142 protein-coding genes and 7 tRNA genes (1 of these 149 only partly in view) are annotated in these 161,646 nt (G+C 72.2%); 100 read left to right on the top strand and 49 right to left on the bottom strand.

Annotated elements, in window-relative coordinates:
• The 6 genes from ACFZAM_RS16080 to ACFZAM_RS16105 form a co-directional block, all read right to left on the bottom strand.
• Positions 1 to 1,114, bottom strand: the 5' portion of a protein-coding gene (locus tag ACFZAM_RS16080) for an AMP-binding protein (RefSeq protein ID WP_391046471.1). The gene continues 494 nt to the left of window position 1, outside the view; 1,114 of the gene's 1,608 nt are visible here — the first part of the coding sequence; the start codon lies at positions 1,112 to 1,114; its stop codon lies beyond the left edge, outside the window.
• Between the two features lie 11 nt (positions 1,115 to 1,125).
• Positions 1,126 to 1,485 carry a DoxX family protein gene (locus tag ACFZAM_RS16085; protein ID WP_188280096.1) on the bottom strand — a complete coding sequence of 120 codons (360 nt, stop codon included), beginning with the start codon at positions 1,483 to 1,485 and terminating at the stop codon, positions 1,126 to 1,128.
• Between the two features lie 201 nt (positions 1,486 to 1,686).
• Positions 1,687 to 2,001, bottom strand: a complete 315-nt coding sequence (locus ACFZAM_RS16090; protein WP_188280097.1) for an acyl carrier protein — start codon at positions 1,999 to 2,001, stop codon at positions 1,687 to 1,689.
• A gap of 51 nt (positions 2,002 to 2,052) precedes the next feature.
• Positions 2,053 to 3,780, bottom strand: a complete 1,728-nt coding sequence (locus ACFZAM_RS16095; RefSeq protein ID WP_391046474.1) for an acyl-CoA dehydrogenase family protein — start codon at positions 3,778 to 3,780, stop codon at positions 2,053 to 2,055.
• Entirely contained in the window at positions 3,777 to 5,702 is a 1,926-nt protein-coding gene (locus ACFZAM_RS16100) for an acyl-CoA dehydrogenase family protein (protein WP_391046476.1), read from the bottom strand. Before ACFZAM_RS16100 ends, ACFZAM_RS16095 begins: the two co-directional genes overlap by 4 nt.
• A gap of 3 nt (positions 5,703 to 5,705) precedes the next feature.
• Positions 5,706 to 7,445: an AMP-binding protein gene (locus ACFZAM_RS16105; RefSeq protein WP_391046478.1), complete on the bottom strand. Its 1,740-nt coding sequence runs from the start codon at positions 7,443 to 7,445 to the stop codon at positions 5,706 to 5,708.
• 500 nt (positions 7,446 to 7,945) lie between these two features.
• Here ACFZAM_RS16105 and ACFZAM_RS16110 point away from each other — a divergent pair, with 500 nt between their 5' ends.
• The 3 genes from ACFZAM_RS16110 (at position 7,946) to ACFZAM_RS16120 (ending at position 10,764) form a co-directional block, all read left to right on the top strand.
• Positions 7,946 to 8,680, top strand: coding sequence for a hypothetical protein (locus ACFZAM_RS16110; RefSeq protein WP_391046479.1), 735 nt, complete (start codon positions 7,946 to 7,948; stop codon positions 8,678 to 8,680).
• A 589-nt stretch (positions 8,681 to 9,269) separates the two neighbouring features.
• Complete coding sequence (locus tag ACFZAM_RS16115; protein ID WP_355332678.1) at positions 9,270 to 10,577, top strand: methyltransferase; 1,308 nt, start codon at positions 9,270 to 9,272, stop codon at positions 10,575 to 10,577.
• Positions 10,578 to 10,620: 43 nt separating this feature from the next.
• Entirely contained in the window at positions 10,621 to 10,764 is a 144-nt protein-coding gene (locus ACFZAM_RS16120) for a hypothetical protein (protein ID WP_391046482.1), read from the top strand.
• Between the two features lie 194 nt (positions 10,765 to 10,958).
• On the opposite strand, the gene ACFZAM_RS16125 is transcribed toward ACFZAM_RS16120, so the two are convergent.
• The 6 genes from ACFZAM_RS16125 to ACFZAM_RS16150 all read right to left on the bottom strand — a co-directional run bounded on the left by ACFZAM_RS16125 (position 10,959) and on the right by ACFZAM_RS16150 (position 17,494).
• The gene (locus ACFZAM_RS16125) at positions 10,959 to 11,165 is read right to left on the bottom strand and encodes a hypothetical protein (RefSeq protein WP_391046484.1); all 207 of its coding nucleotides are present in this window, start codon (positions 11,163 to 11,165) and stop codon (positions 10,959 to 10,961) included.
• 197 nt (positions 11,166 to 11,362) lie between these two features.
• Positions 11,363 to 13,120, bottom strand: a complete 1,758-nt coding sequence (locus tag ACFZAM_RS16130) for a thiamine pyrophosphate-dependent enzyme (RefSeq protein WP_355332673.1) — start codon at positions 13,118 to 13,120, stop codon at positions 11,363 to 11,365.
• A gap of 119 nt (positions 13,121 to 13,239) precedes the next feature.
• Positions 13,240 to 14,820 carry a glutamate synthase-related protein gene (locus ACFZAM_RS16135; protein WP_391046486.1) on the bottom strand — a complete coding sequence of 527 codons (1,581 nt, stop codon included), beginning with the start codon at positions 14,818 to 14,820 and terminating at the stop codon, positions 13,240 to 13,242.
• Positions 14,821 to 14,925: 105 nt separating this feature from the next.
• Complete coding sequence (locus ACFZAM_RS16140; protein ID WP_391046488.1) at positions 14,926 to 16,062, bottom strand: alcohol dehydrogenase catalytic domain-containing protein; 1,137 nt, start codon at positions 16,060 to 16,062, stop codon at positions 14,926 to 14,928.
• 172 nt (positions 16,063 to 16,234) lie between these two features.
• The gene (locus tag ACFZAM_RS16145) at positions 16,235 to 16,942 is read right to left on the bottom strand and encodes an HAD-IA family hydrolase (protein ID WP_391046491.1); all 708 of its coding nucleotides are present in this window, start codon (positions 16,940 to 16,942) and stop codon (positions 16,235 to 16,237) included.
• Positions 16,943 to 16,987: 45 nt separating this feature from the next.
• Positions 16,988 to 17,494 carry a DUF6328 family protein gene (locus ACFZAM_RS16150; RefSeq protein WP_355332664.1) on the bottom strand — a complete coding sequence of 169 codons (507 nt, stop codon included), beginning with the start codon at positions 17,492 to 17,494 and terminating at the stop codon, positions 16,988 to 16,990.
• A gap of 147 nt (positions 17,495 to 17,641) precedes the next feature.
• Between ACFZAM_RS16150 and ACFZAM_RS16155 the strand changes: the two genes are divergently transcribed.
• Positions 17,642 to 18,607, top strand: a complete 966-nt coding sequence (locus ACFZAM_RS16155) for a TIGR03557 family F420-dependent LLM class oxidoreductase (RefSeq protein ID WP_391046494.1) — start codon at positions 17,642 to 17,644, stop codon at positions 18,605 to 18,607.
• Between the two features lie 57 nt (positions 18,608 to 18,664).
• Here ACFZAM_RS16155 and ACFZAM_RS16160 read toward each other — a convergent pair whose 3' ends face one another.
• Positions 18,665 to 19,204 (bottom strand): GNAT family N-acetyltransferase, encoded by a 540-nt coding sequence (locus ACFZAM_RS16160; RefSeq protein WP_391046496.1) that lies wholly within the window; start codon positions 19,202 to 19,204, stop codon positions 18,665 to 18,667.
• Between the two features lie 104 nt (positions 19,205 to 19,308).
• On the opposite strand from ACFZAM_RS16160, the gene argC reads away from it, so the two are divergent.
• From argC to argH, 7 genes are all read left to right on the top strand, one after another.
• Positions 19,309 to 20,337 (top strand): N-acetyl-gamma-glutamyl-phosphate reductase, encoded by a 1,029-nt coding sequence (gene argC / locus ACFZAM_RS16165; protein ID WP_391046499.1) that lies wholly within the window; start codon positions 19,309 to 19,311, stop codon positions 20,335 to 20,337.
• A gap of 52 nt (positions 20,338 to 20,389) precedes the next feature.
• A complete protein-coding gene (gene argJ, locus ACFZAM_RS16170; RefSeq protein WP_391046501.1) occupies positions 20,390 to 21,550 on the top strand; it encodes a bifunctional glutamate N-acetyltransferase/amino-acid acetyltransferase ArgJ in 1,161 nt (386 codons plus the stop codon).
• A complete protein-coding gene (argB, locus tag ACFZAM_RS16175; RefSeq protein WP_391046502.1) occupies positions 21,547 to 22,545 on the top strand; it encodes an acetylglutamate kinase in 999 nt (332 codons plus the stop codon). The genes argJ and argB overlap by 4 nt, the downstream gene beginning before the upstream one ends.
• On the top strand, positions 22,542 to 23,747 hold the full coding sequence (locus ACFZAM_RS16180) for an acetylornithine transaminase (RefSeq protein WP_391046505.1): 1,206 nt from the start codon (positions 22,542 to 22,544) through the stop codon (positions 23,745 to 23,747). Before argB ends, ACFZAM_RS16180 begins: the two co-directional genes overlap by 4 nt.
• 16 nt (positions 23,748 to 23,763) lie before the next feature.
• Complete coding sequence (locus tag ACFZAM_RS16185) at positions 23,764 to 24,297, top strand: arginine repressor (protein WP_188280110.1); 534 nt, start codon at positions 23,764 to 23,766, stop codon at positions 24,295 to 24,297.
• A 114-nt stretch (positions 24,298 to 24,411) separates the two neighbouring features.
• Complete coding sequence (locus ACFZAM_RS16190; RefSeq protein ID WP_355332643.1) at positions 24,412 to 25,608, top strand: argininosuccinate synthase; 1,197 nt, start codon at positions 24,412 to 24,414, stop codon at positions 25,606 to 25,608.
• Complete coding sequence (gene argH, locus ACFZAM_RS16195; protein WP_391046509.1) at positions 25,605 to 27,077, top strand: argininosuccinate lyase; 1,473 nt, start codon at positions 25,605 to 25,607, stop codon at positions 27,075 to 27,077. The genes ACFZAM_RS16190 and argH overlap by 4 nt, the downstream gene beginning before the upstream one ends.
• Before the next feature lie 39 nt (positions 27,078 to 27,116).
• On the opposite strand, the gene ACFZAM_RS16200 is transcribed toward argH, so the two are convergent.
• The gene (locus ACFZAM_RS16200) at positions 27,117 to 27,308 is read right to left on the bottom strand and encodes a hypothetical protein (protein ID WP_391046510.1); all 192 of its coding nucleotides are present in this window, start codon (positions 27,306 to 27,308) and stop codon (positions 27,117 to 27,119) included.
• A 34-nt stretch (positions 27,309 to 27,342) separates the two neighbouring features.
• Positions 27,343 to 28,011, bottom strand: a complete 669-nt coding sequence (locus ACFZAM_RS16205; RefSeq protein ID WP_355332639.1) for a lysophospholipid acyltransferase family protein — start codon at positions 28,009 to 28,011, stop codon at positions 27,343 to 27,345.
• 259 nt (positions 28,012 to 28,270) lie between these two features.
• Between ACFZAM_RS16205 and ACFZAM_RS16210 the strand changes: the two genes are divergently transcribed.
• The 3 genes from ACFZAM_RS16210 to ACFZAM_RS16220 all read left to right on the top strand — a co-directional run bounded on the left by ACFZAM_RS16210 (position 28,271) and on the right by ACFZAM_RS16220 (position 30,865).
• On the top strand, positions 28,271 to 29,452 hold the full coding sequence (locus tag ACFZAM_RS16210) for a glycerophosphodiester phosphodiesterase (RefSeq protein WP_355332636.1): 1,182 nt from the start codon (positions 28,271 to 28,273) through the stop codon (positions 29,450 to 29,452).
• A gap of 119 nt (positions 29,453 to 29,571) precedes the next feature.
• Positions 29,572 to 30,153, top strand: coding sequence for a sigma-70 family RNA polymerase sigma factor (locus ACFZAM_RS16215; protein ID WP_391046513.1), 582 nt, complete (start codon positions 29,572 to 29,574; stop codon positions 30,151 to 30,153).
• 205 nt (positions 30,154 to 30,358) lie between these two features.
• Positions 30,359 to 30,865, top strand: a complete 507-nt coding sequence (locus ACFZAM_RS16220; RefSeq protein WP_391046515.1) for a GNAT family N-acetyltransferase — start codon at positions 30,359 to 30,361, stop codon at positions 30,863 to 30,865.
• A gap of 29 nt (positions 30,866 to 30,894) precedes the next feature.
• Here ACFZAM_RS16220 and ACFZAM_RS16225 read toward each other — a convergent pair whose 3' ends face one another.
• Together ACFZAM_RS16225 and ACFZAM_RS16230 are read right to left on the bottom strand one after the other, a co-directional pair.
• Positions 30,895 to 31,443, bottom strand: a complete 549-nt coding sequence (locus ACFZAM_RS16225; protein ID WP_391046519.1) for a hypothetical protein — start codon at positions 31,441 to 31,443, stop codon at positions 30,895 to 30,897.
• Positions 31,436 to 31,804, bottom strand: a complete 369-nt coding sequence (locus ACFZAM_RS16230) for a hypothetical protein (protein ID WP_391046521.1) — start codon at positions 31,802 to 31,804, stop codon at positions 31,436 to 31,438. Before ACFZAM_RS16230 ends, ACFZAM_RS16225 begins: the two co-directional genes overlap by 8 nt.
• A 448-nt stretch (positions 31,805 to 32,252) precedes the next feature.
• On the opposite strand from ACFZAM_RS16230, the gene ACFZAM_RS16235 reads away from it, so the two are divergent.
• From ACFZAM_RS16235 to ACFZAM_RS16245, 3 genes are all read left to right on the top strand, one after another.
• Entirely contained in the window at positions 32,253 to 33,341 is a 1,089-nt protein-coding gene (locus ACFZAM_RS16235) for an ATP-binding cassette domain-containing protein (protein ID WP_391046524.1), read from the top strand.
• Entirely contained in the window at positions 33,338 to 34,048 is a 711-nt protein-coding gene (locus ACFZAM_RS16240) for a methionine ABC transporter permease (RefSeq protein WP_355332624.1), read from the top strand. The genes ACFZAM_RS16235 and ACFZAM_RS16240 overlap by 4 nt, the downstream gene beginning before the upstream one ends.
• Positions 34,049 to 34,154: 106 nt before the next feature.
• Positions 34,155 to 35,006, top strand: a complete 852-nt coding sequence (locus tag ACFZAM_RS16245; RefSeq protein WP_391046528.1) for a MetQ/NlpA family ABC transporter substrate-binding protein — start codon at positions 34,155 to 34,157, stop codon at positions 35,004 to 35,006.
• Between the two features lie 41 nt (positions 35,007 to 35,047).
• Here the strand turns inward: ACFZAM_RS16245 and ACFZAM_RS16250 are convergent, their stop codons facing one another.
• Complete coding sequence (locus ACFZAM_RS16250) at positions 35,048 to 35,833, bottom strand: class I SAM-dependent methyltransferase (protein WP_355332619.1); 786 nt, start codon at positions 35,831 to 35,833, stop codon at positions 35,048 to 35,050.
• Positions 35,834 to 36,018: 185 nt separating this feature from the next.
• On the opposite strand from ACFZAM_RS16250, the gene ACFZAM_RS16255 reads away from it, so the two are divergent.
• The 5 genes from ACFZAM_RS16255 (at position 36,019) to ACFZAM_RS16275 (ending at position 44,290) form a co-directional block, all read left to right on the top strand.
• The gene (locus ACFZAM_RS16255; RefSeq protein WP_355332616.1) at positions 36,019 to 36,675 is read left to right on the top strand and encodes a GNAT family N-acetyltransferase; all 657 of its coding nucleotides are present in this window, start codon (positions 36,019 to 36,021) and stop codon (positions 36,673 to 36,675) included.
• Between the two features lie 169 nt (positions 36,676 to 36,844).
• Positions 36,845 to 38,068, top strand: coding sequence for a precorrin-6y C5,15-methyltransferase (decarboxylating) subunit CbiE (cbiE, locus tag ACFZAM_RS16260; RefSeq protein ID WP_391046532.1), 1,224 nt, complete (start codon positions 36,845 to 36,847; stop codon positions 38,066 to 38,068).
• A gap of 293 nt (positions 38,069 to 38,361) precedes the next feature.
• Positions 38,362 to 41,763 (top strand): nicotinate-nucleotide--dimethylbenzimidazole phosphoribosyltransferase, encoded by a 3,402-nt coding sequence (gene cobT / locus ACFZAM_RS16265; protein WP_391046535.1) that lies wholly within the window; start codon positions 38,362 to 38,364, stop codon positions 41,761 to 41,763.
• Positions 41,764 to 42,172: 409 nt separating this feature from the next.
• The gene (gene cobA / locus ACFZAM_RS16270; RefSeq protein ID WP_391046537.1) at positions 42,173 to 43,414 is read left to right on the top strand and encodes a uroporphyrinogen-III C-methyltransferase; all 1,242 of its coding nucleotides are present in this window, start codon (positions 42,173 to 42,175) and stop codon (positions 43,412 to 43,414) included.
• 54 nt (positions 43,415 to 43,468) lie between these two features.
• On the top strand, positions 43,469 to 44,290 hold the full coding sequence (locus ACFZAM_RS16275; protein WP_355332605.1) for an RNA methyltransferase: 822 nt from the start codon (positions 43,469 to 43,471) through the stop codon (positions 44,288 to 44,290).
• 76 nt (positions 44,291 to 44,366) lie between these two features.
• Here ACFZAM_RS16275 and ACFZAM_RS16280 read toward each other — a convergent pair whose 3' ends face one another.
• From ACFZAM_RS16280 to ACFZAM_RS16290, 3 genes are all read right to left on the bottom strand, one after another.
• A complete protein-coding gene (locus ACFZAM_RS16280) occupies positions 44,367 to 45,512 on the bottom strand; it encodes an acyl-CoA dehydrogenase family protein (protein ID WP_391046541.1) in 1,146 nt (381 codons plus the stop codon).
• Positions 45,509 to 46,714, bottom strand: a complete 1,206-nt coding sequence (locus tag ACFZAM_RS16285; protein WP_391046543.1) for an acyl-CoA dehydrogenase family protein — start codon at positions 46,712 to 46,714, stop codon at positions 45,509 to 45,511. Before ACFZAM_RS16285 ends, ACFZAM_RS16280 begins: the two co-directional genes overlap by 4 nt.
• A 524-nt stretch (positions 46,715 to 47,238) precedes the next feature.
• On the bottom strand, positions 47,239 to 48,579 hold the full coding sequence (locus tag ACFZAM_RS16290; protein WP_355332597.1) for a serine/threonine-protein kinase: 1,341 nt from the start codon (positions 48,577 to 48,579) through the stop codon (positions 47,239 to 47,241).
• A gap of 241 nt (positions 48,580 to 48,820) precedes the next feature.
• On the opposite strand from ACFZAM_RS16290, the gene ACFZAM_RS16295 reads away from it, so the two are divergent.
• Both ACFZAM_RS16295 and ACFZAM_RS16300 read left to right on the top strand, forming a co-directional pair.
• Complete coding sequence (locus tag ACFZAM_RS16295) at positions 48,821 to 49,054, top strand: hypothetical protein (protein WP_188285447.1); 234 nt, start codon at positions 48,821 to 48,823, stop codon at positions 49,052 to 49,054.
• Between the two features lie 354 nt (positions 49,055 to 49,408).
• Positions 49,409 to 49,612 carry a hypothetical protein gene (locus ACFZAM_RS16300; RefSeq protein WP_355332595.1) on the top strand — a complete coding sequence of 68 codons (204 nt, stop codon included), beginning with the start codon at positions 49,409 to 49,411 and terminating at the stop codon, positions 49,610 to 49,612.
• 257 nt (positions 49,613 to 49,869) lie between these two features.
• On the opposite strand, the gene ACFZAM_RS16305 is transcribed toward ACFZAM_RS16300, so the two are convergent.
• The 5 genes from ACFZAM_RS16305 to ACFZAM_RS16325 form a co-directional block, all read right to left on the bottom strand.
• Positions 49,870 to 49,941: transfer RNA gene (locus ACFZAM_RS16305), tRNA-Val, on the bottom strand.
• A gap of 38 nt (positions 49,942 to 49,979) precedes the next feature.
• Positions 49,980 to 50,051: transfer RNA gene (locus tag ACFZAM_RS16310), tRNA-Val, on the bottom strand.
• Positions 50,052 to 50,083: 32 nt separating this feature from the next.
• Positions 50,084 to 50,155: transfer RNA gene (locus ACFZAM_RS16315), tRNA-Val, on the bottom strand.
• 1 nt (position 50,156) lies between these two features.
• Positions 50,157 to 50,230 (bottom strand) — tRNA-Cys (locus tag ACFZAM_RS16320).
• A 35-nt stretch (positions 50,231 to 50,265) separates the two neighbouring features.
• A tRNA-Gly gene (locus ACFZAM_RS16325) sits at positions 50,266 to 50,338 on the bottom strand.
• Between the two features lie 222 nt (positions 50,339 to 50,560).
• Here ACFZAM_RS16325 and ACFZAM_RS16330 point away from each other — a divergent pair.
• The 3 genes from ACFZAM_RS16330 to ACFZAM_RS16340 all read left to right on the top strand — a co-directional run bounded on the left by ACFZAM_RS16330 (position 50,561) and on the right by ACFZAM_RS16340 (position 53,398).
• On the top strand, positions 50,561 to 51,640 hold the full coding sequence (locus ACFZAM_RS16330) for a chorismate-binding protein (RefSeq protein ID WP_391046547.1): 1,080 nt from the start codon (positions 50,561 to 50,563) through the stop codon (positions 51,638 to 51,640).
• A complete protein-coding gene (locus ACFZAM_RS16335; RefSeq protein WP_355332590.1) occupies positions 51,637 to 52,458 on the top strand; it encodes an aminodeoxychorismate lyase in 822 nt (273 codons plus the stop codon). The genes ACFZAM_RS16330 and ACFZAM_RS16335 overlap by 4 nt, the downstream gene beginning before the upstream one ends.
• A gap of 94 nt (positions 52,459 to 52,552) precedes the next feature.
• Positions 52,553 to 53,398 (top strand): GNAT family N-acetyltransferase, encoded by an 846-nt coding sequence (locus tag ACFZAM_RS16340; protein WP_391046550.1) that lies wholly within the window; start codon positions 52,553 to 52,555, stop codon positions 53,396 to 53,398.
• A gap of 93 nt (positions 53,399 to 53,491) precedes the next feature.
• Here ACFZAM_RS16340 and ACFZAM_RS16345 read toward each other — a convergent pair whose 3' ends face one another.
• On the bottom strand, positions 53,492 to 54,082 hold the full coding sequence (locus tag ACFZAM_RS16345) for a DsbA family protein (RefSeq protein ID WP_391046552.1): 591 nt from the start codon (positions 54,080 to 54,082) through the stop codon (positions 53,492 to 53,494).
• A 168-nt stretch (positions 54,083 to 54,250) separates the two neighbouring features.
• Here ACFZAM_RS16345 and ACFZAM_RS16350 point away from each other — a divergent pair, with 168 nt between their 5' ends.
• On the top strand, positions 54,251 to 54,700 hold the full coding sequence (locus tag ACFZAM_RS16350; protein ID WP_391046554.1) for a hypothetical protein: 450 nt from the start codon (positions 54,251 to 54,253) through the stop codon (positions 54,698 to 54,700).
• A 112-nt stretch (positions 54,701 to 54,812) separates the two neighbouring features.
• Complete coding sequence (locus ACFZAM_RS16355) at positions 54,813 to 55,049, top strand: hypothetical protein (protein ID WP_355332579.1); 237 nt, start codon at positions 54,813 to 54,815, stop codon at positions 55,047 to 55,049.
• A 65-nt stretch (positions 55,050 to 55,114) separates the two neighbouring features.
• Here ACFZAM_RS16355 and ACFZAM_RS16360 read toward each other — a convergent pair whose 3' ends face one another.
• A complete protein-coding gene (locus ACFZAM_RS16360; protein ID WP_391046557.1) occupies positions 55,115 to 55,672 on the bottom strand; it encodes a CGNR zinc finger domain-containing protein in 558 nt (185 codons plus the stop codon).
• Between the two features lie 303 nt (positions 55,673 to 55,975).
• Positions 55,976 to 56,389, bottom strand: a complete 414-nt coding sequence (locus ACFZAM_RS16365; RefSeq protein ID WP_003959770.1) for an SsgA family sporulation/cell division regulator — start codon at positions 56,387 to 56,389, stop codon at positions 55,976 to 55,978.
• Between the two features lie 189 nt (positions 56,390 to 56,578).
• Between ACFZAM_RS16365 and ACFZAM_RS16370 the strand changes: the two genes are divergently transcribed.
• From ACFZAM_RS16370 to ACFZAM_RS16385, 4 genes are all read left to right on the top strand, one after another.
• Complete coding sequence (locus ACFZAM_RS16370; protein WP_391046560.1) at positions 56,579 to 56,992, top strand: TIGR02611 family protein; 414 nt, start codon at positions 56,579 to 56,581, stop codon at positions 56,990 to 56,992.
• A gap of 78 nt (positions 56,993 to 57,070) precedes the next feature.
• Positions 57,071 to 57,142: transfer RNA gene (locus ACFZAM_RS16375), tRNA-Val, on the top strand.
• Between the two features lie 97 nt (positions 57,143 to 57,239).
• Positions 57,240 to 57,710 (top strand): SRPBCC family protein, encoded by a 471-nt coding sequence (locus ACFZAM_RS16380; RefSeq protein ID WP_355332571.1) that lies wholly within the window; start codon positions 57,240 to 57,242, stop codon positions 57,708 to 57,710.
• Positions 57,711 to 57,748: 38 nt separating this feature from the next.
• Positions 57,749 to 57,820 (top strand) — tRNA-Val (locus tag ACFZAM_RS16385).
• A 105-nt stretch (positions 57,821 to 57,925) separates the two neighbouring features.
• Here ACFZAM_RS16385 and solA read toward each other — a convergent pair.
• The 4 genes from solA to ACFZAM_RS16405 are packed head-to-tail and all read right to left on the bottom strand — an operon-like array spanning position 57,926 to position 61,727.
• The gene (gene solA, locus ACFZAM_RS16390) at positions 57,926 to 59,062 is read right to left on the bottom strand and encodes an N-methyl-L-tryptophan oxidase (RefSeq protein WP_391046564.1); all 1,137 of its coding nucleotides are present in this window, start codon (positions 59,060 to 59,062) and stop codon (positions 57,926 to 57,928) included.
• Positions 59,063 to 59,090: 28 nt separating this feature from the next.
• Complete coding sequence (locus ACFZAM_RS16395) at positions 59,091 to 59,846, bottom strand: ATP-binding cassette domain-containing protein (RefSeq protein ID WP_391046713.1); 756 nt, start codon at positions 59,844 to 59,846, stop codon at positions 59,091 to 59,093.
• 20 nt (positions 59,847 to 59,866) lie between these two features.
• Positions 59,867 to 60,850, bottom strand: a complete 984-nt coding sequence (locus ACFZAM_RS16400; RefSeq protein WP_391046566.1) for an ABC transporter permease subunit — start codon at positions 60,848 to 60,850, stop codon at positions 59,867 to 59,869.
• Positions 60,837 to 61,727, bottom strand: coding sequence for a transporter substrate-binding domain-containing protein (locus ACFZAM_RS16405; protein WP_391046568.1), 891 nt, complete (start codon positions 61,725 to 61,727; stop codon positions 60,837 to 60,839). The genes ACFZAM_RS16400 and ACFZAM_RS16405 overlap by 14 nt, the downstream gene beginning before the upstream one ends.
• A gap of 364 nt (positions 61,728 to 62,091) precedes the next feature.
• Here ACFZAM_RS16405 and ACFZAM_RS16410 point away from each other — a divergent pair, with 364 nt between their 5' ends.
• Complete coding sequence (locus ACFZAM_RS16410) at positions 62,092 to 63,525, top strand: hypothetical protein (RefSeq protein WP_391046570.1); 1,434 nt, start codon at positions 62,092 to 62,094, stop codon at positions 63,523 to 63,525.
• A gap of 63 nt (positions 63,526 to 63,588) precedes the next feature.
• On the opposite strand, the gene ACFZAM_RS16415 is transcribed toward ACFZAM_RS16410, so the two are convergent.
• Positions 63,589 to 65,067, bottom strand: coding sequence for an amidohydrolase family protein (locus ACFZAM_RS16415; RefSeq protein WP_391046572.1), 1,479 nt, complete (start codon positions 65,065 to 65,067; stop codon positions 63,589 to 63,591).
• Positions 65,068 to 65,171: 104 nt separating this feature from the next.
• Positions 65,172 to 66,854, bottom strand: a complete 1,683-nt coding sequence (locus tag ACFZAM_RS16420) for a helix-turn-helix domain-containing protein (RefSeq protein WP_391046574.1) — start codon at positions 66,852 to 66,854, stop codon at positions 65,172 to 65,174.
• 221 nt (positions 66,855 to 67,075) lie between these two features.
• Here ACFZAM_RS16420 and ACFZAM_RS16425 point away from each other — a divergent pair, with 221 nt between their 5' ends.
• The 3 genes from ACFZAM_RS16425 to ACFZAM_RS16435 all read left to right on the top strand — a co-directional run bounded on the left by ACFZAM_RS16425 (position 67,076) and on the right by ACFZAM_RS16435 (position 71,020).
• A complete protein-coding gene (locus ACFZAM_RS16425; protein WP_391046576.1) occupies positions 67,076 to 68,245 on the top strand; it encodes a CoA transferase in 1,170 nt (389 codons plus the stop codon).
• Positions 68,246 to 68,409: 164 nt separating this feature from the next.
• Positions 68,410 to 70,392: a threonine--tRNA ligase gene (gene thrS, locus ACFZAM_RS16430; RefSeq protein ID WP_391046579.1), complete on the top strand. Its 1,983-nt coding sequence runs from the start codon at positions 68,410 to 68,412 to the stop codon at positions 70,390 to 70,392.
• Positions 70,393 to 70,462: 70 nt separating this feature from the next.
• Positions 70,463 to 71,020 (top strand): HIT domain-containing protein, encoded by a 558-nt coding sequence (locus ACFZAM_RS16435; RefSeq protein ID WP_188285222.1) that lies wholly within the window; start codon positions 70,463 to 70,465, stop codon positions 71,018 to 71,020.
• 74 nt (positions 71,021 to 71,094) lie between these two features.
• Here the strand turns inward: ACFZAM_RS16435 and ACFZAM_RS16440 are convergent, their stop codons facing one another.
• Positions 71,095 to 72,780, bottom strand: coding sequence for a hypothetical protein (locus tag ACFZAM_RS16440; protein ID WP_355332546.1), 1,686 nt, complete (start codon positions 72,778 to 72,780; stop codon positions 71,095 to 71,097).
• 204 nt (positions 72,781 to 72,984) lie between these two features.
• Positions 72,985 to 75,219 carry an elongation factor G-like protein EF-G2 gene (locus ACFZAM_RS16445; protein ID WP_391046583.1) on the bottom strand — a complete coding sequence of 745 codons (2,235 nt, stop codon included), beginning with the start codon at positions 75,217 to 75,219 and terminating at the stop codon, positions 72,985 to 72,987.
• A 286-nt stretch (positions 75,220 to 75,505) separates the two neighbouring features.
• On the opposite strand from ACFZAM_RS16445, the gene pgsA reads away from it, so the two are divergent.
• From pgsA to ACFZAM_RS16520, 15 genes are all read left to right on the top strand, one after another.
• Complete coding sequence (pgsA, locus tag ACFZAM_RS16450; RefSeq protein WP_391046586.1) at positions 75,506 to 76,180, top strand: phosphatidylinositol phosphate synthase; 675 nt, start codon at positions 75,506 to 75,508, stop codon at positions 76,178 to 76,180.
• A complete protein-coding gene (locus ACFZAM_RS16455) occupies positions 76,177 to 77,325 on the top strand; it encodes a phosphatidylinositol mannoside acyltransferase (protein WP_391046589.1) in 1,149 nt (382 codons plus the stop codon). Before pgsA ends, ACFZAM_RS16455 begins: the two co-directional genes overlap by 4 nt.
• Complete coding sequence (locus ACFZAM_RS16460) at positions 77,322 to 78,482, top strand: glycosyltransferase family 4 protein (RefSeq protein WP_355332534.1); 1,161 nt, start codon at positions 77,322 to 77,324, stop codon at positions 78,480 to 78,482. The genes ACFZAM_RS16455 and ACFZAM_RS16460 overlap by 4 nt, the downstream gene beginning before the upstream one ends.
• 2 nt (positions 78,483 to 78,484) lie before the next feature.
• Entirely contained in the window at positions 78,485 to 79,033 is a 549-nt protein-coding gene (locus ACFZAM_RS16465; protein ID WP_355332532.1) for a hypothetical protein, read from the top strand.
• Between the two features lie 176 nt (positions 79,034 to 79,209).
• On the top strand, positions 79,210 to 80,118 hold the full coding sequence (gene pdxS, locus ACFZAM_RS16470) for a pyridoxal 5'-phosphate synthase lyase subunit PdxS (protein WP_355332529.1): 909 nt from the start codon (positions 79,210 to 79,212) through the stop codon (positions 80,116 to 80,118).
• A 7-nt stretch (positions 80,119 to 80,125) separates the two neighbouring features.
• Complete coding sequence (gene pdxT / locus ACFZAM_RS16475; protein WP_355332527.1) at positions 80,126 to 80,719, top strand: pyridoxal 5'-phosphate synthase glutaminase subunit PdxT; 594 nt, start codon at positions 80,126 to 80,128, stop codon at positions 80,717 to 80,719.
• Between the two features lie 66 nt (positions 80,720 to 80,785).
• Positions 80,786 to 81,538: a YebC/PmpR family DNA-binding transcriptional regulator gene (locus tag ACFZAM_RS16480; RefSeq protein ID WP_188285213.1), complete on the top strand. Its 753-nt coding sequence runs from the start codon at positions 80,786 to 80,788 to the stop codon at positions 81,536 to 81,538.
• A 175-nt stretch (positions 81,539 to 81,713) separates the two neighbouring features.
• Positions 81,714 to 82,253 (top strand): crossover junction endodeoxyribonuclease RuvC, encoded by a 540-nt coding sequence (gene ruvC, locus ACFZAM_RS16485; protein WP_188285212.1) that lies wholly within the window; start codon positions 81,714 to 81,716, stop codon positions 82,251 to 82,253.
• Positions 82,250 to 82,861 (top strand): Holliday junction branch migration protein RuvA, encoded by a 612-nt coding sequence (gene ruvA, locus ACFZAM_RS16490; protein WP_391046594.1) that lies wholly within the window; start codon positions 82,250 to 82,252, stop codon positions 82,859 to 82,861. The genes ruvC and ruvA overlap by 4 nt, the downstream gene beginning before the upstream one ends.
• Before the next feature lie 84 nt (positions 82,862 to 82,945).
• Positions 82,946 to 84,010 carry a Holliday junction branch migration DNA helicase RuvB gene (gene ruvB, locus ACFZAM_RS16495; RefSeq protein WP_355332520.1) on the top strand — a complete coding sequence of 355 codons (1,065 nt, stop codon included), beginning with the start codon at positions 82,946 to 82,948 and terminating at the stop codon, positions 84,008 to 84,010.
• 163 nt (positions 84,011 to 84,173) lie between these two features.
• Positions 84,174 to 84,647, top strand: coding sequence for a preprotein translocase subunit YajC (gene yajC, locus ACFZAM_RS16500; RefSeq protein WP_355332517.1), 474 nt, complete (start codon positions 84,174 to 84,176; stop codon positions 84,645 to 84,647).
• A 78-nt stretch (positions 84,648 to 84,725) separates the two neighbouring features.
• Positions 84,726 to 86,492 carry a protein translocase subunit SecD gene (gene secD, locus ACFZAM_RS16505; RefSeq protein WP_355332515.1) on the top strand — a complete coding sequence of 589 codons (1,767 nt, stop codon included), beginning with the start codon at positions 84,726 to 84,728 and terminating at the stop codon, positions 86,490 to 86,492.
• Positions 86,492 to 87,688 (top strand): protein translocase subunit SecF, encoded by a 1,197-nt coding sequence (gene secF / locus ACFZAM_RS16510; RefSeq protein WP_391046599.1) that lies wholly within the window; start codon positions 86,492 to 86,494, stop codon positions 87,686 to 87,688. Before secD ends, secF begins: the two co-directional genes overlap by 1 nt.
• 169 nt (positions 87,689 to 87,857) lie before the next feature.
• The gene (locus ACFZAM_RS16515; RefSeq protein ID WP_355332509.1) at positions 87,858 to 88,418 is read left to right on the top strand and encodes an adenine phosphoribosyltransferase; all 561 of its coding nucleotides are present in this window, start codon (positions 87,858 to 87,860) and stop codon (positions 88,416 to 88,418) included.
• A gap of 220 nt (positions 88,419 to 88,638) precedes the next feature.
• The gene (locus ACFZAM_RS16520) at positions 88,639 to 91,128 is read left to right on the top strand and encodes a RelA/SpoT family protein (protein ID WP_391046604.1); all 2,490 of its coding nucleotides are present in this window, start codon (positions 88,639 to 88,641) and stop codon (positions 91,126 to 91,128) included.
• A gap of 104 nt (positions 91,129 to 91,232) precedes the next feature.
• Here the strand turns inward: ACFZAM_RS16520 and ACFZAM_RS16525 are convergent, their stop codons facing one another.
• Both ACFZAM_RS16525 and ACFZAM_RS16530 read right to left on the bottom strand, forming a co-directional pair.
• The gene (locus ACFZAM_RS16525) at positions 91,233 to 92,462 is read right to left on the bottom strand and encodes a DUF349 domain-containing protein (RefSeq protein ID WP_188285205.1); all 1,230 of its coding nucleotides are present in this window, start codon (positions 92,460 to 92,462) and stop codon (positions 91,233 to 91,235) included.
• A 143-nt stretch (positions 92,463 to 92,605) separates the two neighbouring features.
• Positions 92,606 to 93,460 carry a peptidylprolyl isomerase gene (locus ACFZAM_RS16530; protein WP_391046607.1) on the bottom strand — a complete coding sequence of 285 codons (855 nt, stop codon included), beginning with the start codon at positions 93,458 to 93,460 and terminating at the stop codon, positions 92,606 to 92,608.
• A 266-nt stretch (positions 93,461 to 93,726) separates the two neighbouring features.
• On the opposite strand from ACFZAM_RS16530, the gene ACFZAM_RS16535 reads away from it, so the two are divergent.
• The 3 genes from ACFZAM_RS16535 (at position 93,727) to ACFZAM_RS16545 (ending at position 96,472) form a co-directional block, all read left to right on the top strand.
• Positions 93,727 to 94,437 (top strand): MBL fold metallo-hydrolase, encoded by a 711-nt coding sequence (locus ACFZAM_RS16535; RefSeq protein WP_391046608.1) that lies wholly within the window; start codon positions 93,727 to 93,729, stop codon positions 94,435 to 94,437.
• Positions 94,434 to 95,720: a histidine--tRNA ligase gene (gene hisS / locus ACFZAM_RS16540; protein ID WP_391046610.1), complete on the top strand. Its 1,287-nt coding sequence runs from the start codon at positions 94,434 to 94,436 to the stop codon at positions 95,718 to 95,720. The genes ACFZAM_RS16535 and hisS overlap by 4 nt, the downstream gene beginning before the upstream one ends.
• Before the next feature lie 101 nt (positions 95,721 to 95,821).
• Positions 95,822 to 96,472, top strand: a complete 651-nt coding sequence (locus tag ACFZAM_RS16545) for a vitamin K epoxide reductase family protein (RefSeq protein ID WP_355332503.1) — start codon at positions 95,822 to 95,824, stop codon at positions 96,470 to 96,472.
• 25 nt (positions 96,473 to 96,497) lie between these two features.
• On the opposite strand, the gene ACFZAM_RS16550 is transcribed toward ACFZAM_RS16545, so the two are convergent.
• Genes ACFZAM_RS16550 through ACFZAM_RS16560 form a run of 3 tightly spaced genes read right to left on the bottom strand, consistent with a single transcriptional unit; the run spans position 96,498 to position 100,084 of the window.
• Entirely contained in the window at positions 96,498 to 97,331 is an 834-nt protein-coding gene (locus ACFZAM_RS16550; RefSeq protein WP_355332501.1) for a 3-oxoacyl-ACP reductase, read from the bottom strand.
• A gap of 6 nt (positions 97,332 to 97,337) precedes the next feature.
• Entirely contained in the window at positions 97,338 to 98,699 is a 1,362-nt protein-coding gene (locus ACFZAM_RS16555) for an aldehyde dehydrogenase family protein (protein ID WP_391046612.1), read from the bottom strand.
• An 11-nt stretch (positions 98,700 to 98,710) separates the two neighbouring features.
• Entirely contained in the window at positions 98,711 to 100,084 is a 1,374-nt protein-coding gene (locus tag ACFZAM_RS16560) for a glutamine synthetase family protein (RefSeq protein WP_391046614.1), read from the bottom strand.
• Between the two features lie 96 nt (positions 100,085 to 100,180).
• On the opposite strand from ACFZAM_RS16560, the gene ACFZAM_RS16565 reads away from it, so the two are divergent.
• The 3 genes from ACFZAM_RS16565 (at position 100,181) to ACFZAM_RS16575 (ending at position 103,362) form a co-directional block, all read left to right on the top strand.
• Positions 100,181 to 100,990, top strand: coding sequence for an FCD domain-containing protein (locus ACFZAM_RS16565; protein WP_391046616.1), 810 nt, complete (start codon positions 100,181 to 100,183; stop codon positions 100,988 to 100,990).
• Positions 100,991 to 101,268: 278 nt separating this feature from the next.
• On the top strand, positions 101,269 to 101,991 hold the full coding sequence (locus ACFZAM_RS16570) for a gamma-glutamyl-gamma-aminobutyrate hydrolase family protein (RefSeq protein ID WP_391046618.1): 723 nt from the start codon (positions 101,269 to 101,271) through the stop codon (positions 101,989 to 101,991).
• 9 nt (positions 101,992 to 102,000) lie between these two features.
• Positions 102,001 to 103,362 carry an AAA family ATPase gene (locus ACFZAM_RS16575; protein ID WP_391046620.1) on the top strand — a complete coding sequence of 454 codons (1,362 nt, stop codon included), beginning with the start codon at positions 102,001 to 102,003 and terminating at the stop codon, positions 103,360 to 103,362.
• Positions 103,363 to 103,374: 12 nt separating this feature from the next.
• On the opposite strand, the gene ACFZAM_RS16580 is transcribed toward ACFZAM_RS16575, so the two are convergent.
• Complete coding sequence (locus ACFZAM_RS16580; protein ID WP_391046717.1) at positions 103,375 to 104,094, bottom strand: DUF2470 domain-containing protein; 720 nt, start codon at positions 104,092 to 104,094, stop codon at positions 103,375 to 103,377.
• Positions 104,095 to 104,227: 133 nt separating this feature from the next.
• Between ACFZAM_RS16580 and rpsD the strand changes: the two genes are divergently transcribed.
• Positions 104,228 to 104,842, top strand: a complete 615-nt coding sequence (gene rpsD, locus ACFZAM_RS16585; RefSeq protein ID WP_188285197.1) for a 30S ribosomal protein S4 — start codon at positions 104,228 to 104,230, stop codon at positions 104,840 to 104,842.
• Positions 104,843 to 105,022: 180 nt separating this feature from the next.
• On the opposite strand, the gene ACFZAM_RS16590 is transcribed toward rpsD, so the two are convergent.
• Positions 105,023 to 107,185 carry an ATP-binding protein gene (locus tag ACFZAM_RS16590; RefSeq protein ID WP_391046623.1) on the bottom strand — a complete coding sequence of 721 codons (2,163 nt, stop codon included), beginning with the start codon at positions 107,183 to 107,185 and terminating at the stop codon, positions 105,023 to 105,025.
• 291 nt (positions 107,186 to 107,476) lie between these two features.
• Here ACFZAM_RS16590 and ACFZAM_RS16595 point away from each other — a divergent pair, with 291 nt between their 5' ends.
• The 16 genes from ACFZAM_RS16595 to fusA all read left to right on the top strand — a co-directional run bounded on the left by ACFZAM_RS16595 (position 107,477) and on the right by fusA (position 124,968).
• Positions 107,477 to 107,956, top strand: a complete 480-nt coding sequence (locus tag ACFZAM_RS16595) for a DUF948 domain-containing protein (protein WP_391046625.1) — start codon at positions 107,477 to 107,479, stop codon at positions 107,954 to 107,956.
• Positions 107,957 to 107,962: 6 nt separating this feature from the next.
• Positions 107,963 to 108,268 carry a DUF6167 family protein gene (locus ACFZAM_RS16600; protein ID WP_188285194.1) on the top strand — a complete coding sequence of 102 codons (306 nt, stop codon included), beginning with the start codon at positions 107,963 to 107,965 and terminating at the stop codon, positions 108,266 to 108,268.
• Complete coding sequence (gene alaS, locus ACFZAM_RS16605) at positions 108,268 to 110,937, top strand: alanine--tRNA ligase (RefSeq protein ID WP_391046627.1); 2,670 nt, start codon at positions 108,268 to 108,270, stop codon at positions 110,935 to 110,937. Before ACFZAM_RS16600 ends, alaS begins: the two co-directional genes overlap by 1 nt.
• 44 nt (positions 110,938 to 110,981) lie before the next feature.
• A complete protein-coding gene (gene ruvX, locus ACFZAM_RS16610; RefSeq protein ID WP_355348851.1) occupies positions 110,982 to 111,446 on the top strand; it encodes a Holliday junction resolvase RuvX in 465 nt (154 codons plus the stop codon).
• A gap of 102 nt (positions 111,447 to 111,548) precedes the next feature.
• Complete coding sequence (gene mltG / locus ACFZAM_RS16615; protein WP_391046630.1) at positions 111,549 to 113,468, top strand: endolytic transglycosylase MltG; 1,920 nt, start codon at positions 111,549 to 111,551, stop codon at positions 113,466 to 113,468.
• Between the two features lie 18 nt (positions 113,469 to 113,486).
• A complete protein-coding gene (locus ACFZAM_RS16620; protein ID WP_391046632.1) occupies positions 113,487 to 114,335 on the top strand; it encodes a shikimate dehydrogenase in 849 nt (282 codons plus the stop codon).
• Between the two features lie 136 nt (positions 114,336 to 114,471).
• The gene (gene aroC / locus ACFZAM_RS16625; protein ID WP_355348737.1) at positions 114,472 to 115,656 is read left to right on the top strand and encodes a chorismate synthase; all 1,185 of its coding nucleotides are present in this window, start codon (positions 114,472 to 114,474) and stop codon (positions 115,654 to 115,656) included.
• Positions 115,653 to 116,168: a shikimate kinase gene (locus ACFZAM_RS16630; RefSeq protein WP_355348740.1), complete on the top strand. Its 516-nt coding sequence runs from the start codon at positions 115,653 to 115,655 to the stop codon at positions 116,166 to 116,168. The genes aroC and ACFZAM_RS16630 overlap by 4 nt, the downstream gene beginning before the upstream one ends.
• The gene (gene aroB, locus ACFZAM_RS16635; protein WP_355348743.1) at positions 116,165 to 117,271 is read left to right on the top strand and encodes a 3-dehydroquinate synthase; all 1,107 of its coding nucleotides are present in this window, start codon (positions 116,165 to 116,167) and stop codon (positions 117,269 to 117,271) included. Before ACFZAM_RS16630 ends, aroB begins: the two co-directional genes overlap by 4 nt.
• A complete protein-coding gene (aroQ, locus tag ACFZAM_RS16640; protein ID WP_355348746.1) occupies positions 117,268 to 117,708 on the top strand; it encodes a type II 3-dehydroquinate dehydratase in 441 nt (146 codons plus the stop codon). Before aroB ends, aroQ begins: the two co-directional genes overlap by 4 nt.
• A gap of 129 nt (positions 117,709 to 117,837) precedes the next feature.
• Complete coding sequence (locus tag ACFZAM_RS16645) at positions 117,838 to 118,542, top strand: AAA family ATPase (RefSeq protein WP_188285186.1); 705 nt, start codon at positions 117,838 to 117,840, stop codon at positions 118,540 to 118,542.
• 162 nt (positions 118,543 to 118,704) lie between these two features.
• Complete coding sequence (locus ACFZAM_RS16650; protein ID WP_391046639.1) at positions 118,705 to 119,808, top strand: M24 family metallopeptidase; 1,104 nt, start codon at positions 118,705 to 118,707, stop codon at positions 119,806 to 119,808.
• Positions 119,809 to 119,863: 55 nt separating this feature from the next.
• Positions 119,864 to 120,430, top strand: coding sequence for an elongation factor P (efp, locus tag ACFZAM_RS16655; RefSeq protein WP_188285184.1), 567 nt, complete (start codon positions 119,864 to 119,866; stop codon positions 120,428 to 120,430).
• Between the two features lie 2 nt (positions 120,431 to 120,432).
• Positions 120,433 to 120,858: a transcription antitermination factor NusB gene (gene nusB, locus ACFZAM_RS16660; RefSeq protein WP_355348754.1), complete on the top strand. Its 426-nt coding sequence runs from the start codon at positions 120,433 to 120,435 to the stop codon at positions 120,856 to 120,858.
• Positions 120,859 to 120,966: 108 nt separating this feature from the next.
• A complete protein-coding gene (locus ACFZAM_RS16665) occupies positions 120,967 to 122,430 on the top strand; it encodes an aminotransferase class V-fold PLP-dependent enzyme (protein WP_391046642.1) in 1,464 nt (487 codons plus the stop codon).
• Between the two features lie 477 nt (positions 122,431 to 122,907).
• Positions 122,908 to 124,968, top strand: coding sequence for an elongation factor G (gene fusA / locus ACFZAM_RS16670; protein ID WP_391046644.1), 2,061 nt, complete (start codon positions 122,908 to 122,910; stop codon positions 124,966 to 124,968).
• Positions 124,969 to 125,241: 273 nt separating this feature from the next.
• Here fusA and bldD read toward each other — a convergent pair whose 3' ends face one another.
• Positions 125,242 to 125,742: a transcriptional regulator BldD gene (gene bldD, locus ACFZAM_RS16675; RefSeq protein WP_033174517.1), complete on the bottom strand. Its 501-nt coding sequence runs from the start codon at positions 125,740 to 125,742 to the stop codon at positions 125,242 to 125,244.
• Between the two features lie 185 nt (positions 125,743 to 125,927).
• Between bldD and pyrR the strand changes: the two genes are divergently transcribed.
• The 14 genes from pyrR (at position 125,928) to ACFZAM_RS16745 (ending at position 142,835) form a co-directional block, all read left to right on the top strand.
• The gene (pyrR, locus tag ACFZAM_RS16680) at positions 125,928 to 126,593 is read left to right on the top strand and encodes a bifunctional pyr operon transcriptional regulator/uracil phosphoribosyltransferase PyrR (RefSeq protein WP_355348764.1); all 666 of its coding nucleotides are present in this window, start codon (positions 125,928 to 125,930) and stop codon (positions 126,591 to 126,593) included.
• A gap of 80 nt (positions 126,594 to 126,673) precedes the next feature.
• Positions 126,674 to 127,684, top strand: coding sequence for an aspartate carbamoyltransferase catalytic subunit (locus tag ACFZAM_RS16685; protein ID WP_391046648.1), 1,011 nt, complete (start codon positions 126,674 to 126,676; stop codon positions 127,682 to 127,684).
• A 2-nt stretch (positions 127,685 to 127,686) separates the two neighbouring features.
• Positions 127,687 to 128,985 (top strand): dihydroorotase, encoded by a 1,299-nt coding sequence (locus tag ACFZAM_RS16690; protein ID WP_391046650.1) that lies wholly within the window; start codon positions 127,687 to 127,689, stop codon positions 128,983 to 128,985.
• Positions 128,982 to 129,644, top strand: coding sequence for a hypothetical protein (locus tag ACFZAM_RS16695; RefSeq protein ID WP_391046652.1), 663 nt, complete (start codon positions 128,982 to 128,984; stop codon positions 129,642 to 129,644). The genes ACFZAM_RS16690 and ACFZAM_RS16695 overlap by 4 nt, the downstream gene beginning before the upstream one ends.
• Positions 129,641 to 130,774: a glutamine-hydrolyzing carbamoyl-phosphate synthase small subunit gene (gene carA, locus ACFZAM_RS16700; RefSeq protein ID WP_355348776.1), complete on the top strand. Its 1,134-nt coding sequence runs from the start codon at positions 129,641 to 129,643 to the stop codon at positions 130,772 to 130,774. The genes ACFZAM_RS16695 and carA overlap by 4 nt, the downstream gene beginning before the upstream one ends.
• Complete coding sequence (gene carB, locus ACFZAM_RS16705; protein ID WP_355348779.1) at positions 130,767 to 134,084, top strand: carbamoyl-phosphate synthase large subunit; 3,318 nt, start codon at positions 130,767 to 130,769, stop codon at positions 134,082 to 134,084. Before carA ends, carB begins: the two co-directional genes overlap by 8 nt.
• Positions 134,085 to 134,168: 84 nt before the next feature.
• Complete coding sequence (locus ACFZAM_RS16710) at positions 134,169 to 135,278, top strand: quinone-dependent dihydroorotate dehydrogenase (protein ID WP_391046655.1); 1,110 nt, start codon at positions 134,169 to 134,171, stop codon at positions 135,276 to 135,278.
• Between the two features lie 17 nt (positions 135,279 to 135,295).
• The gene (gene pyrF, locus ACFZAM_RS16715) at positions 135,296 to 136,135 is read left to right on the top strand and encodes an orotidine-5'-phosphate decarboxylase (RefSeq protein WP_391046719.1); all 840 of its coding nucleotides are present in this window, start codon (positions 135,296 to 135,298) and stop codon (positions 136,133 to 136,135) included.
• Positions 136,136 to 136,523: 388 nt separating this feature from the next.
• Complete coding sequence (locus tag ACFZAM_RS16720; RefSeq protein ID WP_093712873.1) at positions 136,524 to 136,847, top strand: integration host factor; 324 nt, start codon at positions 136,524 to 136,526, stop codon at positions 136,845 to 136,847.
• 73 nt (positions 136,848 to 136,920) lie between these two features.
• A complete protein-coding gene (gene gmk / locus ACFZAM_RS16725; protein WP_355348790.1) occupies positions 136,921 to 137,544 on the top strand; it encodes a guanylate kinase in 624 nt (207 codons plus the stop codon).
• 49 nt (positions 137,545 to 137,593) lie between these two features.
• Positions 137,594 to 137,866: a DNA-directed RNA polymerase subunit omega gene (gene rpoZ / locus ACFZAM_RS16730; RefSeq protein ID WP_033174507.1), complete on the top strand. Its 273-nt coding sequence runs from the start codon at positions 137,594 to 137,596 to the stop codon at positions 137,864 to 137,866.
• Positions 137,867 to 138,022: 156 nt separating this feature from the next.
• Positions 138,023 to 139,249, top strand: a complete 1,227-nt coding sequence (gene coaBC / locus ACFZAM_RS16735) for a bifunctional phosphopantothenoylcysteine decarboxylase/phosphopantothenate--cysteine ligase CoaBC (RefSeq protein ID WP_391046660.1) — start codon at positions 138,023 to 138,025, stop codon at positions 139,247 to 139,249.
• Positions 139,250 to 139,394: 145 nt separating this feature from the next.
• On the top strand, positions 139,395 to 140,612 hold the full coding sequence (metK, locus tag ACFZAM_RS16740; protein ID WP_355348797.1) for a methionine adenosyltransferase: 1,218 nt from the start codon (positions 139,395 to 139,397) through the stop codon (positions 140,610 to 140,612).
• Between the two features lie 84 nt (positions 140,613 to 140,696).
• A complete protein-coding gene (locus tag ACFZAM_RS16745) occupies positions 140,697 to 142,835 on the top strand; it encodes a primosomal protein N' (RefSeq protein WP_391046663.1) in 2,139 nt (712 codons plus the stop codon).
• 465 nt (positions 142,836 to 143,300) lie between these two features.
• Here ACFZAM_RS16745 and ACFZAM_RS16750 read toward each other — a convergent pair whose 3' ends face one another.
• A complete protein-coding gene (locus ACFZAM_RS16750) occupies positions 143,301 to 143,855 on the bottom strand; it encodes a hypothetical protein (RefSeq protein ID WP_355348803.1) in 555 nt (184 codons plus the stop codon).
• A gap of 280 nt (positions 143,856 to 144,135) precedes the next feature.
• On the opposite strand from ACFZAM_RS16750, the gene def reads away from it, so the two are divergent.
• The 5 genes from def to ACFZAM_RS16775 all read left to right on the top strand — a co-directional run bounded on the left by def (position 144,136) and on the right by ACFZAM_RS16775 (position 148,992).
• Entirely contained in the window at positions 144,136 to 144,708 is a 573-nt protein-coding gene (def, locus tag ACFZAM_RS16755; RefSeq protein ID WP_391046667.1) for a peptide deformylase, read from the top strand.
• A 95-nt stretch (positions 144,709 to 144,803) separates the two neighbouring features.
• Entirely contained in the window at positions 144,804 to 145,736 is a 933-nt protein-coding gene (gene fmt, locus ACFZAM_RS16760; RefSeq protein ID WP_355348809.1) for a methionyl-tRNA formyltransferase, read from the top strand.
• Between the two features lie 107 nt (positions 145,737 to 145,843).
• On the top strand, positions 145,844 to 147,289 hold the full coding sequence (locus tag ACFZAM_RS16765; RefSeq protein ID WP_391046670.1) for a transcription antitermination factor NusB: 1,446 nt from the start codon (positions 145,844 to 145,846) through the stop codon (positions 147,287 to 147,289).
• Positions 147,290 to 147,430: 141 nt separating this feature from the next.
• Positions 147,431 to 147,847, top strand: coding sequence for a YciI family protein (locus tag ACFZAM_RS16770; protein ID WP_391046673.1), 417 nt, complete (start codon positions 147,431 to 147,433; stop codon positions 147,845 to 147,847).
• On the top strand, positions 147,847 to 148,992 hold the full coding sequence (locus ACFZAM_RS16775) for a DUF6596 domain-containing protein (protein WP_391046676.1): 1,146 nt from the start codon (positions 147,847 to 147,849) through the stop codon (positions 148,990 to 148,992). Before ACFZAM_RS16770 ends, ACFZAM_RS16775 begins: the two co-directional genes overlap by 1 nt.
• A gap of 26 nt (positions 148,993 to 149,018) precedes the next feature.
• Here ACFZAM_RS16775 and ACFZAM_RS16780 read toward each other — a convergent pair whose 3' ends face one another.
• On the bottom strand, positions 149,019 to 151,169 hold the full coding sequence (locus ACFZAM_RS16780) for an MMPL family transporter (protein ID WP_391046679.1): 2,151 nt from the start codon (positions 151,167 to 151,169) through the stop codon (positions 149,019 to 149,021).
• A 182-nt stretch (positions 151,170 to 151,351) separates the two neighbouring features.
• Here ACFZAM_RS16780 and rpe point away from each other — a divergent pair, with 182 nt between their 5' ends.
• From rpe to ACFZAM_RS16800, 4 genes are all read left to right on the top strand, one after another.
• A complete protein-coding gene (rpe, locus tag ACFZAM_RS16785; RefSeq protein ID WP_355348824.1) occupies positions 151,352 to 152,026 on the top strand; it encodes a ribulose-phosphate 3-epimerase in 675 nt (224 codons plus the stop codon).
• A 138-nt stretch (positions 152,027 to 152,164) separates the two neighbouring features.
• Positions 152,165 to 153,178 carry a sugar-binding domain-containing protein gene (locus ACFZAM_RS16790; protein WP_355348827.1) on the top strand — a complete coding sequence of 338 codons (1,014 nt, stop codon included), beginning with the start codon at positions 152,165 to 152,167 and terminating at the stop codon, positions 153,176 to 153,178.
• Positions 153,179 to 153,494: 316 nt separating this feature from the next.
• Positions 153,495 to 153,938, top strand: a complete 444-nt coding sequence (locus tag ACFZAM_RS16795) for a ribonuclease domain-containing protein (RefSeq protein WP_355348830.1) — start codon at positions 153,495 to 153,497, stop codon at positions 153,936 to 153,938.
• Positions 153,935 to 154,297 (top strand): barstar family protein, encoded by a 363-nt coding sequence (locus ACFZAM_RS16800; protein ID WP_355348833.1) that lies wholly within the window; start codon positions 153,935 to 153,937, stop codon positions 154,295 to 154,297. Before ACFZAM_RS16795 ends, ACFZAM_RS16800 begins: the two co-directional genes overlap by 4 nt.
• 126 nt (positions 154,298 to 154,423) lie before the next feature.
• On the opposite strand, the gene ACFZAM_RS16805 is transcribed toward ACFZAM_RS16800, so the two are convergent.
• Positions 154,424 to 155,608, bottom strand: coding sequence for a lytic polysaccharide monooxygenase (locus tag ACFZAM_RS16805; protein ID WP_391046684.1), 1,185 nt, complete (start codon positions 155,606 to 155,608; stop codon positions 154,424 to 154,426).
• Positions 155,609 to 155,886: 278 nt separating this feature from the next.
• Here ACFZAM_RS16805 and ACFZAM_RS16810 point away from each other — a divergent pair, with 278 nt between their 5' ends.
• Positions 155,887 to 157,128, top strand: coding sequence for a cellulose binding domain-containing protein (locus ACFZAM_RS16810; protein ID WP_391046686.1), 1,242 nt, complete (start codon positions 155,887 to 155,889; stop codon positions 157,126 to 157,128).
• Positions 157,129 to 157,222: 94 nt separating this feature from the next.
• Here ACFZAM_RS16810 and ACFZAM_RS16815 read toward each other — a convergent pair whose 3' ends face one another.
• On the bottom strand, positions 157,223 to 160,723 hold the full coding sequence (locus ACFZAM_RS16815) for a ricin-type beta-trefoil lectin domain protein (RefSeq protein ID WP_391046689.1): 3,501 nt from the start codon (positions 160,721 to 160,723) through the stop codon (positions 157,223 to 157,225).
• Between the two features lie 623 nt (positions 160,724 to 161,346).
• Here ACFZAM_RS16815 and ACFZAM_RS16820 point away from each other — a divergent pair.
• Complete coding sequence (locus ACFZAM_RS16820; RefSeq protein ID WP_355348845.1) at positions 161,347 to 161,517, top strand: hydrophobic protein; 171 nt, start codon at positions 161,347 to 161,349, stop codon at positions 161,515 to 161,517.
• The last annotated feature ends 129 nt before the right edge of the window (positions 161,518 to 161,646 follow it).

Below are 161,646 nucleotides of genomic sequence, written 5' to 3' on the forward strand. Positions count from 1 at the left end.
CGGTCTCGGGGTCCGCGGCCTTGACGCTCACCAGCCCCGGCCAGGGGTTGCCCATCATGTTCATGTTCCCGCCGGAGGCCGCACGGCGGTTGATCTGACCGCGGGTGTAGCCGAAGCCGGCCATCGGGCCGACCTCGCTCTGGCCCCAACTGTGCCCCCACAACACGAACCGGCGCTCGGAGGCGTTCACGAACGGCCGGGCGATGGACGGGTGCATCAGGTCGAAGGTGTTCATGTAGTAGCGGACCCGCGCGAACAGCTCCGGCCTGCGCCGTACCAGCGGCACCCAGCGCTGGAAGACGTTCGGGGTGGCCTCGATCGTCGTCGGCCGGGCCCGGTCGAGCACCCGCTCGACGTCGTCGGCCTCGTGGCTGCTGGCGATGACCAGCGCTTTCGGTGCCCACCGGAGCTGCGCCATGGCCCAGGCGTAGGCGCGCGAGTGCGCGAACGATATGGAGCTGAGCGCGATGTCTTTCTGGCCGTTGACGGCGAGCGGCATCGGCAGCAGCTCCAGACGGGTGCCGGCCCGGCAGGAGTCCGCGGTGTGCGCGACGAGCTTCGGCGTGTTCGTGGTGCCCGAGGTGTGCGTGATCATCATCGGCTCGCTGTCGGCCCGTAGATCGAGGGCCGGGACGGCGCTGCCCCGCAGCCCGTCGATCGTGAGCAGACCGGCTCCCGCGTCGGCGCCGTCGATCAGGACGGTGGTGCCGAACGACCGCAGGTCCACCCCGACGCGGTCGGCCGCCTCCAGCACGTACGAGGCGATCACGGTGACCGAGGGGTCGAGCCGCTTGAGCATCACCGCCAGGTGCTCGGGGTAGTTGGCCCCCGAGATCGTCGCCGCGGTGGCGCCGATCCGCGCGGCCGCGGCGGCCAGCAAAATCATGTCGAAGTGATTGCGCTTGACGACGGCGATCCGGTCGCCCTTGCGCGCGCCGGCCTCGTACAGCCAGGCCGACGCCTCCCGCACCAGTTCGGCCAGCGCGGCGGCGTCGTAGTCCGCGCCGCCGTCGGGGGCGATGTCGAACGGCCGGTCCAGGATCAGCTCGGTGGTGCGGGACTGCTCGACGTGCCAGTCGAACAGCAGCCCCAGGTTCTTCGGCGGCTTCTTCATCCGACGCCTCCTCAGACCGCGAACGAGACGATGAAGGCGGCGACGGCGATGGCCAGGAACCCGAGGCAGTTGACCCAGAACTCCTGCTTCAGGAAGCGCGCCCGGATGTGCGCGAACGACGCGCACAGGAAGTAGACGATCACGCCGACGTTCGCGGCGAAGCCGATGCCGTCGTGCTTGATGCCCACCAACAGGCCCACGATGGCGAGGGTCTTGACGACGATCAGCACCCACCACCAGTCCCGCGGCAGGTTGACTCCGTCGAGGCAGACCTGGATGAACTTCGGCGGGCGCAGCGACATCAGGACATCGGAGGCCAGCAGTACCGCGAGCACGATCTGCGGCCACGACGGGCTGGGGCTGAGGTGCATTCTCGTTTTCCTTTGGTTCGGTCGGCATCTGCGGGGGAGGGGGGACCCTCCGGGCCGGAGCGTCCGGCGGTCGGAAGGCGGGGGTTCGAGCGGATGACGGCTGGTGCGCGGGCGGACGACGGCTGGTGCGGGCCGACGGCCGCCGGGGCGGGGCGGAAGGTCGACCGCCGGGTTCGCGTGGGCGGCGGCCGGTGCGTTCCGTCAGGCCGGTTCCGACCGCGGCCCGAGTGCGTCGAGCAGGTACGCCACGAGCGCGTCCACGGTCCTGTGGTCCCACGCCACCGTGGGCTCGACGACCAGGTCGAACTCGTCCTCGATGTCACCGCAGAGGCTGAGCGCCGCCACGGAGTCGAGGCCGTAGTCGGTCAGCGGCGCCGTCGGATCGATCTCGTCGGCGGACAGCCGGGTGTAGGCGGCGACGTGGCCGACCAGCCACCCGGCCAGCGACTCGGCCGTGTGCGGCCGCGGTGTGCTGTCGGGGCGGGGCGCCGAACTGCCGGTAGTCGTGTCGGTCACGGGTTCCTCCAGATCCGAGTAGGGGTTCTTGGTACGGGGCGGCGGGCGCCGTCAACCGGCCAGGGCGGTGTCGTAGAGATCGAAACCGCGGCGCTCGGTGTGGCGGCGCAGCAACTCCTCCCACACCCGCCCGGCGCAGTCGGGGGGCAGCTCGGCGGGACGGCGGCCGAGTCGCCGGACGAGGCGGTCCAGGGCCGCGGCGGCCCACGCCGGGTCGGCGAGGAAGGAATCCCCGCCCCGCGCCCGTGCCCGGCGCCACACGCCGAGCACCGCGGCGCCCGCCAGCACCACCGCGTAGCGGTCCGACAGCGCGAAACTCGCGGGCGAGGCCAGCGCCGTACGGTCCAGCGGCGCGAGCGCGAGGCTCTCCGCCTGGAGCAGGCGCAGTTCGTCGGTGAGGTGCAGCGCCAGCGCGCGCACGGCCGCCTCCTGCGGGGTGCCGTCCGGCGCCGTGTCCGCGGCGGCGACCAGCGACGCGCTCAGGCCGTCCCGGTCGCCGGTCAGGGCGAGCCGGTCGAACGGAATCCCCGGCAGATCGGCGCGCGGGTCGAACAGGGCGTCGGGGGCAGGTTCCGTCCTGAACCAGGAACGCCGGGCCAGCCGCGGCAACTGCGGGATGATCGTCGCCTGGCACGCCGCCGCGCCCGCGTGGCCCAGGCTGAGCACCGGCAGGTCCCTCAGGTGCTTCTGGAAGACGCCGAACTCCCCGTCGCGCAGGTAGAACCGGGCGCCCAGCACGACCGAGAGATCGTGGACGGCCTCGCCCAGCAGTGTCGGCACCAGATACTTCACCGCCGAGGCGTAGACGCTCGCCTCGTCCGGCAGCAGGTGCACGGCGCGGGTCCCGACCAGGCAGAGGCAGTCGCTGATGAGCAGGTCCAGGAACGCGCCGCCGAGCGTGGCCCGCGCCTGCGGTATCTCGGCCACCGTCCGCTTGTAGAGGTGCCGTCCCCGCGCGAAGGACACCACCGTGCGCAGCGCCGTGTCCGCCGCGCCCAGCGCCATTCCCGGCAGCGCGCCGCGGGTGAGCTGGAAGGAGCGCAGGGCCACGTCGGCGCCGTGCCCCAACTGCCCGACGAGCGCGTGCTCCGGGACCGGTGCCCGGTCGAAGTCCAGGCCGGACAGCAGGCAGCCGCGTACGCCGACGGTGCCGTAGCGGGGCAGTACGGTCAGCCGCTCGGGCGCCACCTCGGCGCGCTCGACCATCAGCACCGAGTGGCTGCGCGGCCCCGGCGCCGGGTCGGTGCGGCTGAACAGCAGCCATGCCTGGGCCCGTTCGGCGTTGTTGATGACCTGCTTGGCGCCGTGCAGGACGAACGAGCCGTCGGGCCGCACCCGCGCCTCGAACTCGTTGCGCAGGAAGTCGTTGCCGTGCGCGAGTTCGTGGTACGCCACGGAGACCCGGCCGCCGCCCAGCAGGATCTCTGCCAGCCGGGCCCGCTGCCGTGCGTCGCCCTCGGTCCACACGTTGACCGCGGCCATGAACGACGTGACGCCGTAGCCGAGTCCGAGTGCCACGTCCCGCCGGAACACCTCGCGCAGGACGCGTGCCAGCGAGTCGATCCGCTCCAGCCGGCCGCCGAGCGCCGTGGGCACGAACTCGGCGTTGAGGCCGAACGCGTCCAGCAGCTTCTCGCCCTCCGCCGACAGCTCACCGGCCTCGTCGGCCGCCAACAGCCGTGCGTTGCCGACCGGGTTGGCGGGGTCGGCGGGATCGCCGAAGGCGGCGTTGAGTTCGGCGACCCGGGCCGCCACGCGCGCTTCCTGACTGTCCGTCATGTCGCGCTCCCCGCTGCCGCCGCCGAAGGGGGTGCCGGTGTCGGCGCGTGGCCGGTCGCGGCGGTCCGGTCGGCCTCCCGCGCGGGGCCGTCCGGGCGCAGCGACAGCGGCAGCAGCGAGACCAGCCGTCCCCGCGCGTGCAGGGCGCCCGCCGCGTCGAGCACGTCGTCCAGCGCCTCGGGGTCCGCCGCGTCGGGCACGCCGAGCGCGGTGAGCAGCCGGGCGAGGGCGGCCCGCAGCCACAGGGCGTCCCGCCACAGGGGCGCCGTCGCGCCCGTCTCCGCCTCGACGTGGCTGTGGGTCCACAGGCCGACGCAGGCCGCCGCGGCGAAGCACAGCGCGAAGCGGCGGGCGGCCTCGAAGGCCGCCGGCGGCGTCTCGGTCTGCGCGTCCTGGAACCCGGCCATCTCCGCGTGCACCTCGTCCACGACGGTCAGCAGCCGCCGCGCGGCGCGCAGGGCGGGCTCGACCGCGCGATCGCGCGCGGCGAGGCCGCGCAACTCCTCGACGCAGTCGGGCAGCGCGGCCAGGACACCGCTGCCGTGGCGGGCGATCAGCGAGAGCCGGTCGACGGCGACGGCGGGCAGCGGCGCGGACAGGCGGAAAGCGGTGACCGCTCCCGGCACGTCCCCGGTACCGCGCTCGTGGGCCCGCACCAGCAAACGGAACTGACTGATCAGCGAGTTCAGGTTGACCAGGGTGTTGCCGTCGAAGAGGCCGACGATCCGGTGGTCCCTGTCCACCTTCTGGAACCGGCCGCCCGCGTAGACGTCCTTGAGGAAGGCGCGGGCGCCGAGCAGCCGGGTCAGCGCGGTGACGACCGCCTCGGTACGGGTCGGCACCAGGTACTTGGTGACCGCCGAGACGACCGAGAGCTCCGCCGGGAGGGTCTGCACCGCGCGGGCCACGACCAGCGTCAGCGCCTCGTCGGCCAGCACGTCGGCGGCGCTCTCCGCCAGGGTCCTGCGCGCCTGCGGCAGTTCGATCAACGACCGGCCGTACAGGCCGCGTTCGGCGGCGAAGTCGAGACCGAGCGCGAGCGCGTGGTCGGCGGCGCCCAGGGAGAGCGCCGCGCACATGGTGCGCGTCAACTGAAGCGCCTTGAGAACCGTCTCCAGGCCGCCCCCCACCTCGCCGACAACCGCGTCGGCGGGGACCCGGGCCCGGTCGAAGGCGATCCCGGAGATGTCCGCGCCGCGGATGCCGTGCGTACGCACCTTGTCCAGGTGCCGGTAGGCGTCGGCGGGCATGTCGCGCTTGTCCACCAGCAGGACGGAGTAGCCACGGGGGCCGCCCGCCGGATCGGTACGGCAGAGCACGGACAGCAGGGCGCCGCGCGTGGCGTTGTTGATCAGCCACTTCTCGCCGCTGAGCAGATAGTCCGCGGCAGGCGTCCCGGTGGGCGAACCGGTGGACGCGGTACCGGCGGCCGGTGTCCCGGTGGGCGCGGTACCGGTGGGCGCGGTACCGGCGGCCGGCGTCCCGGTGGACGGCTCCGCGACGACCTCGCCCGCCAGCAGGTCACTGCCGTGGGCGCGCTCGGTCAGCGCGAGAGCGACCGGCAGCCGGGAGGCGATGGCCGCACCGAGGCGACGGGACTGCTCCGCCGAGCCGTTCACCCAGACGCACACCGCGCCCAGATACGTCTTGCCGTGCGCGATCGCCACCGTCAGGTCGCGGCGCGCCACCGTCCGCATGAGCTGCACCAACTGCTCGTAGTCCGTCAGCCGGCCGCCGTGGGCGGCGGGGACGTAGAACTCGTGCAGGCCGAGCCCGTCCAGCAGGTCGCAGAGCGCGGCGGGGAACTCCTCGCGCTCGTCCAGCTCCAGGCTGCGGGCATGGCTGAAGAGCGTGCCCGGCTCCCTCGGATCGCCGAGATCCCATTCCAGCCGCTCGGCGAGGCGGTGAGGTGTGTGGTCCACGGCTCAGCCCGCCGAGGTGACCAGTGGCCCGGCCGCGAGGTTGGCCACCTGTTTGTCGAGATCCTGGTGGACCGCGTCCAGCCGGTCCTCCAGCAGCAGTGACCGCATCAAAGTGCGCTGGATCTTGCCGCTGGTGGTCTTGCGCACCGTGGCCGGGCGGACCAGGAGCACACTGCAACTGGCCTGGAATTCGCGGCGGACGTGGGCGCGTACCTCGGCGCACAGCTCCGCCGGGTCCTGCGCGGCGCCGCGGCGGAACTCCTGCACCAGCACGAGGTGTTCCTCGCCGTCGTCCACCGAGAACGCCGCTCCGGCGCCGCCGCGGAAGGCCGGGTGCAGGGACTGCACCTCGCGCTCGACGTCGTGCGGGTAGATGTTCCGCCCGTTGATCAGGATCATTTCCTTCAGACGGCCGGTCACATAGAGCTGCCCCGCGTCCAGGACGCCGAGGTCGCCGGTCCGCAGCCAGCCCGGGTCCGAGCCCGCCGCCGACACGATCGCGGCGTCGAAGATCTCGGCGTTGGTGTCGGGACGCTTCCAGTACCCGGAGGACACGCTGGCGCCCTTGACCCAGATCTCGCCGACGCCGCCCTCGGGCTGCTCGCAGCGCTCGTCCGGATCGACGATCTTCACACTGAAGTCGGCCGGGTCGACCACGCCGCTGCCGACCAGGTCGCGGGTGCCGCCGCCACGCGGTGCGTCGCGCAGCCGCCCCTGCTCCAGGGCCGCCGCGTCCACGGTACGGAAGACGGGGTTCTGGTCCGCCCGCACGCCGGAGATCAGCAGTGTGGTCTCGGCCATGCCGTAGCAGGGGCTGACGGACTCGGGCCGGAAGCCCGCGGGCGCGAAGCGCTCGGTGAACGCGCGCACCGTCTCCGCCCTGATCGGCTCGGCCCCGTTGGAGGCGTGCTGCCACTTGCTCAGGTCCAAGGTGGCCAACTGCTCGTCGGTGACCCGGCGCAGGCACAGGTCGTAGCCGAAGTTGGGGCTGCCGCTCACGGCGACGCCGTACTCGCTGATCATCTGCAACCAGCGCACCGGCCGCATGAGGAAGGAGACCGGGGACATCAGCGCGGTCGAGCCGCCGACGTACAGCGAGTGGAGTATGTGCCCGATCAGGCCCATGTCGTGGTACGCGGGCAGCCAGCACCCCATGCGGCTGTCCTGGTGGGTGCCGAGGACGTGCTGGATGGCGAGTTGATTGGCCATCAGGTTCCCGTGGGAGACCATCACACCCTTGGGCTCGCTGGTGGAGCCGGAGGTGTACTGGAGGAACGCCAGCGAATCGGCGGTGAGTTGAGGACTGGTCCACGCGCGTGCGTCGCCCTGGGCGGGGTCGTCACTGGCCAGGACGGCGACGCCGGTCACGCCCGACTCGCGCAGCCAGGCGCTGACGGCGGGTTCGTTGGCGGAGTCGGTGAGCACCGCGCGGACCTCGGCGTCGCGCACGATGCCGGTGAGCCGGGCGGCCTGGTTGCCCTGGTCGCCGGGAAGCGGCGCCGGCACCGCGACCGAACCCGCGTAGAGGCAGCCGACGAAGGCCGCGACGAAGTCCAGGCCCGAGGGGTAGAGCAGGAGCACTTGTCCTGCGACGGCGCCGTGTTCCTGTAACCAGGAGGCGATCCGCTTGGCCTCGGCGTCCAGCGCCGCGTAGGTCAGCCGCTGCGCCTCGGTGCCCGGCGTGCTGCCGGGCAGGAAGAAGTACGCGTCCTTGTCCGGCAGTTCAGCGGCATGACGCAGCACAAGCTCGGTGAAATGATTCGGCCTTCGCAAGATCGCCCCCGATCTCAATCTCGCCCACGGCTGAACCTCCAGCCGGCAGCGACCAATAGACGTTGTCGCGATCGGACGGCGCACCCCCGTATTCGGGCGCGGTCGATCGCGGCAACGACACTCAAAAATCTATTGCGAATTCACATCGCTCGGCCCGTGGATCCCCGGGAAGCACTGCGCCGAGCTCTGATTCCTACCCCGTGTCATCAGTCAGATCCGTCGTTGAAGACCGACCTATGGCTGACTGGCGGTCGTGACAGTACCAGACGCCCGAGGCGTGCGCGCCGGTAACGACCAAGCTCTCAACGGGACTTCGTCCATAATGTGCGGTTACCTGCGGGGGAGTCGGCGTCGGGTCGCGGCGGAAGTGAGGCGTGGGGTTCCGGAGCCGGCGGCCGGGCGGGACATTCGAAGCCCGGCGCCGCGAAAACCGGTCGAACGCGTGGTCGGCGCGCTGTTACGGTCCGTGTGTGGCGAAACTCAATCAGATCATCGCGGTCGAGAAGGGCGTCAAGTCCAAGGCGCAGCAGGAACTGACGACCGCTCATCACAACTTGCAGAAGCCCGCGTTGCTTTCCGGGATCTCGCGGAGCTATCAGCCGAAGGACGAGGAGGGCGAGCAATTGCCGCCCGAGTCCACCCGGGTGCAGGTCAAGGCCGAGAATGTGCTGCGGGACACCGCCGCGGCGCTCACCCGGCTCTTCGACGTGACCGCCACCAAGGACTGGGCCAACTGCGAGGCGCGCGCCGATGTCACGGTCGACGGCCGCACCGTCGTCAGCGACGTGCCCGTGTCGTATCTGCTCTTCCTGGAGAAGCAGCTCACCGACCTCAACACCTTCGTGCGCAAGCTGCCGGTGCTGGACGCGGCCGAGGGCTGGAATCTGGACGCCTCCACGGACGCCTGGAAGACCGAGCCGGTACGGACGATCCGCACCAAGAAGGTCCCGCGCAACCACGTGAAGGCCGAGGCCACCGAGAAGCACCCGGCCCAGGTCGAGGTGTACTACGAGGACGTGGCGGTCGGTTACTGGACCACGGTGAAGTTCTCCGGCGCGCTCCCCGCCCGCCGGGTGAACGAACTGCTGGACCGGGTCGAGAAGTTGCAGCAGGCGGTGAAGTTCGCCCGCGAGGAGGCCAACGGCACGGAGGTCACCGACCGGCGCGTCGGCGAGGCCGTGTTCGGGTTCCTGTTCGCGCAGTGACCCCCCTAGATCCCCTCCGCCGGAGCGCGGAGGGTGCGCCAGGAGCGCAAAGCTGAAGCTGAAGTTTGTCGTGAACGACGCGGTTCCAGTGGGGGTTCGAGTCCCTCGCCCCGCACCACTCGCGGGGGTAGCCCAAATGGCAGAGGCAGACCGCGATCAATCTCAGACTCTCGCTCCAGACTCAGCAGTCGCCGCCGATCACCGGATCGATCGGCCGCGGGCAAGTTCGTCAGGTGCAGGTTCGAATCCTGTCTGGTCCTCTTTCACGGGCCGGTAGTTCAACGGTAGAACGAGTCGACATCAGATTGACCCGCGGCCTCAAGTGCGCCGGTGTGTGCACGGGGCGGCACTTCGAGGGGCCCGGGGGCTGGACATGCCTCCGGGTCCCGCTCCTTGCCCGCGTGGAGCCCAGCGCCCGGCCCGCGGCGGTGAAGGAGCCGTGCCCCGCCAGCTCGGTGAAACCCCCGCGGAAGCGGCTCCGAGGGGGGTCTGAAGGGGGTCCCGAGGGGGGTGGCGCGACCCCCGTCCGACGCCTGACGGCCACCGGCCGACCGCTCAGTGGTGGCGTAGCGGTTAGCCTGTGAGCACCATGATCCGATTCACGACGCCCTGGGGTGACCTCGACCTCACTCGCTTCCCGCAGGACCCGCGCGACCAACTGCGGGCCTGGGACGCCGCCGACGCGTACGCGCTCCGGCATCTCGCGGACACCCGAGCCGACACGAGAGCCGACGCTCGGGCGGACCCGCGGGCCGACGCGCGAGGCGACACCCGCACCGGTCAGCGGGCCGATCCGCCGGGCGACGCCCGCGCCGGCTCCCGTCCCGCCGCGCAGGCGGACGGCGCGGCCGGCGGGCGTACGGCGGCCGGGTCCGTGGACCTGTCGGGGACCGTCGTCGTGGTCGGTGACCGCTGGGGCGCGCTGACCACCGCGCTGGCCGCGCACCGCCCCACCCAGATCTCGGACTCCTTCCTGGCCCAGGAGGCGACCCGCGCGAATCTGCTGCGCAACGCCCCGGAGGAGGCCGACGGCGTCCGGCTGCTGTCCACCCGCGACACCCCGCCGGACCGCGTGGACGTCCTGCTGATCAGGGTCCCCAAGAGCCTCGCGCTGCTGGAGGACCAGCTCCACCGCCTCGCGCCCGCCGTGCACGAGGGCACCGTCGTGGTCGGCACCGGCATGACCACCGAGATCCACACCTCGACGCTCAACCTCTTCGAGCGGATCCTCGGACCGACGCGTACGTCACTGGCCGAGAAGAAGGCGCGGCTGATCTTCTGCGCCCCGGCCGCGGGCCGGACCCGTACCGCCAGCCCCTGGCCGATCACCTACGCGCTGCCGGACGGCATCGGCGCGGTCTCCGGCCGTACGGTCACCAACCACGCGGGCATCTTCTGCGCGGAACGGCTCGACATCGGCACCCGCTTCCTGCTCCAGCACCTCCCCGTCCGGCACGGCCCGGACCGCGTGGTCGACCTCGGCTGCGGCAACGGCGTCGTCGGGACGGCCGCCGCGCTCGCCAACCCCGAGTCCGCCGTGCTGTTCGCCGACGAGTCGCACCAGGCGGTCGCCTCGGCCGAGGCCACCTTCCGCGCCAACGCCGACCCCGCGACCAAGGCGGAGTTCCTGGTCGCCGACGGCCTGACCGGGGTCCCGGCCGAGAGCGCCGACCTCGTCCTCCTCAACCCGCCCTTCCACTCCCACCAGGCCACCACCGACATCACGGCCCGCCGGATGTTCACCGCCGCCCGTACCGTCCTGCGCCCCGGCGGCGAACTCTGGGTGATCGGCAACCGCCACCTCGGCTACCACCTCCGCCTGCGCCGCCTCTTCGGCACCTGCGACATCGTCGCCTCCGACCCCAAATTCGTGATCCTCCGCGCCACCAAGTCCTGACCGCGCCGCGCTCAGAACCGCTCGAAGGTGGAAGGGGTACGGGATGTGCTCGGTGTCGCCGTCGCTCACGGCGCTCTCCCGCCGCGCGGTGAACATCGCGTTCGTCCTGCGCGTGCGGTCCAGCAACGGGCTCGATCCACGGGGGTGGAAGACGACGAGTTCGCCGGAGACGACTCCGCTGCCGTAGGCGTCGAGGAACCCGGTGAAGTCGCCGGGCAGCGCGGAGCCCACGTACTGCTCGATGTCGCGCCAGCCCTCCGGATCCGGCCGCCGGTACGGGGGTTCGCCCAGCAGGGACCACAACTCGTCCAACGACGACATGCGCTGCTCCAAGGCCGGTGCGGCGGTGAGATGACGCCGCCAACCCAGCGGCGACCGCCGTCAGTCGCTGCCGCTGCCGGACCGGTTCAGGCGTCGGCGCTCCCGCTGTCGCCGGTTCCGCTCGGAGCCGCGCACCAGTTCACCGGCGGCGAGGGTCACCGACGCCACCGCGCGCACCCAGCGGGGCCCGCCGCGACTCGCCCACACCACGCACGCGCACCCGCCGACGACGACCACCAGCACGCCGATCAGCACCAGAGCGATCATGTTCCCCCATCTCCACGTCGGCCGGCCGGAGTCGGCCGGGCGACACCTCAAAGATCTCACGCGGAAGGCTACTTGGGACGACGGCACGACGGCTCGACGGCGCTTACGGCACACGGTTCGACGGTCTGACGGCTCGATGCCCCGATGCCCCGATGCCCCGATGCCCCGATGCCCCCGACCGCGCAACGCCGGTGCGCTCAGTGCGAGTTGTCGCCGGAGCTCCGGACGATCTCCTTCATCTTGGCGACGGCGAAGCCCCAGCCCTGCTCGACGGTGGGCTTGGCGGGAACGGCGATCTCGTCCGGGTTGGTGAGGACGTCCAGGAGCACCGGGCCCGGCGCGGCCAGCGCGGTGCGGACGGCGTCGTCCAACTCGTCGGGGTCGGTGACCCGGATACCCGTCAGGCCCAAGGCGGTCGCGACCGCCGCGAAGTCGGGGTTGTCCAGGACGGTGCCGAACTCCGGCAGCCCCGACTGCTCCTGCTCCAGTTTGACCATGCCCAGCCGGCGGTTGTCGAAGACGACGAGGGTGACCGGCAGGTCGTACGTCTTGAGCGTCATGAGGTCGCCGAGCAGCATGCTCAGGCCGCCGTCGCCGCAGAACGCCACGACCTGCCTGCCCCGGTCCAGCATCTGCGCGCCCAGCGCGTGCGGCATGGCGTTGGCCATCGAGCCGAGGTTGTACGAGCCCAGGAGGCGGCGGTCGCCGCGCATCTCCACGAAACGCGACAGCCACACGGTGGCCATGCCCGTATCGGAGGTGAACACCGCGTCGTCGGCGGCGTGGCGGTCGACCGCCGCCGCGAGCGCCTCGGGACGGATGCCGTGTTCGCGGTTGTCCAGGGCGGAGCGGACGCGGCCGATCAGTCCCTTGTCGTGGTCGGGGGCCGCCAGCCGGGCCTGCCCCTCCCGCCAGGACGCGAAGCGCTCCACGGCCTGGTCCAGATGCTTGCGGTCACGGGCCTTCGCCGACGCGGACGGTGCGGCGTCCAACTGGACCAGCAGGTCCCGTACGGTCGCGCCGACCTCGCCGACGAGGCCGATCTCGACCGGGACGCGGCGGCCGATGTGGGTGGGCTCGGTGTCGACCTGGACCACGGTGCGGCCCTCGGGATACCAGTCGCGGTAAGGGAAGTCGGTGCCCAGCAGCAGGAGGGTGTCGGCGTCCTGGAGTGCGGAGGCCGCCGCGGGGTTGCCGATCAGACCGGTCTGTCCGACCTGGAACGGGTTGTCGCCCTCGAAGCCCTCCTTGGCCTTCAACGTGAGCACCATCGGCGCCGCCAGCCGGTCGGCGAGGGCCATGACCTGGTCGCGGGCGCCCCGGGCGCCGCGGCCGACCAGCAGGGTGACGCGCTCGGCCCGGTCCAGCAGATCGGCGGCGGCGCGGACGGCGTCCTCGTCCGGCCGGGTGCTCGGCGTGGTGAGCGAGAAACGGGCCGGCCGGTCCGTGGACAGTTCCTTCTCCCCGATGTCGCCGGGGACCGACAGCACGGCGACGCCCTTGCGTCCCAGGGCGGTGCGGACCGCGGTCTCCAGCAGCAGCGGCATCTGCTCCGGCGAGGTGACGGTGGCCCGGAAGACCGCCACATCGCTGAAGAGCGCGTCGTTGTCGACTTCCTGGAAGTAGTCGCTGCCCAGCTCGGACAGCGGCACTTGACCGGCGATGGCCAGCACCGGGGTGTGGCTCTTGGCCGCGTCGTACAGGCCGTTGAGCAGGTGCACCGAGCCGGGGCCGACCGTGCCCATGCAGACGCCGAGGCCGCCGGTGAGCTGGGACTGCGCGCTCGCGGCGAAGGCCGCCGCCTCCTCGTGCCGACAGCCCACCCACTCCACGCCCTCGGTGGTGCGGATCGCGTCGGTCAGGGGGTTGAGGGCGTCGCCGACGACGCCGAAGACCTGGCGTACGTTCAGTTCGGCCAGGGCGTCCACGATGACGCGGGCAACGGTACGGGCCATGATTCCTCCAGCTCAGACGGTGTGGCGGTGTGGCGGTGTGGCGGTGTGGCGGTGTGGCGGTGCGGCGCTTCGGGGTGCGGCGCGGTGCGCGCGGCGGCCGGTGCGCACCGCGGTACGGCTCAGACGGTGAAGCGGTCGGGGTCGGCGGCGGCCCAGTCGGCGGCCCACGAGGCGGGCGGTTCGGCGAGCAGCTGACCGGGAGCCAGCCACTCGTACAGTTCGTCATAGGAGCGGACGGTGTAGGGGTCGACACGCTGGCGCAGCATGTGCGGGCGCAGCTGCGACGGATCGGTGACGCCCATCGACGCCATGATCTGAAGAGCGCTGGCGACGGTGGACTCCTGGAGCCTGCGCACCCGGACGGACTTGTCGCCGACGTCCAGGGCGCGGGCCCGCCGCGGGTCCTGGGTCGTGACGCCGACGGGGCAGGTGTTGGTGTGGCAGCGCTGCGCCTGGATGCACCCGACGGCGAACATCATGGCGCGGGCGGCGTTGCCGTAGTCCGCGCCCTGGACCATGCGCTTGACGAGGTCGCTGCCGGTGGCGATCTTGCCGCTCGCGCCGATCCTGACCCGGTCCCGCAGACCGGCGCCGACCAGCGCGTTGTGCACGGTGGTCAGGCCCTCGGTGAGCGGGGTGCCGACGTGGTCGGCGAATTCCAGCGGCGCCGCGCCGGTACCGCCCTCGGCGCCGTCCACGATGATGAAGTCCGGCGCGGTGCCCTCCTCGACCATCGCCTTGCAGACGGCCAGGAACTGGCGGCGCGAACCGACGCACAGCTTGAAGCCCGCGGGCTTGCCGCCCGACAGCTCCCGCATCCGGGCGATGAACCGGATCAGCTCACGGGGCGTGCCGAAGACCCGGTGGTACGGCGGGGATACGACGGTCTCGCCCTGCGGGACGTCCCGCACCCGGGCGATCTCGGCGTTGACCTTAGCCCCTGGCAGGACGCCGCCGATACCGGGCTTGGCGCCCTGGGACAGCTTCAGCGACACGCACTTGACGCTGTCGTGGGCGGCCTTGTCGGCGAACTCCCCGGCGTCGAAGTCGCCGTCGTCGGTGCGGCAGCCGAAGTAGCCGGTGCCGATCTCCCAGACCAGGTCGCCGCCGTGCCTCAGGTGGTACTCCGACAGGCCCCCTTCACCGGTGTCGTGCGCGAAACCACCGTCCGCCGCGCCCTTGTTGAGCGCCAGGACCGCCTGGGCCGACAGCGAGCCGAAACTCATCGCCGACACGTTAAGCAGCGCCATGTCGTACGGCTTGGCGCAGTCGGGACCGCCGATCCGCACCCGCGGCGGATCGTCCGGTACGGGCCGCGGCGCCATCGACGGCACCAGGAACTCGTGGCCCGAGCGGTAGACGTCGAGTTCGGTGCCGTACGGCTCCTCGGCCGCTGTGCCCTTGGCGCGTTCGTAGACGATGCTGCGGGTGTCGCGGTCGAAGGGGCGGCCGTCGAAATTCCGCTCGACGAAGTACTGCTGGAGCTCCGGGCGGATCTTCTCCAGCAGGTAGCGGGCATGGCCGATCACCGGGTAGTTGCGCAGCACCGAGTGGCGGCGCTGCGTCAGGTCGTACAGGCCGAGCAGCCCCAGCAGGGCCAGGACGGCGGCGGCCGTCCACCACCAGGGGCCGACCGCCACGGCGGCGACCGCCGCCGCGACGGCCACGAGCAGGGTCAGGGCCACGGCACCGGTTCTCATCACGTCGGGCTCCTTGCCCGCCCCGATCCCTCCATGCTGCCCGCCGGGTCAAGCTCCGGTCATCCCAGGCCCATGGCCGCGTCGGGCCGCCTTCGCGGCCTTGCGTCAGGGGTGGAGCAGGACCTTCGTCCAGCCGTCGTCGCGCTTGTCGAAGTGCCGGTAGGCGTCGGGGGCTTCGTCCAGCGGGAGTTCGTGGGAGACCAGGAAGGACGGGTCGGCCCGGCCGGTGACGATCAGATCGCGCAGGGCGCGGTTGTAGCGCAGGACGGGGCACTGGCCGGTGCCCATGTGCTGACCCTTGGTGAAGAAGGTGCCGTAGTCGAAGGCGATCCGGCCGTGCTTGGCGCCCTCCTCGGCGGCTTCCGGGTCCTCGGGCATGTAGACGCCGACCACACCGATGCCGCCGGTGGTACGGACGGCCTTGACCAGGTTGTCCAGGACGAGTTCGGGGTGCTCCTGGCCGGACGGGTCGTGCGCCTGGTAGCCGACGGCTTCGACGCCGCAGTCCGTGCCGCGCCCGTCGGTGGCGTCCAGGATCTGCTCCGCGGGGTCGGCCTCGGAGAAGTCGACGGGGGTGGCGCCGATGGACTCGGCCAGGGCGAGGCGGTCGGCCTGCCGGTCGACGACGAAGACCTGGGACGCGCCGCGGATCAGGGCGCTGTGCGCGGCGAGCAGTCCGACGGGTCCCGCGCCGAAGACGGCGACGCTGTCCCCGGCGCGCTGGCCGGCGAGTTCGGTGCCGTGCCAGCCGGTGGGGAAGATGTCGGAGAGCATCGTGAACTTGGCCTCGTGCTCGTCACCCGCGGGCAGTTCGAGCAGGTTGAAGTCGGCGTACGGCACGCGGAGCAGTTCGGCCTGGCCGCCGTCGTACGGGCCCATGTTGGCGTAGCCGTACGCGGCGCCGTCCATGCCCTCGGTGGGGTTGACGCGCTGACAGAAGGCGGTCCAGCCGTTCAGGCAGTTGCGACAGCTTCCGCAGGCGATGTTGAACGGCACCGACACCCGGTCGCCGGGCTTGATCCGGGTCACCGCGGGCCCGGTGTCCTCGACGATGCCCATGTTCTCGTGGCCGAGGATCTTGCCCCGCTCGACGGTCGTGCGGCCCTCGTACATGTGCAGGTCGGAGCCGCAGATGTTGGTGGTGGTGATCCGGACCAGCGCGTCGTTGGGCTGCTCGATCCGCGCGTCCGGCGCATCCTCGACGGAGACGTCGTAAGGGCCGTTGTAGACCAGCGCTTTCATGTCGTCGTTCCTTTCGGGAGCGGTCGAAACGGAACAATCACCCACAGAAGTGACAATTCCCTACTATCCGCGTACCCGCGTCACATGATTGACACGTGTGACGGGGGCCCGAGAGCGGGAAACTTTCCGCGACGGCGTCGTGACGCCACGCGTACGCCGGCCCGGCGGCCGGTCATCGGGGTGGCGTGGCGAGGACGCTGTCGTCCAGGTGGGTGAGCAGGTCCGCGACGGATTCGTAGACGGTTTCGGCTCCCGCTTCGCTCAGCTCCTGGCGCGTCCAGCCGCCGGTGAGCACGCCGAGGCAGCGCACGCCCGCCTTGGAGGCCGCCTGCGCGTCCCAGGCGGCGTCGCCGACGAAGACCGCGCGCCCGGCCGGGACACCCGCCTTCTCCAGCGCCTGCCGTACGAGGTCGGGGGCGGGTTTGCTGGAGGACACGTCGTCGGAGGTGGTCACGGCGGTGATCGCCTCATCGGCGTCGAGGGCGCGGAGCATCACCTCGGCCTCCTCGCCCTTCGCGGACGAGGCGAGCACGACCTGCCAGCCGCGCGCCGCGCAGGCCCTGAGCAGGTCGGAAGCCCCGGGCAGCGGCACCAGCCGGGACCAGTACTGGGCATAGAGGGTGTCGTGAGCGGCGCTGATCGTGTCGTCCTCGCCGTGGTCGCGGTCCTCGCCGAGCAGCGCGTCCAGCAAATGGTCACTGCCCATCCCGATCAGCCGGTGGATCCGGGCCGTGCCGACCCGGTGGCCGTGCTGGCTCAGGGCCTCCCACCAGGCGACGGTGTGCAGATAGACCGTGTCCATCAGGGTGCCGTCGACATCGAACAGCACCGCTCCGTCGGCGCGCCGCGTCTCACTGCCGGTGGGCTCTGACTCTGTCATGTCTCGCTTCTTTCCGTGTCCTGCTCCCCTGCGGGAACGTCGAGGTCAGTCGGACCCGTCCGCCGACAGGGCGCGGTGTCGCGCCACCGCGGGGAGGACGAGCCAGGCGAGGCCGAACCATACGACCATTCCCGCCACTATCGGGATCGCGACCGTCGCGCCACCGGCGACACGCAGGACGAGGAGCAAGGCCGTGGCCATGGTGCACACGAGCAGGACGAGACCCACCACGGTCAGACGCGACGCCCACGCGACCGTCTCGGGCTTCAGCCGCTGTCCCGTCAGCATCCGGTGCAGCGAGACGGGCCCCACCAGGGCGCCCGTCGTCGCCGCGCCCAGCATCACGGTCACGATGTACAGCGTGCGCTCGCCGTCGGACAGATGCGCGAAGCGCTGCTGGAACGGGACCGTCAGCAGGAAGCCGAAGAGGATCTGCACACCGGTCTGGACGACCCGCAGTTCCTGGAGCAGCTCGCCCCACTGCCGGTCGGCGCGCTGCTCCGGTGTCTCGTCCCTGCCGGGTGCGGCACTGCCGCCGGTCCCGCTTGTCATCCTGAAGCCACCTGCCCGTGTGCGATCGCGACGTGTCCTGACCGGGGGACCGGTCCCCCCTCTGCCCGTCCGTTACGCCTACCCCCGCACCGCCCCCTCAGCCGAGCGGGAGGTTTCCCGGCCGGGAAGATCGGCTAAACGCCTCGCATGGTGCAATTCGGATACACGATGATGACGGAGCAGGCGGGCCCCCGCGCGCTCGTGGACCATGTGGTCGGCGCCGAGCGGGCCGGATTCGACTTCTCCGTGACCTCGGACCACTACTTCCCCTGGCTCGATTCCCAGGGGCACTCCCCGTACGCCTGGAGCGTGCTGGGAGCCGCGGCCCAGGCCACGTACCGCATCCCGCTCATGACCTACGTGACCTGCCCGACCAAGCGGTACCACCCGGCGGTGATCGCGCAGAAGGCCGCGACGATGCAGTTGCTGTCCGAGGGGCGCTTCCGGCTCGGGCTGGGCTCGGGTGAGCAGCTCAACGAGCACGTGGTCGGCGGTGGCTGGCCCTCCGCGCGGACCAGGGTCGAGATGCTGGAAGAGGCGGTCGGGATCATCCGCGCCCTGCTCGCGGGCGATGTCGTGAACCACCGGGGCGCCCACTTCGAGGTGGACAACGCCAAGCTGTGGGACCTCCCGGACACCCCGCCGCCCCTCGGCATCGCGGTCTCGGGCGAGCGCTCCTGCTCGCTCGCGGGCCGGCTGGCCGATCTGGTGATCGCCACGGAGCCGAAGAGCGAACTGCTCGACGCCTTCGACGCGCACGGCGGTACGGGAAAGCCGAGGGTCGGCCAGCTCCCGGTCTGCTACGACCCGGACACCGACGCCGCCGTCGCCCGGGCCCACGAGCAGTTCCGCTGGTCCGTGGGGCCCTGGCCGGTGAATGCGGAACTGCCGAATCCGGCGGCCTTCGCCGGAGCCAACGAGCACGTGCGCCCCGAGGACATCGCCGAGGCCATTCCCTGCGGCAGCGACCCCGACGTGTTCGCCGAAGCGGTCGCGTCCTACATCGACGCGGGCTTCACCGAGATCGCCCTGATCCAGATCGGCGGCGACCACCAGGAGCCCTTCCTCGACTGGTCGCAGAAGACGCTCCTGCCCGCCCTGCGCGCCCTCTGACTCCGCCGAGGGCCGCGCCGACGTACGGCTCGGCCGCTGCGACCGGGGCCCTCGGTCCTACGCGGATGCCGGGAGCGGCGGGCGCAGGCCCAGCCACTGCTCGGCGTCCCAGGCGTGGAACCGCTCCACCTCGGTGAACCCGAGCTTGGCCGCGAGGCGCATCGAGGCGAGGTTGGCGCTCTGGGTGGCCAGGATCACCGGCTCGCCGGGCAGGACGCCGTCGAACCAGTCGAGCGCCGCCGCGCACGCCTCTGCGGCGTACCCGAGGCCCCACGCCCGCGGCAGGAACAGATAGCCGAGATCGGCCTTCCCCCGGGCGGCCGGGCGGTGGCTCTCCGCCGCTCGCCTGAGCAGGAGCTGGCCGATCATCGCGCCGTCCAGCTCCACGACGAAGCTTCCCGGCCACTGCTCGGGCACCTCGGGCAGCTCGCGCTCCAGCTCGGCACGCGGCCGGGGGCCGCCGAGGTAGGTATGCACCTCCGGCGACGCCAGCAGCTCGATGAACGCCGCCCGGTCACGCGCCTCGGACCCGCGCAGTACGAGCCTCGCGGTCCTGATCGGCTCGGGCGGCCAGACGACGGGCCCCAGGTTCGGCATGCGCGCAGCCTAGCAACGGGGGCAGTGCCGGTAGGCGGGGCGACGGGACCTTTGCATAATACTGCGTTGAAACGTATAGTCATGCCATCGACGAGGAGGGTTCGATGGTGGTGCGGGCAGCGGTGGCCGGGGGCAGCGGGTACGCGGGCGGGGAGGTGCTGCGCCTGCTCGCGGGGCACCCCGAGGTCGAGATCGGGGCGGTGACCGGGAACTCCAACGCCGGGCAGCGGCTCGGCGCGCTTCAGCCGCACCTGCTGCCGCTGGCCGGACGGGTGCTGGAGCCGACCACGGCGGAGGTGCTGGCGGGACACGACGTGGTCTTCCTCGCGCTGCCGCACGGCCAGTCCGCCGCGGTCGCGGCGCAGCTCGGCGACGAGGTGCTGATCGTCGACATGGGCGCCGACTTCCGGCTGGCCGACGCCGCCGACTGGGAGAGGTTCTACGGCAGCCCGCACGCCGGGACCTGGCCGTACGGGCTGCCTGAACTGCCGGGCGCCCGCGCCGCGTTGGAGGGGTCCAAGCGCGTCGCGGTGCCCGGCTGCTACCCGACGGCGGTCTCGCTCGCGCTGTTCCCCGCGTACGCCGCCGCGCTGGTCGAGCCGGAGGCCGTCATCACCGCGGCCTCCGGCACCTCGGGCGCGGGCAAGGCGGCCAAGCCGCATCTGCTCGGCTCCGAGGTGATGGGCTCGATGAGCCCGTACGGAGTCGGCGGCGGCCACCGGCACACGCCGGAGATGATCCAGAACCTCAGCGCGGCGGCCGGCGAGCGGGTCAGTGTGTCCTTCACGCCCACCCTCGCCCCCATGCCGCGCGGCATCCTCGCCACGTGCAGCGCCAAGGCCCGCCCCGGCGTCACCGGCCACGACCTGCGGGCGGCGTACGAGAAGGCCCTCGCCGACGAGCCGTTCGTGCACCTGCTCCCCGAGGGGCAGTGGCCCGCGACCGCCGCCGTCTACGGCTCGAACGCCGTCCAGATCCAGATCGCGTACGACGAGAGCACCCACCGCCTGATCGCGATCAGCGCCATCGACAACCTGACCAAGGGCACCGCCGGCGGCGCGGTGCAGAGCATGAACATCGCCCTGGGACTCCCCGAGGCGACAGGACTCTCCACCATCGGAGTCGCACCGTGACGCGCGGCGCGGGTTCGTGCCGAGCGGGCGGAGAAGGGAACGAGGAGAAGCAGTGAGTGTCACGGCAGCCAAGGGATTCACGGCGGCGGGGATCGCCGCCGGGATCAAGGAGAACGGCAACCCGGACCTGGCCCTCGTGGTCAACACCGGACCGCGCCGCGCCGCCGCGGGCGTCTTCACCTCCAACCGCGTGAAGGCCGCGCCGGTGCTCTGGTCGGAGCAGGTCGTCAAGGGCGGCGCGGTCGCCGCCGTGGTCCTCAACTCCGGTGGCGCCAACGCCTGTACGGGCCCGCAGGGCTTCCAGGACACGCACGCGACCGCGGAGAAGGTCGCCGAGGTCCTCGGCGCCGACGACCACGGCGCGGGCGAGATCGCGGTCGCCTCGACCGGCCTGATCGGTCTGCCGCTCCCGATGGACAAGCTGCTGCCGGGAGTCGAGAAGGCCGCGGCCGAACTGTCCGAGTACGGCGGCGAGAAGGCCGCCATCGCCATCAAGACCACCGACACCGTGCACAAGACGGCCGTCGCGGGCGGCGCGGGCTGGACCGTCGGCGGCATGGCCAAGGGCGCGGGCATGCTCGCGCCGGGCCTGGCCACCATGCTGGTCGTCCTCACCACGGACGCCGACGTGGAAGCCCCCGCCCTGGACACGGCGCTGCGCGCCGCCACCCGGCTGACCTTCGACCGGATCGACTCCGACGGCTGCATGTCGACCAACGACACCGTGCTGCTGCTGGCCTCGGGGGCGTCCGGAATCGCCCCGGAGCACGAGGAGTTCGCCGAGGCGGTCCGCGCGGTCTGCGGCGACCTCGCCCGCCAGCTCATCGGCGACGCCGAGGGCGCCTCGAAGGACATCAGGATCGAGGTCGTCAACGCGGCCTCCGAGGACGACGCCGTCGAGGTGGGCCGCTCCATCGCCCGTAACAACCTCCTCAAGTGCGCGATCCACGGCGAGGACCCCAACTGGGGCCGTGTGCTGTCCGCGATCGGCACGACCTCGGCCGCCTTCGAGCCCGACCGGCTCAATGTCGCCATCAACGGCGTGTGGGTGTGCAGGAACGGCTCGGTCGGCGAGGACCGCGACCTGGTCGACATGCGGTTCCGCGAGGTGGTCGTCACGGCGGACCTCGCGGCCGGTACGGAGTCCGCGGTGATCTGGGCGAACGACCTCACCGCCGACTACGTCCACGAGAACAGCGCGTACAGCTCATGACCGACGATGGGAACCCCGGAGCCGCGAAGCCGGAGGGCCGGCCCACCGCGCGCAAGCACACGGCGCTGCCCAAGGCCCAGATCCTCATCGAGGCGCTGCCGTGGCTGACCCGCCACAACGGCAGGGTCGTCGTCATCAAATTCGGCGGAAACGCCATGGTGGACGAGGAGTTGAAGGCCGCCTTCGCGCAGGACGTGGTCTTTCTGCGGCAGGCGGGCCTCAAGCCGGTCGTCGTGCACGGCGGCGGCCCGCAGATCAACGCGCAGCTCGACCGGCACGGCCTGGTCAGCGAGTTCAAGGCCGGGCTGCGGGTGACCACGCCCGAGGCGATGGACGTGGTCCGGATGGTGCTGGCGGGCCAGGTCCAGCGCGAGCTGGTCGGACTGCTCAACCAGCACGGCCCGTTGGCCGTCGGCATGACCGGCGAGGACGCCCACACCATCACCGCCACCCGCCACCGCCCGCGTATCGACGGCGAGTTGGTCGACATCGGCCGGGTCGGCGAGATCACCGCCATCGACACCGGCGCGATCGAGGCGCTGCTGGCTGATGGCCGTATCCCGGTCGTCTCCTCCATCGCGCGCTCCGCCGACGACCACCACGTCTACAACGTCAACGCCGACACGGCCGCCGCCGCCCTGGCCGCCGCGCTGGGCGCCGAGACGCTGATGGTCCTCACCGACGTCGAGGGCCTGTACGAGGACTGGCCGAACAGCGACGACGTCATCAGCCGCCTGACCGCGACGGAGCTGGAGAAGCTGCTGCCCGACCTGTCCAGCGGCATGGTCCCCAAGATGCGGGGCTGCCTGTTCGCCGTGCGCAACGGCGTGAACACCGCCCGCGTCATCGACGGCCGGGTCCAGCACTCGATCCTGCTGGAGATCTTCACCGACGAGGGCATCGGCACGATGGTCGTGCCGGACGACGTCACCGACGCGGCCGGCGCACCGGCCGCGGGCACCGTATCCGACCAGGGAGAAGGAGAAGCGCGGTGAGCGGCAACGAGGGACTGACCCAGCGCTGGCAGGGCTCGCTCATGGACAACTACGGCACCCCGCGCATCCCGCTGGTCCGCGGCGCGGGCGCCAGATTCTGGGACGCCGACGGCAAGGAGTACGTCGACTTCCTCGGCGGCATCGCGGTCAACTCCCTCGGCACCGCGCACCCCGCGGTCGTCGAGGCGGTGACCCGGCAGATCTCCTCGCTCGGCCATGTGTCCAACCTCTTCGTCGCCGAACCGCCCGTCGCGCTCGCCGAGCGGCTGCTCCAGCTCTCCGGCCGCCCCGGCCGGGTCTTCTTCGCCAACTCCGGCGCCGAGGCCAACGAAGCGGCCTTCAAGATCGGCCGGTTGACGGGGCGTCAGCACATGGTCGCCACCGACGGCGCCTTCCACGGCCGCACGATGGGCTCGCTCGCGCTGACCGGCCAGCCCAAGAAGCGCGAGGCGTTCGAGCCGCTGCCCGGCGACGTCACGCACGTGCCGTACGGCGACGCGGACGCGCTGCGGGCGGCCGTCACCACCGACACCGCGCTGGTGATCATCGAGCCGATCCAGGGCGAGAACGGTGTGGTCGTGCCGCCGCCCGGCTACCTCGCCGCCGCCCGCGAGATCACCGCGGCCACCGGCACGCTGCTGGTGCTCGACGAGGTGCAGACCGGCATCGGCAGGACCGGCCACTGGTTCGAGTGCCAGGCACAGGGTGTCGAGCCGGACGTGGTGACCCTGGCCAAGGGGCTCGGCGCGGGCCTGCCGATCGGCGCCGCCCTCGCCTTCGGCCCGGCCGCGGAGCTGATGACGCCCGGCGCCCACGGCACCACCTTCGGCGGCAATCCGGTCGCCTGCGCCGCCGCGCTCGCCGTCCTCGACACGATCGCGGCCGACGGCCTGCTCGACCACGTCAAGCGGCAGGGCGAGAAGCTGCGGCAGGGCGTCGAGGCGCTGCGACACCCGTTGGTCGATCATGTGCGCGGTTCGGGCCTGCTGCTGGGTATCGTGCTCACCGAGCCGCTCTCAGCGCAGATCCAGAAGGCGGCTCAGGATGCCGGGTTCCTGGTCAACGCCGCCGTGCCCGACACGGTACGGCTCGCGCCCCCGCTGATCGTCGGCGACGACGACACGGACGCGTTCCTCCAGGCGCTGCCCGGCGTCCTCGACCAGGTGCACCGGGCCTCCGGGGCGAGCGGAGCCGGAGAATGACGGAGTTGACACGACGATGACCGAGGCGCAGCAGCACAACGGCAGCCAGGCCGTACCGCAGACCCGTACCGCGCGGCACCGCAGGATCGTGGACATCCTCGGCCGCCAGCCGGTCAGGTCGCAGAGCCAGCTCGCCAAGCTGCTCGCCGACGACGGGCTGAGCGTCACCCAGGCGACGCTCAGCCGCGACCTCGACGAACTCGGCGCGGTCAAGATCCGCACCAATGACGGCGAACTCATCTACGCCGTCCCCTCCGAGGGCGGCTTCCGCACCCCGCAGGCCCCGCTCGGCGAGTCCGTCAAGGAAGAGCGCATGCGGCGCCTGGCCGCCGAACTCCTCATCTCCGCCGAGGCGTCCGCCAACCTCGTCGTCGTCCGCACCCCGCCCGGCGCCGCCCAGTTCCTCGCCTCCGCCATGGACCAGGCCGAGGTCTACGACATCCTCGGCACCATCGCGGGCGACGACACCGTCGTCCTGATCAGCCGCGACCCGGCCGGCGGTCAGAAACTCGCCGACCACCTGCTCCGCCTCGCCCAGGGCGAGGCATAGCTCCGGTCCGGCCGGTTATACGGTCTCACACCCCCTCTGACCTGCCGCGTTGACGAAGCATACGGTCGAGTGCATACTTATACCAGTCAGCGTATGCATCGTAAGGAGAGCCCCGTGACCGAGCGCGTCGTACTCGCCTACTCCGGCGGTCTGGACACGTCCGTCGCCATCGGCTGGATCGCCGAGGAGACCGGCGCCGAAGTCATCGCGGTCGCGGTGGACGTCGGCCAGGGCGGCGAGGACCTGGACGTCATCCGCAAGCGGGCGCTCGCCTGCGGGGCGGTCGAGGCCGAGGTCGCGGACGCCAAGGACGAGTTCGCCGACGAGTACTGCCTCCCGGCGATCAAGGCCAACGCCCTCTACATGGACCGGTATCCGCTGGTGTCCGCGCTGTCGCGGCCGGCCATCGTGAAGCACCTGGTGGCCGCAGCCAACAAGCACGGCGCCACCACCGTCGCGCACGGCTGCACCGGCAAGGGCAACGACCAGGTGCGGTTCGAGGCGGGCATCTCCTCGCTGGCGCCCGACCTGAGGTGCATCGCGCCGGTCCGCGACTACGCGATGACCCGCGACAAGGCCATCGCCTTCTGCGAGGAGAAGAACCTCCCGATCGCGACCACCAAGAAGTCGCCGTACTCCATCGACCAGAACGTCTTCGGGCGGGCCGTCGAGACCGGCTTCCTGGAGGACATCTGGAACGCGCCGATCGAGGACGTGTACGAGTACACGCAGAATCCGGCCGAGCCGCGCGAGGCCGACGAGGTGGTCATCACCTTCAAGCAGGGCGTCCCGGTGGCCATTGACGGCAAGCCGGTCAGCGTGCTCGAAGCCATCCAGCAGCTCAATGTGCGGGCCGGGGCCCAGGGCATCGGCCGGATCGACATCGTCGAGGACCGGCTGGTCGGCATCAAGTCCCGTGAGATCTACGAGGCGCCGGGCGCCATCGCGCTGATCACCGCGCACCAGGAGCTGGAGAACGTCACCGTCGAGCGCGAACTGGCCCGGTACAAGCGGCAGGTCGAGCAGCGCTGGGGCGAACTGGTCTACGACGGCCTGTGGTTCTCCCCGCTCAAGCGGGCGCTCGACGGCTTCATCGCCGAGGCCAACGAGCACGTCTCCGGCGACATCCGGATGACCATGCACGGCGGCCGGGCCGTCGTCACCGGCCGGAAGTCCGGCGAGTCGCTGTACGACTTCAACCTGGCGACGTACGACACCGGCGACACCTTCGACCAGTCGCTGTCCAAGGGCTTCATCGAGATCTTCGGCATGTCCAGCAAGATCGCCGCGAAGCGGGACCTGACGAAGTGACGGACACGAACACCGGCGGCTCCGGCGGCGGCGACGACAACCTGCGGCTGTGGGGCGGCCGGTTCGCCGACGGCCCCGCCGAGGCGCTGGCCAAGCTCTCCGCCTCCGTGCACTTCGACTTCCGGCTCGCGCCGTACGACATCGCGGGCTCCCGCGCGCACGCCCGGGTGCTGCACAAGGCGGGGCTGCTGACCGCCGACGAGCTGGACCGGATGATCGCCGGACTCGACGCGCTCGAAGCGGACGTGGCCTCCGGCGACTTCGCCGGCACCATCGCCGACGAGGACGTGCACACCGCGCTGGAACGCGGCCTGCTGGAGCGGGTCGGCGCCGACCTCGGCGGCAAGCTGCGGGCCGGACGCTCGCGCAACGACCAGGTCGCCACGCTCTTCCGGATGTACCTGCGCGACCACGCGCGGACCATCGGCGGGCTCATCGCCGACCTCCAGAGCGCGCTGGTCGGCCTCGCCGAGGCGCACCCGGACACCGCGATGCCCGGCCGCACCCACCTCCAGCACGCCCAGCCCGTGCTCTTCGCGCACCACGTGCTCGCCCACGTACAGGCGCTGTCACGGGACGCGGAGCGGCTGCGGCAGTGGGACGACCGCACGGCCGTCTCCCCGTACGGGTCCGGCGCGCTCGCCGGGTCCTCGCTCGGCCTGGACCCGGAGGCCGTCGCCAAGGAACTCGGCTTCCAGCGCGGCTCGGTGGGCAACTCCATCGACGGCACGGCGTCCCGCGACTTCGCCGCCGAATTCGCCTTCGTCACCGCGATGATCGGTGTCAACCTCTCCCGGATCGCCGAAGAGGTCATCCTGTGGAACACGAAGGAATTCTCCTTCGTGACCCTGCACGACGCCTTCTCCACCGGCTCGTCGATCATGCCGCAGAAGAAGAACCCCGACATCGCGGAGCTGGCGCGCGGCAAGTCCGGACGGCTCATCGGCAACCTCACCGGACTGATGGCCACGCTCAAGGCGCTGCCGCTCGCGTACAACCGCGACCTCCAGGAGGACAAGGAGCCGCTGTTCGACTCCTGCGACCAACTGGAGGTGCTGCTCCCGGCGTTCACCGGCATGATGGCCACGCTCACCGTCCACCGGGAGCGGATGGAGACCCTGGCACCGGCCGGTTTCTCGCTCGCCACCGACATCGCCGAGTGGCTGGTCAAGCAGGGCGTGCCCTTCCGGGTCGCGCACGAGGTCGCGGGGGAGTGCGTCAAGGTCTGCGAGGCCGAGGGCATCGAACTCGACCAGCTCACCGACGAGCAGTTCGCGAAGATCTCCGCGCATCTGACGCCCGAGGTACGCCATGTCCTCGACGTCCCCGGCGCGTTGGCCTCCCGCAACGGACGCGGCGGCACGGCGCCTTCCGCCGTCGCCGTACAACTCGCCGAGATCAAGGCGGATCTGACGGTGCAGCACACCTGGGCGCACGCCTGGGACGGGGCGGACGGCGACGCCGTCTAATCGCGGTACTGGGCGGCTCATCGGTGAAACGCGGGCCGGTCAGTTTGGTGTTGGGGTCTGCGCGGCCAGTCCGATCCGGATGGTGTCGTCGGTCGAGGCCGCGTCGACCTGGCCGGGCTGCATCAGCATCAGGCAGCCCGTCCAGTCGTCGACGCCCGCTATCAGCCGTCCGCGGCGAGCCGCCGAACCGGCCACCGCCAGCCGCGAAACCGGCCCCCGTGAACCCGCCATGTCACAGCGGGCGCCGGGCGCGGCCCCCGCCGTATCAGGCGGCCTTGGCCTTCGTCGCGTAGATGTCCACGTACTCCTGGCCGCCGAGCCGCATGACCTCGCTCATGACCTCGTCGGTCAGGGCGCGCAGCACATAGCGGTCGCGGTCCATGCCCTCGTAGCGGGAGAAGGTCAGCGGGGAGCCGAAGCGGATGGTGACCGGGGCGATCCGGGGCATCCCCTTGCCGCCGGGCTGCACCTTGTCGGTGCCGACCATCGCGAAGGGCACCACCGGGGCGCCGGTCATCAGGGCCAACCGGGCGATTCCGGTCCGGCCGCGGTACAGACGGCCATCGGGGGAACGGGTGCCCTCGGGGTAGATGCCGAAGATCTTGCCCTCGTCCAGCACGCGGCGGCCGGTCATCAGCGCCGCGACACCGCCGTGGCCGCCGTCCCGGTCCACCGGGATCATGCCGCAGGTGGTGAAGAACCAGGCCATCAGCCGGCCCTTGACGCCCTTGCCCGTCACGTACTCGTCCTTGCCGATGAAGTACACCTGCCGGTCCACCACCAGCGACAGGAACATCGAGTCGACGAAGGTGACGTGATTCCCGGCCAGGATCACCGGACCGTCACCGGGGATGCCGTCCACGCCCTCGACCACGGGGCGGTACAGGACGCGCATGAGCACTCCGAGAATCGCCTTGAGCAAGCTGCGGGACATGCGGGACAACGGATCCTCCGGTTCGGACACGCCTGGGCGGGACGGACGGCGGCGGTGCTGCGATGTCGCGGTACGACGGCAGCCTGACCGCAGGACCGGCGGGACCGCGGGACGCCGCACCGTACACAAGGACGATACTTCCGCGCGGGGCCCCGCCGCACGCCGGGTTCACACGTCCGCTACGCAGTGTTGACACGCGTTAGGTGTGTGTTACGGCTGATGTCGACGGGGCGACAGACTTTCACGGCACGATGCGCGCATGACGGATGACCAGCACAAGACCGGCCTCGGCAGGCGCGCTGTCCTGTCCGCGGCGGCACTCGGCGCGGGCGGCGCGGTACTCGGCACGGCCGGTACGGCGCAGGCCCGGGAACAGTCCACCGCCCGGCCCCGGCACGGCGCCCCCGGCCACGGCGGCGCGCCCAAGCTGCCGGTCCCGACCATCGTCGGGCACCGCGGCAGCGCCGGATACCGGCCCGAGCACACCTTCGGCTCCTACGAGTACGCGCTGGAGATCGGCGCGGACGTCGTCGAGCAGGACGTCGTACCCACCAGGGACGGCCACCTCGTCTGCCGCCACGAGCCGGAGATCGGCGGCACCACCGACGTCGCCGACCACCCGGAGTTCGCCGGCCGCAAAACCACCAAGACCATCGACGGCACCCCCACCACCGGCTGGTTCACCGAGGACTTCACCCTCGCCGAACTCAAGCGGCTGCGCGCCGTCGAACGGCTCCCCGCCGTCCGCCAGCGCAACACCGTCTACAACGGCCGCTGGGCGATCCCCACCTTCGAGGAGGTGCTGGCCTGGGCCGACCGCGAGGGCCGCAAGCGCGGCAAGCCGGTCTGGCTGCACACCGAGACCAAGCACCCCACGTACTTCCGCGGCATCGGCCTGCCGCTGGAGGAGCGGCTGATCAAGCTGCTCAAGCAGTACGGCAGGCACCGCGCCGACGCCCCGCAGTTCCTCCAGTCCTTCGAGGCGCAGAGCCTCCAGCGGCTCGGCGCGCTCGGCGGCGCCGCGCCCAAGATCTTCCTGCTCAACGGCCTCACCTCGCGGCCCTGGGACTTCGTCGTCTCCGGCGACAAGCGGACCGTGGCCGACCTCGTCACCCCGGCCGGGCTGCGCTGGATCGCCGGATTCGCCCAGGGCATCGGCCCGACCACCGACGTGATCATCCCGCGCGACGCCTCGGGCAGGCTGCTCCGGCCCACCGCCGTCGTCAAGGACGCGCACAAGGCCGGTCTGGTGCTGCACCCCTTCACCGCGCGCAACGAGAACCAGTTCCTGCCCGCCGACTTCCAGGTCGGCACGGACCCCAACGCGTACGGCGACCCGCTGGCCGCCTTCAAGACGTGGTTCGCGACCGGCATCGACGGCCTGTTCACCGACAACGCCGACACCGCCGTACTGGCCCGCGAGGACTTCTGGACGTCCTGAACCCGGACGTCCTGAACCCGGACGTCCTGAACCGCCACCGCCACTCCATGTGGTGAAAACGGCCGCGCCGGGCAACCGCCCGGCGCGGCCGTCTCGTGCCAGCGGATATGCAGATCCCCATGGACCACCCCGACCTGCCCGCGGCCCCGCACGCCGACGACCCCGCCCGCCGTCCCGCGGACGCTCCCGCGGACCCCTACGCGCCGCTCGGGCCGCTGCTGGCCGCCGAGGCCGCGGCCGAGGCGCTGGCCGGCGGCGGTGTCGAGGCCGCCGACCTCGAACAGGCCGTCTGGCTGCGGCTGCTGGAACTGGGCGGCCCGCCGCCCGAGCCGGACCGCTGGGTGCGCCGCGCGGTCCGCGCCGAGGCCCGCGCCCACGCCCGCCGCATCCGCAGCGAACGCCCGTACGGGGACCCGGACGCCGCGGGCCCGCCCGCGCAGGTGCGCGGGGTCGAGGAGTTGGTGCTGGCGGCGGAGCAACACCGTACGGTCCAGGCCGCGGTACGGCGGCTGCCCGGCCGCTGCCCGCAGGTCGTCACGGCCCTGATGTCCCGTTCCGACCCCACTTACCGGGAAATCTCCCGCGAGTTGGGAATCTCACAGGGCAGCATCGGACCGCTGAGGTCACGCTGCCTCGGCTGTCTTCGGACGATCCTGAATTCGAGGGTTGGATCCCCGGTGAGACGGGGTAATGCACGGTAAACAGTCGGCGGCAGTGGGCACCCTTGGCGCGCCCGTACGAGACTGAACTGGGTGGGGCGCAGGCGGTACCCCACCGAAGGGTTTGTGCGATCATCGGCGCCACGGAGGCGGCGCATATCCGCACCAACTCCGTTCAGGCACTCGTTCCGGGCGCATACCTCACCCTCAAACTGCCCGGACGGATTCGAAGGGGAGGCCTGCGCGCATGGGCATGAGCGTGACCATCTCTACGGCGGAGCACTCGGACGCCGAGAAGATCCTCAAACTCCAGTACCTCTGCTACCAGAGCGAGGCGGAGCTGTACGGCGACTACAGCATCGAACCTCTCACCCAGACCCTGGACGAGCTGCGTGCCGAACTCGCCGGGGGGTGCGTCCTGGTGGCGCGCCTGGGCGACGAGGTCGTCGGCTCGGTACGCGGAATCGTCGACGACGACGGCACCGCGCGGATCGGGAAACTGATCGTCCACCCGCGACTTCAACGACACGGCCTCGGCGGGCGGCTGCTCAACGCCGTCGAGGAGCGACTGGCGGCCGAGGAGGAGGCCAAGCGCTACCGGCTCTTCACCGGCCACCGCAGCCAGGTCAATCTGCGGATGTACCGCAAGCTCGGTTACGAGCAGGTGGGCGCCGCGGAGCCGGTCAGCCGTCGGCTGAGCCTGGTGACCATGGAGAAGGCCGCCGCCACGGCGGGCTACGCGGCCACCGCCTGAGCCGCGTTCCACGGCGCCTCGCGTACGGATCAGGCCCCGGACCCGGTCTGCTGTTCCTGTGGCCGCCCCGCCTCGCGGGCGGCACGGCGCAGCCACAGCAGACCGGCCACGGGGAGGGCCAGCGGCAGGAAGAGGTAGCCGATCCCGAAGTCCGACCAGACGGTCGCGTCGGGGAAGGCCGAGGAGTCCACGACCGTCAGGGTGCCCACCGCGATCACACCGGCCAGCTCGGCCGAGCAGCACACCAGCGCCACCTTGCGGGCCGCCTCGCCGCCCTTCCACAGCGCGACGGTGATCACCGCGTAGACCACGCCCGCGACGCCCGACAGGACGTACGCCAGCGGTGCCTCGTGGTACTTGGTCGCGATCTGCACGATCGACCGGGACAGCGCCGCGACGGTGAAGACCGCGTAGAGCGAGAGCAGCAGCCGGCCGGGGCCCTGGCCGATCCGCGTCCCCGGCGCGTCCTGGGCCGCCTCGGCCGCGGTGCCGTCCCCCGTGTCCTTCATGCCGTCCGTGCCCTTCGTCAGCGTCTTCGTCCGTGCCCGTGCGCGTGTCGCGCGTGTGCCGTCAGCCATGGCCGGCTCCCCAGATCTCGTTGAGCCGCAGTTCGAGCACGGCCAGCACCACGCCGCCGGCCGCCACGATCGACGAGCCCCAACGCGTCCGCTCGGCAAGGGACATGAAGGCCGCCGCCGGGATCGTCACGGCCGCGCCCAGCAGATACGGGAGGAAGACCGCCATCCCGTGCTGCGGCCGGTCGCCGCGGGCGAGCTGCACGATCGCGATCACGAGCTGCACCAGCGCGGCCGCGGTGACCACGGCCATCGCGATGAAGTGCCAGTCGTTGGTCGGCTGGTCACGGTACGCGGCGAAACCGCACCACGCCGCGAGCAGCAGCGCCGTGACCGAGACCGTGATGAGGACCGCGTCGAGCATGCGGCGACTCTATTACGGGGCGTGACGCCCGGATCTCCCACCCCTGCCCGCCCGGATCTCCCGTCCCCGCCCGCCCTGCCGCCCGCCGGGGCGGCCCCGTGAGTGTGTCCGCATAATGAACAATCGGACCGGATTTCGGAACGCGGCCACCCGTCTGGTTTACTGGAACGCATGACCACGACGAACAGCCGCAGCCGCGCGACCGAGGCGATCACGCCCGGTGTTCGTTGTGCGTGTCGAATGTGTGACTGACCGAGGGCCCACCTCCACGCCTCGCGCCCCGAAGCGAGTGCCCCGCGTCACGCACCGGCGCAGCGCCCAGAGCGCCGCCGAAATCCTTTGAGGCCCGCCGCCCTTTCCGGCGTGCCGCCGCGTGCCGCGTCCCGAGAAGAACGCCCCCGTGCGCGGTGGTACGTCCGCCGCGCGCTCGACCCCGATGGACGCTCCTGTGATCACCACCACCGACCTGAGAAAGGTCTACCGCTCGCGCGACCGTGAGGTCACCGCCCTGGACGGGGTGGACCTGCGGGTACGCGAAGGCGAGGTCTACGGCGTCGTCGGCCGCAGCGGCGCGGGCAAGAGCACCCTGATCCGCTGCGTGAACCTGCTGGAGCGCCCCACCTCCGGCACCGTCGAGGTGGCGGGCCGCGACCTGACCGCGCTGGCCGGACGCTCCGACCGCGCCCCCGCCGCCCTGCGCGCCGCCCGCGCCGGGATCGGCATGGTCTTCCAGCACTTCAATCTGCTCTCCTCGCGCACCGTGCAGGACAACGTCGAACTCCCGCTGGAGATCCTGGGGATCTCCGGCCGCCAGCGGGCCCGCAAGGCCGGTGAACTCCTCGACCTGGTCGGCCTGTCCGACAAGGCCCGCGCCTACCCCGCGCAGCTGTCCGGCGGCCAGAAGCAGCGCGTCGGCATCGCCCGCGCCCTGGCGGGCGACCCCAAGGTGCTGCTCTCCGACGAGGCCACCTCGGCACTCGACCCGGAGACCACCCGGTCCGTGCTGCGGCTGCTGCGCGACCTCAACCGGCAGCTCGGCCTGACCGTCCTGTTGATCACCCACGAGATGGACGTCGTCAAGCAGGTCTGCGACTCGGCGGCACTCATGAAAGGCGGACGCGTAGTGGAGTCAGGCACCGTGGCCGAACTGCTGGCCACCCCCGGTTCCGAGCTGGCCGACGAGCTGTTCCCCGTGGACGGCGACGCGTCGGGCCCCGACCGTACGGTGGTCGACCTCACCTTCCACGGCGACAGCGCGACCCGGCCGGTGATCTCCCGGCTGGCGCGCACGTACAACGTGGACATCTCCATCCTCGGCGCGGCCATGGAGACCTACGACGGACGGCAGATCGGCCGGATGCGGATCGAGCTGCCGGGCCGCTTCGAGGACAACGTGGTGCCGATCGGCTACCTGCGCGAGCAGGGCCTGGACGTCGCCGTCGTCGCCGCCAAGGCCGAGCCGGTCGCGGCAGGAGACACGGCGGGGAACACGGCGGGGGAGAAGGCCCGGAACACGGTCGGGGAGACGGCGAAGTGACCTGGTCCGAGATGCACCCGCTGCTCACGCAGGCGGGTGGCGAGACGCTGCGCATGGTCGCCTGGGCCACGGTCATATCGGTGGCCGCGGGGCTGCCGATCGGTGTCCTGCTGGTCCTCACCGACCGGGGCGGCCTGCTGCGCTGTCTGCCCGTCAACCGCGTCCTCGGCGTCGTCGTGAACATCGGCAGGTCGCTGCCGTTCGTGATCCTGATGATCGCCCTGATGTCCTTCACCCGGGCGATCGTCGGCACCACCATCGGCTGGGAGGCGGCCGTCGTCCCGCTGGCCGTCGGCGCGATCCCGTTCTTCGCCCGGCTGGTCGAGACGGCGGTCCGCGAGGTGGACCACGGCCTGGTAGAGGCCGTCCAGGCGATGGGCGGCAGTACGTGGACGGTGGTCCGCAAGGTGCTGCTGCCGGAGTCCCTCGCCTCACTGATCGCCAGCGCCACCACCACCGTCATCGCGCTGATCGGCTACTCCGCGATGGCCGGGGTGGTCGGCGGCGGCGGGCTCGGCGACCTCGCGCTGCGCTACGGCTACCAGCGCTTCGAGACCGGCTTCATGTGGGTGATCGTCGCCGTGCTCGTCGTCGTGGTCACCCTCGTCCAGCTCGTCGGGGACTTCGCCGCCCGCACCGTCGCTCGCCGCGGCCGGTCCGGCGCGGCCCCCCGGCTGCGCCTGCTGCGCCCGGCGACAGCCTCCTGACCGCCCGACTCTCCCGTCCCGACCCGCTTCTGTCCCCCTGGCACCGCAGCGTCGCGGCGCCGCACCACCCAGCACGACCCGGATAAACCAGAAAGAGGCACTTTTCGTGCGAAACAACACCACCATCACCGCCGCCGTCCTCGCCGCCGCCGCGCTCTCGCTCGGCCTCACCGCCTGCGGCTCCGACTCCGACTCCAAGGCGAGCGCCAAGGACACCAGCGGCCCGCTCGTGGTCGCGGCGAGCCCCACCCCGCACGCGCAGATCCTCGACTACGTCAAGGACCACCTGGCGAAGAAGGCCGGACTCGACCTCCAGGTCAAGGAGTTCTCCGACTACGTGCTGCCCAACACCGCCACCGAGCAGGGCGAGGTCGGCGCGAACTTCTTCCAGCACAAGCCCTACCTGGACGACTTCAACAAGAAGAACGGCACCCACATCGTGCCCGTCGTCAACGTCGAGCTGGAGCCGCTGGGCCTGTACTCCCACAAGATCACGTCGATCGGCGCGCTCAAGGACGGCGCGAGCGTCGCCGTACCGAACGACACGACCAACGAGGCACGCGCGCTCAAGCTGCTCGCCGACAACGGCCTGATCACCCTCAAGGCGGGCACCGACCAGACCGCGACCCCCGCCGACGTCACGGCCAACCCGAAGCACCTGAAGTTCAAGGAGCTGGAGGCCGCCCAGCTCCCGCGCTCCCTGGACGACGTGGACGCGGGCGTGATCAACGGCAACTACGCGATCCAAGCCGATCTCAGCCCGGCCAAGGACGCGCTGGCGCTGGAGAAGGCGGACGGGAACCCGTACGCCAACTTCCTGGCCGTCAAGAAGGGCAACGAGAACGACCCGCGCGTGAAGAAGCTCGCGGAACTGCTCAACTCGCCCGAGGTGAAGCAGTACATCGAGACGACCTTCAAGGGCTCGGTGATACCGGCCTTCGGCGCCCCGGCGGCCTGACCGCCGCGCACGGGCCCCGCTCCCCCCGAGGGCGCGGGGCCTCAGCCGTGCCGCACCCAGTACACGTCCGTCACGTACGGCATCTCGATTGCGCCGCTGCTGCGCGTCGCGTGGTGCGCCCCCAGCACCGCCTCCAACTCCGCGCGCACCCGCCCCTGCGCGGTCGCGTCGAGGACGGCGATATGGCTGGACGACATCATCCGGTCGACGATGTCCGCGACCGTCGTGGAGTGCGGATTGGGCCAGTGCCGCTCCTCGATCGCCCCCCAGCCGGGCCGCGACTCGAACGGCTTGCGCCAGCCCGCGTCGCCGAGGCCGGAGGACAGCGGCGGGCGGGGCAGATCGCGCGGCGCCAGCCGGAAGTAGATGTCCTGGAAGTCGCGCATCCACGGCTCCGAGGTGTCGAAGGTGTTCCACACCAGCGCCAGCGCGCCGCCCGGCCGCAGCAGCCGCTCCACCTCGGTCAGCGCGGCCGGCTCCTCGAACCAGTGCCAGGACTGCGCCGCCACCACGGCGTCCGCGCAGCCGTCGGGCAGCCCCGTCGTCTCCGCCGTCCCCGCGTTCACCGCGACCGCGGGCAGCAGCTCGGCGAGCCGCTCCCGCATCTCCTTCACCGGCTCCACCGCGAGCACCTCGGCCCCGGTCAGTGCCAGCAGACGGGTGAACTTGCCGGTGCCCGCGCCGAGATCGACCACGGTACGGCCCGCTTCCAGGGGCAACGCGTCCGCCAGCGCGGCGAGCGCGGCGAGCGGATAGGAGGGCCGGGAGCTCTCGTAGACCTCCGCTGCCCGTTGGTAGCCGACTCCTGCTGCGTGGTGCACTGTCACGCGGGCTGACGGTAGCAGGATCGGATGACGTTCACGGATACCCGCCCTGACCGGCATTCGCCCTACTCTGGAAGGGCGTTCGCCGCCGCGCACCCCACTCCCGCCCCGGCGACCCTGCCCGGCCCATGCCGTGCGGGATGCTGCATGCTGTGCAATCCACACATGCCCTGGTTACGGAGCAGCGAATGACGCCCACCTTTCCGGACATCTCCATCAGTACGGAGCGGCTGGTGCTGCGCGCGTACGAGGAGGCCGACATCCCCGCCCTGGCGGAGATGATGAACGACGAGCTGATCATCGCGTGGACCGGCGTACCGCAGCCGTATTCGCAGGACGACGCCCGCGCGTTCGTCACCAGGACCGCGCCGGCCGAGCGCGAGTCCGGCCGCGGCATCGTCCTGGCCGTCACCGAATTCCTCACCCAGCGGCTGGTCGGCACCGTCCACCTGCACAACACCGACTGGCGGATCCGCGGCAGCGAGGTGGGCTACCTCACCGCCGCCTGGGCGCGCGGCGAGGGATACGCCAGCGAATCGGTGCAGGCCGTCTGCCACTGGCTCTTCACCGACCAGCGCTTCGAACGGCTGGAGCTGCGCACCGCGGCCGACAACACCGCCTCCCAACAGGTCGCGCAGAAGATCGGCTGCGTCAGCGAGGGCGTACTGCGCAACGCGGGCATCGTCCGCAGCCAGACCGAGGACGGCCGCTGGGCCGAGATCCGCACCGACCTGCTGGTGTGGAGCGTGCTGCCCGAGGACCTGGACGACGGTCCGGGCCAGGCTTCCGGCGACGGCGGATACGACGCCCACGCCGACTTCAGCGCGTACGCCGACTGGCGCTGAGCCCTCCCGTCCACCGGCTCCGAGGACGCCGTGGCGGATACCTGCCCCCTCGCCTCGTCCCCGGGCACCCGGGCCCGGATAGTGTTCTCCCCCCGGGACCGGGGCGCGCCACGCCGCCGTGCCGTGACCTGGTCCGCAGCGATCCGCACAGCCATGGAGGCAGACGACGATGGCCGACCGGGTCACCGTGATCGGATGGGACGGCTCACCTCCGTCCGACGCGGCCCGCGCCGCACTGAACGCCGCCACCCTGGTCGCGGGCACCAAACACCATCTCGCGCTGTCGCACGTCCCCGAGCACGCCGAGCGGATCGTGCTGGGCAGCATCGAGATCGCCGCCCGCAGGATCGCCAAGCACCGCGGCAGCGCCGTCGTACTCGCCGACGGCGACCCCGGCTTCTTCGGCGTCGTCCGCGCGCTGCGGGCGCCGGAACACGGCCTGGAGATCGAGGTCATCCCCGGCGTCTCCGCCGTCGCCACCGCCTTCGCCCGCGCCGGAATGCCCTGGGACGACGCCCGCGTGGTCGTCGCGCACGGCCGCTCCCTGCGCCGCGCGGTCAACGTCTGCCGCGCCTACCCGAAGGTCGCCGTGCTCACCGCGCCCGGCGCGGGCCCGGTCGAACTCTCCCTGCTGCTCACCGGAGTCCACCGCACCTTCGTCATCTGCGAAGCGCTCGGCACCGAGCAGGAACAGGTGACAGTTCTCACCTCCGACAACGTCGCCGACCACATCTGGCGCGATCCGAACGTCGTCCTGGTCGTCGGCGGCACCACCTCCGCCGGTTCGGGAGCGGCCGGTCTCGGCGTACCGTCGGCGGAGCGCGGCGGCTGGATCGCCGGGCGCGACCCCGGATTTCCCGGCCCGGTCCGCGGCTGGGCGCTGCCCTCGTCCGAATACGGCGGCGACACCTCGGCGCATCTGCGCGCCTTCCAACTCGCCCGGCTCGGCCCGCGCACCGGCGACCTCGTGTGGGACATCGGCTCCGCGGACGGCGCCGTCGCCGTCGAGGCCGCGCGCTTCGGCGCCGCCGTCATCGCCGTCGACCGGGACGCCGACGCGTGCGACTGGGTCACCGCCACCGGCCGCAGGGCCGGGGTCCAACTCCAGGTCGTACACGGCCCGGCGCCCCAGGTGCTGGACGACCTCCCGGAGCCCGACGCGGTACGGATCGGGTGCGTCGACGCCGAGGTGACCGCCGCCTGCGCGGCCCGCCGCCCGGAGCGGATCGTGACCGGCGCGACCACCCGCGACGAGGCCGAAGCGGTCAGCAGGGCACTGGAGGAAGGCGGTTACGAGGTGGAACGCGCTCTCCTGCAATCCGTCGAACTGGATTCCGAGTGGGCCGAGCGGGAACGCTCGGTGACCTTTGCCCTCTGCGGCACGCGCCGCTGATCTGTGCATGATCAAAAACGCCTGCACAGAAGCCGTTTGCGCCGGTCGCGGACGTGTGCCGGGGCATCGTACGCGGGGCGTCCCGAGGTGCGGACCACCGGACGGGCCGCCGCGCCGAGCGGGGTAGGCTGGCGGATCGTTGTGCCGTCGTCGTGCGTTGACGGGTCGTCGAGAACCGCGGCGTCCGGCGCTCACGTGCCCGCTGCTCCGCACGCTCGTTCTCTTGCGTGAGGGGGTCGGGCCGCGCGCGGTGCAGCGCTGGAAGGAGCGAAACCGATGGGCGAGGGGCACGCATGACGGACACCGGTCGGATCCCCGGCGAGGGGCTGCCGGAGAACGCAGTCGGGGAAGCGGTTCGCCAGCCGCACTCCGAGCTTCCCGGCACTGCCGTACCGCAGCCGTCCGTCCCCGGCTGGGGCGCGGAACCGCTTCCCGACGAACAGGGCGCACCCGCGTACACCTACCTCGACCAGCCCGCCGCTCCCGGCGCGGGCATCGACGACGAGGACGACGTGCTGCTCATGCCGGGCCCGCAGGGGTCCTGGAGCGACCCGCAGCCGGTGCCGCCGCAGCCCGTACCGGCCCACGCCGACGCGCACGAGGCGGGCGGCCGGGACTCCGGCTCCATCGACTACGCGGCGGTGCTCGCGCCGCAGCCGCTCCCGCAGGGCCTGCCCCAGGACGTCCAGCAGGCCGCTCAGCAGGGCGGCGAGGCGCTGCCCCCGGCCGTGCCGCCCGTGTCCGAGGCCGCGACGCCCGCCGCGGGGAATCCGGCGCCCGGCTACGGCTTCGACACCGGTACCGAGCACGCGGCCCCGGCCGCCGAGTTCGCCGGCCCCGGCGACACGGGCGCGGTCCCGATGCCGTCTGCCGGTGTGCCGCAGCCGGCCGGCGCCCAGACCGCCCAGACCGCCGCGCCGCGCCGCCCGCTGCACATGGGCCCGCCGATGCCCGACAGCATCGGCGGGGGCGTCTCCGTACGCTCCCTGGCCGACCGCGGTCCCGCGCACGCCCAGGCACCGGCGCAGACCCCGGTACGGGCCTCGGGCCCGCCGACCTCCGGCCCCGAATACCTCGACGTGCCGCAGGACGACACCTCCGGCATCCCGGCCCAGCAGACCGGCGAGGCCGCGGACCGGACTCCCGCCTCCGGCACGGCGGGCGCCGAGCAGGTCGGCGGCTGGCCCGCCGCCCCCGCCGCCTCCCAGCCGTCGCTGATCCCGCACGCCGACAGCGTCGTCCCGCCGCGGCCCGCCGACCCGTTGCGCGCGTTCCTCGCGCCCGACGACGCGCCGGAGGAGACCGCGGCTCCGGCCGCCGCCGCCCCGGTCGCCGCCGTCCCGGCCCAGGCCCCGGCACCGGTGGCCGTCCCCGAACCCGCCGCGCAGCCCGAACCCGCCGCGCAGCCTGAGGCCGTGGCGCAGCCCGTGGCCGTCGAGCCGGTCCGGCCCGTGCCGCCCGCTCAGCCCCCCGCAGCCGAGTACGCGCCCGCTCCCGAGCAGGCCGCGCCCGCGGCCCCGGCCGAGCAGGAGGCGCCGCACGTCGCGCCCGAGGAGCAGCCGTCGGCGGCCGTACAGGCTCCGGCGCCGCTGCCCGAGGCCGTACCGGTGGAAGCGGCACCGGCCGAGGCCGCGCCCGTGGAAGCCGTACCCGTGGAGGACGTCCAGCAGACGCCCGCCGAGGGGACGCCCGCCGAGGGGACGCCCGCGCCCGCCGCGGCCGAGCCGGTCGCCGTGCCGGAACCGGCGGACGTACCGGAACAGGCCGCTGCCCCGGCGCAGTCGGCCGAGACCGCGCCCGAGGCGACTCCCGAAGCCGAGGCCGCGCCCGTGGAGGCCGTACCCGAGGCCGCCCCCGAGGCCGTCGTCGCGGAGCCCGTCGCACCCGAGCCGGTCGCCGACGCTGTCGCCGAGGCCGAAGAGGCCCAGCCGCTGCCGGTCGCGGTCGTCCCGCAGCAGGGGCCCGCGGCGGAGGCGTACGAGCCCGCCGTCCGGGACGCCGTGCACCGGGTGATCCGCGAACGGCGAGACATCCGCAACGGCTTCCGCTCCGACCCGATCCCGCACGACGTGTTGCTGCGCGTCCTGGAGGCGGCGCACACCGCGCCCAGCGTCGGGCACTCGCAGCCGTGGGACTTCGTCGTCATCAGGTCGGCGAAGACCCGCGAGAAGATGCACGAACTGGCCATGCAGCAGCGGGAGGCGTACGCCAAGTCGCTCCCCAAGGGCCGGGCGCGGCAGTTCCGCGAGCTGAAGATCGAGGCGATCCTCGACACCCCGGTCAACATCGTGGTGACCGCCGACCCCACCCGCGGCGGCCGGCACACCCTCGGCCGCCACACGCAGCCGCAGATGGCGCCGTACTCCTCCGCGCTCGCCGTGGAGAACCTGTGGCTCGCCGCCCGCGCGGAAGGACTCGGTGTCGGCTGGGTCTCCTTCTTCGACGAGCGCCAGATGGTCACCGAGCTCGGCCTGCCCGAGCACCTGGAGGTCGTCGCCTACCTGTGCGTCGGGTACGTCGACGAATTCCCCGACGAGCCCGAGCTGATGCAGGCCGGGTGGTCGCAGCGCCGCCCGCTGTCGTGGGTCGTGCACGACGAGGAGTACGGCAACCGCGCGCTGCCCGGCGAGGAGCCGCACGACCTCCTGGAAGAGACGCTGCGCGGCATCCGCCCGCTGGACGCCAAGGCGCTCGGCGAGGCGTGGGAGCGGCAGAAGCGGATGACGAAACCGGCGGGCGCGCTGGGCATGCTGGAGATCATCTCCGCGCAGCTCAGCGGGCTTTCGCGGCAGTGCCCGCCGCCGATCCCCGAGCCCGCGGCCGTGGCGATCTTCGCCGGTGACCACGGGGTGCACGCCCAGGGCGTCACCGCGTGGCCGCAGGAGGTCACCGCGCAGATGGTGGCCAACTTCCTCGGTGGCGGCGCCGTCTGCAACGCCTTCGCCAACCAGGTCGGCGCCGAGGTCTGCGTCGTGGACGTCGGCGTCGCCTCCGAACTGCCCAGCACCCCGGGGCTGTTGCCGCGCAAGGTCCGCGCGGGCACCGCCGACTTCACCGCGGGGCCCGCCATGACCCGCGAAGAGGCGCTGCGCGCCATCGAGGTCGGCATCGAGACCGCCCGCGACCTCGTCGCCGCGGGCAACAAGGCGCTGCTCACCGGCGAGATGGGCATCGCGAACACCACGACGTCCGCCGCCCTCATCGCCGTCTACACCGGCGTCGACCCCGCCGAGGTCACCGGGCGCGGCACCGGCATCAACGACGAGATGCACGCCCGCAAGGTCGAGGTCGTCCGGCGCGCCCTCGACCTGCACCGGCCCGACCCCGGCGACCCCATCGGCGTCCTCACCGCCATCGGCGGTCTCGAACACGCCGCCATGGTCGGGCTCCTGCTCGGCGCCGCGGCCCTCCGTACCCCTGTCATCCTCGACGGCGTCAGCGCCGGTGCCGCCGCCCTGGTCGCTCGCGCCATCGCCCCCGAGGTGCTCGCCGCCTGCATCGCCGGGCACCGCAGCGCCGAGCCCGGGCATGTCGCCGCGCTCACCACGCTGGGGCTGCGGCCCCTCGTCGACCTCGACCTCCGCCTCGGCGAAGGCACCGGGGCCTTGCTCGCGCTGCCCCTCGTCCAGAGCGCGGCGCGCGTCATGCACGAAGTCGCCACCTTCGACGCGGCGGGCGTCACCGAGAAGGGGTAGCCCCCGCACGGGGTGCCCCCGCTTGAAGCTCAGGCCCTCCCCGGGCCCTGTTCCTCCTCCCCGCAGGGGGCGCCGCTGACGGCGGCATGCACCCCGGCGGCGCGGTCGTGGCCCCAGGGGGTGCCGCCTGCTGTGGCGTGCACAGTGGCGGTGCGTCCTGGCCGAGCGCGCGGTTCCCCGCGCCCCCAGGAGGTGCCGCCCGTTGTGGCGTGCACAGTGGCGGTGCGTCGTGGTCGGCCGCGCGGTTCCCCGCGCCCCCCAAAAGGACGGCTCACCCTCTGCGGAAGAGGACGCGTCCCGGAGGGGCGCGGGGAAGCGCGCGGCCGGGCACGGTGGGGCCGACCGGGGCCGGGGCCGAAACGTAGGATCGCCGCACGCAGTGGAAACCGTTGAGAAGGAGCCGGACCGCATGGATCGCAAGGACGCCCCGGCGTACCCCGTAGGGCTGCGCCTCGCCGGACGGCGCGTCGTGGTGGTCGGCGGTGGCCAGGTGGCGCAGCGGCGGCTTCCGGCGCTGGTGTCGGCGGGGGCGGACATCGTGGTGGTGTCGCCGACGGCGACGCCGTCGGTGGAGGCGATGGCCGACGCGGGCGAGCTGCGCTGGGAGCGGCGGCCGTACGAGGCCGGGGACCTGGAGGGCGCCTGGTACGCCCTGGTGGCGAGCACCGACGCGGCGGCGAACGCGGCGGCGTCCGCAGAGGCGGAGGCCCGCCGGGTGTGGTGCGTGCGCAGCGACGACGCGGAGGCGGCCACGGCGTGGACGCCCGCGACGGGCCGTTCGGAGGGCGTGACGGTGGCGGTGCTGACCGGCAGGGACCCCCGGCGGTCGGCGGCGGTACGGGACGCGGTCGTCGAGGGGCTGCGGGACGGCACGCTGGTGGCGCCGCACCACCGGACGCGGACGGCGGGCGTGGCGCTGGTCGGCGGCGGCCCCGGCGACCCCGACCTGATCACGGTGCGCGGACGCCGCCTCCTGGCGGAGGCGGACGTGGTGATCGCCGACCGGCTCGGCCCGCGCGACCTGCTGGACGAACTGCCGCCGCACGTCGAGGTGATCGACGCGGCGAAGATCCCGTACGGCCGGGCGATGGCCCAGGAGGCCATCAACAGCGCGCTGATCGAGCACGCCAGGGCGGGCAAGGCCGTGGTCCGGCTCAAGGGCGGCGACCCGTACGTCTTCGGGCGCGGTATGGAGGAGGCCGAGGCGCTGGCCGCCGCCGGTGTCCCGGTCACCGTCGTACCCGGCATCTCCAGCTCCATCAGCGTGCCGGGCGCGGCCGGTATCCCGGTCACGCACCGGGGTGTGGCCCACGAGTTCACGGTGGTCAGCGGCCATGTCGCGCCCGACGACGCGCGCTCGCTGGTCGACTGGACGGCGCTGGCCCGGCTGCGCGGCACCCTCGTGCTGCTGATGGCGGTCGAGCGGATCGGCCCGATTGCGGCGACGCTCGTGGCGGGCGGCCGGTCCGCCGACACACCCGTGGCCGTGGTGCAGGAGGGCACGACGGCCGCGCAGCGCCGGGTGGACGCCACGCTGGCGACCGTCGCGGACGTCGTGGAAGCGGAAGGCGTACGTCCCCCCGCCGTGATCGTGATCGGCGACGTGGTCACCGTGGGCGGCGGCGTCGCGCAGGGCCGTACCGGCCGGTGAACGGCTTGTGGATGCGCCGTTGGCAGGTGCCGGAGGACAGGGCAGTATCAGGCTGTGGCTGAGCTCATCACGATCGACGACCCCGACGACCCGCGCCTGCACGACTACACGTCGCTGACCGACGTGGACCTGCGCCGCCGCCGCGAACCCGCCGAAGGTCTCTTCATCGCCGAGGGCGAGAAGGTCATCAGGCGGGCCCGGCACGCCGGTTACCGCATGCGCTCGATGCTGCTGTCCGCCAAGTGGGTGGACGTCATGCGCGATGTCATCGACGAGGTGCCCGCTCCCGTCTACGCCGTCAGCCCCGACCTCGCGGAGCAGGTCACCGGCTACCACGTGCACCGGGGCGCCCTCGCCTCCATGCAGCGCAAGCCGCTGCCGACGGCCGAGGACCTGCTCGCCGCCGCCCCCGCCCAGGGCGCCGGACGCCGCGTCGCGATCTTCGAGGACATCGTCGACCACGCCAACCTCGGCGCCGCCTTCCGCAGCGCCGCCGCCCTTGGCGTGGACGCCGTCTTCCTCTCCCCGCGCTGCGCCGACCCCCTCTACCGGCGCGCCGTCAAGGTCTCCATGGGCGCCGTCCTCCAAGTCCCCTGGACCCGCCTGAGTTCCTGGCCCAAGGACATCGAACGCTTCCGCCAGCAGGGCTTCGTCACCGCGGCGCTCTGCCTCGCCGACAAGTCGATCACCATCAACGAGCTGGCCGCCCGCCGCTACCCCAAACTCGCCCTCATGCTCGGCACCGAGGGCGACGGCCTCTCCGTGGACGCCCTGCGCGCCGCCGACGAGTGGGTCAGCATCCCGATGGCCCCCGGCGTCGACTCCCTCAACGTCGCCGCCGCGTCGGCCGTCGCCTTCTACGCCACGAGGCTGTAGCCGCGCGGGGCGGCGGCCGGGGCCAGGTCTTCAGGCGCGCTGGGGGCACCCCCAACGCGCCCACGGGCCCGCGTCCTCACGGGCGGGACGGGAGCCCCACCAAAGAGGCCAGCGCCGCGCGGTGGTACCCCGGCGTGCCGAGGGCGATCTCGTCCGCCTTGGCGCGCTTGAGGTAGAGGTGGAGCGGATGTTCCCACGTCATGCCGATGCCGCCGTGCAGTTGAAGGGCCTCTTCCGCGGCGTGGACGGCCGTGGCGGCGACGTACGACTGCGCGACGGCCACGGCGACGGCGGTGTCGGGCGCGCCGGTGGCCAGGGCGTCGGCGGCGGAGCGGGCGGCGGCGCGGGCCGAGACGACCTCGAGCCAGAGGTCGGCGAGCCGGTGCTTGAGCGACTGGAAGGACCCCACCGCGCGCCCGAACTGGTGGCGCTCACCGAGGTACCGGACGGTCTCGTCCAGGCACCACTGGGCGATGCCGAGCTGTTCCGAGGCGAGCAGCCCGGCGCCGGTGAGCAGGGCGCGGTCCAGCGCGGCGGCCGGGTCTGCGGCGGGCAGGAGACGCCCGGCGGCGCCGGAGAGTTCCAGATCGGCGAGCGGCCGGGTGAGGTCGAGGGAGACCGGCCGTACGGTACGGACGTCGGCCGCCGCGACCTCGTAGAGCCCCGGGCCTTCCGGGCCGACGGCGGGGACGACGAGCACGTCCGCGACGAGGGCTTCCACGACGCTGGTGACACGGCCGGTCAGCGGACCGCCCGCGTCGGCGCGTACCGCTGTGGGGAAGGCACCGCCGGGAGCGGCGGACAGCGGGACGGCCAGCGCCGCCGTGGCCGTGCCTGCGGCGAGGCGGCCGAGCAGCGCCGCCGTCCCCGCGTCCTCGGTGTCGCAGCCGAGCAGCGCGGTGGTGGCGAGGACGGCGCTGCCGAGGAAGGGCGTGGGCGCGGCGCCGCCGCCCAGGACTTCGAGGACGACGGCGGCCTCCCGCGCGGAGGCGCCCTGGCCGCCGAGCTTCTCCGGCACCAGCAGCCCGGCGAGGCCGAGTTCGGCGGCGAGCACCCGCCACAGCGCCGGGTCGTACGGTGTGTCGGTCTCGATCGCGGCCAGCACGGCCGTCGGCGGGCAGCGGTCGGCGAGGACGTCGCGCACGGCGGCCCGCAGGTCGTCCTCGACCTCGGAGTAGAGGAGGTCGGCGGGGCCGGGAGAGGGGGCGGAGGCGGCGGTCATCGGGGGAGGTCCTTCCAGGCGGCGTCCTTGTCGGTGCGGGGCTCGGAGGGCAGGCCGAGGACCCGCTCGGCGACGATGTTGCGCAGGATCTCGGAGGTGCCGCCCTCGATCGAGTTCCCCTTGGCCCGCAGATAGCGGTAGCCCGCGTCGCGGCCGTAGAAGTCGACACTGCGCGGCCTGACCATCGTCCAGTCGCCGTAGCGCAGACCGTCCTCGCCGAGGAGTTCCACCTCAAGGCCGCTGATCTGCTGGTTGAGCCGGGCGAAGGCCAGCTTGAGCCCGGAGCCCTCGGGGCCCGGCGCGCCGGACACGAGCTGCTGGCGGACCCGCTCGGCGGTGAGCCGCGCGACCTCCGCGTCCACCCACAGCCGCATCAGCCGGTCGTGCAGCTCCGGCCTCCGCAGCTCGGGCCGGTCGCGCCAGGTCGCGGCGACGGGGCCCATCATGCCGCCCTCACGCGGCAGGCTCTGTCCGCCGATCGCCACCCGCTCGTTCATGAGCGTGGTTTGCGCGACCCGCCAGCCGTCGCCGACCTCGCCGAGCCGGTGCGCGTCGGGAATCCGCACCCCGCTGAGGAACACCTCGTTGAACTCGGCCTCACCGGTGATCTGCCGCAGCGGACGCACCTCGACGCCGGGGTCGGTCATGTCGCACACGAAGTACGTGATCCCTCGGTGCTTGGGCACATCCGGGTCGGTACGGGCGATGAGGATCGCCCAGCGCGCGGTGTGGGCGCTCGACGTCCAGACCTTCTGGCCGTCCACGACCCACTCGTCGCCGTCGCGGACCGCCCGCGTGCGCAGCCCGGCCAGGTCCGAGCCCGCGCCCGGTTCGCTGAAGAGCTGGCACCACACCTCCTCGCCGGTCCACAGCGGTCGCAGAAAGCGGGACTTCTGCTCCTCGGTGCCGTACCGCAGGATGGTCGGCGCCGCCATGCCGAGCCCGATGCCGATCCGCCGGGGATCGTTGTCCGGCGCCCCGGCCGCCGTCAGCTCCGCGTCCACCGCCGCCTGCGCCGCCCTCGGCGCACCCAGGCCCCCGAGGCCCTCGGGGAAGTGCACCCACGCCAGCCCCGCGTCGAACCGCGCCCGCAGGAACTCCAGCGGCTCCGTCCGCCCCGGCTCCCACGCCGCCAGCAGCGCCCTGGCCCGCCGGCGCAGCTCCTCCTCGCCGAGGCCGTCCTTCGCGGTGGTGGTCGTCATACGCCGCGTCCTTCCGATCGCCCGAGCCTACTAAGCAAGCGCTTGGAAACCTAGCCGAAGTCCGCCCACCCACGCCAGCCCCCCTGCGGGGGAGGCTTCACGAGTACGGACGCCCGCGCGAGTGCCACATCCCGTCGCGGAGCCAGCCCCGCCCCGCCCTGGCCCCCCGCGCCCCGGTGGGGGCCGGTCGCGCAGTTCCCCGCGCCCCTTCGGGGCTCGTACCTGCCGTCCTTCACCCGCGCCCCGGCGTGGGCTGGTCGCGCAGTTCCCCGCGCCCCTCAAAAGCCCGCCCTCCGGACGCCGGGTGGGGTCCCGTAGGGGCGCGGGGAACTGCGCGCGCAAGCGCAACGGGCCGGTGCTGTTCCCATGGCGGGAATGCGGCACTGACCTGGGGGCGCGGGGAACTGCGCGACGAGCCACGGCCGGCCGGGACTGTCCGCACGGTCGAAAGTGGCACCCCACCCGGGGGAACGGCGCGATCGGCCGTGACGGAAGTCGACATCGGGGCGCCCAGGGCGGCAGCCCTAGGGGCCTGAATCCCCGGCGGAAGCCGAGACGGTGACCGTGGGCGGGACGCCGAGTCCGCGGGAGAGCCGGTGGCACCCCTGGGCGGCGGCGATGATGACGGCCGCGAGAAGGGTGACGATGACGAAGACGAAGACGCGCTGGCGCAACAGGCGCCGCTTCGGGCTGGCACCGGGACGCCGCCCGGTCGGCGTCCGGGCGGCGGGGGTGCGGGTCCCGGAGGACCGGGGGCCGGGCGGCCGAGGCGGCGGCGTACGCGACCCGGAGCGCCCCCCGGACGTGCCCGCGCCGCCCTGCCCCCCGGCACCGGCCCCGGTGCCGTGCGGCCCCTGGCCACCGCCCGTACGGCTGCCGCGGCCGGGCGCGGTACCGGGACCCGTACGCCCGTTGGTCGGCCCGCCGGCCGGCCGCCGTTCGGTGTGCTGCTGCGCGTACTCCTCGGCCCTGCGGCCGGTCGGCCGCTCCGGGCGCGGCCCGGCCGCCTTCGGCAGCCCCTCACGGCGCGGCGCGCCGATCCCGCGGGCCTCGCGGGCGGCGATCTCGGCGAGCCGTTCCGAGAGCTGCACGGTGCTCGGCCGCTCCTCGGGGTCCTTGGCCAGGCACGCGTAGACCAGCGGCGCGAGCGCGTCGGGCACGCCGGTCAGATCCGGCTCCTCGTGCACCACGCGGTACAGCATGACCTCGGAACTGCCCTGCCCGAAGGGCGAGTCGGCGGTCGCCGCGTACGCCAGGGTGGCGCCGAAGGCGAAGACGTCGGTGGCCGGGGTGACCGCGGCGCCGCGCACCTGCTCGGGCGCGAGGAAGCCGGGCGAGCCGACCGCCGTACCGACGTGCGTCAACGTGCTGGCCCCGGTCGCCCAGGCGATGCCGAAGTCGATGATCCGCGGGCCCTTGGGGGACAGCAGGATGTTCGACGGCTTGAGGTCGCGGTGCACGACCCCGGCCTCGTGCACGGCGACCAGCCCCTCGGCGAGGGCCGCGCCGATCGTGGCGACCTCGGCGGCGGGCAGCGTGCCGCCCTCGGCGACCTTGTCGTGCAGGGACGGACCCGGCACGTACTGCGTGGCGAACCACGGGCGTTCGGCCTCGAGGTCGGCCGCCACCAGCCGGGCCGTGCAGCCGCCGCGGATCCGCCGGGCGGCGGACACCTCACGGGCGAACCGCGAGCGGAACTCCTGATCCTCCGCCAGCTCGGGCCTGATGACCTTCAGCGCGACGCGCTGCCCGCGCTTGTCCGCGCCGAGGTAGACCACGCCCATGCCGCCCGCCCCGAGCCGCCGGTGCAACCGGAACGCGCCGACGACCCGCGGATCCTCGCGCCGGAGCCGCATCATCGCCATGTCCGTCCGTCCCCTGCCTCCGGTGGGGGAGGCCCCACTCCACTGAACTGACCGGCCGCTGGGCCGGCCGCCCACAGCTTACGGACTCAAGTCCCCCCGCGCGCTGATGCCCCGCAGGCGCGCGGGCGCTAATTGTCAGTGCCCGGTGGGATCCTTGAGAGGTGGGAGCGCGCCCGTCCGACGGGTGGTCAGCACCGCGCCCGCTTCGCCAACGGACCGTCTGCCAAGGGGGAATGACGCCGTGAAAGGTGATCGTGTGGAGATAGTCGTCGACGCGGGGGACACCACCCGCACCTATGAGGTCATCGCCACCCGGGCGGGCCGCAGAGTGGAGACGGCGGTGCGCCGAGGTGTCGTGGAAGTGAGTGAAGTCACCCGCAATGGGACGGTGGTCCGCACCGCCCGCTTCATGTCCACCAGGGTTCTCGCCCTGGTGGAGCAGCCGGTACCGCGCGAGGTCGAGCAGGCGGGCTGAGCGCCGCCCCGTCACCGCGCCGTCGCCCGACCCTGTCACCGCCCTGTCACCCGCCCCGCTACCGACGCCGTCCCGGACCCCTTCTCAGGAAAGCCGCCCCTCCGGCCGGGTGTCCCCTCCGGGATACCCCTGGTGACCTAGGTCGCCTCCTCCACCCAGGGGAGTATCCGGGCCGCTCGCCGTCATCCTCCGGGAGGCCGGTAAAGGGGTACGAGGGCATGACGACCGGCCGCCGTCGCGCCCCTAATGTTGAGGTCAAGCGGCGGGCGAAGCACTCGTCCCCCGAGGTCAAACGTCCGCCGCCCCAAATCTGACAACAGAAGATCTGACCACACCACACCTCTGGAGAGGGCCATGGCGAACACGGTGGAACGCACCGCGCGTGCCGTGCGCGGCGGCAGGGCGCTGATCGTCGGCGCCCGTCCGACCGGCACCCGGCATCCGCTGGTGGCGGCGGCCATGGTGCTGCCGCTGGCAGCCCTGCTCGCCTACTTCTTCGGTGGAGTGGACGCGGTGGTCACACAAGCGTCGTCCGTAGCCGGCCTGATGGGGCGCTGACACAACGCCCCAGGCCCGGAAGAGCGGTCCGGGCCGGGGACATACCGGTGAACCCCGTGGGGACGGGGGTACGGCGGACGACTGCGTTTGCCCGGGTATCGCGAGATACCCGGGCATTGCGCTTTTCCGGGGCCAGTTGCCCCCGATCCCGACGACGGAGGGGGCCCTCCCGCGACCGAGGGGACCCGCACCGCCGAGGGACCCGCACGACCGAGGGCCGGAAGCTCGATCGCTTCCGGCCCTCGGTGTCCTGCGCGTGGACGATACTGGGATTGAACCAGTGACCCCTTCCGTGTCAGGGAAGTGCTCTCCCGCTGAGCTAATCGTCCTCGGTCGTGCGGGTGACGCGGATGGTGCTGATGACGCGTGCGCGATACTGGGATTGAACCAGTGACCTCTTCCGTGTCAGGGAAGCGCTCTCCCGCTGAGCTAATCGCGCGGGAACTTTCTCCAGGACCCTGTGGGGTCCAGTGGACGATACTGGGATTGAACCAGTGACCTCTTCCGTGTCAGGGAAGCGCTCTCCCGCTGAGCTAATCGTCCTTGGAGGTGGAGACGGGATTTGAACCCGTGTAGACGGCTTTGCAGGCCGTTGCCTCGCCTCTCGGCCACTCCACCAACACAGCGGGGGTTCGGGAAGATCCCCCACGTCGAGCGGACGACGAGATTCGAACTCGCGACCCTCACCTTGGCAAGGTGATGCTCTACCAACTGAGCCACGTCCGCAGGCGCCGTAGCTCCGGGGCACTGTCGTGTCCCGGCGACGTGGTGAACTCTAGCGGATTCCCGGTCAAGCTCAAAAACTGGTTTCCGCAGCGTGCCGGGCCAATGACGGGCGCATGACCGGCGGAGCACCGCGACGGCGCCCCGCCTAGACTCGGCTCCACCTGCCGCCGAGCACCGGTTCGGCCCTCTTGTCGTCCACTCGCCGTCCACCAGGGAAGCCCCGTGCGTGACCTCGCCCCCATGGCCCGCTTCGGCGGCCTCGTCGCCTCCGACCTGCGGGATGTCACCGCGGACCTGAGCGCGCTCGACTCCACGGGCTTCTGGGCGGTCGCCGCCGACTTCGAGGGCCGTACGGTCTGCGCCCGCTTCGGCGACGTACGCCGCGACCCCGCCCGTTCCACACCCCGGACCCGCCCCTGGCGCGGCCCCGACCCCGCCGCGTGGACCTCCTCGCTGGACCGCGCGGCCTATGTGGCCGGGGTGCGCGCGATCCGCGAGCGCATCGCGGCCGGCGAGGTCTACCAGGTCAACCTCTGCCGGGTCCTGACCGCGCCGCTGCCCGAGGCGGAGAGCCGGGGCGGGTACGGCGGCCCGGACATCGACGCGCTGTCCGCGGTCCTGGCCCGCGGCAACCCGGCCCCGTATGCCGGAACGATTCGGCTGCCCGCGCACGGCGTCGAGATCGCCACCGCCTCGCCCGAGTTGTTCCTGCGGCGCGACGGCGCGACGGTCGAGTCGGGGCCGATCAAGGGCACCGCGCGGACCGCGGACGAGCTGCTGCCCAAGGACCACGCGGAGAACGTCATGATCGTCGACCTGGTGCGCAACGACCTCGGCCAGGTCTGCGCCACCGGCTCGGTGACCGTGCCCGCGCTGTGCGCGATCGAGCCGCACCCCGGCCTGGTGCACCTGGTCTCCACCGTCCGCGGCGAGCTGCGCCCCGACGCCGGATGGCCGGAGCTGTTCGCCGCCGCCTTCCCGCCCGGCTCGGTCACCGGCGCGCCCAAGTCCAGCGCGCTGCGGGTGCTCGGCGAGCTGGAGACCGCCCCGCGCGGCCCGTACTGCGGCGGGATCGGCTGGGTCGACGCCGACCGGCGGACCGGTGAACTGGCCGTCGGCATCCGGACGTTCTGGATCGACAGGACGGGCCCCGGCGCCCCCCTGCTGCGCTTCGGCACCGGCGCCGGGATCACCTGGGGTTCGGATCCGGAAGGCGAGTGGGCCGAGACCGAATTGAAGGCGGCCAGGCTGCTGGCGGTAGCGTCGGGAGTCCAGGAGACAAGCGGAGGGATGCTTCGGTGAAGATCTGGGTGGACGGCGGACTGCGGGACACCGCGGACGCCACCGTGTCGGTGTTCGACCACGGACTGACGGTCGGCGACGGCGTGTTCGAGACGCTCAAGGCCGTCGAAGGCCGGCCCTTCGCGGTCACCCGCCACCTGGAGCGGCTCGCCAGGTCCGCCCGCGGCCTCGGCCTGCCGGAGCCCGACCAGGACGAGGTGCGCCGCGCCTGCGACGCCGTGCTCGCCGCGAACCCGATGCCGCTCGGACGGCTGCGGATCACGTACACCGGCGGCCCGTCGCCGCTCGGCTCCGACCGCGGCGACGCGGGCACCACCCTGGTCGTGGCGCTCGGCGAGGCGTCCGTACGCCCCGACACCACCGCCGTCGTCACCGTCCCGTGGGCGCGCAACGAGAAGGGCGCGCTGTCCGGGCTCAAGACCACCTCCTACGGGGAGAACGTCGTCGCTCTCGCGCGGGCGCACGAACACGGCGCCAGCGAGGCGCTGTTCGCCAACACCCGGGGCAGGCTCTGCGAGGGCACCGGGTCCAATGTCTTCGTCGTCCTCGACGGCCGGCTGCTGACCCCGCCGCTGGCGTCCGGCTGCCTTGCCGGGATCACCCGCGAGCTGGTGATCGACTGGACCGGCGCGCAGGAGACCGACCTGCCGCTCGACGTCCTCGACCGGGCGGAGGAGATCTTCCTGACCTCGTCGCTGCGCGATGTGCAGGGCGTGCACCGGACGGACGACCGTCGGCTCTCCGCCGCTCCGGGGCCCGTCACGGCCAAGGCCATGCGGATCTTCGCCGAGCGCGCGGCGGCCGATCCGAACCCGTAGGTCCCCCAAGTCCCGGCACGGCGGCCGCCGGGCGCGGTAGAACGTCACCCGGCACCCCATGCGATCGGTACGGCGACATCCCGGGAGCGCGACCATGACGACGACCCTCAGACCCGCGGGCCCGGAGCGGCGCGCGCCCGACGGCGGTCGCGCCCGCGCCTTCACCGTCTGCGTCAACGGCCGCCCGGTCGGCGGTGTCGAGCTGAGCGCGGAACCGGGGCTCGGCCCCGGCACCGGGCGGATCGCGGCGCTGGCCGTCGACGAGCCGGACCGGCGGCGCGGGCGCGGCACCGTGGCCGCGCTGGCCGCCGAGGAGGTGCTGCGGCTGTGGGGCTGCGCGCGGGCGGAGGTCTCGGTACCGGCCGCCGCCGAGTACGGGCTGCGGCTGGCCACTGCGCTCGGCTACGTCGAACGCGCCCGCGGCATGCTCAAGCCGCTGGGCGAGCCCGCCCCGCCGCACCCGCTGCCGCCCGGCAGCCGCACGCGCCCGCTGACCGCCGCCGAGTACGGGCCGTGGCGGGAGCACGGCGCGGAGGAGTTCATCGCCTCGCTGGTCGACCGCGGCATGCCGCGCGAGCAGGCGGCGGCCCGCGAGGCCGCCGCCTTCGACCACGTGCTGCCGCGCGGCCGGGACACTCCGGGCGCCGCGCTGTACGCCCTCGCGCACGACGGTGTGACCGTCGGCCGCGTGGCGCTGCGGCTGTACGACGAGGCCGACCGCGCCGCGCCCGCGTGGGTGCTGGCCGTCGAGGTCGACGCCGCGCACCGGGGCCGCGGGCACGGCCGTACGCTCATGCTCGCCGCCGAGAACGCCTGCCGGGAGGCCGGGGCCCCCGCCGTCGCCCTCGACGTCTTCGCGGGCAACGCACCGGCGCTGCGGCTGTACGAGTCGCTGGGCTACGGCACGACGGTGCGGCACCTGTCGAAGCCGCTGCTGTAGCCCGGACCCGAGCCCGGACGGTGCCCGCGTCTGAGCCCGGACCCGTGCCCGCTGCCCGCGTCTGATCCCGACCCCGATGAGCCCGGTGCCGGTCTAGTCGCGGCCGGGGATCCGGCAGACCTGCCCGTCGTCGCCGGTGGCCGGGCCGGGGCCGGGGACGGCCGAGCCCGCCTCGGCCAGCAGGCGGTCGGCGATGGCGGTGATCCGCTCGCGCAGCCCGTCCTGGCTCTTGCCGCCGTCCAGACGCTCGCCGCCGATCACATACGTGGGCGTGCCGGTGACGCCGATGGCCTTGCCCTCCGCCTCGTCGGAGTCGACGACCAGCAGGTGGCGGCCGTCGATCAGCGCGGTGTCCACCTCGTCGGCGTCCAGGCCGAGATCGCGCGCCACCTCGACCAGCACCGCCTCACCGCGGCTGTCCAGTTCCTCGACCCTGGCCAGCACGGCCTCCGCGTACGGCCAGCCGCTGCCCTGCTCGTACGCCTCCTCGTACGCCTGCGCGGCGGCCAGGGCGTGCGCGTGCTTGGGCAGCGGGAAGTGCCTGAGCTGGATGTCGAGCGTGTCGCCGTACCGCTCGCGCAGCGCACGGACGTCGTCCAGGGCGGTGCGGCAGTCCGGGCACTGGAGCTCGCACCAGACCTCGAGTACGGGGGGACGCGACACGGCGGGGGAGGGTTGATCCATGGTCCAAGTCTCCCACTCGGGGAGGAGGCACCCCCGAGATCCCCCTGAACCCGGCCCCCCACCGTGGCCTCGCGCGCCCGTGTCGAGGCAGGATGGGAGGACGCGACCTCGTGCGGGCCCTTGGCCGGACCTCACGGGGCCATCCGCAACTGCCGCAGGAGCCTCGGGATGCTGACCACCGCCCTATGCGCCGTCCTGTCCGCCGCGGGCCTGGCCATCGCCGTGCAGACCGCCTACCGCCGACGCTATCTGCGGGCCACCCGCATCGCCGCCGTGTCCCTGCTGCCGGTCGGCCTGGCCATGGCGGGGCTCGTGACCCTCGGCCGCAAGATCGGCACCGCCACCGGCGACTGGGCGGCCGACCTGATCTTCAAGCCCACCGTCTGGCTCGGCTTCGGCGTCATCGGCGTCTCCGTGCTGCTGTACGGCGTCACCCGGCTGATCGCCGCGCGCGTCGGACCCGAGGAGGGGCAGCAGCCCCCGGCGGCCGTGCCCGGCGCCTCCAGCCCCGCGCTGCCCGCCTCCTCCCGCCCGAGCACGAAACGGCGTGCTTCGGCGGACAGCGGTCTGTCCGACTTCGCCGACGTCGAGGAGATCCTCAAGCGGCGCGGTATCTGACCGGAAGGCGTGCGCCGCACGGACCTCTTCGAACGGGTGTGGGAGTCCGAAACACCCCTGGGAGTTGGCGTGTTGGGAGACGAGTGATCGTTCTCTGCGCGATCATCGGCCTGTGCTGCCCACCTCCGGGGATCGTCTCTCCCCTCCGCGGCCGGACCGTGCCGAATCCACTGTCGAGAACGTCGTTCCAGGCCCGCGCGCCGAGGGTCGTGAACCCGCCGCGAGGGCGGGGGAGGGAGAGCCGCAGGGGTGCCTGTACGCCCTCTCGCAGCCCCCGCTGATGCTGTTCCTGTGCGTGATCGGAGGGCTGCTCGGGGCAGGCGCGATCTACGACCTGCTGCTGCTCTGACGCCGCGGGCCGGGGGGCGGACGCCCGCGGCGGCGTCCGCGGTCGGCTGTTCGTGCCGCCCGCGCTCAGGCGCTCGCCTCGCGCTGGCGGGCCCGGTAGGCCGCCACATGGAGCCGGTTGCCGCAGGTGCGGCTGTCGCAGTAGCGGCGTGAGCGGTTGCGGGACAGGTCGACGAAGGCCCGGCGGCAGTCGGGCGCGTCGCACCGCCGCAGCCGGTCGCGTTCCCCGGCGACGATGAGGAAGGCCAGCGCCATGCCGCAGTCCGCGGCGAGGTGGTCGGCCAGCGAGGCGCCCGGCGCGAAGTAGTGCACGTGCCAGTCGTAGCCGTCGTGGTCGGTCAGCCGCGGCGTGGTGCCCGCCTCGGCGACCATCGCGTTGAGCATGGTGGCGGCCGTCGCGTCGTCGGCGGCGCCGAAGACGGCGGTGAAGCGGGCGCGTACGGCGTGGACGGCGGTGAGGTCGCGCTCGTCGAGCCGTCCGACCTCGCTGACCTGGTTGCGCTCCACGAAGCCGCGGAGGTCCGCGACGTCCGCGAGCGATTCCCGGCCCTCGATCTGCGGCGCGGTGTTGACGAGGTCGACGACGCTGTCGAGCGCGCACCTGGTGTCATGGTTGATCAGCACGGAACTGCTCCCTGCCGGCGTGATCGGTCGGCTGCGTTCCGGTGACTCTAGCGCGCGAAAGCCGCCGCCGTGGGGGTGCAGGCCCCACGGAGACGGCTGTCGTGCGTGTCTCGTACGCGACGGGTGACGGTGTCGTGCGTGTCGCGGCGAGCGACGTCACGAGCGATGTCATGAGCGAAATCGCGTGCGAAGTCGTGTCGAGATGACAGGCGGCCGGGCCGGGCGCGAGCGTCCGGCTCCGCTGGTCGGGTCCGGGCGTCCCCCCGAGTAGGACGGCCGCGGACTGCGGTGACGGGCTGGGTCTCAGCTCTCCGCGAGGATGTGGGAGAGCTCGGTGTCGAGGTCGAAGTGACGATGCTCGGTGCCCGGCGGAACCGCGGCGTCCGTCCGCTTCAGGAAGGACTCCAGGGCCCGCGCCGGTGCTTCCAGCAGCGCTTCGCCCTCGGGGGAGCTGAGGGCGATGCAGACGACGCCCTGACCGTGGCTGCGGGACGGCCAGACTCTGACGTCTCCGGTGCCGGTGGGGCGGTGCAGCCCCTCGGCGAGCAGGTCGCGGGCGAACACCCATTCGACCGTCTCTTCGGCTCCGGTGTGGAAGGTGGCGTGCACGGCATACGGATCGGCCGTGTCGTACCGCAAGCCCGCGGGTACAGGCAGTGAGGATTCGCTCGACACAACGAGGCGCAGGTGCAGCTCGCAGCTGACCGTGGTGTTCATAAGCGCCAGGGCCTTTCGCTCAGTGTGCGCTCGGGGATTCGCACGTCGGCGAAATCGACATGCCACCTGCGAGGACGTTGTAAACCCCTCTGAGGGGTTTGTGAGGCTTCTGGTACCTCGTCCGGCCTAGTCCCGAGACGGGCCGATCAGCCATTTCGGTGACGAACGCCGGTCGGGTAAATTGTCGGTATGACTGCGGAGAGTGACGAGTTCGATGGAGCCGTGGCCAAGGATTCGCGGCTGGGGTCACGGGCCCCCGGCTTCGTCAGGAAGTCACGGCTGCTGCACCAGTCCTGGCGGGTCGGCGTCTTCCTCGTCGGCCTCGCCGTCGTCGCGGGCGGAGTCGTCCTGCTCCCGCTGCCCGGCCCCGGCTGGGTGGTGATCTTCGGCGGCATGGCGATCTGGGCCACCGAGTTCGCCTGGGCCCAGCGCGTCCTGCGCTGGACCCGCCGCAAGGTCGCCGACGCCGCCAGGGCCGCCCTGGACCCCCGCGTACGGCGGCGCAATCTGCTGCTCACCACCGCCGCCGTGCTCGCCCTGGCCGGACTCGCCGGGTGCTACCTGTGGCAGTTCGGCCTCGACACGCCCTGGGCCGACAGCTAGGCCCCGCGCGCCCGTCGCGGGCCCTCGGGAGCCTGGTCCGAGGCCCCTTCCACGTGCGGTAAAGTTGTCCACGCGTCCGGGCGATTAGCTCAGCGGGAGAGCACTTCGTTCACACCGAAGGGGTCACTGGTTCGATCCCAGTATCGCCCACCGGATTCGAGGATCCCGGGGACCGGTTTCCACACCGCTCCCCGGGATCCTTTGCGTTCCCGCGCCGTACGCGGATTCGATCGCGCACACTTGCGGTATGGACTGGAGTCACTACCGATTCCGTAGGACGTGGCAGCTCGACGCGGACCCCGACGCCGTCTACCGGGTGCTGGAACGGCCCGACGACTACCCCGTCTGGTGGCCCCAGATCCGCGAGGTGCGGCAGACCGGCGACACCACCGGCATGCTGCGCTTCCGCTCCCTCCTCCCGTACGACCTCGTCGTCAGCGCCAGATCCGTCCGGCACGACCCGAGTACGCGGGTCCTGGAAGCCGCGATGACCGGCGATCTGGAGGGCTGGTTCCGCTGGACGATCACGCCGGGCGGCCTCCCGGGGACCCGCACCCGGCTGCTCTACGAACAGGAAGTCGTCGTCCGCAAGCCGTTGATGCGGCTGCTCGCCGTCCCCTGCCGCCCGCTCTTCCTCGCCAACCACGCGCTGATGATGCGCGGCGGACGCCATGGGCTGCTCGCGCGGCTCGCCGCCGACGCCGCGCATGTGGTTTGAACGGCGGGCCCGTCGCGCTGTATGGTTCGAGGCGTCCCGGGCGATTAGCTCAGCGGGAGAGCACTTCGTTCACACCGAAGGGGTCACTGGTTCGATCCCAGTATCGCCCACCGAGGCTCACCGGCCTCGAAGTACCGTGACGGCCTGCCGACATCAGTCGGCGGGCCGTTGTGCGTTCCGCGGCGGCCGTCGCGGAACGCTGGCCTGTGAGACCGTCAGGCGGCACTGCCGGGCGCGGCGAACGCCGAGATGTCGTCGGTGGATTCACCGTCCAGCGCCAATTCGGCGAGGATGCGGCCGATGGCCGGGGTGAACTTGAAGGCGTGGCCCGCGCCGAGGGCGACGATGATGTCGGGGTACCGCGCGAGCGGGCTCAGCACGAATTCCCGGTCGGGCGTGATCGCGTACTGGCAGGTGACGGTGCGCAGCACATGGCCGCTGGCGGGGATCGTGGCGCCCATGAACGCCGAGAGCTGGTCGAGCAGTTCGGCGGACGGCTCGAAGGTCCGGTCCTCGGGCGTCATCAGGTTGTTCGACACGTCGCGGGCGGCTTTGACGGTGGGTTCGCCGTAGGCGGGGAATCCGTAGAAGCAGTCGGTGTCCTCCCAGATCCACACCGGGAAGCGGGCGGGGTCGAACGCCTCGGCGTCGGCGGGCTTGAAGTACGTGACCTGCTCCTGCATCGTCTCCAGCGGTATCGCGGCGTCCAGCGGGGCGAGCAGCCGGTTCGTCCACGCGTCGGCCGCCAGGACCACCTTCCTCGCCCGCACGGGACCGGCCGCCGTCTCCAGTACGGTGCCCGCGTCGTCCGGCCTCAGCGCCGTCACGGGCGTGCGCGCCCGCAACTCGGCGCCGTGGGCCCGCGCCTGCATCTGGAGCGCGGCCACGGTACGGGAGGCGTTCACGATCCCGGTGTCGGGCGTGTAGACGGTCTCGACGTTCTCGGGGATGTCGAACTGCGGCCACCGCGCCCGGACCTGGTCCGGGTCCAGCAGCTCGTACGGGACGCCGACCTCGGTCAGGCTGCCGGTGAAGTCACCGGCGCTGTAGGGGCCGTCGGCGGGCAGGAAGATCACCCCGCCGGTCACCGTGACCAGCCGCTCGCCCGCGACCTTCTCGAAGTCCGCCCAGTCCTGGTACGCGGACGTGGCGAGCCGGACGTATCTGGTCGCGCCGTAGGACGTCCTGATGATGCGTGAGGTGTCGTGCGACGCGCCCCGTACGTGTCCGAGGTCGAACTGCTCGAACGCGACGGTGCGGACTCCGCGCTTGGCCAGGTGGTACGCGGCGGCGCTGCCGAGGGCGCCCAGGCCGACGACGGCCACGTCGAAGGTCTCCAGCGGGTTGCTCACGGTGCTTCCTTCCGGATTCGATGAGTTGTCATGACAGGACCTTCGCCAGGAAGGAACGGGTGCGTTCGTGCCGCGGACTGCCCAGCACCCGCTCGGGAGGGCCGCTCTCGACGACCACGCCGTCGTCGAGGAAGGCCACGGTGTGGGCGACCTCGCGGGCGAAGCCGATCTCGTGGGTGACCACGATCATGCTCATGCCGTCCGCGGCGAGACCCCGCATCACGTCGAGCACCTCGCCGACCAGCTCCGGGTCGAGCGCGGAGGTGGGCTCGTCGAACAGCATCAGCTTGGGGCGCATGGCGAGCGCCCGTGCGATCGCGACCCGCTGCTGCTGCCCGCCGGACAGCGCCCGCGGGTACGCGTCCGCCCTGTCGGCGAGCCCGACGCGGGTGAGCAGCGCCCGCGCGTGTTCGACGGCCGCCCCGCGCTTCTCCCGGCGGACCCGGAGCGGGGCCTCGATCAGGTTCTCCAGCACCGTCATGTGCGGGAAGAGGTTGAAGTGCTGGAAGACCATGCCGATCTCGCTGCGGCGCGTGGCGGTCTCCGCGTCGCCCAGTTCGTGCAGCCACCCGTTGTGCTCGCGGTAGCCGACCAGGTCGCCGGCGACGCTGATGCTGCCCGCGTCGATCTTCTCCAGATGGTTGACGCAGCGCAGGAACGTGCTCTTGCCCGACCCCGACGGGCCGATGAGACACAGCACCTCGCCCTCCGCGACCGTCAGGTCGATCCCCTTGACGACGCGATTGCCGCCGTAGGACTTGTGCACGCCCACGGCCTCGACCATCGGCCGGGTGGAGACGGCGGTCATGCGCGGCCTCCCTCGGTGCCGGCCGGGCCCGTCGGCGCGGCGGCCCTCGCCCTGCGCGGGACGATCCCGGCCCGCAGCGCCGCCAGCAGCGACGGCTCGGGGGAGTGGGTGTCACCGCGCTTGAAATGCCGTTCGAGGTAGAACTGGCCCGTGCTCAGCACGGTGGTCACCACGAGGTACCAGAGGCTGACGGTGATCAGCAGCGGGATCACCTCGTACGTCCGCGAGTAGATCTCCTGCACCCGGAAGAGGATCTCCGGGATCGCGATGACGCTGACCAGCGACGTCGTCTTGAGCATCGAGATCGTCTGGTTCCCCGTCGGCGGGATGATGACCCGCATGGCCTGGGGGAGCACGACGCGCCGGAAGATCTGGCCCCTGCGCATGCCCAGCGCCTGCGCGGCCTGCGTCTGGCCGGGGTCGACCGACTGGAGCCCGGCCCTGACGATCTCGGACATGTAGGCGCCCTCGTTCAGCCCGAGGCCGAGGATCGCCGCGACATACGGCGTGATCAGCGTGTTCGCGTCACCCGACACCAGCGTCGGGCCGAACGGGACGCCGATCGACAGCACCGGGTACAGGGCGGCCAGGTTGAACCAGAAGATCAACTGCACCAGCAGCGGCGTGCCGCGGAAGAATCCGGCGTAGGCCAGCGCCGCGGCGGCGACGGACCGGTTCCTGGAATCACGGCAGACCGCGACCAGGACGCCGATGACGATTCCGACGACCATGGCGACGACGGTCAGGACGATCGTCGTGACAAGTCCGTGCACCACCTGCACATCGCGGAAATAGCTGAATACGACGTCCCACTGATAGCGGGGATTCGTGATCAGCGAATTGACGACGAGGGCCGCCAGGGAAATGATGACGAAGGTCGCGATCCACTGCCCGTAATGCCGGGTGCGCGCGACCTTGAGCACGCCGCCGTCCGGGCTGCCGGTTCTTTGCGCGAGCGAGGGCATTTCAGCGTTGGCCATCGGTGTGCACCTCTGACTTCGCGATCTCGCCCTGGTTCACTTTCCACTTGGCAAGGATCTTGCCGTACGTGCCGTCGGATATCAGATTGTTCACCGCGGCGGCGACCGCGGGCGCCAGGGCGGAGCCCTTCGGGAGCGCGTAGCCCCATGTGGTCGGCAGGTAGTTCGCGTTCAGCACGTCGAGCCGGCCGTTGGACTGCCCCGCGATGTAGGACAGCGGGCCGTAGTCGGACATGCTGGCGTCCGCGCGGCGGCTGCTGACCGCGAGCGTGGCATCGGCCTGGGCGGGGAACACCGAGACGGTGATGGCGGGCTTGCCCGCACGCACGCAGTCCCGGTCGAACGTCGGCATGTAGTTCTCGGCGTAGATGCTGCCCTTCATGACGGCGATGGTGTGTCCGCACATCGTGTCGAGGGTCAGCTTCTCGGGGTTGCCCGCGTCCACGATCAGCGAGGTGCCGCCGGAGTACTCGCTGACGAAGTCGACCTGCTTCAGCCGGGCGGGCGTGATGCTGAGCGCCGCGGCGACCATGTCGTAGCGCTCGGTCTGGAGGCCGGGGATCATCGCGTCGAACTTGACGTCGGCGAACCTCACCTTCAGCCCCAGCACGTCGGCGACGGCCCGCAGAAGCTCGGGTTCCGCGCCTGCCAGGGTCTTGCCGTCCTCGGCGAGCAGCAAGAACGGCGGATAGCCGGGCCCGCTCGCCACGTCGATCCCGCCCTTTCCCGCGATGTCCGAAGGAACCAGTCGTGCGACGCTCTTGTCGTACGTCCCCCGGATGAAATCCTCGCCCACGGAATCGGCGGTCGCGGTGGCATGCGAGGTGCAACCGGCGAGGACGCCGACGGTCATGGCGAATCCGGCCACTGCTGTCACGGCTGTCGCCGGTCTACCAGTAAGGTGTTTGCTGAACACGTGAGTCGGGCTCCTTGCGGCAGTCGGGAACAACATGCGAGGACCGATACGCCGTTTTCCGTTCTGTGGAAAAGGGAAATCCGGCGGTGCTCAAAACGAGTTGGCTCACTATAAGCACCGCGGAAGTGCTGTCACGCCGCACGATGCGTTTCCGGCAAATCGCGGCACGGCGAATTGACGGTTCTGCGCGAACGCCCTGGCCGGGCGGTCGCCGCGGCGGCGCACCACCGGGCGCGCGGGCGGGCCACTGCTACGGTGCGGGGAACGCACGTCGCCCCGGCCACGACGGAAGGCCCACGCGACACGGATCGTCGAGGACCCGGTGATGACGACACATGTGTTGTCGGGACTGAACGCGGTGCAGCAGGTCGGCAATCGTCCCGACCCCACCCTGCCGATGCCGGTCGGGGAGATCGCCGGACGGTTGGGCACGGTGCTGAGCAGCGCTTCCCGGCTCTGTGGTGAACTGGCGGAACTCGAACTGCTGGAGCGCGGGAGCGCGTACGGGACCTACCGCATCGGACGGCGGGCCATCGAGCTCTCCGGCCGCGCGGCGGCCCCGTTCGCCAGGTCCGTCCGGTCGGCGCTGACGCTCGTCGCAACGCTCACCGGCGAGACCGCGTGCCTGGCCGCACCGACGGCGCAGGGCATGCGGGTGGTCGCCTCGGTCGAGTCGGTGTGGCCCCTGCGCGCGCACGCCAAGGTGGGCGAGTCGGTCGACGACGCCCGGCGCGCGATCGTGCGCGCGGCGCGCCTCGAAGACACCGACGGCCCGCCGCGGGCGCTCCGCGCCGAGTCGACCATCGGCATGGGCGTGGAGATCGCCGTGCCGGTCATGAGCCCCGTCGGCGAATGTGTCGCCGTACTGGCGGCCCGGCTGCCGGTCAGCCGCGCCGCCAAGGTCGTACCGCGGGCGCGCCGTGTGCTCGACGAGGCGCGGCGGCTGCTCGAACGCACGGTGGACGACGAACTGGACCGGCCGAACATCGCGGCCGGAGGTCCGCTCGGCCGCGACGGCAGCCCGCTGGGCCTTGAGGCGGCACTGCGGATCGTGTGGCATCTGTCCGCGGGGCGCGACTCGTTGGCCGGTATCGCGACCGGGACGGGGCTGCGGCCCGACCGGGTCCGCCGCCTGCTGGAGTCGTGCGGCCGGGCGGGAGTCGTCCGCAGGAGCAAGGACGGCGCGCGGTTCGAGGCGAGCTGGGCGGTGCACGGCTGGCATCGCGCCGCGACCCTGCCGATGATCCTCGAAAAGGGCCGGCCGCTCGTGGCCGAAGCGGCGGCGACGACCGGGGTGTGCGCGTTCATCACCGTGCTGAACGGGATGCACAGCCTCACGCTCGTCGAAGAACTCCAGAGCGTCGGCGAGGGGTTGAGCATGACGCCGTGGCTCGGGCGCCTCGCCCCCATCATCGGCTCCGACGGCGGACCGACCCTGGCCTCGGACTTCGAGGCCGACGAGCTGCGCCGGGTCCTCCCGAACAGGCACCCGCCGGAGCAGGTCGAGAAGTTCCTGCGGCGCTTCGCTCGCGCCGGGCGCGACGGCGTGCTGTCGATGAAGTCCATCGACGAACTGGGGATCATCTCCATCTCCGCGCCGGTACGCGACTCCAGCAACTCGGTCGCCGCCGCGGCCTGCCTGGTCGGCTCGACCGACAGCATCAGGCCGCGGACACGGGAACTGGAGGGCGTCGCACGGCGGTTGGGCGCCCGCGTGTCGCGGCTGATCGGCGCCCCCGAGGACGCGCCCGGCCCGTAGGCAAGCCGTCGCCGGGGACGGCACCCGACCGCGGCCGGGCGGGCCCGACGCGGGGGCGGCCCCTCAGACCGACCGGTGCGTGAGCGTGCCGCCGACCATCGTGGTCAGCACCGGCATGGTCCGCAGCGCGGCGCGGTCGAACGCGCGCGGGTCCCCGCCGATGACCACGAGGTCGGCGACGTCGCCGACGGACACCGGGCCCCGGCCCGCGCCGGCCGCCGCGAACGCCACCTCCAGCGGGACGCTCTGCTCGGGGTGCCACGCGGGCCGGTCGTCGTCGGTGCGGAAGACCGCGTCGGCGATGGCCAGCCTCGGGTCCAGCGGGCTGACCGGCGCGTCGGAGCCCAGCTCAAGCCGGGCACCGGCGGCGTGCAGGGAGCGGAAGGCGTAGGCCCGGTCGGTGCGGCCCGGCCAGTGCAGATCGGCCACGTCCCGGTCGGTCACGGCGTGCTGCGGCTGGACCGACGCGACCACGCCGAGCCGGGCGAAGCGCGGCATGTCCCGCTCGCTCACCAGTTGGGCGTGCTCGATCCTGCCGGGGCACCCGACCCGCTCGAACGCGTCGAGCACCGCGGAGTTCGCCCGGTCGCCGATCGCGTGCACCGCCGGTTCGAGCCCGGCCGCCCAGGCCCTGCCCATCAGCTCGACCAGCTCGTCGAGCGGCACCAGCGACAGCCCGCACGCGTCACCGGCCCCGGCCGGGTGCGGATACGGATCGACGCACCACGCCGTCCTCGTGTTGAGCGACCCGTCGCTGACGATCTTGTACGGCCCGACCCGCACCCGCCCGTGGGTCCCCGCGACGACCTGCCCCGTACGGAACCCCGCGGCGATGGCGCCGTCCAGCCACGGCGTCCAGACGCCGGCCAGCACCCTGACCGGCACCGCGCCGGGCCGGGACCGGCGGCGCCACGCCTCGACGTTGTCCGCGTAGGCGAGGTCGGTCAGGCCGGTGACGCCCAGCGCGGGCAGCGCGGCGACGGACTCCCCGACCCAGGCGTCGAGTTCCTCGGGCGGCACCATCGCCGCCAGCCGCGCCTTGGTCTCGATCGACGCGGTCTCCCGCAGCACCCCCGTAGGGTGCCCGCGCAGGCCGACCAGGTCGAGCGCGGCGCTGCTCAGCCACGTGGTGTGCAGGTCGATGGTGCTGACGGCCACCGCCGCGTCGCCCACCAGCTCGTCCAGGACACGCTTGTGCGGAGCCTCCTCCCACAGCGCGGGCACGATGCCCTGACCCCAGACGATCCCGGTACGGTGCGCCGCGCGCATGCCGTCCCGCATCATGACCGCGGCCTCGCGCGGGCTCCGTGCGGCGCCGAGATCGACGGCGCGCAGATTCCGTACCCACTGCTCGATGTGCACATGGCCGTCGACGAAACCGGGGACGAGGGTGGCGTCGGCGAACGCGATCACCTCGGTGTCCGGCTCGGGCGGGACGCCGCCGACGGCGCCGATCGCCGTGACGCGCCCGTCGCGGACCAGGACGTCGCGAGGTGGGCCGCCGAGGCCGACGCGGACGTGGGCGAGCAGGGTTGATGTCATCTGACTCCTCCGTTCCGCCCCGAACGGTAGAAGGCGCGGGCGCCCCCGCCGTTGTCGTCACGCCACGGGCCCGACCCCGCGACTTGTCGGTCCCGACAAGGGCCTCAGCCGCGTGCGCCCCGGGGGCCGCGCACGGCGTTGCGCAGTTGGAGCCACGTCACGAGCGTGTCGTCGCCCGCGTCCAGGGCGACCCCGAACATCTCGGTCAGCCTGCGGACCCGGTAGCGAGCGGTGTTCTCGTGGACGCCGAGGGCGCGGGCGGTCGCGGCGACGCTCCCGGCGGACCCCAGATACGCCAGCAGCGTCCCGGCGTAGTCGGTGCCCTGGTCCGCGTCGTGGCGCAGGACGGCGCGCACGGCGGGCAGCCGCAGCACGTCCTCGTCGATCGGCGCCCCGGACCGCAGACAGGCGAGGACGACCTGAGGGCGCACGTCGTGCAGGGTGGCGACACCTCCGTGGGGCGGGTCGGCGCGCGGGTCGAGCAGCGTGTCCACGACCCGCCGGGCGAGCGGCCGGGACCCGGCGACGGCCGCGAGGCCGTCGACGACGGCGCCGAAGCCGACGACCAGTTCCACCCCGGCGGACCTGCGGGCCGCCGTCACCAGGTCCGTGCCCAGCCTGCGCAGCCGCGCGGCCAGCCGCGCCTGGCCCCGGTCGTCCTGGGGCGGGTCGAGCACGGGCAGCAGCAGGACGACGTCGCCCGCCTCCAGCACGGCCGCCGACTCCGGGTGCCAGTGCTCACCGTGCAGCGTGATCAGGTCGCGGACGCGGGCGGCGTCGGCGGCCCGCAGCTCACTGGCGACCGGTCGTACCGTCGCGAGGACGAACGAGGCACGCGCGGGCAGCGCCAGCGCCGCGGCGGCGCTCGCCGCGTCCAGCGAGGAGGCCAGCAGACCGCGGAGCGCGTCGCCGCGCCGCTCCCGCTCGGGGCTGACCGCCTCCCGCGACCGCAGCAGGTGCAAGGCGACGCTGCGGGCGGCGTCCAGCAGCGCGCGTTCCGCGTCGTCCACCAGCTTCGGCCGGTCCGCCAGGACGAAGATCACGCCGAGCACCTGGTGCCCCGCCCGTACGGCGACGGACATCCGGTCGGCGTACTCCGGACCCGAACTGGCGAACCGCACCGGGCCCTGCGCGGCGATCACGGCCTGGTACTTCGCCGCGTCGCCCGGGCGTTCCGGTGTCCGGCGGCCGAGGATCGCCAACCGCCGGATCTCGTCGATCTCCTGGTCCGGCAGGTTGGAGTACGCCAGGATCCGGCCGTCGACCTCCTCGATCGTGACCGGCCCGCCCAGCGACGCCGCGATCGCGTTGGCCAGGCCGAACAGGTCGCCGATGCCGCCCGCCTCCTCGGGGACGGCGGCCCGAGCGGCACCGGCCGCGGTGACGAACGCGTCCAGGCGCCGCCAGGCCATCTCGTCGGGCGTGCACAGCAGGGCGATGTCCGCCTCGCGGGCGGCCTCGACGGCCCGGCCCAGGTCCCGGCCCCACGCCTTCACCACGACCGCGCTCGCGCCCGCGGCGGCGGCCTGCCGTATCCGGTCGGTCACCTCGGCGGGATCGGACCTGCCCCCGGTGAGCAGTACGACAGCCCCCGCCACGTCGTGGATCGGTTCGTCGGGACCGTGGACCACGGGCTCGCCCGCGGGCCGGGCCAACCGCGCCCGGTCACCGCCGACGAGCCGCAGCGTGTGCGGTCCCAGGCTCTCCAGCAGGTCGCGCAGCGTGCCCACGGCCGCCGAGGACGCGGCGGGGGTCACCGACCGCGCGACGCCCTCGCCAGTGTCCATCACCCCAGGCTATCGGCCCCCTTTGTGGCTGAGCACAAGTCGGCGCCGCCGAGTGCGTGGGCAACTCCAGAGCGGCGCCAGGGCCGTCCTGGAGACGATGCCACCGCGCCCCCGGCGCACGAGTGGCCCGGTCCCGGGGCCGAGACCGACGTCTTCGAGGAGACCGCGTGCCGACAGGAGACCGCGTGCCGACAGAAGACCGCGTGCCGACAGGAGATTCCGTGCCGACGCGATACGCGGCCCCGCGCGGCGGTCCGCTGGCGGGCACCGTCGTGATCGACTGCACGTCGGTGGTGATGGGGCCGTACGCGACCTCGCTGCTGGCCGACCTCGGCGCCGAGGTCGTCAAGGTCGAGCCGCCGGGCGGCGACATCGGGCGCAGGATCGGGCCGACGGCGGCCGACGGTCTCTCGGCCCTGTCGCTCCGGCTGCTCCGCAACAAGACCTCCGTGGTGCTCGACCTGGCGACGGGGGAGGACCGACGCCGCTTCACCGACCTGGTGACCGGGGCCGACGCGGTGGTGACCAACATCCTGCCGAGCGCCCGCGAACGGCTCGGCCTCGACTACGCCGCGCTCGCGCGGGTCCGCCCCGACATCGTGCTCTGCACCGGACAGGCGTACAGCTCCCGCTCCGGCCTGCGCGACGTCACCGGCTACGACGACACGGTCCAGGCGCTGTCCGGCATGGCCGACAGCTACCGCCTGCGCGGCGGTGAACCGGCGTACTCGCCGTCGGTCACGGCCGACAAGACCTGCGGCCTCCTGATGGCGCTCGCGACGGTCTCGGCCCTGTACAGCCGCCTGCGCGACGGCCACGGCCAGTGGGTGGACGTGCCGATGGTCGACAACATGGCCGCGTTCAACCTCGTCGAGCACCTCGCGGGCCACACCTTCGACCCGCCGCGCGGCGACATCGGGTGGGCGCGGTCGCTGGCACCCGCCCGGCGCCCGCATCCGGCCCGCGACGGCTGGGTCTGCGTCATGCCGTACACCGATGCCGACTGGCGGCGCTTCCTCGTGCTCGCCGGGCGCGACGACCTGCTGGACGACCCCCGGTTCGCCACCGCGGGACAGCGCGGCGGCCGGTCGGACGAGGTCCAGGCGGTCATCGCGGACTACGTGTCCGGCCGCACCGTCGCGCGGATCGTGTCGGCGTGCCGGACCGCGAGGATCGCCTGCGCGCCCGTACGCACCCTGGAGTCCCTGGCCGACGACGACTATCTGCGCGAGCGGCGCACCGTGGAGACCCTGGAGCATCCGGCCGTCGGCCGCTACCGGAACGTGCGGCTGCCATTGGACTTCAGCCGGACACCGCTCGGCGACGACACCCCGGCACCGCCGCTCGGCGGCCGTCCCCAGGGCCTTCCTCAGGACCGGCCCCAGGGATGAGGACCGCGATACGGCCGGTCGTCGGGGCTCACCGCACCTCGCGCCGCCACCCCCGCGGGTTATCGCTTCGCGGGCAGCCCTCGCGGCTCGGTACGATTCAGCGGTGCGGCGCCCGCCGCCGCCGAGTCACCACAGCCAGCAGGACCTGAGTCAGGAGCAGACCGGTGTCAGATGTCCGTGTGATCATCAAACGCGATTCCGTTGAGCTGGAAGAGCGGACGGTCACGACGGGCACGACCGCGGCCGAACTGTTCCCCGGCGACCGGTCCGTGATCGCCGCCCGCGTCGGCGGCGAGCTGAAGGACCTCGCGTACGCCCTCGCCGACGGCGACGAGGTCGAGCCGGTGGACATCACCAGCCAGGACGGCCTCAACATCCTGCGGCACTCCACCGCGCACGTGATGGCGCAGGCCGTGCAGGAGCTGCACCCCGAGGCCAAGCTCGGCATCGGCCCGCCGGTCAAGGACGGCTTCTACTACGACTTCGACGTCGAGAAGCCGTTCACCCCCGACGACCTCAAGGCCGTCGAGAAGAAGATGCAGGAGATCCAGAAGCGCGGCCAGCGCTTCTCGCGCCGGGTCGTGACCGACGAGGCCGCCCGCGAGGAGCTGGCCGACGAGCCGTACAAGCTGGAGCTGATCGGCCTCAAGGGCGGCGCCGCGTCCTCGGACGACGGCGCGGACGTCGAGGTCGGCGCCGGTGAGCTGACCATCTACGACAACCTGGACGCGAAGACCGGCGAGCTGTGCTGGAAGGACCTCTGCCGGGGCCCGCACCTGCCCAGCACCCGCAACATCCCGGCCTTCAAGCTGATGCGCAACGCGGCGGCGTACTGGCGCGGCAGCGAGAAGAACCCGATGCTCCAGCGGATCTACGGCACCGCCTGGCCCACCAAGGAAGAGCTGAAGGCGCATCTGGACTTCCTGGAGGAGGCCGCCAAGCGCGACCACCGCAAGCTGGGCAACGAGCTGGACCTCTTCTCCATCCCCGAGCAGATCGGCTCGGGCCTCGCGGTCTTCCATCCCAAGGGCGGCATCATCCGCCGCACCATGGAGGACTACTCGCGCAGGCGGCACGAGGAGGAGGGGTACGAGTTCGTCTACACCCCGCACGCCACCAAGGGCACCCTGTTCGAGACCTCGGGCCACCTGGACTGGTACGCCGACGGCATGTACCCGCCCATGCAGCTCGACGAGGGCACGGACTACTACCTCAAGCCCATGAACTGCCCGATGCACAATCTGATCTTCGACGCCCGCGGCCGGTCCTACCGCGAACTGCCGCTGCGGCTCTTCGAGTTCGGCACCGTGTACCGCTACGAGAAGTCCGGCGTCGTGCACGGTCTGACCCGGGCCCGCGGCTTCACCCAGGACGACGCGCACATCTACTGCACCAAGGAGCAGATGGCCGACGAGCTGGACACCACGCTCACCTTCGTGCTGAATCTGCTGCGCGACTACGGACTGACCGACTTCTACCTGGAGCTGTCCACCAAGGACCCGGAGAAGTTCGTCGGCTCCGACGAGGTCTGGGAGGAGGCCACCGAGACGCTGCGCAAGGTGGCCGAGAAGCAGGGGCTGCCGCTGGTCCCCGACCCGGGCGGCGCCGCCTTCTACGGGCCGAAGATCTCCGTGCAGTGCAAGGACGCCATCGGCCGCACCTGGCAGATGTCGACCGTGCAGCTCGACTTCAACCTGCCCGAGCGGTTCAACCTGGAGTACACCGGCCCCGACGGGACCAAGCACCGCCCGGTGATGATCCACCGCGCGCTGTTCGGCTCGATCGAGCGGTTCTTCGCCGTGCTGCTCGAGCACTACGCGGGCGCCTTCCCGGCCTGGCTCGCCCCGGTGCAGGCGGTCGGCATCCCGATCGGCGACGCGCACGTGCCGTATCTCCAGGAGTTCGCGGCGGAGGCCAGGCGCAAGGGCCTGCGGGTCGACGTGGACGCGTCCTCCGACCGCATGCAGAAGAAGATCCGCAACCAGCAGAAGCTGAAGGTGCCGTACATGGTCATCGTCGGCGACGAGGACATGTCCGGCGGCACGGTCTCCTTCCGCTACCGCGACGGCTCGCAGAAGAACGGCATTCCGCGCGACGAGGCCATCGCCGAGATGGTGGACGCCGTGGAGCGCCGCATCCAGGTCTGACGGCGCCGAGGTCCGCCGCCCGTGAGATCCGGGACTTCCCCCGCAGCACGCGTGCTCCGGGGGAAGTCCTATGCTGAACGGCATGACGAGTGAGCCGGAACAGCAGATCGGAGCGGGGGTGCCGGACGCGTTCCAGCGCCTGTGGACCCCGCACCGGATGGCGTACATCCAGGGCGAGAACAAGCCCACCGGCCCCGGTGCCGGTGACGGATGTCCGTTCTGCGCGGTCCCGGCCGAGTCCGACGAGGACGGCCTCGTCATCGCGCGCGGCGAGCACGTGTACGCGGTGCTCAACCTGTACCCGTACAACAGCGGGCACCTCATGGTGGTGCCCTACCGGCACGTCGCGGACTACACCGAGCTGGACGGCGCCGAGACGGCGGAACTGGCCGTGCTGACCAAGCAGGCGATGACCGCCCTGCGGTCCGCCTCCGGCGCGCAGGGCTTCAACATCGGGATGAACCAGGGCGATGTGGCGGGCGCCGGGATCGCCGCGCACCTGCACCAGCACGTGGTGCCGCGCTGGGGCGGCGACGTCAACTTCATGCCGGTCGTCGGACACACGAAGGTGCTGCCGCAGCTCCTCGCCGACACCCGCAAGATGCTCGCGGACGTCTGGCCCTCCTGACGGACGTCCCGTCGCCCTGAAACGTCCCGTCGCCCTGAACCCCGCATGAGCGGGAGCCGGAGCCCGGACAGGTCCTAGGCGTCGTACGCGTCGGCCTTCCTGGGCTCCACGCTCTGCGACAGACCGCTCAGCATCATCGAGCGGCTGGTGAAGTGCGAGGTGTCCACGCCGTTCTCGCTCATCACCTGGATCGCGGCGGCGTGCACCGCCCGCAGCACCGGAGTGGCCGCGCGCAGCGCGTCGTCGGCCATGAACCGGTGCTTCCACGGCTTGTCGGCCCACGTGTGCCGCAGCCCGAACGGCTCGGGCAGCTTCAGCGTGCCGCCGAGGTAGTCCAGCACGGCGGGGAAGCGGGTCAGCGGCGCGCGGGCGGCCAGCCGTACCACCTCGTCCGACTCGATCAGCGGGAGCTGTACGGTCCTGGTCTCCCAGAACTTCACCGGCTTGGTGATCGTCTTCTCCTTCGCGGGCGGCCCGGAGGTGAAGATCCCGTGGATCGGGCCGAGCGCGTGCCCGGTGACCTCGATCCGCAGGGTGTGCGCCAGCACCGTCACCGTCGTCATCAGCGTGATGACGAGATTGCCGTCCCAGAGGGTGAACTGGATGCCCAGATAGTGCCGGTTGCCCTTGCCGAACTGCTGCGTGTTGCAGATCCGCTGGATCTCGAAGTCCTTGACCGAGAACGAGTCGACCTCGGGCCCGGTGGGCCGGGAGATCTTGCCCGCGCCCTCGCCGACCGGCACCACGACCCAGTGCTTTATCGACGGCTTGGGGAAGCCGCCGGTGTGCAGCGGGCCGCGCTCGATCATCCGTAGCTGGTCGTGGATGGCGCGGATGACGTCCCAGCTCCGGAACGGGTGGATCTCGGCCAGCCCCTCGCGCGGGATCAGCTCCTCGGCCATCTGCCAGTTCGCCCACCGGCTGCCCATGCCGAGTATGCCCTTGGGCCCCGCGTAGAAGACGACATTGCTGTTCTGCTCCGCGGACAGCTTGGCCAGGCTCTGCCGCAGCAGCTCCGCGCGGGTCTGGTTGGGGTTGCGCGGCACCGCCTCGGGGATCTTCGCGCCGACCGCGGTGCCCGCGACCAGGCCCGCCCAGCGGCTGCGCAGATCCTTCGCGGTGGCCTCGCAGATCCGCTTCGCCCAGAACCAGCCGATGATCGGCGCGATCATCAGGACGCGGAAATACTGCTGCCAGAAACCGCTGAACGGCGGCCGTACCGCGAGCAGCACGGTGAAGGCGGCGGCCACGGCCAGCACGACGGCCCCGAAGGCCCCCGACTTGTTGCCCCGCGCCTTCAGCGACCCGAGCGACTTGCGCAACTGGAATGCGCCGAGCCAGAGCAGCACGCCGGGCAGGAAGAGCACCCCGCACACGCCCATCACCACGGTCAGCCGGTTGTCGCGCTCCTGCCGGATCCGGTTGGCGGCCAGCGCGTGCTCCACCACGGTCTGCGGCACCACACCGAAGGACTGCACCAGTTCACTGCGCGCCGCGCCCAGCATCCTGACCTGGATGGCGCGGGAGAACGCCTCGCCCAGATTCGGCGCGAACAGCGACAGCCGCGGCGCCTTGACGCTCGCCTCGCTGTTGGCGTCGACCAGCGTCGTCACCGGAGTGTCGCGGTACGCGGCGGACGCCAGCGCCTGGGTCGCACCGGTCTCACCGTCGCTGCCGGTCAGCGGAATCTGCGCACCTGGGCTGAAATCGAACCCGATACCGTCCGTCACCACAGGCCCCCAGTCGCCAGTCCCGTACATCCACCGGTTCACCGGTCCATACGGCTCCGACCGGCCCATTCCCCGCACGGGTGAACGTCACACGTTCGGAGCAGTCTCCAGATTAGCGGCGCGACGGCCCGCGGCGTGGCCGCGAGCCGCCGATTGGCCAGCGGACATGTCCACTTGGCGACTTAGCGGCGCTGTTCCGGCGTCCGCCGGCGCTGATTCTCCGTCGCGCGCCCGTCATCTGCCGTGCGCGGTCGCCTCGTCCTTCTCCTCCTGCCGGCGCAGTCTCGTGGCCAGTTGGGCGGGCATCGGCTCGTGCCGCGCGTAGTGCCGGCTGAACCGGCCGGTGCCGTGCGACAGCGACCGCAGATCGACGGCGTAGCGGCCGATCTCGATCTCCGGGACCTCGGCGCGCACCACCGACCGCCCGTCTGCGGCCGGTTCGGTGCCCAGCACCCGGCCGCGCCGCCCCGACAGATCGCTCATCACCGAACCGACGTACGCGTCCGGCACCAGCACGCCGACCTCGCAGACCGGTTCCAGCAGATGGATGGGCGCGCCCGCGGCGGCCTCGCGCAGGGCGAGCGCGCCCGCGGTCTGGAAGGCGGCGTCGGAGGAGTCCACCGAGTGCGCCTTGCCGTCGGTGAGGGTGACCCGGATGTCGACCACCGAGAAGCCGAGCGCGACCCCGCGGGCGGCCTGGGTGCGGACGCCCTTCTCCACCGACGGGATGAACTGCCGCGGCACCGCCCCGCCGATCACCTTGTCCACGAACTCGATGCCGGAGCCGACCGGCAGCGGCTCCACCTGGATGTCGCAGATCGCGAACTGCCCGTGCCCGCCGGACTGTTTGACGTGCCGCCCGCGGGCCGTCACCGGCTCGCCGAAGGTCTCCCGCAGCGACACCTTGTGCGGCACCGCGTCGACCTGCACCCCGTACCGGTTGCGCAGCCGCTCCAGGGCGACGTCGGCGTGCGCCTCGCCCAGGCACCACAGGACGACCTGCCGGGTGTCCGGATTCTGTTCGAGACGCATCGTCGGGTCCTCGGCGACCAGCCGCGCCAGGCCCTGGGAGAGCTTGTCCTCGTCGGCCTTGCTGTGCGCCTCGATGGCGATCGGCAGCAGCGGGTCCGGCATCACCCACGGCTCCATCAGCAGCGGCCCGTCCTTGGCCGAGAGCGTGTCGCCGGTCTCGGCGCGGGTCAGCTTGGCCACGCACACCAGATCGCCCGCGCCCGCCGAGGGCACCGGCCGCTGGTGCTTGCCGAAGGGCGACGACAGCGCCCCGACCCGCTCGTCCACGTCGTGATCCTCGTGCCCGCGGTCCTCCATGCCGTGGCCCGACACGTGCACCGTCTCGTCCGGCCGCAGGGTGCCGGAGAAGACCCGCACCAGACTGATCCGGCCCACGTACGGGTCCGAGGACGTCTTGACCACCTCGGCGGCCAGCGGCCCCTCCGGGTCGCAGACCAGCGCGGGGCGCCCGCCGCCGTCCGGCGTCGTGACCGGCGGCGCCTCCCGCTCCAGCGGGGTCGGGAAGCCGCCGGTGATCAGCTCCAGCAGCTCCACGGTGCCCAGGCCCTGCCGGGCGCCGTCCGCGGCGGGCGCGGCGGCCAGCACCGGGTGGAAGGAGCCGCGCGCCACCGCCCGCTCCAGGTCGTCGACGAGCGTCTTGACGTCCAGTTCCTCGCCGCCGAGGTAGCGGTCCATCAAGGTCTCGTCCTCGCTCTCGGCGATGATCCCCTCGATGAGCCGGTTGCGCGCCTGCTCCACCAGCGGCGCCAGCGCCGCGTCCGGCTCTGCCTCGGCCCGCTCGCCGGACGCGTAGTCGTACACCCGCTGCGAGAGCAGCCCCGCCAGGCCCGTCACCGGGGCGTGGCCGTCGGGGCCCGCGGGCCCGTGCACCGGCAGATACAGCGGCAGCACCGAATCGGGGGAGTCGCCGCCCAGCTCCGCCGCGCACTGCGCCGCCATCTCCTCGAAACCGGCCCGCACCGACTCCAGGTGCGTCACCACGACCGCCCGCGGCATCCCGACGGCCGCGCACTCCTCCCACACCATCCGGGTCGCGCCGCCGATGCCCTCGCCGTCCTGCGCGGCCGACACGACGAACAGGGCCGCGTCCGCGGCGCGCAGACCGGCCCTCAACTCCCCGACGAAATCGGCGTATCCGGGGGTGTCCAGCAAATTGACCTTGATCCCGCCCCACTCCACGGGGACGAGCGAGAGCTGTACGGAGCGCTGCTGCCGCTGCTCGATCTCGTCGTGGTCGGACACCGAGCCGCCGTCCTCGACCCGGCCCGCCCGGTTCACCGCGCCGGTGGTCAGCGCCAGCGCCTCCACCAATGTCGTCTTGCCTGATCCGCAATGGCCGACCAGCACCACATTGCGCACGTTCTCGGGGCGGTCGGCCGCCGGTGCCCTTCCGGCGGCTCCTGGCTGTGCGTCTCTCCTGTCCGCTGCACCACCCACGCGTTCTCGCCTCCCGGTCCTCACTGCACGGACCGCGCCCTCGGTGGGGGGCGCGTCACAGGGGCGCCACGGGAGACCGCTCCACGCACAGGCGGCCTCGACGACGCCCGCGGTCTTTCGACCTTCCCACGGCCGTCCGGGTGCGTCCATACGTCGTACGCCGGGCCGCCGCCCCCGCCGCTCCGGCACGGCCTGGGACATCCGGTGCGCGCGGGCTGGCTACGATGGGCCATCCGGCTGCCGCTCCGGCCGCCGTGACACCATCCTCCGACCTGTCGGGAAGGCCATGCTGAACAAGTACGCGCGTGCGTTCTTCACGCGTGTTCTCACGCCGTTCGCCGCATTTCTGCTCCGCAAGGGGGTCAGCCCCGACGCGGTGACCCTGCTCGGCACCGCGGGTGTCATGGCGGGCGCACTGGCCTTCTATCCCAGGGGCGAGTTCTTCTGGGGCACCGTGGTGATCACGCTCTTCGTCTTCTCCGACCTGGTGGACGGCAACATGGCCCGCCAGGCCGGGGTCTCCAGCCGCTGGGGCGCCTTCCTCGACTCGACCCTCGACCGGGTCGCCGACGCGGGCATCTTCGGCGGACTCGCCATGTGGTACGCGGGCCGCGGCGACGACCTCGTGCTGTGCGCGGTGACGATCTTCTGCCTGGCCAGCGGCCAGGTGGTGTCCTACACCAAGGCGCGCGGCGAGGCGATCGGCCTGCCGGTGAACGTCAACGGCCTGGTCGAGCGCGCCGAGCGCCTGGTGATCACGCTGACCCTGTGCGGCTTCGCCGGCCTGCACAAATTCGGCGTCCCCGGCATCCAGTACCTGCTGCCGATCGCCCTGTGGGCGGTCGCCGCGGGCAGCCTGGTCACCCTCGTCCAGCGGGTCGTCACCGTACGCCGCGAGTCCGCGGAGGCCGACGCCGCAGCCGCAGCCGCCGCCGCCGCGGGGCAGGGGAGCAGCGCGTGAGCGAGGACGCCTCCCGGGCCGCGCGGCTCAGGGGGAGCCTCGCCGACGGGCTCTACGGGCTCGGCTGGAGCGCGGTCAAGACGCTGCCGGAACCGGCCGCCCGAGCGCTCGGCCGCGCCATCGCGGACGTCACGTGGCGGCAGCGCGGCAAGGGCGTCCGACGCCTCGAGGCCAACCTGGTCCGGGTCGTGCCGGACGCCGACGAGGCACGGCTGCGCGCGCTGTCGCGCTCGGTCATGCGGTCCTACCTGCGCTACTGGATGGAGTCCTTCCGGCTCCCGGCCTGGAGCAAGGACCGCATCCGCGGCGGCTTCGACCCCGCCGACGTCCACTACCTGACCGACGGCCTCGCCGCCGGGCGCGGCGTCATCCTGGCGCTGCCGCACATGGCCAACTACGACCTGGCCGGCGCCTGGGTGACCACCGCGCTCGACACCCCCTTCACCACCGTCGCCGAGCGCCTGAAGCCCGAGACGCTGTACGACCGCTTCGTCGCCTACCGCGAGAGCCTGGGCATGGAGGTGCTGCCGCACACCGGCGGCGCCGCCTTCGGCACCCTGGCCCGGCGGCTGCGGTCCGGCGGCCTGGTCTGCCTGGTCGCCGACCGGGACCTGTCGGCCAGCGGCGTCGAGGTCGACTTCTTCGGCGAGCGCACCCGGCTGCCCGCGGGCCCGGCCATGCTCGCCCAGCAGACCGGAGCGCTGCTGCTCCCCGTCACCCTCTGGTACGACGAGTCGCCCGTCATGCGCGGCCGCGTCCACCCGCCGGTCGAGGTCCCCGCGACCGGCGACCGTACGTCCAAGACGGCCGCGATGACGCAGCGACTGGCCGACGCGTACGCCTCCGGCATCGCCGAGCACCCCGAGGACTGGCACATGCTGCAACGCCTGTGGCTGTCCGACCTCGAACCCCGCCCCGAACCCCCGGCGGGCGGCGCCGACGCGGCGGGGGAGAGCGCGGGAGCAACGGTGGAGGGCACGTCCGGCGTCTCCCCGCGGGGCGGCCCGGGCACCGCCGCGGCCGAAGGCGCCGGTAGGGCCGACGGCACGGACGGCGCCCACAGCACGGCCGGCACGGACGGCCCGTCGGGCGCGGGCGGTACGGCCGGCGGCCCACCTGACCACTCCGGAACGGAGAAAACGTGAGGATCGGGATCGTCTGCCCGTACTCCTGGGACGTCCCCGGCGGCGTCCAGTTCCACATCCGCGACCTCGCCGAGCACCTGATCGGCCTCGGCCACGAGGTCTCCGTGCTCGCCCCCGCCGACGACGAGACACCGCTGCCGCCGTACGTGGTGTCGGCGGGCCGCGCCGTGCCGGTCCCGTACAACGGCTCGGTCGCCCGGCTCAACTTCGGCTTCCTGTCCGCCGCCCGGGTCCGCCGCTGGCTGCACGACGGCAACTTCGACGTCATCCACATCCACGAACCCGCCTCGCCCTCGCTCGGCCTGCTGGCCTGCTGGGCGGCGCAGGGCCCGATCGTGGCCACCTTCCACACCTCCAACCCGCGGTCGCGGGCGATGATCGCCGCGTACCCGATCCTGCAACCCGCGCTGGAGAAGATCAGGGCCCGGATCGCGGTCAGCGAGTACGCCCGCCGCACCCTCGTCGAGCACCTGGGCGGCGACGCGGTCGTCATCCCCAACGGCGTCGACGTGGACTTCTTCGCGCGGGCCGAGCCCAAGAAGGAGTGGCAGGGCGGCACGATCGGCTTCATCGGGCGGATCGACGAGCCGCGCAAGGGCCTGCCCGTGCTGATCCGGGCACTGCCGAAGATCCTCGCCGAGCGGCCCGGCACCCGGCTGCTGGTCGCGGGCCGCGGCGACGAGGAGGAGGCCGTCGAGTCGCTGCCCGAGGCGATGCGCGACCGGGTCGAATTCCTCGGCATGGTCAGCGACGAGGACAAGGCGCGGCTGCTGCGCAGCGTCGACGTCTACGTGGCGCCCAACACCGGCGGCGAGTCGTTCGGGATCATCCTGGTCGAGGCGATGTCGGCGGGCGCCGCCGTGCTCGCCAGCGACCTCGACGCCTTCGCGCAGGTCCTCGACCAGGGCGCGGCGGGCGAACTCTTCGCCAACGAGGACGCCGACGCGCTCGCCGCCGCCGCCCTGCGGCTGCTCGGCGACCCCGCCCGCCGTACCGAACTGCGCACCCGCGGCAGCGCCCATGTGCGGCGTTTCGACTGGTCGGTGGTCGGCGGTGACATCCTGTCCGTCTACGAGACCGTCACCGACGGCGCCGCGCATGTCGCCGCGGACGAACGCACCAGCCTTCGGGCGAGATTCGGCCTGGCAAGGGACTGACAGTGACCACCATCATCTGGGTCGCGGTCGCGATCGTCGCGATCGGCCTCTACCTGAGCTGGACGGCCGGGCGCCTCGACCGCCTGCACGCCCGGATCGACGCGGCGCGCGCCGCCCTGGACGCGCAACTGCTGCGCCGCGCCTCGGTGGCCCAGGAACTGGCCACGGCCGGTGTGCTGGACCCGGCCGCGTCGATCGTGCTGTACGAGTCCGCGCACGCCGCCCGGCAGGCCGAGCCGGAGCAGCGGGAGGTCGCCGAGAGCGAGCTGAGCCAGGCGCTGCGCGCGGTCTTCTCCGAGCCGGGCGCGGTCGCCGAGATCGGGGAGGCGCCGGGCGGCACCGAGGCGATCAAGGAGCTGACCCAGTCGGTACGGCGGGTGCCGATGGCCCGGCGCTTCCACAACGACGCGGTACGCGCCGCGCGGGCGGTCCGCAGACACCGCGTGGTGCGCTGGTTCCGGCTCGCGGGCCACGCCCCCTTCCCGCTGGCCTTCGAGATGGACGACGAGCCGCCGGTGCCGCTCACGGCGGACGGCGCCGGGTCGCACTGAACGCCCCGGCACCACGGAGCGCAGCGGCACCCGCCGGACGCACCGATCCGCGCGGGCCACACGGCCACCCGCCGGCTCGCGGGGAGCCACCGCGGCGGAATTGGCCCTTTCCCGCCCCCGGCGACCGGCCGGACCATGGAGAAAAGCCACCGATTTCGTCAGCGAGTGAGGTCACCGTGTCCACCAGCCCCTCCGCCACCACCCCCGAGACCGGCACCGCACGCGTCAAGCGCGGTATGGCCGAGCAGCTCAAGGGCGGCGTGATCATGGATGTCGTCACCCCGGAGCAGGCGAAGATCGCCGAGGACGCGGGCGCCGTCGCCGTCATGGCACTGGAGCGGGTTCCGGCCGACATCCGCGCGCAGGGCGGCGTGGCCCGGATGTCCGACCCGGACATGATCGAGGGCATCATCAACGCGGTGTCCATCCCCGTGATGGCCAAGTCCCGGATCGGCCACTTCGTCGAGGCCCAGGTCCTCCAGGCGCTCGGCGTCGACTACATCGACGAGTCCGAGGTGCTGACCCCCGCCGACGAGGTCAACCACTCTGACAAGTGGGCCTACACCACCCCCTTCGTCTGCGGCGCCACCAACCTCGGCGAGGCCCTGCGCCGGATCGCCGAGGGCGCGGCCATGATCCGCTCCAAGGGCGAGGCCGGCACCGGCAACGTGGTCGAGGCCGTCCGCCACCTGCGCCAGATCAAGGGCGAGATCTCCCGCCTCAAGGGCCTGGACAACAACGAGCTGTACGCCGCCGCCAAGGACCTGCGCGCCCCGTACGAGCTGGTCAAGGAGGTGTCGGTGCTGGGCAAGCTGCCCGTCGTGCTGTTCTCCGCGGGCGGTGTGGCCACCCCGGCCGACGCCGCGCTGATGCGCCAGCTCGGCGCCGAGGGCGTCTTCGTCGGCTCCGGCATCTTCAAGTCCGGCGACCCGGCCAAGCGCGCCGCCGCGATCGTCCGCGCCACCACCTTCTTCGACGACCCGAAGGTCATCGCGGACGCCTCCCGCAACCTCGGCGAGGCCATGGTCGGCATCAACATCGACACCCTCCCGGAGTCCGAGCACTACGCCAACCGCGGCTGGTAAGGCGACGATGACCAGCTCTCCCACCATCGGCGTCCTGGCACTCCAGGGCGACGTCCGGGAGCATCTGACGGCACTGGCCGCGGCGGACGCCGCGGCCGGTCCCGTCCGGCGCCCGGAGGAACTGGCCGGAATCGACGGCCTGGTGATACCCGGCGGCGAGTCCACCACCATCTCCAAGCTCGCCGTGCTCTTCGGCCTGATGGAACCGCTGCGCGAGGCGATCCGCGGCGGCCTGCCGGTCTACGGCACCTGCGCGGGACTGATCATGCTCGCCGACAAGATCCTCGATCCCAGGTCCGGCCAGGAGACCTTCGGCGGCATCGACATGATCGTCCGCCGCAACGCCTTCGGCAGGCAGAACGAGTCCTTCGAAGCGGTCGTCGACGTCACGGGCGTCGAGGGCGGCCCGGTCGAGGGCGTCTTCATCCGCGCGCCGTGGGTCGAGTCGGTGGGTGCGGACGTGGAGGTGCTCGCCGAGTACGGTGGCCACATCGTCGCCGTCCGTCAGCGCAATGTGCTCGCCACGTCGTTCCACCCCGAACTGACCGGCGACCACCGGGTCCATGAATTCTTCGTGGACACTGTGCGCGCGGCGGGCTGACCGGATCCCGGTAGGATCGACGGCGCGACGAAAGACAGCATTTGGTGACGCGAAGGAGACAGTCGGATGTCCGGCCACTCTAAATGGGCTACGACCAAGCACAAGAAGGCCGTGATCGATGCCAAGCGCGGCAAGCTCTTCGCGAAGCTGATCAAGAACATCGAGGTCGCGGCGCGGACCGGTGGCGCCGACCCGGACGGCAACCCGACGCTGTTCGACGCCATCCAGAAGGCGAAGAAGAGCTCGGTACCGAACAAGAACATCGACAGCGCGGTCAAGCGCGGCGCCGGTCTCGAAGCCGGTGGCGCCGACTACCAGACGATCATGTACGAGGGCTACGGTCCCAACGGTGTCGCGGTGCTCATCGAGTGCCTGACCGACAACCGCAACCGCGCCGCGTCCGACGTGCGGGTGGCCATGACCCGCAACGGCGGCTCGATGGCCGATCCGGGCTCGGTGTCGTACCTGTTCAACCGCAAGGGCGTGGTGATCGTCCCCAAGGCTGAGCTGGGCGAGGACGACGTGCTGGACGCGGTGCTCGACGCGGGCGCCGAGGAGGTCAACGACCTCGGTGAGTCCTTCGAGGTGATCAGCGAGGCCACCGACCTGGTGCCGGTCCGCAAGGCGCTCCAGGAGGCCGGGATCGACTACGACTCGGCCGACGCCAACTTCCTGCCCACCATGCAGGTGGAGCTGGACGAGGACGGCGCGCGCAAGATCTTCAAGCTCATCGACGCGCTGGAGGACAGCGACGACGTGCAGAACGTCTTCGCCAACTTCGACGTCTCCGACGAGGTCATGGAGAAGGTCGACGCCTGAGCCGCGCTCAGGCGGTGACGCCGGGGCCGCGCGCGAGCGGACCCTGACGGACGGTCAGCCGGAGGGGCCGACGGGACACACCCCGTCGGCCCCTCCGCTGTTTGTCGGCCCCAACCGATAACCTGCACGAACAGGTTGGCGAAGACGGCGGCTGACGGGCGCGGAAGGGGGCGGCATGCGAGTGCTCGGCGTGGACCCGGGTCTGACCCGGTGCGGCATCGGAGTGGTGGACGGCGTTCCCGGACGCCCGCTGACGATGGTCGGCGTCGGCGTCGTACGCACCCCGGCCGACGCGGAGATCGGCGACCGGCTCGTCCTGATCGAGCGCGGCATCGAGGAGTGGCTCGACGAACACCGCCCGGAGGCGGTCGCCGTGGAGCGGGTCTTCAGCCAGCACAATGTGCGCACCGTGATGGGCACCGCCCAGGCGAGCGCGGTCGCCATGCTGTGCGCCGCCCGCCGCGGCCTGCCCGTCCACCTGCACACCCCCAGCGAGGTCAAGGCCGCCGTCACCGGCAGCGGCCGGGCCGACAAGGCGCAGGTCGGCGCGATGGTGACCCGGCTGCTGCGGCTCGACGCCCCGCCGAAACCGGCCGACGCCGCCGACGCGCTGGCACTGGCCATCTGTCACATCTGGCGCGGCGCCGCCACCAACCGCCTCCAGCAGGCCATCGCCGCCCACCGCCCCGTACGACCCCAGGAGTCCGCCAAGTGATCGCCTTCGTCAGCGGCCAGGTCGCCGCGCTCGCCCCCGACACCGCGGTCATCGAGGTCGGCGGCGTGGGCATGGCCGTCCAGTGCGCCCCGAACACCCTGGCCGCGCTGCGGATCGGCCAGCCCGCCAAACTCGCCACCTCCCTGGTGGTCCGCGAGGACTCGCTCACCCTCTACGGCTTCGCGGACGAGGACGAGCGGCAGGTCTTCGAACTGCTCCAGACCGTCAGCGGAGTCGGTCCCAGGCTCGCCCAGACGATGCTCGCCGTGCACACCCCGGACGCGTTGCGCTCCGCGGTCGCGGTCGGCGACGAGAAGGCGCTGACCGCGGTGCCCGGCATCGGCAAGAAGGGTGCGCAGCGGCTGCTCCTGGAGCTGAAGGACCGGCTGGGCGAACCGGTCGGCTCCGGCGCGGACCGGGGAATCGGCAGCCCGGTCGGCGACTCCTGGCGCGAGCAGCTGCACGCCGCGCTGCTCAGCCTCGGCTACGCCACCCGCGAGGCCGACGAGGCGGTCGCCGCCGTCACCCCGCAGGCCGAGGCCGAGCGGGAGCCGAACGTCGGCGTGCTGCTGCGCGCGGCCCTTCAGACCCTCAACCGCACCCGCTGACCGCCCTGTTGACGCCGTCGGCCGCACCCGTACCGGTGACGCCGGTCCGTACCGCCGACCCCACACCGACCCGAGAGACCAACCATGAACTGGGACGACGCCACCGACGAGCGGCCGGAGCGACTGGTCGGCGCCACCGCCGACCATGAGGACCAGGCGGTCGAGGCGGCGCTGCGCCCCAAGGACCTGGGGGAGTTCATCGGGCAGGAGCGCGTACGGCAGCAGCTCGACCTGGTGCTCAGGGCCGCCCGCCAGCGCCAGGGCACCGCGGACCACGTCCTGCTCTCCGGCGCCCCCGGCCTCGGCAAGACGACGCTGTCGATGATCATCGCGGCCGAGATGGGCGTGCCCATCCGGATCACCTCGGGACCCGCCATCCAGCACGCGGGCGACCTCGCCGCGATCCTGTCCTCGCTCCAGGAGGGCGAGGTGCTCTTCCTCGACGAGATCCACCGGATGTCACGGCCCGCCGAGGAAATGCTCTACATGGCGATGGAGGACTACCGGGTCGACGTGATCGTCGGCAAGGGCCCCGGCGCGACCGCGATCCCGCTGGAACTGCCGCCCTTCACCCTGGTCGGCGCCACCACCAGGGCCGGACTGCTGCCCCCCCCGCTGCGCGACCGCTTCGGCTTCACCGGACACATGGAGTTCTACGCCCCCGCCGAACTGGAGAAGGTCATCCGCCGCTCCTCCGGGCTGCTGGACGTCGAGGTCGCCGACGACGGCGCCGCCGAGATCGCCGGACGCTCCCGCGGCACCCCCCGGATCGCCAACCGGCTGCTGCGCCGGGTCCGCGACTACGCCCAGGTCAGGGCGGACGGCGTGATCAGCCGGGAGATCGCCGCCAAGGCGCTGGAGGTCTACGAGGTGGACGAGCGCGGTCTCGACCGGCTGGACCGGGCCGTGCTCCAGGCGCTGCTGAAGCTCTTCGGCGGCGGGCCCGTCGGCCTGTCCACGCTCGCCGTCGCGGTCGGCGAGGAGCGCGAGACCGTCGAGGAGGTCGCCGAGCCGTTCCTCGTCAGGGAGGGCCTGCTGGCCCGGACACCGCGCGGCCGGGTGGCCACGCCCGCGGCCTGGACGCACCTCGGTCTGGTACCGCCGCACAATCCCGCCGGACCCGGACAGAGCGGGTTGTTCGGACCCTGACCGCCGATAGACTCGCCCCTTCAGGAACCCCAGTGCCATGCTTGGCGTTGTTCAGGCGGCGAGCCAGCGCTTAGACTCCGCCGACGCCCTTCCTCCGGATCGGCACCCACATCCCGAAACCCAGGCCAGCCCCACGTTGGCCGTGCGAAGGAACGTCCAGACCGTGAGTATCGTCACTCTCCTCCCCTTGGTCCTGATTGTTGGCGTCATGTTCATGATGACGCGCTCGGCCAAGAACAAGCAGCGCCAGGCACTGACCATGCGGAACCAGATGGAGCCCGGATCGGGCGTCCGCACGATCGGTGGCATGTACGCCGTGGTCAAGGAAGTGAACGAGGAGACGGTCCTCCTTGAGCTGACGGACGGGGTGCACGCACACTTCGCGAAGAACGCCATCGGCGCCGTGCTGGCCGAAGAGGAGTTCAACCGGATCGTGCACGGCATCGAGCCGGAGGAGATCGAGCACGACGACACCGAGGACACCGAAGGCGACGTCACCGCCGACGCGGCTTCCGGGGATGCCGCTGCGACGGACGACGTCAAGAAGGACGCCAAGGACTCGGGCGAGCACCGCATCGATCTGAGCAAGACCGAGGACGCGCCGGGGCAGGACGGCCCCGACTCCACGTCCAAGTAAGGGTCCGGCTCTCACAACTTCGTGGCCACCCCATGAGCGTGCAGGCTCAGGGGCGGTAGGACAGGGAGAATCAAGAAGGTGGCAGCAGCCAACAAGGGCCGCAGGCCGTCCCCGGGGAGTCAGGGATACCCCGGGCGCGCTCTGGCCGTGATCGTGATCGCCCTGGTGGCGCTGACCGGAGGCATGTTCCTCTCCGGCAACACCACTCCCCGACTGGGCATCGACCTGGCCGGCGGTGTCAGCATCACGCTGACCGCCAAGGCGGACCAGGGGAACGCGGTCACCAAGTCCAATATGAACACGGCGGTCAGCATCATCAACCGCCGTGTCAACGGACTCGGTGTCTCCGAGGCGGAGGTGCAGACCCAGGGATCGAACAACATCATCGTCAACATCCCCAAGGGCACCAACGCCGCCCAGGCCGAGCAGCAGGTGGGCACCACCGCGCAGCTCGCCTTCCGCCAGGTGCTGACCGCCGCGGACGGCAACCCGGCCACGGCCGCGCCCAAGCCCTCGGCCAGCCCCTCTGCCTCCGGCGGTACGACGCCGAAGCCGAGCGGCACGCCCAGCGCGACGGGCACCCCGAAGGCCACCGGGAGCACCACGTCCAGTCCGCAGGGCCGCGCCGTCACCGACGCGCTGAAGTCGAGTGTGAACAAGGCGCCGACACCGACGCCCACCGCGACGCCCAGCAACCCGGCGACCACGCCCGGCACGGGCGCCGCCGACCTGTCGATCCCCGCCGACCTCCAGGCGAAGCTCGACAAGCTCGACTGCACCGACCCCACGCAGCGCACCGCGGCCAGCAAGGGCACCAAGCCCGGTGACAAGGTCGTCGCCTGCGGTCAGCAGGGCAACCAGTGGATCAAGTACGCGCTCGGCCCGACGCTGATCGACGGCAAGCGCGTCTCCGGCGCCAGCGCGAACTTCGACTCGCAGCAGGGCAACGGCTGGGTCGTCAACCTGACGTTCGACTCCAAGGGCGCCAGCCAGTTCACCAAGGTCACCGGCGACCTCGCCTCCCAGGCCCAGCCGAACAACCAGTTCGCGATCGACCTGGACGGCAACGTCGTCTCGGCCCCGTCGGTCTCCCAGGCCCTGCCCGGCGGCAGCGCCCAGATCTCCGGAAGCTTCACCCAGAAGTCCGCCGAGGACCTGGCGAACGTGCTGAAGTACGGCTCGCTGCCCCTGGCGTTCTCCATCCAGGACACGACCACGGTCTCTCCCGCCCTCGGCGGCGAGCAGCTCCGCGGCGGTCTGATCGCCGGCGCCGTCGGCCTCGTCCTGGTCGTGCTCTACATGTTCGCCTACTACCGCGGACTGAGCCTCGTGGCGCTCGCGAGCCTCGTGGTCTCGGGCGCGCTCACCTACACGATCATGTGTCTGCTCGGTGAGGCGATCGGCTTCGCACTGAACCTGCCCGCGGTCTGTGGTGCCATCGTCGCCATCGGTATCACCGCCGACTCGTTCATCGTCTTCTTCGAACGGATCAGGGACGAGCTCCGTGAGGGCCGCTCGCTGCAACCCGCGGTCGCCCGCGGCTGGCCGCGCGCCCGGCGCACCATCCTGGTGTCGGACTTCGTGTCCTTCCTCGCCGCCGCCGTGCTGTTCACCGTGACGGTCGGCAAGGTCCAGGGCTTCGCGTTCACGCTCGGTCTCACCACCGTGCTCGACGTCGTCGTGGTGTTCCTGTTCACCAAGCCGCTGATGACGATCCTCGCCCGTCGCCCGTTCTTCGCTCAGGGCCACAGGTGGTCCGGTCTCGATCCCAAGGCGCTCGGCGTGAAGGCGCCGCTGCGTCGGAGCGTCCGCCACAACCGGCCCACCGAGACGAAGGAAGCCTGATGTCCAAGCTCAGCAATCTCGGTCACCGGCTGCACCGCGGCGAGATCGCGTACGACTTCGTCGGCCACCGCAAGATCTGGTACGGCGTATCGATCCTGATCACGGTCGTCGCCGCGGTCGGCCTGGTGGTCAACGGCCTCAAGCTCGGCATCGAGTTCTCCGGCGGCGCGGACTTCACCACGGCCAAGACCTCCATCTCGGTCGCGGACGCGCAGAGCAAGATCGAGGGCCACACCGCCGGCCACGACGCGACGATCCAGAAGCTGGGCAGCGGAAAGCTCCGCATCCAGGTCAGCGACATCTCCACCGAGGCGTCCAAGTCCGTCCAGCAGAACATCTCCAAGGAACTGGGCATCCCGCTCAAGGACATCGACGCGCAGATCGTCGGTCCGAGCTGGGGCAAGGAGATCTCCCACAAGGCCCTTCAGGGTCTGATCATCTTCCTGGTGCTGGTGGTCGCCTATCTGGCCATCGCCTTCGAGTGGCGCAAGGCCGTCGCGGCACTGATCGCCCTGCTCCACGACCTCACGATCACGGTCGGTGTCTACGCCATCGTGGGCTTCGAGGTCACACCGGGCACGGTAATCGGTCTGCTCACCATCCTCGGTTACTCCCTCTACGACACCGTCGTCGTCTTCGACGGTCTGAAGGAGTCCACCAAGGACATCACCAAGCAGAACAGGTACACCTACAGCGAGATCGCCAACCGCAGCCTCAACGGCACCCTGGTGCGGTCGATCAACACCACGGTCGTCGCCCTGCTGCCGGTCGGCGCGCTGCTCTTCATCGGTGGCGGCATCCTCGGCGCGGGCATGCTCAACGACATCGCGCTCGCGCTGTTCGTCGGCCTCACCGCCGGTGCGTACTCCTCGATCTTCATCGCGACCCCGATCGTCGCGGACCTCAAGGAGCGCGACCCGGCGATGAAGCAGGTCCGCAAGCGGGTGCTCGCCCGCCGGGCCTCCGACGCCACGAAGGCCGCCGAGGCGGCTGCCCGCGGCGAGGAGCCCGCCGACCCCGAGGACGGGGACGGGGACGACGACGACCAGGCGGAAGCCGCAGCGGCCGGCGCCGGTGTGGTGGGCCCGCGGGCCCAGGGCTCCGCCCCGGGCAGCCGTTCCGGCGGCACCCGCGGCGCGTCCGCCAACCGCGGCACCCGTGGTGGCCGCAACCGCCCCTCGGGCAAGCGGCGCTGACCGTGAATCGCCGCCGCCCGGTCGACACCGACCGGGCGGCGGCGATTTTCCGTTTCCCGAACCACATCGACCGACCCTCGTCGACCGACGAGCGCTCCATGGCCCGAAGCGCCGTGGAACGACAAGCACGTCATGGACCGACGCGACATGAACCGACGAAAGTAGCGCGATGACCACCACGGACGCAGCCTCCGCCGAGCTCAGGGAACTGCTGCTCGGCCGCATCCGCGACGTACCGGACTACCCCCAGCCCGGCGTGATCTTCAAGGACATCACCCCGCTGCTGGCCGACCCCGTCGCCTTCAGCGCCCTGGTGGACGCGCTCGCCGCCCTGTGCGCGCGGCACGGCGCCACCAAGGTCGTCGGCCTCGAAGCCCGCGGCTTCATCCTCGCCGCCCCGGCCGCCGCCCGCGCGGGCCTCGGCTTCGTCCCGGTCCGCAAGGCGGGCAAACTGCCCGGAAAGACCCTGGCGCAGTCGTACGACCTGGAGTACGGCACCGCCGAGATCGAGGTGCAGGTCGACGCCTTCGCCGAGGGCGACCGCGTCCTGGTGATCGACGACGTCCTGGCCACCGGCGGCACCGCGGAAGCCTCGCTTGAGCTGATCCGGCGGACCGGCGCGACCGTCGCGGGCGTGGCCGTCCTGCTGGAGCTGGGCTTCCTCGGCGGCCGGGCGCGGCTGGCCCGGGTCCTGGGAGACGCCCCCCTGGACACCCTCGTCGCGATCTGACGCGCTCCGGGCCGCGTACGGGCTCTCGGGCCGCGTACGGGCTCTCGTACGCCATTCGGGTCGCGGGGCCCGGTTGCGGCCTCCTACGAGCGTCCTGCGGCCCCGTACGGCGTACGCGAGGCCCGTACGGGGCCCTGAGGCGGGCGCCCGGCAGGCTCGGGCGCCCGCCTCTCGCCGCAGGTCGATACCATGGAACTTCTACCCCGCGTGAGGAGTGCTCTTGCCAGACCAGGCCCAGCCACTCGACGCCGCGGGCGGGAAGGAACCGGCCGCGGGTGGCACGGGGACGTCCGCCGACAGCCGGACCGCCGCACCCACCCCCGCTCCCGCGCCCGCCAAGCCCGTCGCGCCAGAACCGGCCGCGCCCGCCGTACGCCCGGTGCGTACGCCCGGCAGCGTCGCGCCGACGCGTCCCGGGGCCTCCTCCAGCCGCGTCCGCGCCCGCCTCGCCCGGCTCGGCGTGCAGCGCTCCAGCCCGTACAACCCGGTGCTCGAACCGCTGCTGCGCGTGGTGCGGGGCAACGACCCGAAGGGCGACAGCGCCCAGCTCCGGCAGATCGAGCGGGCCTACCAGGTCGCCGAGCGCTGGCACCGCGGCCAGAAGCGCAAGAGCGGCGACCCGTACATCACGCACCCGCTGGCCGTCACCACGATCCTCGCCGAACTGGGCATGGACCCCGCCACCTTGATGGCCGGGCTGCTGCACGACACCGTCGAGGACACCGAGTACGGCCTGGACGCGCTGCGCCGCGACTTCGGCGACCAGGTGGCGCTGCTGGTCGACGGCGTCACCAAGCTCGACAAGGTGAAATTCGGTGAGGCCGCGCAGGCCGAGACCGTGCGCAAGATGGTCGTCGCGATGGCCAAGGACCCCCGCGTCCTGGTGATCAAGCTCGCCGACCGGCTGCACAATATGCGCACGATGCGCTATCTCAAGCGCGAGAAGCAGGAGAAGAAGGCCCGCGAGACGCTGGAGATCTACGCCCCGCTGGCGCACCGGCTGGGCATGAACACCATCAAGTGGGAACTGGAGGACCTCGCCTTCGCGATCCTCTACCCCAAGATGTACGACGAGATCGTCCGGCTGGTCGCCGAGCGCGCCCCCAAGCGCGACGAATACCTCGCCGTGGTCACCGACCAGGTCCAGCAGGACCTGCGCGCCGCCCGGATCAAGGCCACCGTCACCGGCCGCCCGAAGCACTACTACAGCGTCTACCAGAAGATGATCGTCCGCGGCCGGGACTTCGCGGAGATCTACGACCTGGTGGGCATCCGCGTCCTGGTCGACACCGTCCGCGACTGCTACGCGGCGCTCGGCACCATCCACGCGCGATGGAATCCGGTCCCCGGCCGGTTCAAGGACTACATCGCGATGCCCAAGTTCAACATGTACCAGTCGCTGCACACGACGGTCATCGGGCCCAGCGGCAAGCCCGTCGAATTGCAGATCCGTACCTTCGACATGCACCGCCGCGCCGAGTACGGCATCGCCGCGCACTGGAAGTACAAGCAGGAGGCGGTGGCGGGCGCCTCCAAGGTGCGCACCGACAGCCCGCGGTCCGACAAGAAGGACGACGCGGTCAACGACATGGCGTGGCTGCGCCAGCTCCTGGACTGGCAGAAGGAGACCGAGGACCCCGGCGAGTTCCTGGAGTCGCTGCGCTTCGACCTCTCGCAGAGCGAGGTCTTCGTCTTCACACCCAAGGGCGACGTGATAGCGCTGCCCGCGGGCGCCACCCCGGTGGACTTCGCGTACGCCGTGCACACCGAGGTCGGCCACCGGACCATAGGCGCCCGTGTCAACGGCCGCCTCGTACCGCTGGAGTCGACACTCGACAACGGCGACACCGTCGAGGTCTTCACCTCCAAGGCCGCGGGAGCCGGGCCGTCCCGCGACTGGCTGGGCTTCGTCAAGTCGCCGCGGGCGCGCAACAAGATCCGCGCGTGGTTCTCCAAGGAGCGCCGCGAGGAAGCGGTCGAGCAGGGCAAGGAAGCCATCGCCCGCGCGATGCGCAAGCAGAATCTGCCGATCCAGCGGGTGCTCACCGGCGACTCGCTGGTCACCCTCGCGCACGAGATGCGCTACCCCGACATCTCCGCGCTCTACGCGGCGATCGGCGAGGGGCACATCACCGCGCAGTCCGTCGTGCAGAAGCTGGTCGACGCGCTCGGCGGCGAAGAGGGCGCCACCGAGGACATCGCGGAGATCACCACCCCCACACAGGGGCGCACCAAGCGGCGGGCCAACGCCGACCCCGGTGTCATCGTCAAGGGCGCCAGCGACGTCTGGGTCAAGCTCTCCCGCTGCTGCACCCCGGTGCCGGGCGACCCGATCATCGGCTTCGTCACCCGCGGCAACGGCGTCTCGGTGCACCGCGCCGACTGCGTCAACGTGGACTCGCTCTCGCAGCAGCCCGAGCGGATGATCGAGGTCGAGTGGGCGCCCACCCAGTCGTCGGTCTTCCTGGTCGCCATCCAGGTCGAGGCCCTCGACCGGTCCCGGCTGCTCTCGGACGTCACCCGCGTGCTGTCCGACCAGCACGTCAACATCCTGTCCGCGGCCGTCCAGACCTCCCGCGACCGCGTCGCCACCTCCCGCTTCACCTTCGAGATGGGCGACCCGAAGCACCTGGGCCACGTCCTGAAGGCGGTACGCGGCGTGGAGGGCGTCTACGACGTCTACCGGGTGACCTCGGGCCGCCAGAGGTAAGCGAGGCCGCGGGCGGGCGGGCACGACCCACGACCGGCCCGCGGACGCCCGACGGCCCCGGCACTCATCATGAGTGCCGGGGCCGTCGGGCGTCCGCGGGCCGGTCAGCCGCCGAACTCGCCCATGCCCTTCAGGGCCGCGTCCAGCAGCGCCTGACGCCCGTCAAGCTCCGACTGGAGCTTGTCCGCCTTCGCGGTGTTCCCCGCGGAGCGCGCCGCGTCGATCTGCTTCTGGAGCTTCTCGACCGCCGCCTGGAGCTGACCGGTCAGACCGGCCGCCCGCGCCCGGACCTCGGGGTTGGTGCGCCGCCACTCGGCTTCCTCGGACTCGGCCAGCGCACGCTCCACCGCGTGCATACGGGCCTCGATCCGCGGCCGCGCGTCCCGCGGCACGTGCCCGATGGCCTCCCAGCGCTCGTTGAGCGAGCGGAAGGCGGCACGCGCCGACTTCAGCTCGGTCACCGGGAGCAGTTTCTCGGCCTCGACGACCAGCTCCTCCTTGAGCGCGAGGTTGTCGCGCTGCTCGGTGTCCCGCTCGGCGAACACCTCGGAGCGGGCGGCGAAGAAGACGTCCTGGGCGCCGCGGAAGCGGTTCCACAGATCGTCCTCGGCCTCGCGCTGCGCACGCCCGGCCGCCTTCCACTCCGTCATCAGCTCGCGGTAGCGGGCCGCGGTGGGCCCCCAGTCCGTCGAGTTCGACAGCGACTGCGCCTCGGTGACCAGCTTCTCCTTCGTCCGCCTGGCCTCCTCGCGCTGCGCGTCGAGCGACGCGAAGTGCGCCTTGCGGCGCTTGGAGAACACCGAACGGGCGTGGCTGAAGCGGTGCCACAGCTCGTCGTCCGCCTTGCGGTCGAGTCGCGGCAGGCCCTTCCAGGTGTCGACCAGGGCGCGCAGCCGCTCGCCCGCGGTCCGCCACTGCTCGCTCTCGGCGAGCTGCTCGGCCTCCGCGACAAGCTGCTCCTTGGCGACCTTCGCCTCTTCGCTCTGCTTCGCCCTGGCCGCCTTGCGCTCCTCGCGCCGGGAGTCCACCAGCGCGACCAGCGCGTCGAGCCGTTCGCCCAGCGCCGCCAGGTCGCCCACCGCGTGCGCCTCGGTCACCGAGACGCGCAGGTGCTCGATCGCGGCCAGCGCGTCCTTGGGCGCGAGATCGGTGGTCCGCACCCGTCGTTCGAGGAGGCCGATCTCCACGACGAGTCCTTCGTACTTGCGCTCGAAGTAGGCGAGCGCCTCCTCAGGAGAACCCGCCTGCCACGAACCGACCTCCTTCTCCCCGTCGGCCGTACGCACGTACACGGTCCCCGTCTCATCGACGCGGCCCCACGGGTCGCTGCTCACAGCGCCTCCTCCACGTGATGCCCGGCCGGCTCACGGCCGGACATCTTCCACAGAATTTCACCGGTTGGGCCGCACGCCCTGACCGGTCCAACGCCAACATAGGCGACCAGCACCCCGGCTGTCCGCATCCGATGCGGGCCCAATCAGGATTTGCTGACGGTCGCCTTGTTGATCACCACGGTCGCGTTCGGCGCGGTGTTGCCCGTCGTCTGGTCGGCGGGCTGGGCGCCCGCGGCGGCGATTTTGTCGAGCACCTTCATACCGGCGGCGTCGATCGTGCCGAACGGCGTGTAGCTCGGAGCCAGCGGGCTGTCCTTGTAGACCAGGAAGAACTGGCTGCCGCCGGTGTGCGCCTGGCCGGTGTTGGCCATGGCCACGGTGCCCGCCGGGTACGTCACGGTCTTCTGCGCGTCGGCCTTGCCGAACGCCGTCAGATTCTCGTCCGGGATCGTGTAGCCGGGGCCGCCGTTGCCCCGCGCGGTCGGGTCGCCGCACTGGAGGACGAAGATGCCCTCGGTGGTCAGCCGGTGGCACTTGGTGTGGTCGAAGAAGCCCTTGTCCGCGAGGAACTTGAAGGAGTTCGTGGTGTCGGGGGCCTTCGCCGCGTCCAGCGCGATCGGGATCGAGCCGCAGGTCGTCTGGAGCGTGAAGGTGTACTTCGCGCTCTTGTCGATCGCCATCTTCGGCTCGGTCTTCCACTGCTCCGTGCCCGGCGCGCCCGCGTCCGCCTTGCCGCACGGGTCCGGCGCCTTCGAGGGGGTCGCCGACGGCGACGCGCTGGCGTTGGCCGCCGCGTCGTCCGTGGACTTCTTCTTGCCGCTGCTGTCGAAGGCGCCCAGGCCCCAGGCGGAACCGCCGCCGATGACGACCACGGCGAGCACGGCGGCGATCACCGAGTTGCGCGTCCGCGACTTGCGGCGCATCTGCACCCGCCGCTGCTGCTGCCGCTCGAACTTCTCCCGGGCGAGCTGCCGCCGCCGCTGATCCTTGGTGACCACTTCGCCGTCTCCCGGTCGTGTCTCGTGAGTGCTGTGCGATGACTGTGTTTCCGCTGTCCACGACCTGTCGGCAGGCCGTGTGCCGCGGTGCGCTCGAACGCGAATACGCGTGCCGCAGATCTTCGCGGCATGCGCGTCCCCCGTCCAGTCCGCACGCGGTCCGATGAAGGCACAATACGAGTTCGCTGCGGCGGTACGGCGGCCGGTAGGCTCGTGAACGGCCGATATCTCCCGCGGCCGACACCGCGGACGACAGAAGGACGAACGTGCTCATTGCCGGGTTCCCCGCCGGGGCCTGGGGCACCAATTGTTATGTGGTCGCCCCCGCCGCGGGTGAGGAGTGCGTGATCGTCGACCCGGGCCACCTCGCGGTCCAGGGCGTCGAGGACACCCTCGCCAAGCACCGACTGAAGCCCGTCGCCGTCATCCTCAGCCACGGCCACATCGACCATGTCGCCTCCGTCGTACCGGTCTGCGGCGCGCACGACGTGCCCGCCTGGATCCACCCCGAGGACCGGTACATGCTCAGCGACCCCGAGAAGGCGCTCGGCCGCGCCATCGGGCAGCCGCTGATGGGGGAGCTGACCATCGGCGAGCCCGACGACGTCAAGGAACTGGCCGACGGCGCCGCGCTGACGGTGGCGGGTCTGGAGTTCTCCGTCGCGCACGCGCCCGGCCATACCAGGGGGTCGGTGACGTTCAGGCTGCCAGAGACCGCCGACATCCCGTCGGTGCTGTTCTCCGGCGACCTGCTCTTCGCCGGCTCCGTCGGACGCACCGACCTGCCCGGCGGCTCCATGGCCGAGCTGTACGAGTCGCTGGCGCGTGTGTGCCTGCCGCTCGACGACTCGACCGTGGTGCTCTCCGGCCACGGCCCCCAGACGACCATCGGCCGCGAGCGCGCCGCCAACCCCTACCTGGGTGAGGTGGCCCGCGGCCCAGGAGCCGGAGACCCGGCTCCGCGACGAGGATTGTGACGGATTCAGTGAGTTCCGCCGTACGCGCCTTCCAGGCCCCCAAGGGCACCTACGACCTGCTGCCGCCCGACTCCGCGGTGTTCCTCGCGGTGCGCGAGGCCATCGCCGCGCCCGCCCGCCGGGCCGGTTACGGCTATGTCGAGACCCCCGGTTTCGAGAACGTCGAACTGTTCTCCCGCGGTGTCGGGGAGTCCACCGACATCGTGACCAAGGAGATGTACACCCTCACCACCAAGGGCGGCAGCGAACTCGCGCTGCGCCCCGAGGGCACCGCCTCCGTCCTGCGCGCGGCCCTCCAGGCCAACCTGCACAAGACGGGGAATCTGCCGGTCAAGCTCTGGTACTCCGGCTCCTACTACCGCTACGAGCGCCCGCAGGCGGGCCGCTACCGGCACTTCTCGCAGGTCGGCGCGGAGGCGATCGGCGCCGAGGACCCGCTGCTCGACGCAGAGCTGATCATCCTGGCGGTGGACGCGTACACCGACCTCGGGCTGCGCGACTTCCGGCTGCTGCTCAACTCGCTCGGCGACCGCGAGTGCCGTCCGGTCTACCGGGCCGCCCTCCAGGACTACCTGCGCGGCCTGGACCTGGACGAGGAGACCCGCGCCCGGATCGAGATCAATCCGCTGCGGGTGCTCGACGACAAGCGCGACTCCGTACAGAAACAGCTCGCCGACGCGCCGCTGATCCGCGACCACCTGTGCGAGGCGTGCAAGGCGTACCACGAGGAGGTGCGCGCGCTGCTGACCGAGGCGGGCGTGGCCTTCGAGGACGACCCCCGGCTGGTGCGCGGCCTGGACTACTACACCCGCACCACCTTCGAATTCGTCCACGACGGGCTCGGCTCGCAGTCCGCGGTCGGCGGCGGCGGGCGCTACGACGGGCTCTCCGAGATGATCGGCGGCCCCGCGCTGCCGTCGGTCGGCTGGGCGCTGGGCGTGGACCGTACGGTGCTCGCGCTGCGCTCGGAGGGCGTGGAACTGGCCCTTCCCGCGGTCACCGACGTCTACGCCGTACCGCTCGGCGACGAGGCGCGGCGGGCGCTGTTCGGCACGGTCACCGCGCTGCGCAGGGCCGGGATCGCCGCGGACTTCGCCTTCGGCGGCAAGGGCATGAAGAACGCGATGAAGTCCGCGAACCGCTCCGGCGCCCGATTCGCGCTCGTCGCGGGGGAGCGGGACCTCGCCGAGGGCGTCGTCCAGCTCAAGGACCTGGGCAGCGGCGAGCAGACGGCGGTCCCGCTCGCCGAGGTGGTCGCGAGCGTCAAGGCGCGGCTCGTTTGACCCTCTTCCGTGTACCAGGGCGTGCAGGACTTATCCAGTCCTGACCGCCCTGGTGCACAATGTTGGGTGCCCGCTCCCCACGACCTAAGAGATCGGCGATCATGACGACTTCCGCGTTGGACGAGACGCGTACGGACGGCGGCGCCGAGGACGAGCGGCGGCCGGCCGACGGCATCGGAGCAGGGCGCGCGTACACCTGGCTGCTGCTGATCTGCGGCCTGCTCGGCACGGTCGCCGCGTTCGTGATCACCGATGACAAGTTCAAGCTGCTGGAAGACCCGAATTACACCCCCGCGTGCAGCCTGAACCCGATCATCTCCTGCGGCAACATCATGAAGAGCGAGCAGGCCCACGCGTTCGGCTTCCCGAACCCGATGATCGGCATGATCGCCTACCCGGTCATGATCTGCGTCGCAATGGGCATCCTGGCCGGCGCCCGCTACCGTCCCTGGTTCTGGCTCGGCCTCCAGGCGGGCACCCTGTTCGGTGTCGGATTCTGCACCTGGCTCCAGTACCAGTCGCTGTACAGCATCGGCTCGCTCTGCCTGTGGTGCAGCCTCGCCTGGGTCGTGACCATCGCCGCGTTCTGGTACACGGCGGTGCACAACGTCAAGCACCGGATCATCAAGGTGCCCGAGGGCGCGCGCACCGCCGTGCTGGAGTTCCACTGGGTCGTGCCGGTGCTCTGGTACGGGGTGCTCATCCTGCTGATCCTGACCCGCTGGTGGTCGTACTGGAAGACGCTGGTCTGAGCGGTTCCGCCGAGCGGCCCGCCCGCTACAGCGGCGTGACGTAGGCGCCGGAGATGCCGCCGTCCACCAGGAACTCGGCGGCGGTGATGAATCCGGCGTCGTCGCTGGCCAGGAACGCCACGGCGGCGGCGATCTCCTCGGCTGCCGCGAACCGCCCCAGCGGAATGTGCACCAGCCGCCGCGCCGCCCGCTCCGGGTCCTTCGCGAACAGCTCGCGCAGCAGCGGGGTGTCCACGGGCCCGGGGCACAGCGCGTTCACCCGGATCCCCTCGCGGGCGAACTGCACGCCCAGCTCCCGCGTCATCGCCAGCACCCCGCCCTTGGACGCGGTGTACGAGATCTGCGAGGTCGCCGCGCCCATCACCGCCACGAACGACGCGGTGTTGATGATCGCCCCCTTGCCCTGCCGCCGCATGTACGGCAGCGCGGCCTTGCAGCACAGGTAGACCGACGTCAGATTGACCTCCTGCACCCGGCGCCACGCGTCCAGCCCGGTGGTGAGGATCGAGTCGTCGTCGGGCGGTGAGATCCCCGCGTTGTTGAAGGCGATGTCGACCGAGCCGTAGGTGTCGTGGGCGGCCTTGAACAGCGCCTCGACCTGCTCCGGGTCGGTCACGTCGGTGGCGACGAAGAGCCCGCCGGTCTCCTCGGCCGCCGCCCGCCCGCTGTCCTGGTCGATGTCGGCGACCACGACCCTGGCCCCTTCCGCGGCGAACCGCCGCGCCGTGGCCAGGCCGATGCCGCTGCCGCCGCCGGTGATGACGGCGGTACGGCCGACGAGGCGGCGGCAGACCGGCTGCTCCGTCCCGGCGGCGGCAGCCGTGCCGGTCACGTCTGTGCTGTCTGTGGTCTCGGGCATACCCTGCTACTCCTCGGTGCCGATGAAGACGTTCTTGGTCTCGGTGAACGCGGTGAGCGCGTCGGGTCCCAGCTCGCGGCCGAGCCCCGACTGCTTGAAGCCGCCGAAGGGCGTCCAATAGCGCACACTGCTGTGCGAGTTGACGGACAGATTCCCGGCCGCGACACCGCGCGCGAGCCGCAGCGCGCGGCCCAGGTCGCGGGTCCACAGCGAGCCGGACAGGCCGTACGGTGTCGCGTTCGCCAGCCGCAGCGCGTCCGCCTCGTCGTCGAAGGGCAGCACGACCGCCACCGGGCCGAAGATCTCCTCGGTGGCCGCTGGCACGCCGGGGTCGGCCGGGGCGAGCACCGTCGGCGGGTACCAGAAACCGGGGCCCTCGGGCGCGGAACCCCGTGCCACGACCGGTAGTTCGGGCGTGACGTAGCCGCGGACCCGCTCGCGCTGGACCGCCGAGATCAGCGGGCCCATCGCGGTCGCCGGGTCCGCCGGGTCGCCGACCCGCACCGCCCGCACGCCGGAGGCCAGCAGGTCGAGGAAGCGGTCGTAGACCTCGCGCTGCACCAGCAGCCGGGTGCGGGCGCAGCAGTCCTGGCCCGCGTTGTCCAGGAACGCCATCGGGTCCCCGGCGCGCTCCAGATCGGCGTCCGCGAAGACGACGTTGGGGCTCTTGCCGCCCAACTCCAGCGTGAGCCGCTTCACTTGGGCCGCACACCGCTCCATGATCCGCTTGCCGACCGCCGTGGAGCCGGTGAAGACGATCTTCCGTACGTCGGGGTGGTCAACCAGCCGCGCCCCGGCGACGGGACCCGCGCCGGGCACCACCTGAAACAGGCCCTCGGGCAGCCCGGCGGCCAGGGCGAGTTCGGCCAGCCGCAGGGCGGTCAGCGGGGTGGTCTCCGCGGGCTTGAGCACGACGGCGTTGCCCGCGGCCAGCGCGGGGGCGAAGCCCCAGGCGGCGATCGGCATCGGGAAGTTCCACGGCACGATGACCCCGACCACGCCGAGCGGTTCGTGGAAGGTCAGGTCGAGGCCGCCCGCCACCGGGATCTGACGGCCGCTCAGGCGCTCGACGCCGCCCGCCGCGTACTCCAGCAGGTCCCGGACGTTGCCCGCCTCCCAGCGGGCGTTGCCCACGGTGTGGCCCGCCTCCCGCACCTCCAGCGCGGCCAGTTCCTCCAGGCGCGCGTCGACCTCGGCGGCGAACCGCCGCAGCAGCCGGGCGCGTTCACCCGGCGCGAGCGCCGCCCAGCCCCGCTGGGCCCGCACCGCGGCGGCGACCGCCGCGTCCACACCCTCCGGGGAGGTCGCCGCGACCGTCGCGACGACCTCCTCGGTGGCGGGGTTGAGTACGTCGTGGCTCTCCTGCATCCCGTCCGCCCTTACATCCGCTCGAAGGAGCGGAACCGCTCCCAGTCCGTGACCGCGGTGTCGAACTGCCGCTGCTCGATCCGCGCCATGTTCGCGTAGTGCGCGACGACCTCGGGGCCGAACACCTCACGGGCCAGGTCGCTGCCCGACCACAGCTCGGCGGCCTCCCGCAGCGAGCCGGGCACCCGCTCGTACGACTCCGTGTACGCGTTGCCCGTACACGGCTCCGGCAGCTCCAACTCCCGCTCGACGCCGTGCAGTCCGGCCGCGACCATCGCGGCGACCGCCAGATACGGGTTCACGTCGCCGCCCGGCACCCGGTTCTCCAGCCGCAGCGACGGGCCGTGGCCGACCACGCGCAGCGCGCAGGTGCGGTTGTCCCGGCCCCAGGCGACCGCGGTGGGCGCGAAGGAGCCGGGGCGGAACCGCTTGTAGGAGTTGATGTTCGGCGCGAAGAACAGCGAGAACTCCCGCAGGGCGGCGAGCTGTCCGGCCAGGAAGTGCCGCATCAGCGGGGACATCGCGGTGGGGGAGCGGTCCTCGGGGTCGGCCATCGCCGGGGCGCCGTCCGCGTCCCGCAGCGACAGGTGGATATGGCAGGAGTTGCCCTCGCGCTCGTTGAACTTCGCCATGAAGGTGACCGCCATGCCCTCCTGCGAGGCGATCTCCTTGGCGCCGGTCTTGTAGACGCTGTGCTGGTCGCAGGTGGTCAGCGCCTCGTCGTAGCGGAACACCACCTCGTGCTGGCCGAGGTTGCACTCGCCCTTCGCGGACTCCGGGACGAGCCCGGCGCCCGCCATCTCGTTGCGGATGCGGCGCAGCAGCGGCTCGACCCGGGCGGTGGCCAGCACCGAGTAGTCGGCGTTGTACTGGTTGGCCGGGGTCAGCCCGCGGTAGCCGCTGTCCCACGCCCGCTCGTAGGTGTCGCGGAAGACCAGGAACTCCAGCTCGGTGCCCGCGTGCGCGGTCAGGCCGTGTCCGGCGAGCCGGTCGAGCTGCTGCCGCAGGATCTGCCGCGGCGAGGCACTGACCGGGCTGCCGTCCTCCCACGTCAGATCGGCCAGCAGCAGCGCGGTGCCGTCCTGCCAGGGGACGCGGCGCAGCGTCGAGGGATCGGGGCGCATCGCGAAGTCGCCGTAGCCCCGCTCCCAGGACGACATCGCGTAGCCGTCCACCGTATTGAGGTCGATGTCGACGGCGAGCAGGTAATTGCACCCCTCCGAGCCGTGCGGCAGCACCTCCTCCAAGAAGAACGGAGCCGCGAACCGCTTGCCCTGGAGCCGCCCCTGCATATCGGTGAAGGCCAGGACGACGGTGTGGATCTCGCCCGCCGCCACCAGCGAGCGGAGCGCGCCGACGGACAGGGCTGGAGTGTGTTCTGCCACAGCGGAACCTCTCGGATCGGTCGGAAGACTTAAGGTATGGCTGTGAACCATTGAAGGGAAGGGGGCCTCGCCATGACGGAGCGGATGACGGAACCGATGGCCGATTCGACTGCCGATTCGACGGCCGAGCCGGCGGCCGGGTCAGCGGCCGAGCGGTCGGCGGAGCCCCCGGCGCAGGCCGCCGATCCGCTCGACACGGTGCTGCGCCCGGTGCGCGGCGGCAACGGCTTCGAGGAGGCCGTGGAACGGCTGCTCCAAGTGGTCCGGCTCGGCCTGGTCCCCGCGGGCGGACGCCTGCCACCGGAACGGGAACTCGCCGGGCGGCTGGCGATCAGCCGGGTCACCCTGCGCGAGGCGCTGCGCGTGCTGCACGAGCAGGGCCTGGTCGAGAGCCGCCGCGGTCGCCAGGGCGGCACCTTTGTCCGGCCGAGGCCGCCCGGCGCGGACGGCCCGCCCGTGGACGCGGCGGGCCTGGGCGCGGCCGGTCTGGACGCGGCGGCCCTGGACGACGTGCTCCGCTTCCGCGAGGTACTGGAGGTGGGCGCCGCCGGGCTCTGCGCCCGCGCCCGCCTCACCGGAGCGGACGCCGACCTGCTGCGGGCCCGGCTGCGCGCCACCGGGGACGCCTCCATCGAGGACTACCGGCGCGCCGACACGCTCCTGCACCTCGCGATAGCCGAGCTGTCCGGCTCCCCCTCGCTGGCCCGCCAGTACGCCGCCGTCCGCGCCCGGGTCAACCAACTCCTGGACGGCATCCCCATGCTGGTCCGCAACATCGAGCACTCCCAGGGCCAGCACGCCGCCCTGGTCGCCGCCGTCCTGGCCGCCGACGAAACGCGGGCGCGGCAGACGATGCGGCAGCACCTCGCGGGCACGGCGTCACTGCTGCGGGGCTTTCTGTCCTAGGGCGTGTCCGTAAAGTCTCGTCTGGCTGGCGGCGCCTGGCACGCACGCTCGCTGCGTTGTCGGGCTCATCCGAATAGGCCCACTATGAGGACGGCCTCCCCCAGACTTCGTCCGGGGGCACCCCCACCGCCATTGCCGATCGCACGCACCAGACACCGCCAGCCCCGCCCTCCGGGCGGACGACGCGACTTTACGGACACGCCCTAGCACCGGGGCGGACGATCGCGCCGGTTAAGGTACGAGTCCGGACCATTGGCCGACGCGGGAGGACGGGGACGGTGCCGAGGACGCTGCTGGTGGGGGTCACCACCTATCTGGAGCGGGCGCGCTGGGGGCTGTGGGACACCTCGGCCGTCCTGCTGCCCGCCGTCTACCCGCGCCTGGTGCAGGCCGCGGGCGCCGTCGCCGTCCTGCTGCCGCCCGACGCGGCCGAGCGCGCACCGGCGGCCGTCGCGCGGATGGACGCGGTGATCGTGGCGGGCGGCCCCGACATCGCGCCCGAGCACTACGGCGCACCACGGCACCCGCGCACCGGCCCGCCCGCACCGGAGCGCGACGGCTGGGAGTCGGCCGTCCTGCGCGCCGCCCTGGACGCGGCCGTCCCCGTCCTCGGGATCTGCCGCGGCATGCAGCTCATGAACGTGCTGTACGGCGGCACGCTCCTCCAGCACCTGCCGGACCGCGTCGGCCACGACGCCCACGCCCCCGCGCCCGGCGTCTTCGGCGAGCACCGCGTCACGCCCGTGCCCGGCACCCTGCTGGCCCGCGTACTGCCGGGCCCCCAGGACGTGCCCACCTACCACCACCAGGCCGTCGACCGCCTCGGCGACGGTCTCACCGCCGCCGCGCACGCCGACGACGGCACCGTCGAGGCCGTCGAGGCGCCCGGCGAGCGCTTCGCCCTCGGCGTGCAGTGGCACCCCGAGAACGGCACCGACCCGCGCCTGGTCCACGCCCTGCTCGCCGCCGCCGCCGACCGGGCTGTCACACCCAGCGCATAGGCTGCCGGAGTGGAGCCAGATCTGTTCACCGCAGCCGCAGAGGACCGTCACGAGCGGGATCCGGGCAGCAGCCCGCTCGCCGTACGGATGCGGCCCCGTACCCTCGACGAGGTCGTCGGCCAGCAGCACCTGCTGCGCCCCGGCTCCCCGCTGCGCCGCCTGGTGGCCGACGGCGGGGGACCGGCGGGCGCGTCCTCGGTGATCCTGTGGGGGCCGCCGGGCACCGGGAAGACCACGCTGGCGTACGTGGTCAGCAAGGCCACCGACAAGCGCTTCGTCGAACTCTCGGCGATCACCGCGGGCGTCAAGGAGGTCCGCGCGGTCATCGAGAGCGCCAAGCGCCAGGCGGGCGGGTACCAGCGCGAGACCGTGCTGTTCCTGGACGAGATCCACCGCTTCAGCAAGGCCCAGCAGGACTCCCTGCTGCCCGCCGTCGAGAACCGCTGGGTCACCCTGATCGCGGCCACCACGGAGAACCCGTACTTCTCGATCATCTCGCCGCTGCTGTCCCGCTCCCTGCTGCTCACCCTCGAACCGCTCACCGACGACGACCTGCGCGGTGTGCTGCGCCGCGCGGTGACCGACGAGCGCGGTCTGGGCGGCGCGGTGACGCTGCCGGACGACGCGGAGGAGCACCTGCTGCGGATCGCCGGCGGCGACGCGCGGCGCGCCCTGACCGCCCTGGAGGCGGGTGCGGGCTCCGCCCTGGACAAGGGCGAGGACACGCTCACCCTGGCCACCCTCGAAGAGTCCGTCGACCGGGCCGCCGTGCGCTACGACCGCGACGGCGACCAGCACTACGACGTGGCCAGCGCCCTCATCAAGTCCATCCGCGGCTCCGACGTGGACGCCGCCCTGCACTACCTCGCCCGCATGATCGACGCGGGCGAGGACCCGCGCTTCATCGCGCGGCGCCTGATGATCTCCGCCAGCGAGGACATCGGCCTCGCCGACCCCACCGCCCTGCCCACCGCCGTCGCCGCCGCCCAGGCCGTCGCCATGATCGGCTTCCCCGAGGCCGCGCTGACCCTCAGCCACGCCACCATCGCGCTGGCGCTCGCGCCGAAGTCCAACGCGGCCACCACCGCGATCGGCGCGGCGCTGGCGGACGTACGGGCGGGCAAGGCCGGACCCGTGCCCGCGCACCTGCGCGACGGCCACTACAAGGGCGCCGCCAAGCTCGGCCACGCCCAGGGGTACGTCTACCCGCACGACGTGCCCGGCGGCATCGCCGCGCAGCAGTACGCGCCGGACGAACTGCGCGACCGCCGCTACTACGAGCCGACCCGGCACGGCACGGAGGCCCGGTACGCGGACGTCCTGGACCGGGTCCGCGCCCGGCTCTCGGGCGAGGCCCCGGCCTCGGACTGACACACCCCCGGATCAGCAGTCGCGGGCCGCGTCGAAGAGGGCGTGCATCGAGCGGCGCAGCCCGTCGCGGTCGCGGACGGGCTCGGGGAAGTCGAAGCGGGCGTCGAAGACGCTGTTGTCGCCGGTGAAGCGCACGCGCAGCCCGAAGCGGTCGAGCGCCAGCGGCACGGCGCTCAGCGGGGGGCGCGAGCCCGCGAAGGCGTCGTCGCAGGACGCCTCGCGGCGGCCGACGAGGGCGCACAGCAGACCCACCTGGGCGCTGTGGGCGGCGGCGAGGTGCTGGAGCAGTTCGCTCTCGTACTCGGCGAGCGGGTCGGCGGCGGCGTCGGCGAACTCGTCGGGCTCGACCAGGGCGGCGCCCCACAGGTCGTCCAGTGAGATCTCGCCGGTCTCCAGGCGGAGCAGCGTCGTACCGGACTCCATCGCGCCGCCCAGGACGGGTGTCAGCCAGCCCGCGACCCAGGCCCTGCCGCGGATCCGGTGCGGCACCGCGACCGGCGCCACATCCGTGATCTCCAGCACAGCCTCGATCTCCTCGCCGCCCGCGGCCCGCACCACGCGCACGGCGGGGGATTCGTCGGGGAACAGCAGGAACACGTCGCCGGTGGGCCCCACGGAGCGGCGCACCGGGGTCATGACGTCGGATCCGGCCGTGGCCAGGCCGGGAATCGTCACGACGGCGGACGAGTTATTCTCGACGAGAGTTCGCGCGCGTTCGGCTGCCGAGGGCAGCCGGGGCGCTTCTTCCACTTCGGGACGCGGCTGACCATGTGCTGGTACACCAGGCATGGGGTTCCCGGGTCGAAACATGCGTTCTCCTCAGCTAAGGTAAGCCTTACCTAATTTACACGGAGGTTCCACGCACGTGAATCAGTCGCGTCCCAAGGTCAAGAAGTCCCGGGCGCTGGGCATCGCGCTCACCCCCAAGGCGGTCAAGTACTTCGAGGCCCGCCCCTACCCGCCCGGTGAGCACGGTCGCGGTCGCAAGCAGAACAGCGACTACAAGACCCGGCTGCTGGAGAAGCAGCGGCTGCGCGCGCAGTACGACATCAGCGAGCGGCAGATGCAGCGCGCGTACGACCGCGCCAAGAAGGTCTCCGGCAAGCGGACCGGCGAGGCCCTGATCATCGAGCTGGAGCGGCGCCTGGACGCCCTCGTGCTCCGTGCCGGTCTGGCCCGGACGATCTACCAGTCCCGCCAGATGGTCGTGCACGGCCACATCGAGGTCAACGGCCGCAAGGTCGACAAGCCGTCCTTCCGGGTCAGCCCGGACGACGTCGTGACCGTCCGCGAGCGCTCCCGCGAGAAGACGCCGTTCATCGTCGCCCGCGAAGGCGGCTGGGCCGGTGAGGGCGAGGCCCCTCGCTACCTCCAGACCAACCTCCAGGCCCTCGCCTTCCGCCTGGACCGGGACCCCAACCGCAACGAGATCCCCGTCATCTGCGACGAGCAGCTCGTCGTCGAGTACTACGCCCGCTGACCCCCTCCGGGGAGGTCGCCGAGGTGGGGCGCCGCGCTCCGTACGGGAGGCGGTCGCCCCCGGGGCCCGGTCAACCGGCCGGTGGCAAGCGGCCCCCGGGACCGGTGGTGACGCCGCCGCCGTCGTGGTCGGTCGTGTAGCGCGTCCCTCAGCCGCCGCTGGGAAGTACCCGCGTCCCCCTCACTCGGGCGCGACCACCTCCGCGGGGGCCGCGCTCCTGGCGGGGGCCTTCCGGGCGGGACGCTCGCGGGTGGCGGCGGCGGGCGACGGGCGGTGGAGGGCGCGGTGGACCGCCGCGTCCAGCCCGAACCGCTCGCCTTCGCTCAGGGCGGCGGCGTAGGCGTCGTCACCCAGCGCCGCCCGCACGCGCGCCTCGCACAGCACGTGCGGGGCGTTGAAGAAGCGGGAGCCGAACAGGCGCAGGCCGACCGAGGCCCACAGACGCCCCGCGGCGCCCTGGAGGACCGCGGCCTCGTGCGGGGCGCCCTCGTCCTCGGTGATGAGGGCCAGCAGCTCCAGGGCGAGCACCGCGCCGACCAGGTCGCGGAAGGCGTGGTCGATGGCCAGCGCCTCCTCGGCCAGCCGCCGCGCCTCCGCGCGGTCGCCGCCGAGCCAGGCGGCGTAACCGAGGACGTAGAGCGCGTAGGCCAGCGTCCAGCGCTCCCCGTGGTCGTGGCAGATGTCGCGGGCCTCCGCGGCGAGGGTCACCGCCTGGTCCAGGTCGCCCTGGAAGGCCACCGCCATCGCCAACTCGACCTGCGCCATGAGGACGTTGCTGTTGAGTTCGCCGATCCGGCGGTAGCGCAGCAGCGCGTCCCCGATGAACCGTTCGGCCCGCGGCATGTCGTCGGAGACCAGCGCGAGGCAGCCCAGCCGGTGGACCGCGTACGCCATCGCCGTACCGTTGTCGGCCGCCTCGGCCTCGCTGCGGCACTGCTGGAGCACGTCGAGCGCGGTGACCGAGTCGCCCTGGAGCAGCGTCACATAGCCGTACACCCACATCGCCTTGGCGCGCGCCTCCGAGCGCCCCGCGGCGAGGTCGAGGGCCCGCTCCAGCCAGTGCCTGCCCTCCGCGAGCCGCCCGCAGCCGACCCAGCAGAACCACAAGGTGCCCGCCAGATACTGGCCGACGGCCGGGTCCTCCGGCGGCCGGTCCGCGGCGCCGTCCAGACTGAACTCCAACGCCAGCCGGAGATTGGGCAGTTCGGCCTCGACCCGCGCGGCCACCTCCGACTGCCGGGGGCTGAACCAGTCCAGCTCGCACCAGGTGGCCAGACCCAGGTACCAGTCGCGGTGCCGCCGCCGCATCCGTACGTCGTCGCCGAGCGCGGCCAGCCAGCCCGCGCCGTACTCGCGGACCGTGTCCAGCATCCGGTAGCGCACCAGACCGTCGGCGCCCTCCTCGCGGCTGAGCACCGACTGGTCGACCAGCGCGGACACCGTCTCCACGATGTCCTCCTCGGCCAGGTCGGGACCCGCGCACACGTACTCCACCGCGTCCAGGTCGAACCGTCCGGCGAAGACCGACAGCCGCGCCCACAGCAGCCGCTGGCCCGGCGTGCACAATTCGTGGCTCCAGCCGATCGCCGTACGCAGCGCGCGGTGCCGGGCGGGCGCGGTGGGGTCGCCGCCGGTCAGCAGCCGGAAGCGGTCGTCGAGCCGTTCGAGCACCTGCTCCACCGACAGCGCCCGCAGCCGGACCGCCGCCAGTTCGAGGGCGAGCGGAAGGCCGTCGAGCCGGGTGCACAGCTCCAGGACGGGACCGCTGTTGGCCGGTGTCACGGTGAAGCCCGGCAGCACGGCCGCGGCGCGCTCGGCGAACAGCCGCACGGCGTCGCTGCGGGCGTCCGGCGCGGGCAGCGGCGCCAACGGCAGCAGCCGCTCCCCGGTGATGCCCAGCGGCCTGCGGCCGGCCGCCAGCACCCGCAGCCCCGGCGCGCGGCGCAGCAACTCCGCGGCGAGGGAGGCCACTTCGGCGTGCACCCGGTCGTAGCCGTCGAAGACCAGCAGCAGCTCGCGGCCGGCCAGCCCCTCGGTCAGCACCGAACGCGTCGAGCGGGTGGTGTGGTCCGCCAGCCGCAGCGCCTCCGCGACCGCGTGGTCCAGCAGCGACGCGTCGCCGAGCCCGGACAGGTCGACCAGCCAGACGCCGCCGAGGAAACGGTCCTGCGCGTGCCTGGCGGCCCGCAGCGCCAGCCGCGTCTTGCCCACCCCGCCGACTCCGGTCACGGTGCTCAGCCGGGACTCCGCCGCCGGCGACAACAGTGCGTCGAGCGCCGCGAGTTCGGACGTCCTGCCGACGAAGCCGGTCAGCTCGGCGGGGAGGTTACCCACAGTCTCCATGGTGTACGGAGCGTACTTGACTGTGCGCGGACCGTACAATCCCGTCGCCGAGTAGTGGTATAACGCCCGCGCTTGCCCGGTTGTGGGACAGCCCCGGCGCGCGCGTAATGCGGTACGGACGCGCAGGCCCGGCGCGATAGGGTCGGAGGCCGATGTCGTGGTGAAAACCAGCCGCGGACCGCGGTCGTGAGAAGCGGCCGTGGAAGCGGTCGCGGGAAGCAGCCGTGAGAAGCGGCCGAAACAGCGCGGCGAAGTGTCCGTGAGATGCCGACGGTGAGGGAGCGGAGCAACGTGTCCGGTGCAGAGGTGGCTGGCCTCATCGTGGCGGTCTTCTGGGCGATCCTGGTGTCGTTCCTGGCCGTCGCGCTGGTCAGGCTCGCCCAGACGCTCAAGCGGACCAGCGAACTCGTGGCAGGCATCACCGAGCAGGCCGTACCGCTGCTCGGCGACGCCTCCGACGCGCTGCGCACCGCCCACAGCCAGCTCGACCGGGTCGACACCATCACCGCGGAGGTCGCCGAGGTGACGGCCAACGCCTCCGCGCTCTCCTCCACCGTCGCGTCGGCCTTCGGCGGACCCCTGGTGAAGGTCGCCGCCTTCAGCTACGGCGTACGGCGCGCGGTCGGCCTGCGGACCTCCGGCGGAGCGGGCGCGGGCGCGGCGGCCAACGGCGCGGCGGGCACCGACCGCTCCCGTGCCAGGACCGTCAAGGCAGGCAAGGTGCTCCCCGCCGCCCGGCGCGGCGGCCGTCGCAACCGCTCGAAGGACTGAGGCCACATGTTCCGCCGTATGTTCTGGTTCGTCACCGGCGCCGCCACCGGCGTCTGGGCCACCACCAAGGTCAACCGGGCGCTGCGCCGCCTCACGCCGGAGAGCCTCGCGGCGACCGCGGCCGACCGCGCGCTGGAGACCGGCGCGCGGCTGCGGGTGTTCGCCCAGGACGTACGGGCGGGCATGACGCAGCGCGAGAGCGAGCTCCAGGACGCGCTCGGCCTCACCGGCAGCGCCCCGCAATCCGAAATCCCGTCCGAACTCCCGGCACCGCGCCGGAGCATTGCGTACAACCGGAAGGACGAACACTGATGGAGTCGGCAGAAATCCGCCGCCGCTGGCTGCGCTTCTTCGAGGAGCGCGGGCACACCGTTGTCCCTTCGGCGTCGCTCATCGCGGACGACCCGACTCTGCTGCTGGTCCCGGCGGGCATGGTCCCGTTCAAGCCGTACTTCCTCGGTGAGGTCAAGCCGCCCTTCGACCGCGCCACCAGCGTGCAGAAGTGCGTCCGCACCCCGGACATCGAAGAGGTCGGCAAGACCACCAGGCACGGCACGTTCTTCCAGATGTGCGGCAACTTCTCCTTCGGCGACTACTTCAAGGAAGGCGCCATCAAGTACGCCTGGGAGCTGCTCACCGGCTCCCTGGAGGACGGTGGCTACGGCCTGGAGGCCGACCGGCTCTGGATCACCGTCTACCAGGAGGACGACGAGGCCGAGCAGATCTGGCGCGACGTCATCGGCGTCCCCGCCGAGCGCATCCAGCGCCTCGGCATGGGCCCCAACTTCTGGTCCATGGGCGTCCCCGGACCCTGCGGCCCCTGCTCCGAGATCAACTACGACCGCGGCCCCGAGTTCGGCGTCGAGGGCGGCCCCGCCGTCAACGACGAGCGGTACGTGGAGATCTGGAACCTGGTCTTCATGCAGTACGTGCGCGGCGCCGGTGAGGGCAAGGAGAGCTTCCCGATCCTCGGCGACCTGCCCAGCAAGAACATCGACACCGGCCTGGGCCTCGAACGCCTCGCGATGATCCTGCAGGGCGTGCAGAACATGTACGAGACCGACACCCTGCGCGTCGTCATGGACCGCGCCACCGAACTGACCGGCGTGCGCTACGGCCAGGCCCACGATACCGACGTGTCGCTGCGCGTGGTCGCCGACCACATCCGCACCTCCGTGATGCTGATCGGCGACGGCGTCACCCCGGGCAACGAGGGGCGCGGCTACGTCCTGCGCCGCATCATGCGCCGCGCCATCCGCAATATGCGGCTGATGGGCGCCACCGGACCGGTCGTCGCCGAACTGGCCGACGTCGTCATCAAGACCATGGGCGAGCAGTACCCGGAGCTGATCTCGGACCGCAAGCGGATCGAGACGGTCGCCATCGCCGAGGAGACCGCCTTCCTCAAGGCCCTCAGCGGCGGCACCAACATCCTCGACACCGCCATCACCGAGACCAAGTCGGCCGGCGGCAGCGTGCTCCCCGGCGACAAGGCGTTCCTGCTCCACGACACCTGGGGCTTCCCGATCGACCTCACCCTCGAAATGGCCTCGGAACAGGGCCTGTCGGTGGACGAGGAGGGCTTCCGCCGCCTGATGAAGGAGCAGCGGGACCGCGCCAAGGCCGACGCCCGCGCCAAGAAGACCGGCCACGCCGACCTGTCCGCTTACCGCGAGGTCGCCGACCGCTCCGGCAGCACCGAGTTCACCGGCTACACCCAGAACCACAACGAGGCCACCGTCGTCGGCCTGCTGGTCGACGGCGTCCCGTCGCCCGCCGCCACCGAGGGCGACGAGATCGAAGTGGTGCTCGACCGCACCCCGTTCTACGCCGAGGGCGGCGGCCAGCTCGCCGACACCGGCCGCATCCGCGCCGACAACGGCGCGGTGATCGAGATCCGCGACGTCCAGCAGCCGGTGCCCGGCGTCAGCGTGCACAAGGGCGTCGTCCAGGTCGGCGAGGTCACCGTCGGGGCCGGGGTGCTGGCCCAGATCGACCTCGTACGCCGCCGCGCCATCGCCCGCGCCCACAGCGCCACCCACCTGACCCACCAGGCGCTGCGCGACGCCCTCGGCCCGACGGCCGCCCAGGCCGGTTCCGAGAACGCCCCCGGCCGCTTCCGCTTCGACTTCGGTTCCCCGGCCGCCGTCCCCGGCGCCGTCCTCACCGACGTCGAGCAGAAGATCAACGAGGTGCTCGCCCGCGAACTGGACGTCACCGCCGAGGTCCTGCCGATCGCCGAGGCCAAGAGGCAGGGCGCCATCGCCGAATTCGGCGAGAAGTACGGCGAGCGGGTCCGGGTCGTCACCATCGGCGACTTCTCCAAGGAGCTGTGCGGCGGCACCCATGTGCACAACACCGCGCAGCTCGGCCTGGTGAAGCTGCTCGGCGAGTCCTCGATCGGCTCCGGCGTGCGCCGGGTCGAAGCCCTCGTCGGCGTGGACGCCTACCACTTCCTCGCCCGCGAGCACACGGTCGTCGCCCAGCTCACCGAACTGGTCAAGGGCCGCCCCGAGGAGCTGCCCGACAAGATCTCCGGGATGCTCGCCAAGCTCAAGGACGCCGAGAAGGAGATCGAGCGCTTCCGCGCGGAGAAGGTCCTCCAGGCCGCCGCAGGGCTCGCCGAGAGCGCCGCCGACATCAAGGGCGTCGCCCTGGTCGCCGGTACGGTCCCCGAGGGCACCGGCGCCGACGACCTGCGCAAGCTCGTCCTCGACGTCCGCCAGCGGATCGGCGGCGGACGCCCCGGCGTCGTCGCCCTCTTCACCGTCGCCAACGGCCGCCCGCTGACCGTCATCGCCACCAACGAGGCCGCCCGCGAGCGCGGCATCAAGGCCGGCGAGCTGGTCCGCACCGCCGCCAAGACCCTCGGCGGCGGAGGCGGCGGCAAGGACGACGTGGCCCAGGGCGGCGGCCAGAACCCGGCCGCGGTCCAGGACGCCGTCGAGGCCGTCCAGCGCCTGGTGGGCGAGAAGGCGTGACGGACGGTTCGCCGGATCCGAGCCGCCCGGGGCGGGAAGGCGGCATGAGGAGGGGCCGGAGGATCGCGGTGGACGTCGGGGACGCCCGCATCGGGGTCGCCTCGTGCGACCCCGACGGAATCCTCGCCACGCCGGTCGAGACGGTGCCCGGCCGGGACGTGCCCGCGGCGCTGCGGCGGCTCGCCGCGATCGTGGCGGAGTACGAGCCGATCGAGGTCGTCGTCGGGCTGCCGCGCTCCCTCAACGGGGGCGAGGGCCCGGCGGCGGCCAAGGTCCGCGGCTTCGCCCAGCATGTGGCGAAAGTCATCTCGCCGGTTCCGGTGCGCCTGGTGGACGAACGCATGAGTACGGTCACGGCCACGCAAGGGCTCCGCGCCTCCGGAGTGAAGGCGAAAAAGGGACGCTCCGTAGTGGATCAGGCTGCCGCGGTCATTATTTTGCAAAGTGCGCTGGAGACCGAACGGGTGTCGGGTAAAGCTCCGGGCGAGAGCGTCGAAGTGGTCATCTGATCGCGATACGGTAACGTCTCGCGCGACACGGCGGCGCCCCTCGGGCGCCGCCCGTTTCACAGGGTCGGCAAGCCGGTTGCAGACCGCGTACCAAGGGGACCGATGACTGACTATGGCCGGGGCGCCGGCTCCGAACCGTGGCATCCCGAGGACCCGCTCTTCGGTGACGGCTACGACCAGGCGCAGCAGCCCTACCCGCCGCAGCAGCAGGTGCAGTACCCGCAGGCGGAGTACGACCCCTACGCCACCGGTCAGCACCAGCAGCAGTACCCGCAGCAGCAGGGCGGCCAGCAGTACCCCCAGACCCCGCAGCAGTACGAGCAGCAGGGGTACCCGCAGCAGCAGCCGCAGCACCCGCAGGGGCAGTACCAGCCCCAGCAGCACCCTCAACAGCAGCAGTACCCGCAGGCGCAGTACGACGGCTACGACACCGGCTCCCACTCGGTCGGCGGATACGGCCACCAGGACCCGTATGGCGGGCACCAGCCGCAGGATCCGTACGCGGGCGGCCCGCAGCCCGACTTCTACGGGCAGAACGGCTACCCGCCGCCGCAGCAGCCCCAGTACCGGCAGCAGCCGCAGGCGCCGTTCCAGGGCCAGGGGCCCGGGCAGGGGCCGGGCGGTCCGGGACAGGGCGGTCTGAGTCAGGGCGCTCCGGGGCAGGGTCAGCCGCAGGCGCCGCTGCACGGCCAGGGCCAGCCACAGGGCCAGGGCCCGGCGCAGGGCACGCAAGGCGTCCAGGGGGCGCAGGACGGTCACCCGCAGGAGCCGGGCGCGCGCCCGCTGCGGACGGCCCCGGGCAACACCGGCGACTGGGACGCGGGGGAGGACGACGACCCGCGCGAGCACGCCTTCTTCTCCGGCCGCGACGACGACGATGACGACGCCCCCGCGACCACCACCACGAGCGGCGGCGGCAGGCGCGCGGGCAAGTCGGCCCCCGCCAAGGGCGGCAAGAAGCGCCGCAGCGGCTGCGCGTGCCTGGTCGTCCTGGTCGTCCTGGGCGGCGGCCTCGGCGGCGTCGGCTACTTCGGCTACAACTTCTACCAGGACCGCTTCGGCCCGGCCCCCGACTACTCGGGCAACGGCGCGGGCGAGGTCCAGGTCGAGATCCCCAAGGGCTCGACGATCACCACCATGGGCAACATCCTCAAGTCCGACGGTGTGGTCAAGAGCGTCGACGCCTTCACCGCCGCGGCCCGCAAGAACCCCAAGGGCCAGTTCATCCAGGCGGGCGTCTACGTCCTCAACAAGCAGATGTCGGCGGCCTCGGCCGTCACGATGATGCTCGACCCCAAGTCCCAGAACGCGATGATCATCGCCGAGGGCATGCGCGACGCGCAGATCTACGACGCCATCGACAAGCGTCTCGGCCTCTCCGCGGGCAGCACGAAGAAGGTCGCGCACGACCAGGCCAAGAACCTCGGACTGCCGGACTGGGCGGACACCAGCTCCAAGGTGAAGGACCCGCTGGAAGGTTTCCTCTTCCCGTCCCGCTACGGCGTCGCCAAGGGCATGAAGCCCGAAGCGCTGCTGCGCGAGATGGTCGGCGAGGCGAAGAAGCAGTACGCCCAGTTCGACATGGTCGCCGAGGCGAAGAAGCAGAATCTCAGCTCGCCGCTGCAACTGCTCACCGTCGCCAGCCTGGTACAGGCCGAGGGCAAGACCGACGACGACTTCCGCAAGATGGCCAAGGTCGTCTACAACCGGATGGTCCCCACCAACAAGGAGACCTTCGGACTGCTCCAGTTCGACTCGACGTACAACTACATCAAGAACACCAGCGCCACGAACATCAGCCTCGCCAAGATCAAGTCCCTGGACGACCCGTACAACACGTACAAGTACAAGGGCCTGCCGCCGGGGCCGATCGGCAACCCGGGCGTCGACGCGCTGAAGGCGGCGATGAACCCCGACAGCGGGAACTGGTACTACTTCATCTCGCTGGACGGCAAGACGACCAAGTTCACCTCGACGCACGCCGAGTTCCAGAAGCTCTACGACCAGTACAACAGCCAGTAGGACCGGGGCACTTCTTCCGTGGACACGACCGGACACCCGGGCACCCGCCGTGCGGCGGTGCTCGGGTCACCCATCGCGCACTCGCTCTCCCCGGTGCTGCACCGGGCCGCGTTCGAGGCGATGGGCCTCGCCGACGCGTGGCGCTACGACCGCTTCGAGGTCGACGAGGCCGCGCTGCCCGGCTTCATCGGCGGCCTCGACCCCGCCGTCTGGCGCGGTCTGTCGCTGACGATGCCGCTCAAGCGGGCCGTGATCCCGCTGCTGGACGAGATCACCGAGACGGCCGCGTCCGTGGAGGCCGTCAACACGGTCGTGCTCGGCCCCGACGGCCGCCGCAGGGGCGACAACACCGATATCCCCGGCATGCTCGCCGCCCTGCGGGAGCGCGGCATCACCTCCGCGCCGTCCGCGGCGGTCCTCGGCGCCGGGGCCACCGCCTCCTCCGCGCTGGCCGCGCTCGCGCGGCTCGGCACGGCCGAGGTCACCGCGTACGTGCGCGGCCCGGCGCGCGCCGCCGAGATGCGGCAGTGGGGCGACCGCCTCGGCGTCGCCGTGCGCGTCGCCGACTGGGCCGACGCCGCCAAGGCCCTCGACGAGCCGCTGGTCATCGCCACCACCCCGGCCGGCGCCGCCGACCACCTCGCCGCCGCCGTCCCGCCCGCCCCCGGCGCCCTCTTCGACGTCCTCTACGACCCCTGGCCCACCCCGCTGGCCGCCGCCTGGTCCCGGCGCGACGCCCCGGTCGTCGGCGGCCTCGACCTCCTGGTCCACCAGGCCGTCCTCCAGATCGAGCAGTACACCGGCCACGCCCCCGCCCCCCTCGCGGCCATGCGCGCGGCGGGCGAGGCCGCGCTGCCGCGGGGGTGACGGTTCCGGCCGGTCGCTGTCCGCACGGTGGACCGTGTCGGGGCACGGCACGTCGGCGTGGGAGGATCGGGGGACAGGACGGCACGCCGTTGCTCGGGGGCGGCCGGACCGGGACGCGCACATCGAGGGAGCACCGTTGAGCAGGTTGCGCTGGCTGACCGCGGGGGAGTCGCACGGACCCGCACTCGTCGCGACGTTGGAGGGGCTGCCGTCCGGGGTGCCGGTCACCACGGAGTTGGTGGCGGACGCGCTGGCGCGGCGGCGGCTGGGATACGGGCGCGGGGCGCGGATGAAGTTCGAGCGCGACGAGGTGACCTTCCTGGGCGGCGTACGGCACGGCCTCACCATGGGCAGCCCGGTGGCCGTGATGGTGGGCAACACCGAGTGGCCCAAGTGGGAACAGGTCATGTCGGCCGACCCGGTGGACCCGGAGATCCTGGCGGGCCTGGCGCGCAACGCGCCGCTGACCCGGCCGCGACCCGGCCACGCGGACCTGGCGGGAATGCAGAAGTACGACCTGGACGAGGCACGGCCGGTGCTGGAGCGGGCCAGCGCGCGGGAGACCGCGGCGCGGGTGGCGCTGGGCGCGGTCGCGCGGTCGTACCTGAAGGAGACCGCGGGCATCGAGATCGTCTCGCACGTGGTGGAACTGGCCGGGGCGAAGGCGCCCTACGGCGTGGTGCCGGTGCCCGGCGACGAGGAGCGGCTGGACGCGGACCCGGTGCGCTGCCTGGACGCGGACGCGAGCAAGGCGATGGTCGCGGAGATCGACCAGGCCCACAAGGACGGCGACACGCTCGGCGGCGTCGTGGAAGTGCTGGCGTACGGAGTGCCGGTCGGCCTCGGTTCGCACGTGCACTGGGACCGCAGGCTCGACGCACGGCTGGCCGCCGCGCTGATGGGCATCCAGGCGATCAAGGGCGTCGAGGTCGGCGACGGCTTCGACCTGGCCCGGGTGCCCGGCTCCAAGGCGCACGACGAGATCGTGCCGGGCCCCGACGGCGTCCGGCGCGCCTCCGGCAGGTCCGGCGGCACCGAGGGCGGCATGAGCACCGGAGAGGTGCTGCGGGTCCGCGCCGCGATGAAGCCGATCGCCACCGTGCCCCGCGCACTCGCCACCATCGACGTCACCACCGGCGAGGTCGCCCAGGCCCACCACCAGCGCTCCGACGTGTGCGCGGTGCCCGCGGCGGGCATCGTCGCCGAGGCGATGGTCGCCCTGGTGCTGGCCGACGCGGTCGCGGAGAAGTTCGGCGGCGACTCGGTCGTACAGACCCGGCGCAGCGTCCGCGGCTTCCTCGACAACCTGGCGATCAAGTGACCGGCCCGGCGATCGTCCTCGTCGGCCCGCCCGGAGCGGGCAAGACCACCGTCGGCCGCGCGCTCGCCGACCGGCTGGGCACCACGTACCGCGACACCGACGCCGATGTGGAGGCCGTCGCGGGCAAGCCGATCCCCGAGATCTTCATCGACGACGGCGAGCCGCGCTTCCGCGAGCTGGAACGCGCCGCGGTCCGCACCGCCGTCGCCGAGCACGAGGGCGTGCTGTCGCTGGGCGGCGGCGCCGTCATGGACGGCCCCACCCGCGACCTGCTGGCCGGTCTGCCGGTGGTCTTCCTCGACGTCGGCCTGCACCAGGCCGTCCGCCGCGTCGGCCTGGACGCGCCGCGCCCGCTGCTCGCGGTCAACCCGCGCCAGCAGTGGCGCGAGCTGATGGACGTACGCCGCCCGCTGTACACGGAGATCGCCCGCGCCGTGGTCAGCACCGACGACCGCACCCCCGAGGACGTGGCCGAGGCCGTCCTCGACGCACTCCAACTGAAGGACGCATGAGCGAGAACGACGCGGTGGCGCCCCCCACCCGTATCCAGGTCGGTGCCACGGCGGGCACCGAGGCGTACGAGGTGCTGGTCGGTCACCAGCTCCTCGGCGAACTGCCGGGACTGATCGGGCCCAAGGCGCGCCGGGTGGCCGTCCTGCACCCCGAAGCGCTGGCCGGGACCGGCGAGGCGATCCGCGAGGACCTCGCGGAGCAGGGCTTCGAGGCCATCGCCATCCAGCTCCCGAACGCCGAGGAGGCCAAGACCGCCGAGGTCGCCGCCTACTGCTGGAAGGCGCTCGGCCAGACCGGCTTCACCCGCACCGACGTGATCGTCGGCGTCGGCGGCGGCGCCACCACCGACCTGGCCGGTTTCGTGGCCGCGACCTGGCTGCGCGGAGTGCGCTGGATCGCCGTGCCCACCACCGTGCTCGGCATGGTCGACGCTGCCGTCGGCGGCAAGACCGGCATCAACACCGCGGAGGGCAAGAATCTTGTCGGCGCCTTCCACCCGCCCGCCGGAGTCCTCTGCGACCTCGCCGCGCTCGCCTCGCTGCCGGTCAACGACTACGTCAGCGGCCTCGCCGAGATCATCAAGGCCGGGTTCATCGCCGACCCCGGCATCCTCGACCTGATCGAGTCCGACCCGGCCGCCGCCCGCGGCCCGGAGGGCCCGCACACCGGCGAGCTGATCGAACGCGCCATCCGGGTCAAGGCCGAGGTCGTCTCCGCCGACCTCAAGGAGTCCGGCCTCCGCGAGATCCTCAACTACGGCCACACGCTGGCGCACGCGATCGAGAAGAACGAGCGCTACAACTGGCGGCACGGCGCCGCCGTCTCCGTCGGCATGGTCTTCGCCGCCGAACTCGGCCGCCTGGCCGGGCGGTTGGACGACGCGACCGCCGACCGGCACCGCGCCGTACTGGAGTCCGTCGGACTGCCGCTGACCTACCGCGGCGACCAGTGGCCGAAGCTGGTGGAGACCATGAAGGTCGACAAGAAGTCCCGCGGCGACATGCTGCGCTTCATCGTCCTCGACGGACTCGCCAAGCCGACCGTGCTGGAGGGCCCCGACCCGGCCGTCCTGCTCGCCGCCTACGGGGAGGTCTCCGCGTGACCACCCGCGTCCTGGTGCTCAACGGCCCCAACCTCGGGCGCCTCGGCTCCCGCGAGCCCGACGTCTACGGCGCGACCTCGTACGCCGGTCTGGTCGAGGAGTGCACCAAGCTCGGCGCCGAGCTGGGCTTCGACGTCGAGGTCCGCGAGACCAACGACGAGGCGGAGCTGATCGGCTGGCTGCACGAGGCGGCCGACGGCCGGATTCCCGTCGTCCTCAACCCCGGCGCCTTCACGCACTACTCCTACGCGATGCGCGACGCCGCCGCGCAGCGGACCGCGCCGCTGATCGAGGTGCACATCTCCAACCCGTACGCGCGCGAGGCGTTCCGGCACAACTCCGTCGTGGCCGCCGTCGCCTCCGGTACGGTCGCCGGATTCGGCATCGGCTCGTACCGGCTGGCGCTGCGCGCCCTCGCGGAGGACGGCGGCTCCTAGCGGGGCACCCTGGAGGAGCGCGGCTCGTTCACACAACGGCCGTCAGGGGCTGTACCGTTCCGTGTCGAACGGGTTCGTTACCGGCCGGTTCAAGAAGCTGGTCCTCCGTACGGGATGGAGTGGGGCGAGATGCAGCACGCTGTGGGGGCGCCGCAGCCCGGTGGCCCCACCCCGCCCCAGGGGACGGGCGTCAGTACGGGGCACTTCCCGTTGTCCTCGCCCGCGCCCGTGCAGGTCCCGGCGCCGCACGGCAACGGCTCGCTGTCCGGCGCCTCGCACGGCCCGATAGCCGTGCTGCTGATCGGCGCGGCGGGGGCGGGCAAGACGACGATCGCGCGGCACTGGGCCGACCACCGCGGCGCGCCGACCGCGCACATCAGCCTGGACGACGTACGCGAATGGGTGCGGGCCGGTTTCGCCGACCCGCAGGCGGGGTGGAACGAGCACTCCGAGGCGCAGTACCGGCTGGCCCGCCGCACCTGCGGCTTCGCCGCCCGTAATTTCCTGGCCAACGGCGTCTCCTGCATCATCGACGACGCCGTCTTCCCCGACCGCCCCGCCGTCGGCCTCGGCGGCTGGAAGCGGCACGTCGGGCCCGGCCTGCTCCCCGTCGTCCTGCTCCCGGGACTGGACGTCGTCCTGACCCGCAACGCGGAGCGCACCGGCAACCGCCGCCTGTCGGACGAGGAAGTCGCCCGGATCCACGGCCGTATGGCGGGCTGGTACGGCTCGGGCCTGCCCATCATCGACAACTCCCAGCTCGACGTGGTCTCCGCCGCCGCCGCCCTCGACCGCGTCGTGGCCCGCAGCGCCCAGGGCCCGCCCATCTGGTAGCCCGCCCGCACGATCCGGCGGCGGCGGGCGAGCGGCCCGCGTACGGGCTCACGCGGCAGGCGAGCCTTCGGCGGTACGGGCGCGGCCGGCGGCCGGCGGCCCGGCGCCACGGGTGGACGCGCTCAGGAAGCCGGGCCGCCGACGCGCCCATACGCTCGCCACATGTCCGAGGTGCACGCAGCACGCAGAGCACGGCTGCGCGACCGGTGCGCGGCGAACGGCGCGTCCGCCGCGCTGGTGACCCGTCCCGCGAACATCCGCTACCTGACCGGCTGCGCGCCGCAGGGCGCGGCGCTGCTGATCGGCCCGGACGACGACGCGCTGGTGCACCTCACACCGCCGCAGGACGACCGCGACGAACCGCTGCCCGGCGACCTGCGCGCGGTGGTGCTGACGACGCCGGACGGCGACGCGGCGGTGGCCGCCGCCGACCTGGCCCGCGAGCACCACGCCGACTCCCTCGCCGTCGAGGAGCACCACCTGACGGTGACCCGGCACCGGGCGATCAGCTCGGTCGTCGGCGCGCTCCCGCTGTCCGACCTCGGCGGCGCCGTCGAACAGCTCCGGCTGGTCAAGGACGAGCACGAGATCGCCAACCTCAGGATCGCCGCGGAGATCGCCGACCAGGCCCTCGGCGAGCTGCTGGAGTCGATCCTGGTCGGCCGCACCGAACGGCACCTCGCCCTGGAGCTGGAGCGCCGCCTGGTCGACCACGGCGCCGAGGGCCCCGCCTTCCGCACCTCCGTCGGCACCGGGCCGAACTCCGGCGCGCCCCGGCACGTGCCGACCGACCGCCGCGTCGAGGAGGGCGACTTCCTGACCGTCCGGCTCGGCGCCCGCTACCGCGGCTACCGCTGCGAAGTCGGCCGTACGTTCGTCATCGGCACCGCTCCAGCAGCCTGGCAGATCGACCTCTACGAGCTGGTGTTCGCCGCCCAGCGGGCCGGCCGCGAGGCGCTCGCACCCGGTGTGGCCTGCCGAGACGTCGACCACGCGACCCGGAGCCCGCTCACCGCCGCCGGCCACGCGGAGGGTCTGGCACAGTGGTCGGGACACGGCGTGGGTCTGGAAATCGACGAGGACCCTCGGCTGTCACCTGCGGCCATGGGTAAACTGGACGCTTGCGTGCCGGTCACCGTCGAACCGGGGGTCCACCTTCCGGGCCGCGGCGGTGTCCGCATCGACGACACACTCGTCGTACGTCCACTGGCGGACGGCGGGCCCGAGCTACTCACCATCACGACCAAGGAACTGCTCGCCCTGTGACGGGCGCGTGCCCTCCTCGGTCCCCGAAGCAGCACTTTCAGGAGATTCCGCAACCGTGGCCACCACGAACGACCTCAAGAACGGCCTCGTGCTCAAGCTCGACAGCGGCCAGCTCTGGACCGTAGTCGAGTTCCAGCACGTCAAGCCCGGCAAGGGCCCCGCCTTCGTGCGCACCAAGCTGAAGCACGTGCTCTCCGGGAAGGTCGTCGACAAGACCTTCAACGCGGGCGTGAAGGTCGAGACCGCCAACGTCGACAAGCGCGGCATGCAGTTCTCCTACAAGGACGGCACCGACTTCGTCTTCATGGACACCGAGACCTACGACCAGATCATCATCGCGCCCGAGACGGTCGGCGACGCCGCCAACTACCTCCTCGAGGGCTTCGAGGCGGTCGTGGCGATGTACGAGGGCTCCGCGCTCTACGTCGAGCTGCCCGCCTCCGTCGAGCTGGTCATCGAGTACACCGAGCCCGGCGTCCAGGGCGACCGCTCCACCGGCGGCTCCAAGCCCGCCCGCCTGGAGACCGGTTACGAGATCGGCGTCCCGCTCTTCATCACCACGGGTGAGAAGGTCAAGGTCGACACCCGTACGGGCGACTACCTCGGCCGGGTGAACAGCTAACCGTGGCTGCCCGGAACAAGGCCCGCAAGCGGGCCTTCCAGATCCTCTTCGAGGCGGAACAGCGGGGCGTCGACCCCAAGACCGCCATGGCGGACTGGATCCGGCTCGCCAGGACCGACGACCGGCAGCCGCCGGTCACCGAGTACACGATGCAGCTCGTCGAGGGCTGCGAGGCGCACGCCGAGCGGATCGACGAACTGCTGTCCAGCTACTCCGTCGGCTGGTCGCTCGACCGGATGCCGGTCGTGGACCGCAATGTGCTGAGGCTCGGCACGTACGAGCTGCTCTGGGAGGACGACGTCCCGGACGCGGTCGTGCTGGACGAGGCGGTGCAGCTCGCCAAGGAGTTCTCCACCGACGAGTCACCGGCCTTCGTCAACGGGCTGCTGGCCCGGCTGATGGAACTGAAGCCGACGCTCAAGCGGTAGGAACCGCGCCCGAGCGCCCGGCCCGTCCTTCCGGGCCCGAAGCAGAAGTTGAACAATATTCTGCTTCGGGCCTGGTGTGTGTCCTGGCCCTGGCCTAGATTCCCGCGCATGGACGAAACGGACGACCGGACCGACGACGCGATCCTGAAGCACCTCGCCGGACTGCGCGCCGCCGACCTGCCCGTGCACGGCGGACGGACGATGGCGTACGTCTACGACGCGGGACTCGACGGGCTCGACGATCTGGCGGCGAGCGCCCAGGCCGCCTTCGCGGGCGTCAACGGCCTCGACATGACCGCCTTCCCCAGCGTGGTCGCGCTGGAGAACGACGTCGTGGGGCGGGCGGCGGCCGTACTCGGCGGCGGCCCGCGGACGGCGGGCACCTTCACCAGCGGCGGCACCGAGAGCTGCCTGCTGGCCGTCCTCACCGCCCGCGAGCACGCCCGCAGGACGCGCGGCGTCACCGCCCCCGAGATCGTGCTCCCCGTCACCGCGCACGCCGCCTTCCACAAGGCCGCGGCGCTCTTCGGACTCACTGTCGTGAGCGTCCCGGTGGACCCGGAGACCTTCCGGGTGCGGGCCGAGGACATGACAGCCGCCATCGGCCCCCGTACCGCCCTCGTCGTCGTCTCCGCGCCCTCCTACGCGCACGGCGTGCTCGACCCGGTCGCCGAGGTGGCGCGGGCGGCGGCCGAACGCGGCACGCTGTGCCACGTGGACGCCTGCATCGGCGGCTGGTACCTGGCGCACCGGCGGCTGGCCGACGGCATCGCGCCGCCGCCCGCCTTCGACCTCGCGGTGCCCGGCGTCACCTCGCTCTCGGTCGACCTGCACAAGTACGGCTACACGCCCAAGGGCGCCTCCGTGCTGCTCTTCCGGGACGCGGAACTGCGCAGGCACGGCTGGTTCGCGCACGCCTCCTGGCCGGGCTACCCGGTCGTCAACGCGACCTTGCAGGGCACCAAGTCCGCCGGGCCGCTCGCCGCCGCCTGGGCGGTGCTGCGCAGGGTCGGCACCGACGGGTACACCGACCTGTCCCACCGCGTGCACGCGGCGACCGTACGGCTGGTCGAGGGGATCGGCCGGATCGAGGGGCTGCGGGTGCTCGGCGCCCCCGAGGCGTCGCTGGTGGCCGTCGCCTCCGCCGACCCGGCGCTCGACCCGTTCGTGGTCGCGGACGAGATGCGGCTGCTCGGCTGGTACCTCCAGCCGCAGCCCGCCTTCGGCGGCTCACCGTCCAATGTGCACCTCACGGTCACCGCCGCCGTCGCCGACCCGGACCGGATCGACGAACTCCTCGCCCACCTGGCCGACGCCGTGACCAGGGCCCGCGCGTACGGCCCGACCGCCGTCGACCCCGGACTCGTGGAATTGGCCGCCGCGCTCGACCCGGACACCCTCGGCCCCGACGAGGTGGCACTCGCCCTCCAGCTCGCGGGCGTCGGCCCCGGCGGCGCGCTGCCCGACCGCATGGCCCCCGTCCTCGCCGTCCTCCAGGCCCTGCCCCCGCGCCTCACCGAACGCCTGCTGCCCGAGGTCATCTCCCGGATGTACGCGAGCGCCCCGGCCTGACGCCGCCCGCCACGAGCCCGCCCCGCCGCACCGGAAAAACCCGGTGCGGCGACCGGAGCCGCCTCCCTACACTCGGCACGCGTCCACGCGCCGCCACCATCGGACGGCGCGTGCCATGACGAGTGAACGGACCAGTGAGGGGAGCCCGGCCGTGCGTCACCGCAGCGCAGTCGTCGTTCCCCCGACCCGGCACCGGGTGATTCTGGTGTCTCGGTCCGCCCGGTGCCCGCTGCGCGGCCGGCACCGTGGCCCCGTGACGCCCGCCTGACCCCGTCGGGCCCCCGACCGATCGGCTCGACCCCGCCTCCCCGCCGCCCTGCCTGCCAGGCCCGCCGCCGTACCCGTACGCCCGGACACCCGGGCGCGGCTCGGCGCTACGGCCGCGCGGCTTCACGGCTCTCCGGACGGGGCCACATCGGTCGTACGTCACGACAATCGCGCCGCCACCTCACCGGATCATCCGAAAGGTCACAGGCCGTGCGCAGCAACCCGAACCGTCCGTCCGTACCGGCACTCGCCGACGTCAGGAACCTGGGCATCCTCGCCCACGTGGACGCGGGCAAGACCACCGTCACCGAACGGTTCCTCTACCTCACCGGCGCCACCCACAAGCGCGGCGAGGTCCACGACGGGACGACCGTCACCGACTTCGACTCCCAGGAGCGCGACCGCGGCATCACCATCTTCGCCGCCGCGGTGAGCTGCGAGTGGGACGGGCACTGGTTCAACCTGATCGACACCCCGGGGCACGTCGACTTCGCCGACGAGGTGGAGCGCTCGCTGCGGGTGCTCGACGGCGCCATCGCCGTGTTCGACGCCGTAGCGGGCGTCGAGCCGCAGAGCGAGTCGGTGTGGCGGCAGGCGGACCGGCACGGCGTGCCGCGGATCGTCTTCGTCAACAAGCTGGACCGCGCGGGCGCCGATCTGGACCGGGCGGTCGACTCCATCCGACGGCGGCTGCACACCGTCCCGCTGGTCGTCCAGCTCCCGATCGGCCGGGAGGACGGCTTCACGGGCGTCGTCGACCTGCTGCGGATGCGCGCCCTGGTCTGGACGGACGGCTGCGGCCCGCGCGAAGGCGCGGTGCCCGACGAGCTGAAGCAGGAGGCGGACCGGCGGCGACGGCTGCTGGAGGAGACGGTGGCGGAGCTGCACCCGGCCGCGCTGGAGGAATTCTGCGCGCGCTCGGCGCTGTCGGAGCCGACCCTGACGGCGGCCCTGCGCGACCTCACCCGCGGCGGAGAGGGCGTCGTGGTCCTCTGCGGCTCGGCTTACCGCGACCGCGGCATCGAACCGCTGCTGGACGCGGTGGCGGCCTATCTGCCGTCGCCGCTGGACGTGCACCCGGTCCGGGGCACGCTCGACGGCGAAACGCGCGAACGCGCGGCCGACCCGGCGGAACCCTTCGCCGGGCTGGTGTTCAAGGTCAACTCGACCGCCACCGGGCGGCTGACCTGCCTGCGGATCTACGCGGGAACGATCAGGAAGGGAGACACGGTGCTGGACGCGGGCACCGGGCGCGGCGAGCGGATCGGCCGCATCCTGCGGCTGCACGCCGACCGGCAGACCGAGCTGGAACAGGCGGTCGCCGGGGACATCGTCGCGGTGGTCGGGCCGAAGGCCGCCCGCGCGGGCACCACGCTGTGCGCGCCGGGCGCCCCGCTGGTGCTCGAACCCCCGGTGGCGGCCGACCCGGTCGTCTCCGTCGCGGTCGAGGCCGCCCGCAACACCGACACCGAACGGCTGGTGTCGGCGCTCGCACGGCTGGTCGAGGAGGACCCGTCGCTCGCCGTCAGGACCGATCCCGAGACCGGCCAGATGGTGCTCGCGGGCATGGGCGAACTGCACCTGGAGGTCGCGGTGGAGAAGATCCGCCGCGCCCACGGCCTGGAGGTCGGCGTCGGCCGCCCGCAGGTCGCCTACCGGGAGACGGTCGTCCGCGGGGTGACGGGCCATGTCCACCGGCATGTCAAACAGGACGGCGGGGCGGGGCAGTTCGCCCATGTCGTCATCGATGTGGCGCCGCTCGGCGCCGAGGAGGGGGAGGAGGAGTTCGTGTTCACCTCGACGGTGACCGGTGGCCGGGTGCCGCGCGAGTACGTTCGCGCGGTCGAGGACGGCTGCCGTGACGCTCTCGCGCAGGGGCCGCTGGGCGGTCACCCCGTGACGGGGGTGCGCGTCACGCTGACGGACGGGGCGACCCATGCGAAGGACTCCTCGGAGCTGGCTTTCCGCACGGCGGGCCGTTACGCGCTCCGCGAGGCGCTGCGGGCCTCCGCGATGGTGCTGCTGGAACCGGTGACCGAGGTGACGGTCACCGTGCCCGAGAGCGCCGTGGGCGCCGTCCTCGGCGACCTGGCCGCGCGTCGCGGCCGGGTGACCGCCTCTGGCGTGGTGGCCATGGGCTCCACGGTCCTCACGGCGACCGTCCCCCTGGCCGAGCTGTTCGGTTACGCCACCGGGCTGCGGAGCCGCACGCATGGCCGTGGCACCTTCAGCACCTGCCCCGCGGGCTACCTCCCGGCCCCGTCGCGGTGACCAGGACCCCGGGGGTGCCGCTTGCGGTGTCGTCCCGAGTGCCGCGCCGCGTCGGCTGAGTGCGCGGTTTCCCGCGCCCGCGGGGGGTGATCCTCTGCCCGGAAGACCGGAGGGCGGACCCGTCAGGGGCGTGGGGAACCGCGCGACAAGCCACGGCGGACCGCGCCCCTCGGGGCGGGCGCCCCGGAACGCGGAGCCGCCCGGTGCGGGCCCCGGGAAGGGGTCCGCACCGGGCGGCGGGACGTTTCTGCACTATTCGGGCGAGCCGGGCGCCTAGCCCTCTTCGTGCTGGACCGCGCGCCGCGCGTCGGCGTCGAGGACGCCCCAGCCGATGAGCTGCTCGGTGAGTACGGACGGCGACTGGTCGTAGATCACGGCCAGGGTACGGAGGTCGTCCTGGCGGATCGACAGCACCTTGCCGTTGTAGTCGCCGCGCTGGCTCTGGATCGTGGCGGCGTACCGCTGGAGAGGCCCGGCCTTCTCCGGCGGGACCTGGGACAGGCGCTCCAGGTCGAGGACGAGCTTCGGGGGCGGCTCGGCCGCCCCGCCGGGGGTCGTACCCGGCAGCAACTCCTGGACCGGAACTCCGTAGAAGTCCGCAAGCTCGGCGAGTCGCTGCACGGTCACGGCACGGTCGCCGCGCTCGTACGAGCCCACGACCACTGCCTTCCAGCGGCCCTGGGACTTCTCCTCGACGCCGTGCAGGGACAGGCCCTGCTGCGTGCGGATGGCCCGGAGCTTTGCTCCGAGCTGCTTGGCGTAATCGCTGGACATATGGCTCCCCGGACGGAAACTCGGTGACTCACTGTGAGGTTACGCAGCGTAATCCGTGCTCGTCAAGCCGGAAAGGGCCGATCGGTCGCTGACCTGGGCGCTCTGCGCCACCTGATACCGTTGCCGCGTACCCCTGACGTCCTTTAATGCCCGTCCCGTGAGGCGGGGAAGGAGGTCCCCGACCCATGGTCGAAGACCGCAGTACCCCGGAAGACCGCGATACCGCCGAGTGGAACCCCGCGCCCGCCCGTCCGGTGCTCGAAGCACCCGACATCGCGCGCGTCCTCACCCGTATCGCCCACGAGATCGTGGAACGCGCCAAGGGCGCGGACGACGTGGTGCTCCTCGGCATCCCGACCCGCGGCGTCTATCTGGCGCAGCGCCTGGCGGCCAAGCTCGCCGAGATCACCGGCCGCACGACGGCCGTCGGCTCCCTCGACATCACCATGTACCGCGACGACCTGCGGCTGCACCCGGCGCGCGCGCTGGCCCGCACCGAGATCCCGGCCACCGGGATCGACGGCAGGCTCGTCGTCCTCGTCGACGACGTGCTCTTCTCCGGCCGCACCATCCGCGCCGCCCTCGACGCGCTCAACGACATCGGCCGCCCCCGCGCCGTACAGCTCGCGGTCCTGGTCGACCGCGGCCACCGTGAACTGCCGATCAGGGCCGACTACGTCGGCAAGAACCTGCCCACCTCGCTGCGCGAGACCGTCAAGGTCCAGCTCACCGAGGAGGACGGCCGCGACACCGTCCTGCTCGGCCAGAAGGACGACAAGGACCGCGACCGGCGCGACCGCCGTGACCGGGACGACGCGGCGCCGCGCGAGGGCCTCCCGGCGGACGACTAGCGCACCCAGGACAGGACCCCCGCCGGGGTCCTGTGCTTCCGCGCGCCCTGACCCGCCCCAGCACCCCCGGAGTGACCCGCATGAAGCGCCACCTGATCTCGGCCGCCGACCTCAGCCGCGACGACGCCCTCCTCGTACTCGACACCGCCGAGGAAATGGCCCGCGTCGCCGACCGGCCCATCAAGAAACTGCCCACCCTGCGCGGCCGTACCGTCGTCAACCTCTTCTTCGAGGACTCGACGCGGACCCGCATCTCCTTCGAGGCCGCCGCCAAGCGGCTCTCCGCCGATGTCATCAACTTCTCCGCCAAGGGCTCCTCGGTCTCCAAGGGCGAATCTCTCAAGGACACCGCGCTGACCCTGGAGGCGATGGGCGCCGACGCCGTCGTCATCCGGCACGGCTCGTCCGGCGCGCCGCACCGTCTGGCCACCTCCGGCTGGATCAACGGCTCGGTGGTCAACGCGGGCGACGGCACCCACGAACACCCCACGCAGGCACTGCTGGACGCCTTCACCATGCGCCGCCACCTGTCCGGCGTCGGCCGCGACCTGGAGGGCCGCCGCGTCACCATCGTCGGCGACATCCTGCACAGCCGGGTCGCCCGCTCCAACGTGCTGCTGCTCAACACCCTCGGCGCGCGCGTCACCTTGGTCGCCCCGCCGACCCTGCTGCCGATCGGCGTCGAGCAGTGGCCGTGCGAGGTCAGCTACGACCTCGACGCGGTGCTCGCCAAGACCGACGCGCTGATGATGCTGCGCGTGCAGAGCGAGCGGATGAACGCCGCCTTCTTCCCCACCGAGCGCGAGTACACCCGGCGTTACGGCGTGGACGGACTGCGGATGGCGGTGCTGCCCGAGCACGCCATCGTCATGCACCCGGGGCCGATGAACCGCGGCATGGAGATCACCGCCGAGGTCGCCGACTCGCCGCGCTGCACCGTCGTGGAACAGGTCGCCAACGGCGTCAGCACCCGGATGGCCGTGCTGTACCTGCTGCTCGGCGGCTCGGAACCGGCCATCGCCACCACCGCGCCCGTCCCCGAGACCGTACCCGCGACGACCGGCCCCGCCCGTACCGAGGAGAGCAAGTAACCATGAGCAAGATCCTGATCCGTGGCGCGAAGGTACTGGGCGGCGAGCCGCAGGACGTCCTGATCGACGGCGAGACCATCGCCGGGATCGGCGCGGGCCTGTCCGGCGACGGGACCGAGGGCGCCACCGTGGTCGACGGCGAGGGCCGGATGGTCCTGCTGCCCGGCCTGGTCGACCTCCACACCCACCTGCGCGAGCCGGGCCGCGAGGACTCCGAGACCGTGCTGACCGGCACCAGGGCCGCCGCGATCGGCGGCTACACCGCCGTGCACGCCATGGCCAACACCTTCCCCGTCGCCGACACCGCGGGCGTCGTCGAGCAGGTCTGGCGGCTCGGCAAGGAGTCCGGCTACTGCGACGTGCAGCCGGTCGGCGCCGTCACCGTCGGCCTGGAGGGCAAGCAGCTCGCCGAACTGGGCGCCATGGCCGACTCGGCCGCCCGGGTACGGGTCTTCTCCGACGACGGCAAGTGCGTGGACGACGCGGTGATCATGCGCCGCGCGCTGGAGTACGTGAAGGCGTTCGACGGCGTCGTCGCCCAGCACGCGCAGGAGCCCCGGCTCACCGAGGGCGCCCAGATGAACGAGGGCGCCGTCTCCGGCGAACTGGGCCTGACCGGCTGGCCCGCCGTCGCCGAGGAGTCGATCATCGCCCGCGACATCCTGCTCGCCGCGCACGTCGGCTCCCGCGTGCACATCTGCCACCTGTCCACCGCGGGCTCCGTCGAACTCGTCCGCTGGGCCAAGTCCAAGGGCTGGGACGTCACCGCCGAGGTCACCCCCCACCACCTGCTGCTCACCGACGAGCTGGTGCGTACGTACAACCCGGTCTACAAGGTCAACCCGCCGCTGCGCACCGAGGCGGACGTGCTCGCGCTGCGCGAGGCCCTGGCCGACGGCACCATCGACTGTGTGGCCACCGACCACGCACCGCACCCGCACGAGGACAAGGACTGCGAGTGGGCCGCCGCCGCCATGGGCATGGTGGGTCTGGAGACCGCGCTGTCCGTCGTGCAGCACACCATGGTCGACACCGGACTGCTGGACTGGGCGGGCGTCGCCGACCGCATGTCGGCCAGGCCCGCCGTCATCGGACGGCTCGCGGGCCACGGACGGCCGCTCGCCGAGGGCGAGCCCGCCAACCTCGTCCTGGTCGATCCCGCATACCGTGGGGTGGTCAATCCCGCGGGCTTCGCCTCCCGCAGCCGCAACACCCCCTACGAGGGACGCGAACTGCCGGGCCGGGTGCACGCCACCTTCCTGCGGGGCCAGGCGACGGTCATGGACGGGAAGCTCACGTGACACCTCTGACACTGCTGGCGGCCGGTACGGCGCGGGCCGCGGACAAGCACTCGGCGAAGGTCACCGACTGGACCGACCGGATCGGCTGGATCGTCGGCCTCGCCCTGTTCGTCGGCCTGCTGTACTGGCTGATGCGCCAAGGCTGGCAGTGGCGCCGCACCCTCCAGGGCGGCCTGCCCGCACTCCCGCAGGCCCCCGAGGAGACCGGCGAACCGCTCCTGGAATTCGACGGCCGCTACCACGGCAGCACCACCGCGGGGCAGTGGCTGGACCGGATCGTCGCCCACGGCCTCGGCGTACGCAGCAAAGTGACGCTCACCCTCACCGAGGAGGGCCTGGACGCCGACCGCGTCGGCGCCCCCGGCTTCTTCGTCCCCGCCGCCGCCCTGCGCGGCGCCCGCCTCGACAAGGGCATCGCGGGCAAGGTCCTCACCGAGGGCGGCCTGCTGGTCGTCACCTGGGAGCACGGCGGCACCCTCATCGACTCCGGCTTCCGCGCCGACCAGGCCGCGCAGCACCCGGCCTGGGTCGCGGAGATCAACCGCGTCAGCGGCGGCGAGGACGCCCCCGGCCGACGGGCGGCGGACGTCGCCTTCGCGGACCACACACCGGGCGTCGGCCCGGCCGAACAACAGGCAAAGAAGGAAGGCGCACAATGACGACCTCCGTCCGGGCGGCCACCGCACCCGCCGTACTCGTCCTGGAGGACGGCCGCACCTTCCGCGGCCGTGCCTACGGGGCGGTGGGGGAGACCTTCGGCGAGGCCGTCTTCTCCACCGGTATGACCGGCTACCAGGAAACGCTCACCGACCCCTCGTACCACCGCCAGGTCGTCGTCATGACCGCCCCGCACGTCGGCAACACCGGCGTCAACGACGAGGACGCCGAGTCGTCCCGCATCTGGGTGTCCGGCTACGTCGTACGCGACCCCGCCCGCACCCCGTCCAACTGGCGCTCGCGGCGCTCGCTCGACGAGGAGCTGACCACCCAGGGCGTGGTCGGCATCAGCGGCATCGACACCCGCGCCCTCACCCGGCACCTGCGCGAACGCGGCGCCATGCGGGTCGGCATCTTCTCCGGCGAGGCACTGGCCGACGACGGCACGCTGCTCGCCAGGGTCCGGCAGGCCCCCGAGATGACCGGCGCCGACCTGTCCGCCGAGGTCGCCACCCGGCAGACCTACGTCGTCCCGGCGATCGGGGAGAAGCGCTTCACCGTCGCCGCCCTCGACCTCGGCATCAAGGGCATGACCCCGCACCGGATGGCCGAGCGCGGCATCGAGGTGCACGTCCTGCCCGCGAACGCGAGCGTCGAGGACGTCTACGCGGTCGCGCCCGACGGCGTCTTCCTGTCCAACGGCCCCGGCGACCCGGCCACCGCCGACCTCACCGTCATCCAGGCCGTCCTGGAGCGCGGGACCCCGCTGTTCGGCATCTGCTTCGGCAACCAGCTCCTCGGCCGGGCGCTCGGCTTCGGCACGTACAAGCTCAAGTACGGCCACCGCGGCATCAACCAGCCGGTGCAGGACCGCGGCACCGGCAAGGTCGAGGTCACCGCGCACAACCACGGCTTCGCCGTGGACGCGCCGCGCGACCGGGTCAGCGACACCCCGTACGGCCGCGCCGAGGTCAGCCATGTCTGCCTCAACGACGACGTGGTGGAGGGTCTGCGGCTGCTCGACCGGCCCGCCTTCAGCGTCCAGTACCACCCGGAGGCGGCGGCGGGACCGCACGACGCCGCCTACCTGTTCGACCGCTTCGTTTCCCTGATGGAGGGCCAGCGTGCCTAAGCGCACCGATATCCAGTCCGTCCTGGTCATCGGCTCCGGCCCGATCGTCATCGGCCAGGCCGCCGAGTTCGACTACTCAGGCACCCAGGCGTGCCGGGTCCTCAAGTCCGAGGGCCTGCGGGTCATCCTCGTCAACTCCAACCCCGCCACGATCATGACCGACCCGGAGATCGCCGACGCCACGTACGTCGAGCCGATCACCCCGGAATTCGTCGAGAAGATCATCGCCAAGGAGCGCCCCGACGCGCTGCTGCCCACCCTCGGCGGCCAGACCGCGCTCAACACCGCGATCTCGCTGCACGACAACGGCGTCCTCACCAAGTACGGCGTCGAGCTGATCGGCGCCAACGTCGAGGCGATCAACAAGGGCGAGGACCGCGACCTGTTCAAGGGCGTCGTCGAGGCCGTCAAGGCGAAGATCGGCTACGGCGACTCCGCCCGCTCGGTGATCTGCCACACCATGGACGACGTGCTCGCCGGCGTCGACACCCTCGGCGGCTACCCCGTCGTCGTCCGCCCCTCCTTCACCATGGGCGGCGCGGGCTCCGGCTTCGCGCACGACGAGGACGAACTGCGCCGCATCGCCGGCCAGGGCCTGACCCTCTCGCCGACCACCGAGGTGCTCCTGGAGGAGTCCATCCTCGGCTGGAAGGAGTACGAGCTGGAGCTGATGCGCGACAAGCACGACAACGTCGTGGTCGTCTGCTCCATCGAGAACTTCGACCCGATGGGCGTGCACACCGGCGACTCCATCACCGTCGCGCCCGCGATGACCCTCACCGACCGCGAGTACCAGATCCTGCGGGACATCGGCATCGCCGTCATCCGCGAGGTCGGCGTCGACACCGGCGGCTGCAACATCCAGTTCGCCGTCAACCCCGAGGACGGCCGGGTCATCGTCATCGAGATGAACCCGCGCGTCTCCCGCTCCTCCGCGCTCGCCTCCAAGGCCACCGGCTTCCCGATCGCGAAGATCGCCGCCCGCCTGGCCGTCGGCTACACGCTCGACGAGATCCCCAACGACATCACCGAGAAGACCCCCGCGTCCTTCGAACCGACGCTGGACTACGTCGTCGTCAAGGTGCCGCGCTTCGCCTTCGAGAAGTTCCCGGCCGCCGACGCCACCCTCACCACCACCATGAAGTCGGTCGGCGAGGCCATGGCCATCGGCCGCAACTTCACCGAGGCGCTCAACAAGGCGCTGCGCTCGCTGGAGAAGAAGGGCTCGCAGTTCGACTTCGTGACCCCGGTCTCCGCCGCGGACAAGGAAGCGCTGCTGGCCACCGCCGCCGTCCCCACCGACGGCCGGATCAACACCGTCATGACCGCGATCCGCGCCGGGGCCACCCCGGAAGAGGTCTTCGACGCCACGAAGATCGACCCCTGGTTCGTGGACCAGCTCTTCCTGATCCACGAGTACGCCGTCGAACTGGCCGCGGCCGACCGCCTCGACCCCGAACTGCTCGCCGACGCCAAGCGGCACGGCTTCTCCGACGCCCAGATCGCCGGCATCCGCTCCCTGCGCGAGGACGTCGTCCGCGAGGTCAGGCACGCGCTCGGCATCCGCCCGGTCTACAAGACCGTCGACACCTGCGCCGCCGAATTCGCCGCCGACACCCCGTACTTCTACTCGTCCTACGACGAGGAGAGCGAGGTCGCGCCGCGCGAGAAGGCCGCCGTGATCATCCTCGGCTCCGGGCCCAACCGGATCGGCCAGGGCATCGAGTTCGACTACTCCTGCGTCCACGCCTCCTTCGCGCTGCACGACGCCGGGTACGAGACCGTGATGGTCAACTGCAACCCGGAGACCGTCTCCACCGACTACGACACCTCCGACCGGCTCTACTTCGAGCCGCTCACCCTGGAGGACGTCCTGGAGATCGTGCACGCCGAGACGCTCGCGGGCCCGGTCGCCGGTGTCATCGTGCAGCTCGGCGGCCAGACCCCGCTCGGCCTGGCGCAGGCCCTCAAGGACAACGGGGTGCCGGTCGTCGGCACCTCGCCCGAGGCGATCCACCTCGCCGAGGACCGCGGCGCCTTCGGCCGCGTACTGGCCGCCGCCGGACTGCCCGCGCCCAAGCACGGCACCGCCGTCACCTTCGACGGCGCCAAGGCCATCGCCGACGAGATCGGCTACCCGGTGCTCGTCCGCCCCTCGTACGTGCTCGGCGGGCGCGGCATGGAGATCGTCTACGACGAGACCCGGCTCGCCTCCTACATCGCCGAGTCCACCGAGATCAGCCCCGACCGCCCCGTGCTCGTCGACCGCTTCCTCGACGACGCCATCGAGATCGACGTGGACGCGCTCTACGACGGCCACGAGCTGTACCTCGGCGGCGTCATGGAGCACATCGAGGAAGCCGGCATCCACTCCGGCGACTCCGCGTGCGCCCTGCCGCCGATCACGCTCGGCGGCCACGACATCAAGCGGCTGCGCGCCTCCACCGAGGCCATCGCCGCCGGAGTCGGCGTACGCGGCCTGATCAACATCCAGTTCGCGCTCGCCGGGGACATCCTCTACGTACTGGAGGCCAACCCGCGCGCCTCCCGTACCGTCCCCTTCACCTCCAAGGCGACCGCGGTGCCGCTGGCCAAGGCCGCCGCGCGGATCTCGCTCGGCGCCACCGTCGCGGAACTGCGCGCCGAGGGCCTGCTGCCGACGACGGGCGACGGCGGTACCCTGCCGCTGGACGCGCCGATCTCCGTCAAGGAGGCGGTGCTGCCCTGGTCGCGGTTCCGCGACATGCAGGGCCGGGGCGTCGACACCATCCTCGGCCCGGAGATGCGCTCCACCGGCGAGGTCATGGGCATCGACGCGGTCTTCGGCACCGCGTACGCCAAGTCCCAGGCCGGAGCGTACGGCGCGCTGCCCACCAAGGGCCGCGCCTTCATCTCGGTCGCCAACCGCGACAAGCGCGCGCTGATCTTCCCGGCCCGCGCGCTGATCGAGCACGGCTTCGAACTGCTGGCCACCTCGGGCACCGCGGAAGTCCTGCGGCGCAACGGCATCGAGGCGCGGGTCGTGCGCAAGCAGAGCGAGGGCGTGGGACCCGAGGGCGAGCCGACCGTCGTCACCCTCATCCACGAGGGCGAGGTCGACCTCATCGTCAACACCCCCTTCGGCACCGGCGGACGTCTGGACGGCTACGACATCCGCACCGCCGCCGTCGCCCGCGGCATCCCCTGCCTGACCACGGTCCAGGCGCTCGCCGCGGCCGTCCAGGGCATCGACGCCTTGACGCGCGGCGACATCGGGGTGCGCTCCTTGCAGGAGCACGCGCGGCATCTGATCGCGGCGCGCGAGGGGTGAGCTGCGGCCCGGCGCCCGCTGTGCGCGCAGTTCCCCGCGCCCCTTCCGGGGCGCATCCCCCTCCGAGGAGATGACCGCTACACGATGTACCACCTCTTCTTCCGGCTCTTCTTCCGGCGCATGGACGCCGAGAGCGCCCATCACCTGGCCTTCCGGTGGATCCGGCTGGTGGCGCGGATCCCCGTCCTGCGCACCTTCGTCGCGGCGGCGCTCGCGCCGCGCTACGCGTCGCTGCGTACCGAGGCCCTGGGCCTGCGGATGCACGGCCCGTTCGGGCTGGCGGCCGGGTTCGACAAGAACGCGGTCGCCATCGACGCGATGGCCATGCTCGGCTTCGACCACGTCGAGATCGGCACGGTCACCGCGCAGGGCCAGTCCGGCAATCCGCGGCCCCGGCTGTTCCGGCTGGTCGCCGACAGCGCGCTGATCAACCGGATGGGCTTCAACAACGACGGGTCCGCCGCCGTCGCGGACCGGCTCGCCGCCCGGCGACCGGTCTTCCGTACCACCGTCGGCGTCAACATCGGCAAGACCAAGACGGTCCCGGAGGAGGCGGCGGCGGGCGACTACGTGACGTCCACCGAGCGGCTGGCCGCGCACGCCGACTACCTGGTGGTCAACGTGTCCTCGCCGAACACGCCGGGACTGCGCAATCTCCAGGCGACCGCCGCCCTGCGCCCGCTGCTGACGGCGGTACGCGAGGCCGCCGACCGTACGGTGACCGACCGCCACGTGCCGCTGCTGGTCAAGATCGCGCCCGACCTGGCGGACGAGGACGTGGACGCCGTCGCCGACCTCGCCGTGGAACTGGGCCTCGACGGCATCATCGCCACCAACACCACCATCGCCAGGGACGGCCTCGGCCTGGCGTCCGACCCCCGGCTGACCGCGGAGACCGGCGGGCTGTCCGGCGCGCCGCTGGGCGACCGCTCCCTGGAAGTGCTGCGCAGGCTGTACGCGCGGGTCGGCGACCGGATCACGCTGGTCGGCGTCGGCGGCATCCGCGACGCGGAGGACGCCTGGCAGCGGATTCTCGCGGGCGCCACCCTGGTGCAGGGCTACAGCGCCTTCATCTACCAGGGCCCCTTCTGGATGCGCGCGGTCCACAAGGGCCTGGCCGCCCGCCTGGCCACCAGCCCGTACGCCACGCTCGCCGACGCCGTCGGCGCCGACACACGGAAGGTGCCGGTATGACCCCGACCCCGCCGCAGGTGGAACTCGAACCCTTCGGCGCGCGGCTGCGCCGGGCCATGGACACCCGCGGACAGCTCTGCGTCGGCATCGACCCGCACGCCGCGCTGCTCACCGCGTGGGGTCTCAACGACGACGTGGCCGGTCTCGAACGCTTCACGATGACCGTGGTCGAGGCGCTGGCCGACCGTACGGCGGTCCTCAAACCGCAGTCGGCGTTCTTCGAGCGCTTCGGCTCGCGCGGTATCGCCGTACTGGAGCGGGCGGTCGCCGAGGCGCGGGCCGCGGGCGTCCTGGTGCTGATGGACGCCAAGCGCGGCGACATCGGCTCGACGATGGCCGCGTACGCCGCCACGTATCTGGACAAGGACTCGCCGCTGTTCTCCGACGCGGTCACGGTCAGCCCCTATCTCGGCTTCGAGTCGCTGCGGCCCGCGCTGGACGCGGCGCGGATCTCGGGGTCCGGGGTCTTCGTCCTCGCCCTGACCTCCAACCCGGAGGGCGCGGAGGTGCAGCGGGCGACGGCGGCGGGCGGCGCGTCCGTCGCGCAGGTGATGCTCGACCACATGGCGGCCGAGAACGCGGGTGTGACGCCGCTGGGTTCGGTCGGCGCGGTGGTCGGCGCGACGCTGTCGGAGGCGGGCGCGGATCTCGACATCAACGGGCCGCTGCTGGCGCCCGGCATCGGGGCGCAGGGCGCCACGCCCGCGGGACTGCCGGCGCTGTTCGGCTCCGCGGTGGCCAATGTGGTGCCCAGCGTCAGCCGGGACGTGCTGCGGCACGGACCCGACGCGGCGGGACTGCGCGAGGCGGCGGCGCGCTTCACCGACGAGGTGCGCGCGGCGGTCTCGGGCGGGTAGCCGTACCGGTCGGGGGTAGGCGGCCCAACGACGGTGCGCGGCAGGGGAGTCCGGGTCCTCCGGGGCCCGGACGGACCCCAAAACGTTGCCCCGGTCGCGCCCCTGATGGGGCCGGTCGCGCGCTGTTTAAACGTCAAAAAGAAGGTTCAGATTCAACCACCGAACGAATTGACGCAGAAACCTGTTCCGCTTTGCCCCAAATATCCCGCTGGATCGAGTCTGACCAGGACTTTTCGTCTGTTCTCGCTGACTTGAGCCGTTCGGACCGCTAGTCTCCGACAGGAGCGGCGACGTTCACTCGCGTCGCTTCTCGCCCCGTAAACGCGGGGGGAGTGTGCTCCACCACACGGTCCATATCCGATTGCTCTACATCCGAGGTGACGTAGGCGTGGCTCTTCCGCCCCTTACCCCTGAACAGCGCGCTGCCGCGCTCGAAAAGGCCGCCGCGGCTCGCCGGGAGCGCGCCGAGGTCAAGAACCGGCTCAAGCACTCCGGCGCCTCTCTGCACGAGGTCATCAAGCAGGGCCAGGAGAACGACGTCATCGGCAAGATGAAGGTCTCCGCTCTCCTGGAGTCCCTGCCCGGCGTCGGCAAGGTGCGCGCCAAGCAGATCATGGAGCGGCTCGGGATCTCCGAGAGCCGTCGCGTCCGTGGTCTGGGCTCGAACCAGATCGCGTCCCTGGAGCGCGAGTTCGGCGGCGCCTCCGCCTGACGGTCCTCGTGCCCCCGGCAAGCTTTGCCCCGCCGCGGCACCAGCACCTCCGGGAACCAGGGATAATCGCTCCATGAGTTCTACAGTCTCCCGGGGGGCGGCCCGCCCCCTCGCTTCGCAGGGGGCCACTCCGGCCCCCCCGGACAGACACCCGCGACTGACCGTGCTCTCCGGCCCCTCAGGGGTCGGCAAGAGCACGGTCGTCGCCCACCTGCGCACGGTGCACCCCGACGTCTGGCTGTCGGTCTCCGCCACCACGCGCAAGCCGCGCCCCGGCGAGCAGCACGGTGTCCAGTACTACTTCGTGGACGACGACGAGTTCGACAAGCTCGTCGCCAACGGCGAACTGCTGGAGTGGGCCGAATTCGCCGGGAACCGCTACGGCACGCCCCGCGCGGCCGTGCTCGACAAGCTCGGCGCGGGCGAGCCCGTGCTGCTGGAGATCGACCTCCAGGGCGCCCGGCTGGTCCGCGAGTCGATGCCCGAGGCGCGCCTGGTCTTCCTCGCGCCGCCGAGCTGGGAGGAACTGGTCCGCCGCCTCACCGGGCGCGGCACCGAATCGCCCGAGGTGATCGAGGAACGGCTGAGCGCGGCCAAGGTCGAACTGGCCGCCGAGGCCGAGTTCGACGTGACCCTTGTCAACACCTCGGTCGAGGCTGTAGCGCGTGAGCTGCTAGCCTTGATGCAGATTGACTGAGCTGACTCAGTCTTTTCCGTTTTCCATCAGTAGTAGGGGTAGGTAGAGCGTGTCCTCTTCCATCACCACGCCCGAGGGCATCATCAATCCTCCGATTGACGAGCTGCTCGAAGCCACCGATTCGAAGTACAGCCTGGTGATCTACGCCGCCAAGCGGGCGCGCCAGATCAACGCGTACTACTCCCAGCTCGGTGAGGGCCTGCTGGAGTACGTCGGCCCGCTCGTGGACACCCACGTGCACGAGAAGCCGCTCTCCATCGCGCTGCGCGAGATCAACGCGGGTCTGCTGACCTCCGAAGCGGTCGAGGCACCCGCGCACTGACGCCAGCACACATCCACACGCGTTTCAGCACGGGCCCGGCGGAGCGACCGCCGGGCCCGTGGTGTGTCATGGGACGTGTCACGTGACCCGCGCGGAACGGGTCGCGGGACAGGTCGCAGGACGGTTCGGACGACGGATCTCGGGTCGGGAGACACGATGGCGAAACCACAGGTCGTGCTGGGTGTGAGCGGCGGCATCGCCGCCTACAAGGCGTGCGAGCTGCTGCGGCGGCTCACCGAGTCGGGGCACGGCGTGCGGGTGGTGCCCACCGAGTCCGCGCTGCACTTCGTCGGCGAGGCCACCTGGTCGGCGCTGTCCGGCAACCCGGTCTCCACCCGCGTCTGGGACGACGTCCACGAGGTCCCGCACGTACGGATCGGCCAGCACGCCGACCTCGTCGTGGTCGCCCCCGCCACCGCCGACCTGCTCGCCAAGGCCGCCCACGGCCTCGCCGACGACCTGCTCACCAACACCCTGCTGACCGCCCGCTGCCCGGTGGTCTTCGCCCCCGCGATGCACACCGAGATGTGGGAGCACCCGGCCACCCGGGAGAACGTCGCCACCCTGCGGCGCCGGGGCTGCGTCGTCATCGAACCCGCCGTCGGCAGGCTGACCGGCGTCGACACCGGCAAGGGACGGCTGCCCGACCCCGCCGAGATCTACGAGGTCTGCCGCCGCGTGCTGCGCCGGGGACCCGCCGAGCCGGACCTGGCCGGACGCCATGTGGTGATCAGCGCGGGCGGTACCCGCGAACCCCTCGACCCGGTCCGCTACCTCGGCAACCGCTCCTCCGGCAAGCAGGGCTACGCGCTGGCCCGTACCGCCGTGGCGCGCGGCGCCCGGGTCACCCTCCTCGCGGCCAACACCGGACTACCCGACCCGGCCGGCGCCGACGTCGTCACCGTCGGCACCGCGGAACAGCTCAGGGAAGCGGTGCTCAAGGCCGCCGCCGACGCCGACGTGGTGGTGATGGCCGCCGCCGTCGCGGACTTCCGCCCCGCGCGGTACGCGGCGGGCAAGATCAAGAAGAAGGACGACCAGGAGCCCGCGCCGATCACCCTGGTCCGCAACGCCGACATCCTCGCCGAGATCTCCGCGCACCGCGCCCGGCCGGGACAGCTCGTCGTCGGCTTCGCCGCCGAGACCGACGACGTCCTCGTCAACGGACGCGCCAAGCTCACCCGAAAGGGTTGTGATCTGCTCGTCGTCAACGAAGTGGGTGACGGCAAGGCGTTCGGCACCGAGGAGAACGAGGCTGTGGTACTGGGCGCCGACGGCAGCGAGACCCCCGTACCGTACGGGCCCAAGGAGGATCTCGCGGACCGGGTGTGGGATCTTGTCGGCGCGAGATTGCCGGAAAGTGACACTCGGGTGGACGCGTGATGACGCGTTCCGCCACGAATCCAAAGGCCGAGATGCCGTGTCACGTCCGCGGCGGCGGACTATAAGCTTGCAGTGGAGTGCCGGGCGCAGCCCTGCGCACTCCGCCCAGATTCAGCCAGCAGCCGCTGCAACCCCAGGGAGCGATGTGTCCCGCCGCCTGTTCACCTCGGAGTCCGTCACCGAGGGACACCCAGACAAGATCGCTGACCAGATCAGCGACACCATCCTCGACGCCCTCCTCAAGGCAGACCCGCACTCCCGGGTCGCCGTCGAGACGCTGATCACCACCGGTCAGGTGCATATCGCGGGCGAGGTCACGACCACCGCCTACGCCGATATCGCCACCCTGGTGCGCAACAAGATCCTGGAGATCGGCTACGACTCCTCCAAGAAGGGCTTCGACGGCGCCTCCTGCGGCGTCTCGGTGTCCATCGGCGCGCAGTCCCCTGACATCGCACAGGGTGTCGACACCGCGTACGAGAAGCGCGTCGCGGGTTCCGCCGCGACCGACGACGACCTGAACAAGCAGGGCGCGGGCGACCAGGGCCTGATGTTCGGCTACGCGTCCGACGAGACGCCCGAGCTGATGCCGCTGCCGATCACGCTCGCCCACCGCCTTTCCAGGCGGCTGACCGAGGTCCGCAAGAACGGCCAGATCCCGTACCTGCGCCCGGACGGCAAGACCCAGGTCACCATCGAGTACGACGGCGACAAGGCCGTCCGCCTCGACACCGTCGTGGTCTCCTCGCAGCACGCCTCCGACATCGACCTGGAGTCGCTGCTCGCGCCCGACATCCGGGAATTCGTCGTCGAGGTCGAGCTGAAGGCCCTGCTCGACGACGGCATCAAGCTCGACACCGACGGCTACAAGCTGCTGGTCAACCCCACCGGCCGCTTCGAGATCGGCGGCCCCATGGGTGACGCCGGGCTCACCGGCCGCAAGATCATCATCGACACCTACGGCGGCATGGCCCGCCACGGCGGCGGCGCCTTCTCGGGCAAGGACCCGTCCAAGGTCGACCGCTCCGCCGCCTACGCCATGCGCTGGGTCGCCAAGAACGTCGTCGCCGCCGGGCTCGCCGCGCGCTGCGAGGTCCAGGTCGCCTACGCCATCGGCAAGGCCGAGCCCGTCGGTCTCTTCGTCGAGACCTTCGGCACCGCGAGCGTCGACGTCGAGAAGATCGAGCAGGCCATCAGCCAGGTCTTCGACCTGCGGCCCGCCGCGATCATCCGCGACCTCGACCTGCTCCGCCCGATCTACGCCCAGACCGCCGCCTACGGCCACTTCGGCCGCGAGCTGGAGGACTTCACCTGGGAGCGGACGGACCGCGTCGACGCCCTGCGCGCGGCCGCCGGGCTCTAAGTCCGTACGGCGCCCCCGCCCCGGTATGGGGGCGCCGTCTCGCGGCGGCGCGAGTGTGTCCGAGGGGTCTGTAAGAATCGCAAGGTGAGCAGCGAGAACGGTCAGGACGCCGAGCCCCCCGCAGGGGAGCAGCTCGCGCTCATTCGGGAGACCGTCAAGAAGGCGAAGGAGCCCAAGGCCAAGCCGCGGACATGGCGCGGGGCGGCCCTCGCCGAAGGGCTGCCGGTGGCACGGGTGCTGGTCGACAAGGGGCTGCTGCACCTGGACCAGTTCTTCGACTACGCGGTGCCGGCGGCCATGGACGAGGAGGCCAGACCCGGCGTACGGGTCAGGGTCCGCTTCGGGGCGCGCGTGGTGAAGGGCAGGAGAGAAGGCGGCTCGCTGCACGACGGCTTCATCGTCGAACGGCGGGCCGAGAGCGACTTCCGCGGCCCCCTCGCCCCGCTCGCGCAGGTGCTGTCGACCGAGCAGGTGCTGACCCCGCCGCTGCTGAAGCTGTGCCGCCAGGTCGCTGACCGGTACGCCGGAGCGCTCGCCGACGTCGTCCAGCTCGCCGTCCCGCCCAGGATGGCCCGCGCCGAGCGCGATCCGTCACCGGGACCGCTGCCGGACCCGGCGGCGCCGGAGCCGGGGAGCTGGCAGCGGTACGCGACGGGCCCCGCGTACCTCCAGGCGCTGGCCCGCGGCGACACGCCCCGCGCGGTCTGGCTCGCGCTGCCCGGACCGCACTGGCCGCGCGAACTGGCGGTGGCCGTCGCCACCACCCTCGCCTCTGGCCGCGGCGCCCTGGCCGTACTGCCCGACGGCCGGTCCGCCGCCCGGGTCGACGCGGCGCTGACCGAACTGCTCGGCGAGGGCCGCCACGTCCTGCTCACCGCCGACGCGGGCCCCGAGGAGCGGTACCGGCGCTGGCTGGCCGTCAGCCGCGGCGCGGTACGGGCCGTCGTCGGCACCCGCGCCGCGATGTTCGCGCCCGTCACCGACCTCGGCCTCGTCGCGCTCTGGGACGACGGCGACTCCAGCCACGCCGAGCCGCACGCCCCGCAGCCGCACGCCCGTGACGTCCTGCTGCTGCGCGCCGCCGAGGAACGGACCGCGTTCCTGCTCGGCGGCCTCACCAGCACCGTCGAGGCGGCCCAGCTCGTGGACAGCGGCTGGGCGCTGCCGCTGGCGGCCGGCCGGGACGAGGTACGGGCGGCGGCGCCGCTGATCCGCACGGTCGGCGACGGCGACCAGGCCAGGGACGAGGCCGCGCGCGCCGCCCGGCTGCCGTCGATCGCCTGGCAGGTCACGCGGGAGGCGCTGGCGCGCGGCCCGGTCCTCGTCCAGGTGCCGCGCCGCGGCTACGTACCCCGGCTCGCCTGCGACAACTGCCGCGAACCCGCCCGGTGCACCGCCTGCGCCGGGCCGCTCGAAGTCCGCGAGCAGGGCGGCACCCCGCACTGCGGCTGGTGCGGGCGGCCCGCCGCCGACTGGCACTGCCCCGAGTGCGGCGGCTTCCGGCTGCGCGCCCAGATCGTGGGCGCACGGCGCACGGCCGAGGAGCTGGGGCGCGCCTTCCCCAAAGTGCCGGTACGCACCTCGGGGCGCGACACCGTCCTCGCCTCGGTCGGCGCGGCCCCCGCGCTGGTCATCGCCACCCCCGGCGCCGAACCCGTCGCCGACACCGGCTACGCGGCGGCCCTGCTGCTCGACGGCTGGGCGCTGCTGAACCGGCCCGACCTGCGCGCCGGTGAGGAGGCGCTCCGGCGCTGGGCGCACGCCGCCGCCCTCGTACGGCCCGCGGGCGAGGGCGGCACCGTCGTCATCCTCGGCGAGCCGACCCTGCGGCCCGTCCAGGCCCTCGTCCGCTGGGACCCCGCCGGGCACGCCCTGCGCGAGCTGGCCGAACGCGCCGAGCTGCGCTTTCCGCCGGTCTCCCGGATGGCCTCGGTCGTCGGGCCCCCGGCCGCCGTGGTCGACCTCCTCGACACCTTGCGGCTCCCGCCGGGTACCGACCAGCTCGGGCCCGTGCCCCTGCCCGTCCCCACGTCCGGCCCCGGCCGCACCCGCCGCCACGGGGAGCCGCCGCCCGGCGAGCAGTGGGAACGGCTACTGCTCCGCGTGCCCCCCGGCACCGGCTCCGCCCTCGCCGCCGCCCTCAAAGAGGCCCAGATCGCTCGCGCCACCCGTGGCGCCTCCGACCCGGTCCACGTCCGCATGGACCCCCCCAACATCGGCTGACCGGCTCCGCCGGGGGTTCCCCACGTTCCCGGTGACCCGGTTGACCGCCCCGAACGGCCCCTGTCCCGCGACGGCTTTCCCGCGCCCCTGGCGGGGGCTGTGCCTGTCGTTTGCGCACGACGGCTCGTCGTGGCTTGTCGCGCAGTTCCCCGCGCCCCTCAAAAGACCGGCGCCACCGCCACGTGCACGACCACGTGCGCTCACCCCACGCGGCCGAGAGCCCCGCCAGGGGCGCGGGGAACTGCGCGACGAGCCACGACGGACCGTCGTGGGAAGCGGACCGCGTGTCCCAGGGCCCTGGGGGGAGGGTGGGGGAAGGCACGGCAAGCCGCGACGGGCCGTCGTGGGGGAAAAGGGGGCAACCCCCTCCCGGAAGCGCGCCGCAGGCGCGCGGTGCCCGACCTGTCGGCGTGGCGGGCGGCGGCGGGACTACGGCGCGGAGGAGGGAGGGGGGAGGGGACGGCGTCAGCCGTTGCGCGGCCCGGGGAAGGACGTGACGGCGTCCTCACGGTCGTCGCGTGGCTCACGCGCTTCCAGTGCCCCCAGCGGAAGCGGGCCCGGCGGAAGCGCCCCCGGCATGGAACGGGCGGCGGGGACGGACGCGAGGGGCGCGGGGCTGCCGGTCACCACCCCGTGCCCGGAGGCGGCCTGCTCGTCGGGTCCGGGAGGCGCGCTGCGGCGCCCGCCGTACCGGCGGTGCACCGCCTGTTTGGTCACGCCGAGCGCGGAGCCGACGGCGTCCCAGGAGAACCCCAGGGAGCGGTCGAACTCCACGGCCGCGGTGACCAGGGTCTCCACGCTGTCGCGCAGCTCCTGAGCGAGCCGGACGGTCGGGGCGGGCGCGCGGCCGTACACGACGAATCCGGCGGTGGGGCCGCTGCGGCGCGGCCGGTAGACGTTGCCCAACTGGGCGGTCAGGGTCCGCAGCGCGTCCACTTGGCGGCGGACCCTTTCGATGTCCCGCACCAGCAGGTGCAGGCTGGCCCGTGCCTGGGCGTCAGGGGTTGCGTGGTCGGGCATCAACAAGCCTCTCCAACCGGCGGTTACTTAAGGAATGGGCCGTGTGCATTGACCCGAATTCGGGCAAACTCTCTTGACCAACGCGCCAGCCGCCCATGGAGTCACGCAGCAAGGGGCGCAGCCCACCCCTCGGGGGGCGCGCGGCCGGGCGCGCACCCCCGCCACGGCGGGCCGAACGCGCCTCTAGAATTGACCCCTGCCCCGTCCCCGGGGCGGTCAGGACGGCCGGCACCCGGCGTCCGGAGCCGCCGCCGTACGCCCGTTCCAGGAGACCGCCGCCGTGTCCGTCAAGCCCATCCGCCTCTTCGGTGACCCGGTGCTGCGCATGACGGCGCAGCCGGTCACGACCTTCGACAAGGAACTGCGCACGCTCGTGCAGGACTTGACCGACACCATGCGGGACGCGCCGGGCGCGGGCCTGGCCGCGCCGCAACTGGGCGTCTCCCTGCGGGTGTTCACCTACTTCGTCGAGGGCGAGCTGGGCCACCTGATCAACCCGGAGCTGACGCTCAGCGAGGACGAGCAGGACGGTCCCGAGGGCTGCCTGTCGCTGCCTGGCCTGACGTACGACTGCAAGCGCGCGTACGGCGTCGTCGCCAAGGGCCGCAACATGTACGGCGACCCGGTCACGATCGAGGGCACGCAGCGGCTCGCCCGCTGCATCCAGCACGAGACGGACCACCTGGACGGGGTCATCTTCATCGACCGGCTCGACACCGAGCAGCGCAAGGCCGCGCTCAAGGCGATCCGCGAGGCGACCGAGGGCCCGGACGGCATCTGGCGGGTGCCGGGCGAGAACAGCGTGCCGCAGGTGAAGATCTCGCCGCACGACACCTTCGGGCGCGGGCAGTGACGCCCGCCCCCTGACGGCGGCGAGCCGTCACGCCGTCGCGCCGTCAGGCCGAAAAGCCCGCCCGTGAACCACCATCGAGAGGCACACCCCGCACGATGAGGCTCGTCTTCGCCGGCACCCCCGAGGTCGCCGTACCCGCACTGGACGCACTGCTGGCCTCCGACCGGCACGAGGTCGTCGCCGTCGTGACCCGGCCCGACGCGACGGCCGGGCGCGGCCGCAAGCTGCTGGCCAGCCCCGTCGCCGAGCGGGCCGCCGAGGCCGGCGTCGAAATCCTCAAGCCCGCGCGCCCCCGCGACGAGGACTTCCTCGCCCGGCTGCGGGAGATCGCCCCCGACGCCTGCCCGGTCGTCGCCTACGGCGCGCTGCTGCCCAAGGCCGCGCTCGACATCCCCGCGCACGGCTGGATCAATCTGCACTTCTCGCTGCTGCCCGCCTGGCGCGGCGCCGCGCCCGTGCAGCACGCGGTCATGGCAGGTGACGAGGTCACCGGCGCGTCCACCTTCCTCATCGAGCAGGGGCTCGACTCCGGGCCCGTCTACGGCGTCCTCACCGAGGAGATCGGCCCGACCGACACCAGCGGCGACCTGCTCACCCGGCTCGGCCGCAGCGGCGCCGGGCTGCTCGTCGCCACCATGGACGGCATCGAGGACGGCCGCCTCGTCGCCCGGCCCCAGCCCGCCGACGGGGTCACCCTCGCGCCCAAGATCACCGTCGAGGACGCGGCCGTCGACTGGACGGCGCCCGCGCTCCGCGTCGACCGCCTCATCCGGGGGTGCACCCCCGCGCCCGGCGCCTGGACCCTGACCTCCGGCGAACGCCTCAAGCTCGGGCCCGTCCGGCCCCAGCCCGACCGCGTCGACCTCGCCCCCGGCGAGCTGAGTGTCGCTAAGAACGCCGTGTACGTCGGGACCGGGAGCCACGCCGTACTCCTCGGAGAGGTGCAGCCGCAGGGCAAGAAGCGGATGGCCGCCGCCGACTGGGCCCGGGGCGCCCGCATCCCGTCCGGCTCCCGCCTCGGGGCCTAGGGCGGACACGCCCTGGGGCCTGTCCGCAGGGCAGAAGTACGCCCCGCGCCGCAGGCGCTTAGGGTGGACGGCGACCGACCTTCGTAAAAATCGGAGCACCTTCACACGTGAACGACCAGCCGCGCCGCCGCCCGCAGGGCAAGCCGTACCGCCGACCCCAGCGTGACCCCGTCAGAATCCTGGCGTTCGAGGCGCTGCGGGCGGTGGGGGAGCGGGACGCGTACGCGAATCTGGTGCTGCCCGGCCTGCTGAAGGCGGCGGAGGCGGAGGCGGTGAAGAAGGGCCGGGAGTTCGACCGGCGGGACGCGGCGCTGGCGACAGAGCTGGTGTACGGGACGCTGCGGCGGCAGGGAACGTACGACGCGGTGATCGCGGCCTGCGTGGACCGGCCCTTGCGCGAGGTGGACCCGCCCGTGCTCGACGTGCTGGCGCTGGGCACCCACCAGCTGCTCGGGACGCGTATCCCGACGCACGCGGCGGTCTCGGCGAGCGTGGAGCTGGCCCGGGTGGTGCTCGGCGACGGCCGGGCGAAGTTCGTGAACGCGGTGCTGCGGAAGGTCTCCGCGCACGACCTGGACGAGTGGCTCGAACTGGTCGCGCCGCCGTACGACGAGGACCCCGAGGACCACCTGGCCGTCGTGCACTCGCATCCGCGCTGGGTCGTCTCGGCGCTGTGGGACGCGCTCGGCGGCGGCCGGGCCGGGATCGAGGACCTGCTGGCGGCGGACAACGAGCGGCCCGAGGTGACACTGGTCGCGCGCCCCGGCCGGTCGACCGCGCGCGAGCTGATGGAGTCGCTGCCGCCGGACACGACGGAGCCCGGCCGCTGGTCGCCGTACGCGGTACGGCTGGCCGAGGGCGGTGACCCGGCGGCCGTGGACGCGGTCCGCGAGGGCCGGGCCGGCGTGCAGGACGAGGGCAGCCAACTCGTCGCCGCCGCGCTGGCCGCCGTCCCGCTCGACGGCCGGGACGCCCGCTGGCTCGACGCCTGCGCGGGCCCCGGCGGCAAGGCCGCGCTCCTCGCGGCCCTCGCGGCCCAGCGCGGCGCGGAACTCGTCGCCGCCGAGAAGCAGCCCCACCGCGCCCGCCTCGTGGCCCGCTCCCTGGCGGGCAACCCCGGCCCGTACCAGGTCGTGGTCGCCGACGGCACCCGCCCCGCCTGGGCCGAGGGCTCCTTCGACCGCGTCCTGGTCGACGTGCCCTGCACCGGCCTCGGCGCGCTCCGCCGCCGGCCCGAGGCCCGCTGGCGACGGCGCGCCGAGGACGTACCCACCTTCGGCCCCCTCCAGCGCGGCCTGCTCACCGAGGCCCTGCACGCCGTACGCGTCGGCGGCGTCGTCGGCTACGCGACCTGCTCCCCGCACCTGGCGGAGACCCGCGCCGTCGTGGACGACATCCTCCGCGACGACCGCGCCCCGGCCGCCGAGCGCATCGACGTACGCCCGCTGCTGCCCGGTGTCCCCGCCCTCGGCGACGGCCCCGACATCCAGCTCTGGCCGCACCTGCACGGCACGGACGCGATGTACCTCGCCCTCCTGCGCCGTACGGCCTGACCGCCCGCCGGGAGCCGGTCGCCCGCGTTCAGCCGCGCGGGCGAAAAACATCCGGCGGCGATGTCGAGAACCCGCGCACGGCTCCGTCCCCGAGGTGAAGCGCGACCACAATGGGCCGCATCCGCACCGAGGAGAAGCACCATGGCGAAGTATCTGCTGCTCAAGCACTACCGGGGCGCCCCGGCGTCGGTGAACGACGTACCCATGGCGCAGTGGACGCCCGAGGAGATCTCGGCGCACGTGACGTACATGAACGACTTCGCGACCCGCCTCGAGGAGACCGGCGAGTACGTCGACAGCCAGGCGCTCGCCCCCGAGGGGACCTTCGTGCGGTACGACGGGGAGGGGCGTCCGCCGGTCACCGACGGGCCGTTCGCCGAGACCAAGGACGTCATCGCCGGGTGGATGGTGATCGACGTCGACAGCTACGAGCGGGCCCTCGAACTGGCAGGGGAGCTGTCGGCCGCGCCCGGCGCCGGGGGGAAGCCGATCCACGAATGGCTGGAGCTGCGTCCGTTCCTCGGCGCCCACCCCACCGTCACGGGGTGCCCCCACTGATGGACGAGGCTCTGGTCAGGAGCCTCACCCCGGCAGTGCTCGCGATCCTCGTCCGGCGCGGAGCCGACTTCGCGGCGGCCGAGGACGCGGTGCAGGACGCACTGGTCGAAGCGGTACGCGTCTGGCCCGACGATCCGCCGCGTGACCCGAAGGGCTGGCTGGTGACGGTGGCCTGGCGGCGGTTCCTCGACGCGACGCGGGCGGACACGGCCCGGCGCAGGCGTGAGGACCGGGTGGACGAGGAACCGGCGAGCGGGCCCGCCTCCGGCGCGGACGACACCCTCCAGCTCTACTTCCTGTGCGCGCACCCGTCGCTGACCGCGTCGTCGGCGGTCGCGCTCACCCTGCGGGCCGTCGGCGGCCTGACCACCCGGCAGATCGCCCAGGCGTATCTGGTGCCCGAGGCGACGATGGCACAGCGCGTCAGCCGGGCCAAACGCACCGTCTCCGGCGTGCGGTTCGACCGGCCGGGCGACGTCGCCACGGTGCTGCGGGTCCTGTACCTGGTCTTCAACGAGGGCTACTCCGGCGATGTCGACCTGTCCGCCGAGGCCGTCCGGCTCACCCGGCAGCTCGCGGCCGTGATCGACCACCCCGAGGTGGCGGGGCTGCTCGCCCTCATGCTGCTGCACCACGCCCGCCGGGCCGCCAGGACCGCGCCCGACGGCAGCCTCGTACCGCTCGCCGAGCAGGACCGCGGCCGGTGGGACACCGGGGCGATCGCCGAGGGCGTCGAGATCCTTCAGGCGGCGCTGGCCCGCGACCGGCTGGGCGAGTTCCAGGCCCAGGCCGCCATCGCGGCGCTCCACGCGGACGCGCCGACGGCCGAGGAGACCGACTGGGCGCAGATCGTCGAGTGGTACGACGAACTGGCGGCCCTGACCGACAGCCCGGTCGTCCGCCTCAACCGGGCGGTGGCGGTCGGCGAGGCGGACGGCCCCCGCGCCGGTCTCGCGGCGCTCGCCGCCCTCGACGACACGCTGCCCCGGTACACGGCGGTGGCCGCGTATCTCCACGAGCGCGACGGCGATCTGGCGACGGCGGCCCGGCTCTACGCGCAGGCGGCCCCGAAGGCGCCGAACCTCGCCGAGCGCGACCACCTGACCCGGCAGGCGGCCCGGCTCAACACCCGCCGCGAGCGCTGACGCGCCCGTGATCCGCCGGACAGGCCCTAACGGCTGTCCGCTGGCTGCTCCCGGTCCTCCTCGCGCGCCTGCGCCGGGGCGGCACGGGGCGAGTCGAGCCTGCTCGGCCACCACACCCGGTGGCCCAGGTCGAGGGTGATCGCGGAGACGAGCACCGAGCGGACGACGAAGGTGTCGAGCAGGACGCCGAAGGCGACCGCGAAGCCGATCTCGGCGAAGCCGACGACCGGGAGCGTGCCGAGCACCGCGAAGGTGCCCGCGAGGACGAGTCCGGCCGAGGTGATCACCCCGCCGGTGGCGGCGAGACCGGTACGGACGCCGTCGCGGGTGCCGCGCCGGACGGTCTCCTCCCGGATGCGGGTCATGAGGAAGATGTTGTAGTCGATGCCCAGCGCCACCAGGAACACGAAGACGAACAGCGGGAACGCCGTGTCCTCGCCCGCGTATCCGAACACGTGCCGGAAGACCAGCGAGCTGACGCCGAGGGCGGCGCCGAAGGACAGCACCACCGTGGCCATCAGCACCAGCGGCGCCACCAGGGCCCGCAGCAGCAGCGCCAGGATCAGCAGGACGACCAGCAGGATCAGCGGGATCAGCAGCTTGTTGTCGCGGCTCGCCGCCTGATTCGTGTCCTTCTGCACCGCCGTCCCGCCGCCGACCAGGGCGTCCGCGCCGGGGACGCGGTGCAGGGTGTCGCGGGCCAGCCGTACGGTCCGCTGGGCGGCCCCGCTGTCCGCGCGGTCGGCGAGAGTGGCCTCCAGGTAGACCCGGCCGTCCCTCCGCGCGGCCACGCCCGGCGGGGTGCCGACCGAGCCGGGCACGACGCCCTTCACCGAGGCCAGCGCCGTACGCACCTCGTCGGCGGCGCCCGCCCGCGCGATCACCACCAGCGGCTGGCCGCCACCGGCCGGGAAGTAGCGGGACTGCACCTTCTGGCCGACCACGGAGTCCGGGGTGTCGGTGAAGCTGTCCGCGCTGGACAGGCCGGTCGCCTTCAGCGAGAAGAGTCCCAGGCCGAGCGCGCCGAGCACGACCACCGTCGTGATCCACACCGACCGCGGCCGGTGGCCGACCGCCGTGCCGATCCGCGACCACACACCGGCCTCGGTCGGCTCCGCGCTGCCCACGTGCGGGATCGCGGGCCAGAACACCCAGCGGCCGAAGATCACCAGCAGGGCGGGGAAGAGCGTGAGCATCGCCAGCAGGGCCACCGCGACACCGATCGCGGCGACGGGGCCGAGCCCGGAGGTCGAGTTCATGTCGGCGGCCAGCAGGCACAGCATGCTCAGCGCCACCGTGGCCGCGCTCGCGATGATCGCGGGGCCCGCCCGGTGCAGGGCGAGCGCCATCGCCTCGTGCCGGTCCTCGTGATCGCGCAGCTCTTCGCGGTAGCGGGCGACGAGCAGCAGCGCGTAGTCCGTCCCCGCGCCGAACACCAGGACGGTGAGGATGCCCGCGCTCTGGGCGTTGACCACCAGACCGGCGTGCTCGGCGAGGAGGTAGATCACCGCCTCCGACGTGAACAGCGCGCCGATCACGGACAGCACCGGCACGAAGAGCAGGCTCAGGCTGCGGTAGGTGATCAGCAGGATCACGACGACGACGGCGAGGGCCGCGTACAGCAGGGTGCCCTCGATCCCGGCGAAGGCGTCGGCGGAGTCCGCGGAGAAGCCGCCGGGGCCCGTGATGTGCGTCCTGAGCCCGTCGTCGCCCTGCCCGACGGTGGACCTGAGCTGCTCGACCGCGTCCGCGATGGTGCTCCAGCCGCTCGGGTCGATGGTGATCGGCACGATGAGCAGCGCGGCGCGCGGCGCGGTCCGCCGGTCGAGCTGCGGTCCGACCGTACGGCTGCCGACGATGCCGTGCGCGGTCAGCGACTTGACCGAGGCGGCGTCCGCGCCGACCTTCGCCACATCCGCGTCGGTCAGGCCGCCGGGCCGGGAGTACACGACGACCGCGGGCGCGCTCTCCGGCACGAACTGCTTCTGGAGCTCCAGCACTCGGGTGGACTCCGCCTTGCTCGGCAGCCAGCTCGCCGAGTCGTTCTTCTGCGCGTCGGTGAGTTTCTGGGCCAGCGGCGAGACCACCACCAGCACGACGATCCACAGGCCGAGCACGACCCACTTGCTCCGCCGCCCGCAGACGACGTGCGCTATCCGTCCCGCTCCGCCCGCCATGAGTGCCCCCCGGGCCCGCTCGTGGTGTCGTCCCCCCGCCGTCCGACGCGACGCCCTGGGAGCGCCGGACCGTGCCGGAGAGTGATCGGCACCAGCATGGCACTGGCGTTCGTGCCGTGTCCGAGGGTTGGCGGGACCGGTGGGTGGGAACACACGTCCTCCGGATCTGGTTTGCTGGACCCATGAGCGTGCAGATCAACCCCAGCATTCTTTCCGCCGACTTCGCGCGGCTCGCCGAGGAGGCGAAGGCGGTCGAGGGCGCCGACTGGCTCCATGTCGACGTGATGGACAGCCACTTCGTGCCGAACCTCACGCTGGGGGTGCCGGTCGTGGAGTCCCTGAGCAGGGCGACGGAGACGCCGCTCGACTGCCACCTGATGATCGAGGACCCGGACCGCTGGGCGCCCGCGTACGTGGAGGCCGGCGCGGGCTCGGTGACCTTCCACGTGGAGGCGGCGGCGGCCCCGGTCCGGCTCGCCAGGGAGATCCGGGCGAAGGGCGCGCGGGCGTCGATGGCGCTCAAGCCCGCCACCCCGGTCGAGCCCTACGAGGACCTGCTGCCGGAACTCGACATGCTGCTGATCATGACGGTCGAGCCGGGCTTCGGCGGCCAGGCGTTCCTCGACATCATGCTGCCGAAGATCCGCCGCACCAGGGCGCTGATCGACCGCTACGGCCTCGACATGTGGCTCCAGGTCGACGGCGGCGTCTCGGCCGAGACCATCGAGCGGTGCGCCGAGGCGGGCGCCGACGTCTTCGTCGCGGGCTCCGCGGTGTACGGCACGGACGACCCCGCCGCCGCGGTCCGCGCGCTGCGCGAGCAGGCCGCCGCGAAGGCCGCGGAAGTGCCCCGGTGACGGGGGCGCCTACCGGGGGTTACCACGGGCGGAAGCGTCTTCGCTACGCGCCCGTAACACGGCACGATCTGCGAGGATGAGCGCGGAGCGGATCACATGGGGCAACGCGGATCAGATAGGCGACTGGGGAGAACCGACGTGAGCACAGGCCGCACACAGGTGCGCATGGGCCCCGGCGAGATGGTCCAGGCGGCGGCGATGGCACGTCGCTTCTACCTGGAGGGCAAGTCCAAAATCCAGATCGCCGAGGAGTTCGGGGTCAGCCGCTTCAAGGTGGCCAGGGTCCTGGAGACCGCCCTCGAACGCGACCTGGTGAGAATCGAGATCCGCGTCCCCGCCGAGCTGGACGCCGAGCGCTCCGACGCCCTGCGCGCCCACTACGGCCTGCGGCACGCCGTCGTCGTCGAGACCCCGCCCGACCAGGCGGACGCGCCCGACCCGGAGAATCTGGGCGCCGTCGCCGCCGACCTGCTCGGCGAGCTGGTGGACGACGGCGACGTGCTCGGCCTGGCCTGGGGCCGCTCCATCATCACCATGGCCAACGCGCTGGACCGGCTCGCGCCCTGCACCGTCGTCCAGCTCACCGGCGTCTACGACGTCGGCACCACCGAGCGCGGCTCCGTCGAGGCGGTACGCACCGCCGCCGCCGTCTCCGGCGGCGAGGCGCACCCGCTCTACGCGCCGATGGTGCTCGCCGACCCCGCCACCGCCAGCGCCCTGCGCGCCCAGAGCGGCATCGCCGCCGCCATGGGCTACTTCGACAAGGTCACCGTCGCCGTGGTCTCCGTCGGCTCCTGGGAAGCGGGCATCTCCACCGTCCACGACGCCCTCACCGACGAGGAGCGCGAGCACTACGCGGGCCTCGGCGTCGCCGCCGAGATGTCCTCCCACCTCTTCGACGCCCAGGGCCGCAGGGTCGGCCGCGACCTCGGCGAGCGCTGCATCACCATCGACGCCGACCGGCTCCGCCGGATCCCCGAAGTGCTCGCCATCGCGGGCGGTCGCCGCAAAGCCGCCGCCATCGACGCGGTGCTCCGCTCCGGCCTCGTCACCAGCCTGGTCACCGACACCGCCGCCGCCGACCACCTCCTGCACTCCACCGCCCCCGCCCCCCGCCCCGCCCTCGACCGCGCCGACCCCGACGGCCCCTGACCCCTCAGGCTTCGCCGCGGTACGAGGACGGCCACCAGCCCGCCGAACGACCGGAGGGGACGGGCCGGGGTGACTCCGCAGGAATGCGTTGACAGCCGGGCGCCGAATTCCGTGTGACCAGGTGTGACGCATTCCGAGGAGGCGCCCCGGCCCGGCACCGACCCACGGTCAGCCGGCGCGGGCAACCGACCCCGACCCGACGGCAACCGGCACCGCCAACCGGCACCGACCCACGGCCACCCGCGATGCCCCCGGCTTGACCCGTGCGGAGTGCCGTTCCGCGCTGGAAGTGATCAAGTGTGGCAGCATCGGCGGCATGCTGCTGCGGTCCGTTCCACGCGCGGTCGCCCCCGTGCTCGCCACCTGCCTGCTCGCTCTGTTCGGGGTCCTCCTCGGCGGCTGCGCGACCCCCACCGTCGTCCCGGCCGCCCACAGCTCCGGGCGGGCCGCCCACGCCTCGTCCACCCCCGCCTGGGCCGACGGCCACCACGTCGTGCACCCCGCCGACCTGCCCCCCGAGGCCCGCACCACGCTGGCGCTGATCGACCGCGGCGGACCGTACCCGTACAGCAGGGACGGCATCGTCTTCGGCAACTACGAGAAGGAACTGCCCGCCCGGACGCGCGGCTACTACCACGAGTACACGGTGCCGACCCCGGACGCCCCGGACCGCGGCGCGCGGCGGATCGTGACCGGCCGCAACGGCGAGATCTTCTACACCTCCGACCACTACCAGAGCTTCGAGGCGGTGCTGCGATGACGGCCACCACACCGCCGGGCGACACCCTCGTACTGGATCTGACCGGGGTCGTCGACCGTCAGTCGTTCATGGACCGCTGCACCGAGCGGCTGCACCTGCCGGACTGGTTCGGCCGCAACTGGGACGCGCTCGCGGACTGCCTGACCGACCTGTCGTGGTGGCCGGTCGGCTCCGACGGGCGGCGGCTGCGGATCGAGGGCTGGCAGGAGTACGCGGCGGCCAAGCCGCGCGAGTGGCGGATCGTGAAGGACATCCTGCGCGACGCGGAGACCTTCTGGCGCGACACCGACACCGAGCTGACCGTGGCCTTGGAGGAAGACACGAACGGGGACGCCGAAGAGAGGGACGCTCGTCCGTAGGCGCACGATGCGTTCGCACGCGAATATGAAGTACGTGAACCGGTCGCCGTTCGGGGACGGCCGCCCTGCGCCCGTCGCCCCGCACGGCAGGAGGCCGTACGGGGCGCTGTCGGGCGCTTCAGCGCGCTAGGAGAACGTGCAAGTGATCGAGCCGATGGGCGTGTTGTTGCCGGTCGAGTTGGCCGTGAATCCGAACGTCGTGGAAGCGCCGTCCGGTGGGATCGTGCCGTTGTAGGCGGCGTTGGTGACGCTGATGCTGCCTCCGCTGACCGACTGGACTCCGTTCCACAGACTGGTGATCTGCGTGCCGGTGCCGAGCGTCCAGTTCACCTTCCAGTGACTCGACGGCGAGGCGCCGTGGTTCATCACGGTGACCTGCCCCTGGAACCCACCGCTCCAGGAGTTGGAGACCGCGTACATCGCCATGCAGGAGCCGGGGTCGGTCCCGCCTGTGCTGCCGCCGGTCGTGGTGCCGCTTGTGGTGCCAGTGGTCGTGCCGGTCGTCGTGCCGGTCGTGGTGCCAGTAGTCGTGCCGCTTGTGGTGCCGCTTGTGGTGCCAGTGGTCGTGCCGCTCGTGGTCGAACCGCCGTTGTGGATGCCACTGACCTCGCCGTGACCGCCGTCGAACGCGATGTCGGAGCAGGAGAAGAAGTTCTCATTGCTGTCCGAGCGGACCCACTGGATGAAGACCATCGCGTCACCCGTACGGTTCGAGGGCAGCGTCAGGTCCCAGTAGTAGTGGCCGCCGTCGGTTCCCGGCGACCCCACCGCGGGCGGGTTGGTGGTGCTTCCGATCGACTCCAGGTCGGCCCAGGCCAGGGGAGTGGTCGGGGACCAGCCCTGCTTGGTCACATAGACACGGAAGGTGCCCGGGTGCGCGGCCCAGTTGCTGTACTGCAACTGGATCGTGGAGCCCGACGTCAGGTGCGTCCTCGGCCAGTCGGCGCGGGCCGCGTTGTAGGCCGAGAAGTCGTACGGCGACTTGTTGCCGGCGCTGCACAGCGTTCCGTCCGGGACGTAACCCTCGCCGCGACCGCCCGCGTTGGAGTCGAGCACCGCGAACCAGTTGTACAGCGACGTCGTTCCGCTCTGGGCGACCGCCGCGGCGCAGGCCGGGTTGGTCGGCGTAAGGGCGCCGGTGGGGGTCAGGGCGTCCTCGTAGCAGAGGTAGGTGCGCGAGCCCGGCATCATCGCCACGCCGTGCGCCTGCGCGGAGCCCTGGCTGAGCAGGACCGCGCCGAACGCCGAGAGCAAAAGAGCGAAGACACCGAATAACGACAGTTGCCAGCTTCTTTTTCGCTTCAAGATCATGACCTTTCCGGGAGCTTTCCCGGGGCCGCGGCGCACCGCGGCCGGGCCACCGGGACAGCGTGGGGGGAGGGAACGGGTCTGCGAGTGGGAGCGCTCCCATTTGTGAAGCTAACAGTGGATCAAGAATTCGTAAACACCTGCGGACGAGACCGGCCCGAGTCGCGCCGCGCTTGGGTCGGGCCGCATCCGTTGACAGTGTGCAGCCAGGGCGCTGTGATGGATGGGAGCGCTCCCATATGTTGTGCTCCCCCCACGCAAGCACCCCGAAAGAGGCACCTATGCCCGCTCGCACTCTCCGGTTACCACCCAGGTTGTGGACGGCGGTCGCCGCCGCCATAGCGCTGGCCGTCTCGCTCCTGATCTCGGTGCCCACCAGTGGATTCGGCGCGTCGGCGTCCGGATGCCGGGCCGAGTACACGCTCAACGAATGGCCCGGTGGCTACACCGCGCAGGTGCACGTCACCAACCTCGGCGCGGCGCTGAGCGGTTGGCGGCTGACGTGGACGTATGCCGGTGATCAGAGGATCACTTCGGCCTGGAACGCGACCGTCACCCAGGACGGGCACTCCGTCACCGCCGTCAACGCGTCCTACAACGGCGTCGTGGCAGCAGGAGGCACGGTCGACTTCGGCGTGCAGGGAACGGCTGGGTCCGCGGGCGCGCAAACCGCTGACTTCGCCCTCAACGACCTGCCCTGTGGAGGCGCCAGCACCACCCCGCCGACCACGCCCCCGCCGACCACGCCCCCGCCGACCACGCCCCCGCCGACCACGCCCCCGACCACCCCGCCTACGACGCCCCCGACCACGCCGCCGCCCACTTCGCCCCCCGCGGGATGCGACTCCGCGACGATATGCACGGGCTTTGAGGACCAGAGCGGTGCCGGTCCCGCCGGGGACTGGCGTTTCACCGCGCCCGACTGCCAAGGCACGGGAACGGCCGCCATCGACACGACAGTCGCGCACAGCGGCTCGAAGTCCCTGCGGGTGGACGGGAAGGCGGGCTACTGCAACCACGCCTTCGTCGCCTCCACCGCTGATCTGTCGTCGGTCGGCCCGGTGGTCTACATCCGTATGTGGGTGCGGCACACCACGGCGCTCCCGACCTCGCACGTCGCCTTCGTCTCCATGCCGGACTCCTCGCAGGGCGGCCGGGCGCTGCGGATCGGCGGCCAGAACGGCGCCCTGCAGTGGAACCGGGAGAGTGACGACGCCACCCTCCCGGCGCAGAGTCCGGCCGGGGTCTCGCTGAGCAGTCCGCTGCCGACCCTCACCTGGCAGTGTCTGCGCTTCGCGGTCGACACCACGGCGCCGAAGCTCGACACCTGGCTCAATGACACGCAGATACCCGGATTGCACGCCGACGGCGTGCCGACCCAGGACATCGACCAGCAGTGGCTCTCGCGCACCACGCCGCCCAGGCCGACCGCCCTGCGACTCGGCTGGGAGAGCTACGCCACGGGCGACGACACCTTGTGGTTCGACGACGTGGCCGTCGGTTCCGCGCCGCTCGGCTGCTGACGAGAGCGTCGCGGAGGTCCGTCGCGGACACGGTCGGGCAGCCGGTCTGACCGTGTCCGCGACGGGGTGGGTCACAGCGGACGGGACGTGCCGGTCAGCCGAGGCGGAAGCGCTGTGCCGCCGTCCCGTTGCAGTCCCACAACTGCACGGGATCCCCGGCCTGCTGGCCGTTGTCCTTGTCGTCGAGGCAGCGGCCCGACTGCGGATTGAACAAGGTGCCGTCGGCCCGGCTCTCCCACACCTGGGCGCCCGTGCCGTTGCAGTCCCACAGTTGGGTCCGTGTGCCGTTGCCGGTGTTGCCGCCCACCGCGTCGAGGCACTTGCCGAAGGTCCGCAGCGTGCGGTCGCCGGGCGCGGACCAGCGCTGCGCGTCGGAGCCGTTGCAGCCGGACAACTGCACGGGCGTGGCGGAGGCCGGATCGGCGTTGGTCACGTCCACGCACAGGGCAGCGGGGCCGGAGACCGCACCCGGCGGCAGCTTCCACGACTGCGCGGTCACACCGGCGCAGTCGTACAGCTGGAGCTGTACGGCGCCGGGTGTGGTGTTGCCGTCCGGCACGTCGAGGCAGCGTCCCGAGGCCGGATTGAGCAGGCTGCCGTCGGAGCGGTGCGTCCAGGTCTGCGAGGCGGCACCCGAGCAGCCCGCGACGCTCACCGGCGTACGGTTCGCCGTCCCGCCGCCCGTGGCCGTCAGGCACTTGCCGAGGAGCCGGACGGTACTGTCGGCCTGGTACGCGACCTGCTGGGCCGCGCTGTGGTTGCAGCCCCACAGCTGCACGGCCGTCCCGTCGTCGGCCACCCCGCCGCGCACGTCGAGGCACAGGCCGCCCGCGCCGATCACCTCGCCGGACGCCGGGTTCGCGGACGCGCTGCCGGACAGCGTCACGGTGTGCGAGGAGCCGAGCGGGAGCGCGCCCGTCGTCACCGTCACCGTCCTGCGGTTGACGTTCCACGACCACGCGGTCTCCGGGACCTGCGCCCCGTCGACCGAAACGGCGGTCGGCGCCTGCGAGTTGGACAGCCGCAGGGTGTAGGCCCGGGAGGTCGGCGCGCCGCTGAAGGAACCGGTCTGCGCGCCGATCGTCAGTGTCCGAGCCGTCTCACTCCACGACAGGGGCGCCTCGGTCGCCTGGCCGCTGCGATAGCCCGTACCCTCGCCGGCGTCGGAGTAGACCGAGAAGGCCCCGTCGGCACCCGCGGCGACATTCACCGTCACCTGCGTCAACGGCCGCTGCCCCTGGTTGTCGACGTAGTCGGTGCGGGTGGGGAGGATGCCGCCGGCCTTGATCAGCACCGGCATCCGGGACAGCGGACCGGTGATGGTGACGGTGGCGGGCCCGGTGTAGGTACGGCCGGTGAAGTAGTCCGTCCAGCTCCCCGGCGGCACCCACACCGACGCGGAGCCGTTGCCGCTGGAGTCGTTGGGCGAGGTGATCGGCGCGACCAGGACGTCGTCGCCGTACAGGTACTCGCCGGTGGCGCTGTAGGCGGCGTCCTGGGACGGGTAGTCGAGATACAGCGGCCGGACGATGGGCACACCGGTCGCGTTCGCCTGCTGTGCGAGCGTGTACGTGTACGGGACGAGCGCCTCCCGCAGCCGCAGGAAGGACTCGGCGCTCGCCGCGGCAGCGCCGGTGTAGTTCCACGGCAGCCGGTCGCCGTGGTCGGAGTGCAGCCGGTCCACCGGCTGGAAGGTGCCGAATTGCACCCAGCGGGCGTACAGATCGTCGGCGAGATGACCGCCGTGGAAGCTGCCGATGTCATGGCTGACATTGGAGATTCCCGCGGCGGCCTCGGCGGCGGTGAACTTCGCCTCGAAGGCGAGCATGTCCCACGTCGCGGGCGTGTCGCCGGTGAACTGCATCGAGTTGCGCCGCTCGGACCAGGGCCCGACCGGGTAGTTGCTGTTGTCGCCGCCCTCCTCCGAGCCGCCGATCCGTGCGAAGGAGAAGCCGCGCAGCCCCTTGGCCGCCGCGTCGTCCGCATAGGCCTGGTTGATCAGATTGTCCGGCCCCACATGCGGATCTGACGCGGTCGAGGCACCGCAGTTGGTGCAGTAGTCCAGCCACCACTCCCGCACGCCCTGTTGCTCGAAGGGCTGGTGCAGATCGAGATAGGCGGCCAGATGCGCCGGGTTGGACCAGTCGAAGGCGTACGTACTGCCGCCGTCGGGCAGGAGGCCGCCCGCGCGGGAGTTGGCCGCGGCGAATTTGGGGTCGCCGCTGTCGATGGTCGGGTGGATGTTCATCGACACCGCGAGACCCTGCTGCTTGGTCCAGTCGAGGAATGCCCGCGGATCGGGGAAGAGCGAACTGTTCCAGTTCCAGCCGTTCCACTGCGTCGGCGACTTCCAGTCGGTGTCCACCACCAGCCAGTCGATCGGCGTGTTCGTGCTGCGGAAGGTGGGCAGCAGCGAATTCTCGTAGTCGGCCGTCGAGTAGCCGTAGTACCGCGAGTACCACACGCCGTAGGCCGACTCCGGTAGCAGATTGGCGCCGCCGGTCAGGGAGTTGAGGTCGGCGAGGCCCTGCTTGTAGTTCTGGCCGTAACCGAAGAAGTAGCCGTCCTGGTACGGCTGGGCGCCGTGCGAGGGCCGGTCGGTCACCGCGTGCGCGCCCGACAGCAGAGCCGTCCGGGTGTCGTCCAGCAGGTACCAGCCGTCGCGATCGAGGATCCCCGGGTGCTCGGGCACCGGCACGGCCGCCGGATTGTCCAGCGTCCGGGACCAGCCGCCGAGGGTGTTCGTCGGCCCCGCGCCGTAGCCGGTCGTGGTGAGCGCCGTCGACGCGGCCGGGTACGCCGTGGTGCCGACCGGGGTGACCGCCAGGCTGTCGATGTTGACCCTGCCGGTGTCACCCGCGTTCTGCACGATGCTCAGGGTGTTGGTGCCGGCGGTCAGGTGCACCGTGGCGGACGCGGTCGACCAGGCGTTCCACGACGAGGTGGCGGGCAGGCTGAGCGCCGGGCCCGCGGTCGAGCCGACCCGGGTGGACAGGGTGCCCGTGCCGCCCGCCGCGTTGGAGTAGCGCACCCACAGCCGGTAGTCGCCGGTCGACGGCACCGCGGAGACGTCCTGGGTGAGGCCGCTGCCCGTGTGCTCGTATCCGGCGACGAAGCCGGAGCCGGTGTGCCCGGTGTGGTCGTAGGCGGCGACGCCGTAGCCGCTGAGCAGCGAATTCTCAGCCTCGCAGGCGGAGTTGACCGGGCAGTAGGAAGGAAACGCCGGTGTCGCGGTCACCCCCGTGCCCGCCATCGTCACCGTGAGGTTGGCCGCCGTGAAAGGGCCGCTGCCCCGCTTGTAGCGCAACGCCAGCCCGGACGTCGTGATCTCGCGGTACCCGTCCGCGGTGACGTCCGTGGTGACGTCGGATACGGGGAAGGACCGGTTGACGGCGTTGAACGTCGTCCCGTCCTGGAAGGCGGCGTCGCCCGCGTACTCCAGCCGCACCAGGGTCGGACTGAGCACCTCGAAGCGGGCGTTCCCGTCGGTGATGACGGAACTCGACGCCGCGGCCCGCGCCGGCGGGGCGGCCTGCCGCGCCACCGCGCTGTCGACGGCGGTGACCGACAGCAGCGCCAGGCATGAACTCAGCACGAGCGCCCGGCTCCTGCGGGGCGAGAGAGGTGATCCGACGCGGCGTGGGCGCATGGGCATGCCTTCCGTAGTCCTCGACAGAGCCTGACATCGTTGTCCATGGTCCAATTCGCCGTGCGGGAAGCGGAGTTGAGTTGACCGGCGCGACGAGGCGAGAGAGCGCTCCCTGAAGCTAGCCATTGGTCGTGTATGCGTCAATACGCCGCACGGGCCGCACGGGCCGCACGGGCCGCACACGCCGGTCGGCGGTGTGTCACTCCGGTCGACGCGCCTCGACGGCCCCGCCCCGTCCCGTCACCGCGCTGACGCAGCGCGAGACACCACCGTTCCCACCAGAGGTCGGAAACAGCCCGGATCCCCGCGGCGGTGTCCGCGCCACAGTCCGCAGCGTCCGGTCGTCATCGTGAGGACAAGGAATTGCGGAGCGGTACGGGGTGATACGGGTCTGGCGCGCACTCGGAATCGAGTGCGCCTGTCGTCGAGGCACGGTGAATGTGGCGCCCGACCGCCTGTCCCGCTCATCTCCAGGACACTTGTCACCAACTGATGGATACCGTTCCGTGACATTATCCGCGCATGTCAGTGTGGGCGTGGGGCAAGCGCGCGAGTGGGAGGTACAAACTATGGGACCGCTTCTGCTCGTTCTTCTGCTCGCGTTGATTCTCTTCGGCGCCGGGTTCGCCCTCAAGATTCTGTGGTGGGTGGCGATCGTCGTCCTGGTGGTCTGGCTGCTGGGATTCGTTGTCCGCTCGACGAATTCCGGTGGCAGCCGTGGCCGTTGGTACCGCTGGTAGCGACGCACTTCGACCTGCCACTGAGCGGTGGGGGCCCCCCCCCCGGGGGGGGCCCCCCCCGCGGAATTGGGCAACAAAAAAACAGTGTCCGGGGCGCCCCGCAATAGGGTGACGCGGTCAAAAACAGGG

This window comes from Streptomyces sp. NPDC008079, from assembly GCF_042957385.1.
Lineage (GTDB): Bacteria > Actinomycetota > Actinomycetes > Streptomycetales > Streptomycetaceae > Actinacidiphila.

Coding starts and splice junctions, on each gene's coding strand:
- ACFZAM_RS16085 (WP_188280096.1), bottom strand. CDS start 1,485: ATGCACCTCAGCCCCAGCCCGTCGTGGCCGCAGATCGTGCTCGCGGTA.
- ACFZAM_RS16095 (WP_391046474.1), bottom strand. CDS start 3,780: ATGACGGACAGTCAGGAAGCGCGCGTGGCGGCCCGGGTCGCCGAACTC.
- ACFZAM_RS16115 (WP_355332678.1), top strand. CDS start 9,270: ATGATCCGATTCACGACGCCCTGGGGTGACCTCGACCTCACTCGCTTC.
- ACFZAM_RS16120 (WP_391046482.1), top strand. CDS start 10,621: ATGTGCTCGGTGTCGCCGTCGCTCACGGCGCTCTCCCGCCGCGCGGTG.
- ACFZAM_RS16125 (WP_391046484.1), bottom strand. CDS start 11,165: ATGATCGCTCTGGTGCTGATCGGCGTGCTGGTGGTCGTCGTCGGCGGG.
- ACFZAM_RS16130 (WP_355332673.1), bottom strand. CDS start 13,120: ATGGCCCGTACCGTTGCCCGCGTCATCGTGGACGCCCTGGCCGAACTG.
- ACFZAM_RS16135 (WP_391046486.1), bottom strand. CDS start 14,820: ATGAGAACCGGTGCCGTGGCCCTGACCCTGCTCGTGGCCGTCGCGGCG.
- ACFZAM_RS16140 (WP_391046488.1), bottom strand. CDS start 16,062: ATGAAAGCGCTGGTCTACAACGGCCCTTACGACGTCTCCGTCGAGGAT.
- ACFZAM_RS16145 (WP_391046491.1), bottom strand. CDS start 16,942: ATGACAGAGTCAGAGCCCACCGGCAGTGAGACGCGGCGCGCCGACGGA.
- ACFZAM_RS16150 (WP_355332664.1), bottom strand. CDS start 17,494: ATGACAAGCGGGACCGGCGGCAGTGCCGCACCCGGCAGGGACGAGACA.
- ACFZAM_RS16155 (WP_391046494.1), top strand. CDS start 17,642: ATGGTGCAATTCGGATACACGATGATGACGGAGCAGGCGGGCCCCCGC.
- ACFZAM_RS16160 (WP_391046496.1), bottom strand. CDS start 19,204: ATGCCGAACCTGGGGCCCGTCGTCTGGCCGCCCGAGCCGATCAGGACC.
- argC (WP_391046499.1), top strand. CDS start 19,309: ATGGTGGTGCGGGCAGCGGTGGCCGGGGGCAGCGGGTACGCGGGCGGG.
- argB (WP_391046502.1), top strand. CDS start 21,547: ATGACCGACGATGGGAACCCCGGAGCCGCGAAGCCGGAGGGCCGGCCC.
- ACFZAM_RS16185 (WP_188280110.1), top strand. CDS start 23,764: ATGACCGAGGCGCAGCAGCACAACGGCAGCCAGGCCGTACCGCAGACC.
- ACFZAM_RS16200 (WP_391046510.1), bottom strand. CDS start 27,308: ATGGCGGGTTCACGGGGGCCGGTTTCGCGGCTGGCGGTGGCCGGTTCG.
- ACFZAM_RS16205 (WP_355332639.1), bottom strand. CDS start 28,011: ATGTCCCGCAGCTTGCTCAAGGCGATTCTCGGAGTGCTCATGCGCGTC.
- ACFZAM_RS16210 (WP_355332636.1), top strand. CDS start 28,271: ATGACGGATGACCAGCACAAGACCGGCCTCGGCAGGCGCGCTGTCCTG.
- ACFZAM_RS16215 (WP_391046513.1), top strand. CDS start 29,572: ATGGACCACCCCGACCTGCCCGCGGCCCCGCACGCCGACGACCCCGCC.
- ACFZAM_RS16220 (WP_391046515.1), top strand. CDS start 30,359: ATGGGCATGAGCGTGACCATCTCTACGGCGGAGCACTCGGACGCCGAG.
- ACFZAM_RS16225 (WP_391046519.1), bottom strand. CDS start 31,443: ATGGCTGACGGCACACGCGCGACACGCGCACGGGCACGGACGAAGACG.
- ACFZAM_RS16230 (WP_391046521.1), bottom strand. CDS start 31,804: ATGCTCGACGCGGTCCTCATCACGGTCTCGGTCACGGCGCTGCTGCTC.
- ACFZAM_RS16255 (WP_355332616.1), top strand. CDS start 36,019: ATGACGCCCACCTTTCCGGACATCTCCATCAGTACGGAGCGGCTGGTG.
- cbiE (WP_391046532.1), top strand. CDS start 36,845: ATGGCCGACCGGGTCACCGTGATCGGATGGGACGGCTCACCTCCGTCC.
- cobT (WP_391046535.1), top strand. CDS start 38,362: ATGACGGACACCGGTCGGATCCCCGGCGAGGGGCTGCCGGAGAACGCA.
- cobA (WP_391046537.1), top strand. CDS start 42,173: ATGGATCGCAAGGACGCCCCGGCGTACCCCGTAGGGCTGCGCCTCGCC.
- ACFZAM_RS16280 (WP_391046541.1), bottom strand. CDS start 45,512: ATGACCGCCGCCTCCGCCCCCTCTCCCGGCCCCGCCGACCTCCTCTAC.
- ACFZAM_RS16285 (WP_391046543.1), bottom strand. CDS start 46,714: ATGACGACCACCACCGCGAAGGACGGCCTCGGCGAGGAGGAGCTGCGC.
- ACFZAM_RS16290 (WP_355332597.1), bottom strand. CDS start 48,579: ATGGCGATGATGCGGCTCCGGCGCGAGGATCCGCGGGTCGTCGGCGCG.
- ACFZAM_RS16300 (WP_355332595.1), top strand. CDS start 49,409: ATGGCGAACACGGTGGAACGCACCGCGCGTGCCGTGCGCGGCGGCAGG.
- ACFZAM_RS16340 (WP_391046550.1), top strand. CDS start 52,553: ATGACGACGACCCTCAGACCCGCGGGCCCGGAGCGGCGCGCGCCCGAC.
- ACFZAM_RS16345 (WP_391046552.1), bottom strand. CDS start 54,082: ATGGATCAACCCTCCCCCGCCGTGTCGCGTCCCCCCGTACTCGAGGTC.
- ACFZAM_RS16350 (WP_391046554.1), top strand. CDS start 54,251: ATGCTGACCACCGCCCTATGCGCCGTCCTGTCCGCCGCGGGCCTGGCC.
- ACFZAM_RS16365 (WP_003959770.1), bottom strand. CDS start 56,389: ATGAACACCACGGTCAGCTGCGAGCTGCACCTGCGCCTCGTTGTGTCG.
- ACFZAM_RS16370 (WP_391046560.1), top strand. CDS start 56,579: ATGACTGCGGAGAGTGACGAGTTCGATGGAGCCGTGGCCAAGGATTCG.
- ACFZAM_RS16380 (WP_355332571.1), top strand. CDS start 57,240: ATGGACTGGAGTCACTACCGATTCCGTAGGACGTGGCAGCTCGACGCG.
- ACFZAM_RS16395 (WP_391046713.1), bottom strand. CDS start 59,846: ATGGTCGAGGCCGTGGGCGTGCACAAGTCCTACGGCGGCAATCGCGTC.
- ACFZAM_RS16400 (WP_391046566.1), bottom strand. CDS start 60,850: ATGGCCAACGCTGAAATGCCCTCGCTCGCGCAAAGAACCGGCAGCCCG.
- ACFZAM_RS16410 (WP_391046570.1), top strand. CDS start 62,092: ATGACGACACATGTGTTGTCGGGACTGAACGCGGTGCAGCAGGTCGGC.
- ACFZAM_RS16415 (WP_391046572.1), bottom strand. CDS start 65,067: ATGACATCAACCCTGCTCGCCCACGTCCGCGTCGGCCTCGGCGGCCCA.
- ACFZAM_RS16420 (WP_391046574.1), bottom strand. CDS start 66,854: ATGGACACTGGCGAGGGCGTCGCGCGGTCGGTGACCCCCGCCGCGTCC.
- ACFZAM_RS16435 (WP_188285222.1), top strand. CDS start 70,463: ATGCTGAACGGCATGACGAGTGAGCCGGAACAGCAGATCGGAGCGGGG.
- ACFZAM_RS16440 (WP_355332546.1), bottom strand. CDS start 72,780: ATGTACGGGACTGGCGACTGGGGGCCTGTGGTGACGGACGGTATCGGG.
- pgsA (WP_391046586.1), top strand. CDS start 75,506: ATGCTGAACAAGTACGCGCGTGCGTTCTTCACGCGTGTTCTCACGCCG.
- pdxT (WP_355332527.1), top strand. CDS start 80,126: ATGACCAGCTCTCCCACCATCGGCGTCCTGGCACTCCAGGGCGACGTC.
- ACFZAM_RS16480 (WP_188285213.1), top strand. CDS start 80,786: ATGTCCGGCCACTCTAAATGGGCTACGACCAAGCACAAGAAGGCCGTG.
- ruvC (WP_188285212.1), top strand. CDS start 81,714: ATGCGAGTGCTCGGCGTGGACCCGGGTCTGACCCGGTGCGGCATCGGA.
- ruvB (WP_355332520.1), top strand. CDS start 82,946: ATGAACTGGGACGACGCCACCGACGAGCGGCCGGAGCGACTGGTCGGC.
- secF (WP_391046599.1), top strand. CDS start 86,492: ATGTCCAAGCTCAGCAATCTCGGTCACCGGCTGCACCGCGGCGAGATC.
- ACFZAM_RS16515 (WP_355332509.1), top strand. CDS start 87,858: ATGACCACCACGGACGCAGCCTCCGCCGAGCTCAGGGAACTGCTGCTC.
- ACFZAM_RS16545 (WP_355332503.1), top strand. CDS start 95,822: ATGACGACTTCCGCGTTGGACGAGACGCGTACGGACGGCGGCGCCGAG.
- ACFZAM_RS16550 (WP_355332501.1), bottom strand. CDS start 97,331: ATGCCCGAGACCACAGACAGCACAGACGTGACCGGCACGGCTGCCGCC.
- ACFZAM_RS16555 (WP_391046612.1), bottom strand. CDS start 98,699: ATGCAGGAGAGCCACGACGTACTCAACCCCGCCACCGAGGAGGTCGTC.
- ACFZAM_RS16565 (WP_391046616.1), top strand. CDS start 100,181: ATGGCCGATTCGACTGCCGATTCGACGGCCGAGCCGGCGGCCGGGTCA.
- ACFZAM_RS16590 (WP_391046623.1), bottom strand. CDS start 107,185: ATGGAGACTGTGGGTAACCTCCCCGCCGAGCTGACCGGCTTCGTCGGC.
- ACFZAM_RS16600 (WP_188285194.1), top strand. CDS start 107,963: ATGTTCCGCCGTATGTTCTGGTTCGTCACCGGCGCCGCCACCGGCGTC.
- alaS (WP_391046627.1), top strand. CDS start 108,268: ATGGAGTCGGCAGAAATCCGCCGCCGCTGGCTGCGCTTCTTCGAGGAG.
- ruvX (WP_355348851.1), top strand. CDS start 110,982: ATGAGGAGGGGCCGGAGGATCGCGGTGGACGTCGGGGACGCCCGCATC.
- mltG (WP_391046630.1), top strand. CDS start 111,549: ATGACTGACTATGGCCGGGGCGCCGGCTCCGAACCGTGGCATCCCGAG.
- aroB (WP_355348743.1), top strand. CDS start 116,165: ATGAGCGAGAACGACGCGGTGGCGCCCCCCACCCGTATCCAGGTCGGT.
- ACFZAM_RS16645 (WP_188285186.1), top strand. CDS start 117,838: ATGCAGCACGCTGTGGGGGCGCCGCAGCCCGGTGGCCCCACCCCGCCC.
- ACFZAM_RS16650 (WP_391046639.1), top strand. CDS start 118,705: ATGTCCGAGGTGCACGCAGCACGCAGAGCACGGCTGCGCGACCGGTGC.
- ACFZAM_RS16665 (WP_391046642.1), top strand. CDS start 120,967: ATGGACGAAACGGACGACCGGACCGACGACGCGATCCTGAAGCACCTC.
- bldD (WP_033174517.1), bottom strand. CDS start 125,742: ATGTCCAGCGATTACGCCAAGCAGCTCGGAGCAAAGCTCCGGGCCATC.
- pyrR (WP_355348764.1), top strand. CDS start 125,928: ATGGTCGAAGACCGCAGTACCCCGGAAGACCGCGATACCGCCGAGTGG.
- ACFZAM_RS16685 (WP_391046648.1), top strand. CDS start 126,674: ATGAAGCGCCACCTGATCTCGGCCGCCGACCTCAGCCGCGACGACGCC.
- ACFZAM_RS16690 (WP_391046650.1), top strand. CDS start 127,687: ATGAGCAAGATCCTGATCCGTGGCGCGAAGGTACTGGGCGGCGAGCCG.
- carA (WP_355348776.1), top strand. CDS start 129,641: ATGACGACCTCCGTCCGGGCGGCCACCGCACCCGCCGTACTCGTCCTG.
- ACFZAM_RS16710 (WP_391046655.1), top strand. CDS start 134,169: ATGTACCACCTCTTCTTCCGGCTCTTCTTCCGGCGCATGGACGCCGAG.
- gmk (WP_355348790.1), top strand. CDS start 136,921: ATGAGTTCTACAGTCTCCCGGGGGGCGGCCCGCCCCCTCGCTTCGCAG.
- coaBC (WP_391046660.1), top strand. CDS start 138,023: ATGGCGAAACCACAGGTCGTGCTGGGTGTGAGCGGCGGCATCGCCGCC.
- ACFZAM_RS16750 (WP_355348803.1), bottom strand. CDS start 143,855: ATGCCCGACCACGCAACCCCTGACGCCCAGGCACGGGCCAGCCTGCAC.
- fmt (WP_355348809.1), top strand. CDS start 144,804: ATGAGGCTCGTCTTCGCCGGCACCCCCGAGGTCGCCGTACCCGCACTG.
- ACFZAM_RS16770 (WP_391046673.1), top strand. CDS start 147,431: ATGGCGAAGTATCTGCTGCTCAAGCACTACCGGGGCGCCCCGGCGTCG.
- ACFZAM_RS16775 (WP_391046676.1), top strand. CDS start 147,847: ATGGACGAGGCTCTGGTCAGGAGCCTCACCCCGGCAGTGCTCGCGATC.
- ACFZAM_RS16780 (WP_391046679.1), bottom strand. CDS start 151,169: ATGGCGGGCGGAGCGGGACGGATAGCGCACGTCGTCTGCGGGCGGCGG.
- rpe (WP_355348824.1), top strand. CDS start 151,352: ATGAGCGTGCAGATCAACCCCAGCATTCTTTCCGCCGACTTCGCGCGG.
- ACFZAM_RS16795 (WP_355348830.1), top strand. CDS start 153,495: ATGCTGCTGCGGTCCGTTCCACGCGCGGTCGCCCCCGTGCTCGCCACC.
- ACFZAM_RS16800 (WP_355348833.1), top strand. CDS start 153,935: ATGACGGCCACCACACCGCCGGGCGACACCCTCGTACTGGATCTGACC.
- ACFZAM_RS16805 (WP_391046684.1), bottom strand. CDS start 155,608: ATGATCTTGAAGCGAAAAAGAAGCTGGCAACTGTCGTTATTCGGTGTC.
- ACFZAM_RS16810 (WP_391046686.1), top strand. CDS start 155,887: ATGCCCGCTCGCACTCTCCGGTTACCACCCAGGTTGTGGACGGCGGTC.
- ACFZAM_RS16820 (WP_355348845.1), top strand. CDS start 161,347: ATGGGACCGCTTCTGCTCGTTCTTCTGCTCGCGTTGATTCTCTTCGGC.